Annotated in this window: 209 protein-coding genes, 3 tRNA genes, 1 other RNA gene and 4 pseudogenes (2 of these 217 only partly in view); 74 read left to right on the top strand and 143 right to left on the bottom strand. The window is 52.1% G+C overall.

Features of this window, described 5'->3' with window-relative positions; all coding sequences use genetic code 11:
* Both otsA and EH207_RS07815 read left to right on the top strand, forming a co-directional pair.
* On the top strand, positions 1-1,195 hold the 3' portion of the coding sequence (gene otsA / locus EH207_RS07820; RefSeq protein ID WP_137713473.1) for an alpha,alpha-trehalose-phosphate synthase. It extends 230 nt beyond the left edge of the window; only the last 1,195 of its 1,425 coding nucleotides appear in the window; its start codon lies beyond the left edge, outside the window; its stop codon occupies positions 1,193-1,195.
* Positions 1,196-1,389: 194 nt separating this feature from the next.
* The gene (locus EH207_RS07815; protein ID WP_137713472.1) at positions 1,390-3,045 is read left to right on the top strand and encodes an alpha,alpha-trehalase; all 1,656 of its coding nucleotides are present in this window, start codon (positions 1,390-1,392) and stop codon (positions 3,043-3,045) included.
* 20 nt (positions 3,046-3,065) lie between these two features.
* On the opposite strand, the gene EH207_RS07810 is transcribed toward EH207_RS07815, so the two are convergent.
* Both EH207_RS07810 and EH207_RS07805 read right to left on the bottom strand, forming a co-directional pair.
* Complete coding sequence (locus EH207_RS07810) at positions 3,066-4,436, bottom strand: aspartate aminotransferase family protein (RefSeq protein WP_137713471.1); 1,371 nt, start codon at positions 4,434-4,436, stop codon at positions 3,066-3,068.
* On the bottom strand, positions 4,429-4,914 hold the full coding sequence (locus tag EH207_RS07805; protein WP_137713470.1) for an aminoglycoside phosphotransferase/kinase family protein: 486 nt from the start codon (positions 4,912-4,914) through the stop codon (positions 4,429-4,431). The genes EH207_RS07810 and EH207_RS07805 overlap by 8 nt, the downstream gene beginning before the upstream one ends.
* Before the next feature lie 18 nt (positions 4,915-4,932).
* On the opposite strand from EH207_RS07805, the gene EH207_RS07800 reads away from it, so the two are divergent.
* A complete protein-coding gene (locus EH207_RS07800; protein WP_137712904.1) occupies positions 4,933-6,126 on the top strand; it encodes an IS4 family transposase in 1,194 nt (397 codons plus the stop codon).
* Here the strand turns inward: EH207_RS07800 and EH207_RS07795 are convergent.
* Positions 6,123-6,839, bottom strand: a complete 717-nt coding sequence (locus tag EH207_RS07795) for a phosphotransferase (RefSeq protein ID WP_137713469.1) — start codon at positions 6,837-6,839, stop codon at positions 6,123-6,125. The two genes, EH207_RS07800 and EH207_RS07795, sit on opposite strands and share 4 nt — an antisense overlap.
* A 158-nt stretch (positions 6,840-6,997) precedes the next feature.
* On the opposite strand from EH207_RS07795, the gene EH207_RS07790 reads away from it, so the two are divergent.
* The gene (locus tag EH207_RS07790; protein WP_217496121.1) at positions 6,998-7,690 is read left to right on the top strand and encodes a GntR family transcriptional regulator; all 693 of its coding nucleotides are present in this window, start codon (positions 6,998-7,000) and stop codon (positions 7,688-7,690) included.
* Between the two features lie 15 nt (positions 7,691-7,705).
* Here the strand turns inward: EH207_RS07790 and EH207_RS07785 are convergent, their stop codons facing one another.
* From EH207_RS07785 to EH207_RS07765, 5 genes are read right to left on the bottom strand one after another with little or no spacing between them, the layout of a single operon-like run.
* A complete protein-coding gene (locus EH207_RS07785) occupies positions 7,706-9,118 on the bottom strand; it encodes an amidase family protein (RefSeq protein WP_137713467.1) in 1,413 nt (470 codons plus the stop codon).
* A 48-nt stretch (positions 9,119-9,166) separates the two neighbouring features.
* Positions 9,167-10,828, bottom strand: coding sequence for a dipeptide ABC transporter ATP-binding protein (locus EH207_RS07780; protein WP_246048952.1), 1,662 nt, complete (start codon positions 10,826-10,828; stop codon positions 9,167-9,169).
* 39 nt (positions 10,829-10,867) lie between these two features.
* A complete protein-coding gene (locus tag EH207_RS07775; RefSeq protein WP_137713466.1) occupies positions 10,868-11,746 on the bottom strand; it encodes an ABC transporter permease in 879 nt (292 codons plus the stop codon).
* Positions 11,747-11,765: 19 nt separating this feature from the next.
* The gene (locus EH207_RS07770; protein WP_137713465.1) at positions 11,766-12,707 is read right to left on the bottom strand and encodes an ABC transporter permease; all 942 of its coding nucleotides are present in this window, start codon (positions 12,705-12,707) and stop codon (positions 11,766-11,768) included.
* Positions 12,708-12,765: 58 nt separating this feature from the next.
* Positions 12,766-14,358, bottom strand: coding sequence for an ABC transporter substrate-binding protein (locus tag EH207_RS07765; protein WP_137713464.1), 1,593 nt, complete (start codon positions 14,356-14,358; stop codon positions 12,766-12,768).
* Positions 14,359-14,597: 239 nt separating this feature from the next.
* On the opposite strand from EH207_RS07765, the gene EH207_RS07760 reads away from it, so the two are divergent.
* A complete protein-coding gene (locus tag EH207_RS07760) occupies positions 14,598-16,097 on the top strand; it encodes a M81 family metallopeptidase (protein WP_137713463.1) in 1,500 nt (499 codons plus the stop codon).
* Positions 16,098-16,120: 23 nt separating this feature from the next.
* Here the strand turns inward: EH207_RS07760 and EH207_RS07755 are convergent, their stop codons facing one another.
* The 3 genes from EH207_RS07755 to EH207_RS07745 form a co-directional block, all read right to left on the bottom strand.
* Positions 16,121-16,933 carry a PfkB family carbohydrate kinase gene (locus tag EH207_RS07755; RefSeq protein WP_137713462.1) on the bottom strand — a complete coding sequence of 271 codons (813 nt, stop codon included), beginning with the start codon at positions 16,931-16,933 and terminating at the stop codon, positions 16,121-16,123.
* A gap of 51 nt (positions 16,934-16,984) precedes the next feature.
* Positions 16,985-17,959 (bottom strand): SIS domain-containing protein, encoded by a 975-nt coding sequence (locus EH207_RS07750; RefSeq protein WP_137713461.1) that lies wholly within the window; start codon positions 17,957-17,959, stop codon positions 16,985-16,987.
* A gap of 107 nt (positions 17,960-18,066) precedes the next feature.
* The gene (locus tag EH207_RS07745; RefSeq protein ID WP_137713460.1) at positions 18,067-18,861 is read right to left on the bottom strand and encodes an ABC transporter substrate-binding protein; all 795 of its coding nucleotides are present in this window, start codon (positions 18,859-18,861) and stop codon (positions 18,067-18,069) included.
* A gap of 248 nt (positions 18,862-19,109) precedes the next feature.
* Between EH207_RS07745 and EH207_RS07740 the strand changes: the two genes are divergently transcribed.
* Together EH207_RS07740 and EH207_RS07735 are read left to right on the top strand one after the other, a co-directional pair.
* Positions 19,110-19,865 carry a GntR family transcriptional regulator gene (locus EH207_RS07740; RefSeq protein ID WP_137713459.1) on the top strand — a complete coding sequence of 252 codons (756 nt, stop codon included), beginning with the start codon at positions 19,110-19,112 and terminating at the stop codon, positions 19,863-19,865.
* 171 nt (positions 19,866-20,036) lie between these two features.
* Complete coding sequence (locus tag EH207_RS07735; protein WP_137713458.1) at positions 20,037-20,960, top strand: LysR family transcriptional regulator; 924 nt, start codon at positions 20,037-20,039, stop codon at positions 20,958-20,960.
* An 8-nt stretch (positions 20,961-20,968) separates the two neighbouring features.
* On the opposite strand, the gene EH207_RS07730 is transcribed toward EH207_RS07735, so the two are convergent.
* The 31 genes and pseudogenes from EH207_RS07730 to EH207_RS07580 form a co-directional block, all read right to left on the bottom strand.
* Positions 20,969-21,778 carry an ATP-binding cassette domain-containing protein gene (locus tag EH207_RS07730; protein ID WP_137713457.1) on the bottom strand — a complete coding sequence of 270 codons (810 nt, stop codon included), beginning with the start codon at positions 21,776-21,778 and terminating at the stop codon, positions 20,969-20,971.
* Positions 21,778-22,758, bottom strand: coding sequence for an ABC transporter ATP-binding protein (locus EH207_RS07725; RefSeq protein ID WP_137713456.1), 981 nt, complete (start codon positions 22,756-22,758; stop codon positions 21,778-21,780). Before EH207_RS07725 ends, EH207_RS07730 begins: the two co-directional genes overlap by 1 nt.
* A complete protein-coding gene (locus EH207_RS07720; RefSeq protein ID WP_246048951.1) occupies positions 22,755-23,648 on the bottom strand; it encodes an ABC transporter permease in 894 nt (297 codons plus the stop codon). Before EH207_RS07720 ends, EH207_RS07725 begins: the two co-directional genes overlap by 4 nt.
* A complete protein-coding gene (locus EH207_RS07715) occupies positions 23,648-24,565 on the bottom strand; it encodes an ABC transporter permease (RefSeq protein WP_137713455.1) in 918 nt (305 codons plus the stop codon). The genes EH207_RS07720 and EH207_RS07715 overlap by 1 nt, the downstream gene beginning before the upstream one ends.
* 60 nt (positions 24,566-24,625) lie before the next feature.
* Complete coding sequence (locus EH207_RS07710) at positions 24,626-26,149, bottom strand: ABC transporter substrate-binding protein (protein WP_137713454.1); 1,524 nt, start codon at positions 26,147-26,149, stop codon at positions 24,626-24,628.
* Positions 26,150-26,177: 28 nt separating this feature from the next.
* Entirely contained in the window at positions 26,178-26,810 is a 633-nt protein-coding gene (locus tag EH207_RS07705) for an RraA family protein (protein ID WP_137713453.1), read from the bottom strand.
* A gap of 26 nt (positions 26,811-26,836) precedes the next feature.
* Positions 26,837-28,324 (bottom strand): aldehyde dehydrogenase, encoded by a 1,488-nt coding sequence (locus tag EH207_RS07700; RefSeq protein WP_137713452.1) that lies wholly within the window; start codon positions 28,322-28,324, stop codon positions 26,837-26,839.
* Positions 28,321-30,030, bottom strand: a complete 1,710-nt coding sequence (locus tag EH207_RS07695; protein ID WP_137713451.1) for a thiamine pyrophosphate-binding protein — start codon at positions 30,028-30,030, stop codon at positions 28,321-28,323. Before EH207_RS07695 ends, EH207_RS07700 begins: the two co-directional genes overlap by 4 nt.
* Positions 30,030-30,764, bottom strand: a complete 735-nt coding sequence (locus EH207_RS07690; RefSeq protein WP_137713450.1) for an aldolase/citrate lyase family protein — start codon at positions 30,762-30,764, stop codon at positions 30,030-30,032. Before EH207_RS07690 ends, EH207_RS07695 begins: the two co-directional genes overlap by 1 nt.
* 3 nt (positions 30,765-30,767) lie before the next feature.
* The gene (locus EH207_RS07685) at positions 30,768-32,051 is read right to left on the bottom strand and encodes a TRAP transporter large permease (RefSeq protein ID WP_137713449.1); all 1,284 of its coding nucleotides are present in this window, start codon (positions 32,049-32,051) and stop codon (positions 30,768-30,770) included.
* Positions 32,044-32,505 carry a TRAP transporter small permease gene (locus EH207_RS07680; protein WP_137713448.1) on the bottom strand — a complete coding sequence of 154 codons (462 nt, stop codon included), beginning with the start codon at positions 32,503-32,505 and terminating at the stop codon, positions 32,044-32,046. The genes EH207_RS07685 and EH207_RS07680 overlap by 8 nt, the downstream gene beginning before the upstream one ends.
* A gap of 13 nt (positions 32,506-32,518) precedes the next feature.
* Positions 32,519-33,493, bottom strand: coding sequence for a TRAP transporter substrate-binding protein (locus EH207_RS07675; RefSeq protein WP_137713447.1), 975 nt, complete (start codon positions 33,491-33,493; stop codon positions 32,519-32,521).
* Between the two features lie 348 nt (positions 33,494-33,841).
* The gene (locus EH207_RS07670) at positions 33,842-35,062 is read right to left on the bottom strand and encodes a Zn-dependent hydrolase (RefSeq protein WP_137713446.1); all 1,221 of its coding nucleotides are present in this window, start codon (positions 35,060-35,062) and stop codon (positions 33,842-33,844) included.
* Positions 35,063-35,407: 345 nt separating this feature from the next.
* Positions 35,408-36,814: a putrescine aminotransferase gene (gene ygjG, locus EH207_RS07665; RefSeq protein ID WP_137713445.1), complete on the bottom strand. Its 1,407-nt coding sequence runs from the start codon at positions 36,812-36,814 to the stop codon at positions 35,408-35,410.
* Positions 36,815-37,258: 444 nt separating this feature from the next.
* Positions 37,259-38,575 carry an APC family permease gene (locus tag EH207_RS07660; RefSeq protein ID WP_137713444.1) on the bottom strand — a complete coding sequence of 439 codons (1,317 nt, stop codon included), beginning with the start codon at positions 38,573-38,575 and terminating at the stop codon, positions 37,259-37,261.
* A 263-nt stretch (positions 38,576-38,838) separates the two neighbouring features.
* Positions 38,839-40,263 (bottom strand): gamma-aminobutyraldehyde dehydrogenase, encoded by a 1,425-nt coding sequence (locus EH207_RS07655; RefSeq protein ID WP_137713443.1) that lies wholly within the window; start codon positions 40,261-40,263, stop codon positions 38,839-38,841.
* 79 nt (positions 40,264-40,342) lie between these two features.
* Positions 40,343-40,498 (bottom strand): annotated as a pseudogene (locus EH207_RS07650) (ABC transporter permease); the annotation flags it as partial.
* Between the two features lie 5 nt (positions 40,499-40,503).
* Positions 40,504-40,970 (bottom strand): annotated as a pseudogene (locus tag EH207_RS07645) (ABC transporter ATP-binding protein); the annotation flags it as partial.
* Positions 40,971-41,220: 250 nt separating this feature from the next.
* Positions 41,221-41,475: pseudogene (locus EH207_RS07640) on the bottom strand (spermidine/putrescine ABC transporter substrate-binding protein); the annotation flags it as partial.
* Positions 41,435-41,656, bottom strand: a complete 222-nt coding sequence (locus EH207_RS18600) for a hypothetical protein (protein WP_137713442.1) — start codon at positions 41,654-41,656, stop codon at positions 41,435-41,437. The gene EH207_RS18600 and the pseudogene EH207_RS07640, both read right to left, overlap by 41 nt.
* Before the next feature lie 54 nt (positions 41,657-41,710).
* On the bottom strand, positions 41,711-43,174 hold the full coding sequence (locus tag EH207_RS07630) for a gamma-aminobutyraldehyde dehydrogenase (RefSeq protein WP_137713441.1): 1,464 nt from the start codon (positions 43,172-43,174) through the stop codon (positions 41,711-41,713).
* A gap of 154 nt (positions 43,175-43,328) precedes the next feature.
* Positions 43,329-44,237, bottom strand: a complete 909-nt coding sequence (locus EH207_RS07625; protein WP_137713440.1) for a LysR substrate-binding domain-containing protein — start codon at positions 44,235-44,237, stop codon at positions 43,329-43,331.
* 13 nt (positions 44,238-44,250) lie between these two features.
* The gene (gene ctlX, locus EH207_RS07620) at positions 44,251-45,192 is read right to left on the bottom strand and encodes a citrulline utilization hydrolase CtlX (protein ID WP_137713439.1); all 942 of its coding nucleotides are present in this window, start codon (positions 45,190-45,192) and stop codon (positions 44,251-44,253) included.
* Between the two features lie 30 nt (positions 45,193-45,222).
* Positions 45,223-45,996 carry a histidine ABC transporter ATP-binding protein HisP gene (gene hisP, locus EH207_RS07615; protein WP_137713438.1) on the bottom strand — a complete coding sequence of 258 codons (774 nt, stop codon included), beginning with the start codon at positions 45,994-45,996 and terminating at the stop codon, positions 45,223-45,225.
* A 30-nt stretch (positions 45,997-46,026) separates the two neighbouring features.
* Entirely contained in the window at positions 46,027-46,731 is a 705-nt protein-coding gene (locus EH207_RS07610; RefSeq protein WP_137713437.1) for an ABC transporter permease, read from the bottom strand.
* Complete coding sequence (gene hisQ, locus EH207_RS07605; protein WP_137713436.1) at positions 46,728-47,414, bottom strand: histidine ABC transporter permease HisQ; 687 nt, start codon at positions 47,412-47,414, stop codon at positions 46,728-46,730. The genes EH207_RS07610 and hisQ overlap by 4 nt, the downstream gene beginning before the upstream one ends.
* 164 nt (positions 47,415-47,578) lie before the next feature.
* The gene (gene astE, locus EH207_RS07600; RefSeq protein WP_137713435.1) at positions 47,579-48,613 is read right to left on the bottom strand and encodes a succinylglutamate desuccinylase; all 1,035 of its coding nucleotides are present in this window, start codon (positions 48,611-48,613) and stop codon (positions 47,579-47,581) included.
* A 12-nt stretch (positions 48,614-48,625) separates the two neighbouring features.
* Positions 48,626-49,966, bottom strand: a complete 1,341-nt coding sequence (gene astB, locus EH207_RS07595; RefSeq protein WP_137713434.1) for an N-succinylarginine dihydrolase — start codon at positions 49,964-49,966, stop codon at positions 48,626-48,628.
* Between the two features lie 84 nt (positions 49,967-50,050).
* On the bottom strand, positions 50,051-51,535 hold the full coding sequence (gene astD / locus EH207_RS07590; RefSeq protein ID WP_137713433.1) for a succinylglutamate-semialdehyde dehydrogenase: 1,485 nt from the start codon (positions 51,533-51,535) through the stop codon (positions 50,051-50,053).
* Complete coding sequence (astA, locus tag EH207_RS07585; protein ID WP_137713432.1) at positions 51,535-52,569, bottom strand: arginine N-succinyltransferase; 1,035 nt, start codon at positions 52,567-52,569, stop codon at positions 51,535-51,537. The genes astD and astA overlap by 1 nt, the downstream gene beginning before the upstream one ends.
* 38 nt (positions 52,570-52,607) lie before the next feature.
* Positions 52,608-53,822, bottom strand: coding sequence for an aspartate aminotransferase family protein (locus EH207_RS07580; RefSeq protein WP_137713431.1), 1,215 nt, complete (start codon positions 53,820-53,822; stop codon positions 52,608-52,610).
* A 1,158-nt stretch (positions 53,823-54,980) separates the two neighbouring features.
* On the opposite strand from EH207_RS07580, the gene EH207_RS07575 reads away from it, so the two are divergent.
* Positions 54,981-56,672, top strand: coding sequence for a methyl-accepting chemotaxis protein (locus EH207_RS07575; protein ID WP_137713430.1), 1,692 nt, complete (start codon positions 54,981-54,983; stop codon positions 56,670-56,672).
* Between the two features lie 188 nt (positions 56,673-56,860).
* Here the strand turns inward: EH207_RS07575 and EH207_RS07570 are convergent, their stop codons facing one another.
* The gene (locus tag EH207_RS07570) at positions 56,861-58,393 is read right to left on the bottom strand and encodes an EAL domain-containing protein (protein ID WP_137713429.1); all 1,533 of its coding nucleotides are present in this window, start codon (positions 58,391-58,393) and stop codon (positions 56,861-56,863) included.
* Between the two features lie 463 nt (positions 58,394-58,856).
* On the opposite strand from EH207_RS07570, the gene EH207_RS07565 reads away from it, so the two are divergent.
* On the top strand, positions 58,857-59,297 hold the full coding sequence (locus EH207_RS07565) for a MarR family winged helix-turn-helix transcriptional regulator (protein WP_246048950.1): 441 nt from the start codon (positions 58,857-58,859) through the stop codon (positions 59,295-59,297).
* Positions 59,298-59,564: 267 nt separating this feature from the next.
* Positions 59,565-59,641, top strand: a tRNA-Val gene (locus EH207_RS07560).
* A 160-nt stretch (positions 59,642-59,801) separates the two neighbouring features.
* Here EH207_RS07560 and EH207_RS07555 read toward each other — a convergent pair.
* The 7 genes from EH207_RS07555 to EH207_RS07525 all read right to left on the bottom strand — a co-directional run bounded on the left by EH207_RS07555 (position 59,802) and on the right by EH207_RS07525 (position 68,388).
* Positions 59,802-61,259: an N-acyl-D-amino-acid deacylase family protein gene (locus EH207_RS07555; protein WP_137713428.1), complete on the bottom strand. Its 1,458-nt coding sequence runs from the start codon at positions 61,257-61,259 to the stop codon at positions 59,802-59,804.
* A gap of 2 nt (positions 61,260-61,261) precedes the next feature.
* Positions 61,262-62,905, bottom strand: a complete 1,644-nt coding sequence (locus EH207_RS07550; protein WP_137713427.1) for an ABC transporter ATP-binding protein — start codon at positions 62,903-62,905, stop codon at positions 61,262-61,264.
* Positions 62,902-63,777 (bottom strand): ABC transporter permease, encoded by an 876-nt coding sequence (locus tag EH207_RS07545; RefSeq protein ID WP_137713426.1) that lies wholly within the window; start codon positions 63,775-63,777, stop codon positions 62,902-62,904. Before EH207_RS07545 ends, EH207_RS07550 begins: the two co-directional genes overlap by 4 nt.
* Positions 63,778-63,787: 10 nt before the next feature.
* Positions 63,788-64,729, bottom strand: a complete 942-nt coding sequence (locus EH207_RS07540; protein WP_137713425.1) for an ABC transporter permease — start codon at positions 64,727-64,729, stop codon at positions 63,788-63,790.
* 32 nt (positions 64,730-64,761) lie between these two features.
* The gene (locus tag EH207_RS07535) at positions 64,762-66,360 is read right to left on the bottom strand and encodes an ABC transporter substrate-binding protein (protein WP_137713424.1); all 1,599 of its coding nucleotides are present in this window, start codon (positions 66,358-66,360) and stop codon (positions 64,762-64,764) included.
* Between the two features lie 65 nt (positions 66,361-66,425).
* Positions 66,426-67,349, bottom strand: coding sequence for an N-carbamoyl-D-amino-acid hydrolase (locus tag EH207_RS07530; RefSeq protein ID WP_137713423.1), 924 nt, complete (start codon positions 67,347-67,349; stop codon positions 66,426-66,428).
* 118 nt (positions 67,350-67,467) lie between these two features.
* On the bottom strand, positions 67,468-68,388 hold the full coding sequence (locus EH207_RS07525; RefSeq protein WP_137713422.1) for a LysR family transcriptional regulator: 921 nt from the start codon (positions 68,386-68,388) through the stop codon (positions 67,468-67,470).
* Positions 68,389-68,576: 188 nt separating this feature from the next.
* On the opposite strand from EH207_RS07525, the gene EH207_RS07520 reads away from it, so the two are divergent.
* Entirely contained in the window at positions 68,577-69,476 is a 900-nt protein-coding gene (locus EH207_RS07520) for an AEC family transporter (protein WP_137713421.1), read from the top strand.
* A 124-nt stretch (positions 69,477-69,600) separates the two neighbouring features.
* On the opposite strand, the gene EH207_RS07515 is transcribed toward EH207_RS07520, so the two are convergent.
* Positions 69,601-70,710, bottom strand: a complete 1,110-nt coding sequence (locus tag EH207_RS07515; RefSeq protein WP_137713420.1) for a flavin-containing monooxygenase — start codon at positions 70,708-70,710, stop codon at positions 69,601-69,603.
* 461 nt (positions 70,711-71,171) lie between these two features.
* Between EH207_RS07515 and EH207_RS07510 the strand changes: the two genes are divergently transcribed.
* On the top strand, positions 71,172-72,032 hold the full coding sequence (locus EH207_RS07510) for an AraC family transcriptional regulator (RefSeq protein ID WP_137713419.1): 861 nt from the start codon (positions 71,172-71,174) through the stop codon (positions 72,030-72,032).
* 31 nt (positions 72,033-72,063) lie between these two features.
* Here EH207_RS07510 and EH207_RS07505 read toward each other — a convergent pair whose 3' ends face one another.
* From EH207_RS07505 to EH207_RS07465, 9 genes are all read right to left on the bottom strand, one after another.
* A complete protein-coding gene (locus tag EH207_RS07505; RefSeq protein WP_137713418.1) occupies positions 72,064-73,584 on the bottom strand; it encodes a DHA2 family efflux MFS transporter permease subunit in 1,521 nt (506 codons plus the stop codon).
* Between the two features lie 7 nt (positions 73,585-73,591).
* Positions 73,592-74,764: an HlyD/EmrA/EmrK family protein gene (locus tag EH207_RS07500; protein ID WP_137713417.1), complete on the bottom strand. Its 1,173-nt coding sequence runs from the start codon at positions 74,762-74,764 to the stop codon at positions 73,592-73,594.
* A gap of 156 nt (positions 74,765-74,920) precedes the next feature.
* Positions 74,921-75,697: a 3-oxoacyl-ACP reductase FabG gene (fabG, locus tag EH207_RS07495; RefSeq protein WP_137713416.1), complete on the bottom strand. Its 777-nt coding sequence runs from the start codon at positions 75,695-75,697 to the stop codon at positions 74,921-74,923.
* Positions 75,694-76,461, bottom strand: a complete 768-nt coding sequence (locus EH207_RS07490) for a polyketide synthase family protein (RefSeq protein ID WP_175413656.1) — start codon at positions 76,459-76,461, stop codon at positions 75,694-75,696. The genes fabG (EH207_RS07495) and EH207_RS07490 overlap by 4 nt, the downstream gene beginning before the upstream one ends.
* 26 nt (positions 76,462-76,487) lie before the next feature.
* Positions 76,488-77,756, bottom strand: coding sequence for a beta-ketoacyl-[acyl-carrier-protein] synthase family protein (locus EH207_RS07485; protein ID WP_137713414.1), 1,269 nt, complete (start codon positions 77,754-77,756; stop codon positions 76,488-76,490).
* A 78-nt stretch (positions 77,757-77,834) separates the two neighbouring features.
* The gene (locus EH207_RS07480) at positions 77,835-78,071 is read right to left on the bottom strand and encodes an acyl carrier protein (RefSeq protein ID WP_137713413.1); all 237 of its coding nucleotides are present in this window, start codon (positions 78,069-78,071) and stop codon (positions 77,835-77,837) included.
* A 51-nt stretch (positions 78,072-78,122) separates the two neighbouring features.
* Entirely contained in the window at positions 78,123-79,304 is a 1,182-nt protein-coding gene (locus EH207_RS07475; protein WP_137713412.1) for a cysteine desulfurase family protein, read from the bottom strand.
* Positions 79,301-79,657 carry an iron-sulfur cluster assembly scaffold protein gene (locus tag EH207_RS07470; protein WP_137713411.1) on the bottom strand — a complete coding sequence of 119 codons (357 nt, stop codon included), beginning with the start codon at positions 79,655-79,657 and terminating at the stop codon, positions 79,301-79,303. Before EH207_RS07470 ends, EH207_RS07475 begins: the two co-directional genes overlap by 4 nt.
* Positions 79,658-79,672: 15 nt before the next feature.
* A complete protein-coding gene (locus EH207_RS07465) occupies positions 79,673-80,842 on the bottom strand; it encodes a LuxE/PaaK family acyltransferase (protein ID WP_137713410.1) in 1,170 nt (389 codons plus the stop codon).
* A gap of 842 nt (positions 80,843-81,684) precedes the next feature.
* On the opposite strand from EH207_RS07465, the gene pykF reads away from it, so the two are divergent.
* Positions 81,685-83,097, top strand: coding sequence for a pyruvate kinase PykF (gene pykF, locus EH207_RS07460; protein ID WP_137713409.1), 1,413 nt, complete (start codon positions 81,685-81,687; stop codon positions 83,095-83,097).
* Positions 83,098-83,417: 320 nt separating this feature from the next.
* Positions 83,418-83,654: a major outer membrane lipoprotein gene (locus EH207_RS07455; RefSeq protein ID WP_005970385.1), complete on the top strand. Its 237-nt coding sequence runs from the start codon at positions 83,418-83,420 to the stop codon at positions 83,652-83,654.
* Positions 83,655-83,845: 191 nt separating this feature from the next.
* Here the strand turns inward: EH207_RS07455 and EH207_RS07450 are convergent, their stop codons facing one another.
* The 7 genes from EH207_RS07450 to sufA form a co-directional block, all read right to left on the bottom strand.
* The gene (locus EH207_RS07450; protein ID WP_137713408.1) at positions 83,846-84,889 is read right to left on the bottom strand and encodes a L,D-transpeptidase family protein; all 1,044 of its coding nucleotides are present in this window, start codon (positions 84,887-84,889) and stop codon (positions 83,846-83,848) included.
* Between the two features lie 353 nt (positions 84,890-85,242).
* Positions 85,243-85,662, bottom strand: coding sequence for a cysteine desulfuration protein SufE (gene sufE, locus EH207_RS07445; RefSeq protein WP_137713407.1), 420 nt, complete (start codon positions 85,660-85,662; stop codon positions 85,243-85,245).
* Between the two features lie 31 nt (positions 85,663-85,693).
* Positions 85,694-86,917, bottom strand: a complete 1,224-nt coding sequence (gene sufS, locus EH207_RS07440; protein WP_137713406.1) for a cysteine desulfurase SufS — start codon at positions 86,915-86,917, stop codon at positions 85,694-85,696.
* Positions 86,914-88,251 carry a Fe-S cluster assembly protein SufD gene (gene sufD / locus EH207_RS07435; protein ID WP_137713405.1) on the bottom strand — a complete coding sequence of 446 codons (1,338 nt, stop codon included), beginning with the start codon at positions 88,249-88,251 and terminating at the stop codon, positions 86,914-86,916. Before sufD ends, sufS begins: the two co-directional genes overlap by 4 nt.
* On the bottom strand, positions 88,226-88,972 hold the full coding sequence (sufC, locus tag EH207_RS07430) for a Fe-S cluster assembly ATPase SufC (RefSeq protein ID WP_137713404.1): 747 nt from the start codon (positions 88,970-88,972) through the stop codon (positions 88,226-88,228). The genes sufD and sufC overlap by 26 nt, the downstream gene beginning before the upstream one ends.
* 87 nt (positions 88,973-89,059) lie before the next feature.
* Entirely contained in the window at positions 89,060-90,556 is a 1,497-nt protein-coding gene (gene sufB / locus EH207_RS07425) for a Fe-S cluster assembly protein SufB (protein ID WP_137713403.1), read from the bottom strand.
* A gap of 13 nt (positions 90,557-90,569) precedes the next feature.
* The gene (gene sufA / locus EH207_RS07420) at positions 90,570-90,941 is read right to left on the bottom strand and encodes a Fe-S cluster assembly scaffold SufA (RefSeq protein WP_137713402.1); all 372 of its coding nucleotides are present in this window, start codon (positions 90,939-90,941) and stop codon (positions 90,570-90,572) included.
* Between the two features lie 423 nt (positions 90,942-91,364).
* On the opposite strand from sufA, the gene EH207_RS07415 reads away from it, so the two are divergent.
* The gene (locus tag EH207_RS07415; protein ID WP_137713401.1) at positions 91,365-91,766 is read left to right on the top strand and encodes a hypothetical protein; all 402 of its coding nucleotides are present in this window, start codon (positions 91,365-91,367) and stop codon (positions 91,764-91,766) included.
* A 90-nt stretch (positions 91,767-91,856) separates the two neighbouring features.
* On the opposite strand, the gene EH207_RS07410 is transcribed toward EH207_RS07415, so the two are convergent.
* Both EH207_RS07410 and ydiJ read right to left on the bottom strand, forming a co-directional pair.
* Positions 91,857-92,273, bottom strand: a complete 417-nt coding sequence (locus EH207_RS07410; RefSeq protein ID WP_137713400.1) for a hotdog fold thioesterase — start codon at positions 92,271-92,273, stop codon at positions 91,857-91,859.
* Positions 92,273-95,326, bottom strand: coding sequence for a D-2-hydroxyglutarate dehydrogenase YdiJ (gene ydiJ / locus EH207_RS07405; protein ID WP_137713399.1), 3,054 nt, complete (start codon positions 95,324-95,326; stop codon positions 92,273-92,275). The genes EH207_RS07410 and ydiJ overlap by 1 nt, the downstream gene beginning before the upstream one ends.
* Positions 95,327-95,606: 280 nt before the next feature.
* Between ydiJ and ydiK the strand changes: the two genes are divergently transcribed.
* The 3 genes from ydiK to apbE all read left to right on the top strand — a co-directional run bounded on the left by ydiK (position 95,607) and on the right by apbE (position 98,368).
* On the top strand, positions 95,607-96,716 hold the full coding sequence (gene ydiK, locus EH207_RS07400) for an AI-2E family transporter YdiK (RefSeq protein WP_137715295.1): 1,110 nt from the start codon (positions 95,607-95,609) through the stop codon (positions 96,714-96,716).
* 250 nt (positions 96,717-96,966) lie between these two features.
* An RNA gene (gene rprA / locus EH207_RS07395) (antisense sRNA RprA) lies at positions 96,967-97,077 on the top strand.
* 244 nt (positions 97,078-97,321) lie between these two features.
* Positions 97,322-98,368, top strand: coding sequence for an FAD:protein FMN transferase ApbE (apbE, locus tag EH207_RS07390; RefSeq protein WP_137713398.1), 1,047 nt, complete (start codon positions 97,322-97,324; stop codon positions 98,366-98,368).
* A 105-nt stretch (positions 98,369-98,473) separates the two neighbouring features.
* Here the strand turns inward: apbE and ppsA are convergent, their stop codons facing one another.
* Positions 98,474-100,852, bottom strand: a complete 2,379-nt coding sequence (gene ppsA / locus EH207_RS07385) for a phosphoenolpyruvate synthase (RefSeq protein ID WP_137713397.1) — start codon at positions 100,850-100,852, stop codon at positions 98,474-98,476.
* Between the two features lie 297 nt (positions 100,853-101,149).
* Between ppsA and ppsR the strand changes: the two genes are divergently transcribed.
* Entirely contained in the window at positions 101,150-101,971 is an 822-nt protein-coding gene (gene ppsR, locus EH207_RS07380) for a posphoenolpyruvate synthetase regulatory kinase/phosphorylase PpsR (protein ID WP_137713396.1), read from the top strand.
* Between the two features lie 61 nt (positions 101,972-102,032).
* Here ppsR and EH207_RS07375 read toward each other — a convergent pair whose 3' ends face one another.
* Positions 102,033-102,746: a GntR family transcriptional regulator gene (locus EH207_RS07375; protein WP_137713395.1), complete on the bottom strand. Its 714-nt coding sequence runs from the start codon at positions 102,744-102,746 to the stop codon at positions 102,033-102,035.
* 302 nt (positions 102,747-103,048) lie between these two features.
* Here EH207_RS07375 and EH207_RS07370 point away from each other — a divergent pair, with 302 nt between their 5' ends.
* From EH207_RS07370 to EH207_RS07345, 6 genes are all read left to right on the top strand, one after another.
* Positions 103,049-104,632: an alpha-glucoside-specific PTS transporter subunit IIBC gene (locus EH207_RS07370; RefSeq protein WP_137713394.1), complete on the top strand. Its 1,584-nt coding sequence runs from the start codon at positions 103,049-103,051 to the stop codon at positions 104,630-104,632.
* Positions 104,629-105,957 (top strand): 6-phospho-alpha-glucosidase, encoded by a 1,329-nt coding sequence (locus tag EH207_RS07365; RefSeq protein WP_137713393.1) that lies wholly within the window; start codon positions 104,629-104,631, stop codon positions 105,955-105,957. The genes EH207_RS07370 and EH207_RS07365 overlap by 4 nt, the downstream gene beginning before the upstream one ends.
* A gap of 282 nt (positions 105,958-106,239) precedes the next feature.
* Entirely contained in the window at positions 106,240-107,292 is a 1,053-nt protein-coding gene (locus tag EH207_RS07360; RefSeq protein ID WP_137713392.1) for a hemin-degrading factor, read from the top strand.
* On the top strand, positions 107,289-108,107 hold the full coding sequence (locus EH207_RS07355; protein WP_137713391.1) for a heme/hemin ABC transporter substrate-binding protein: 819 nt from the start codon (positions 107,289-107,291) through the stop codon (positions 108,105-108,107). The genes EH207_RS07360 and EH207_RS07355 overlap by 4 nt, the downstream gene beginning before the upstream one ends.
* The gene (locus EH207_RS07350) at positions 108,104-109,108 is read left to right on the top strand and encodes a FecCD family ABC transporter permease (protein ID WP_137713390.1); all 1,005 of its coding nucleotides are present in this window, start codon (positions 108,104-108,106) and stop codon (positions 109,106-109,108) included. Before EH207_RS07355 ends, EH207_RS07350 begins: the two co-directional genes overlap by 4 nt.
* On the top strand, positions 109,101-109,901 hold the full coding sequence (locus tag EH207_RS07345; RefSeq protein ID WP_137713389.1) for a heme ABC transporter ATP-binding protein: 801 nt from the start codon (positions 109,101-109,103) through the stop codon (positions 109,899-109,901). Before EH207_RS07350 ends, EH207_RS07345 begins: the two co-directional genes overlap by 8 nt.
* Before the next feature lie 7 nt (positions 109,902-109,908).
* Here EH207_RS07345 and EH207_RS07340 read toward each other — a convergent pair whose 3' ends face one another.
* The 7 genes and pseudogenes from EH207_RS07340 to btuC form a co-directional block, all read right to left on the bottom strand.
* Positions 109,909-111,360: a protein adenylyltransferase SelO gene (locus EH207_RS07340; RefSeq protein ID WP_137713388.1), complete on the bottom strand. Its 1,452-nt coding sequence runs from the start codon at positions 111,358-111,360 to the stop codon at positions 109,909-109,911.
* A 73-nt stretch (positions 111,361-111,433) separates the two neighbouring features.
* Positions 111,434-112,159 (bottom strand): EAL domain-containing protein, encoded by a 726-nt coding sequence (locus EH207_RS07335; protein ID WP_137713387.1) that lies wholly within the window; start codon positions 112,157-112,159, stop codon positions 111,434-111,436.
* Between the two features lie 315 nt (positions 112,160-112,474).
* A pseudogene (locus tag EH207_RS07330) lies at positions 112,475-113,121 on the bottom strand (lipoyl protein ligase domain-containing protein); the annotation flags it as partial.
* Positions 113,122-113,201: 80 nt separating this feature from the next.
* Positions 113,202-113,672, bottom strand: coding sequence for an NlpC/P60 family protein (locus EH207_RS07325; protein ID WP_137713386.1), 471 nt, complete (start codon positions 113,670-113,672; stop codon positions 113,202-113,204).
* Positions 113,673-113,811: 139 nt separating this feature from the next.
* Entirely contained in the window at positions 113,812-114,540 is a 729-nt protein-coding gene (gene btuD, locus EH207_RS07320; protein ID WP_246048949.1) for a vitamin B12 ABC transporter ATP-binding protein BtuD, read from the bottom strand.
* Positions 114,541-114,588: 48 nt separating this feature from the next.
* A complete protein-coding gene (locus EH207_RS07315) occupies positions 114,589-115,140 on the bottom strand; it encodes a glutathione peroxidase (protein ID WP_137713384.1) in 552 nt (183 codons plus the stop codon).
* Between the two features lie 64 nt (positions 115,141-115,204).
* A complete protein-coding gene (btuC, locus tag EH207_RS07310; protein WP_137713383.1) occupies positions 115,205-116,206 on the bottom strand; it encodes a vitamin B12 ABC transporter permease BtuC in 1,002 nt (333 codons plus the stop codon).
* Between the two features lie 278 nt (positions 116,207-116,484).
* Between btuC and EH207_RS07305 the strand changes: the two genes are divergently transcribed.
* Positions 116,485-116,682: a hypothetical protein gene (locus EH207_RS07305; protein ID WP_137713382.1), complete on the top strand. Its 198-nt coding sequence runs from the start codon at positions 116,485-116,487 to the stop codon at positions 116,680-116,682.
* Here EH207_RS07305 and cobB read toward each other — a convergent pair.
* The 5 genes from cobB to lolC are packed head-to-tail and all read right to left on the bottom strand — an operon-like array spanning position 116,679 to position 121,644.
* Positions 116,679-117,509: a Sir2 family NAD+-dependent deacetylase gene (gene cobB / locus EH207_RS07300; protein ID WP_137713381.1), complete on the bottom strand. Its 831-nt coding sequence runs from the start codon at positions 117,507-117,509 to the stop codon at positions 116,679-116,681. The genes EH207_RS07305 and cobB overlap by 4 nt on opposite strands.
* Before the next feature lie 14 nt (positions 117,510-117,523).
* Positions 117,524-118,438 carry an N-acetylglucosamine kinase gene (nagK, locus tag EH207_RS07295; RefSeq protein ID WP_137713380.1) on the bottom strand — a complete coding sequence of 305 codons (915 nt, stop codon included), beginning with the start codon at positions 118,436-118,438 and terminating at the stop codon, positions 117,524-117,526.
* A gap of 59 nt (positions 118,439-118,497) precedes the next feature.
* Positions 118,498-119,745, bottom strand: coding sequence for a lipoprotein-releasing ABC transporter permease subunit LolE (gene lolE, locus EH207_RS07290; protein WP_137713379.1), 1,248 nt, complete (start codon positions 119,743-119,745; stop codon positions 118,498-118,500).
* Positions 119,742-120,449, bottom strand: a complete 708-nt coding sequence (lolD, locus tag EH207_RS07285; RefSeq protein WP_137713378.1) for a lipoprotein-releasing ABC transporter ATP-binding protein LolD — start codon at positions 120,447-120,449, stop codon at positions 119,742-119,744. The genes lolE and lolD overlap by 4 nt, the downstream gene beginning before the upstream one ends.
* Positions 120,442-121,644: a lipoprotein-releasing ABC transporter permease subunit LolC gene (lolC, locus tag EH207_RS07280; RefSeq protein ID WP_137713377.1), complete on the bottom strand. Its 1,203-nt coding sequence runs from the start codon at positions 121,642-121,644 to the stop codon at positions 120,442-120,444. The genes lolD and lolC overlap by 8 nt, the downstream gene beginning before the upstream one ends.
* A 137-nt stretch (positions 121,645-121,781) precedes the next feature.
* Between lolC and mfd the strand changes: the two genes are divergently transcribed.
* Complete coding sequence (mfd, locus tag EH207_RS07275; RefSeq protein WP_137713376.1) at positions 121,782-125,246, top strand: transcription-repair coupling factor; 3,465 nt, start codon at positions 121,782-121,784, stop codon at positions 125,244-125,246.
* A 435-nt stretch (positions 125,247-125,681) separates the two neighbouring features.
* Here the strand turns inward: mfd and EH207_RS07270 are convergent, their stop codons facing one another.
* The 22 genes from EH207_RS07270 to yceD form a co-directional block, all read right to left on the bottom strand.
* Positions 125,682-126,221: a glycine zipper 2TM domain-containing protein gene (locus EH207_RS07270; RefSeq protein ID WP_137713375.1), complete on the bottom strand. Its 540-nt coding sequence runs from the start codon at positions 126,219-126,221 to the stop codon at positions 125,682-125,684.
* 359 nt (positions 126,222-126,580) lie between these two features.
* On the bottom strand, positions 126,581-127,885 hold the full coding sequence (locus tag EH207_RS07265; protein WP_137713374.1) for an NAD(P)/FAD-dependent oxidoreductase: 1,305 nt from the start codon (positions 127,883-127,885) through the stop codon (positions 126,581-126,583).
* A 386-nt stretch (positions 127,886-128,271) separates the two neighbouring features.
* Positions 128,272-128,814 carry an alpha/beta hydrolase YcfP gene (gene ycfP / locus EH207_RS07260; RefSeq protein ID WP_137713373.1) on the bottom strand — a complete coding sequence of 181 codons (543 nt, stop codon included), beginning with the start codon at positions 128,812-128,814 and terminating at the stop codon, positions 128,272-128,274.
* A 38-nt stretch (positions 128,815-128,852) separates the two neighbouring features.
* Positions 128,853-129,875, bottom strand: coding sequence for a beta-N-acetylhexosaminidase (gene nagZ / locus EH207_RS07255; RefSeq protein WP_137713372.1), 1,023 nt, complete (start codon positions 129,873-129,875; stop codon positions 128,853-128,855).
* A 199-nt stretch (positions 129,876-130,074) separates the two neighbouring features.
* Positions 130,075-130,935, bottom strand: coding sequence for a thiamine kinase (thiK, locus tag EH207_RS07250; protein ID WP_137713371.1), 861 nt, complete (start codon positions 130,933-130,935; stop codon positions 130,075-130,077).
* Positions 130,916-131,491: a penicillin-binding protein activator LpoB gene (gene lpoB / locus EH207_RS07245; protein ID WP_137713370.1), complete on the bottom strand. Its 576-nt coding sequence runs from the start codon at positions 131,489-131,491 to the stop codon at positions 130,916-130,918. Before lpoB ends, thiK begins: the two co-directional genes overlap by 20 nt.
* A gap of 21 nt (positions 131,492-131,512) precedes the next feature.
* Positions 131,513-131,896, bottom strand: coding sequence for a YcfL family putative periplasmic lipoprotein (locus EH207_RS07240; protein WP_137713369.1), 384 nt, complete (start codon positions 131,894-131,896; stop codon positions 131,513-131,515).
* An 11-nt stretch (positions 131,897-131,907) separates the two neighbouring features.
* The gene (hinT, locus tag EH207_RS07235; RefSeq protein ID WP_137713368.1) at positions 131,908-132,258 is read right to left on the bottom strand and encodes a purine nucleoside phosphoramidase; all 351 of its coding nucleotides are present in this window, start codon (positions 132,256-132,258) and stop codon (positions 131,908-131,910) included.
* 269 nt (positions 132,259-132,527) lie between these two features.
* Positions 132,528-133,961: a PTS glucose transporter subunit IIBC gene (ptsG, locus tag EH207_RS07230; RefSeq protein ID WP_137713367.1), complete on the bottom strand. Its 1,434-nt coding sequence runs from the start codon at positions 133,959-133,961 to the stop codon at positions 132,528-132,530.
* Positions 133,962-134,272: 311 nt separating this feature from the next.
* A complete protein-coding gene (locus EH207_RS07225) occupies positions 134,273-135,070 on the bottom strand; it encodes a metal-dependent hydrolase (protein ID WP_137713366.1) in 798 nt (265 codons plus the stop codon).
* A gap of 19 nt (positions 135,071-135,089) precedes the next feature.
* Positions 135,090-136,103, bottom strand: a complete 1,014-nt coding sequence (holB, locus tag EH207_RS07220) for a DNA polymerase III subunit delta' (protein ID WP_137713365.1) — start codon at positions 136,101-136,103, stop codon at positions 135,090-135,092.
* Between the two features lies 1 nt (position 136,104).
* Complete coding sequence (gene tmk / locus EH207_RS07215; protein WP_137713364.1) at positions 136,105-136,785, bottom strand: dTMP kinase; 681 nt, start codon at positions 136,783-136,785, stop codon at positions 136,105-136,107.
* Positions 136,775-137,794 (bottom strand): endolytic transglycosylase MltG, encoded by a 1,020-nt coding sequence (gene mltG, locus EH207_RS07210; RefSeq protein WP_137713363.1) that lies wholly within the window; start codon positions 137,792-137,794, stop codon positions 136,775-136,777. The genes tmk and mltG overlap by 11 nt, the downstream gene beginning before the upstream one ends.
* A gap of 14 nt (positions 137,795-137,808) precedes the next feature.
* The gene (gene pabC, locus EH207_RS07205; RefSeq protein ID WP_137713362.1) at positions 137,809-138,606 is read right to left on the bottom strand and encodes an aminodeoxychorismate lyase; all 798 of its coding nucleotides are present in this window, start codon (positions 138,604-138,606) and stop codon (positions 137,809-137,811) included.
* Between the two features lie 132 nt (positions 138,607-138,738).
* A complete protein-coding gene (gene fabF / locus EH207_RS07200; protein WP_137713361.1) occupies positions 138,739-139,980 on the bottom strand; it encodes a beta-ketoacyl-ACP synthase II in 1,242 nt (413 codons plus the stop codon).
* A gap of 81 nt (positions 139,981-140,061) precedes the next feature.
* Positions 140,062-140,298 (bottom strand): acyl carrier protein, encoded by a 237-nt coding sequence (acpP, locus tag EH207_RS07195; protein ID WP_005970506.1) that lies wholly within the window; start codon positions 140,296-140,298, stop codon positions 140,062-140,064.
* 153 nt (positions 140,299-140,451) lie between these two features.
* The gene (gene fabG / locus EH207_RS07190) at positions 140,452-141,186 is read right to left on the bottom strand and encodes a 3-oxoacyl-ACP reductase FabG (protein ID WP_137713360.1); all 735 of its coding nucleotides are present in this window, start codon (positions 141,184-141,186) and stop codon (positions 140,452-140,454) included.
* A 14-nt stretch (positions 141,187-141,200) separates the two neighbouring features.
* Positions 141,201-142,130, bottom strand: a complete 930-nt coding sequence (gene fabD, locus EH207_RS07185) for an ACP S-malonyltransferase (protein WP_137713359.1) — start codon at positions 142,128-142,130, stop codon at positions 141,201-141,203.
* Positions 142,131-142,146: 16 nt separating this feature from the next.
* Positions 142,147-143,100, bottom strand: coding sequence for a beta-ketoacyl-ACP synthase III (locus EH207_RS07180; protein ID WP_137713358.1), 954 nt, complete (start codon positions 143,098-143,100; stop codon positions 142,147-142,149).
* A 6-nt stretch (positions 143,101-143,106) separates the two neighbouring features.
* Positions 143,107-144,153: a phosphate acyltransferase PlsX gene (gene plsX / locus EH207_RS07175; protein ID WP_137713357.1), complete on the bottom strand. Its 1,047-nt coding sequence runs from the start codon at positions 144,151-144,153 to the stop codon at positions 143,107-143,109.
* Between the two features lie 30 nt (positions 144,154-144,183).
* Complete coding sequence (rpmF, locus tag EH207_RS07170) at positions 144,184-144,354, bottom strand: 50S ribosomal protein L32 (RefSeq protein ID WP_009112338.1); 171 nt, start codon at positions 144,352-144,354, stop codon at positions 144,184-144,186.
* A 16-nt stretch (positions 144,355-144,370) separates the two neighbouring features.
* Positions 144,371-144,892, bottom strand: coding sequence for a 23S rRNA accumulation protein YceD (gene yceD / locus EH207_RS07165; protein ID WP_137713356.1), 522 nt, complete (start codon positions 144,890-144,892; stop codon positions 144,371-144,373).
* A 140-nt stretch (positions 144,893-145,032) separates the two neighbouring features.
* On the opposite strand from yceD, the gene EH207_RS07160 reads away from it, so the two are divergent.
* Entirely contained in the window at positions 145,033-145,620 is a 588-nt protein-coding gene (locus EH207_RS07160; protein WP_137713355.1) for a Maf family protein, read from the top strand.
* A gap of 48 nt (positions 145,621-145,668) precedes the next feature.
* On the opposite strand, the gene rluC is transcribed toward EH207_RS07160, so the two are convergent.
* Entirely contained in the window at positions 145,669-146,628 is a 960-nt protein-coding gene (rluC, locus tag EH207_RS07155; protein ID WP_137713354.1) for a 23S rRNA pseudouridine(955/2504/2580) synthase RluC, read from the bottom strand.
* A 582-nt stretch (positions 146,629-147,210) separates the two neighbouring features.
* Between rluC and rne the strand changes: the two genes are divergently transcribed.
* Entirely contained in the window at positions 147,211-150,456 is a 3,246-nt protein-coding gene (gene rne / locus EH207_RS07150) for a ribonuclease E (protein ID WP_137713353.1), read from the top strand.
* Positions 150,457-150,531: 75 nt separating this feature from the next.
* Here the strand turns inward: rne and EH207_RS07145 are convergent, their stop codons facing one another.
* A complete protein-coding gene (locus EH207_RS07145; protein WP_137713352.1) occupies positions 150,532-150,819 on the bottom strand; it encodes a putative quinol monooxygenase in 288 nt (95 codons plus the stop codon).
* A 184-nt stretch (positions 150,820-151,003) separates the two neighbouring features.
* Between EH207_RS07145 and pyrC the strand changes: the two genes are divergently transcribed.
* From pyrC to EH207_RS07115, 6 genes are all read left to right on the top strand, one after another.
* Positions 151,004-152,047, top strand: coding sequence for a dihydroorotase (pyrC, locus tag EH207_RS07140; RefSeq protein WP_137713351.1), 1,044 nt, complete (start codon positions 151,004-151,006; stop codon positions 152,045-152,047).
* Positions 152,048-152,152: 105 nt separating this feature from the next.
* Positions 152,153-152,392, top strand: coding sequence for a DNA damage-inducible protein I (gene dinI / locus EH207_RS07135; RefSeq protein WP_137713350.1), 240 nt, complete (start codon positions 152,153-152,155; stop codon positions 152,390-152,392).
* A 182-nt stretch (positions 152,393-152,574) separates the two neighbouring features.
* Positions 152,575-152,832: a hypothetical protein gene (locus tag EH207_RS07130; RefSeq protein ID WP_137713349.1), complete on the top strand. Its 258-nt coding sequence runs from the start codon at positions 152,575-152,577 to the stop codon at positions 152,830-152,832.
* Between the two features lie 221 nt (positions 152,833-153,053).
* On the top strand, positions 153,054-153,308 hold the full coding sequence (bssS, locus tag EH207_RS07125; protein ID WP_137713348.1) for a biofilm formation regulator BssS: 255 nt from the start codon (positions 153,054-153,056) through the stop codon (positions 153,306-153,308).
* A 415-nt stretch (positions 153,309-153,723) separates the two neighbouring features.
* Complete coding sequence (locus tag EH207_RS07120; RefSeq protein WP_137713347.1) at positions 153,724-154,278, top strand: cytochrome b; 555 nt, start codon at positions 153,724-153,726, stop codon at positions 154,276-154,278.
* Between the two features lie 29 nt (positions 154,279-154,307).
* A complete protein-coding gene (locus EH207_RS07115; protein ID WP_137715294.1) occupies positions 154,308-154,883 on the top strand; it encodes a YceI family protein in 576 nt (191 codons plus the stop codon).
* A gap of 69 nt (positions 154,884-154,952) precedes the next feature.
* On the opposite strand, the gene trhO is transcribed toward EH207_RS07115, so the two are convergent.
* Entirely contained in the window at positions 154,953-156,020 is a 1,068-nt protein-coding gene (gene trhO / locus EH207_RS07110; RefSeq protein ID WP_137713346.1) for an oxygen-dependent tRNA uridine(34) hydroxylase TrhO, read from the bottom strand.
* Positions 156,021-156,250: 230 nt separating this feature from the next.
* Here trhO and EH207_RS07105 point away from each other — a divergent pair, with 230 nt between their 5' ends.
* The 3 genes from EH207_RS07105 to mdtG all read left to right on the top strand — a co-directional run bounded on the left by EH207_RS07105 (position 156,251) and on the right by mdtG (position 159,948).
* A complete protein-coding gene (locus EH207_RS07105; protein ID WP_137713345.1) occupies positions 156,251-157,345 on the top strand; it encodes an NADH:flavin oxidoreductase/NADH oxidase in 1,095 nt (364 codons plus the stop codon).
* 249 nt (positions 157,346-157,594) lie between these two features.
* A complete protein-coding gene (locus tag EH207_RS07100; RefSeq protein WP_137713344.1) occupies positions 157,595-158,515 on the top strand; it encodes a Kdo(2)-lipid IV(A) acyltransferase in 921 nt (306 codons plus the stop codon).
* Between the two features lie 218 nt (positions 158,516-158,733).
* A complete protein-coding gene (gene mdtG / locus EH207_RS07095; RefSeq protein WP_137713343.1) occupies positions 158,734-159,948 on the top strand; it encodes a multidrug efflux MFS transporter MdtG in 1,215 nt (404 codons plus the stop codon).
* 131 nt (positions 159,949-160,079) lie between these two features.
* Here mdtG and mdoH read toward each other — a convergent pair whose 3' ends face one another.
* The 4 genes from mdoH to EH207_RS07075 form a co-directional block, all read right to left on the bottom strand.
* The gene (mdoH, locus tag EH207_RS07090; protein WP_137713342.1) at positions 160,080-162,629 is read right to left on the bottom strand and encodes a glucans biosynthesis glucosyltransferase MdoH; all 2,550 of its coding nucleotides are present in this window, start codon (positions 162,627-162,629) and stop codon (positions 160,080-160,082) included.
* On the bottom strand, positions 162,622-164,130 hold the full coding sequence (locus EH207_RS07085; RefSeq protein ID WP_137715293.1) for a glucan biosynthesis protein G: 1,509 nt from the start codon (positions 164,128-164,130) through the stop codon (positions 162,622-162,624). Before EH207_RS07085 ends, mdoH begins: the two co-directional genes overlap by 8 nt.
* Positions 164,131-164,706: 576 nt before the next feature.
* Positions 164,707-166,380 (bottom strand): methyl-accepting chemotaxis protein, encoded by a 1,674-nt coding sequence (locus EH207_RS07080; protein ID WP_137713341.1) that lies wholly within the window; start codon positions 166,378-166,380, stop codon positions 164,707-164,709.
* A gap of 1,179 nt (positions 166,381-167,559) precedes the next feature.
* Positions 167,560-167,838: a hypothetical protein gene (locus tag EH207_RS07075; RefSeq protein ID WP_137713340.1), complete on the bottom strand. Its 279-nt coding sequence runs from the start codon at positions 167,836-167,838 to the stop codon at positions 167,560-167,562.
* Positions 167,839-168,445: 607 nt separating this feature from the next.
* On the opposite strand from EH207_RS07075, the gene EH207_RS07070 reads away from it, so the two are divergent.
* On the top strand, positions 168,446-168,631 hold the full coding sequence (locus EH207_RS07070) for a GhoT/OrtT family toxin (protein ID WP_137713339.1): 186 nt from the start codon (positions 168,446-168,448) through the stop codon (positions 168,629-168,631).
* Between the two features lie 129 nt (positions 168,632-168,760).
* On the opposite strand, the gene EH207_RS18595 is transcribed toward EH207_RS07070, so the two are convergent.
* Positions 168,761-168,997 (bottom strand): adenine nucleotide alpha hydrolase family protein, encoded by a 237-nt coding sequence (locus EH207_RS18595; RefSeq protein WP_377804931.1) that lies wholly within the window; start codon positions 168,995-168,997, stop codon positions 168,761-168,763.
* A 624-nt stretch (positions 168,998-169,621) separates the two neighbouring features.
* Between EH207_RS18595 and EH207_RS07060 the strand changes: the two genes are divergently transcribed.
* Both EH207_RS07060 and EH207_RS07055 read left to right on the top strand, forming a co-directional pair.
* Positions 169,622-169,876: a biofilm development regulator YmgB/AriR family protein gene (locus EH207_RS07060; RefSeq protein ID WP_137713338.1), complete on the top strand. Its 255-nt coding sequence runs from the start codon at positions 169,622-169,624 to the stop codon at positions 169,874-169,876.
* Between the two features lie 346 nt (positions 169,877-170,222).
* Positions 170,223-170,681 carry a cupin domain-containing protein gene (locus EH207_RS07055; protein ID WP_137713337.1) on the top strand — a complete coding sequence of 153 codons (459 nt, stop codon included), beginning with the start codon at positions 170,223-170,225 and terminating at the stop codon, positions 170,679-170,681.
* A 382-nt stretch (positions 170,682-171,063) separates the two neighbouring features.
* Here EH207_RS07055 and EH207_RS07050 read toward each other — a convergent pair.
* Positions 171,064-171,151 (bottom strand) — tRNA-Ser (locus EH207_RS07050).
* 225 nt (positions 171,152-171,376) lie between these two features.
* Between EH207_RS07050 and yccA the strand changes: the two genes are divergently transcribed.
* Both yccA and tusE read left to right on the top strand, forming a co-directional pair.
* Positions 171,377-172,036, top strand: coding sequence for an FtsH protease modulator YccA (gene yccA / locus EH207_RS07045; protein WP_137713336.1), 660 nt, complete (start codon positions 171,377-171,379; stop codon positions 172,034-172,036).
* Between the two features lie 125 nt (positions 172,037-172,161).
* Positions 172,162-172,491 carry a sulfurtransferase TusE gene (tusE, locus tag EH207_RS07040; RefSeq protein ID WP_137713335.1) on the top strand — a complete coding sequence of 110 codons (330 nt, stop codon included), beginning with the start codon at positions 172,162-172,164 and terminating at the stop codon, positions 172,489-172,491.
* 3 nt (positions 172,492-172,494) lie between these two features.
* Here tusE and yccX read toward each other — a convergent pair whose 3' ends face one another.
* Complete coding sequence (gene yccX / locus EH207_RS07035; protein ID WP_137713334.1) at positions 172,495-172,773, bottom strand: acylphosphatase; 279 nt, start codon at positions 172,771-172,773, stop codon at positions 172,495-172,497.
* Positions 172,774-172,985: 212 nt separating this feature from the next.
* Here yccX and hspQ point away from each other — a divergent pair, with 212 nt between their 5' ends.
* Positions 172,986-173,294 (top strand): heat shock protein HspQ, encoded by a 309-nt coding sequence (gene hspQ, locus EH207_RS07030; protein WP_137713333.1) that lies wholly within the window; start codon positions 172,986-172,988, stop codon positions 173,292-173,294.
* Between the two features lie 86 nt (positions 173,295-173,380).
* Here hspQ and EH207_RS07025 read toward each other — a convergent pair whose 3' ends face one another.
* Positions 173,381-173,794 (bottom strand): CoA-binding protein, encoded by a 414-nt coding sequence (locus EH207_RS07025; RefSeq protein WP_137713332.1) that lies wholly within the window; start codon positions 173,792-173,794, stop codon positions 173,381-173,383.
* Positions 173,795-174,010: 216 nt separating this feature from the next.
* Here EH207_RS07025 and EH207_RS07020 point away from each other — a divergent pair, with 216 nt between their 5' ends.
* Positions 174,011-174,469: a methylglyoxal synthase gene (locus EH207_RS07020; protein WP_137713331.1), complete on the top strand. Its 459-nt coding sequence runs from the start codon at positions 174,011-174,013 to the stop codon at positions 174,467-174,469.
* A gap of 54 nt (positions 174,470-174,523) precedes the next feature.
* Here EH207_RS07020 and helD read toward each other — a convergent pair whose 3' ends face one another.
* Complete coding sequence (helD, locus tag EH207_RS07015; RefSeq protein ID WP_137713330.1) at positions 174,524-176,581, bottom strand: DNA helicase IV; 2,058 nt, start codon at positions 176,579-176,581, stop codon at positions 174,524-174,526.
* A 176-nt stretch (positions 176,582-176,757) separates the two neighbouring features.
* On the opposite strand from helD, the gene EH207_RS07010 reads away from it, so the two are divergent.
* Both EH207_RS07010 and yccS read left to right on the top strand, forming a co-directional pair.
* The gene (locus tag EH207_RS07010; protein WP_137713329.1) at positions 176,758-177,204 is read left to right on the top strand and encodes a YccF domain-containing protein; all 447 of its coding nucleotides are present in this window, start codon (positions 176,758-176,760) and stop codon (positions 177,202-177,204) included.
* 20 nt (positions 177,205-177,224) lie between these two features.
* Positions 177,225-179,360 carry a YccS family putative transporter gene (gene yccS, locus EH207_RS07005; protein WP_137713328.1) on the top strand — a complete coding sequence of 712 codons (2,136 nt, stop codon included), beginning with the start codon at positions 177,225-177,227 and terminating at the stop codon, positions 179,358-179,360.
* Positions 179,361-179,389: 29 nt separating this feature from the next.
* On the opposite strand, the gene EH207_RS07000 is transcribed toward yccS, so the two are convergent.
* Entirely contained in the window at positions 179,390-180,016 is a 627-nt protein-coding gene (locus tag EH207_RS07000) for a TfoX/Sxy family DNA transformation protein (RefSeq protein WP_137713327.1), read from the bottom strand.
* 224 nt (positions 180,017-180,240) lie between these two features.
* On the opposite strand from EH207_RS07000, the gene sulA reads away from it, so the two are divergent.
* On the top strand, positions 180,241-180,747 hold the full coding sequence (gene sulA, locus EH207_RS06995; protein ID WP_137713326.1) for an SOS-induced cell division inhibitor SulA: 507 nt from the start codon (positions 180,241-180,243) through the stop codon (positions 180,745-180,747).
* A gap of 370 nt (positions 180,748-181,117) precedes the next feature.
* On the top strand, positions 181,118-182,191 hold the full coding sequence (gene ompA, locus EH207_RS06990; RefSeq protein ID WP_137713325.1) for a porin OmpA: 1,074 nt from the start codon (positions 181,118-181,120) through the stop codon (positions 182,189-182,191).
* A 61-nt stretch (positions 182,192-182,252) separates the two neighbouring features.
* On the opposite strand, the gene matP is transcribed toward ompA, so the two are convergent.
* Complete coding sequence (gene matP / locus EH207_RS06985; protein WP_137713324.1) at positions 182,253-182,711, bottom strand: macrodomain Ter protein MatP; 459 nt, start codon at positions 182,709-182,711, stop codon at positions 182,253-182,255.
* A 208-nt stretch (positions 182,712-182,919) separates the two neighbouring features.
* On the opposite strand from matP, the gene EH207_RS06980 reads away from it, so the two are divergent.
* Both EH207_RS06980 and fabA read left to right on the top strand, forming a co-directional pair.
* Positions 182,920-184,647: an AAA family ATPase gene (locus EH207_RS06980; RefSeq protein ID WP_137713323.1), complete on the top strand. Its 1,728-nt coding sequence runs from the start codon at positions 182,920-182,922 to the stop codon at positions 184,645-184,647.
* Positions 184,648-184,735: 88 nt separating this feature from the next.
* Entirely contained in the window at positions 184,736-185,254 is a 519-nt protein-coding gene (gene fabA / locus EH207_RS06975) for a bifunctional 3-hydroxydecanoyl-ACP dehydratase/trans-2-decenoyl-ACP isomerase (RefSeq protein ID WP_137713322.1), read from the top strand.
* Positions 185,255-185,323: 69 nt separating this feature from the next.
* On the opposite strand, the gene EH207_RS06970 is transcribed toward fabA, so the two are convergent.
* From EH207_RS06970 to betI, 4 genes are all read right to left on the bottom strand, one after another.
* Complete coding sequence (locus EH207_RS06970) at positions 185,324-185,980, bottom strand: tellurite resistance TerB family protein (RefSeq protein WP_137713321.1); 657 nt, start codon at positions 185,978-185,980, stop codon at positions 185,324-185,326.
* A 134-nt stretch (positions 185,981-186,114) separates the two neighbouring features.
* Positions 186,115-187,782 carry a choline dehydrogenase gene (betA, locus tag EH207_RS06965; RefSeq protein ID WP_137713320.1) on the bottom strand — a complete coding sequence of 556 codons (1,668 nt, stop codon included), beginning with the start codon at positions 187,780-187,782 and terminating at the stop codon, positions 186,115-186,117.
* Positions 187,783-187,801: 19 nt separating this feature from the next.
* Positions 187,802-189,274: a betaine-aldehyde dehydrogenase gene (betB, locus tag EH207_RS06960; protein ID WP_137713319.1), complete on the bottom strand. Its 1,473-nt coding sequence runs from the start codon at positions 189,272-189,274 to the stop codon at positions 187,802-187,804.
* A 33-nt stretch (positions 189,275-189,307) separates the two neighbouring features.
* Positions 189,308-189,895 carry a transcriptional regulator BetI gene (betI, locus tag EH207_RS06955; protein ID WP_137713318.1) on the bottom strand — a complete coding sequence of 196 codons (588 nt, stop codon included), beginning with the start codon at positions 189,893-189,895 and terminating at the stop codon, positions 189,308-189,310.
* Between the two features lie 359 nt (positions 189,896-190,254).
* Here betI and EH207_RS06950 point away from each other — a divergent pair, with 359 nt between their 5' ends.
* The 3 genes from EH207_RS06950 to EH207_RS06940 all read left to right on the top strand — a co-directional run bounded on the left by EH207_RS06950 (position 190,255) and on the right by EH207_RS06940 (position 193,484).
* On the top strand, positions 190,255-192,294 hold the full coding sequence (locus EH207_RS06950) for a choline transporter (protein ID WP_137713317.1): 2,040 nt from the start codon (positions 190,255-190,257) through the stop codon (positions 192,292-192,294).
* Between the two features lie 238 nt (positions 192,295-192,532).
* The gene (locus EH207_RS06945) at positions 192,533-193,171 is read left to right on the top strand and encodes an RpiB/LacA/LacB family sugar-phosphate isomerase (protein ID WP_137713316.1); all 639 of its coding nucleotides are present in this window, start codon (positions 192,533-192,535) and stop codon (positions 193,169-193,171) included.
* 223 nt (positions 193,172-193,394) lie between these two features.
* A tRNA-Ser gene (locus EH207_RS06940) sits at positions 193,395-193,484 on the top strand.
* Positions 193,485-193,619: 135 nt separating this feature from the next.
* Here EH207_RS06940 and phoH read toward each other — a convergent pair.
* The 3 genes from phoH to EH207_RS06925 form a co-directional block, all read right to left on the bottom strand.
* Positions 193,620-194,408, bottom strand: coding sequence for a phosphate starvation-inducible protein PhoH (gene phoH / locus EH207_RS06935; protein WP_137713315.1), 789 nt, complete (start codon positions 194,406-194,408; stop codon positions 193,620-193,622).
* A gap of 570 nt (positions 194,409-194,978) precedes the next feature.
* The gene (fliZ, locus tag EH207_RS06930; RefSeq protein ID WP_137713314.1) at positions 194,979-195,488 is read right to left on the bottom strand and encodes a flagella biosynthesis regulatory protein FliZ; all 510 of its coding nucleotides are present in this window, start codon (positions 195,486-195,488) and stop codon (positions 194,979-194,981) included.
* Positions 195,489-195,540: 52 nt separating this feature from the next.
* Complete coding sequence (locus EH207_RS06925) at positions 195,541-196,263, bottom strand: RNA polymerase sigma factor FliA (protein ID WP_137713313.1); 723 nt, start codon at positions 196,261-196,263, stop codon at positions 195,541-195,543.
* 524 nt (positions 196,264-196,787) lie between these two features.
* Between EH207_RS06925 and EH207_RS06920 the strand changes: the two genes are divergently transcribed.
* Complete coding sequence (locus tag EH207_RS06920; RefSeq protein ID WP_137715292.1) at positions 196,788-197,843, top strand: glycosyltransferase; 1,056 nt, start codon at positions 196,788-196,790, stop codon at positions 197,841-197,843.
* 155 nt (positions 197,844-197,998) lie between these two features.
* Here the strand turns inward: EH207_RS06920 and EH207_RS06915 are convergent, their stop codons facing one another.
* The 3 genes from EH207_RS06915 to EH207_RS06905 all read right to left on the bottom strand — a co-directional run bounded on the left by EH207_RS06915 (position 197,999) and on the right by EH207_RS06905 (position 203,559).
* Positions 197,999-198,820, bottom strand: a complete 822-nt coding sequence (locus EH207_RS06915; RefSeq protein WP_137713312.1) for a glycosyltransferase family 2 protein — start codon at positions 198,818-198,820, stop codon at positions 197,999-198,001.
* 21 nt (positions 198,821-198,841) lie between these two features.
* Positions 198,842-202,525, bottom strand: a complete 3,684-nt coding sequence (locus EH207_RS06910) for a glycosyltransferase (protein WP_137713311.1) — start codon at positions 202,523-202,525, stop codon at positions 198,842-198,844.
* 158 nt (positions 202,526-202,683) lie between these two features.
* Entirely contained in the window at positions 202,684-203,559 is an 876-nt protein-coding gene (locus EH207_RS06905) for a flagellin N-terminal helical domain-containing protein (RefSeq protein WP_137713310.1), read from the bottom strand.
* Positions 203,560-203,828: 269 nt separating this feature from the next.
* Between EH207_RS06905 and fliD the strand changes: the two genes are divergently transcribed.
* The 3 genes from fliD to fliT are packed head-to-tail and all read left to right on the top strand — an operon-like array spanning position 203,829 to position 206,027.
* Positions 203,829-205,229 carry a flagellar filament capping protein FliD gene (gene fliD / locus EH207_RS06900; RefSeq protein ID WP_137713309.1) on the top strand — a complete coding sequence of 467 codons (1,401 nt, stop codon included), beginning with the start codon at positions 203,829-203,831 and terminating at the stop codon, positions 205,227-205,229.
* 16 nt (positions 205,230-205,245) lie between these two features.
* Positions 205,246-205,650 carry a flagellar export chaperone FliS gene (fliS, locus tag EH207_RS06895; protein ID WP_137713308.1) on the top strand — a complete coding sequence of 135 codons (405 nt, stop codon included), beginning with the start codon at positions 205,246-205,248 and terminating at the stop codon, positions 205,648-205,650.
* Entirely contained in the window at positions 205,650-206,027 is a 378-nt protein-coding gene (fliT, locus tag EH207_RS06890; RefSeq protein WP_137713307.1) for a flagella biosynthesis regulatory protein FliT, read from the top strand. Before fliS ends, fliT begins: the two co-directional genes overlap by 1 nt.
* A gap of 142 nt (positions 206,028-206,169) precedes the next feature.
* Here fliT and fliE read toward each other — a convergent pair whose 3' ends face one another.
* On the bottom strand, positions 206,170-206,487 hold the full coding sequence (gene fliE / locus EH207_RS06885; RefSeq protein ID WP_137713306.1) for a flagellar hook-basal body complex protein FliE: 318 nt from the start codon (positions 206,485-206,487) through the stop codon (positions 206,170-206,172).
* A 346-nt stretch (positions 206,488-206,833) separates the two neighbouring features.
* Between fliE and fliF the strand changes: the two genes are divergently transcribed.
* The 13 genes from fliF to fliR all read left to right on the top strand — a co-directional run bounded on the left by fliF (position 206,834) and on the right by fliR (position 217,739).
* Positions 206,834-208,558, top strand: coding sequence for a flagellar basal-body MS-ring/collar protein FliF (gene fliF / locus EH207_RS06880; RefSeq protein WP_137713305.1), 1,725 nt, complete (start codon positions 206,834-206,836; stop codon positions 208,556-208,558).
* Positions 208,555-209,547, top strand: coding sequence for a flagellar motor switch protein FliG (gene fliG / locus EH207_RS06875; protein ID WP_137713304.1), 993 nt, complete (start codon positions 208,555-208,557; stop codon positions 209,545-209,547). The genes fliF and fliG overlap by 4 nt, the downstream gene beginning before the upstream one ends.
* Positions 209,540-210,250 (top strand): flagellar assembly protein FliH, encoded by a 711-nt coding sequence (gene fliH / locus EH207_RS06870; RefSeq protein WP_137713303.1) that lies wholly within the window; start codon positions 209,540-209,542, stop codon positions 210,248-210,250. The genes fliG and fliH overlap by 8 nt, the downstream gene beginning before the upstream one ends.
* Entirely contained in the window at positions 210,250-211,620 is a 1,371-nt protein-coding gene (gene fliI, locus EH207_RS06865; RefSeq protein WP_137715291.1) for a flagellar protein export ATPase FliI, read from the top strand. The genes fliH and fliI overlap by 1 nt, the downstream gene beginning before the upstream one ends.
* Positions 211,621-211,631: 11 nt before the next feature.
* Positions 211,632-212,078, top strand: a complete 447-nt coding sequence (fliJ, locus tag EH207_RS06860) for a flagellar export protein FliJ (protein WP_137713302.1) — start codon at positions 211,632-211,634, stop codon at positions 212,076-212,078.
* Positions 212,075-213,346, top strand: coding sequence for a flagellar hook-length control protein FliK (locus EH207_RS06855; protein WP_137713301.1), 1,272 nt, complete (start codon positions 212,075-212,077; stop codon positions 213,344-213,346). The genes fliJ and EH207_RS06855 overlap by 4 nt, the downstream gene beginning before the upstream one ends.
* Positions 213,347-213,501: 155 nt before the next feature.
* On the top strand, positions 213,502-213,981 hold the full coding sequence (gene fliL, locus EH207_RS06850; protein ID WP_137713300.1) for a flagellar basal body-associated protein FliL: 480 nt from the start codon (positions 213,502-213,504) through the stop codon (positions 213,979-213,981).
* 5 nt (positions 213,982-213,986) lie between these two features.
* Positions 213,987-215,000: a flagellar motor switch protein FliM gene (fliM, locus tag EH207_RS06845; protein ID WP_137713299.1), complete on the top strand. Its 1,014-nt coding sequence runs from the start codon at positions 213,987-213,989 to the stop codon at positions 214,998-215,000.
* Entirely contained in the window at positions 214,993-215,406 is a 414-nt protein-coding gene (gene fliN, locus EH207_RS06840; RefSeq protein ID WP_137713298.1) for a flagellar motor switch protein FliN, read from the top strand. Before fliM ends, fliN begins: the two co-directional genes overlap by 8 nt.
* Positions 215,406-215,828, top strand: coding sequence for a flagellar biosynthetic protein FliO (gene fliO / locus EH207_RS06835; RefSeq protein WP_246048947.1), 423 nt, complete (start codon positions 215,406-215,408; stop codon positions 215,826-215,828). Before fliN ends, fliO begins: the two co-directional genes overlap by 1 nt.
* Positions 215,825-216,601, top strand: a complete 777-nt coding sequence (gene fliP / locus EH207_RS06830) for a flagellar type III secretion system pore protein FliP (protein WP_246048946.1) — start codon at positions 215,825-215,827, stop codon at positions 216,599-216,601. Before fliO ends, fliP begins: the two co-directional genes overlap by 4 nt.
* Before the next feature lie 80 nt (positions 216,602-216,681).
* The gene (gene fliQ / locus EH207_RS06825) at positions 216,682-216,951 is read left to right on the top strand and encodes a flagellar biosynthesis protein FliQ (protein ID WP_137713297.1); all 270 of its coding nucleotides are present in this window, start codon (positions 216,682-216,684) and stop codon (positions 216,949-216,951) included.
* Positions 216,952-216,953: 2 nt separating this feature from the next.
* Complete coding sequence (gene fliR / locus EH207_RS06820) at positions 216,954-217,739, top strand: flagellar biosynthetic protein FliR (RefSeq protein ID WP_137713296.1); 786 nt, start codon at positions 216,954-216,956, stop codon at positions 217,737-217,739.
* A 260-nt stretch (positions 217,740-217,999) separates the two neighbouring features.
* Here fliR and flgL read toward each other — a convergent pair whose 3' ends face one another.
* The 11 genes from flgL to flgB form a co-directional block, all read right to left on the bottom strand.
* Complete coding sequence (gene flgL, locus EH207_RS06815; RefSeq protein WP_137713295.1) at positions 218,000-218,956, bottom strand: flagellar hook-associated protein FlgL; 957 nt, start codon at positions 218,954-218,956, stop codon at positions 218,000-218,002.
* 30 nt (positions 218,957-218,986) lie between these two features.
* Entirely contained in the window at positions 218,987-220,681 is a 1,695-nt protein-coding gene (gene flgK, locus EH207_RS06810; protein WP_137713294.1) for a flagellar hook-associated protein FlgK, read from the bottom strand.
* Positions 220,682-220,811: 130 nt separating this feature from the next.
* Positions 220,812-221,759 carry a flagellar assembly peptidoglycan hydrolase FlgJ gene (gene flgJ, locus EH207_RS06805; RefSeq protein WP_137713293.1) on the bottom strand — a complete coding sequence of 316 codons (948 nt, stop codon included), beginning with the start codon at positions 221,757-221,759 and terminating at the stop codon, positions 220,812-220,814.
* Positions 221,759-222,868 carry a flagellar basal body P-ring protein FlgI gene (locus tag EH207_RS06800; protein WP_137713292.1) on the bottom strand — a complete coding sequence of 370 codons (1,110 nt, stop codon included), beginning with the start codon at positions 222,866-222,868 and terminating at the stop codon, positions 221,759-221,761. Before EH207_RS06800 ends, flgJ begins: the two co-directional genes overlap by 1 nt.
* A 16-nt stretch (positions 222,869-222,884) precedes the next feature.
* Positions 222,885-223,601 (bottom strand): flagellar basal body L-ring protein FlgH, encoded by a 717-nt coding sequence (flgH, locus tag EH207_RS06795; protein WP_175413724.1) that lies wholly within the window; start codon positions 223,599-223,601, stop codon positions 222,885-222,887.
* A gap of 115 nt (positions 223,602-223,716) precedes the next feature.
* A complete protein-coding gene (gene flgG / locus EH207_RS06790; protein WP_137713290.1) occupies positions 223,717-224,499 on the bottom strand; it encodes a flagellar basal-body rod protein FlgG in 783 nt (260 codons plus the stop codon).
* 28 nt (positions 224,500-224,527) lie between these two features.
* Positions 224,528-225,283: a flagellar basal body rod protein FlgF gene (locus tag EH207_RS06785; RefSeq protein ID WP_137713289.1), complete on the bottom strand. Its 756-nt coding sequence runs from the start codon at positions 225,281-225,283 to the stop codon at positions 224,528-224,530.
* Positions 225,284-225,304: 21 nt separating this feature from the next.
* On the bottom strand, positions 225,305-226,498 hold the full coding sequence (gene flgE, locus EH207_RS06780) for a flagellar hook protein FlgE (RefSeq protein WP_137713288.1): 1,194 nt from the start codon (positions 226,496-226,498) through the stop codon (positions 225,305-225,307).
* A 78-nt stretch (positions 226,499-226,576) separates the two neighbouring features.
* The gene (gene flgD / locus EH207_RS06775; RefSeq protein ID WP_137713287.1) at positions 226,577-227,257 is read right to left on the bottom strand and encodes a flagellar hook assembly protein FlgD; all 681 of its coding nucleotides are present in this window, start codon (positions 227,255-227,257) and stop codon (positions 226,577-226,579) included.
* A gap of 12 nt (positions 227,258-227,269) precedes the next feature.
* Complete coding sequence (flgC, locus tag EH207_RS06770) at positions 227,270-227,674, bottom strand: flagellar basal body rod protein FlgC (RefSeq protein ID WP_137713286.1); 405 nt, start codon at positions 227,672-227,674, stop codon at positions 227,270-227,272.
* A gap of 27 nt (positions 227,675-227,701) precedes the next feature.
* On the bottom strand, positions 227,702-228,118 hold the full coding sequence (gene flgB, locus EH207_RS06765) for a flagellar basal body rod protein FlgB (protein WP_137713285.1): 417 nt from the start codon (positions 228,116-228,118) through the stop codon (positions 227,702-227,704).
* Between the two features lie 159 nt (positions 228,119-228,277).
* Between flgB and flgA the strand changes: the two genes are divergently transcribed.
* The 3 genes from flgA to flgN all read left to right on the top strand — a co-directional run bounded on the left by flgA (position 228,278) and on the right by flgN (position 229,831).
* Entirely contained in the window at positions 228,278-228,946 is a 669-nt protein-coding gene (gene flgA, locus EH207_RS06760; protein ID WP_137713284.1) for a flagellar basal body P-ring formation chaperone FlgA, read from the top strand.
* A 145-nt stretch (positions 228,947-229,091) separates the two neighbouring features.
* Complete coding sequence (gene flgM, locus EH207_RS06755) at positions 229,092-229,388, top strand: flagellar biosynthesis anti-sigma factor FlgM (RefSeq protein ID WP_137713283.1); 297 nt, start codon at positions 229,092-229,094, stop codon at positions 229,386-229,388.
* Between the two features lie 5 nt (positions 229,389-229,393).
* Entirely contained in the window at positions 229,394-229,831 is a 438-nt protein-coding gene (gene flgN / locus EH207_RS06750) for a flagellar export chaperone FlgN (protein WP_137713282.1), read from the top strand.
* Positions 229,832-229,903: 72 nt separating this feature from the next.
* Here flgN and EH207_RS06745 read toward each other — a convergent pair whose 3' ends face one another.
* Together EH207_RS06745 and flhA are read right to left on the bottom strand one after the other, a co-directional pair.
* Positions 229,904-230,314 carry a flagellar protein FlhE gene (locus tag EH207_RS06745; RefSeq protein WP_246048945.1) on the bottom strand — a complete coding sequence of 137 codons (411 nt, stop codon included), beginning with the start codon at positions 230,312-230,314 and terminating at the stop codon, positions 229,904-229,906.
* A protein-coding gene (gene flhA, locus EH207_RS06740; protein ID WP_137713281.1) for a flagellar biosynthesis protein FlhA crosses the window boundary here: on the bottom strand, positions 230,311-230,686 show its end. Its footprint extends 1,706 nt past the window's final position; 376 of the gene's 2,082 nt are visible here — the last part of the coding sequence; the start codon falls outside the window, past its right edge; its stop codon occupies positions 230,311-230,313. The genes EH207_RS06745 and flhA overlap by 4 nt, the downstream gene beginning before the upstream one ends.

Genomic DNA, 230,686 nt, shown 5'->3' with positions numbered 1-230,686 from the left:
CGATCTGTATTACTGTCAGTTTTCCAATAACGTCCTCTGGCCGGCATTCCACTATCGTATCGATCTGGTGCAGTTTCAGCGTGAAGCCTGGGAAGGTTACTGCCAGGTAAATGACTTTCTGGCGAAACGGTTACAGCCGTTGATTAAGCCCGACGATATCCTGTGGATCCATGACTACCATTTGCTGCCGTTCGCCGCCGCGCTACGTAAAATCGGGGTGAATAACCGTATCGGTTTCTTTTTGCATATTCCCTTTCCTACGCCGGAAATTTTCAATGCGCTGCCTACACACAAAGAACTGCTGGAAATGATGAGCGAATTCGATTTGATCGGATTCCAGACGGAAAACGACCGGATGGCGTTTCTCGACAATATTGGGCAACTGACCACGTTGCTCCAGACCGGGGCAAAAACCCACCGCGCTTTCGGCCATACTTTCATGACAGAGACTTATCCGATAGGCATCGCGCCGGACAGCATTAAAGAGATGGCGGAAGGGCCGCTGCCGCCAAAAATGGCGGCGATGAAACGCGAACTGGGTGATGCACAGAATATTATTTCCTGCGAACGACTAGATTATTCCAAAGGGCTGCCGGAACGCTTCCTTGCGTTTGAGGCCTTGCTGGAAAACTACCCGCAGCATCGCGGCAGGGTTCGCTATTCGCAAATCGCCCCGACTTCTCGCGGGGATGTTCAGGCCTATCAGGATATCCGCCACCAGTTGGAGATGGAAGTTGGGCGGATCAACGGCAAATACGGCACCCTGAACGGGACGCCGCTCTACTACCTTAACCAGCATTTCGATCGCCGGTTGCTGATGAAAATATTTCGTCTGACGGATATCGGGCTGGTCACGCCGCTGCGCGATGGCATGAACCTGGTGGCGAAAGAGTATGTGGCGGCACAGGACCCTGACGATCCAGGCGTACTGGTGTTGTCGCGATTTGCTGGCGCGGCCAACGAATTGACCGCCGCACTCATCGTCAACCCTTACGATCGGGATGAAGTGGCGGCGGCGCTGGACAAAGCGCTAAGCATGTCGCGCGCCGAGCGTCTCTCCCGCTACAACGACATGATGGCGGTGTTGCGCAAAAATGATATTGCGCACTGGCGTGAACGTTATCTGGCGGATCTGCGGGCTATCCCGCCGCGCAGTGCCGGGCATGGCACCGTCGCCAAAGAGACAACCCTCTAGGTTTCTGGCAGTGCCATGCGTCATCCCTTTACCAAACAGCCCCGTTGACAGGGGGCTGTTCATAATTTGTTGCAATCGAAATATTCCTCAATGTCTAATTAGCACACTTTTACTGTAGCTAATGATATGAATGTCTAAAATTAGCAAAAAGTCGCCCCGTCTGTTTTATAACGTCATGCTGAGGTTTGTAGCACATGTTCAACTCGAAATCACACGTCGCTAAACCCGTGGAGCCCGATATCGATAACGACCGCCTATACGAACTTGAACCCTGCGAATTAACACTGAATACCCTGCTCGAAGCGGAGCCGGAACCGGAAATGATCGAAGGGCTGCCGCCCTCCGACGCGCTAACACCCGCCGACCGCTATCTGGAATTGTTTGAACACGTGCAGTCTTCGCGTATTTTTGACGACAGCAAAGTATTCCCCGATTGCGCGCCCAAAAGAGATCCGCTGGAAATTCTCATTCGCTACCGTCGGGTGAAAAACAAAGCCGGTTTTGACCTGAGACAGTTTGTCGATGAGCATTTCTGGCTACCGGAAAACCCTGGCGGCGATTATGTCTCCGATCCAGCGCACTCCCTTAAAGAACATATCAATCATCTCTGGAGCGTGCTGACGCGCGAACCTCAGGACCATATTCCGTGGTCGTCGCTGCTGCCGCTGCCCCAGGCCTATATTGTGCCGGGCGGCCGTTTCAGGGAAACCTACTACTGGGACTCCTACTTCACCATGCTAGGGCTGGCGGAGAGCGGGCGCGACGATCTGCTGCGCTGCATGGCGGATAACTTCGCCTGGATGATTGAAACCTATGGGCACATTCCCAACGGCAATCGCACCTATTACCTCAGCCGCTCGCAACCGCCGGTATTTGCACTGATGGTGGAGCTGTTTGAAGAAGACGGCGTGCGCGGCGCCCGCCGCTATCTGGATCATCTATTGAAAGAGTATGCCTTCTGGATGGACGGCGCCGAATCGCTGGAACTGAATCAGGCCTACCGCCACGCGGTGCGGTTGCCGGACGGCGCCCTGCTCAACCGCTACTGGGATGACAGGGACACCCCGCGCGACGAATCCTGGCTGGAAGATGTGGAAACCGCGAAACACTCCGCTCGACCGGCGAACCAGGTTTACCGGGATCTACGGGCGGGAGCCGCTTCGGGGTGGGACTATTCGTCTCGCTGGTTGCGTGATGCTCATCGCCTCGCCAGTATTCGCACCACGCAGTTTATCCCGATTGATCTCAACGCGTTTATTTACAAATTGGAGAGCGCCATCAGCAATATCTCTGTTCTGAAGGGGGATAAAGAGACGGCGGCGCTATTTCGCCAAAAGGCGGAAGACCGCCGCGCCGCCGTTACCCGCTATTTGTGGGATGAAGAGGAAGGATGTTTTCGTGACTATGACTGGCATCGCCAGCGAATGGCGCTGTTCAGCGCCGCCAGCATCGTGCCGCTCTATGTGGGACTTGCCACCCACGAACAGTCCGACAGGCTGGCAGAGGCGGTGCGCGCGCGTCTGCTCACCCAGGGGGGACTCATGACGACCGAGCACAATACGGGCGAACAATGGGATAGCCCTAACGGCTGGGCGCCGCTGCAATGGATGGCCATTCAGGGCTTTAAGCTGTACGGCCATGATGCGCTCGGCGATGAAATTGCCCGCAACTGGCTAAAAACAGTCAATCTTTTTTACCGGCGCAACCATAAACTGATTGAAAAATACCATATCGCCGATGGAACCCCGCGCGAAGGCATCGGGGGCGAATATCCGCTTCAAGATGGCTTCGGTTGGACCAACGGCGTTGTTTGTCGGCTGATTGGCCTTTACGGAGAACATGATGAATGATGTTCAATCCCGCCCTGATATTACCGCGCGCTCCCCCGCGATACCCACTGTGCCAGCACAGCCTCCAGTTCGGTGAGCAACTGGCCGGCGTCGTTTTCTGAAAACACCAGCGGCGGACGAATCTTCAGTATGTTGGCCGAGAACCCGGTAGCCGAGATCAGCACCTGGCGCTCACGCAGCCCATTGACAATCGCGGTCGCCAGCGCCGCATCCGGTACTTTCTCTTGCGGATCGCTGACCATCTCAACACCGATATACAGCCCCGCTCCCCGGATATCGCCAATCTGCGGATAACGGCGGGCGATGTCGTGCAGACCTGCGCGGATAAACGCGCCGATGCGATGGGCGTTTTCCTGTAACCGTTCTTCGCGGATCACATCAAACGTGGCCTGCGCCGCGGCGATCGCCACCGAGTTGCCGCCGAAGGTATTGAAATAGCGCTGGTCGCGGCCGAAACGCGCCACCGCCTCATGGGTGACGGCTACCGCCGCCACCGGATAACCATTGCCCATCGGTTTGCCCAGGGTAATGATATCCGGATCGACGCCGTGACGCTGAAAGCCCCACAGCGCGTCGCCGGTGCGGGCAAAACCGGATTGCACTTCGTCGGCGATGAACAGCCCCCCAGCCGCTCGCACCACTTCCGCCACCGGCGCCAGCAGATCCGTGGGGTCGGCATAAATGCCGTCGGACGAAAACACCGAATCGGCGATAAACGCCGCCAGCCCTTGACCGCGGCGCTGAAGTTCGTCGATCTGTTCGGCTACCTGCCTCGCCATCCGCTGACCCATCTCCGCGCTGGCGAACCGATAGGAATCCGGCGCCGGAACGCGGCATACCCACTCGCCAAGCGGCGAGTGCCCCCCCAGCGAGGGCGAAATACCGGCGGTGAGGAACGAGTTGCCGTGATAGGCTTCAGACGTAATGATCACCCCCTGCCGGCCCGTATAGTGCCGGGCGATGCGCAGCGCCAGGTCATTGGCCTCCGAGCCGGTGCAGGTGAACATCATATGGCCCTGCTCCGCGATGCGGCCGCCGAAAGTCGGCAGCAACTGTTCGGCGTAATCCAGAATGCCGTCCTGAAGATAGCGGGTATGGGTACACAGCCGCCGCATCTGGCTGTTAACGGCGTCGGCGATCTTCGGATGCGCATGCCCCACCGAAACCACGTTATTGTAGGCGTCCAGATAGACATTGCCGTTGCGGTCATAGAGCCGTACTCCCTGAGCGCGGTTCACCTCCACCGGCTGCTGATAGAACAGGCGATAAGCCGGGCCGAGCAGACGGATACGGCGTTCAACGGCGGCGCGGGCGGCGGCATCCAAATGCGCAAGGTTATCGGGATCAAAGGCGTTAACCATTTTACCGCGGCGAAGGTGGGAATCAGTCATGCTTTACTCCTGAAGACGGGATCATCGACATAAAGGTTTGCGACAAGGTGTCAGCGGGGCGCGCCAGCAGCCAGGCCAGTTGCCCCCAGCCCGGTTCCGTATTGCGCAGAATATAGCGGGCGTTGTCGGGAAAACGCCGGGCACGCCACAGCGTGATCAGCGCCCGGGCAATCACCCGCCCCATGACCAAATGGGGCAACAGGGCCAGTTCCTCACGGCTGAGCACCGCCTGACGCAGATAACCGCGCAGCAGATCGCGACCGGCGGCAAACAGATCGTCCGGCGGATTGGCCGCGACATCCCGCGGCAGTTGGTTCAGCAGCGCGGTGGAAACATCCACGGCCACCGCGGTATAAACCGCATCGCCGAAATCAATGATGCCGGTAACAAACCCGCTGTGGCGCTGAGGAATCCCCAGTAATGGGCGGGTAAAAAAAGACAGGCATAGAGTTTTGTGATCTACTGATTGTGCAACCAATTCAATGAGATCACTTCTATGCCTGCTCGCCAAGTATGCCAGAACTTTTTCCGGGACGCTTTAGCCCCGTTTCACAAATATCGACAGAATGCCCTTCTCGACGCTACCGCTGCTTTAACGCGTGGCGCATCCCTCACCCTGACCAGTATTGGACGATATCTTCCCGGGACAGCACAGGTAAAACACAAGATTAAACGGACTGACCGTCTGCTGGGTAATATCGAGCTTCATAGCGATATCCCTCTGATATTCAGGAATATTACCTCACTACTGACGCAGCGACTTTCATGGTGTGTAATCGCTGTTGACTGGAGCGGCTACCCTTCACAGGCATTCCATGTTCTGCGCGCAAGCCTGATTTGTGATGGGCGTTCCATACCCCTGATGAGTCAGGTTGTCCCTTCGGATAAACAGCAGAACCCTCATGTTCAAAAAGCATTTCTGGATGCGCTCAGCAACGCCGTGTCATCTGATAAAAAAGTCATTATTGTCACTGATGCCGGGTTTCAGAATGCCTGGTTTCGCCATATCAAATCACTGGGTTGGGATTTTATTGGGCGGGTGCGGGGAAATACGCTGCTGCGTCTGGACAGAAAAGGGGAGAACTGGTTCAGAAGACAGGAACTGAAGGCCAGTAATAAACCGGAATACCTCGGGACGGGTACATTCGCCCGTGCAAAGTATTCCCGCTGTGACGGTCATTTTTACCTGCATAAAAAAGAGGCGAAGGGCAGAAAGCATCGCCATGCCCGCTGCCGTATTGAGCGTAAATCTCAGGAGCGCGACGGACGTTCAGCGGCCAAAGAGCCCTGGCTTATTTTCAGCAGCACAAACGAATTTAAGCCACGTGAAGTGATGAAACTTTACAGCCGCAGAATGCAGATTGAGCAGAATTTTCGTGACGAGAAAAGTGAGCGATTTGGTTTTGGTCTGCGTGCCAGCCATAGTGGTACGGCAGGACGCCTATTGGTGCTGAGTCTGCTGGCGACGCTGGCAACAGCAGTCCTATGGCTTTTGGGCTATGATGCTGAAAATAAGGGATTACATCTTAGATATCAGGCCAACAGTCTGAAATCGCGGCGGGTCATTTCGTACCTGACGTTAGCGGAGAATGTCCTGCGACACTCTCCGCTAATGTTAAGACGAACGGTGCTGAGCACCGTTCTTGAGCACCTCGCCAAAGCCTACCGGAGTATAGTGTTGGTTTATTAGCGCTGATTTTGTGGGGATCCCTCAGCGCTGTGGCGGGGATCGACGATAATATTCGACTGGCTGAAGTCATTGTGCAGCACCTGGCAAGGCAGCGCCCGGATACGCGGTGAAAAACCGAGAAAGCGCGCCATGCCGCGTTCGAGGAGTTGCCGGCGCTCGGCATCCTCCACCGTCGCCAGCAGCGGCTGCAAACTCGCCAGATGCTGCACATCCCACAGTAGCGTACGGTGAGCCGCCGGATGTTCAAATCCCGCCATCGCCAGCCGCAGTCGGGCAAGCACTTCCCCCACCTTCTCACGCTGCCGGGCCGACGCGACCACGCTGTCCAGCGGCGTCCCATCCAGATAGGTTAACAGCCGTACGCATCGCCGCTGGCCTGCCGCATCCGTCATTTCCACCATCGCGCGCCCCTGCATATCCGGGATCGCCGCAGGCACCGGTAAGGCAACGTCCGTCTGATGCAAAAAGCTCAGCAGTTCCACCTGTAGCGCGATCTCCGCTATCGGTTCGGCGGGATTGGCGACTTTCAGAATATATTGCCGCCCGGCCGCATCTGTCAGCCGAAACGTATCATCTTTTTCGGTGGCCAGACGCCTGACCTGTCCCGCAATACCGAAGTGGCAACGCGCCAACGCGACCGCTTCGGCCTCCCCCATATTGACAAATCCGGTGGCCAGATCATGACCCGCCAGCGTGATATCGCTGTTACCCACGTGTGTCACCCTATCCTTTGTTTACGTTAGTCCTGTGTTGATCGCCAAATTGCCGATTGTCGACAACATAATAATCCAAAGTCAGTGTAGAGTCGACAATCGCCAATTGCCACCTATATAATCCAGCGATGACTGACTCCCGATATCCCGATGCGCCGATGATGAAAAACTTAAAGCCACTGACCAAAAGTTCGATAGAAAGCCAGACCACCGACAGTTTGCGAAGTTACATTCTTTCCGGGGCGGTCAGGCCGGGATTGCGCCTCACCGAAACCGCGCTGGCCGACCAGCTTGGCGTGGGCCGGGCGACCGTCAGAAGCGCGTTCCAGCGCCTGGCCGGAGAAGGCATTCTGGTGCAGATCCCCTATACCGGCTGGGAAGTCGCCTCGCTGTCCATCAAGGACGTGTGGGAGCTGTGGACGCTGCGCGGCAGTCTGGAGGGACTGGCGGCACGGCTGGCGGCGGAACAGAACGACCCGGCGCGGCGCACAGCGATCGAGCAAGCCTACCGGCGGCTACAGGACGACTGCGCGGCGGGCGATATGAACGACATCAGCGAAAGCGACATGAACCTGCACCGCGCCATCGTCGATGCCGCCGGTCATGACCGGTTGGCCCACCAGTACAAGCTGGTGGAACAGCAGGTGCGTTTGTACATTGCGACCAGCAACGCCTACGCTTCCGACGGCCCTTCCGACATCCTTTCCCAGCACGTGCCGATGGTCGAGGCGCTGCTGGCAGGCGAAGGTTTGCGCGCCTCGCAGGAAGCCTGGCTGCACAACGAAACCGAAGGAAAACGGCTGTCCGACTGGCTGCGTCAGCAAAATCAGCACGACGCCGTCACTGACTGACGTCCCCTGCCGCGCTCAGTCAGGCGCATCGGCCACCGGTAAACGCGGGCTGCGCGCTTCAATATCGGCGCCGGCCGCCAGACACAGATCCTCGCGGAAACGCCCTGCCACAATCTGTATTCCCAGCGGCGTGCCATCGGGCAAGTAGCCGGTACACAGACTCAGCGCGGGCAGACCGATGACCGGCAGGCCGATCATCGGCAACTGCGAACGCCAAACGTGTCGATAGGCTTCCTCCCCCTGCAAATCCAGATCGTTGGCAAAAGGCAGCGACGCGCTGACCGGCAGCAGCACAACCGGGTATTCTTGCAGGAACGCGGCCCATTCACGGGCAATCCCCAGCCGGCGGGATAGCGCGCGGGAGAAATCCGTGATGCCGATCTGTTCGGCAATCGCCTTCTGTCCGGCCAGCGCGGTAATGGCGCCGGGATCGCCTTCCCGCTCCGCCGCCTCGACCATAGCGGCATAGCCGTCGCCCATCCACAGCGTGATTTGAATCGCCACCGCCTCTTCCAGCGAGATCAGCGCATCCAGTTCGTCGACGATCCAGCCCGCGTCGCGCAGCTTGTCGGCGGATTCCAGCAGCGCCTGACAGATTTCCGGCGCGGTGTCGATGCCGTCGGGACGCAGACACACCGCGGCGCGGCGCGGCATGGTCGGGCCGTTGAGCGGCGCCGGCACCCACCAGGGATCATCGGGACTGCCCACCGACATGGCTCCCAGCGCCAGCGACAGATCCGCCACGCAGCGCGCTATCGGCCCGGACACCGCCATAATCTGCCCGCCAATGGTGCGCTCGGCGCCAGACGCATTCCAGGCGGCGATGCGGCCGAACGACGGACGCAAACCATGCACCCCACAGGCATAGGCCGGATAACGAATCGAACCGGCGATATCCGTACCGTGACCGATGGCGGCCATCCCCGCCGCCACCGACGCCGCCGCCCCGCCGGACGAACCGCCCGGCGTCAGCGCGGCGTTGCGTGGATTCCGGGTGGCGCCGTGCAACTGGTTATCGGTAAACCAGCGGTAGCTGAATGCCGGGGTATTGGTGCGCCCCACGGTCAGCGCCCCTGCCGCCAGCAGGCTGGCAACCACCGGATTATGACGAACGGCGATCAGATTTTTTTGCGCTTTCAGCCCGTTGGTGTTGGCATAGCCGGTTTGATCCACGTTGACCTTGATGGTCACCGGCACCCCGGCCAGCGGCCCGGCATCCTCCCCGGCGGCCAGTTTTCTGTCCACCTCGCGCGCCTGCGCCAGCGTGTCTTCCGGACGGTAATCCACCACCGCGTTAATGGCCGGGTTGACGTTTTCCAGGCGTTGCAGACAGGCTAGCGCCACGTCGCGGGCGCTGATATCGCGCAGTTGAATCAGACTGGCGATTTCATTGGCCGAAAACTGCCAAAGCTCGGGTAGGTCTTTCATGCGGGTTTCCTTGTTTCATTGGTAAAAGCATCGGCGAAAACAGCGATATCAGCAGACTGCCCGCGCCCGCGCCGGACAGAAATTCTGGAAATCCCAGTCACGCCCCGGCGCGGCGTCAATCAGCGCGCGCGTATAGCTGTGACTGGGCCGGCTCAGTACCGTCACGGCGTCGCCGGCTTCGACAATCTCCCCCTTTTTCATCACCACGATGGCGTGGCAGATTTGCGCCGCCACCCGCAGGTCGTGAGTGATGAACAGGATGGCGACGCCGGTACGCTGGCGAATCGCTTCCAGCAGATCCAGCACCTGCGCCTGCACCGAGACGTCCAGCGCCGAAACCGACTCGTCCGCCACCAGCACGTCGGGCTCCATCACCACCGCGCGGGCGATGCACAGCCGCTGGCGCTGGCCGCCGGAAAACTGATGGGGATAGCGGGACATGACATCCGCCGACAACCCCACCAGTTCTAATGCGTTGGCGGCGGTATCCCACGCCTGCTGGCGGGACGCACCGAAATTGATCAGCCCTTCGATCAGCGAGTCGCCCACCGTGCGGCGCGGGTTAAGCGAGCGATAGGGGTCCTGAAAGATAAACTGGATCTTGCGCCGCAGCGGGCGCATCGCCCGCGAACCGGTTTTCACCAGATCGACGTTCCCCAGCATGACGCTGCCGCCGGTCGGCTCCTGTAGTCGTACCAGACAGCGCGCCACCGAGGATTTGCCCGAACCGGATTCGCCCACCACGCCCAGCACTTCCCCACGGCGGATGCGAAAGCTGACGTTGCTGGCCGCCACCACGCGCCGGTTGGCGCCGAAAAATCTTTTCTCTTCGTAGACCTTGTCCAGCCCCACCACTTCAATGGCGTCCGGCGTAGCCGGGCGGGCGGTGTGGCGGGGCAACAGGCTGGGCACCGAGGACACCAGCATGCGGGTGTAGTCCTGGGCGGGCCGTGCCAGAATGTCGTCGCGGCTGCCGCTTTCCACTAACGCGCCGCCATTCATCACCACGATGCGGTCGGCTATTTCCGACACCACCCCAAAATCATGCGTGATGAATACCACCGCCGTCTGCTGACTGTGCTGTAACTCTTTTATCAGCGTCAGGATTTGCTTCTGCGTGGTGACGTCCAGCGCGGTCGTCGGTTCATCGCAGATCAGCAAGCGGGGTTTGAGGATCAGCGCCATCGCGATAACGATACGCTGGCGCTGACCGCCCGACAACTGGTGCGGATAACGGTGATAAATACGCTCAACGTCAGGCAGGTGAACGGCCGTCAGCATCGCCATGATCCGGCGCTTACGCGCTTGCCCCGATAATGAGGTGTGAATACGCAGCACTTCATCGATCTGGCTGCCCACGCTCTGCACCGGATTCAGCGCCGTCATCGGCTCCTGAAACACCATGCCGATCGTCGACGCCCGCAACTGACGCAGACGCGAGGGGCTGGCTTGCACCACATCCTCGCCGTCAACCAGAATGCTGCCGCCGGTAACGGTCAGCGCCCCAGCCGGCAGCAGCCCCATGATCGCCAGCGACGTCACCGATTTACCCGAGCCAGACTCACCGACAATGCAAACGGTTTCACCAGCGTAGACCTGATAGGACATCTTCTCCACCACCGCCCGGCCTTCGCCCGCCTTGCCGGTTTTCACGGTGATCGAGCGCACATCCAGCACCGGGGAGGTGTCAGGGGATTGCATTTGCTTCATGGTTTCTCCCGTTGTAGTAACGCGTTATCGGCACAGGGGTTACCGCCGTTTCGCCATACGGGGATCGAGGGCGTCACGCACCGCGTCCCCCAGCACATTCACACTTAGCACCGTCAGCGACACCAGAATCCCCGGATAGAGGATCATCCCCGGCAGCATCATGAAATAGACCCGGCCATCGGCCATGATGTTGCCCCACGAGGGGATTTCCGGCGGAATACCGGCGCCGAGGAAACTCAGAACCGCTTCCGTCAGGATCGCCGAGGCAAAGATATAGGTGCCCTGTACGATCAGCGGCGCCACCGTCGAGGGCATCATGTGCCGCCACATAATGACTGACACCGGGGTGCCGAGAACCACCGCCGCCTCCACGTAGGATTCATTGCGCACACCTAAAATGACGCTGCGCACCATACGCACCACGCGCGGGATCTCGGGAATGGAAATCGCCACCAACACGGTAAACAGACTGGCGCCCGACAACGACACCAGCGCAATCGCCAGCAGAATGCCGGGAATGGCCATCAGACCGTCCATCACGCGCATTGCGATGGCGTCCACCAGCCGGAAATAACCGGCGGCAACGCCAATCACCAGTCCGATGACCACGCTGATGCACACCGCGCCCAGCCCCACGACCAGCGACTGACGGGCGCCATACGTCACACGGGCGAAAATATCGCGCCCCAACGCGTCGGTTCCCAGCCAGTGCAACGCGGTGGGCGGCTTGAGGCGCTGGGACGTATCGATATCGGTCGGGCTGTAGCCGCTTATCCAGGGCGCCAGCAGCGCCAGCGCGATAACCGCCAGCAGTACGGCGCATCCCAGCATCACCGGCCAGGTCAGCAAACCGGCGCGCAACTGGGCGGAGAGTCCCCCCGGCGAGGCGGGCGGGACGATCGCGGTTTCTGAACTCATCGTCAATCTCCTGTACGGCTCAATAACGGATACGGGGATCAATCAGGGCATAGAGCAGGTCGATAACCAGATTGATCGCGATATACAGAGCGGAGAAAATCAAAATCAGCGCCTGAATGATGGGATAGTCGCGCGCCTGTACCGACTCCAGCACCAGCCGCCCCAGCCCCGGAATATTGAACACGGATTCAGTGACCACCACGCCGCCGATCAGCATGGCGATACTGACGCCGATGATGGTGACAATCGGCACTGCGGCGTTGCGCAGCGCGTGGCGGATCAGCACGCCGCTCTCCTTCAGGCCCTTGGCGCGCGCGGTGCGGATAAAATCCTCCCCCATGACTTCAATCACGCTGGTGCGCACGATGCGGGCAATCAGCGCGATGTAAGCGGTGCTCAGCGCCAGCGTGGGTAAAATCAACCGTTCGAGGAACGGCCACAGCCCTTCAGCCAACGGGCGGTAGCCCTGCACCGGCAACCAGCCGAGCCAGCGGGAGAAGATCAGAATCAGGGTGTAGCCAAAGATAAACACCGGCACTGAAAAACCGATAACCGAACCGGCCATGATCAGACGATCCAGCGGTCTGCCCTGGCGCCAGGCGGCCAGAATCCCCAGCGGGATGGCCACGACGATAGCCAGTATAATGGTGGAAAGACACAGCGCCAGCGATGGGCCAAAGCGATCGGCAATCATTAACGACACCGGGGTGCCGGAGATCAGTGACACGCCCAAATCGCCGCGCAGCAGGCCGCCCGCCCAGATAAGAAACTGTTGCAGCATCGGCTTGTCCAGCCCCATGGCCGCCCGGATATTCTCCAGTTGCTCTGGCGTGGCGCTGTCTCCGGCCAGAATCAGCGCCGGATCGCCGGAGGTCAGACGCAACAGCATGAAGACGATCACCGCGACGATGCACAATACCGGCAGCGTCGCGGCCAGGCGTTGCAGAATGAATCTTGGCATAGTGAATTACCTGTCTTATCGGGTACGAAATGCCCGGCCTGCGCCGGGCATGCAGGACTCAGTTGCCGGTTTTGGTCATATTCCAGAACACGGGCACCGTGGTGTTCACCTGATCCTTGACATTGCTACGGCGGGCCGTCACCACGGATCGCTCTCCCAGCGGAATGGCGGCCGCTTCGTCCAGCAGGATTTTCTGCATTTCACGGGCATACTGCTTTTTCTCATCATCGCGGGTACTCAGGGCGATCTTCTGCCGCAGCGCCTCCACCGCCGGAATAGTCGGCCAGCCGAACCAGGCTTGCGGCCCGTTGGCCGCGGCGGTGATAGACCCGACCGGATCGGAAATGTCGGCAAGGGTGTTATACGTGCTGAAGATGTGCCAGCCGCCGCTGGCGGGCTTCTCTTTCGAGGCGCGGCGCACCGTGACGGTCTGCCAGTCCATCGCCTGCAACTGTACCTTGAAACCGGCCTGGCGCAGCGACTGGGCGAACACCGGCGGCATGGCCGCCAGCGACTGCACATCGGTGGCGTGCAGAATAACGATCGGCGTGCCGTCATAGTTGCCCGCTTTCAGCAGCGCCGCCGCTTTGGTTGGATTGCCTTTGACCAGATCGGCCGCCCCTTCGTCAGTGGCGTAGGGCGTATTGCAGCCAAAGAACGCCGCACAGGTGTGATAATATTTGGGATTGCCGCTTTGCGCCTGCAACACCGACTCCTGATCCATCGCCACCAGCGCCGCCTGCCGGATCAGCTTGTTGTCGAACGGCGGCTGGAGGAAGTTGAGGCGGGCAACGTTTTGGGTGCCCTGCTGTTTGTACTCGGCCAGCGTGACCTCATCGTTATTCTCCAGCATCGGCAGTAAATCCATCGGCAAATCCTCGATGAAGTCCACTTCGCCGGAGAGCAACGCATTGACCGAGGTCATGGCGTCCGGCATAGCGATCCATTTCACCCGATCCACCTTGACCACTTTGCCCCCCGCCAGACCGCTGGCGGGCTCTTTGCGCGGCACATAGCCGGTGAATTTCTCAAACACCGCCTGTACGCCGGGGCGGTATTCGCCGGCGACAAACTTGAACGGGCCGGAGCCAATCGCCTCTTTAATGGGTTCTCCAGGAGGCTGATCGGCAAGTCGTTTGGGCAGGATAAACGGCGCAACGCCGCTGGATTTGGACAGCGCCTGCAACGCGATGGCGGTGGGTTGTTTAAAGGTCATGGCGAAGCTTTTGTCATCAATGACCTGCATCGTGTCCAGCAGGCCGTTCATCACCTGCCCCAGCTTATCCAACTGCGCCCAACGCTGAATGGAAGCCACGCAATCTTCGGCGGTCACCGGCTGGCCGTCATGCCATTTCAGGCCGTCGCGCAACACAAAGGTGTAGGTTTTGCCATCCGGGGACACCGTCCATTTCTCCGCCATCTGCGGCTGGACGTTATTGTCGGCGTCAAGCGCCAGCAGCGTATCGTAAACCATATAGGCGTAGTCGCGCACGATATAGGCCGTGGTGATATTGGGGTCCAGCGAGCGCAAGCTGGCATGCATCACGGCATTGACGGTTTCAGCCTGGACTGCCGTCGAACTGAACCCTAGCGATACGGCCACCAACGCATAACGGGCATAACGCCGCAACGGTAACTTCAAACTGGTCATGTAAAGCTCCTGGATTAATGGATGGAAATGGCGCTATCCTCTGACAGTGACGTTGTCGACAATCGACGACATCACTGATCCAAGCAATTTTTGTTCCAGCTTTCAGGACCGATTTAAACCGGTGCTTTGTGCGTTGCTGGTGCATTTTTAGCGGTTCGGGTCACCCGGTGCGCACCTGAGCAGTGCATCGGGTTAGACGTCCCCGGCAGGCATTCATCCACTACAGTGAGGAGAAAACATTGCGTATCGTCTATGGCGGTTTTGAGCATGAAACCAATACATTTGCCCCCAGCCCTGCCGACTGGTCGATGTTTGAACACGGCGGCGGCTGGCCGGGGATTACGCAGGGCGACGCAGTTTGGCCTGCCATCAGCGGCAAGAATATCCCTGCCGCGGGATTTGTCGCCCAGGCGCTGGCGCAGGGCGATGAGGCGATCCCCACGGTGTGGGCCGCGGCCAGTCCTTCCGGCCCGGTCACCCGCGATGCTTTCGAGCGCATCAGCGGCCTGATCCTTGACGGCATTCGCGCGGCGCTGCCGGTTGATGCCGTCTATCTGGATCTGCACGGCGCGATGGTGGCCGAACACGCCGACGACGGCGAAGGTGAATTGCTGCGCCGGGTCAGAGCGCGGGTGGGGGCGGCCGTGCCCATTGTGGTTAGCCTGGATCTGCATGCCAACGTCACGCAGGCAATGCTGGATAACGCCGATTATCTGGTGGCCTTCCGCACCTATCCCCATGTGGATATGGCCGCTACCGGCGCGCGGGCCTATGGATTGCTGATGCGCCGTATCGCGTCGGGCCGCCCGCCGGCCAAAGCGGTACGGCGGATTCCGTTTCTTATTCCCATCAGTTGGCAATGCACCGATATCGCCCCGGCCCGCGATCTTTATCAGGCGTTACCCTCGCTGGAAAGCGATCAGACGCATGTGTCGTTTGCCATGGGCTTCCCGGCGGCGGATTTCGCCGAATGCTCGCCGGTCGTCTGGGCCTACGCGCCGGATCAGGCGCAGGCGGATCGGCTGGCCGACACGCTGTTTCACTGGGTGTGCGAGGCGGAACCCCGCTTCTCCGATAAAACCTATACGCCGGACGAAGCGGTGCAATACGCTATGACTCAGGCCGCACAGGGCCGCCGCCCCATCGTGATTGCCGATGCGCAGGACAATCCCGGCGCGGGCAGCAACTCCGACACGACCGGCATGTTACGCGCGCTGGTGCGCCATCAGGCGCGCCGCGCCGCCATCGGGCTGATGGTGGACCCCGCCGCCATGAAAACCATCGCGGCGGTCGGCGCGGGCAATCACCTTACCCTGTCGCTGGGCGGTCATGCCGGCCTGAGCGATGATGCGCCCTTCACCGCCGAGTGCTTTATCGAACGGATAATGTCCGGCCGCTTCAAAGCCACCGGCCCCTATTTCGGCGGTTTTGACATGGATCTCGGCCCTTGTGCCTGCCTGAAGATCGGCGATGTGCGCGTGGTGGTATCGACCCACAAAGCGCAACTGGCCGATCAAGCCATGTTTCGCTTCGCCGGTATCGAAACCACCCGGCAGGATATTCTGGTGGTTAAAAGCGCGGTACACTTCCGGGCGGACTTTTCCACCATTGCGGCGGAAATTATCGTTGCCGCCGCGCCAGGCTTTATGCCGGTAAATCTGACCACCTTGCCCTGGCGACGCCTGCCCGACGGCCTGCGGCTGATGCCGATGGGAGAACCATTCACCCCCCCGCGCTGAACAGGATCATCTGTTTCGCGGCGTCAGTAAGTTTCGCCACAGCCAAACGCGCCTGCTTTCAGACAAATTTCGGCCGCAAAGTCCGCGGCCGCGGAAAGGCTGGCAGCGAGAGGCTGCTCGCGAATAAAGGCGAGCAAAAACGCGGTGATAAACGCATCACCGGCGCCAAGCGTATCGAGCGGCGTAATCGGGCGAGACGTCTGGAAGAACCAGTTCTCGCCATCATGCAGCAAGGCGCCTTCCGCCCCCCTGGTCGCAACGGCATAGCGACACCCCGCACCGACCGCCGCCGACAGCAATTGGCGACACGCGTCCATCGGCATAGCAGAGCAGGAAAAGAAGCCAAAATCGAGCCACTTGCAGAGCGACAAGGCGGCGGCGTTGTCGAAATCATCGGAAAAATCATAAGAGATGCGCCCCGGCAAACGGTGCAGCGCCGGTAATAAATGATCCAGATAGCTGTAGCGGCTGGTGTGAAGCAGCGAAAAAGTTTTTAAGTAGTCGATATCATCCAGAATAAAATCCATTGGGGTGTTTTTTCTCACCCCGCCCTGATTAGAACCGATGAAAATACGCTCGCCGTCAACCACCGTCAGTCGCGCATAGCCGTTTTCCCCCTGAACCTGACGGCAGCGTGAAACATCAATGTGGTGCGCCGCCAGCGAACGCTGTACGTGCCGACCGGCATCATCATCGCCGAATACCCCGAGATAGGCGGCCTGCGCATGCAGCAGGCCGGCGTAAACACTGAAGTTAAGCGCATTGCCTCCCGGATAGCGAACCCCCTGGTGACTATACTGATCGACGACATTGTCGCCTATACCGATGACTTTCATAGTATTACTCGCAGAACGTTCAGGTCGCCACGCTGCCGTGGCGACAGGCAATCAGTAGGCCACTTTATTCATGTAGCGGCGGGTTTCCAGCGGGTGGTTGCGGATGAGCGCCAACGCGCCGCGGTATTCGCACATGATGCGGTAAAACAGTACCGGGTTAAAGAACTCCACCACCGTTTCCGGCAATACGCCGATGCCTAGCGCTCTGGCGTCGACAACCTCGATTTTCTCCGCGTAACGGCTGAGGAAATCGCTCACCCGTTCATCCAACGGCCGGGTGCGGCCCTCATTCATCAGTAGAATGAAAGGCGTTTGCCGATCCGTGACCTCGAACGGGCCGTGGAAATATTCTCCGCTGTGGATAGCCGCGGCATGCAGCCACTGCATTTCCATTAACGAACAGATGGCGACCCCATAAGCCTGTCCAAAAGACGCGCCGCTGGAAAGCACGTAAAACAGCGATTCGGACTGATAGCGTTCGGCAAAATCCTCACAGCACGGCGCCACCAGGGTCCGGGCGGCGGCTATCACCGCATCAATCTGCGCCATCGCCCGCAGAAAGTCCTCATAATGCGGGTAGCCTTCCGACTGATGCAGCACTTCGACGCACAGACTGAGAATCAGCGTAATCGGATTTTCGGTTACGCTGGTTTCCGTGCCCCATACGTAGGAAATGTGGTGATCGCCATACTGGATGAGCCGGGCTTGCGGATTGTGAGACAACGTAATGGTCTGCGCCCCCCGCTGCTGAGCTAATGCGGCGGCGGCGACCGACTCCGCGGTATTGCCGCCATGCGAGCAGACAATAACCAGTGAATTCTTCCCCAGCGCCCTGGGCGGAACATGAACAAATTCGTTTGCCGTCACCATGCCGCTGCGTAACATTGACGATTCACTGTCCAGAAAGTATTTGGCCGGGTACATATCCACCAGCGATCCCCCGCAGGCCACCAAATAGACCTGCTGTATTCCCCCCTGTTGCCCACGCTGGCGTATAACGGCTTCAATCATTTCTCTGGCGTTCATAACATTCCTCGGTTTTTATTGCGAAAATTTACCTGCTTGCTCGATTTCAGAATGCAGCAAGCCCACGCGTCTGCATTCTGAAGGAGGCGGAAAGACAGGGTGGCGGTTCAGTCGCCGTACACGTCAAAAGTAAAATAGCGTTTGGCGATGCGCTCATAGGTACCGTTGCTGCGAATGGCGGCAATGGCCTGATTGAGCGCCTGCCGCAGCGTTTCATCCTCTTTATTGAGGCCGATGCCGGTGCCGGGACCAAAAATCTCCGGGTCGTATACCCGTTGGTTAACCTGAACGAAGCGTTTACCCTCGGGCTTATCAAGCAGAGCGAGGGTCTGCACCGATGCGTCATCCAGCACCGCATCAAGCCTGCCGACGATCAGATCGGCATAGCCCTCGCTGGAGTCCGGGTAGGCGACAATTTTTACGCCCTTGCCTTGCCAATATTTTTTGGCGTAGGTTTCAAAAACGGAACCGGATTGTACGCCAACCAGCTTGCCTTGCAGGGATTTGGCGTCCGGCGTTAAGCCGCTCTCTTTGCCGGTAACGATATAGGCTGGGGTGTTATATAATTTGTCGCTGAAAGCGATCGACTGTTTGCGCTTTTCGGTAATCGACATCGCGGAGAGCACCGCATCGAACTTTCTGGCCTTCAGCGCCGGGATCAAACCGTCGAAACTGTTTTCAACCCAGACGCACTCCGCTTTCAGCTCCGCACAGATCGCATTGCCGAGATCGATATCAAAACCGGCAAGCTTTCCCTGCGGGGTTTTATATTCAAAAGGCGGATAGGTCGCATCCACGCCAAAGCGGATTTTTTGCCAGGTCTGCGCCGCCAATGCCTCATGGCTGCCGACACAGGCCAATATCAGCATAAACGGTGAAAAAAACTTCTTTAACTTGCCCATCTTTCCCTCCGGTTAATTAATACCAAAAAACATACCATGAGAAAAATATTAGTGTTTTTCGCGGCCAAAAAGCAATTTAATATACATCAATTAGACCATATGGTTTTGTTATATTGAAAAAAAACCGCTATTGGTATAATATTTACTTTGCTTATGTTACGGCGACAACCATTCCTGGTGGACTAATCCCCTGTTTTCGCTTATCTTTGAGCAAAACTCACTTTAAACCTTATTTTTGAAATTAGACCATGAACGAAATAAAATGCAGACGACCGCGTAAAACGTATTTGCAAGCGAAAGAACGGCTGAAACAGATGCTCCAGTCGGCGGAATACAGCGTGGGCGACCAAATCCCGCCGGAACGTGAACTGGCGCAGCGCCTGTCGGTCAGCCGTATGACGTTGCGTAAAATCATCGCGGAAGGCGTCAGTGAAGGTCTGCTGGAAAAGCATGGCAATCAAGGCACCTATCTGGCGCACCGCGCCATTGAACGCCCGCTCTCCCAGTCGATAAAACAGGGGATCAGCAAGATCGTCGAGTTAAACGGCGCCACGCCCAGCAGCCGCCTGATCCTGTTCCACGAATCCGGCGCCAGCCAACGTATTGCACAGCGTTTGCAAATTGCGCAAGGTGAACCTACCGTGATGATCAAGCGCCTGCGCCTGGCAGACGATAAGCCTTTTTGCCTGGAAACCAGCTTTCTGCCGCGCAGTAAGGTTCCCACGCTGCAAGCGGAAGATCTCAGCCAGGGGGAATCCCTCTATCATTTACTCAATGAGCGTTATCAGTTGTTTGGCGAGTCGGATGAAGGCTATATCAGCGTCGCCAGCATGACGGAGGATGAACAGCAGTTGCTTGAAGCGCCGCCGGAGAGTCCGGCGCTGGTTTACCGCGGCGTTATTTTCGACAGTCGGCAGCAGCCGCTGGAGTACCTGGTTTCCGTCAATCATCCACACCGCGTTTCTTTTAAAATCAATTACTCAATGAACCACAGTACCCGCTAGCGTAAGGATGAATATCGGGTCTGACGGGAAAACCCGCCACCTTATTCATCAGAAAAAGCGATGAAATCATTTATCCTTATCGAATCAGGATCGACGATAATCACTCCCGGAAATCGCTTTATGCGTTAATGCGTTGCCATTAATCCGGCAGCGCTTCAGAGGAAGCATCGCATGTCCCATATTCACGACCGGCTTGACTGGAACCTGCTGCGCACATTTCTGGCTATTGTGCAGGAAGGGAGCATCAGCCGTGCGGCAACCCGGCTGCATCTGACACAGCCAGCCGTTAGTCTGGCGTTGAAACGACTGGAAGAGCGGCTCGGACAAAACCTGATCGCGCGTAACGGTAACACCTTCGATCTGACCTCGGCCGGCGAACTGGTGTATCACGAAGCGCTGGCGATTTACGGCAGCATCGCCCGGCTATCGGTGGCGGTACAAAACACGCCGCATGATCTCAGCGGCGTGGTGCGTCTGGCGCTGGTTTCCGGGGTCAACAGCGACGTTCTGGATAACGTGATGTGCGAGTTCCATCAAAGCCACCCGCGCGTCAATTTCGAAATGACCACCGGTTCAAGCGCCGATGTACAGCACGCCCTGCTGCACTACCAGGCCGGACTCGGTATCTGCCTGAAACACAAAAGCGTGCAGGGACTTTCAGATACGCCGTTGCTCCATCAACGCTACTTTCTCTACTGCGGAAAACAGCATCCGTTTTTCGGTCGGCGGCATCTGAATGTTCACGATCTGCACGATGAAGATTTTGTCTCTTTCGCCAGCGAGCAACTGGACGGCGTGCTGGCGCCGCTGGCCCTGTTCCGGGCGCAACAGGCGCTGGAAGGACGGATTATCGGCACCAGCGCCAGCCTTGACGAAGTCAGACGGATGGTGCGTTCCGGGCTGGGTATTGGCGCACTGCCCGAACACGTGGTGAATTCGGAAGTGGAGGCGGGACATCTGTGGAAGTTGCCTCCCGACGACGGCATCGCACGCATCACCCTGCACCTGATGTGGAATCAGGAGCCGAAACATAATCAGGCCGAAGAAGCGTTCTACCACCGTTTACGGGAAGCGCTGCATCTGGCGGGCTATTAACCAATGCGCTAGATCATCAAGCGGGTATCGCTTTTCGGCAGCAGCGTCGCCGCCAGCAGCTTGCGGGTATAGTCATGGCGCGGGTTGGCGAACGTCGCCGCACATTCGCCCTGCTCCACCACCTTCCCCTGATACATGACGCATACCCGATCCGACAAATGCTCCACCACCGCCAGATTATGGCTGATAAACACCATCGCCAGATTAAACTCCCGCTTTAAAGACAGCAGCAGATTGATGATTTGCGCCTGCACCGAGACATCCAGCGCGCTGGTCGGTTCGTCACAGATCAGCGCCGCCGGGTTAAGTATCAACGCCCTGGCAATCGCCACCCGCTGCCGCTGCCCGCCGGACAGCTCGCCGGGATAGGCATGGGCCAGCCGCCGGGGAAAGCCGACGCGATCCAGCATCTCCAGCACCTCGCGCTGCCACTCGCCGCCGCGCCAGTGAATACGCAGCGGCTGCAACACGGTTTCATAAATGGTATAGGACGGGTTCAGCGACGAGTAAGGGTCCTGAAATACCGGTTGCAACAGGCTGGCGCGCGCCAGACGCTCCATGTTGCGCACCGGGATGCCGCCCAACAGCACCTCGCCGCTTTCCGGCTGATCCAGCCCCAGCATAATATTGGCCAGCGTGCTTTTGCCGCAGCCGGATTCGCCGACCAGACCGAGCGTCTCCCCTGCCTGTAACGTCAGCGATACGTTATCCAGCGCCTGCACCCGTCTGGCTTGCTTCATTAATCCGCCGCCGATGCTGAACGACTGGCTGACGCCGTTCACCTGTAACAGCGGTCCGTTTTCCGTTTCACGAATCATCACGTCTCCTCCGCGGTTCGTACGCACTCATAGCGATGTTCCTCGCCGGCTTGCTGAACCGGCAACGCCTGCCGGCACACCGGCTGCTGCCAGGCGCAGCGCCAGCGAAACGCGCACCCGTTCATCTCTCCCAGCAGTTCCGGCACCCGGCCTTCGATCACCGGTAAATCGGAGCCGGGCGGCGTTTTACCCGGAATCGGAATGCTGGCAATCAATCCGCGGGTATAGGGATGCATCGGCTGTTGCAGTAAATCCCCGGCGGAGGCGGATTCGACAATGCGTCCGGCATACATCACGCTCACTTTGTCCGCCATCGCCGCCACCACGCCAAAATCATGGGTGATCAGCAACAGCGCGAAATTGTGTTGCTGCGCCAGCTCGCGGATCAGCGCCAGGATCTGCGCCTGGATCGTCACGTCCAGCGCGGTGGTGGGTTCGTCGGCGATCAGCAGCGACGGTCTTCCCATCAGCGCCATCGCAATAATAATGCGCTGGCGCTGCCCGCCGGAAAACTGGTGCGGGTACTGGCGAATGCGCTCGGCAGGCTGGGGAATGCCCACCTGCTCCAGCAGTTGCACGGCGCGCTGACACGCCTCCCCGCGCCCCAGTTTTTCGTGGCGCATCACCCCTTCGATCATCTGCCTTTCAATGGACAGCGTCGGGTTGAGCGTGGTCATCGGGTCCTGAAAAATGATCGCAATATCGCGCCCGCGCAGCGCGTCCAGCTCCCGCTGCGACAGCTTATCCAGCGCTTTTCCCTGGAATGTCATCTGCCGCGCGGCGATCTTCGCCTCGCGGGTTTGCAGCCCAAGCAGCGACAGCGCGGTAATCGATTTGCCGCAGCCGGACTCCCCCACCAGACACAGCGTCTCCCCGGCCCGCAGGTCGAAATCCACCCCGCGCACGACGTGAAACGTCCCTTGTTCGGTGGGAATGGCGATCCGCAAATCGCGCACCGTCAGTATCGGTTCATTACTCATCGTTTTCCCCCCGCGCCGATCACATCGCGCAGACCATCGCCGAACAGGTTGACCGCCAGCACCAGCAGGCAGAGCGCCCCGCCCGGCAGCGCAATCAGCCACGACTCGAACAGAATGTTATCGCGCCCTTCGGCGATCATTAATCCCCATGAAGGCGTCGGCGGCCTGACGCCCAGGCCGAGAAAAGAGAGCGCAGATTCCAGCAGGATCACGTTGGCCACTTCCAGCGTGGCGATCACAATAACGGTATTGCGCAAGTTCGGCAGAATTTCCCGCAGCATGATAAACACATGGGAAGCGCCGACCGCCCGCGCCGACCGCACAAACGCTTCGTTACGCAGCGACTGGGTTCCGGCGCGGGTAACGATGGCGAACTGATCCCATACCAGCAGGCCCAGAATGGTCACCAGCGTCATGATGGAGGCCCCTTTCAGCGCTACCGCCGCTAACGCCACCAGCACGATCGGCAGAGACAGACGCGTGGTGATCAGAAAGCTGATTAACATGTCGATACGCCCGCCGAAATACCCGGCCAGCACGCCCAGCGAAGTGCCGATAACCCCGGCGACCATCACCACGCCAATGCCGATGCCCAGCGAGATGCGGGCGCCGTAAATCAGGCGCGACAAATAATCGCGCCCGAGCTGGTCGGTACCCAGCCAGTGACTGCCGCTCTCCGCCGCCTGCCAGAACGGGAGCGCCAAGCGGTTGTCGAGATCCTGGGCGATCGGATCATAAGGCGCCAGCCACGGGGCCAACAGCGCAATGGCAATCATCAGCAGCAGGATAGCGCCGCCGACAATAATACCGGTCTTGCGAAAACGCTTCAGACTGCGGCGCGCGGGCCGGCTTTCCGGCAATACCGGCGAAGAATCTAACGGTAACATCATCAGGACTCCCTAATCCGCGGGTCAAGCCAGGCATTGATCAGATCGGCCAGCGTGGTCAGTACGACATAGATTAACGACAGGATCAGGATGATCCCCTGCACCACCGGCAAATCGCTGCGCAGCAGCGATTCCCAGGCCAGACGCCCCAACCCGTTAAGGGCAAATACGCTTTCAATGACAATCGAGCCGGACAGCAGGATACCGAGCTGTACCGCCGCGACGGAAACCAGCGCCAGAATCGCATTACGCATGGCGTGACGCATCACCACAGCGGACATGCCGATCCCCTTGGAGCGCGCCGTGCGGATGTAATCGGCCCGCATCACGTCCATCATGCTGGCGCGCATCAGCCGCATCAGCGCGGGCGTCGCGTAGTAGCTCAGCACAACCACCGGCAGCAGATAGCCCTGCCAGCTCTCGGCGCCGGAAATAGGCACCACGCCGAGCCAGACGCCGAAGATGACGATCAGGATCAGGCCAAGCCAGAAGCTGGGGATCGCCTGCCCGGTCACCGCAATCAGCAGCGCCAGCCGGTCGATAATTCCGCCGGGCTTCAGCGCCCCCAGCACCCCCAGCGGAATGGCGATGACCAGCGCCAGCAGGAACGCGCTGACGCCAAGCAACAGCGTAACGGGAATACGTTCACTGATAATCTGGCCGACCGGCATATTGAAGTAGTAACTGTTGCCCAAATTGCCTTGCAGTACGCCGCCAATCCAGCGCAAATACTGTTCCGGCAGCGGGCGATCAAAACCATAAAGCTGGCGAACCAGCTCGGCATCCCTGGCGCTGGCTCCCGACCCGGCAATGGCGATGGCCGGGTCGCCGGCAAGATAGGCCAGCGCAAAACTGATTGCCGATACCGCCAACGCAACCAGCGCGGCCACCGTCAATCTCTTCAGTGCGAATCTCAGCATGTCGCTACGCTCATTGCAGTGTGAACATGAACCAATGCCCGCCAGCGCGGGCAATGAAGATTACTTCCAGCTTGACAGCCACCAGCGGGCAAACTCATCCGGTTGAGGGGTGAAATTCAACGTCTTAGCCAGGCCGTAGTTGATATTGTAGTTATACAGCGGTATCCAATAGGCTTGATCGGCAATCTTTTTTAGCGCCAGACTGTAGTTCTGCTTGCGCACCTCGCTGTCCGGCGAGGTGTCCGCCACTTTCAGCCATGCCGCCAACGCGCTATCCTTGACCATGTCGTCGTCGCCGCCGCCGAAATAGTTGGACAGAATGAAGGCCACATCGCCGATACCGTAGCTGCCCCAGTTAGACATCAGCGCAGGTAACGTCCCGGCCCGCCACTTCTGCACCGCCGCCGCGAACTGATTTTCATTTAATCGGACGCGGATGCCCACTTTGGCGAGATCGGAGGCGACGGCTTCGGCTACCGGCCGCGGCATCGCGGCAAACACCATTTCCAGTTCAAAACCCTGCGGATAGCCCGCCTCTTTCAGTAAATCCTTCGCTTTTTGCGGATCGTAGCCATAGACGGTTACATCTTGCTCACAGCCAAACTGCAACGGATTACAGGCGGAGTTCAGCACCTGCGAGGACGCCCCGCCAAATACCTTGGCGATCTGTTGGCGGTTGATCGCATGCAGCATGGCTTTGCGCACCAGCGGATGGGTCACGGGCGTGTCGGCGCCGCTGCCGGTGGCCAGGCTGATATAGGCGATACGCATGATCGGCGCGTTAATGATGTCTACCCGTCCCGCCAGTCTTTTGGCCTGATCGGGCGGTACGCGCCAGATCCAGTCCAGCTTGCCGGACATCAGTTCCGCGTATTGCGTGTTCATCTCCGGGATGGTGCGGATCACAATGCGTTTAATCGCCGGTTTGCCTTTCGGACTCCCGGCGTAGTGGCCGTCGAAACGCGCCAGCACATAGCGCACGCCCGGCGTCTGCTCAACCAGTTTATACGGCCCGGTGCCGACCGGCTGCGCCGCCATGCCCGCCGAACCTTTCTCGGCAAAATAGGCATGCGGGTAGATCGGCAACGCATCGGCCAGCATCTCCACCGCACCGGCGAACGGCTTGGCCATGTGGATACGCACCCGGTAGTCGTCCACTTTTTCCACGCTGGCGATCCAGTCCACGGAGATTTGAAAACGGGTGCCGTACTCCGGTTTGATCACGGTGTTCAGCGTGGTGATCACGTCATCCGCGGTGAAATCCGCGCCGTTATGAAATTTCACCCCTTTGCGCAGCACAAATTCGAGGGTTTTGTCATCGGTGAATTTCCAGGATTCCGCCAGCGCCGGTTTGATTTCGCCGCTGCCCAGATCCTTGTACAACAGCCCGTCATAGATGTGACGGGCAATGATCAACCCTTGCCGTCCGGCGATTTTGTATGAATCCAATGGTTCCGGTTCGTCGGAAAAGGCCACGTTCAGCGTATCATCCGCTTTCCCGGCCAGCGCAGGGGCGCTGTGCAGGGCGGAGAGGGCCAGCGAGCTGCCAAGCAGCGAAGCCAGCAGCGTTTTTTTCAGCGTCATATTCACGATCCCCATAAAGTTAAAAATATCAGTGTTGATAGCGGTAAATCTCGGCCAGGCTGACGCCCTGGCGCAATGTCTCCACGATCGTCGGTTCCTGCTGCTGAATGCGGATCGCCTCCTCTACATAACGCGCCATCTGCGCCGCAGGCAGTGCGATAACGCCATTTTCATCCGCCAGTACGATGTCGCCGGGGCAGACGCGGACGCCGCCGCAAGTCACCGGCTGGTTCACCGTACCGCCGGTTTTGCCCCGTTTGGTGGTCAGCGGCGAACGCCCCTTGCACCAGATGGGAAAGTTTTCGGCGCAAATGGCGGACAGATCAGTGATGTAGCCATCCAGGATCACCGCGACAATGCCCGCCTGCCGCGCGGCAGCCGTCATGACCGCGCCCCAGCAGGCATGGCGATCGTCGTTGACGCGCTCAATCACCAATACGTCCCCGGCACAGGCGGCCGCCAGCGCCAGCGGCAGGCTGTAGCCATCATCTTCCGGCAGCGACACGGTCAGCGCCGGGCCGCAACAGCGCACACCGACAGGCAATACGCACTGTAGCTGGGGATGCATGAACCCCTGATCCAGCAGGTGGCCGAGCGTGGCCGTTTCCACCTGTAACAGCCGCTTGGTCAGTGACATTGTCACATCGGCATTTAAAGACATGACCGCTCTCCTCTGTCAGCATCGGTTCACCGGGCAAGCTGGACCCAGGTTGATTTGGGGTCGGTGTATTTATCCAGCGCATGCACGGACTTATCGCGCCCGAACCCGGACTGTTTGCGTCCGCCGAACGGCATGGTGATAGCGCCATCGGCGTAACAGTTGACCCATACCATGCCGCTGTTAAGACGGCGGGCAACGCGGTGCGCTTGACTGAGATCGTCGGTCCACAGACCGGCGCCCAGACCGTAATCCGTATCGTTGGCCAACGCCAACGCCTCTTCTTCCCCGCTGAACCGGCATACGCCCAGCACCGGCCCAAAGATTTCGCGGCGCATGGCGACATTGCTGTTGTCACAAGCCAGAATAGTGGGATTGAGGAACAGCCCGCCAGCCTGCGCCGGCTGCGGCGTCAGGCAGTTTGCTCCCGCGGCCAGGGCCTCGGCGATCCCGTCTACCACGCGCTGATGCTGCGCATGATCCACCATCGCCCCGACCCGCGTCTGCGGATCCAGCGGGTCGCCGGGCAGATAATTGCGCGCTTCCTGCAAGAGCAGTTCCATAAACTGGTCGTAAATCGCGTCTTCCACATACAGCCGTGAACCGGCGATACACACCTCGCCCTGATTGATGAAGATGGCCGCCGCCGCGACCGCCGCCGCCTGCGCCAGTTGCCGGCAGTTGGCGAACACCAGATGCGGCGATTTGCCGCCGCACTCCAGCCAGACACGCTTCAGATTGGAATCCGCCGCGTAACGCATGAAGTGTTTGCCGGTGGCGGTGGAGCCGGTAAAGGCCAGACAGTCCACCTCGTTATGCATGCCGAGTGCCCGTCCCGCCACCGCGCCGCGTCCGGTCACCACCTGAAAGACCCCGTCGGGGATACCGGCCTGCTGCGCCAGCTCAGCCAGTTTCAACACGCTGAGGCTGGACTGTTCCGCCGGTTTTACGATGACGCTGTTGCCTACCGCCAACGCAGGCGCCAGCTTCCAGCAGGCGATCATCAGCGGAAAATTCCAGGGCACCACCGCCGCCACGACCCCTAACGGCTCCCGCACCACCGTGGCCAACACATCTTCCGGCGTAGGCAGCACTTCATCGGTCGCGGTTTCAATGGCGCCGGCATAAAAACGCAGGCAGCGAATGGATTCGGGGATATCGAACGCCATGCTGTCGCCAATCGGCTTACCCATATCCAGCGTCTCCAGCAGGGCCAGCGTCTCGCTGTTCTCTTCCATCAATTGCGCCAGCCGTTCCAGCGTCTTGCGGCGCAGTGCGGGCGCCGCGCGCGACCAGGCGCCGCTGTTGAATGCCTGACGCGCATGGTGCACCGCGCGATCCACATCGGCCTGCCCGCAATCGGCGATGTCCGCCAGCTTACCGCCCGTCGCCGGGTTGATACTGGGCAACACCGCCCCGTTTTCCGCGTCGGTATAGCCCGCGCCGATCCAGGCGCGCCCTTCATAGGTCAGTTCCGATGCGGCCTGCCGCCAATACATCAGCGAATAGTCACTCATGCCTGTTCCCCCTGTTTCACCGTTGCCTGTTGTTGTATCTCACTGAGCAGCACGCCGGGCGCAATGCCGTTACCGTCATAACGCAGTTCGATGATCACCGGCCGCCGTTTCTCTTCGGCAAAGCGCAGCGCCTGACGGAACGCCGCCTCAAACGCGTGGGTGTCATCCACCACCATCCCCAGTCCGTCATAAGCTTCAGCCAGACGGGCAAACGTCGGATTACTGAAGCGCAGCGCCACTTCACGTCCGGGAAAGTGATTTTCCTGATGGGCGCGGATAGTGCCCCACATGCCGTTATTGAACACCAGCACCACCACGCCGAGCTGATATTGCAGCGCCACGCCCAATTCCTGCATATTCATCTGGAAACAGCCGTCGCCGGCAAAACAGACCGCCGGGCTGTCCGGGTGCTCCAGTTTGTAAGAGATGGCGGCCGGTAGCCCGTAGCCCATCGATCCGACCGTCGGGGCCAGCGAACTGCCCAGCCCGGCAAAGGGAACGTAACGGTGCGGGTACAGCGCATAGTTACCCGCGCCGACGGTGATGCAGCCTTGCCCGTCCAACACCCAGCCGACGATATTCGCCACCCGGTCAAGGCTTAGCGCTCCCGGCGACGGCAGCGGATTGAGCGTTGCCAGATAAGCGTCCCGTGACTGGGCCCGCCACGCCCGCCAGACCGGTTTATCGTCGCATGTCAGTGCGTCCAGCGCGGCGGCAAAGGCGTTGACGCTGGCATTGATCGCCAGCGCGGGCCGGTAAACGTGTCCCAGTTCTTCCGGGTCGGGATAGATATGAATCAGCGTCTGCCGCGGCGTCGGCGAGGCGATCCAACTATAGCCTTCGCTGGTGGCCTCGCCGATACGCGTGCCGACGGCGATGATCAGATCGCTGTCGCGCAACTGCCGGCGCAGGGCGTCATGCATTGAGAAACCCACATGGCCGACAAACTGCTCGTCGCGCTGGTCGTAGCACTCCAGACGACGCCAGGCCACCCCGACCGGTAAATCAAAGCGGCGGGCGAATTGTTGCAACTGCTGCTGGGCTTGCGCCGTCCAGCCGCTTCCGCCCACCAGCAGGAAAGGACGCCGCGCCTGTTGCAATCGGACTGCCAGCTCCGCCATCTGATCCGCGCCGGGATAACTCGCCAGCCGCGGACGGGCCGCCACAATCGCGGTATCCGATTCCCCCCACAGCACATCTTCCGGCAGCGCCAAAACCACCGGCCCCGGACGACCGCTGGTCGCCACCGACCAGGCGCGCGCCACATATTCAGGAATGCGCTCGGTACGATCGATCTGCGCCACCCATTTCGTCATCTGGCCGAACATGCGGCGGTAGTCGATCTCCTGAAACGCTTCGCGTTCGATAAAATCGTTGCCCACCTGCCCCACGAACAGAATCATCGGCGTTGAATCCTGATAAGCGGTATGTACGCCGATAGCGGCATTGGTGGCGCCCGGCCCGCGCGTCACCATGCAAATCCCCGGTTCGCCGGTCATTTTTCCATAGGCTTCGGCCATGTAGGACGCGCCGCTTTCCTGGCGGCAAACCACCGGCTGAATGCGGTCGGTATGTTCGTTAAACGCATCAATGCAGGGAAGGAAACTCTCGCCCGGCACCAGAAATATCCGTCTGGCGCCCTGTTCACGCAGTTGTTCCAACAGGATCTGGCCGCCATTGCGGGTAGCTTGAGAGGGGGTCTGCATTATTTGCTCCAAAGTGTTAAATGATCGTTGCGATGTTCGTTACAGACGTTCAGCGACTGCCAATACCGCACCTGTTCAGGCGTGATGGCGCAACGTGAGCGATAGCCGGCACGCAGGGAGTGTTCACAATCGCCGGGAAATTGGTCTTCCCCGATATTTTTCGGCCAGGGGCCGTCGATGGCCTCCACGCCGTGACGCCGACAGCCATCGATAAACTGGCGGCGCAACGGTAAAAGTTGCGCCATCCGCCGCGGATCGGCGGCGATGCCCATATCCAGGGATAAGTCGCCGCTTCCCAACAGCGCGGCGTTAACCCGGTTCGTTGCCGTCAAAATCGACTCAAGCTGCGCCAATCCCAGACGGCTTTCGATGGTCGGCACGATAGCGGTAGCGGCTAAGCCGTGGCGCGTCATCAATACATCCAGTTCAATCAACTGTCGCGCCTCCTCAATCTGCGGCAGGAAAACCGCATCCGGTCCGGCGGCGGCAATCTCCGCCAACTGCGCTTCTCCGCCCTGCGCCAGACGATCCAGGCGGATCGCGCAGCCGATGGAACGGCGGCGGCACAGCGCCGCGACCTCCGCAAATATCCGGCAGGCGGCCTCTTTCTCTTGCCGCGGAGTAAATTCTTCCAAATCCACCACCAGCACCGCCGGCTGCGCATCTATGGCCTGGGCCAGCCGCTGCCGATGGTGTCCGGCAACAAATAACCAGCTTTTCGCTTGTTTGTTCATCGGTTATTCCATCCGCGAAGGGAGATACAGCACCAGGTCGGGAATGAACACCAGCAGCAGCAATACCACCAGCATGGCAAACAACATCACCAACAAGGGTTTAAACGTTTCGGTCACCGTGATACCCGATACGCGGCACGCCGCCATCAGATCGATACCCAGCGGCGGGGTATTCGCGCCAATCGCCATATTGACGGTAAGCAGGATGCCGAAGTGAATCGGATCGATGCCGTATTGCTGTAGCAACGGCATTACGATAGGCGTGATGATAATGATGATGGCGATGGTTTCCATAAAGGTTCCCAAAACCAGCAGCAGGGTCATCAGCATCAGCAACACGGTATATTTACTCTCGGTGAAATTGCTGATGAGCGTGGCTATCGCCTGGGGAACCTGTTCATAGCTCAATCCCCAGCCAAACAGCCCCGCCGCCGCGATGATGGTTAAAATCGCGGCGCTGATTTCCGCGGTTTCCCGTAGTGAATGCCAGATTTCCCGCCACGAAATACAGCGGTAAATAAAAACGCCCAGAATCAAGGCATAAGCAATGGCGGATATCGCCGCCTCCGTCGCGGTGAACACCCCCATACGGATACCGCCGATGATCAGCACTGGCACCATCAAGGCCGGCAGCGCATCAAACCAGGCGCGGATTTTTTCCTTGCCGGTGTAGCGGCGGCCGCCAGCCCAGTTATTTTTTCGCGACAGGTAGAGCGCCGCGACGATTAGGGCGGCGGCCAGCATCAGGCCGGGGATCACCCCGCCCATAAACAGTTTGCCGATGGAGGTATTGGAGGTGGTGCCGTAGACAATCATCACAATACTGGGCGGCAAAACCGTGGCAATGGAGCTTGACGTGCCGATTAACGCGCTGCTGAACCCCGGCGCATAGCCTTCTTTACGCATCGCGGGCAGCAACATACCGCCAACGGCCACCACATCGGCAACACCCGACCCGGACAGCGAACCGAACAGCACGCACGCCAGCACCGCAACCACCGCCAGGCCGCCGCGAATATCGCCGACACTCGCCATGCACAATTTAACGATCCGCGTCGTCAACCCGGCATGGTTCATCAACTGTGCGGCCAGAACGAACATCGGGATGGCCAACAGCGTAAAACTTTGCATGCCCGCCACATACTGTTGGGCCGCCACCATCAGCGGCGCGCCGTCGAAGATGAGCAGGTAGCTCATCGCCGCCACCAGCAACCCGAAGGCGACCGGCATATCCAGCAACAACATCAGGGTAAACATGCCAATCAATACCCAGGCGCCATCACTCATGACGCCCCCTTGTCTTGATAAGTTGGCCCAGATTGATCAGCACGATGGCAAGGCAACTCACCGGTACGCTGCCGTACACCACCCCGACCGGCCATTGCAGCGCCGTGGTTTTTTGCTCCATCGTCAGCACGGTTAAATCCCACCCGGCTTTCGCCAGCAGCAGCATGAATGCCATCAGCACCCCCTGCATAAGCTGCTGGATCGCGCGCTGCCGCTTGCGGTTACGCAGCCACAGCCCCAACAGCCCCGCATTGAGATGACTGCGGCGCTGGCTGCAATACGCGGCGCCCAGCATGGTGGCCCACACCAGCACGATTTCAGGCAGTTCTTCCGCCCACTGCGGCGTATTGCCCCAGAACCAACGCATGCAGATCGCCCAGCCCATCAATATTGCCTGCAAGGCAACGCCAATGGATGCGACAACGATGAACATGCTTGAGATTCGATTGATCATCACCCCTCCGGCTTCACTGCGCGCTGTAACGTTTGACTTCATCAATCAATTCCGGCCCGAAGACGCGTTCATAAGATTCCCAGACGCCCTGCACGCGCTCGGCGAACGGTTTGGGATCAACCTCATTAATCTGCATACCTTTCTCTTTCAGTTTGCCGATTAACTCGCTGTCATCCTGCCGGGTCATACGCCGCTGCTCATCGCGCCATTTATCGGCCAGCGTCTGCACCGTGGCCTGATCCTGCGGGGAAATGCGTTTCCAACCGGACTCGGACATCACCAGACAGGCGGGCGCCCAGACATGGCCGGTGAGGGAAAGGTATTTTTGAACTTCATACAGTGATGAGGAATCGATAATGGAGAGGGGATTTTCCTGTGCATCAAACACCCTTTGTTGCAGCGCCGAATAAAGTTCGCCAAACGCCAGCGGAGCGGGACTGGCGCCCAGCGCGGTAAAACTATCCAGACGCATCTTATCCGGCGTAACGCGAATCTTCAGGCCCGCCAAATCTTCAGGACGATTGACCGGCGTACGGTTATTGGTGACATGGCGATAACCGTTTTCCCACCAGGACACGATTTTTAAACGGTATTTTTCAGCCAGCGCTTCCAGTTTATTACCCAACTCGCCGTCATAGGCCGCATACGCCGCCTGGCGATTCGGCCATGAATAAGGCAGTTCAACAATGCCGAATTTGGCATCAATCGGCTGAAGCGAACCACAGCCGATTATTCCGGCTTGCAGACTGCCTATTTGTAATCCTTCGACTAAATTTTTCTCATTTCCTAATTGTCCGTTAGGAAAAAGCTTTATACTCACCCGCCCGTCAGTGTGCTTTTGCACATCATCAGCAAAACCGGATGCGGCAATATTCCAATTATGGCCGGCAGGTAATACATGCCCCAGTTTTAATTCAATGGCACTGGCATGCCACGAAAATAATAATGCAGATGCTATTAACGCGGCTGCTTTACGATTAGTTTTCATATCACCACCATCCGTATCAATTTATTTTTTAATTCTTTTACAGAGTCTTCCCGCAAAGAAAATTAGTCAATTTTAACAATTTAATAGCGCGTATAATTTCCATTTATATAAAAACAGGCTTATTTTCCCTGGCGCAATGCATTAATTCAACAATTGCCCCAATAATGCACATCCATTGCACCAATAAATATCTTGATGATCGATAAATTAAATATTTAAATGCACCATGAAAGAACAAGCTTATTCTGATATTAGCCAAGCTAATTAGGGTAGAGAAAAAAATGTTTACTCCGGGGAGTAAACACGGTCACGAATTTCTTTTTTTACTTAATACCAATCACCCGTAAATTACGCCGCACGCAGCAACACCGCATTAAGCAGAACGTCGCACCCTTTAGTCGCATCATCCGGTAATACGGCTTCACTCTCGTTATGGCTGATGCCCCCGGCGCAGGGAATGAAAATCATGGTGGCCGGGCAATGTTTCGCGATATTGATCGCATCGTGTCCGGCGCCGCTGATCATCTCACGCCAGGCGTAGCCCAATGCCTGCACCGCGCTACGCACAGTCGCGATACAGTCGCGATCAAAATGCGTGGCAGGACTTAACCAGTGTCGCTCAATATTGAGCGTTAATCCCCGTGCCGAGGCGATGCGGGTTAATTGCCGGCGAACGCGGGTTTCCATTGCCGCCAGAACCCGATCGTCAGGGTTGCGCAAGTCCATGGTAAATGTCACCCGGCTGGGGATCGTGTTTCGCGAGGAACCGGGAATATCCACCTGACCGATGGTAAACAACCCGTCAGGAAAGGCTTCGCGCAGCGACGACTCCAGCGACATCAACATGTCCGCCACGGCAAACAGCGGATCAAACCGCGATTTCATCGGCGTTGTACCGGCATGCGCGGAAACGCCGACAACATCAATATTCAGCCAGCAGATCCCCTGTCCTCCGGTCACCACGCCGATGGGAATACCCTCTTCTTCGAGTATCGGCCCTTGTTCTATGTGCGCTTCATAATAGGCGTCAAATCTGCGGGCCAGCGGCGCAACCCCGGCATGGCCGATTTCATCAAGCGCCTGCCCCATGCTCATCCCCTCGCGGTCGGTTATCGCTAATGCCGTTTCCAGCGCCAATTCCCCGGTAAACACCGCCGACCCCAGCATCGCAGGCGTGAATCGCGCCCCCTCTTCATTGGTCCAGACGGCAATCTCCAGCGGTTGTTCGGTGATAATGTGGTTGTCGTTCAAGGTGCGAATCACTTCCAGCGCCGCCAGGACGCCGTAAATGCCGTCAAAACGACCGCCCTTCGGCTGCGTATCAAGATGGCTGCCCATCACGATGGGCTCCGCCTGCGGATTGTTGCCTTCACGCCGGGAGAAAAGATTGCCGATAGCGTCAAAATAAATACTCATGCCGGCGTCCCGGCACCATTGAATAAATAATTCCCGCCCTTGTTTATCTTCCTCGGTCAATGCCAGTCGCGTATTCCCCCCCGCAGCCGTTGCGCCAATTTTCGCCATTTCCATCAGACTGTTCCACAAACGTTCGCCCTTCACTTTCAACATATCCGGCTCCTCAACCGCAACCCCGTTATTTTTCGTCAATATTATTTTTCAATAATAAAAATATTCACTTTTTATCTCTTTCCGGCACCGCCGGTGTCAATCCATTATTTTTAATAGCCGATATTAATATTATTAATAACCCGATTTCATCAATATTCCCGACAGCCGTTTATATTCAAATAACCCGGTTTTTTAATCAGCGCTTACCGTATTGCGTCTTTATTTGAATAGCACTATCGCGTCGTCGTCGTAATTTTTTCCGGGAAAGCGTCCGCACAAAAAAAAGCCGAACGGCAATGCCGATCGGCTTTCAGCGACCGCTGAGGCCGCGTTGCAAGCGAAAGATTACCCCGCTTCGTACTCCTCAACGTCCTGTTCGGAATAGACTTCGCTTCTGAGCTTTTTTAATGCTTTTTCCGCCTGCTGCAAAACTCGCGCGCACTGCTCATGCGTAATGGTCAACGGCGGTTCAATCCGCACCGACTTGGCGTTGTTCAATGTTCCCGCCACCAAAACATGGTTGTTGAACATTTCGCTGGAGAAGGCATAACCGATCTCGTTCTCTCTGAACTCAATCGCCTGCAACAGCCCCATACCGCGAACATCGACAATCAGATCCGAATACTCCGCCGCCAGACGGCGGAAACCGTCGAGTAAAAATAGCCCTTGACGCTCAGCGTTCTCAGGCAGTTTTTCGTTCAGCAACACGTTGATGGTCGCCAATGCCGCGGCACATGCCAGCGGGTTACCGCCAAAGGTCGTGGTGTGCAGGAAAGGATTGTCGAACAGGACGGAGAAGACCTCTTCCGTGGCCACCGTCGCCCCGACCGGCATTACTCCTCCGCCCAGCGCTTTAGCCAGACACAGAATGTCAGGCTGTATCCCATAATGCTCACAGGCGAACATTTTGCCCGTGCGTCCCATACCGGTTTGCACCTCATCCAGAATCAGCAATGCCCCCACTTCATCGCACAAGGCTCTGACCGCAGGCAAATAATTTTCCGGCGGGATAATCACCCCCCCCTCTCCTTGAATCGGTTCAAGGATAATCGCGGCGACATCGTCCCCCGTCTTCCGGCATTGATGAACCTGCTTTCTCATGGCGTCGATATCGCCGAAAGCAACATGGTGAAAACCGGGAAGCAGTGGCATAAAGGGTTTACGAAACGCGGATTTGGCCGTCGCGGACAACGCCCCCAGCGATTTACCGTGGAACGCCCCCGTAGTGGCGATAAAGGTATATTTACCACGCGGTGACTGGTACGCCTTCGCCAGTTTCAACGCGGCTTCAACGGACTCGGTGCCGCTGTTGCTGAAGAAGCTGTATTTCAGATCCCCCGGCGTCAGCGCCGCCAGTGTTTTGGCCAGCATCGCCCGCATGGGGTCAAGCAGTTCCTGACTGTGCAAAGGCTGTTTACGAAGCTGTTTCTCCACCGCAGAAACCACCGTGGGGTTACGATGACCGACGCTGAAAATACCGAAACCGCCCAGACAATCAAGATATTCATTTCCCTGAGTATCGACCAACGTGTTGGGACCACTGGCGCGCCATTCAACCGCACCGAAATCGCCCCCTGAAGTGACGGACTTTCTGTATTCCAGAAAACCCGGATTGACGTATTCCCGGAAATTGTTCAGCACTTCCCGGTTTAGTGAAACCATTTCATCGTGCGTTAATGTGTCTTTGTTAATCCATTCCAATGCCTGCCGAGAACACTCTAGCGGGTTAAGTTTTGCATGTAATCGAGACAAAATATGCTCCTATGAAAATGATATCACACGATATCAATCTCATTAATGCACATAACGCGCCAACTTGAGCGCAAGTTTTCACTTTGGTATATAAATTTATAACTTCCAATAAAAAATCATAAAATAATTTTTAATTCGTTTTATTAGTATATTAGATAGGTAGAAATAAAGAATTTCGCGCCACAAAAATAAACGAGAAATAACGCCTGACCTAACACGCACCATAAAGGGGAATACGCCGCGTAATGGGGCATTCCGCCCCACCCAAGAACGGCGCAGCTTAGAAGAAAACCCAGGGAGAGAGAAGCAATTTAGCAGGAAGGATCGGGGGTGAAGCTAATGACGCCAGCGCCTATCTGTTGGCGCTGGCGCGAGAAATGGGCATTATTTTTTCAGAGAGCGTTAACGTGATTAAACCGCGTTCAACCATCAGTGACTTTGTGATCAGTACTCAGAAAAAACCAGCTCACGCTTATTAATTCGTTTCCAAACTACCCAGCCAATGCCAAGCGTCGCCCAGATAAGTCCCAATATCATGGAATCGTGATCCAGATTGAACCACATAAAACCAACGGTGAAGACGCCGAGAAGCGGTAATAATACATAATGAAGTTGATCTTTCAGGGTACGTCTCTGCTGAAGACGAATTGCATAATATCCAATAACCGCAATATTCACCGCCGTAAATGCCACCAGCGCACCGAAACTGATGAGTGAGACGGCAGTATCGAGATTGAAGAAAATCGCGCTCATTGACAAAATGCCAATAAATAATACGCAATAAAGCGGGCTTCCAAATTTCGGATGAATATAACTGAACCAGCCGCCAGGGAATACGCCGTCGCGCGCCATAATATGTAATAACCGGGCGGCGCTGGCATGCGAGGCCAAAGCAGACGCCAGCGTATTAATCAGTATTGCCACCAGGAAGAGAGACTGGAAAAATGCGCCGCCGACATATAACACAATTTCAGGCATTGCTTCCGTCGGGTTTTTAAACTGTGCGTTGGTAGGGTAATAAAGCTGAATGAACCAGGAGGCAATAAAAAATATCGCGCCGCCGATTAAAGCGGTTAAAAAAACCGCCCGCCGGATATTTTTTATCGGCTCCCGAGTTTCATTTGACAAAGTCGTAACCGCATCAAATCCCAGATAGGAAAAACACAGTACGGCCGCGCCGCTCACCAACGGCATAATACTGGTTTGTCCATTCAATAAGGGTTTAATCGTCCAAAGCGCATCCGATCCTGATTGATGGCTAATCCCCTGGATCACCAGCCAGATGAAAACGCCCAGCAGCAGCACCGGCAAACCGACAAAAAAGAAATTCAGATTCGCCATGAGGTTGACATTACGGCAATTAATCCAGGTCACCAACAGGGTGAATACGGAAATCATTATCCACGCAGGGAATTGCGGAAGTAAGGATTCAAGGTAAATCCCCGCCAACAGGGAATTGATCATGGGAAGGAGCATATAATCAAGTAAAGAGGCCCAGCCGACTAAAAAGCCCGCTGTTTTGCCACAACTTTTGCTGGTGTAAGTATACGCCGACCCCGACCCCGGATAGGCCGAAACCATTTTCCCGTAACTTAAGGCGGTAAGCAGAACAGCGCCTAACGCTAATAAATAGGTCAGGGGAACATGCCCTCCGGTAATGTCTGAAACAATACCGAAAGTATCAAATACGGTTAATGGCGTCATATAAGCAATGCCGATAATGACTATTTGCCATAAACCCAGTTTTTTTTTGTATTTCATCCCGCCCCCTCAGGGTTTCTTCATTGTAATAAAGCCGATAACCGCCGTTGGCCGGTCAAATTCGTTCCCGTCGAATTTGACCTTGCCGCCTTCCAGCAACTCAAATTACTCAAGGTAAATATGCATAACTTCCCCATGTTCTCTGCCTGCGACAGAATTAAAGAAATGTCATGCTCTATATCAGCAAAATTTTTTATGGCAACGGATGCTATGTCAATTTAATGCGGCTTGAGGTTCCCTGGAAAATAGCCGCATCCGATCATTTAATGTTTAATCATGACATGTCGCACCACGGTATAATCTTCCAGACCGAACAGGGACATATCTTTGCCATAGCCGGAGAGTTTTTGTCCGCCGTGCGGCATTTCACTGACCAGCATGAAGTGCGTGTTCACCCAGGTACAGCCATACTGCAACCGGGCGCTAAGCCGATGCGCGCGGCCCACATCCCGTGTCCAGACGGAAGAAGCTAAGCCATAGCCGGATTGATTCGCCCATGACAGCACCTGATCTTCATGTTCAAACTCCGTTACGCTGACCACCGGGCCGAACACTTCACGCTGAACGATTTCATCGTCCTGACGGGCGCCCGCCAACAGCGTGGGCTGATAGTAATAGCCCGGGCCGGGAACCTTTTCTCCCCCGGTGATCACCTGAATATGGGGCAACGCCCTGGCCCGTTCGACGAACCCACCGACGCGTTCAAGATGCGCCGAGGTCATCAACGGCCCCAACTCGGTGTCCGGGGCATCGGGGGCGCCTAACTTGAGCGTTGAAATGGCCTCGCCCAATGCCTCGACCAACGTGGGATAAATCTCTTTCTGAGCATAAATGCGGCAGGCTGCCGTACAGTCCTGACCGGCATTGTAAAAACCGAACGCGCGTATCCCCTCGACGACCTGATCTAAATCAGCATCGTTAAACACGATGACCGGCGCTTTGCCGCCCAGCTCCATATGCGTACGTTTAATGCTGTCCGAGGTATGACGAATAATGTGCGCCCCGGTAGTGATGGAGCCGGTCAGCGATATCATCCGCACCGTTGGATGCCCCGTCAGCGCATCCCCCACCGAAGCGCCGTCGCCGTGCAGCACGTTGACCACCCCGGCCGGGAAAATCGCCGCCGCCCATTGCGCAAGGTGCAGCGTGCTTAACGGCGTCTGCTCCGAAGGTTTCAGCACCACGCAGTTCCCCGCCGCCAGCGCCGGTGCGATTTTCCACGCCGCCATCATCAACGGATAGTTCCAGGGGGCGATGGAGGCCACTACCCCCAGCGGATCGCGGCGGATCATGGAGGTATGCCCTTCCAGATACTCACCGCTGGCCAGCCCGCCCAGACACCGGCTGGCGCCGGCAAAGAACCGCAGAACGTCGGCAACCGCCGGAATTTCATCCGCCAGCACGCTATGCCGCGGTTTCCCACAATTGAGCGACTCAAGCTGCGCCAGTTCTTCCGCATGCTGCTCAATCACCTCCGCCAGTTTCAGTAACGCGTCTGCGCGCACCCGCGGCGGCGTCTGGCTCCATGTCGCAAAGGCGGCATCCGCCGCTGCCACGGCCTGATCCACTTGCTGTATCGTCGCCTGCGCGATATGGGCGATCACCTCTCCGGTCGCAGGATCAAAGACGGGAAGCGCTGAACCTTCACCGGCCACTAAACGTCCGTTTATCAAGATATTGGTTTGCATCGAGGTATCCTTCATTCGCTCCAGTTTGTTGGGATAATGCATTGTGACAAAAAGAGGTCTGTTAAAAGCAAAGCGGTCGTTATTTCCCGTCACCGGCGCTATCTTCGCCATTTCTGGTCAAGTACCAGGCCCCCAGAATGGGGATCATCGTCATCACCATGACGCACAGCGCCACCACGTTGGTCACGGGCACATCACGCGGTCTGCCGAGTTGATTCAACAACCAGATGGGCAGCACTCCCGTTGCAGCGTCTTCAGTTCGCTTTGCATCTGCTCACGCAGCTTGAGATCCAGCGCGTCCAGCGGTTCATCAAGCAGCAAAATGCTCGGTTGACCGACCAGCGCGCGCCAGCGCTTCCATAGCGCGGTCGCGCCGCGCTTTTTTTCGCCAGGCCTTTTACCATCAGGCCGTAGGCGACATTTTCCAGTACGCGCATATGCGGGACTAACGCGTAATCCTGAAAAACGGTGTTCACATCGCGCTGATAAGGGGCGAGGCCATGCGCGTCCTTTCCGTGAATAAGCAGCGATCCGGATGTCAGTTGTTCAAACCCGGCGATAAGACGCAGACAGGTGGTTTTCCCTGAATCGGATTGACCCGGCATAGAGAAAAATTCGCCGTTCTTTATTTTAATCGACACATTATCGACCGCTTTTACATCGCCGAATAATCGCGAAACATTGGCAAACTCGACCGCATTAACCATGAGTACGCCCCCGATGAATTATTATTTCCAATTGAAAAAACCGATCACCAAATAGAGTTACCGCCATCCCAATTCAATACCGTTTTATTAACGGCGACCGGCGCAGTCTGACTATCACGATGATAAATAACGGCGGCGATTGATATTCACATGCACAGGCTCGCCGTTATAAAGAGTAAAATCCGCCTATTATCTGCCGCCCATAATGGCAATATAATCCTGAGTCCAGCGGCCGTAAGGAACATATGGTCGGCGGCGTGGGAAATACGCGGGCGCTGTAAAGCAGCAGGTTCGGCCCCCACTGATATGGCGCGCCATACACCTTGCCGTTAACGGTATAGCAGGCGCCGTTCAACAGGCGGGGATCGCTATTTTTCCCGTTCGGCAGCACCGTTGGGTCGATAGGCTGAACCCGTTTGCCGTGAATCAGACGCAGAGACGCATCGCCGGATGCCGTCACCAAGTCATATCCCCCTTTGACCATCAGGCTGACCAGTCCAGGCGATAATATTTAACGCCCCTTCTCCCTTATCGGTTGAATTCGGGGCGGCCACCACATTATTGAGGCCGCTCAGAATATTAATAACAACAGCAGAAAGCGCGGATAACAAACGTATTCTTTCCATTTGACTCCCCTGTTTTTCATTAACATCAATCAATACAATTGAATATTTGGAAAAGCGCATTTCACGTATGAATACCGGCAATATAACGCTGTCGTATTATTTAAAAATAATTGCTCAAAACGTCTTTTTGAATTTGGTCATAATATGGCGCACCACGCTATAGTCCTGCAATGAATAACCGGACAAATCATTACCGTAGCCTGAACGCTTTAACCCGCCGTGCGGCATCTCGCTCACCAGCGAGAAATGCGTATTAATCCAGGTCGTGCCATATTGCAGGCTGGCGGCAACCTGCATAGCCAGATCGATATTTTTCGTCCATACCGACGACGCCAGTCCGTATTCGGACTCATTCGCCCAATCGACCACCTGTTCGAGGGTATCAAAACGCGTTACGCTCACCACCGGACCAAAGACTTCGCGCTGCACGATTTCATCATGTTGCAGGCAACCGGCCAGCAGCGTCGGCTGATAATAGAAGCCGGGACCGGGATGAATCGCGGCGCCGGTCACCCGCTCGATATGCGGCTGGCTGAGCGCGCGCTCGACGAAACTGGAGACGCGATCCCGTTGCCGGGCGCTAATCAGCGCGCCAACGTCATTCTCATCATCCTGCGGCCCGGCGAATCGCAATCTGCTCACCGCGTGTCCCAGCTTATCCATCAGGCGCTCGTAGATGCCGGACTGGGCATAAACCCGACACGCCGACGTGCAATCCTGCCCGGCGTTGTAGTACCCCCAGCTCGCCACGGCATTGACGGCGTCGTCCAGATCGGCATCGTTGCAGACGATAACCGGCGCTTTTCCGCCCAGTTCCAGTTGCGTTCGCTTCAGTCCTTTGGCCGCGGCCTGCAAAATACGTTGGCCGGTAACAATATCGCCGGTCACTGACACCATACGCACTTTCGGGTGACTCACCAGCGCGCTTCCCGGCCCATCGCCGCTCCCGGTGATAATGTTCAACACGCCGGGGGGCAAGATGTCATTCAAAACCGGCGCCAGCGCCAATATGGTCAGCGGAGTATGCTCGGACGGCTTGAACACCACGGTATTTCCCGCCGCCAGCGCGGGCGCGACTTTCCAGGCGGCCATCATCAACGGATAATTCCAGGGAGCAATGGAGGCCACAACGCCCAGCGGGTCGCAGCGAACCATAGAAGTGTGACCGTCGAGATACTCCCCACCCAGTTGTCCTTGCTGACAACGCACCGCCCCGGCAAAAAAACGGAATACATCCGCCGCCGCAGGCAAGTCATCTCTCAATGCCTGATAGTGCGGTTTACCGCAATTAATCGACTCCAGCACCGAGAGCGACGCCGCCTGCTGGTCAATGGCGTCCGCTATCTGCAACAGCAGCGAGGAACGCTGGGCCGGCGTGGTTCCGGCCCAGGATTTGAATGCGCGCTGAGCCGCTTCCACCGCGCCGGTCACCTGGGTTTCCGAGGTTTCCGGGATCTCAATGACGGTTTCGCCGCTGGCCGGATTAAGAATAGTTTGCTGCGCACCTTCACCTTTAACGAGCTCTCCGTTAATCAGGTGCCGCCGGGAAAAGCTGGCGACAAATTCTATATCCGACATGACAAACCTCATAGTGAGTAATTACCAGCAACGCCTCCGTACCCGCAACAGCCCGGCAGATGGCGTCATTTACAATAAGTAACTTCAGGAGGAACAACAAATGTTAATTACTGAAGACAGCATTCGATTAAATCGAATGCTTCAGGCGGCGGGACTAAAATACCTTGTGCATGCCCTCGCATTCTCTGGCGATACTCAGAAAGGGGGACACCAGCGGCGGCCGGGTATGGCCTCGCCGCCAGGCCAGCCCGATATCCAGTGATTCGATGGGATCGACCAGCTTGACCGCTTCGATCATGTTTCCTTCCAGCGACCAAGCGCGGTAGGCCATATCCGGCAGAATAGCGATGCCCAGCCCCGCCGCCACCAGACTGCGGACGGCCTCCGTGGAAGCGCTTTTTAACACAATGGACGGCTTCAATCCCGCGCTTTGCCATATCCGCCGGGCGTGAATATCCATATCATCGACATTCAACTGGATAAGCGGTTCCGCCGCCACATCCGCCAGAGAGATACTCTCCTTCTCCAACAGCGGATGAAGCGGGGGCAGCCACAAGCGATAGGGTGAATGACTGAGAACTTCGGTTTGCAGCGCATCATGATCTTCCAGATTCGACAGGATCAGAACGCCAATGTCGATCTCCCCGCCGACTAATAAATGCTCGATATAATGTCGCTCGTCTTCTACGACCTTCACCTCGACATTAGGGTAATAGGTTTTAAAACGCTTGAGCAGTTCAACAAGAAAGTATCCCGCCACCAGGCTGGTTACGCCAATCGTCAAGCTTCCCGACACGCTTCCCCCATCCATTTTCAAACTGCGCAACGCGTTTTCCACCGTCGCCAGAATAAGGTAAGCCTGACGTAAAAATTGATGCCCCTGATGAGTTAAGGCCATCCCTTTCGCATGCCGTTCGAACAGGCATACTTCGGTTTCGGCCTCAAGCTGTTGAATAGCCATGGTCAACGAGGATTGTGAAACAAAGGAGGTTTGCGCCGCCGCTGAAATCGAGCCGGTTTCGGCAACAGCGATAAAGTGACGAATCTGGCGTAATGTCAGCATATCTGTATCCCGGTCAGCAAAACGATTTAGCGGAATTAACGTGCTTTTTATCCAGAAAAATTTCGGCAATCATACATCTGGCGCCGCCGCCGCCCAATGTTTCGATGATCTCTATCGGGGCGCGAACGATTTTGGCGTAATCGGCGAGCATCGCTTTTTGCTCCGCCGAAAATGCATCCCATGCCTGGGCTGACATCGCAAAAACCGGTAACCCCTCGACGGATTTCAATTCGAGCATATTCGCGCAGAACGATTTCATTTGCTCATGGGTGATCGCGATAACCGTTTTACCCGACGCCGCTAAAGACGCTTTGACCTTTTGCGCTTCACGGTGATCCGTTATGGCATCCAGGCAGACCACCGCATATTTTTTACCGACGCTCATCATCACATTGGTATGGTAAATCGGATGGTTGTGCTGATCGTAAGCATTAAACCAAACCGCTTGATATCCGGTGATTTTTTGCAGTTCCGCCATGACGTCGACGGAACTGCGGGAGGCATGACACACGTAAGCAATCCGGTTTTCATGATCGCAAACTAAAGACCCGGTGCCTTCCAGAAATTTATTCTGCATTTCAAAATGCGAAATATCATAAAACTGCTTCACTTCAAAACGTTCGGCAAGGTCATCAATAATATCCTTACGGCGTTCTCTGCGGCGGTTTTCCGCCTCCATCGGGTAAATAATCACCCGGCCCTGATTATCCAGGGTTATCCAGTTATTCGGGAAAATGGAGTCGGGGGTGCCATTGGCCTCATCATCGTCAAAAACAATGACGTTCACGCCCGCCGCCGTCAATTCATCCACATAGCCATCAAAGGCGGCAAGCGCCTGCTGCTGGATATTGTCTGCAACATAATCGGTTTTTTGAAAATAATTGGTCAGGGCAGTTTCTTCATTCACTTTGAATGAAGAAGGACGCACCATAAAAACGGTATCTGTGGTTTGCATTTTTCACCTGAATAAAAAAAACCTATAAAGTCATTTCAGCGAGCCTGAAAGAAACTGTTGCAGACGCGGGCTTTTCGGGTTGCCAAACACCTCTGCCGGCGAGCCCTCTTCTTCGATTCGCCCCTGATGCAGAAAAACCACATGGCTGGATACGTGCCGGGCGAATTCCATTTCATGCGTGACCACCACCATGGTTTTTCCCTCTTCCGCCAGTTGCTGCATGATCCTCAACACTTCCCCCACCAGCTCAGGGTCGAGCGCCGACGTCGGCTCGTCGAACAACAGCACTTCCGGCTCCATCGCCAGCGCGCGGGCGATGGAGACGCGCTGCTGCTGACCGCCGGACAGATTGACCGGGTATTTAACCTGCTGACGCTCGTCTATGCCCACTTTGGACAGATAGCGCACCGCACGCTCCCGTGCCTCCGCCTTGCTAATCCCCAGCACCTGAACCGGCGCTTCCATCACATTTTCCAGCACCGTCATATGGCTCCACAGATTGAAGTGCTGGAACACCATGGTCAGACGCGTGCGCAACAGTTGTAGCTGTTTTTTATCAAACACTTTTAGCTGGCCGTCCTTATCACGAACCAGCCGGATTTCCTCATCATTGACCCAAATGGTGCCTTCGCTCGGCTTCTCCAGGAAGTTGATGCAGCGCAGAAAGGTACTTTTCCCCGAACCGGAAGAACCGATAATGGAGATGACGTCGCCCGCCTTTGCCGACAGCGAAACCCCCTTCAGGACTTCATGTTCGCCATAATGTTTATGCAGTTCGGTAACCACTAATTTTTTATCTGACATAGTTTATTCTCATGTTGATTATGCAGGTGATCACGGCTTCAGATGGGCCAGCCAACGTCTTTCCGCTTTGCGAAACAGACTGATAAGCGCATAAGAGATGACCAGATAGATGACGGCCGCAATACCAAACGCGTAAAAAGGCTGATAGGTGGCGGCGTTGATATCACGTGCAATCTTCAGCAAGTCGGGCACGGTGGCGGTAAAGGCCAGCGCCGTGGAGTGCAGCATCATGATGACTTCATTGCCGTAGGCCGGCAGCGAGATACGCAGCGCGGAAGGCAAAATAATACAGCGGTACATTTTGAAGCGTGAAAAACCGTAGGCGCTTGCCGCTTCGATTTCTCCGTGCGGCACCGAGCGGATGCCCCCGGCAAAAATTTCCGCGGTATAAGCGCAGGTATTCAGTATCAACGCTAAAATAGCGCAGTTCATGCCGCTGCGGAAAAACGCGTTGAGGAATTCCGTACCGCGTACAATCTCCAGGGTATAGACGCCGGTATAGATCACCAGCAACTGGACATACAGCGGCGTGCCGCGAAAAATGTAGATATACAGCCAGGCGGGGAAGCTCAGCCAGCGGGACGATGAAACCCGCGCCACCGCCAGCGGCACCGCCAGCAAACCGCCAATAACCACGGAGATAATCAATAACCACAGCGTAATCGCGACACCGGTAAAACGGTAACCATCACTCCACAGCAGCGACTGCCAGTACTGTTGTAAAATCTCGATCATAACTCAGCCCTCTTGACGCCGATGGAGTAACGCTTTTCAAGCCACAGCAGCACGCCGTTGGAAAGGGTGGTGAAAAACAGGTATATCCCACCGGCGACCAGCGCGTAGAAGAAAGGTTGCCAGGTGCCCTTGCCCGCCAACTGCGTGGCCTTGACCACATCGTTAAGTCCCAGAATGGAAACCAGCGCCGTCGCCTTGAGGATAATTAACCAGTTGTTGCCGATACTCGGCAGCGCGAAACGCATCATGGACGGAAACAGAATACGGCGAAAAATCTGGCCGCCGCTGAAACCAAAAGCCGTGGCCGCCTCGATCTGTCCGCGCGGGACCGCCATAAAAGCGCCGCGGAACGTTTCGGTAAAATAGGCGCCGTAAATAAAGGCCAGCGTGATGATCCCCGCCGCCAACGGGTCGATATTGATTTGAGCGACGCCGAGAAATTCGGTGACGTTATTCAGCACAATCTGCAATCCGTAGAAGATAAGCAACATCAGCACCAGATCGGGTACGCCGCGGATCAGGGTCGTGTAGATATTGAATAAGGCGACAATCGGACGAAAGCGGGAGAGTTTGCCGCCCGCGCCGATAAGACCGATGATGACCGCCAGCAGCACTGAACTTAGCGCCAGTTCCAGCGTCACCAACGCGCCTTCAAAAATAAGTTTATTATAGCCCTGTAACATGAGTCGCTCCTCTGTATCGCATCATGGTTGGATGGGTGTTCCATTCGGGAGCACGCGCTTTCAGAAAGCATCCGATTGCAGTGATGCAAGAAGTATTTTTATTAAAATTCAGTAAATTATATTGAAACACGATTTAAGTCTCCGCCGTCAAAACAGGCTTTATCTCACCCTGAACAGGCTTGTTTTTCCGACGCGGTTCTTAGAACGGCAAGACCGTCCGGCGCTATCTCCGTCAACACCAGTCCGGCCCGCAACCCCGGCGCGACATTCGGGTTGGGAAACAAAATCCATTCGCGATGGTGCGTTACCCGGTAAACCTCCCCCGGCTGTTCACACAATAATGTCCCCTGCTCGAAACAGGTAAAATTGGCGGTATCGTCAGTGAGATGCAGCCGAAATGACTCGCCATGTTTGATCAGCGAGCGGTCCACGCGAAACCACGCCAGCGGCGGCCCGCTTCGCGCCGGTAACGCCGTGGCGCTCACCTCGGCCCGCAGCGCGCGATCAATGGCGGCAAACTGGCGCAGATCGTTGCAGCCAAACGCGCTTGCTTTACCCAGCTCCAGTGTACAACTGTCCGCCTGCAACCGTTCGCTGCTGAAATGGCTGAACGTTCCCCCCGGTTCGCTATGCACCACCAGCGCATCCAACCCGGCCGCCGCCAGACAGTCCAGCAACGCGGCGCCGTAAGGACGTTGCTGATAGGGCAACAGCCCAAAGCGCGGCAGCTTTGAATCACGGATCGCGGTGTGCAGATCATAATGGCGGCGCGCCCCCGCACCCGCCGGCGTATCAGCGGCGAAAAACGCGGTCATCACCTGCTCCAGTTGGTGCGCGCGCGCCGTCTCGCCGCTCGACGCGAATTGCGCATGCCGTCCGCCGAACATCCGGTTCATATCGCTGTGCAGGTAGCGCCGCCCCTCGCGCATCGCCGCCGGATTGCCCAGCACCACCAACAGCCTTACCGCCAGCCCTTGCCGACCGGCCAGAAGATCGTTAACCAACCGTTCGAGCAGCTCAATCGGCGCGGTTTCATTACCGTGAATCCCGGCCGACAGCACCACCGCCCGGTGATATTCCGTTTTTGGGGCCAGTTCCAGCACCCCTTCTTCCCACCAGCGCCAGTGCAGCCCGGCGGTTTCACCGCGCGTCGGTCGAGGCAATGCCCCACGCAGCGTCAGCGCTAAAAAGTCGTTCATACTCAAGGTTTCCTACTGTTGGAATGCATAGACCGATCCCAGACCAAGAATCGACGTCAGGCTATCCAACGCTTCCCGTCCTTCGCGCAGCAGCATCGGGTCGGCCAAATCGTCCTGAGTCAACCGATCGCGATAGTGACGGTCAACCCACTGATTGAGCGTGGCAAACAGATCATCATTCATCATGACCCGCGGATTCACCGCCCGCAGTTCCTGTTCATTCAGGGCGACCCGCAGGCGCAGACAGGCCGGTCCACCACCATTACGCATGCTTTCGCGCAGATCAAAGACCTTGATATCGTCAATCGGCCCCCCGGATGCGACCATTTCCGACAAATAACCCCAGACAGCGTCATGCTGTCGCGACTCCTCCGGTACCACCATCGTCATCCCGCCATCGGGCCGGGTGAGGATCTGACTGTTAAACAGATACGTGGCCACCGCGTCGTCTACCGAAACCCGGCTGTCCGGCACTTCAATCGCCACCAACGTCTGTTCCAACTGCGCCATTTTGCCGCGTATCTCGTCCAGCGCACGGTGTTGATGCAAAAAAGCCTGCTGATGGTGGAACAGTACCTGCTGGTTGCTCACCGCGATCACATCGTTGTGGAACACGCCGCGATCGATAACCGCCGGATTCTGCTGTACAAACACCGTGTAGCGCGCATCCAACTGATGCAGCCGGGCGATCGACTCGCTGGCCTCGCGCGTCTGACGCGCCGGATAGCGCTGCGGCACAGGCGCGTTGCCGGACTGGTGCTGGCCGTAAACAAACACCTGCACGCCTCGGCGACCGTAATCGCTCCCCAGACGATTATGATTTGCCGCGCCTTCATCGCCAAACAGCGCAACCTGCGGCAGCGCATCATGATGGACAAAATGCGTTTCGTCACGAAAAATCGCCCTCAGCACAGCCGACGTGGTTTGCGCTTCGATCGCCCGATGAAACTTATTATTCAGGTTGGCGGCGGTAAAATGCACGCGACCGTCGGCACTGTCCGCCGAGGGCGACACCGTGGCCGCATTCGCCGTCCACATCGCGGAGGCTGAACTGAGTGAGGAGAGCAGACGAGGCGATTGACGCATCGCCTGTGCCAATACGTTTTCGTCGCTGCCGCTGAACCCCAGCCGGCGCAGCATCGGCAGAAAAGGCCGCTCCTGCGGCGGCAATACCGCCTGCGGATGGCCGAGGTCCGCCAGCGTTTTCATCTTCAACAGCCCTTGCCTGGCGGCCCGTTTCGGATTGGCGATGCGATTCTGATACCGCGTTGAGGCTTCGTTGCCGAACGACAAACCGGCGTAATGGTGCGTTAACCCCACCAGTCCATCGAAATTGACTTCATATCCGTACATGATGACTCCAGGAAACGGAAAATTACTCAGGCGCACGCGCGCGTTCACGGTCAGCAACCAATGACTTTACATGCCATCCCGCGGCTATTTCGCTGGCGCAGCAAACGATATCCCCGGCGTCAGCGTGGCGGGCAGCGTCAGCGTTTCGCTCTCCAACGACGCCATCGGCCAGGCGCAGTAGTCCGCGGCGTAGAACGCGCTGGCGCGATGATTGCCCGACGCGCCCACGCCCCCGAATGGCGCAGCGCTGGAAGCGCCGGTAAGCGGCTTGTTCCAGTTGACAATGCCGGCGCGCGCCTCCAGCAATAACCGCTCGAACCGATCGCGACGGGGCGACACCAACCCGACCGCCAGTCCGTAGCGTGTCCGATTGGCAATACGCAGCGCCTCGTCAAAATCCTCATAGCGGATCACGCACACTAACGGCCCGAAATACTCTTCGTCCGGCACACCGTCCACGCCGGTAATATCAAGTATACCCGGCGTCAGCAACGCGTTGTTTGCTTCCGGCCGAGTCAGGGTCAGCAGAGCGGTGGCGCCCAGCGCCAGCAATTGTTGCTGCGCGGCCAGCATCTTCTCCGCCGCCGCGGAAGAGATCACCCCGCCCATAAACGGCTGCGGCTCGGCGTCCCAGCGGCCAATGTGCAGCGCACTCGCCACCTCGACAAACCGTTGCAGGAAAGCGTCGCCTTCCGCGCCGCGTTTTACCAGCAGACGCCGCGCGCAGGTGCAACGCTGTCCGGCGGAAATAAACGCTGACTGAATCGCCAGATTGACCGCAGCGTCACGTTCGGCGACCTCGTCAACGATCAGCGCATTGTTGCCGCCCATTTCCAGCGCGATGATTTTTTCCGGCTGCCCCGCCAGTTGGCGATGTAGTTGATAGCCGGTGCCGGCGCTGCCGGTAAACAGCAGACCGTCCGTCTGCGGATTGACCGCCAGCGCTTCGCCGGTGGCCCGCCCGCCTTGCAACAGATTCAATACCCCATCCGGCAGGCCCGCCTGTTGCCATAGCCGAACCGTCTCCTGCGCGGTAAGCGGCGTCAGCTCACTGGACTTGAACACCACACAGTTTCCCGCCAGCAGCGCCGGTACGATATGCCCGTTGGGCAAATGGCCGGGGAAGTTATAGGGGCCGAACACCGCCAGCACGCCGTGGGGCCGATGACGCAATGACGCGGCGCCGTCCGCCATCGGGGTATAGCTCTCGCCGGTGCGCTGCTGATAAGCGTGCAGAGAAATGCCGACCTTGCCGATCATTGCCTGTACTTCCGTCAGAGTTTCCCAGCGCGGCTTGCTGGTTTCACGGCTGATGACCGCAGCCAGTTGTGCCTTATGCTGCTCCAGCAGCCCGGCGAAACGTTGCACCACCGCAGTACGCTGCGCCAGCGGCAGGGACGCCCAGGCCGGGAAAGCGCGTCTTGCGGCGGTGCAGGCATCGTCAACATCAATGGCATCCGCCGCCGCGCCCTGCCAGAGCAGTTGATTATCCAGCGGATCGGTTTTGCTGAATTCGGCGCCGCGCCCTTGTCGCCAGGCACCGTTGATAAAGAGCGAAGAAGATGACATTAACATTTCTCCTGTGGATTAAGGGTGACCAGACGAGCCAGATCGCCGGGGGCCAGGCCCAGTGCAGCCGCCGTCTGTGCGCCGACGCGCAGACAATCGCCGTCGGGATCGGCCTGCACCAACAGGGCGCGATACTGTTGATAATCGTCGTTGGCCGCCAGACAGACCGGTAAACCGGCGCGCGCGGGCGTCTCATCGATCGCTACCGGCAACCGTCGTCCCTCCTTCACCGCGCGCAGTTGATCAATATCCGCTTCAAGCGTGGCGCCGCCATCGAAAATATCGATGTAGCCCCGGTAACAGAGTCCTTCAGACTCCAGCACCCGGCGCGCCGGCGCGGTATGAGGATGCACCTTGCCAATCACCTCGCGTACCGCCGCCGGCAGAAAGTCGACGTACAGCGGGTGTTTGGGCATCAGTTCGGCAATGAATGCCTTTTGTCCGGTGCCGCTGAGGTAGTCCGCCTGGGCGAAATCGATGGAGAAGAAGTGGCTGCCCAGCCCTTCCCAGAACGGTGAATTGCCCTGCTCGTCGGAATAACCGCGCATTTCAGCGACCACCTTGTTGGCAAAATGCTCGCGGAAGGCCGCGATAAACAGAAAGCGCACTTTGGATAACAGCTTGCCGTTAAGACTGTGACGGTAATCGGGATCGAGAAACAGGGTGCAAAGCTCGCTGTAACCCGTATGGTCGTTGCTGAGGAACAGCGTCGGCACGGCTTTATAGACGTTGAGCGTTTTGGAGGCATGAACCAGTGTGCCAACACGAAAGTTGTACCACGGTTCCGTCAACCCCACCGCGACCTCAAGCGCGCTGACGCCAACCACGCGCCCGATGCGGGTATCCTCCAGCACGAACAGATAGCCCTGATCTTCCAGAGGAAGCGCCCCTTGCCAGGTCTTGATCGCGCGTTCGATACGGGCCGATAGCGTCTCTTCGTTGTCCGGCAGCGTGGTCAGACCGATGCCGGATTTACGCGCCAGCACCCGCAGGTCAGCCAGGTCGCGGCGCTCTACGGCGCGAATAATCATCATAATATCAACCTCTTTATCGCTGTATTAACCAAGCTGGATTAACCACGCAGCCGCGCAATAGCACGCTCAAACCGCAACAGTCCTTCCTCAATGTCATTTTCAGGAATAATCAGCGAAGGAGCGAAGCGCACCACCTCCGGCCCGGCGATCAATGCGATTAGCCCTTCCTCGCTCGCCAGTTGGGTGATCTGTTTGGCCTTACCCGCATAGTCGGCGCTCAGTTCACAACCGATCAGCAACCCTTTACCGCGAATATCGGCAAAAACAGGATATTTGGCATTAATGTTATTCAAGCCATCGATAAACAGCAGGTGACGCCGCTGTACGCCTTCCAGCACCTCCGGGGTGTTGATCAGACTCACTACCGTGGCGGCCACCGCCGACGCCAACGGGTTACCGCCATAGGTGGTGCCGTGCGCACCGACCGAAAAGGCGCCGGCAACGGTGTCGGTAGTCAGCATGGCGGCAATCGGGAAACCGCCCCCCAGCGCTTTGGCGGTGGTCAGCACGTCGGGAACCACGCCATATTGCATGTAGGCATAAAGCGCACCGGTACGACCGACGCCGGTTTGCACTTCATCAAAAATCAACAGCGCGCCGTGGCGATCGCATAACGCGCGCAGCCCTTGCAAGAAAACCGGGTCAGCCGGCAGCACGCCGCCTTCGCCCTGGATCGGCTCGACGATTACCGCGCAGGTGTGCTCGGTGATCGCGGCCGCGGCCGCGTTCAAATCGTTAAACGGAACATGGTCGATCCCGCCCGGCAGCGGAGCGAAGTCCTGCGAATATTTGGGCTGTCCGCCCGCGCTGACGGTAAACAGCGTGCGGCCGTGGAAGGCGTTGTTGAAGGCGACGATGCGGTTTTTGTCCGACGCGCCGCTGTCGCGGGCATATTTACGCGCCAGTTTAAGCGCCGCTTCATTCGCTTCCGCCCCGGAGTTGCAGAAAAAAACCTTATCGGCGAACGTGGCGTCGATCAGTTGCTTTGCCAGCCGCAGCACCGGCTCATTGGTGTAACCGTTACCGATGTGCCACAGCCTGCCCGCTTGCCCGGTAAGCGAGGCCAGCACCGCCGGGTGGCAATGCCCCAACGCATTAACCGCGATGCCGCCGGCGAAATCAATGTACTCTTTCTCTTGCTGATCCCAGACACGAGAACCCTCCCCGCGCGCCAGAATGAAATCAGCCGGCGCATAGACCGGCACCATGCGTTCGTTAAAATCCTGACGGGTTACAACAACTGGTTGTTCCATATTGGCCTCATTTCGCTCGGCTAAGTACCGAAATTTGTTTCTGTCAACCGTTTGGACATCGAATCGGGTTGAAATGAAAAAGCAAAAAAACGTTCGATTTCCCATCATCTTTTTTGTCGTGAAAAAAGGAACGGAAAAATCACAAAATGCTGATTAATTAATGCGTTATTCCTCTTTCTGTCCGCTTCTGACCCGCTCTGGCGGTTGGCGCAGCAATAAATCCGCTTTTTCAGATAATGATCGTAGAGCAGCTATCGTGCCAAAAAGTGAATAAACTGAGTGAGGGTTAAATTTATTTCGTAAAAACAATAGGTTAAAGTGAATACTTATGCAATATTTATGCATTCGTAGTTATGCAAAAACAGAAATCGTTATAAAATCATCATGTGATAGGAAAAATTTATTCAAAGTCGGAAAAAATACCTTTTTTATTTTTCAGAGCAAATAATGCGCAGCGGCGGGCTGTCGACAAAATCCGGCGGTTACCCTTTTTTTTACCACTGCACAAAAAAGGTGAGGTGAATGCACCAAAATATTGCATTGTGCGACGCATGCCGTTAACGCCAGCGCATGACTTAACGAAAGCGTGTTTGGGGAGGGAGGCGACTGTCCCGGCGATTCCTGACGGGTGAAACCGCTGAGGTCATTGAAACGGGCGTTGCTGGAAGACATTTTTCCTTTAGATCGGTAAAAGACCGGGCATTTGAGTCCCGTAAAAACATAGACATTCTGGGATACCGGCAAATTTTTTCGCTTGCTTGGCGTGCTGTCATCTTTCGTCATTAAGATTGTCTTTATCGAATTTGTTAACCGATTCTTTAACAACGTGGACATTTTTGGTTAGCGGTTATTCTCACGTGTCGACATATTTCGCTCCATGAAATAGCATGCTTAGCCTGTCCACCCAGGCGCAAGGCAATATTTCAAGGCAAACTGCCGTTGCTGTTCGCCTGATAACAGGATTCACATATACGCAACATATTACCAACACCACTTTTATCTATTTTGACTTCATTACCCGCTACTGTTCGTGGTGCAAAGCGTTTAATGCAGAACTTATCCATTAATATTTACACATACGTAGCATAAAGTTATGGGAAAAACCGACGATAACTACACGGCAATACTTCATATGATTATTTTTTAAGGGAAAAAAAGATGTTTAATCGTATAAGAGTAGTTACGGGATTAATCGTAGTGCTGTCGTTATTCTTTACACTGCAATTAGTTTCAGGAGGGTTATTCTTCAATGCCTTAACCAACAGCAAAGACTCATTTGACGATTCGCAGACGGTCAACCGACAAAAATCGGAATTGGACGCCACCTGGTCATTACTGCTTCAAACCCGCATTACCCTGAACCGGGCAGGCACGCGCGCCGTACTGGAGGCCAACGGTTTGGCCGCCAAGGTTGACTTCGGCGGTCTGATCACCTCGGCCAAGGCCACGCTCAATAACGCCAACGAGCGTTTTCTCAGTTATGAAAAAATAACCGGCAATATCAGCCAGGACCCCGCGCTGACCAGTGAGGTAAAAAAACAATACCTCGCCTACCACAGCGCCCTCACTGAGCTGATTCAATTCCTCTCTACCAATCAAATCCAAAAATTTGTCGATCAGCCGACTCAGAGCTTCCAGGATAACTTTGAAAAATCCTACCAAGCCTACCAGAACGATATTGCACGTATTTATCAGCAGATAGACCAACAAAACGACCGTAACCATCTGATGTCGCTGTGGACGTTGGGAGGCGCAATCATACTCATCACGCTGCTGTCGCTGCTGGCATGGTTCGGCAGCAAGAACTTGCTGATCCGCCCGCTGACCAACATCATCGACCATATTCGCCAAATTGCCACCGGCAATCTGACGAATACGCTGGGCGTATACGGTAAGAATGAAATGGGCGATCTGGCGGATAACCTGCGCCACATGCAAAATGAACTGGTCAAGTTGGTGAGCGAGGTACGCAACAGCGCCGAATCCATCCTGACCGGCGCCACGGAAATCAGCGAGGGCAACAACGACCTCTCTTCCCGTACCGAGCAACAAGCATCGTCGCTGGAAGAAACGGCGGCCAGTATGGAACAACTGACCGCCACGGTGACCCAGAACGCGGAAAACGCCCGTCAAGCCAGCCAATTGGCGCTGAGCGCGTCGGAAAGCGCGCAGAAAGGCGGCAAGGTGGTCAATAACGTCGTGTTGACCATGCACAACATCGCTGAAAGCTCGCAGAAAATTGCTGACATTATTAATGTTATCGACGGCATTGCGTTCCAGACCAACATTCTGGCGCTGAACGCGGCGGTAGAGGCTGCGCGGGCGGGAGAACAGGGCCGTGGGTTCGCCGTGGTCGCGGGCGAAGTGCGCAACCTGGCGCAGCGCAGCGCGCAGGCGGCCAAAGAGATCAAAGTCCTGATCGATGACTCCGTCAGCCGCGTCAACGAAGGCTCCTCGCTGGTGGAAAATGCCGGGGAAACGATGGAGGAGATCGTCTCTGGCGTGACGCGCGTTACCGATATTATGGGCGAAATCGCTTCCGCTTCCGATGAGCAGAGCAAGGGGATCGGTCAGGTAGGCGTGGCAGTGAGCGAGATGGATCGCGTAACCCAGCAGAACGCCGCGCTGGTGGAAGAGTCGGCGACAGCCGCCATCGCCCTGGAAGAACAGGTGCGCGCGCTCAACCGGGCCGTGGCGGTCTTTCGTCTGTCCGCCGCACAGAATAAGGTCTCTCAATCAACCGCGGGCAGTCGCAAAACAGCAAATACCGTGCTGCTGACCAATAAAACGGATACCGGTGTAACGCCAACCAAATCCGCCGGTGGCGAAAACAACTGGGAAACGTTCTAAACCGCCGTTTAATCGTAATTATCGCCCCGCCGACTGGCGGGGCTGGGTATGTTGGGGAATTCGCCAGGCGCCCGCTTTCCCGTCACTCGGATTATTTAGGACATGCCGTCATTAAAATACCGGCGGCGGGTTTTGTACGATTTTGATTCCTGTCACCATGCTGAAATTCAACCGATTGCGATACCCGGTTACTGAAGGTATTTCTCCCTGAGTTCAGTCCCACTCACCGGTTTGCCGAAATACCAGCCCTGTGCAAACGCATCCGCACAATGCTCGCTAACATAGGCGACCTGTTCATGGGTTTCGATACCTTCAACCACCACGATGGCATCAAACATGGTCATCATGCCAAAAAGATGTTCCACCATCTGCGCATTAACGGAATCGGTGCCGATTGCCTCAGTAAACATCCTGTCTATTTTAATCACATCAAAAGGCATCAAGGCGAGATAGGACAAATTGGAATAACCTGTGCCAAAATCATCCAGCGCAATTTTGTAGCCTGCATCATGCAAGGCGGTGAGCCTTTCGCACAACAGGGTATGATTTGCCGTCGAACGCTCCGTTATTTCCAGCATAATCTTTCCTCTGGCAATGCCGAACCGCTGAACGATCGCGGCAAGGTAAGACTCAAAATTCAGATCCAATACATCGGTAACATCAAGGTTAATGCTGAGGTAAAAGGTGTTGTCGCCGCTAAGGATATTCTGTAGGTCCTTCAGCGCCATGCAGGTTACCTGGCGGGTAATCTGCCCGATAAAGCCCAGCTTTTCAGCTACCGGAATAAAGATATCCGGCGGGATCGCCTCACCTTTCGAATTGGTCCATCGAACCAGCACTTCGGCGCCCACCATCTTGTTATCACTCAGGCGGACAATGGGTTGATATCTCACGTATAGCTGTTTATTACGCACCGCTCTATGCAGTTGTTTGCTGAGCGATTTGCTGCGTTCAATAAGCAAAACCGCCGCCAGAGACAAAGTGCCGCTCAATAACCCGCCCCACAGTGAAATCAGCACGATGACATAAAACGGCAGAGAAAAGATCCCTGACGCATTTTGGCGGACATAGATACAGATGTTATAAAGTTTACTGCACTGATATACCTGCCGAAAGGATCTGTACCAGGCGCTGCGCTGCCGCGAATAGACCTCTTTTGCGCCAAATGACTGGTAAATATGACGCTCGTCTGCCGTGGTTATCCGCGCGCTATAGCCGGGAACAGGAAGTGAAACGCTGTTAAAAGCATCTGGGGAGGTGAATACAACAGCATCGTTCCGGCTGGCTACATCTAATTGTATTCTCGGGTCGAACAATCCTTTTACCGCCCGCCAGAGCCGGACCCCGGTTTTCTCCACCAGATCAGGCGGCGGCAGAACAACGGGAGATGTCAGGCGCCCGCGTCCGGCGGTGCATATCAGTTTGTCATTGTGGAGACGGCCAATATCCAGCAGATAACTGTACTGGTAGAGCAGAAAGCGCAGTTGGAACAGATCTTCATCGCTACAGGGTTGGGATAAAAAGTGATTAACCTTATCCAACACCCATTCGGACTGCATCGCCACGCCATTCGCACGAAGAATCAGTGAATTGGAATAGTCACGCAGTTTACTTTGATCACTTTTTGCTATCACAAACTGGCCGAGAAGTAGCATACACAGCGCGCCGACCGCGATATTCAACGCCATGATGACTTTTGCTGTATTGCTAAATGTTTTCATCGCAGCGATTCCCTGGCACTGTTAAAAACTGCCTTTGAACCCATTCTACGGCTAAAGAGAATATTTCACGACCAAGATGGGGTAAGTATAGGTAATTGTTTTATCTTGTGTCCCAACCCGAGCCGGATTATTGATCCGGCGGAATGTCGGCCTATTTTCAGCGCCTCCACCTTATGCTCTTCGACCAACTGACGACTGCGTCCCCCTCCAGGCGCACCGGATCTGCGCTGATAGCCCTATTTTCCAGCCAGGGAGGAGCGTTGGCGAAACGCCGGAACAGGAGACATGGCAGTAGACGCATTCGGTGACACCCTGGCGGTATCTCAGGATTAGCCAGGCAGTGAGATCAGGCAAGATCTTATGCAACTCTCATTATCAACGGAAACGATGGGTGAACACTCACCGGAATCGTCAGTGATCGGGGGGAAATAAAGTGCTAACATCGCCCCCATGACTTTTTATCATGCTTGTGCCGCACATTATGTCGGAAAAACCCATCAACGAATATCTTGCTCATCTGCTGGTACAGGCTAACCGCCAAGTTAACCGTCAGTTATCTTTGGCGGGGATCACTCTGGAGCACTGGCGCGCGTTGAAATCCATTTCGCAAAACAATGGCCAGACCATGCGCGAGCTCGCCGAAAATCTGACGCAGAACTTCCCCACCCTGACAAAAATCATCGATAAAATGGTCAGTGAGGCGCTGGTGTATCGCCTGCCTGATAAACAGGATCGGCGCAAGGTGCGCTTATTTATCTCCGATAACGGCAAGGCGGTATTGGCTAAACAAAATAGCCGGGTTGACCACCATCAGGGTAAGCTCGAAGACGCTTATGGCAGCGCCGAAGCGCAGAGGCTGAAAGAAATGCTGGAGCAGTTTTTAAAATCAGTGCCGCACGATTGACCCCGGCTCGCTCAGCCCACCTATTGGTCATCCTGTCCCGCGTCCCTTTGCAGGTACTGGTGAAACCTGTGTACCAATAAGGCGGGTTTAGTCTCCGCCAATGCCCTCACACGGTGAAACAGGCTAAACATTCAACACATGAAAAGAGAAGAGAAACAAAGGTCTTGCCATCCATGCCGGACGAGTCCATAATAGCGTCCATTCCACAGGCTGGAATGAAGAAATAGCATTTTAATCAAAAGGTTAGTTCTAAAATAGATTTTCCGTACGACCGTAGCTCAGTTGGTTAGAGCACCACCTTGACATGGTGGGGGTCGGTGGTTCGAGTCCACTCGGTCGTACCAATTCCTCTTCCGCCGACGTCTGCACGTCATTGAAAAAGTCTAATTCTCTTCTTGCATTTCATCGAAATCTACCCGAATCCGGTTCTGTTGAGTCCGATTTTATCGCCGTCAGTTTCCCGGTCGATCCCGCCGGATTGTTGAACCACGGTCTGGAAGCCGCTCAAGCTGCGCCGGCCGCACCTGCTTTTTTCTGGCGCTTCAACAAACGTCCCTGGCGTCTTAGTACGCGCCCCTCTTCGTAACTCACCGCGCCGTTGACCACCACCAGATCGATCCCCGGCGCGGGTCGGCAAGGATCGCTATAGGTCGCCACGTCCTGAATTTTCATCATGTCGATCAGCGTCACATCGGCGAATGCGCCTTCGCGCACCACGCCACGATCCTGCAAGCGGAAGCGTGCGGCCGACAACCCGGTCATCTTGCGCACGGCTTCGGCCAAATCGAACAGATGCAGATCACGGCAGTAGTGCGCCAGCACTCGGGGAAAAGTGCCCCAAAGCCGCGGGTGAGGATTCGGATCGTTGGGTAAACCGTCGGAACCCACCATCGAGAGTGGATGCGCCAGAATCTTGCGCACATCATCTTCGCTCATCATATGGTAGATCGCCCCGGCCGGACGCAGGCGCTCGGTGGCCTGCCATAAGTCGACGCCCCACTGTTCGGCAATTTCTTTCAGCGTTTGTCTCGCCATCTCAGGATGCGGCTCAGACCAGGTAATAAAGATTTCCATCTCTGCATCGACGCGCCAGGCGTCAAGCGTCGTGGAACTGGCCGCATAGGGATAGCAATCGCAGTTGCACGGCTGCTCGCGGGCAGCTTTTTCCAGCGCGGCCAGCGCCAGCGGCGCACGTCCCCAGTTGCCCGCGCCCGCGCACTTGAGATGCGAGATCACCAGGTCCGCGCCGGCCCGACGAGCCGTGCTGAACGACTCTTGCAGCGAATCCAGCAGGCCGTCGTGTTCGTTGCGCATGTGCGTGGTATACAGCGCGCCATGCGCGCCGACAATGTCCACCAGACGCTGCATTTCGGCCGTCGGCGCTTGTCTGGCGTTGGTGTAAGCCAACCCGGAGCTGAGGCCGATGGCCCCCGCATTGAGAGCGTCTTCCAGCGCCTCGCACATTTGTTCCAGTTCAGGCGCCGCCGCCGGGCGATCGAATTGCGCCATCACGTTGGCCCGCAGTGCGGTATGGCCGATCAGCGCCGCGACGTTTACGCTCGGACATGCGCGCTCAACGGCGTCGGCATACTCCCCGAAGGTCGGATAAAGAAACGCATCCTGCGCGCCCAACAGGTTCATCGGGTCCGGCGGCGCGCCCGTCAGGGTCACCGGCGAAGCGCTAATCCCGCAGTTGCCGACAATCACAGTGGTCACGCCCTGAGAAATCTTAGCCAGCATCTCTGGCGTACGAATGACGTTGGTGTCGTCATGAGTATGGACGTCAATAAAGCCCGGCATCAGACAACGCCCGGCACCCGCCACAACCCGCTGCGCAGTATATCCGGCAAGATTGCCGATGGCGGCAATCCGTTCGCCGCGGATCGCGACGTCGGCGCAATAGGGTGCGGCGCCGGTGCCATCGACCACGGTGACCTCGCGAAACAGTAAATCAAACATCATATTCAAATCCTCCTCCCCACGGCGAAGTCCCAGCCTTTGCCGGGCACCGCATCCATCAATTGTTGGGTGTAAGGCTGTTGCGGACTGGCCAGCACGCTGGCCGCGGGCCCGTATTCGATGATTTGGCCGTGCTGCATCACCAGCACATCGTCGCAGATTTGCGCCGCTACCCGCAGATCGTGGGTGATGAACAAAATGGCGACCTGCATGCGCTGTTGAATATCGTCAAGCAGTTGCAGTACCTGCGCCTGCACGGAAACATCGAGCGCCGACACCGCTTCGTCGGCGACGATCACATCCGGCTCCATCGCCAACGCACGGGCGATAGCGATGCGCTGCCGCTGTCCCCCGGAAAACTGATGCGGATAACGGTTGATGGCGTCAACCGGCAGTCCGACCAATTCCAGCAGTTCCTGGCCGCGAGCCCAAGCCTGGGCCAACGGCACGCCGAAGTTCATGGGGCCTTCCACCAGACTCCTGCCGATAGTCATTCGCGGATTGAGCGACCGGTTAGGATCTTGAAAGATCATTTGGATGCGTTTGCGGTGGGGCTTTAACCCGGTCGTCGTCAGCTCGGAAATATCCTTGCCGGTGATCCGCACCGCACCGTCCGTCGGTGTCAGTAAGCGCATCACGCAGCGGGCCAACGTGGATTTACCGGAACCGCTTTCTCCGACGATACCCAGCGTTCGCCCGCGTTTGAGCATGAAGGACACGTCATGCACCGCACGCGTGCCCTCGCGTTGTTTGCGAAATCCGCGCCATGCGCCGCCGGAGGCCGGATAGGTTTTGCCCAGCTCAACGACGTCGAGCACGACTTGCGCACGGGCCGCTTCACGACGCGCGGTTCTGGGAGTAAGACTCGGCACCGCGGCCAGCAGAGCTTGGGTGTACGCCTCACGAGGCTGAGACAGCACCTGCTGTACAGTGCCGGATTCAACAATGTGTCCCTGCCGCATCACGCAGACGCGGTCGGCGATGTCCACCACCACGCCCATGTCGTGAGTGATGAAGAGCACGGCAGTGCCATGCTTTTGTTGCAGTTCGCGGATCAGCTTGAGGATCTGTTGCTGAGTCGTCACGTCAAGCGCCGTAGTCGGCTCATCGGCGATCAGCAGACGAGGTTCAAGCACCAGCGCCATCGCGATCATGATGCGCTGGCGCTGGCCGCCGCTGAGCTGATGCGGGTAAGCGTCATGGACACGCTCAATGTCCGGCAGATGCACCTGCGCCAATGCATTCATCACCCGCTCATGGCGCGCCGGGGCGCTCAGATCGGTATGGGTTTGCAGTACTTCGTCAATCTGGCGGCCGACCGTAAGCACTGGGTTAAGGGCCGTCATCGGCTCCTGAAAAATCATCGCCATCCGACTGCCGCGCAACGCCTTGAGCCGTCCGTTACTGACCCGCAGAACATCTTCTCCGGCCAGCAGGATGCGCCCGCTCACCGCGGTAAGCGCGTCTTTCGGCAGCAGACCCAGGGTGGCCAGCGACGTGACCGACTTGCCCGAACCGCTCTCGCCCACCAAACATACCGTCTCCCCGGCACGGATCTCGAATGAGATATCCTGTAGGATCGGCACGCCCTGAGCGGTATTCACGCATAAGCGATCCACGCACAAGATGTCGTTTCGGCTTTCGCTCATGCAGCCCCCTTGTTCTTCAGACGCGGATCGAGAGCATCGCTCACCGTGTCGCCTAACAGATTGATCGACAAAATACACAGCGACAAGGCCAGACCCGCCCACAACACCAGCGAAGGCTTAAGCTGGAAGTACACGCGCCCCTCGGCGATGATATTGCCCCAGGTCGGAATTTCCGTACCGATACCGGCGCCGAGAAAAGACAAAATCGCTTCGGTCAAAATTGCCGATGCGCAGATATAGGTGCTCTGCACAATCAGCGGCGCCAATGTATTGGGCATCAGGTGGCGGGTGAGAACCCTGACGCTGGACGTCCCCATCAGCACCGCGGCCTCTACATAGGGTTCTTCGCGGGCCGACAGCACCCGGGACCGCACCAGACGCACCACCTGCGGGATCTCCGGCACCATGATGGCGACCATGACGGTTCCGATACCGGCGCTGCTCAGCGAAACGATGGCGATCGCCAGAAGGATGCCGGGGATCGCCATCAGGCCGTCCATCACCCGCATCAGCAATGCATCGATCCCCCGGAAGTAGCCCGCCAGCAACCCCAGCGGCAGGCCGATAAGCACGCTCATTACCGTCACCCCCAGGCCCACTATCAGCGAGATACGCGCGCCATAGACAATTCGCGAAAACAGATCGCGACCATAAGCGTCCGTACCGAGCCAGAACTCGGCGCTGGGCGGTTTCAGCCGCATCGCCGGGGATAACGCCACCGGATCGTGACTGGCGATCCACGGCGCGAAGATCGCCATCGCCACGATCAACGCCAAAACGACCAGCGCGATAGCCGACGTTAGCGGCATACGCGGCAGTTTAAGGAGTCGATGCCGGGACGCAGGCAAGGTCAGAGAATTAGGTTTACTCATGCCTATGCCCTCAATAACGAATACGCGGATCGCTGATCGCGTACGACAAATCGATCAGCAAATTAATGATGACATACACCCCGCTGGTCAGCAGGATCATGCCCTGAATCACCGGGTAGTCGCGGGCCAGCACCGCGTCGACGATCAGGCGCCCCAACCCCGGAATGTTGAACACGCTTTCGGTCACCACCACGCCGGAAATCATCAGCGCGAAGCCGGTGCCGATCACCGTCAGGATTGGGATCATCGCGTTGCGCAGCGCATGCCGGAACAACACATGGATCTCTGACAGCCCTTTGGCACGGGCGGTACGGATGAAGTCTTCGCCCAAGACTTCCAGCACGCTGGCCCGGGTCATACGGGCCACCAGTGCGATATACACCGACGATAACGTCAATGCGGGCAATACGATTCGCTGTGCGAACGGCCAGACTCCGGCGCTAATGCTGCTAAACCCCTGAACCGGCAGCCATTTGAGCTCAATGGCGAACACGGAGATCAGCACGTAGCCGATCACGAACACCGGCACCGAAAAACCCAGCACCGACGAAGACATCACCAGGTTGTCGATCCAACTGCCATGCTTCCAGGCCGCCAGCACGCCCAGCGGCACCGAAATCAGAATAGTGAAGGCAATCGCCACCAGCGCCAGACTCAGGGTCGGCTCCAGACGCTGGCCGATCATGGTCAGTACCGGCGTATGGGCCATGAGGGACGTACTGAAGTCCCCGCGCAACAGTTGCGAAATCCACTCGAAAAACTGCTGGTACAACGGCTGGTTCAGACCCAGGCTTTCGCGAATGGCCTCCAGTTGCTGCGGGGTCGCCATGTCGCCGGCGATAATCGCCGCCGGGTCGCCGGGTGACAGCCGCAGTAACAGAAAAACAAACAACGCCACCACCAGCATTACCGGGATCGCCGCCAGCACGCGGCGAAAAAAGTAACCAAGCATAGGGACCTCCGAAGTCATGACTTACATCGCAATCAGTCGCTTTTTTCAACGTTCCAGAACACCGTGGACGGCCCGGTCATCAAATGACTGATACGGCTGCTCCAGACCGCCACGTCATAGAACTGGCCCAACGGGATATAGCTGACCTGCTCCATCGCGCGCGTCTGAATCTCCACCGCGATCGCTTTCTGTCTGTCCGGATCGGTGGCGGTAGCGAAATCCACCCGCAGTTCGTTCATCTTCGGATCGGTCGGCCAGCCAAACCAGGCGCCCTCCCGCCCGCCGCCATCAAGCATCGGATTGACCACCGGATTCCAGATGGTTTCAGCGTTCCAATAGGTGAAGAACAGGTTCCAGCCGCCCTGCGCGGGTGGATTTTGGTTGGCCCGGCGCGACACCAGGGTCTGCCAGTCCATAGGTTGCAGATCGACCTTAAAGCCCGCCTTGCGCAAAGCCTGAGCCACCACCACCGGTTGCGGCGCCTGACTCGGTACGTCGGTCGGTTGCATGATCACCACCGGCGTGCCGTCATAGCCGGCCTTCTTCAACAGGGCTTTGGCCGCTTCCAGATTGCCGCCGTTAAGCAGCGACTCGCCGCCTGCCTGCGTCTCCAGCGTCGTGCCGCAGCCGAATACGGAGGCGCACAGCTTGAAGTACTCCGGGTTGCCTACCAGCGCGTCGAGCACGTCTTTCTGGTTCATCGCCAGCAGAGCGGCGCGACGGATGTCCGGGTTATTGAACGGCGGGTACAGGAAGTTCATCCGTCCGCCGGTCATCGCCCCCAACTTGCTCAGAACCCCGGACTTGAGTTCGGGATTGGCCTGCACCATCGGCAGCAAATCGATCGGCAACTGTTCGATAAAATCAATGTCGCCGGAGGACAGCGCGTTGATCGCCGTCATTCGGTCCGGCATATTGATCCATGTTACGCGTTCGACGTTAACCACTTTGCCGCCCGCGGTGCCGCTCGCCGGTTCCTGACGCGGCACATATTGCTGAAATTTCTCGTAGACAACGCGATTGCCGGGATCGAACTCGCTGGCGACAAACTTATACGGGCCGGAACCGATGTAGTCGGTAATCATTTTGCCGTCCGGTGTGTTGGCAACCCGCTCCGGCATCATGAACGCCGCGACCGACGAAGGCTTGGCCAACAGTTGCAGGACATAGCCGAAAGGTTTGGCCAGCGTCAAGGTGATGGTTTTGTCGTTGGTGGCGGTAATGCCGGCGGTATACTTCATCATCAATTGACCGCCGACGTCGTACCGCGCCCAACGCTTGAGTGAGGCGACGCAATCCGCAGCGGTGACGGGCTTGCCGTCATGCCAAAGCAGACCGTCACGCAGCGTAAAAGTGTAGGTCAGGCCGTCTGGCGAAACGGTCCAGTCGGCCATTTGCGGCCGGGGAACGAAATTCTCGTCCATGGCGATCAGGGTATCGTAAATCATGTAACCGTGGTTGCGGGTGATCTGCGCCGTCGTCGCGATCGGATCAAGCACGCGCAGGGAGGACGACATCACCGCATTCAGGGTTTTCTCCGCGGCCAGGGCGGATGAGGCGGACATGGCCGCGCTCAGGCCGAACGGCAACAACAGACAGGCGATCAAAGAACGGGATAGGAATTTTTTCATTCTTAACACTCCTTAAAAATGTGCAACGTTTGGCGTCGGGATACACATCGCTCACGACTTTCAGATTAGGGACGTTTAACACCGGTCTGGCGGGTGATGATGCCGTAGTGCTCGATACGCCGGTGACGCGCGAAGTCAAAAATGGTGCTTTTGCCGAAATGGCACAGATCCATGTCGCAGCGGTGAACGATCAGTTCATCGCCCTGTCCCTTCGCCCTGGCCACCACGAAGCCATTGGGATCGACGATCACGCTGCCGCCCATCAGTGGATAACCGTCTTCGATCCCGGCCTTAGCCACGCCGACCACCCAGGTGGCGTTCTGGTACGCGCCGGCCTGCATGCACAGTTCGGAATGGAACAGCCGCTGCGCTTCGCCTTCGCCGCTATTCTGCGCGTTTACCGACGGCGTGTTGTATCCCAGTGTGATCAGTTCAACGCCCTGTAGCCCCATGACGCGATAAGTCTCCGGCCAGCGGCGGTCATTGCAAATGCACATGCCCACCACGGCATCCTGGGTTTCCCAGGTCGGAAAACCCAGGTCGCCCGGTTCAAAATAGCGCTTTTCGAGGTGCTGAAAGTCCCGATCAATATCGAACTCCACATGCCCCGGCAGATGCACCTTGCGGTATTTTCCTATGATGTTGCCCTGGCGATTGGTGAGGATCGAGGTGTTGTAATGGCGACCATCAGGGGTGAGTTCGGCGTAACCGAAAGTGATGGCGATTTCATACCGGCGGGAAAAATCGAACAGCGGACGCGTCACATCATTGGGCATCTCGCGCTCGAACCAGGTATCCACTTCCCGCTGATCTTCCATATACCAGCGTGGAAAGAAGGTGGTCAGGGCCAGTTCGGGAAATACGACAAGCTCGCACGCTTGCCGCCGGGCCTGATCCAGTAACGCCAGCATGCGCCGGACGACACTTTCTCTTGAGTCGCTTTTTTGGATTGCCCCCAACTGGGCGCCGCCGATAACGATTTCGCGCATACCATATCCTCCACAAGACCGACTCGGTGTCGGCAAACCGTTGCAGTGCGTAAGGTCATTGTGGGGGGATCGATCTTATCTGTCGTATGCCAATATGTCGGTCTTGATTAACCTCATGTTAATCAAGATTGAACAGGTGAAAGCCACCGTCCTCCAGCGTGCTGCGCAGATGTTCGACGAATACCTGCGCAAATTGCGCCAGAGGTTCACGCCGCAGGTGCACAAGACTGATGGTCAGGCGTTCTTCGTTGAGGAGCGGCAACACTGCCATCTGCTCCGCACCCGACGCCCGGAAAGAAATTTCATCGACGACGGAAAAACCAGTGCCGTTTTTAACCAGCGCGCAGGCGTGGTGGGGAGAATCGACATCAATGCTGGGGCGATATGGCAGGCCCACGCGTTCGAAAGCCTGGTTCATGAAACTGTGAAACGGGGTATCCACTGCGTAACCGATGAACGCTGTATCCGCCAACGCCTCAGGCAACTCGTTTGCCGGAACGCGGGTCAGCGAATGGTCTACCGGGCATACCACCAGCACCCGGATATAGCTCAGAGGAATGGCACGCAAATTGGGGTGATCGATAGGGAACAGCGAGATACCGAAGTCGGCCTGCTGATCAAGCAGACGGTCGCGCAACAAAACATGGCGCAGACATTCCAGGCTGACGAGGATGGCTTCGTTGCACCGTCGGAAAGCAGCGATGGCATCCGGCACCAGTTGGTGCCCCAGACTAGGGCTACTGGCGATACGCAGCACGCCATGACGCTGCTGAACCAGATTGTGCAATGTGGTGTTGACCCGTTGAATATCGCGATAGACCATTTCAACATCGGTGAAAAGACATCTCGCCTCTGGAGATGGATACAGCCTCCCCTTAACCCGCTCAAACAGTTGAAAGCCAATTCGCGCCTCAGTATGGGAGAGCATCCGGCTGACCGCCGGCTGAGACACATACAGAAGTTGCGCGGCGCCGTTGATCGAACCTGTGATCATGACCGCCCGAAAGACTTCGATTTGACGCAGATTCAGCGATTGCATTTGGCATACCTCTGTGGAATTAATGGCGTCCGCCTATCGCCGAACGCTTAACAACAGGTTATATGACCATAGCAATTAATATGCCAACGGCATAAACAGACTGAATGTCGCGCTGACAACAGGCAAACGACCCGCTAATAATGTAATTCGCACCCTATTTGAGATTTGAGGTTGAGGAGCCTACCGCCGTGGCCATTACACAAACGATCCTGCCTGTTTTTCTGCTGATTATGCTGGGCTATGTTCTGGCCCGCCGTGGCGCGCTTGATCCCCACACCAATAAGGCGCTGGGGGCTCTGGCCTTCAAACTGTTCATGCCGATGGTGCTGTTCACCGGGATGATCAACGCACCGCTGCATGACGGCCTGAACACCAAGATCCTGGCCGCCTATTTCGTTCCGGCATTGTTCATTTTCGCCGTGGTCAACCTGTCGGTTCATCGCAGTCTGGGACATCCCACCCCATTCGGCCTGACCGCATCCTTCGCCAACAATGCCCTGATCGGCCTGGCGATGGTGGCGGGGCTGTTTGGCAACGACGGTCTGGTACTGCTGTTCACCCTGCTCGCCGTGCACAGTCTGCTGCTGTTCAGCGCTCAGAGCGTCTACGATAGCTTCGCCGGCAACGAACCGTTCAAACCCGGCGTTCTGATCACCAGCCTCGCCAATCCGATGATCGTCGGCTTGTTGTTGGGAACGGCGGTCAACCTGATGAACCTCACGCTACCGGGCTGGAGTATGAAACTGGCGACTTGGCTGGCTCAGGCGGCGTTGCCCTGCGCGCTTATCGCGCTCGGCGCCAACCTCTCCGGCTATCGGTTACGCCCCAGCGCGCTTGCCGTCGTCATCACCGTCGCCAAGCTGGTCGCCATGCCCTTGCTGGTACTGCTGACTTGCATGCTGATGAACATCAGCGGCATGCCGCGCGATGTACTGGTGCTGATGGCCGCCAATCCCTCCGGCGTCAATGTGCTTGGCTTTGCGCGCTCGCTGGAAGATAGCCAGATCGTCAGTTCGGCTATTTCTCTTTCCACACTGCTGTCGATGGCCACTCTCCCGCTGTGGATGTGGATCACCAGCCTGCTTTAAGCCACGCCGTAATTCACCCCACCTTGAGGGTGAACGTTGTGGTTTATTGAATAGAAGTGATTACATTCCATTGAAATTCGTCCGAATTCGGTACTCGGGTCCATTTCCGAAACAGTGGGTTATTTCATCTTTCATTGTCGCGAAGTGTAGTTTGGTTTTTTGAAAAATCATCCAGATAACATTCAATCCAGTCAGCCACCCTCATCGCATCTTTAGCGGCGCCTTGCACCAGTTCCGATCCACGGCAACTAAGCCATTTTTTACCGACAATGAATAAACCCGGGTAAGGCGTCTTACCACCATGTTGATAGCCGTTTTCGCAGATAAAACCGTGCTCATCCACCGCATCCGGTAACGTCAGCCAGCGTGTATCTTCACGGTAGCCCAGACACCATATAACAACATCGGCTTTATAACGCCGCCTTTCGGAATCGATTAAATACCGGCCGTCACAACGCTCTAGTCTCCCCGCCAAACGGATGCCTGCGTCAACCAGTTTGTCGTCGTTCAACGACTTACTGGGAATAGGATTTCTGCGTCGCAGAATTTTACCTATCAAACTGTGGGTATCCGCATAAAGAATCCGCGTTGCGGTCAGCCACCAGAAAATATCTTTCCCAAAAATGTGATGAGAAATAAAAACGCGTCTGGCACCGCAAAATAGAGTGACCTGATGTTCAGCGGACAGTTCCCGGGCAATCATCCTACCGCTGGAGCCATCCCCCACAATGATGATCTTTCTCCCTTTTCCCACTTGTTCCGGTCTTTGGTATTGATCGGCACTTAACTGGATAACCTCTTCCGACAGTTGCTCCGCTTCAGGAGGGACAATGGCTAATTGATTAGCGCCTGTCGCGTTTACCAGACACGGTGCCTGGAAAGTCCGATCGTCATTTGCATAAACCTGATACATACCGTCCTGGCAATGAACCGCTTTCACTTCCATTTCGGTGCACAGATCCAAATCATAATACCGCGCATAACGCTCCAGATAATCTGCAACCTCATGTTTATCAGGATAACCGTTCCTTTCTCCCCTCATCGATAGACCAGGCAGTTCAGTCATGGCTCGCGATGTAAATAGCCGCATACTATCTTGCCTTCTACGCCAGACATCACCTATCCGCCGATCTTTTTCCAGCAATACGCAATCAATCCTTTTTTTCCTCAGCGCCTTAGCCACACTCAAACCAGCCTGTCCGGCACCGACAATAATGCATTCCGTTTTTTTCACACCGTTACTCCGCAACGTCGTTCCAAATGATGTTTCACCAGTGGCTTTGCTACACAACCCCTGTTGATGCTGCGACAAGGTAGACTACTATTTATAGATGAAGCTTGAAAAAACTGGCTGATTTCCGCAAAGATACTTTTCGCTTTCACGTCCTTGCTTTTTTCTGGTTTTTTGCCACTCACTTTGCGCGACCGAAGGACACGCAACCACGGCACGGTTATGTGTTCAGCATTGGCGTATCCTGACGACACTTTGGGTAATCACACTCAGTCCATTGTTGACATGCCTTATAGCGAGTGGTAAAAGCGTGTGGGTCGAAAGGGGTATCTATGATCGCGAATAGGATTCGTTAATTTTTTCTCTATGCGTTTTAATTTTCTCATAGAGAAAATAGATATATTCGACTAACGTCAAAAACATCACTTTGCGTTATTATTTTGTCTTACAAGGAGTCGGTAAAAATGATGAAAAATTTAAATCCTCTTTATTTCATCAGGCAACACCCATTCTCCACACTGAATATAATACTGTCTCATAATATGATCGCTGAATGGCATAGTCATCCTTGCCTGCAAATTTGTCTTTCCCCTCATAATGAACTGATTACGATAGAAGCAGAAAGTGGAGCCCAAAAATCTTATGGCTTTATTATTCCCCCCAACCTTCCGCATCGATTAGATACATCTTCTCAGTGCTGTATTAATTTACTCGTCGACCCTGCCGATCCTAATTATCACCGGCTGGTGCATCGAACTACCTCTAATAGCCTGACCTTACTTGATTATTATTCGGCGTTAATGTTGGTCTCGTTGGTTCAGCAAGCACTCACAACACATGTTTCTCTGGATCTTATTCAGGTGGAACGATTGCTGACGCCATACCCGCCTTGCAGATGCCAGACGGATAAACGCATTGACAGAGCGGTATCGCTAATGAACAGTTTACCCGTGAAATGTGTTTCTTCAAAAACGATTTCAGCGCGTATATTTCTGTCTGAAAGCCGTTTCTTACACTTGTTTCGCGATAAAATGGGAATTAATTTTCGTGGCTATCTACTCTGGCAACGCTTTCGAGATGCAGTTGGAAACATTGATTGCGATACCACATTAACGTCGCTGGCAAGTGATTGTGGATTTTCCGATTGCGCCCATTTCAGCCGAACCTGCATGACGACTTTCGGTTTGCGCCCATCATCTTTAAGGCAGGCACTGCATAACAATACATTATGGAAATTTAAAAAAACCAGTAATAATTGCCCTGTATGCCGAGATAATATGCACAATACAACAGCGTATTCACAGCAACTTGTGAGCACCCCGTAAATGACAATAACCCCCATACATATAATATTTTTCAGGCCGATATTATCTTAGGTATCGGCTTCGATATCCATACCAATGCCAACAACAGCAAGAAAATAAAACCAAATAACCAGAAAATCTCATTGGCCGCGATGATCAACCCCTGTTGGGTAATGATCTGGTTCAATTGATTAAAACTCTGCTGCTGCGTCAACCCCTGTTCGGACAGTTGCCGATATGTCTCTTCCTGGAGAGGGTTATAAAGGGTTACTGACTCGGTTAAACGTTCATGATGCCAGGCCTCGCGACGCGACCACAATGTGGTCGTCAGCGATGTGCCGATGGATGTTGCCAGGGTGCGCAAAAAATTAAATAAACTCCCGGCAGAGGCGACCTTAGAAGGCTCAATATCAGACAGAATAATCGCATTCAACGGCATAAGAAATGTTGCAATAGCCAATCCTTGAATAAACTGGGGCCAAACTGCGGCTGCAAATCCCATTGAAGGCTCATATGTCAAAGCGCGCCAGAAAAAGCAACAGGCAAAAACAATGAAACTGAAAGTCACCAAATAACGCATATCGAATTTTTCACTGAAGCGGCCAATCAACGGCGCCAGAAACAGCGGTAAGATACCAATAGGCGCCATTGCCAGTCCCGCCCACGTAGCGGTGTAGCCAAACACGGTTTGCAACAGTTGAGGTTGCAATACCAGCGTACCGATGTGTAATAAAAACGCCAGGCTGATACAAAGCGTGCCGACAGTAAAGTTACGCGACTTGAACAACTTCAGGTCAATAATCGGACTGCTATCGGTAAGCTCCCAGATAATCAGAAAAGTCACGGAAACCACCGCTATGATTGCCAATACGATGATTTCCGTCGAGTTGAACCAATCCAACTCTTTTCCCCGGTCCAATAACAACTGAAAGCATCCTACGCCAACGATTAATAGCAACAGCCCTATTTTATCCACCAACTGACGCTCCGTGACTGTTTCCTTCCCTTTCAGCAACAGACCCACGGTAAGAACAATTACGATGCCGAATGGAATATTGATCAGAAATATTCCGCCCCAATGGTAATTATCGCTAATCCAGCCGCCAAGTAGCGGGCCACAGATAGGTGCGACAATTAACGTCATGGACCAGAACGCCAATGCCATGTTGCGTTTTTGTGGCGGATAATGGCTTAGCAACAGGCTTTGCGACAATGGAAGTATCGGCCCCGCAACAGCACCTTGAAGAATACGCGCGACAATCAACATCGCGATATTATTCGCAATACCGCATAACCAGGAGGCTACAACAAACAACAACGTAGCGATCAGAAACAGGCGCACTTCACCAAAACGCCTGGCCAGCCACCCCGTTAATGGAATGGAAATCGCATTTGCGACGGCAAACGACGTGATAACCCAGGTGCCCTGTGACGTTGAAGCACCGATATCGCCTGAAATCGTGGAAATGGAAACATTGGCAATGGTGAGATCCAGGATTTGCATAAAAGCAGCAAACGCCAGCATAAAGGTTAACCATCCCAGACGCGCACCAGATAACGGCTCTTTTACCATTGCACTCTCATCCCCCCGCCTGCACGTTTCTGGCAATAATTTGTGAAATTAACTCATTAATCGGGGCTTGCTCGTAAGACAAGGTTTCCGTTTGATAACGGATCTGCTCGTCGCTTCTGACAGCCAGTGCAGGGCCGGCGTTATCCGTGATATCAACGGTCGCCGTCATGGACAAACCGATGCGTAGCGGATACCGCTTCAATTGGTTCGGTTCCAGATCAATGCGCACCGGGACACGTTGCACCACCTTGATCCAGTTTCCGGTTGCATTCTGTACAGGGAGTAACGAGAAAGCACTGCCGGTGCCCATATCCAATCCGACAATTTTCCCCTGATAAATCACTTTATCGCCATAAACATCGCTGACCAGCCTGACTGCTTGTCCAATACGCATATCGCGGATTTGGGTTTCCTTAAAATTGGCGTCTACCCATAGCTGTTCCTCAGGGATGATCGCCATCAGAGACGACCCCTTGTTAACCCTGGCGCCAATTTGAACGTTGCGGCGCGATACATATCCGGCGGCAGGCGCAACAATTTTAGTACGTTGCAAACTCAGCCAGGCCTCACGCAATCGGCTCGCAGACTGCTGAATGGCCGGTTGCTGGGGTAACGGCGTATCCAGAAGCAGCGCATCGCCCGCACGCAGTTGCTCGCGGACAACGTCGAGCTCGGCCTGCGCCATTTGCATCTGCATTTTGGCGTGCTGCAACGTTTCTTTATCAATCGCCCCGCGATCTGCCAAATTTGCCCGACGCTTAAAATCACTCTCGGCTTTTCGCAAAGCGAGTTGTTTCAAACGCACCTTAGCCCGCAGACGATTCTGATCAACTATCTTTTGTTGAGTTTGTCTGACGGCACTCGCCAGCATATTTTGAGCATAGATAAAAGACACCTGCTCATCGGTAGGCTCCAATTCAAGCAATATATCGCCTTTGTTAACTCGCTGAGTATTTTCGGCATAAATTTTACTTACGCTTCCAGCGACCTGGGCCATAACGTTTACCTGATTACCGACAACATAGGCATCATTAGTGGTTTGATAATGGCACAACACCAGATACCAATAGAGGCAATAGCCTATTGCCATCAGGATAAATAATACCGAGGCGACAACTATCGACTTTTTGCGTTTGTTAGGCTGTTCTGTATGAGGTTTAAGCAGCGCGCGTGCAGTCATATACCTTCCAGCAGCAATGAGATTCGTTTGCCTTACTCTTAACATCTTAAAGCCAGCTCAACAGAACCCATTGGATCAATTATAAAGGTTGAATTCTGTTAGCGAGCTTAACGGATAACATCGCTAATAAATTGAAAAAACCAGCTATTTTGATACTTATACGCTCATACCGCCATCAATGACCAAAGTGTGACCCGTAATATATCGCCCCCCTTCTCCTAATAAAAATAACACGGCTAGCGCAACATCTTCCGGGGTTCCCATTCGGGGCAGCGGAATTTTTTTCAAAATACTTTTTTTCTCCGATAAAGACATATCTGCAACCATATCGGTGTCGATCAATCCCGGGGCAATAGCATTGACTCGGATATTAAAACGCCCTAACTCAACCGCCAAAGCGCGTGTCACACCGATCATTGCTGCCTTTGACGCAGCATAATTGCTTTGCCCCGTATTTCCTTTGAACGCAGAAATGGAGCTGATATTAACAATACAACCATTACCCTCAACAATCATTTCAGGTAGAAAAGCTTTATTAACAAAGTAAATAGCGTTGAGATTTCCATTAATAACATCAAGCCAGTTATCGTGCGACATATTAACCAGCAAACTATCCCGAACTATACCTGCATTATTTATAACAGCATAGGGAGACTTTAATCGGGAAAGCAATAAATTAGCCAAAGAATTAACTTGTTCCCTATCTGAGACATCACAACAATATGCCTCACTGGACAATCCCGCCTGTTGAAGCTCATTGACAATTTCCTGCGCCGCCTGCCCATTTTTACGATAGGTAAAAACCACGTGCAATCCCGAACCTGCCAGCATTTTCACAATACACTTTCCTATTCCCCTTGAACCGCCGGAAACAAAGACCCAACGAATGCCGCTTATTTCTTGTTTTTCAATAAAGGCTGTCAATCCCTTCATACCGTTATTCCTACAAGACTGATTTCAATAACAATAACCAACTCCCCATCAAGCCAAACAGGAAGAGTCAGCATATTGCACAATTTATTGTCGACAATAAAAGATGGATCAACGCTTATAGTATAATTGATCACCCCTATTTCACCGGACAAAGATAATGTCTGTATCGTCGGGGACAACATCACTTTATGCGTCGTGTGCAAGATAAATATATCCTCGGTATTTTTTCCCTGTTCTTTCAGATAGGGATAAAACGCTTCTCTGATCAACGTTTTTGCATGTTGACCAAGAAGCTGTGAGAAAATAAGGGCATCAATAAAAATCCAAAGCGCGGTGATATTCGGATAGTATTGTTGAAATGTTTTTTGTTTTTCAACTACACATTTGGGAGGCAAGCTGTAACGCGCAAGTTTCGCCAGCGATTCACAATGCAGGTTATGAAATGAAAAAGGCGCGTGATATCCAATCAGGTTTTTAGTGGTACTGCCGTCACCATGACATAAACTGAATAACGTTTTTCCAGACAACGTAGGGTGTTGTATATTGAACAAGCACTGTGTATTGGCAAGGATGGGCTGGCGTAATGACGCCTTCCATTGCCATCCCGCATGCGCCTTCTCCCTTTGATAGTCATCACAGTTCACCTTTAGAGGCAACATCATCAACATTCCGTGTACGGCAATATTTGGAATGCCGATACTTCGGGCCGCAGAGAGATTGAAATGAATAGGGTTGAAATCGTTAGAAAACTCAGCCCATCGCATTAGGTCGGTCGATGTATAACAGATATTCATAACTTAGCTTTGCTAAATAATAAGGCGCTATTAGAACCGCCAAACCCATAGTTAACATTTAGCGCCGTTTCTAAACGAGGAAGTACACGATGTTTATTAGGGATGAAATCCAAATCACACTCGGGATCAGGATTCAGTAAATTCAATGTGGCAGGCGCGATACTTTCCTCAATCGCCTTGACGCAAAAAATAGACTCCATGGCTCCCGAGGCGGCAATCAGATGTCCGGTATAGGATTTTGTACTGGAGATGGGAATATTGTACACCGACTTCCCAAAACTCTTTTTCAAAGCCAATGTTTCATTAAGATCGTTTAACGGCGTGGAAGTACCGTGCGCATTAATATAGTCAATATCTTGTACAGCGACCTTCGACTGACTCAATGCTGTCTGAATAACCATCATCCGGCCGTTAAGATTTGGGTCCGGCGCCGTCACATCCCAGGCGTCGGAGAAATTACTGTACCCAATAATCTCAGCCAAAATCGGCGCGCCACGCGTAACCGCATTTTCATACTCTTCCAGACATAAAACCGCCGCTCCCTCAGATAAAACAAAGCCGCTGCGATCCAGACTAAAGGGGCAACAGGCCTTCCGCTCATTCTCCTGCTCTTTACTGAGCGCACCGAGAATATCAATATTCCAGACAGAGAAGGGGTGACGTATGCTCTCTCCTCCCCCCGCCAGCATCATCTTGGCTCGGCCGCTTCGGATTATTTCAAATGCATCGCCAATCGCGATGCTTCCTGACGCGCAGGCAGCGACAGGTGTATTCTGATATCCGCAAAGATTCCAATTCATCGAGATGGCTGCCGATCCAACGCTCGGCATTGCCATAATATTACTTAAAGGAGAAGCAAGAGATTGTCTTGTGTAAGCTTCCCCATTTTCAGCAATATCATCTTCCCCACCCCACCCCGTGCCAAAAATAACGCCGCGTTCATGGGGAGAATAGATTTCATCAAGAGAACGGCGACTATCTTTCCCAAACGCCATGCTCAATGCTTCATCAGCTGCAATAAGCCCTAATCGACTAAATCGGGGAAGATATTTCAGTAATTTCTTTGAAAAACGTGAAACATCAACATGAAAAGGAATATGACCAAAAAACTTGGCCACAACATCCTCGTTGGGGTGGGAAACTAACGTATAGCCGAGGCGATAAGCAAGAATAGCGTTCCAAATATCCTGGCTATTTCCCCCAAGCGGACAGATCCCACCGTATCCTGTAACCACGACACGGTTAAGTCTTCGAGAAACAGACATATCATCACTTCCTATATGAAAAAATAAGCACTGTTTTGAACCGTACTGAATTAATGAGCATAACATTCCTCATTAATATTAACAGCACTGAGCCTCTATATACCCCACCAGATCGCCAAGCGTTTTAATACTTGAAAGCTCGGCCTTTTTTAATTCCAGGTTAACGCCTGACATTCTTTTTAATGCAACTTGTATTGATATATAGTCCAAACTCACCAGGCCAATTGTGTCTAGCTCCATATCAACGCTAAGAATATCTTCATCAGTGTCTGTCAACTCAATAATTTGTTCTTTAAGAAAATTAAAAACGTCCATTGTTTACTCTCAATTTTTATATTTAAAAAAACCATCATGTCTAATTAAGATTTAATTAATATTAAATCCAGCCATTCGATACAGATGAGAAGACTCTTCAGCTAACGCATCGGCTAAAAGTAAAATATCCTGGGCGGATGTCGTATGGCCCAGGCTAATACGTAGTGCGCCGTCAATGTTTTCATCCGATAATCCCATCGAACTCAGTACGTAAGAACGGCGCTTAGTCGTATTGTTGCTGCATGCAGAACTCAATGACAAAGAAATGCCGTAACACAGATCCAATCTACTGGCCAACGATTCAGCCCGAATACCAGGAAAACTGATATTCATCGTCCAGGGAGTTTGATTATCGGGGTGAGGACTTCCATTAACAATATAACGTATCCCAAGCTTATTTAACCGTTCCAAAAACCGGTCCCTCATCTGTTGACAGATTTCATAGCGTGACACCATGTCGCAATACGCCTCTTTCGCCGCCACAGACAACCCGGCCAAGCCCAGTGTATTCTCGGTGCCACTGCGCAAACCATACTCCTGGCCGCCCCCTAGGATATTCGGTCGGAGATTTATATTCGGCGCATAATATAAACCGCCAATTCCTTTTGGAGCATTAAACTTATGGCCGGAAAACGATAGTGTGGAAATACCGGTTAAGTGGCGACAATTAATCGGTATTTTCCCCACGGCCTGAACAGCATCTACATGTAGGTAAACGTTTTCCCGTGCTGCTATTCTTGATACCTCAACAAAAGGTTGAATCACACCTGTTTCATTATTAACGGCCATAAGCACGATCAAACGTGTATTTGGACGTAAAGCTTTTTGAATATCTAAGGCGGAAACTCTCCCCGTCTTATCTGGATCAACGATTGTCAATGCACCGCCTTGCTGCTGGTAGCAGCGTAAGATATTCAAAACCGAGGGATGTTCAATAGAGGAACAGATTATATGGCATTTGGCACAACTTCCCTCCGGCGCTGTGTTGAGTATGCTACCGAGCGCTAAATTATTACTTTCCGTTCCCCCAGAGGTAAACACAATATTCTCAATCGGGGTCCCCAGCAACTGCGCGACCGACGTTCTGGCTTCAGTTATCATTGCCTTCGCTGAAAAACTGAATTGGTGACTTCCCGATGGGTTTGCAAAAATATCCATAGCTTCTTGTATCGCACGCTTAACGCCAGGACTGAGAGGCGTTGTCGCGTTATGATCGAAATATAATCCGCTCATTTACAGTCCCTTAGCTGCCTGAATAAATCATGAAGCATGTCAATGCAGTGATGCTGAGAAGGCGCCAACGCACCTAAAAGCTTATCTATTTCATTTGAAGGCATAGCAGAAATTTCATGCATAACCTTTCCTTCCACAACGCGACAAAATAAGTTAGCCATCGCTAATAATGCCGTACACCCCCATGCGCGGAACTTCGCTTCTTTGATAATATTCTGATCATCAATCACTAAATCAATATCTACTTTATCTCCACATACAGAATTGCCCAGAGAGAGTCTAATGCCTGGATTAACCACTTCGCCTTGATGTTCAGGATTGCAGAAATTATCTATAATAATATCATTAAACATAATATTTTATTCATCCTAAAGGTTTTCTCTCTCATCGTTGTTCGCCAGCTTTCTTTCAAGATTGACGGCACAGCATCCAAACTCTTTAGCCGCTGATGTTCTTGACACAAACTCCACGCGCTGAGAATTGCGCCAACTTTTACATTTGTCTGTACGCAAATAGACCAAATCCTCAGTTAATAACAATGCGGGCACCGAAATTGCTAAAGGGTCCAACACCGCCAACTGACCAATTTCGCCGTCCGGTACTTCTTGCGTGATATCTTCGGGATTACGCACTGAAAAGTGAATATAAGGGGGAACATGTTTGTGGTGGTACTCATCCTCAATTGCCAACACATTGGCTTCCGCCATGCCATACATATCACGGATATGTTCAGGGGGGATACCCAACCAATTAGTGATATCCTGATTTAATTCCGAACGGGAAATCATTTCACCGGAAAAACGTTTCCATCCACCCATCATAATTATCAAGCTGTCTTTATCCAATTCGAGCTTGATATTTCTCTTTTTTAGGTGAGAAATAAAGCGATGTACCATAAATGGCGGTCCCATGATATGTCGCGTAAAATTATTTTGCCAACCTGCTAATTGTTCCAACACGTTATCACAATCAAATTCATTGCGTTGAACCGCATAATACCTTGTATCAAGCAGTCCGGTAAGAAAATTAAATATCTTCACTAATGCCATTTCAGGAGCATCTTCTGGGGAAGGACACAAACATAGACCTGCCCCGGAAGATATTTTAAACATTGAACGATAATTTGTATATACGGTTAAAACCGTATTATTCATCGTTTCGTGACACCGCCGATTGATGCTAGGGATACCGCTCGTCCCCGTTGAAAACATTTCATGTTCCACTTCATTCAACGGTATGCTGAGCAATTTAAAATTATCTGTTGACTTATAAACAGAAATAGGAATCAAGGGGATACGAACCAGATCATCAAATTCATTGATATCTGAGAGAGAAACACCCTGCTCATCGCATAGTTTCCGATAATAGTGATTATTATTATAATGAAAGCTAAAAGCCTCTTTAATTAAAAGTGTCTTTAATATTTTTTGCTCTTCAATAGAGAGACGATATAAAGCATCGACATCGGAAATCAACCATTTTAAAGGAGAACCACCTAATAATTTTATTCCATTATAGATATTAACCAAATTGTCCATAGTATAGTTTCACTCTAATTAAAAATTCCCTATCAGTATGCTATATACTATCGTATTATTCTTGAATAAACTTGCTAACATATATTAGCGAATATGTTTCGCATAAATTAAGAAACCATTAAAAACAACATAGAATCTAATTCACCGTCAGAAAAATTGAAGCCTTGAAACAAATTTGTCACATCAGTGCAGAAGATGCCTTAGGCGTTATTATCAATAGCGATAATCCGCCATTAATAGCGCTGTCACCGGCATAATCTGGTTTTGCCCGTTTGCGCCGTCACCGTCCACAATGACGGACAAACCATCACTTGTTATTATTCTCTCAAATTCGATGACGGCAAACCCCCATACAGATTGATAGAGAACGCTTTATTTACATAGTGTTTTTCTAAATAAATTGCGGCAGAATCCTGTCAACGGCACTGCATACCGGCGGTGATCTTTCCTCTTTTTATGGAGTTTTCTATGCAGTTGAGCAACATAGGCAGGTAAAAATTGCAAACAGCTCGGTTTTTTGCGTAAAAATGACAAAATATTGACTTTGATAGGTTTTACCAGCTTGTTTCTCATCGCCCAATAACTATAATACGAAACGTTGTTTCACTGAATGGTTTCAGCTTACACACGTGCCACAATCAATAACGCTATTGTCAACGGCATCGCCTACTCTTATCACGCTAACAATATGCGACAAGCGGTTACGCTTTCATCATCTGTTCGCTGCAACCATCTATACTTGTCTGTTTAAGATCGTTTCCAAATGCATTTTTCCGGAAGCGGTTTTCCTGCTGCTGCCGGTGCTACGTTTTTTATCCACCACAACTTGTAGAAACCAACGTATGAAAAAGACAAAAATTGTTTGTACCATCGGGCCGAAAACTGAGTCAGAAGAAATGTTGAACAACATGCTGACCGCAGGCATGAATGTCATGCGCCTGAATTTCTCACACGGGGATTACGCTGAACACGGCCAACGCATTAAGAACCTGCGGGCAGTGGTGGCGAAAACCGGTAAACAAGCCGCTATCCTGCTCGACACCAAAGGCCCTGAAATCCGCACCATGAAATTAGAAAACGGTGCGGATGCGTCCCTGACCGCCGGTCAAACGTTCACGTTCACCACCGATCAAAGCGTTGTTGGTAATAAAGATCGCGTTGCCGTGACCTATGCCGGTTTCACCGAAGACCTGAGCGTCGGCAACACCGTGCTGGTCGATGATGGGCTGATCGGTATGCAAGTCACCGCGATAAGCGGCAATGAGGTGGTGTGCAAAGTCCTGAACAACGGCGATCTGGGCGAAAATAAAGGGGTTAACCTGCCGGGTGTTTCCATTCAATTGCCCGCGCTGGCTGAAAAAGACAAACGCGATCTGATTTTCGGTTGCGAACAAGGCGTCGATTTCGTCGCTGCGTCCTTCATCCGTAAGGGTTCTGACGTTGAAGAGATTCGCGCTCATCTGAAAGCGCACGGCGGCGAGCACATCCAGATCATTTCTAAAATCGAAAACCAGGAAGGTTTGAACAATTTCGACGAAATCCTGGAAGCCTCCGACGGCATTATGGTGGCTCGTGGCGACCTGGGGGTTGAGATTCCGGTCGAAGAAGTGATTTTCGCGCAGAAAATGATGATCGAGAAATGTAATCAGGCTCGCAAAGTGGTCATCACCGCGACGCAAATGCTAGACTCCATGATCAAAAACCCACGCCCTACCCGCGCTGAAGCGGGCGATGTCGCCAACGCCATCATCGACGGCACTGATGCTGTCATGCTGTCGGGTGAAAGTGCGAAAGGGAAATATCCGTTGGAAGCCGTGACAATTATGGCAACCATCTGCCAACGCACTGACACCGTGATGAAGTCTCGCCTCGATACGCTCAAGACGCCTGGCAAACTGCGGATTACCGAAGCCGTTTGCCGCGGTGCGGTGGAAACCGCAGAGAAACTGGATGCGCCATTGATCGTCGTGGCAACCAGCGGCGGCAAATCAGCGAAATCGATTCGTAAATATTTCCCAAACGCACGCATTCTTGCGCTGACCACCAACGAAGTAACCGCTCGTCAACTGCTGCTGAGTAAAGGCGTTGATACCCTGTTGGTAAAAGAAATTGCCTCCACCGATGACTTCTACCGTCTTGGGAAAGAAGCGGCGTTAAACAGCGGCTATGCACAGGAGGGGGATGTTGTCGTAATGGTTTCAGGCGCGCTGGTTTCCAGCGGCACGACCAACACTGCATCGGTACACCGTCTCTAAATCAGAAACGGCTGCTCAAATATTATTTAAGGCGCCTTGAATGGCGCTTTTTTATTTTCTGCTATGATTAAATACGCGCGGGTAACTAAATAATATTTATGCTTACGCATAATTCTAACTAGTCAAACACATCAGACTTATCTGATAAAAATAACGCTGTTTTCCCTACTTTTTTTATGATTTTTCAAAACTCGCTGCTTCTTTGAGCGAATGATCGAAATTAAGCATGTTCTCATCAAAAATTTATTCTCATTAGAAAAAAGTTTGTGTAATACTTGTAATGCTACATGGAGATTAACTCAATCTAGAGGGTATTAATAATGAATCGTACTAAACTGGTACTGGGCGCGGTAATTCTGGGTTCTACTCTGCTGGCTGGTTGCTCAAGCAACGCTAAAATCGATCAACTTTCTTCTGACGTTCAGACACTGAACGCTAAAGTTGATCAACTGAGCAATGACGTGAATGCAATCCGCTCTGACGTACAGGCTGCTAAAGATGACGCAGCTCGTGCTAACCAGCGTCTGGACAACCAAGTTCGTACTTACAAAAAGTAATAGAACTGGTTAAGTCGTGAAAATGGCGCACAATGTGCGCCATTTTTTTTTGCTTTCTTTTCAGATGAGTACGGTGCGTTGCCTTACTTTTGTACCGGCAGGAGGTTGCTGCCGCATCCCGCCGATAACCTTCCTTCATAGAGATCACTCGCGAATGAACGCGAGTGTCTCCCAGCAGCCGTTGGCTCGCATTACTGAGCGGCTGATGAGCTGATAGCGGTAATGGGCGCCTCCTGATTCGCTGTGGCGCCATCTGCTGCGGATTCATCTTCGGCAGATTGTAGGGGGGGGTCATAGCTATTGATATCATGTCCTACATTCACCAGAATCGGCATTCCTGAACGACGTGCGATAGCATCAGCGACCGCTCTCGCATCGGTATCGTCCGCATCAATGAATTTTTTGGTTTTATCCGAAATCGTGATCGGCATGGTTTGCGGATCGTCTTTATCCGATTTGGATAATGGCTGGTGAACCTCTACATAACGTTTACCGTCCGGCTCAACCGATGTCTTGATGGCGTCATTGACGATCTGTACGCGTGTTCCGGTAGGCGCATTGTCAAACAGCGCCTTGATATCGTCTGGTCTCAAGCGGATACAACCTGAGCTGACGCGCATACCGATGCCAAAATTGGCGTTAGTGCCATGCAGCAGATAAACACCGCCGTGCGCAGCAAGGCGCAACGCATGCGCGCCCATCGGATTATCCGGCCCGGCGGGCACGACCGCGGGCAGCGTGATCCCCTGCTCTTCAAGATAGTGTTTACGAATATTGGCTGTCGGCGTCCAGGTCGGGTTAGCCCGTTTCTCACTGATCGAGGTCGTCATCAATGGCGTATCACGACCAAGTTGACCAATACCGATAGGGTAAACAATCACGGTGTTCTTGCCTTTGGGGTAATAGTAAAGGCGCAACTCGGACAGGTTGACGACAATCCCCTTGCGGGGCGTATCAGGCAGCAGCATTTGGGTAGGGATCGTCAGTGTGGAACCTGGCTTCGGCAGGTAGGGATCGGCACCTGGATTCGCTTCCAGCATGCCCAGCAGACCAATCTTGAATTCCGCAGCAATATCTTCCAGCGAGCGGCCATCATTCGGAACAGTATAAGCGATATTCTCACCGATGAGACGGCTATTGGGTGGCGGTAATGGATACTCCGTCGCACTGGCAGCGTTACTGCTTGCCAGATATGTCGCAAAGAACATACCAAATAAAGTTAACGCATGTTTCATACACAGTCCCTACGTCAAGGCTCAAGTGTCGGTTAATAAACGATATCTGGTCCTATTCCAAGCAACCAGCGTCCGGCCATATTAGCATTGCCAAAATAAAATCATATTTTATTTAAAAATCAACGCATTGATATTCAATTCTTTACAAAAGCGAATGTAGAGTAAAATCCATCTCGCGATAAATCTATCGACTCATTCCGAAATATGAGCGTGCAATGCCCAATAAAAAGCGAAAAGCGCCAGAGATAATATTCTGGCGCTTTGTTATGAATGAACCGGTTCTGCGTGATTATTTATCCCCGCCATCCATCAAGTTATTAATGCGTTTGTGGTAGCGTCCTGTATCTTGAAATTTATTGGACATGCGACAAGGCGCGAGCGCGGATCGCCCGCAGCATCGCTTCCAGCCCCTGAGAACGGGACGGCGTTAAATGTTGATTTAATGCCAGTTCTTCAAAGAAAGGACGAACATCCAGTTCAACGATCTCTCGTGCACTCAACCCTTGATAAAGACTGAACACCAAGGCAATCAATCCCTTCACAATAGCGGCATCACTGTCACCATGCAGGATTATGCGTCCCCGCTCGTCACATTGCATCACAATCCAGACCTGGCTTTGGCAACCGGAAATCAAATTTTCAGCCTGACGCCAGATTTCCGGCAACGGTTCAAGCCGGGCGCCCAGTTCAATGATATAAAGGTATTTCTCTTCCCAGTTATGACAGCGCGAAAAATTACGTACTAATTTCTGCGGTTCCGGCAGACTTGCCATTTTTTCCTCCCCAGGCGACGTGGCGCAAGGCTCAGTTGCCCAGCAATCGATGTATACGTTGCAGCCCGGCGACCAACCGGTCGATTTCTTCACGCGTAGTATAAGCGGCAAGCGAGGCACGGCACATACTGGGAACGGCATAATGTTCCATCAGTGGCATCGCACAGTGGTGGCCTGTGCGGATCGCAATCCCATACTGGTCGAGAAAACTCCCTACATCATAGGCATGGTGCCGCCCCAGGTTGAACGCAATGACCCCATGACGTTCCGCAGGACCGTACACCGTTAAATCCGGCACTTGAGCCAGCGTTTCCAACGCATAGCGCATCAGAGAGGATTCATAGCGCTGAATAGCGTCACATCCCAGCGCGGTCACATAACTCAGCGCCGCGCCCAATCCCATGATCCCGGCCGTGTTGGGTGAGCCGGCCTCAAAGCGCCACGGCACATCCGCATAAGTTGTTCCTGTGCGCAGGCTGACCTGATGGATCATCGCGCCGCCGCCTTCCCAGGGCGGCATTGACTCCAGCAATGCACGTTTGCCATACAGCACGCCGATACCGGAAGGGCCATAAATTTTATGTCCCGAAAAAACAAAGAAATCACAATCTAAATCCTGCACATCGATCGACTGATGCAAAATCGACTGAGCGCCATCCACCAGAACCACCGCACCTGCGGCTTTCGCCTGAGCGATAATGTCCTTTACCGGATTCAACGTCCCAAGCACGTTGGAAATGTGCGTTACCGCCACCAAACGGGTACGCTCATCCAGCAATGCGGGCAAGCAGGACAAATCCAGCGTTCCCTCCGACGTTAACGGGATAACGCGCACTTCCACACCCCGTGCTTCCGCGAGCATTTGCCAGGGAACGATATTAGCGTGATGTTCCATCTCGGTAATGATGAGATTGTCCCCGGCTTGCAGGAATGCACGGCCGAAACTGTTGGCCACCAGATTGATGGCTTCCGTCGTGCCGCGCATAAAGACAATCTCCTGCGCGCAAGCGGCATTAATGAATGCCGCCACCTGTTCACGCACCGCTTCCATCGCACTGGTCGCCTGCGCACTCAGCGTATGGATACCGCGATGCACAGCGGCATATTCCCGCTGATAAAAAGCCACTTCGCGGTCGATCACCGCTTGCGGCTTTTGCGCACTGGCGGCGCTGTCGAGATAAGCCAGCGGTTGCCCGTTCACCTCTCTGGCCAGTAACGGGAAATCCGCGCGAACCTGTTCGATGGGATAACTCATAGCTCTGCCTTTCCTATGTCTGCTTGAGTGTTCGGCAAGCGTTTCGCGATACGTTTTAACACCACCTCTCTCAATAATTCATCTTCAATGGCTTCCGTCACTTCGGCGGCAAACGCGAAAATAATCATCTGGTGCGCATCCTGCCGGGTGATGCCGCGTGAACGCAGATAGAAAAGCTGCTCTTCATCTATGCGACCAATCGTGGCGCCGTGACTGCATTTCACATCATCGGCATAGATTTCCAACTGCGGCTTGGTATCTACCTCAGCCAGTCGTCCCAGCAACAGGTTATTGTTGGTCATTTGACCATCGGTTTTCAGCGCATTCGGCGCTACTTTAATCATGCCGTTGAACACCGCTTTGGCGCGATCGCTGACGATGGTTTTGTGCAACTGGCGGCTTTCGCCATGCCCCTGGTTATGTTCCAGATAAGTACGGGTGTCGCACACCTCGCTGCCGATGGGCAGAATAAGGCTGTTGATGCCCAGATTCGTCCCTTCGCCATTCAATTGCGCGCTGGTGTGATGACGGGTCAAGCCTGCGCCCAACAGAAAACTGTGGCTACGAACCTGCGCGTCGCGGGACAGCACCAGATCGTTATGCGAGAAGTGATAACCGGCAGCGGCTTCAAAGGCCAGCTTATAGTGGTTGACGCGGCTGTTTTCGCCCGCGCTCACCGTTAAACGCGCGCCGGTGAAGTGCGCGTGTTCGTCCAGACTGACATAGTGTTCAATAATCTGCGCGCTGGCGCCGCGTGCGACATCCAGATGGTGGCGGTGATGAACCGTATTCAACGCCGTCCCTTGACTACTGCTGATATGCAGCAGGTACAAGGGTTTTTCAGCCTGTTGATTAGCCGCCAGACGAATCAATGTACTCTGCGCCGCCAGACTTTCCGTCAGATGCAGAAACACTTCCGACTGGACGGCCGCAGGGAATTCACCGTGCGTACGGGCGGTTTGAATATCAACCTGATAAGGCCCCCACTGCGCGTCGCTGAGCGACGCGGAGAAGACACCGTCGATAAACACCAGACGCCATGCATCAACAGGCAGCGCCAGCGCATTCAGCTCGTCCCGCGTGACCGACGGCACTTGCGGAGCCACAAACTCGTGCGCCAGCAACCCGTCCAACAGCGTGTATTTCCAGTGTTCATGCTTGCGGTGCGGCAACCCAAGACGCAGCACTTCCTGCCAGTGCTGACGCGCATCCGCCGAGCGCTGCGCGGTTTTGGTTTCAAACAGGTCATGCCATTGCCGCAAGGCTTTTTCCTGCTTCTGTTCGATGCCCGTTTTCTTGACGTTCGGGTTACTGTTGGTCGGTAAGCCAGCCATAGCCTTGCTCCTCCAACTGTTTCACCAGTGAGAAATCACCGGATTTAATGATGCGGCCCTGATACAGAACATGCACATAATCTGGCTTGATATAATCAAGAATACGCTGGTAGTGCGTGACGATAATAAAAGAGCGCTGTTCGTTGCGCAGGGCGTTCACCCCATTGGCGACAATTTTCAGCGCATCGATGTCCAGACCAGAGTCGGTTTCATCAAGGATGCATAAATCCGGCTCAAGAGACGCCATTTGCAAAATATCATTACGCTTCTTCTCTCCACCGGAGAAACCCACGTTGACAGAGCGAGTCAGCAAATCTTCCGGCATTTTCAGCAGTTTGATTTTGTCTTCGATAAAATCAGCAAAATCAAAGCGATCCAGCGGTTCCTGCTCACGGTATTTACGCACCGCATTCACGGCCGTTTGCAAAAAAAACTGATTGCTGACGCCGGGAATTTCGACCGGATACTGAAACGCCATGAAGATCCCTTCGCCCGCGCGGTCTTCAGGGTCCAGTTCCAGCAGATCCTTACCCTTGAAGCTTACCGCGCCGCCAGTCACTTCATACTCTTCACGCCCGGCCAGCGTAGCGGAGAGCGTGCTTTTCCCTGAGCCGTTCGGCCCCATGATCGCGTGGACTTCCCCTGGCTTAACGCTGAGATTCAGACCGTTAATGATCTCTTTGCCTTCTACGCTGACTCTTAAATTTTCAATGCTTAACATGCTCTATCCTTCCGGCGCCGAATAGTTTGCGACGCTCATCATTTTTGTGACCGGTATTTTTATCAATAAAAATCCGGTAACAGCGAATCAACCTACGCTGTGTTCCAGGCTAATCGCCAGTAACTTCTGTGCCTCTACCGCAAATTCCAGCGGCAGTTCAGAGAAGACATCTTTACAGAACCCGTTGACGATCATGGAGATCGCGTCATCTTCACTGATACCGCGTTGCAGGCAGTAAAATAGTTGGTCGTCGCCAATCTTCGAGGTAGTGGCCTCGTGTTCCAGTTGCGCCGTGTTATTGCGCACTTCCACATACGGAAACGTATGCGCGCCACAGTCGCTGCCAATCAGCATCGAGTCACACTGGGTAAAATTACGCGCGTTGGCGGCACTCGGCATAATCTTTACCAGACCGCGATACGTGTTCTCACTGTTACCGGCGGAAATCCCTTTGGCGATAATGGTTGAACGGGTGTTTTTACCGATATGAATCATTTTGGTGCCGGTATCGGCCTGCTGATGCCCGTTAGTCAACGCCACAGAGAAGAACTCGCCGACCGAGTGGTCGCCGCGCAGCACCACACTCGGGTATTTCCAGGTAATGGCCGAACCGGTTTCCGATTGCGTCCAGGACATTTTGGCGTACTCGCCAGCACACAGCGCGCGTTTGGTAACAAAGTTCAAAATGCCGCCTTCGGCGTCTTTACCGGAGAACCAGTTCTGCACCGTGGAATACTTCACTTCCGCGTTTTTATTGATGATGACTTCGACCACGGCGGCGTGAAGCTGATAGGTATCACGTACCGGCGCGGAGCAACCCTCAATGTAACTGACATAGCTGTCATCGTCCGCAATCAGGATCGTGCGCTCAAACTGTCCGGTTTTCGCCGCGTTAATGCGGAAATAGGTGGATAACTCCATCGGGCAGCGTACACCTTTCGGCACATAGACAAACGTACCGTCAGATGCCACCGCCGCGTTAAGGGCGGCGAAGAAATTATCATTAGCGGGCACGACCGTGCCGAGATACTGGCGTACTAAATCGGGGTGCTCCTGAATGGCTTCGCTGAATGAACAAAAAATAATGCCCTGCTCAGCCAGTTCATGCCGATAAGTCGTGGCGACGGAAACCGAGTCAAAAATAGCGTCAACCGCCACCGATTGACCTTCGCGCACGGGCACGCCAAGCTGATTAAAGGCGTTTTCGACTTCATTGGTCAGGTAATTATTGACGTCCGCAATGCCGGATTGCTGTGTCGCGCCCGGTTGAGAACCGCAGGTGTCGTCGCAACTGCCGCAGGACGGCGCGGAATAATAGCTATAGTCCTGATAGTCGAGCTTGTCGTAATGCGCTTTCAGCCAGTGAGGTTCTTCCATTTCCAGCCACGCGCGATAAGCATTAAGCCGGAATTCCAGCATCCACTCCGGTTCATTGCGTTTTGCTGAAATAGCCCGGACGACATCCTCGTTGATGCCGTGCGCCAATTCGTCGGTTGCCAGCTCGGTGAAAAAGCCTTCTTTATAGCGCCCATCACCCATCCAGATCTGGACATCATCAGGTACTTCTACTGTGCTACGTGCCATAATTTGTCATCACTTAAATGCCGAAGCTCTCGCCGCATCCACAGGCATGCTGAGCGTTGGGATTATTAAACTTAAATATCTGATTCAGTCCCTCACGGACAAAATCAAGTTCGGTGCCATCAATAAAAGGCATCGCTTTTAGCGGCACATAAAGCTTTGCGCCGTCGCGCTCGAACAGTAAGTCATCCGTAACGGACTCACGAACCAGATCCAACACATAACCAAATCCAGCACAGCCGGATTGTTTAACGCCCAGCCGTAACCCTTGTACCGCCGCATCCTGTTGCATTAAATTCTTGATTTGTTTCACTGCGCTATCTGTCAGCGTCAGTCCTTTCCAGACGTTCTCATCCAGTGAAAAAGTCCCTACGCTTTCCGCTTGCATAACGAATACCTCATGGTGTGTCGTACCAGTTTCAGGCTGGTTTACTCTAATGTTAGTGATAATGGATATTGCTTCAACCTCTTGTTTTGCAGGGCTATTGGCGGCATTTGTTTTTGGGCGGTGATTATTACGCTTAATTATCATTATCAGGCTGTGAAAAAGCGTTTCTCGCATAAGTCTAACAATATGATAAATCTGTATTAAACCATTTCAACCGCCATTTCCCGGCATCAGTAAACTATCAATTCATTATCATCAGTATAACATTCATAGTGGATGCCTATTTATAAAACAGGGAAAGTAAATGAATATTTGCGACCACTGCGCGCCCACTTTGGGTGGTAAACCACATTTTCCCCATTGATCCCGATTAATTTTATAAATATGATAATGATTATCATTTAAAACCCAGGATCGATAACCATGCTTTCAATGAATGCCTGGCTACAGCATCAGATAGACGAATATAAATTTCAAATTCGGGACGCCACCGTCGATTTCTATATGGCTGAAGCGCGTTTGAACCGCCCTGAAAGCAATATTGATCATCTGCGGCGCTACCACAATGCCTGTATGGATATGGTTGACTTATGCCTGCGCAACGGGGATGACGCCAGCTATTTACATGCGCTGGCAAAATTACATAACAGGCTGATTAAAGAAATAAATAACGAAGCACGTTGTCATCTCTTCCGGGTACAGAGTTACTATTTTGCCCGGAACACGCTTAAGTTGATTTGCCATCAATTAAGCATGCAGGGCTCCTGGGACAAGGCCACCGCCTTCCAGACCGATTTCGTTAAGCGGGTGCCTTTCTTGCCCTGACGCTTCGTGGCCGTTGTCGCATCATACAGACTTTGCCGGCAGTGGCGAGAGTATCGACACCGCCGGCATAATGTTTAACGTCAGTTTGCGCTACGGCGCGATCACCGCCGTGGTCAGGCGAGAGGTACAGCACAACCGGTTCCGGCTATCAAAAATATCAATTTGCCATACCTGGTTGCGTCGTCCGACATGCAGCGCTCGGCACACGCCGCGCACTTCACCCTCGGATACCGCACGCAGGTGGTTGGCGTTGATTTCCATCCCGACCACCGTCTGATCTCCTTCGGTACAAAGATAACCGGCAACCGATCCCAGCGACTCGGCCAGAACGACGGACGCGCCTCCGTGCAATAAACCCAGCGGCTGCCGGGTGCGGGAATCTACCGGCATCACCGCTTCAAGATGATCGTCAGTAAGCCGGGTATAACGAATGCCCAGGTGTTCCACCATGCATCCCTGGCTTTGCGCATTCAGCTGCTCAAGCGTGAACTGTCTTTTCCACTGCATTAGATAATCTCCAGCAAAGCCTGTAATGGGTGACGCAACCCGCTGCCCTCCATCCGCTTGACCTGACTACGACAGGAGTATCCGGTGGTCAGACAGCGTTTCTGCGGCAATTTCTGCAACGCCAACTGCCAGGATAGGGAGTAAATGCCCTGAGAGTTCGCCAGATTCCTGGTTTCATGACCGTAGGTGCCCGCCATCCCGCAGCAACCCACGCTGACATTTTCCAGTTTGGCGCCAAAATGCGAGAAGATATCCGACCACTGTTGGGTGCTGGCGGGTAGCGCCGTCGTTTCCGTGCAGTGCCCGAATAGATACCAGGATTCGCCCGTCGCGGCCTGAGGCGCGCTTGCCCCCAGCACGCTCATCAGCCATTCATGCACCAGTTTCACCTGGAAGTCACCCCGCTCGTCACCCAGAATCTCGCGGTATTCATCACGATAGCAGAGTACCAGCGCGGGATCGACACCCACCATGGGCATGCCGAGTTCCGCTACCCGATTCAGAAAATCTGACGTCTTCGCTGCGGTTTTCGCAAAACGTTGCAGGAAACCTTTAATGTGCTGCGGCTTACCATTTGGCGAGAATGGCAGCAGTACCGGCTTCAGTTTCAGTTTTTCCACCAGATGGACAAGATCGGCCACCACCTGCGCCTCATAGTAACTGGTGAACGGGTCCTGCACGATCAGCACATGTTGCTGCCGTTCAGCATCAGATAGCTTCTCTAGGTGCTCCAGCGTGGTTCGTGTCGCGCTATGACCGGCAAGCTGTTGGCGAAGTGACGGAGAAGATAGCAGCGGTAAATCCACCATGCCGATTTGCTGACGGCTAAGCGTATTAACCCACCGCATTTTGAGAAAGAAGTTGAAGGTTTTCGGGCTGCGCGCCATCAGCGGCGCATAACTTTCGACACCGGCCACCAGATAATCCCTCACCGGACGTAAATAGCGGGTGTGGTAGAGTTGCAGGAAACGGGAACGGAAGCTGGGAACGTCGATTTTGATGGGACACTGCGTCGAACAGGCTTTACAGGCCAGACAGCCAGACATCGCCTCTTTCACCTCATGGGAAAAATCATAGTCTCCCTGCCGGGCCTGCCAGGTGTTACGGGTTTTCTGAACCAGGGCGCTCAGGCTCATTTTCTGCTGGGACAGCGTTTTCTCCAGCGCCAGCGGATCAACCCCCTGTTCCGCCAACAATCGCAGCCATTCACGCACCAGCGTCGCCCGGCCTTTCGGCGAGTGAATCCGGTTGCCGGTAATCTTCATGGAGGGACACATCGGACTGCGGGCGTCAAAATTGAAGCAAAGCCCGTTGCCGTTACAGTCCATGGCGCCGCGGAATGACGTCCGCACCGCCAGCGGGATAGCCCTGTCGTAAGTTCCGCGCTTAACCGCGTCGACTTTCATCATCGGCGCGTCAATATCCAACGGGGCGCAGATTTTGCCCGGATTAAGGCGATTATCCGGATCAAACGCCGATTTGATACGACGCAGCTCCGCATACAGCTCGGCGCCAAAAAATTCGGGACTGTACTCGGCGCGAAATCCTTTGCCGTGCTCTCCCCACAGCAAGCCGCCGTATTTTGCCGTTAACGCAACAATTTGATCGGAAAGTCGCCTCATCAGGATTTCCTGCTGAGGATCGCACATATCCAGCGCCGGACGCACGTGAAGCACGCCGGCATCCACATGGCCGAACATACCGTAAGTCAGGTTATGGCTGTCCAGCAGCGCACGGAACTCTTCGATATAATCGGCCAGATGCTGCGGTGGGACGCAGGTATCTTCGGCAAACGGAATCGGTTTCGCCAACCCTTTACTGTTGCCCAGCAAGCCAACGGCTTTCTTACGCATGCCGTAAATACGTTCAATGCCCGCCAGATCGCTGCACGTTTGATAACCAATCACTCCGGCTTCGCCCGCGGCCAGCAATTCATCCAGACGCGCGCACAGCGTTTTCACCTGTCCGTCGATCAGCGCTTCATCATCACCGGCAAACTCAACGATATTCAGCCCCAACATCTCCTGGTTAGGGACATCGGTAATCAATTCGCTGACGGAGTGCCAGACAATATCTTCACGGGCCAGGTTCAGCACTTTTGAATCGACGGTTTCAACTGACAACGCCTGCGCTTCCACCATGAACGGCGCATTGCGCAACGCCGAGTTGAAAGAGTCATATTTAATATTGACCAGCCGCCGCACCTTCGGCAACGGCGTAATATCGAGTTTCGCTTCCGTGATGAACGCCAGCGTCCCTTCAGCCCCGGTCAAAATGCGAGTCAGGTCGAACGTTTTCAGATCGTCACTAAAAACGTGACGCAAATCGTACCCGGTCAGGAAACGGTTCAACTTGGGAAACTTATCGAGGATCAGCCGACGCTGTTCACGGCAGCGATGCAAAACCGTATGATAAATACGTCCGACAGGCGAGGCTTCCTGCGCCAACTGTTCAGCCAGTTCCACCGGCATCGCCTGTGTGTCCAGAATGTCGCCGCCCAGCAGCAACGCGCGCAGCCCCAGCACGTGATCCGAGGTTTTACCGTAAACCAGCGATCCCTGCCCCGACGCATCGGTATTAATCATGCCGCCCAGCGTGGCGCGGTTACTCGTGGAAAGTTCCGGCGCAAAGAAATAGCCGAATGGTTTGAGATATTGATTAAGCTGGTCTTTAATCACGCCCGCTTCTACCCTAACCCAGCCCTGCTCAGGGTTAATTTCCAAAATACGGTTCATGTAGCGTGACATATCCACCACGATGCCGCGGTTAAGCGCCTGGCCGTTAGTCCCCGTGCCGCCGCCGCGAGGGGTGAAGATCAGACCGAGAAAACGTTCTTCGCCGGCCAAGCGGGTCAGAATGGCCACATCTGCGGTAGAACGGGGGAAAACAACGGCATCAGGTAAGAGTTGGTAGATACTGTTATCTGTCGCCATCGTCAGGCGATCGGCGTAGTCTGTCGCCATATCGCCTGTAAATCCATGCTGTTTTAACGCTTCCAAAAAATTAAGCACCGGCTGAACGAGTCCGGGTGACTGAGCGATCTGTGGGATCATTATCTTTTGACCCTATCCGTACAAAAAGAGGTATTTGCTAATGATGGCATTACTACCAGCAACGTGGAGGATGAAGGATATATCATATTTCGGCAAAAATTGCGTAGCTTGATCAGTAAAAACACACCCATCTTGGGTTTCCACCGCTTCACCAACAAAATGTCCAACGGGCTATCAAAAAGCCCGGAAATATCTCATGATAAATCTACGCCGTCTTCATCGCCTTGCAAAAGTGACGTCGCTCTAGGACATTGAGTCTGCTTAATGAGGTACGAAATTGATACATAACTTTCAACGACAACAGCGTTTTGATTTAGCCAGAATATTATTCAGCCTGCTGTTTATCGCTATCATGATCATTGCCTGTTTTTGGGTAGTTCAGCCGTTTATATTGGGATTTGCCTGGGCGTGTATGGTCGTGATTGCAACCTGGCCGCTGTTGATAAAAATACAGGCTCTGCTGTGGGGCCACCGCTCACTGGCCGTACTCACTATGACTTTATTGCTGCTCCTGCTGTTTGTCATGCCGATAGCCCTTCTGGTCAGCAGCGTGGTGGAAAACAGTTCAGCCTTAATGGACTGGAGCGCCAGACAGGAGAAAATTGCCCCGCCGTCGCTTGACTGGTTAACGTCGATTCCGCTGGTTGGCGATAAGCTCTTTGATAGCTGGCAATTGCTGCTGCAAAGCGGCGGCAGCGGTATTTTTACCCAGGTTCAGCCCTACTTCGGCAAAACCGCGTCCTGGCTGATGGCGCAGGCCGCGCACGTAGGCCGTTTCCTGATGCACTGTGCCTTGATGCTGATATTCAGCGCCCTGCTGTATTACAAAGGAGAAGCCGTCGCCAAAACCGTACGGCATTTTGCCATCCGCCTGGGACAAGAGCGAGGCGATACCGCAGTGATCCTGGCGGCTCAGTCAATCCGCGCCGTGGCATTGGGCGTGGTCGTCACCGCCATTGTACAATCCGTGATGGGCGGTATCGGGCTGGGACTGTCCGGTATACCTTATACCACGTTGCTGACCGTGTTGATGTTTCTGTTCTGTCTGGCTCAGTTGGGCCCTCTCCCGGTATTGATTCCAGCTATCATTTGGCTTTACTGGAGCGGCGACAGCACCTGGGGGACGGTTCTTCTGGTTTGGAGCTGTGTGGTCGGCACCATTGATAATTTCATCCGTCCGGTGCTGATTCGTATGGGCGCCGATCTTCCCATTTTGCTGATCCTTTGCGGCGTCATTGGCGGCGTGCTGGCATTTGGTATGATCGGTCTGTTCATTGGCCCGGTGGTGCTGGCCGTATCTTATCGGCTGATGTTCGCCTGGGTGAAAGAGATCCCCGAACCTGAAAATATCGTTACGACCTCTCCCGTCATCGCCCCCAAGAAAAAATGACGATAATGAATGAAATCGGCATCGCAATGGGTGGTCTAACCACCCATTTATAATGAACCATTCAAGTAAAAAAACTAATATATTCACCCTCAATATCAGGGATTATTCCTAAAGAATTGCTGATTTTTCCATTATCACGTTAATTTCACTCACTGTAGCCTGCCGAATGTGATTGCAACTCTTAAAAAATGATTAACCATTAGGATGATTCTTAATGACTAAACGAGGCATAATCCTTAGCATAAATAAAGGAGCTAGTTTTTAACCTGCTGTTTGTCAACAAGGTTTCCTCCTCGTCAGAGTTAGTAACGAATTGCTGTGTGTAGTCTTTGCCCATCCCCTGAGATGGGCTTTTTTTTATCCCACTTACCAGACGCTCCCTTCTTTCCTCCTGCTTCCCGGGATGCTTTCACCAACGCCGTTCTAAGGGATGTTTATCGCCATAAATTGCGGCCAATCTTATTTTTGTTAATTTGCGCTTTGTTTTTTATCCGCTTTGCTTTATTGGTAATACCCGGTCGCCTTTCAAGTTGCAGCGGCGCTAGTTGCCCGCACATTGAAATCTATTATTTATCGCGCGTTGCTTCATTTCTGGGAGTTTTTTCATGCTCAATCTCGCCATTAAGGGACTCATTCTCGGTTGCCTGTTCAGCCTGCTCACCGCCTGTGATAATGCGTCCCACCAGACTTCGACGCGTCCTCTGCTGACCCTAGAGGGTAAAACGATGGGCACCTTTTACAGCGTAAAAATCAGCGGAGAATTGACGGAGAGTAAAGCGCAATTACAGCAGGAAATCGATCGTTTGCTGGAACAGGCCAATGATGAAATTTCCACCTACCGTAAAAACTCGACCCTGTCGCGATTCAATCAATATCGGGGCACTGAACCCCAGCCTATCAGCAATGGCATGGCGGACATTATTCTGGCGGCGCAGCGTATTGGCAGAGCAACGAATGACGCCATGAATATTACTGTTGGCCCTCTGGTCAATTTGTGGGGGTTCGGACCGCAAAAACAGCCGGTGAAAATCCCGACCCAGCAGCAAATTGATCAGGCAAAGCAAAAAGTGGGATTGAACCACCTAACGTTACTCAGTGACTCTCGCGGGGCATGGCTGCAAAAGGATCTGCCGGATTTATATGTCGACCTCTCCACGCTGGGTGAAGGCTATGGCGCGGATGTTCTGGCCCAATTAATGGCGCGCAAAGGCATTACCAACTATCTGGTTTCGGTGGGCGGCGCGATTTCCAGCCGCGGCGTAAATTCGCAAGGCGCGCCGTGGCGTGTAGCCATCCAGAAACCGACGGATCAGGAAAACGCGATCCAGGCCGCAGTGAATTTACAGGGCTACGCCATCAGTACGTCTGGCAGCTACCGCAATTATTTCGAGCAGGACGGTAAACGTTACTCACACATTATCGACCCGACCACGGGCCAGCCGATTACGCATCAGTTGGTTTCCGCCACGGTTATCGCGCCGACGGCGCTGGAAGCCGACGGATGGGATACCTCTTTGATGGTGCTCGGTACGGAAAAAGCGTTAAAACTGGCGGAACGGCAAAGACTGGCGGTTTATTTAATCACCAGGACAGATGAAGGATTTCGCGCCGTCATGACGCCACAGTTCGGGTCTTTCCTGATTAAACAATGAAGGCGCTTGTTAACGGAATATCAAGAGAATTGAGGGGAATCGTAAACGCCCGATAGCGTTAGCCGCTATCGGGCGTATGTTCGGCTTATCGACGCGCATCCGCGATTACTGATGTTCCGCCAGATTCAGCCAGGTTTGCACGACGGTATCCGGGTTGAGGGACAGGCTATCAATCCCTTGCTCCATCAGCCACAGAGCGAAGTCCTCATGATCGGAAGGCCCCTGACCACAGATGCCGACGTATTTGCCCTGTTTTTTAGCGGCCTTGATCGCCATTGACAGCAAAGCTTTAACGGCATCATTGCGCTCATCAAACAGTTCGGAGACAACGCCGGAATCCCGGTCCAACCCCAGCGCCAACTGCGTCATGTCGTTTGAACCGATAGAGAAGCCGTCGAAGTGTTGCAGAAACGCATCCGCCAGCAACGCATTGGAGGGGATCTCACACATCATGATGATTTTCAGGCCGTCTTCGCCACGACGCAATCCCTGACGGGCCAGTTCGTCGATGACCGCTTCCGCCTGCGCGACGGTACGAACAAACGGGATCATGATCTCCACGTTTTTCAACCCCATCTCATTACGCACGCGTTTCACTGCGGCGCATTCCAGCGCGAAGCAGGCTTTGAAATCCGGGGAAACGTAGCGGCCGGCGCCGCGGAAACCCAGCATCGGGTTCTCTTCTTCCGGTTCATAACGCTCGCCCCCTACCAGATTGGCGTACTCATTCGATTTAAAATCGGATAAACGCACGATCACCCGTTTTGGCGAAAACGCCGCGGCCAGCGTTGCAATACCCTCCGTCAGACGACCGACATAGAACTCGACCGGATCGTCATACCCCTGCATCAGCGCCGTAATTTCACGCTGTAGTTCCGGGGTTTGCTGATCAAATTCCAGCAGCGCGCGCGGATGCACGCCAATCATGCGGTTGATAATGAACTCCAGGCGGGCCAATCCGACGCCGTCGTTGGGCAGGCAGGCGAAATCAAATGCGCGATCGGGGTTACCCACGTTCATCATGATTTTCAACGACAGATCGGGCATTTTATCAATCTGTGAGCTTTTTACGGTGAAATCCAGCAGGTCATGATAGACATAACCGGTGTCGCCTTCCGCGCAGGACACGGTCACTTTCTGTCCGTTGCGCAACTGCTCGGTAGCATCACCGCATCCGACGACCGCCGGAATGCCCAACTCACGGGCAATAATTGCCGCATGACAGGTACGTCCGCCGCGATTGGTGACAATGGCGGCGGCTTTTTTCATGATCGGCTCCCAATCCGGGTCGGTCATGTCGGTGACCAACACGTCGCCGGCATTAATAAGGTTCATTTCGCTGATGTCATGAATGACTTTCACCTCGCCCGCGCCGATGCGGTGACCGATAGCGCGGCCTTCAACCAGCACCTTGCCGCCTGACGGCAAATGATAACGCTCCATCACCTGGCCGTTGGAACGGACGGTTTCAGGACGCGCCTGAACAATATAGAGCTTGCCCGAGTGACCATCTTTCGCCCATTCAATGTCCATCGGGCGGCCGTAATGCTTCTCGATCAGCAGCGCCTGACGCGCCAGCGCCTGTACTTCGTCATCCGTCAGACTAAAGCGCGTGCGCTGCTGCTCAGGGACATCTTCGATACGTACCTGCTTGCCATGTTCCTGACTGGCGGCGTACACCATGCGGATTTTTTTCGATCCCATGTTACGGCGGACAATCGCAGGTTTGTCATTGAGCAACGTGGGTTTATGCACATAAAACTCATCCGGGTTGACCGCGCCCTGCACCACCATCTCGCCCAGACCATACGCGGAGGTAATGAACACCACCTGATCGAAGCCAGACTCCGTATCAATGGTGAACATCACGCCTGATGCAGCCAGATCGGAACGCACCATACGCTGAACGCCCGCGGACAGCGCCACGCCGCGATGGTCATATCCCTGATGCACGCGGTAAGAAATGGCGCGATCGTTAAACAGCGAGGCGAACACGTGTTTCACCGCGACCATCACCGCATCAATACCCTGAACATTCAGGAAAGTTTCCTGTTGTCCGGCAAACGACGCATCCGGCATATCCTCCGCCGTCGCGGAAGAGCGCACGGCGAATGAGGCCTCTTTTTCACCTTCAGCCAACTGCTGGTACGCATCACGAATGGCGTCCTCAAGTTCTGGCTGGAAGGGCGTATCAATAATCCACTGACGAATTTGCGTACCGACTTTCGCCAGTTGATTCACATCGTCAATATCCGTGCGATCCAGCAATTCGTAAATGCGCTGATTGATACCGCTTTGATTAAGAAAATCATTAAACGCCTGTGCCGTTGTCGCAAAGCCATTGGGGACTGCAACGCCGAGTTCCGACAGGTTAGTGATCATCTCACCCAGAGAGGCATTTTTGCCTCCCACCCGTTCAACGTCGTGCATGCCAAGCTGGTTATACCAGAGGACATTGCGCAAATCAGAGCCGTTATTGGACATCGAAAAAATCCTTTCTGCATACAATTAGGGTATGAAAGAGTTCGGTTGAGTTATGCCTCAACATACTGAGGGTAGCATAGCGTTTTATGAAAGATAGAAAGGTGAATCGATCAAGCTATGAAAAAAAACTCATTTAATTGTCAAAGATTGATCAACACGGTAAAAATCCAATATCGTAGAAGATCATTATCTTTATCAGAAGGATAATGAAATGGTGTTTTAATATAAACATTGTTAAAACGGCATTATTGTCGTCGCTAAGTTGTTTTTATTGAAAAAATACAATGCGGGGTTCAGGTGGAAAGAAGCGTGTTTTACATCTCCGACGGGACGGCGATCACGGCGGAAGTGCTCGGTCATGCGGTGCTGTCACAGTTTCCAGTGGAAACCGTGAGTTTCACTTTACCCTTCGTGGAAAGTGAAACGCGCGCTAAAGCGGTGTGCGAACAAATCAATACCTCCTATCGACAAAGCGGTTTGCGCCCGTTGGTCTTCTACTCGATTGTCACCCCCACCGTACGTGACATTATCATCAGCAGCGAGGGGTTTTGTCAGGACATCGTGCAAGCACTGGTTACGCCCTTACAAAAAGAGCTAAATATTCCGCCGACGCATATTGCTAACCGAACCCACGGCCTGACCGCCAACAATCTGGGGAAATATGAAGCGCGTATCGCCGCCATCGACTATACGCTGGCGCATGACGACGGTATTTCGCTGCGCAATCTCGATCAGGCTCAGGTCATCCTGCTTGGGGTATCACGCTGTGGGAAAACGCCAACCAGCCTTTATCTGGCGATGCAATTCGGTATCCGCGCGGCCAATTATCCCTTCATCGCCGATGATATGGATAATCTGCGCCTCCCTGATGCGCTTAAACCCTTCCAGCATAAGCTATTCGGCCTGACGATTGATGCCGAACGGCTGGCGGCGATCCGCGAAGAACGGCGCGGCAATAGTCGTTATGCGTCTCTGCGTCAATGCCGCATGGAACTCAGCGAAGTCGAGGCGTTGTTTCGCAAACACCAGATTAAATACATCAATACCACCAATTATTCGGTGGAAGAAATTTCCGCCAAAATCATTGATATTCTCGGCATGAGCCGCCGTATGTACTAGTTCATGATTATGCTTATCGCCCAATCCGCATAGCGCTAACGGGCACGGTTAATTGGCGGATTTACGAGTTGAGCTTATTGCGCTGCATATAAAAGCTCACCTGATAATCGTGAACGTTATAAATCATAATCGAAAAATCAATGTACGCGCCGTCGACCGATTGCGACAGTGAGGTCATTTGCAGCAGCGGCATCCCCTCGTTGACGTTCAATAAGCGCGCCACCGCCCCCTCCGCCAGGATCGGCGAAAAAATTTCATAGCAACCGGCGATTTCAATATGTTTTTCATCCTCAATGTAAGCGAATTTAGAACCTTGCAAATGTTTTACCGATAGCTCTGGAAACGGCGCAACCGGCAGATAGCTGTCTTCCAGCATGCAGGATTTTCCATCCACATAGCGGAGCCGGCGGGCAAAATAGATTTTCTCATCGGAACGCAGGCGTAACTGACGGGCGATGGAGGGCGGAGCCGGGATAATACGGAAATCCACCACCTCGTTGGTGGTGGCACGGCCAATCAGCCGCATATGTTCAGCAAAACTGTTCAGCGCATGGCTCTTAAGCTGGACGTCTTTTTGCAGGATGTACGTGCCGCTGCCATGACGACGTTCCAGCAATCCTTCCGCAACCAGTTGCTGTATCGCCTTGCGGATCGTCATACGCGAAACGGACAACTCCAGCGCCAGATTTTTTTCTGAAGGCAATGCTTCCCCGACGCGAAATTCCGCGGAATTTATCCGTGAGCGGATCTGGTCGGCGATGAGTTTATAGATCACTTTTAGACCTTATTTTCTTCATTACGCTGTTAAGCAGCGGTCAGTCATTCATATAAATAACCTTGATAATCATATAATTAAAACCATCCACTCCTCTCCCACGATCACCATCACATCGACAGATCTGCAACACGCGCCAAAGGCTTACCTCTCAGGCGAGCATCGATTCATGATTCAGTTCACAAATCTTGGGTTCGCCGACTCCCCGTTTATCTCAATCTTCATATTCTCACTGTACAGAACATTTTTTATTGCCCACGAAAATAAACTTCCCTACAAAACTTAAAATGAAGGACAACACTATGCTAAGTCAAATCCAGCGATTTGGTGGCGCGATGTTTACCCCGGTGCTGTTATTTCCTTTCGCCGGAATTACCGTCGGCCTCGCAATTATGTTGACTAACCCGATGTTTGTTGGTGAATTGGCTAACCCTGATAGTTTATTTTTTCAGATTATTCATCTTTTTGAAGAAGGCGGATGGACGATATTTCGCAACATGCCGCTGATATTCGCGATAAGCCTGCCGATTGGCCTTTCACAACAAGCACCTGCCAGAGCTTGCCTGGCTTCGCTTACCGCCTACCTCACCTTCAACTACCTGATTCAAGCAATGGCGACGCAATGGGGCGGCTATTTTAATGTTGATTTCACTGCCGATATTGGCGGTGTCAGTGGATTAACCCTGATTGCCGGAATAAAGACACTGGATACCAGTATTATTGGCGCCATTGCGATTTCAGGTTTGGTAACCGCTATTCACAATCGCTTTTACGATAAATCGCTACCGGCTTACATCGGTATATTTCAGGGGACAGCTTATGTGGTCATTATTAGCTTTTTTATTATGATCCCGGCTGCCTGGTTAACACTGCTTATTTGGCCGAAAATACAAATGGGCATAGCGTCATTGCAAGATTTAATGTTGTCATCAGGCACGTTAGGCGTGTGGATATATACCTTTTTAGAACGGATACTGATCCCAACGGGCTTACATCATTTTATTTATGGTCCTTTCATTTTTGGCCCGGTCGCGGTGGAAGACGGCATTCAGATTAATTGGATCGAAAATATTCAGGCTTTCAGCCAGTCGACGTTGCCATTGAAAGCGCTTTTTCCGCAGGGGGGATTCGCGCTATTCGGCAATGCCAAAATGTTCGGTTCAATCGGCATCGCCGCGGCGTTTTACGCCACGGCAAGCGCGGAAAACAAACCTAAAGTGGCCGGTCTGCTGATCCCGGCGGTCCTGACCTCGGTACTGGTGGGGATAAGCGAACCGCTGGAATTCACCTTTCTGTTTATCGCGCCCTTGCTGTTCGCCATTCACGCAGTGCTGGCCGCCACCATGGCTGCGATAATGTACACGCTGGGCGTCGTCGGCAACATGGGCGGCGGCCTGATTGAAATCGCCACGCAAAACTGGCTGCCGATGTTCCATAACCATGCGATGAACATGGTGACGCAGATTGGCGTCGGCATTGCTTTTTCATTCATCTATTTCTTCGTGTTCCGCGCCGTGATTTTGCGCTTCGATGTCAAGACGCCGGGGCGGGAAAACGGCGAGCTCAGGCTGTATACCAAAACAGATGTGCGCGGCAAAGACGCCGTACAACCCACCGCGCAGCTCGAACAGGCACAAGCTTACCTCAATGCGCTTGGCGGGGCCGCCAACATTGTCAGCCTCAACAATTGCGCCACCCGTTTACGTATCACTCTTGCGGACCCCGCGCGGATGCAGCCCGATGACATTTTCCGTCAGTTGGGCGCTCACGGCGTGATCCGTAACCGCAACGCCGTCCAGATCATTGTCGGCCTGTCGGTTCCTCAGGTTCGCGATCGTCTGGAAAATCTGATGCAGCACTCATCCCTGACGGAGGTTCAACCATGAAAAAATTCTCAATCATGATCGCTGGCGGCGGCAGCACATTCACGCCCGGTATCGTACTGATGTTGATACAAAACCGGGATCGGTTTCCTATCGGCACCTTGACATTTTACGACAATGACGGCGCAAGACAGGAAGTGGTGGCCGAAGCCTGTAAGATTCTGCTGCAAGAACAGGCGCCGGAGATCGCTTTTAGCTACACCACCGACCCGGAAGAAGCATTTACCGGCATTGATTTTGTCATGGCGCATATTCGCGTCGGCAAATATTATATGCGTGAACTCGATGAAAAAATTCCGCTGCGCCACGGCGTAGTCGGTCAGGAAACCTGCGGGCCGGGCGGGATCGCCTATGGTATGCGCTCCATCGGCGGCGTACTGGAACTGGTGGACTATATGGAAAAATATTCGCCGCAGGCCTGGATGCTCAACTACTCGAATCCGGCGGCAATTGTGGCCGAAGCGACCAGAAAGCTGCGCCCGCAGGCGAAAATCCTCAACATCTGCGATATGCCTATCGGTATTGAAGGCAAAATGGCGCAGATCATCGGTCTGAAATCCCGCAAAGAGATGACCGTGCGCTACTACGGGCTGAACCATTTCGGCTGGTGGACATCGATTCAGGATAAAGACGGCAACGAGTTGCTGCCAGCGATCCAAGAACATGTCGCAAAATTCGGCTATATTCCGCAAACCGGCGACCATCATAAAGATAATGAGCCGAGCTGGAACGATACATTTGCCAAAGCCAGAGATGTTTGCGCCCTCGATCCACAGACGTTGCCCAACACTTACCTGAAATATTACCTCTTCCCGGACGACGTGGTGGCGCATTCCAACCCAGAATACACCCGCGCCAACGAAGTCATGGACGGACGAGAAAAACAGGTATTCAGCGCCTGCCGCGCGATTACCGGCGCGAAATCCGGTTCAGCGGGCGATCTCGAAATCGATGAACATGCGTCATACATTGTTGATCTAGCGCGGGCCATCGCTTTTAACACGCGTGAAAGAATGCTGGTAATCGTGCAGAACAACGGTGCAATCAATAACTTTGATGACGATGCCATGGTGGAGATTCCTTGTCTGGTCGGCAGCCACGGCCCGGAACCGTTGCAGATGGGCAACATCCCCACGTTCCAGAAAGGAATGATGAGCCAACAGGTTGCAGTGGAAAAACTGGTGGTTGAAGCTTGGGAGGAGGGCTCCTATCAAAAACTGTGGCAAGCGCTCTCGTTGTCCAAAACGGTGCCGAGCGCCACCGTCGCCAAAGCCATTCTTGATGATTTGATTGAGGCTAATCAGGATTTTTGGCCGCCACTGAAATAGTGCGCACCCGACAAGGAGCGCTCAATCGCCGCGCTCCTTGAACTTTCCTTTTTTGGCGGAACCGGGCCGCTATACGGTCCCTGCGTCATGAGATGCCTGGCGACAAACCAAAACGGGGCGTATCTCGTCCCTGTCTGCGCTTATGTCACTCTTCCCCTTCTCTTCCCTCATTAGCGTATTAAGAAAACTTCACTTGATGTAACTTTTTTGTTACATGAAAATAATTCTCATTAGTCTCCAGTAGTACTATAACCAAAACAAAGAAAGAATAAGGAAGCGAGAATGCAGACTTCACTTTATCAACAATATCTCCAGGCTAAAATTGCTCACCCGCGCAAGTATGCCCGCGATCTGGCGGACCTGCTCGGCATCAGCGAAGCGGAACTGACTCACGCGCGTGTCGGACACGATGCCCAGCGTTTACAGGGAGATGCCAAGAGCTGGCTGAACGCGCTGGAACAGGTTGGTCACACCAAGTCGATTACGCGTAATCATTATGCGGTGCATGAACACGTCGGTTATTACCAGAACCAATCGCTGGACGGACACGCGGGCTTGATCCTGAATCCGCGCGGGCTGGATTTGCGTTTGTTCCTGCATCAATGGGCCTGCGCTTTCGCTTTACGCGAGACGACACCGCGCGGTGAACGGCAAAGCATGCAGTTCTTCGATCATCAGGGTGATGCCATCCTCAAGGTCTACCCCACCGAGACAACCGATATGTCTGCCTGGCGACAGTTTGTCGAAAAGTTTGCCGTCGCCGACAATCCGGCGCTGACGATCTCTCCGCAGGCTGGCGAACCGGCCGCGAACTCTCCCATGCCCCCCCATCCGCAGTTTGAAGCGGACTGGCGCGCCATGACCGATGTGCACCAGTTCTTCATGCTGTTAAAGCGCTATAACCTCACCCGCCAGCAGGCTTTCCGCGCCGTCAGCGATGACCTGGCTTACCGCGTTGATAACGCTGCGCTATCACAGATTCTGTTTACCGCCAAAGAAGTTCAGAACGAGATCATGGTATTTGTCGGCAACCGCGGCTGCGTACAGATTTTCACCGGTAAAATCGAACGAGTGGAACGTATGGAACAGCACGCCGAATGGATTAATATCTTTAATCAGGATTTCACCCTGCATCTGATTGAAAACGCTATCGCCGAAAGCTGGGTCACCCGTAAACCGACGGCGGACGGTATCGTCACCAGCCTGGAACTGTATGCCGCAGACGGCACGCAAATTGCCCAACTGTTTGGACAACGTACTGAAGGCGCACCGGAACAACAGCAATGGCGCACTCAGATCAACGCATTAAAACCGCTCGAGGAGTTTGCCGTATGAAAAACTGGCTATTCCCGTTACTCTTCGCGTTGCCGCTGAGCGCATCTGCCGCCGAGCGTCTTGTCTCTATCGGGGGTGACGTTACTGAGATTATCTATGCCCTGGGCGCGGAGAAAGATCTGGTAGCCCGCGACAGCACCAGTCTGCGCCCGAAGGCCGCCACCGCATTGCCGGATGTCGGCTACATGCGCCAGCTCAATACCGAAGGTATTCTGGCCATGAAACCGTCGCGAGTGATCGCCAGCGAACTGTCTCAGCCTTCACTGGTTTTACAACAGGTTGCTGAAAGCGGCACGCAGGTCATTCACGTGCCGGCCACACCCGCGCTGGAAACCGTACCGCAAAAAATCAGCGTCATTTCACAAGCCCTGAATAAAGAAGCGGAGGGCAAGAAGCTGACGGCCACCTACCAGCAGCAACTCGCCGCCGTCGCCAAGACGCCCTTGCCGGTTAATGTCCTGTTCATTCTTAGTCACGGCGGTATGACGGCGATGGCCGCCGGGAAGAACACGCCGGCGGATACGATTATCCGTAGCGTCGGATTGAAAAACGCGATGCAGAGCGTGGAACGTTATCAGCCGCTTTCTCAGGAAGGTGTGATCGCCAGCGCGCCAGATCTGATTCTCATCTCTAGTCAGGGACTGAAAAGTCTGGGCGGCGAGGCGCAGATCTGGAAATTGCCCGGACTGGCGCTGACCCCGGCGGGCAAGAACAACCGTCTGCTGGTGGTCGATGACATGGCGATACTTGGCTTTACGCTGGAAACGCCGGCATTGATGGCGACACTGCGTCAGACCGCAGAAAAAATCAAATGATACGGCGGTTTCACCCGCGTTACTGGCTCATTGCTTTAATGCTGCTGTTGTTGATTCTGATGGTCAGCGCATCAAATCTGGGTGCGCTGACCCTGTCGTTTAAAACGCTATGGCAGACGCCCTTTGACGATCCGCTCTGGCATATCTGGCTGAATATCCGCATTCCCCGCGTGTTGTTGGCCGTTCTGGTCGGTTGTGCGCTGGCCTGTTCCGGCGCCATCATGCAGGGATTGTTTCGTAACCCGCTGGCCGATCCCGGCCTGCTGGGGATCAGCAGCGGCGCGGCGCTGAGCGTGGCGCTGACCATCGTGCTGCCGCTGGGTTTGCCCCCACTGCTGGCGCTTTATAGCCCCATGCTCGCGGCGTTTGCCGGCAGTCTGGCGATCACCGCGATTATTTTCATTCTCAACCGTTCCGAACAGGGTGGGGTCACGCGGCTACTGCTGGCAGGGATCGCGCTCAACGCCTTATGCATCGCGATCATCGGCCTTCTGACTTACATCAGCACCGACCAGCAGTTACGTCAGTTCTCCCTGTGGGGAATGGGCAGTCTGGGGCAAGCACAGTGGCCGATGCTGCTCGTCGCCGGCACGCTGGTTATTCCGGCGATTATCATTACGCTGTATCAGGCGCGTCTCTTGAATCTGCTGCAATTGGGCGACGAGGAAGCGCATTATCTTGGCGTCAATGTGAAACGCACCAAGCATAGGTTGCTACTGTTAAGCTCGCTGCTGGTCGGTGTCGCCGTGGCCGTCAGCGGTATCATCAGCTTTATCGGATTGGTTATTCCCCATCTGATTCGGATGCATTTGGGCGCCGATCACCGCTGGCTGATACCGGGTTCCGCATTAGGCGGCGCCTGCCTGCTGCTGGTTGCCGATACGCTGGCCCGCACCATGCTTTCTCCGGCGGAACTGCCCGTCGGTTTATTGAGCAGTCTGATTGGCGGCCCTTACTTCTTGTGGCTGATTGTTCAGCATAAAGGACGCGGAAATGAGTGATTCCAGCGCTTTCGAAATGTCGCTGATTGCACGCAACCTCAGCTTTTACGCCGGTGAACGCTGCCTGACCAGGGATATTTCTCTTACGGTTGACTGCGGTGAAATTGTGGCGGTTATCGGTCCTAACGGCGCGGGAAAATCGACGCTGTTACGGCTTTTGACCGGCTATTTGACACCGCAGCAAGGCGAGTGCTTGCTGGCGGGCAAACCGTTTTCCCAGTGGCAGCCCAATGCGCTGGCGAGAACTCGCGCCGTGATGCGACAGCACAGCGGCATGGCGTTTGCCTTCAGCGTACAGGATGTTGTCGCCATGGGGCGTTCCCCTCATGGGCGCGCGCGCCACAACGAAGCCGTGATCCAGCAGGTAATGGAACAAACCGGTTGTTTGCCGTTGGCCGGCCGGGATTACCGCCATCTCTCCGGCGGCGAACAGCAACGCGTTCAACTGGCCCGCGCGCTGGCGCAGCTCTGGCACGCGCAACCGACGCCGGGTTGGTTATTTCTGGATGAACCCACCTCGGCATTGGATTTGTATCACCAGCAGCATCTGTTGCGTTTATTGAAGCAACTGACCCGCCAGCAGCCGCTGGCCGTGTGCTGCGTCCTGCACGATCTTAATCTGGCGGCCCTGTACGCCGATAGAATTCTGCTGCTGCATGAAGGCGAACTGGTGGCGCAAGGGACGCCGGAGCAGGTGCTGCAAGCCGAGGTACTCACCCGCTGGTATCAGGCCGATCTCAACGTCAGCCCGCACCCCGAATACCCGATTCCGCAGGTTTATCTGCGTCAATAGGTGTGCCTTAGCTGGAACAAGAGATTTCCAGATGCTTGCCCCACTCTGGCGGTAAGACCGCCAGATCGTCCATTTCAGGCTGGTCGTCATAGGGCTGGCAAAGCGCCTGATGCAAACGCGCCAGTGCGCTGATAGCATCTTTTTCCGCCGCTTCGATGACCTGTTGAGCTAAATAGTTACGCAGAATATATTTCGGATTGGCCGCCTTCATGCATCGTTGACGCTCGGCGTCACTCTGCTCTTCCCGCATGAGCCGTTTGCGATAGACGTTGAACCAGTGGTCGAACGCCGGACGATCAATAAACTCATCGCGCAAGGGAGATTGCGCCGCCTGCTTCTCACTCTCCGCCAGTAGCCGGAAGGTGCGGGTATAGTCGCGCCGCTCTTGTTGCATCAACCGCAGTAACCCCTCCAGAATGTCGTTATCCTGACTGTCGGCGGTAAACAACCCTAACTTGGCGCGCATCAGCGTGCCATATTGCTGCATCAGCGCGGGCTCATAGCGCGACAACGCCTTCTCCAGCACCTCGGTACTCATCAATCCTGACAGCGCCTGAGCCAGACGATGGAGATTCCACAACCCAACGGCAGGCTGATTATCGAAAGCATAACGACCCTGATGGTCGGAGTGATTGCAGATAAAACCGGGCTGGAAATCATCCATAAAGCCGTATGGACCATAGTCTATCGTCAAACCCAGGATCGACATGTTGTCCGTATTCATTACCCCATGTGCGAAACCGACCGTTTGCCAATGCGCAATCAGGCGGGCGGTGCGTTCGACGACGTCGCCGAACCATAATGCGTAGCGTTGCTCATCATCCTGCCACTGAGCCCAATGGCGCGCGATGACGTAATCCGCCAGTTGCCGAACTTTTTCGGGTTCTCGCCGGTAGTAGAAGTGCTCGAAATGACCGAAGCGCACATGGCTTTCCGCCACCCGCAGCAGCATCGCGCCCGGCTCTTCCCGCTCACGCTGCACGACCTGTTCGCTGGTGACAATGGTGAGCGCCCGCGTCGTGGGAATGCCCAGATGGTGCATCGCTTCCGACGCCAGAAACTCCCGAATGACGGAGCGTAAAACCGCCCTGCCGTCGCCCATGCGTGAATAGGGCGTCAGACCCGCGCCTTTGAGATGCCAGTCCATCGTGCGCCCCTCTGCCAATTGCTGTTCACCAAGCAGAATGCCGCGCCCATCGCCGAGCTGCCCGGCCCACGTACCAAACTGGTGTCCACTATAAACCTGCGCCAGCGGCGCCATGCCCGGCAACAGCGTCTCACCGCTCCAGATCTTCTGCTGCTCTGGCGTAAACCAGTCAGGAGAAAGCCCCAGTTCATTTGCCAACCCCTTGCTGTGATAAAGCAGGCGGGCGCCCTGAAGCGGAGTCGGTTTCAGGGCGGTATAAAACCCCGGCAGTTGCTGAAAGTAATGATTAACGAACTGTGGTATTTGCGACATAAAGGGATACTCGTTATTCTGCAAAATGGAATGTCCGGAGTGTCGCTGGAAAAGAAAAACCGTGCGATGAGATTTAGGGAAAGAAATCCGCCTGTATCGCCAGTTCATCAAAATGAACGGCCGGCCACAGCTCTCCCTGTATCGCATCAATATCCAGTTTTTTGACTTTATTCAAATGCTCCGGTGTGTCGATACCTTTAGCAACAACCCTCACTTCCTGATAATGGGTTTTTATGATCCGCAATAACTGCGCCATAATCAATGCGTTTTCAGCGCGGGATAATAGATGCTCAGTAAAGCTATGATCCATTTTGACACAGCTCAGTAATCCATCGTTTAACGGCTTCAGATTAATTTTTCCTGACCCAAAGTTATCCAGCCAAAGAGAAAACGAGTTGCTCAGGCTGACCAATGCGGCGTTTTCTTTTCCCTGTGACAGATTTGGGAAAAACTCATTAATTTCCAACTGAATGAAAGAAAGACTTTTCACTTCATTACGCAGCGTATCTGATTTAATAATTATATTTACTAACTCCTGATCAATTCTCATGACTAAAATAATATTATTATCAAAAAACCATACGGCTTTATTTGTTATGAAGTTAATTTTTTCTCTAATTAAATCATATTGTTGACCTGGACTTAACATGGTAGAGAGTATATCGGAAGGTATACTTAAATTACCAGAAACACTATTAAACCGACTAATCATTTCCACGGCCAACAGTGTCCCATCCAGATTATAAATAGGCCAGAAAATATAGTCGCTAACATAGTCTACATCTAACCGAATCAGCATATTATTGAATTAGGATTAATCAGTGATGGAGTCATTATAAATCAATAATTATCTGCCACAAGCCGCCTTTATTTTCCGCATCAATTGCATAACCGGATCGTCAGCAGATGAAAACAAATAAAATGCCTTGTTACTTCAGGAGCCGAGGAAGAATTTTATCTGAAAAATCAGGTTACTTATTCAATTTCTCAGCTATGAATTCCGGATGTTATATAGATTAAAAAAGTTATCCTGGGATTTTAATTGCCCAAAATAAAGGGTTCTGAGCTGCATTTTTCGGATTTTTTACCGCCCATGAACTGAAATATTCGCTCATTAACGGAGACTTTCTGCTAACCATGCTTCGTGTTGCTGCAATTCATTCTGTTGTTCTGAGAATATTCTTATTAATTGCTGGCAAATACGGGCCATTTTTTCTGGCCGCTATACAGTACCTGAAATTCTATCGTCAACGCTTACAGTAGCGCCGGATTGAGGTTATCAGTATATATTTGAGCACGGAATATAATGCCTCGCTCCACATCAAAATGTAATTCTACGCTCCTCCAGGCAAAACGGTTAGCTAATAAAGGAAAGAAATCTGGCGCTTGCCCCAAATTCCATTCCCAGCAACTTTGATGCGCAAACTGCTCGCTGAATCCGGGTAAATCGGGAAACACGGCGGGTGAGATGATTTCGGGTTCGCAACGTTCGCCATAATGGTCAAAAAATGCCTGTTTAATCGACTGACTCACACCGTCGCGATCGATAGTCGGCAAAAGTTCAACCAGATTCGCCACCCGTGAACGGACGAATGCAATTCCCTTAGCCTGTAGCTTTTTGATATCAGGACTCAAATAATCCGCCAGACGGCTTAAATCTGCATTTAGCAGTCATGTTTCATGCTGAAAACCGCGATCCTTCGTTTCACGGTAGGCAGACCCAGAGATTTTGCAACTCCCTTGCGGCGTTTCCAGCGCCAGGAATGAAGCAGGGGTCGAAGGGATCGGAAAGTGACAAACGCAGAGAAGACATACCCGTTCCATGCCATGTGGGACTAAGATCAGATACGGCGGGCCTGCCAGTACGCCCGTTTCCAGTAAACGTTTTCCAGCGATGAGCGAATAACGCCCCGACTGGTGGAAGCATGGATAAACTGATCGTCCGAATCATAAATGCCCACGTGCAATCCGCTGCCGCGACTACCGGTTTTGAAAAAGACCAGATCGCCCGGCAACAGACTATCGCGATCGACCCGCTCACCCAGCTCAGTCTGATCTTGCGTGCTGCGCGGCAATTGCAAGCCGAAACGATCGCGGAATGTCACGTAAACAAAGCCGGAACAATCAACGCCGTTACGATCCAGACCACCGTAGCGATAAGGCGTTCTGTACCATTCTCTAAGCTGATCGTTCAACTGCGCCACCACCATGATGGGATCACTCAGACGTGCATTTGGCGGCGGGCCGTTATGACTGCTGCACCCGACCACGATCAGGCTTACCCATACCAATAGATGTCTTAACCGTATCATGCTCGTCACCTGAAAACCCGCGAATGCCTGATGCACCCAGAGAATGTTATCTATCAGAATGATATTTCAGTTTAATTTAGACATAACGGCGATAGCTGGCAAGTAAAGACGATTTTTCCGATTTTGGGCTGCCGGCAAGTCAGGCGCCGTGCGGGATAATCCAATGACAGCCATCGACAACGTGACGCTGAAAACCCACGCCAAATACCGGCGACAGCAACGCCGGGTCCATCACGTCATCCGTCTTTCCCTGCGCGATAAGCTGCCCGGCAGCGATCAGCCAGACGCGATCGGCATGATGAAGACTATGATTCAGGTCGTGCGCACAAAGAATAACGGTAATGCCAGCCTGACAAAGTTGGCGCAGCAATTCATCCAACGCCACCTGTTGCGCCACGTCCAGGCTATTAGCTGGCTCATCCAGCAGCAGCAAGCGGGCATGCGGATTCAGCGTCGGCCAAATCTGCAAGCACACGGCGGCCAGCCGTACCCGCTGCCATTCACCGCCGGAGAGACGGGTTAACGGCCGGGTCAACTTATCCGCCAGCGCCAGACGGTCGGCAAGAAAACACACAACGGCCTCAAGATCGTCTTCACCGGCCATCGGCGGTTGATGCAAACGTAAATACTGGAATACCGGCATAAAGGCCATAGGCGGCTGCTGTTGCGTCAGATAGGCGCGCTGAAGCGCCAGATCCTGAGGGAATAATTGAGAAAGCGGCGCGTCTGCCAAATAAATCTCCCCTTCACCCGCAAGCAACCCGGCCAAGCGCGCCAACAGCGTGCTTTTCCCGGCGCCGTTCGGACCGATAATATGCAACAGCTCACCCGCGCCACATTCGGCATCAGCCGGAGAGAGACGAGGCATAACGCCGGCCTGCCTCAGCCTTAATAACGGCGCATCGTCCTGACTCAATTACTTTGCCAGCGCCTCTTCTATCGCTTCAATAATCATTGAATCATCGGGCGTCAGATCGGGTGCAAAACGCCGAATCACCTGTCCCTGACGATTAATCAGGAATTTTTCAAAATTCCATAAAATATCTTCGGGATGAGCTGGCTTGCGGCCTTTATTAACCAGACGAGCATAAAAACCGCTCAGCATGGAGCCGCTGGCTTTGGGTTGTTCGCGGATTAATACCTGATAGAGCGGATGACGGTTGGCGCCGTTGACTTCGATCTTGCTGAACATGGGGAACTGCACGCCAAAGGTACCCCGGCAAAACGCCTGAATCTCTTCGTCACTGCCCGGCTCTTGCCCGGCAAATTCATTCGAGGGGAACCCCAGCACGACGAACCCTTTATCGCGGTAGGTTTCGTAGATCTTTTCCAGTGCGTCATATTGCTTCGTCAGACCGCACTGCGAGGCAACATTGACGATTAAAGCGACGTTTCCCCGATAGGTTTCAAGCGTGGCGGCCGCCCCTTCGATGGTGTTGAGCGGAATGGCGTAGATTTCATTACTCATCGTCTTGATCCTTTTATTCTGTGACTCATCAATACCGTCAGTCATAGGGCTGCCTGGCTCTCGACTAAAGCCTGTTACGTAACAGCAACCAAATAAACCACGGCGATCCCAGCGTAGCGGTAACCACCCCAATCGGCAACTCCGCCGACACCAGTACAATACGCGCCACGGTATCCGCCAGCATCAGAATGGCGCCGCCTGCCAACGCACAGCCGGTTAACAGATACCGGTGATCGGTCAAACCGCACAGGCGCAACATATGCGGAATAATCAAGCCAATAAACCCAATCACGCCGGCCAGCGCAACGCTCAGCCCCACCAGCCCCCCAATCACCAACACCAGAATATTACGCCAGCGATAAACGGAAACCCCCAGTTGGCGCGCCGGCACTTCGCCCAACGCCAGCCAATTGAGCACCGTACCCTGCCGGCTCAGCCACACCAGGAACGGCAACAGCGCCGCGATCAGCCAGCCATAACGCCAGTCGATACCGCTGAAACCGCCCATCATCCAGTACATCAGTTGGCGCAAATCAAGACTGGTGCTGAAATAGACCGCCCAGGTCATGATCGCGCTACAGATAATGCCGAGCGCCACGCCGATTAACAGCAGCCGGGCATTCGACACATGCCGCTGGGCAAAGCGCAACAGCAGAAAGGTAATCAGTAGTGCGCCGGCGATGGCGCTCAGGCTCAGCACCCAAATCGGCAGCCGTCCTTGCCCCAGCAGCACCGTGAGCACCAGCGCCACGCCCGCGCCATTGGCCACGCCCAACAAGCCCGGCTCCGCCAACGGGTTATCGAATATCGCCTGCATCACCGCTCCCGCCATCGCCAAACTCGCGCCAACCAGCAGCACAGCCAGCGTTCTGGGCAAACGCAATTGCCAGACAAACATCTGTTGGGAATCCTCCAGCCAGGAGAACGGCCAAATCCAGCGATCACCGGCGCACAGGCTGACGATCAGGATCGTGATCGTCAGACACAACAGAATGGTCAGCCGCCAGCGATCCTGAATACGCTGCTGTCTTGTTAACTGGGTATACCCCGGATTGAATGGCTGCATTATCCACCAGCAATAAAAAAACAAACGGGCCGTATTGCCATACGGGACAACTGGCTACGGCGCGGTTCCTCAATGCGGCTATGTTAAACGATTTTATACCGTCATTACTGTTTTCAATACGCTGACGGCCAGAACCGGCTATTGGGGGGATGACAACAGAAGAAAAACAGCGGAAGAACAATGTCCTACCGCTTGTGATATTTGTCATTCGGTGAACGGTCAAAGATCGGCTACGCTTAAAAAACACGCATCGCTCTGATTGCCGCAAGGACACTATTATGCTGACTATTTTCCAACGATTCACGGCGCGGGCCACACATTCCCAAACCAAGCGCCCGGCACAGGCAGCAACGCATGCTTACTGCCGCGAAAGCGAATTCTGCTTCTTTAACCATTCGGCAACCTTGCCATTCGATCAGGTCAACGAATGTTACAACGACCGTTTACGGCAAGAACCTAAATCGGGTAGCCGCTAAAATCGGATGCTTTTACGCCGTGTCAGCCAGGCGCCGACAAACTCAGGCACGACAATACTGGCCGGGCCGTAGATCTTCTCGTCAAACTGGCTTTCCACCTGACTCGGTTCGAGGTTCAGTTCAACTGTATAGGCTCCATGCGCTCTTGCCTCATGCACAAAGCCCGCGGCGGGGTAAACATGCCCGGATGTGCCGATGGCCACAAAGTAATCCGCCTGCGCCAGCGCCTGATATATTTTATCCATGTCCAACGGCATTTCGCCAAACCACACGATATGCGGACGCAAAGGCGCAGGAAACTGACAGCAGTGGCAGCGTTCGTCAGCGGATAGATCGCCGGTCCAGTCAAATACCTGCCCGCTCTGACAACAGCGTACTTTCAGCAGTTCGCCATGCATATGGATCACACGCTGACTGCCCGCACGCTCATGCAGATTATCGATATTTTGGGTCACCAGCAGAAAGTTATCCCCCAGCGTGGCTTCCAGATTCGCCAGCGCCAGATGCGCCGCATTAGGCATAATCTCAGGCTGCTGAAGTTGACGGCGACGCGCATTGTAAAATGCCTGAACCTGTTGCGGATCGCGCACAAACCCTTCTGGGGTTGCTACGTCTTCAACGCGATGTTCTTCCCACAGACCATCGGCCGCACGAAAGGTGCGAATCCCTGACTCCGCGGAAATGCCTGCCCCGGTCAACACAACAATACGTGGTTTTTTCACTTCGCTCGCCGCCAGATAGTCTCGATGAAAAATACGTGCACGCAGGCGCTGCTGTCGCATACGTTTCCCTTTGTGAAAGCGTCCCAATCGTTGATGCGTATGCATAATCTATGCTCCTGCTAATTATCCATTAAGTGTAGCAAAGCCGCGCCGCGAACGCCGCCGGCGTCGCCGTAACACGCTTTTTCAATCCGTGGCAGTTTGGCAATTGGTAACAGCCGGGAAGGTAAACGCATTGGCAATATCTGATAAATTTCGTCAAAATTCGATAACCCGCCGCCAAGTACCAGCAGGTGCGGATCGAAGATGGTCAGCAAGTTACCCAAACAGGCCGCCAGCAAATCCATGAACCGATCGACAAACGCCAGCGCGTTACTTTCACCCGCGCGATAGTGCCTGATGATGGTGATGGCCGGAAGCGTCTCCTGGTAGAAATGCGAATAAAGCCATTCAAAGCCCCGGCCGGAGATATAGTTTTCAATACACCCCAGTTGACCACACCCGCACTTCACGCGCGGAATATCGACGCCAAGGATCTCCAGCGCGTCCACGGGAAGCCGGAAGTGCCCGAACTCGCCGGTAATGCCGTTGCATCCCTCTACCGGACGGCCATTGACCACCAGCCCTCCGCCGACGCCGGTACCGAGGATCATCCCCAGCACCACCGGGTAGGAACGAAACCTGGCATCCCAGGCTTCCGACAGCACAAAACAGTTGGCATCGTTGTTGATGCGAACATCGCGCTGCAATAAATCACTCAGGTCAGCGCCCAGCGGACGTCCCCTGGTCGCCGGCAAATTGGCGGTAAACAGCACGCCGTTATCACCCGTTTGCATACCCGGCACACCAATGCCGACATGACCGGCCGTACCCACCCGCGCGTCGGCCTCTTTGACCAACGCGACAAACGCATTCAATAGCTCGTCGTAATTATCGCGCGGCGTGGACACGCGCTTTTGCCATACCTTATTGAGTTCGGCATCAAATACACCCAATTCAATCTTTGTGCCGCCCATGTCAAAACCGTAATACATCACTGCCCCTTAAATGGATGGCGAATAACGACTCAGCCACTTGGTATGCTGATGCAAGGTTATTGCCCGCTCAATACTCTGGCCGGGTCGATCCGGCTGGCGCGCCGGGCCGGATACCAACTGGCAGCCAGACTGAGTAAAAGCGCCGTTGCCAATACGCTGACCACATCCGCCGCATGCAACTCCGAAGGCAGAAAATCAATAAAGTAGATATCGCCTGACAAGAAACGATGACCGATCAACGACTCAATACCGCTAATAAGGTTGGTGAGCTGTAATGCCGCCAGCACGCCGACCACCACGCCGCTCACGCTGCCCAGCGAACCGGTCAGCAAGCCGTACCAGACAAATATAGCGCGGATTAAACCATCCGGTGCGCCCAGCGTACGTAACACCGCGATATCACCGCTCTTATCTTTCACCGCCATCACCAGCGTCGAGACAATATTAAAACAGGCCACGCCAATCACCAGCACCATCGCCAGATACATAATGGTTCTGATCATTTGGATATCACGATACATATAGCCATAAGCGCCAATCCAACTGCGAATAGTGACATAGGCATTGGTGACTTCGCCCGCATCACGCACCAGTTTGTTGGCGGAAAAAGCGTCTTCGGCTTTGATGGCAATGCCCGTTACACTGTCACCCATAGCCAGATATTGCTGCGCATCGGCCAGCGGCACCAGCGCCAAGCTGTGATCGAGCTGACCGCTCAGTTGCAAAATGCCGCCGACATTCAGACGGATGCGCTTGGGCTGCATCAGCTTCATATCCGGCTCGCTGTTAGGCACCATCACGGTGACCCAATCGCCTTCCTTCACATTCAACGCTTTCGCCACGCCCTGACCAATAATGACCTGCTGCCGGCCGGCACGGAAACGCGACCAGGCGCCATTCATCACAAACGACGGCAACGCGCTGAGGCGGCTCTCCTGGCGGGGATCAACTCCTTTAATCTGAATGGCGCGCAGATTGGCGCCGTTTTCCAGCAGGCCGGTAAAGTTAATGTAAGGCGCCGCCGCCGCGACGCCCGGCACCTTCTCAATTTTGGGCAACAGCGCCTGCCAGCCGTCAAAGGGCTGATTAACTGGCGCTATCTCGCCGTGTGGGACAACCGCCAGAATGCGGTTATTCAACTCCCGTTCAAAACCGTTCATCGCGCTCAGGCCAACAATCAGCACCGCAACGCCCAGCGCGATACCGACGGTCGAAACCACTGAAATCAGCGAAACCATGCCGCCGCGCCGACGGCCGCGACTGAAACGCAGCGCAATCCGCAGGGAAAGCGGAGGAAATGTCATTGCCTGGCTCCCATCAGCGTCAGTTCCTGTTGCAAGTGACCATCCCGCATCTCTAACTGACGGCACAGACGGCCGGCCAGTTGAAGATCATGGGTCACCACCAGAAAAGCCGTCCCCTGCCGGACGTTCAATTCGCCCAGCAGTTCAAAGATGGTATCCGTGGTACGTTGGTCAAGATTACCGGTGGGTTCATCCGCCAGCACCAGTGACGGGCTATTGACCAGCGCTCTGGCGATGGCGACGCGCTGACGTTCCCCGCCGGACAATTCAGAGGAACGGTGGTGACTGCGCGCTTCCAGCCCTACCGCAGCCAGCATTTCGCGCGCTTTGTCCTGCGCCTGCGCCGTCGGGACGCGGCCAATCAGCAACGGCATGGCCACATTTTCCAACGCGGTAAAATCCGGCAACAGATGATGAAACTGATAAATGAAGCCCAGTTCGCGATTGCGCAGTTCGGACCTGGCTCCAGCGGTCAACCCGCTAAGCGATTGCCCCTTGAAAATCACCTCCCCCGACGTTGGCGAGTCCAGCCCGCCCAGCAGATGTAATAACGTGCTTTTACCGGAACCTGAACTCCCGACAATGGCCATCATCTCGCCGCTGCATATCTCGAACGTGACATTGCGCAGAACATCCGTTGACAATTTTCCTTCCTGGTAGCGTTTGCACAGGTTATTGCACTGCAATAACGGTAAATCATTCATAACGTAAGGCCTCAGCGGGGTGAACGGCGGCGGCGCGCCAGGACGGATAAAGCGTGGATAACAGGGCTATCAGCATGGCGCTCAGGGCAATGGTCGTCACCTGTAGCGAATCTATCGCAACAGGCAAGGCGGCCCCGTCAATCAATAATCCCAGCAGGGGCATCAGCGTATTAAGCTGATCGGCCAATAACGCGCCCAATATCGCCCCCAGCAATGCGCCGATAATTCCGGCACTCCCGCCTTGCACCATAAACACCGTCATAACCTGACGCCGGGTCAGTCCCTGCGTTTGCAGGATCGCGACCTCTCCCTGTTTTTCCATCACCAACAAACCCAATGAGGTAATAATATTGAACGCCGCCACAGCGATAATCAGGCTCAGCAACAGGCCCATCATATTCTTTTCCATCCGCACCGCCTGAAAAAGTTCGCCTTTGCGTTCGCGCCAGTCTTTCCAGACGGCGCCGGCGGGCAGCGGCTGCGTGCTCAGCACATCCACCGTTAACGGCTTATCCAGCCACAAACGCCAACCGGTAATATTCCCCGCCGGATAACGCATCAGACGTGAAGCATCTTGCTGATTGACCAGCAACTGATATCCATCAACTTCGCTATTGGAGGCAAACGTACCCGCCACGGTGAAAATTCGCTGGCTGGGGATGCGCCCCATCGGAGTCAACTGGCTGGCGCTCGGCACCATCAGGCGCAGTTGATCGCCACGTTTGACCCCCAATTGCAGCGCCAACTGCTCACCCAAAATGACCTGATATCGCCCCGGCTGCAAAGTTTGCTGCTGCACGTCGACAAAATAGCGGGACAACGGATCAGGCTCCCTCGGTTCCACACCCAGCATAACGCCGACGGATACGCTACGGGCGCTTTGCAACACCACTTCGCCCGTGGTTAGCGGGGCGATGCGGCGCACGCCCGATAGCGAACTCAACGCTGAATAAGGGATTGTCTCGGAATTGAGCGATCCCTGGGGAGTGGTAATCAACGCCTGCGGCATCAGCCCCAGAATGTTGTTCTCCAACTCGCGCTCAAACCCGTTCATAACGGAAAGAACGGTCACCAGCGCCATGACGCCAAGCGTGATGCCAATTGCCGATAACCAGGAGACAAACCGCCCGAAGCGGTCTGATGCTCGCCCACGCATATAGCGTAAGCCAATAAATAATGCGACAGGTTGATACATGAAATCCGTCTGGATAAGGTTGCCAAAGCAAAGTGTTCAAGGATAATAAAGGGTAGTACTGCTTTATGGAACCCTAACACCCTCACTCTCCGGCTTTTTCTTAGCGGATACCGGGGTCGAGACCTGATAATCAGATTATGCCTGAAAAATATCGCTATTCTTTGCCGCTCAGAGCAGGTGAGCAACGCCTGCTGGGTCAGTTGACCGGTGCGGCCTGCGCCGTAGAATGCGCAGAGATCATTGACCGCCATAATGGATTGGTCGTTCTTATCACCCCAGATATGCAAAATGCGCTGCGTTTGCGTGATGAAATACAGCAGTTTACCGAGCACAGCGTTACCACCTTACCCGATTGGGAAACCTTACCTTACGACAGTTTTTCTCCCCACCAGGAAATCATTTCAACCCGGCTTTCGACGCTGTACCAGCTTCCCCAGATGGGGCGCGGCGTCTTAATCCTGCCGGTCAATACGCTGATGCAGCGCGTGTGCCCTCACGCGTTTCTGCACGGCCATGCATTGATGCTGAATAAAGGTCAGCATTTATCGCGCGACAAATTACGAACCCAGTTGGAACAGGCGGGCTACCGCAGCGTCGACCAGGTCATGGAGCACGGCGAATACGCCACCCGCGGCGCGCTGCTGGATCTCTTCCCTATGGGAAGCGAAGAACCCTACCGTATTGATTTCTTTGACGATGAGATTGACAGCCTGCGGCTGTTCGATGTGGATACGCAGCGTACGTTGAATGAAGTTCTGCAAATCAATTTACTGCCCGCCCACGAGTTCCCTACCGATAAAACCGCGATTGAATGCTTCCGCAGCCAGTGGCGCGAACGATTTGAAGTCCGTCGTGATGCCGAGCATATTTATCAGCAGGTCAGCAAAAGCGTCTGGCCCGCCGGTATTGAGTATTGGCAGCCGCTGTTTTTCAGTCAGCCCTTACCGGCGTTGTTCAGCTATTTCCCGGAAAATACGCTGCTCGTCAACACCGGCGATATCCAACAGGGCGCCGAGCGTTTTTGGCAGGATATCGGACAGCGTTTCGAGAGCCGCCGGGTTGACCCGATGCGTCCGCTGCTGCCGCCTGAGTCGCTGTGGTTGCGGGTTGATATGCTGTTTTCGGAACTGAAAAACTGGCCGCGAGTTCACCTGCGTACCGATACCCTGCCGGGAAAAGCGGCCCATGCGAATCTGGGTTATCTGCCGCTGCCGGATCTGGCGATTCAGCCTCAACACAAAGCCCCGCTGGATACGCTGCGCCGTTTTATAGAACAATTTTTCGTTGAACAGCATGACGGACAAGTGATTTTTTCCGTTGAAAGTGAAGGCCGGCGAGAAACCCTTCAGGAACTGCTGGCGCGCATCAAGCTGAATCCTACGCCGATTGCCCGTCTGGGACAGGCGCAGCATCGAACCACCAGTTTAATCATCGGCGCCAGTGAACATGGTTTTATCGACACTCAGCGTCAACGCGCGTTGATCTGCGAAAGCGATCTCCTGGGCGAACGCGTCAGCCGCCGCCGTCAGGACAATCGGCGAACCATCAATACTGACACATTGATCCGCAATCTGGCGGAGCTCAGCTCAGGTCAACCCGTGGTGCATCTGGAACACGGTGTGGGACGCTACGCCGGATTGACGACGCTGGAAGCCGGCGGCATTAAAGCCGAATACCTGATTTTGACCTACGCCGGGGAAGACAAGCTGTATGTCCCGGTGTCTTCACTGCACCTCATCAGCCGCTATGCGGGCGGCGCTGACGAAAGCGCGCCATTGCATAAACTCGGCGGCGATGCCTGGTCGCGCGCGCGGCAGAAAGCGGCGGAAAAAGTGCGGGATGTTGCCGCGGAACTGCTGGATATCTATGCGCAACGGACCGTCAAAAGCGGTTTCGCATTCAAGCATGACAAAACGCAGTATCAGCTTTTCTGTGAGAGTTTCCCTTTTGAAACCACGCCGGATCAGGCTCAGGCCATCAATGCCGTCCTGAGCGACATGTGCCAGCCGCTGGCTATGGATCGGCTGGTGTGCGGCGACGTAGGCTTCGGTAAAACCGAAGTGGCCATGCGCGCCGCTTTCCTGGCGGTAGAAAACCATAAGCAGGTGGCCGTGCTGGTGCCCACCACGCTGCTGGCTCAGCAGCATTACGATAACTTCCGCGATCGCTTTGCCAACTGGCCGGTGAAAATCGAAATGATTTCCCGTTTCCGCAGCGCGCGTGAGCAAACCCAAATTTTGGAAGAAACGCGGCAAGGTAAAGTCGATATTCTGATCGGTACGCATAAACTGTTGCAGAGCGACGTCTGCTGGCACGATCTCGGCCTGCTGATCGTGGACGAAGAACACCGTTTTGGCGTTCGCCACAAAGAACGAATAAAAGCGATGCGCGCCAACGTGGACATTCTGACGCTAACCGCCACGCCGATTCCCCGTACGCTGAATATGGCCATGAGCGGCATGCGCGACCTATCGATTATCGCCACCCCGCCGGCACGCCGTTTAGCGGTGAAAACCTTTGTTCGCGAATACGATAATCTGGTAATTCGCGAAGCGATTCTGCGCGAGGTGCTGCGTGGCGGCCAAGTCTATTATCTCTACAACGATGTGGAGAATATCGAAAAAGCCGCGCAGCGGCTGGCTGAACTGGTGCCGGAGGCCCGTATTACCATCGGTCACGGGCAGATGCGCGAGCGCGATCTGGAACGCGTGATGAATGACTTCCATCACCAGCGTTTCAACGTGCTGGTATGTACCACCATTATTGAAACCGGGATTGATATTCCCAGCGCCAATACCATCATTATCGAACGGGCCGATCACTTCGGACTGGCACAATTGCATCAGCTACGCGGCCGCGTAGGACGCTCGCACCATCAGGCCTACGCTTACCTGTTGACGCCAAACCCCAAAGCCATGAGCACCGACGCACACAAACGCCTGGAAGCCATCGCCTCACTGGAGGATTTAGGCGCGGGCTTTGCCCTAGCCACGCACGATCTGGAAATTCGTGGCGCGGGTGAACTGCTGGGTGAAGATCAGAGCGGGCAGATGACCAGCGTCGGATTCTCGTTGTATATGGAACTACTCGAAAACGCCGTTGACGCTTTGAAAGCCGGACGGGAGCCTTCGCTGGAAGATTTAATCAGCAGCCAGACGGACGTAGAACTCCGGTTGCCAGCCCTGCTGCCGGAAGATTTCATTCCCGATGTCAATACGCGTTTATCCTTTTACAAGCGCATTGCCAGTGCGAAAAATACGGGTGAACTGGACGAACTCAAAGTTGAGCTAATCGATCGCTTCGGCAAACTGCCCGATGCCACGCGCCATCTGTTGCAGGTCGCGGCGCTGCGTCAGCAGGCGCAGGCGCTGGGAATCAAACGTATTGAAGGCAACGAGAAAGGCGGTTTCATCGAATTCGGTGAAAAGAATCGCGTGGACCCATCCCACTTGATTGGTTTGTTGCAACGCGAACCGGGCACCTACCGACTGGACGGCCCGGCGCGTCTGAAGTTTATTAAAGACCTGAGCGCCCGTCCGCTACGTATTGAGTTTATCGAATCGTTATTAACCAGTATGGCTCAACATACGCTGGCGGCGTAAAACAACCAAACCACGGCTCGCCAATTCGTTGTTCGGGAGATGTTGGATTCCTGAGGATAAGTAAGAATCCAACATCTCTTCCCGTCAACGTTCATGAACGCCTGTTTTACCCTGTTAAAAATACTTCTAATTAATAGATAAAATTAACAAATATAGTGGCTATCAAAGCGCCATCATAAAGATGCGCTTATTAGTATTGTATTGTAGTGTTTCCCTGCGTTGGCATGAACAACCTATCACAATACGATCGTCACCATCGATCAATAAGCGACGATTTGATCATTTAAATCTATTAATAAGTATGCATTACAGTGTGATAGGCCTAAAGACGCCTGCATCGTCAGAAACCGTAAAAAAGCCGCGAAAACCTTGTTCAGGTTTCCCGCGGCTTTATTTATTACAGGATGTCAGCGCAAAGAAGAAATATCAGAAAGATTAACTCTGCTGATTCAAAATCAACTGGCCTTTTTTATCTACCGGAATCTGTGTTCCGGGATCGCGATCCATTCGAATTTTTCCTTGCTGGTCGCCAATTTTATAGGTCACATCATAACCCAAGACTTTTTGCGATTTATCGTAGACCGTCTGGCAACGCTGCTGTGTCGTCGTATAGGTATCATTTTCCTGCATACTGCCTTGTACCTTGTTACCGGCATAACCGCCCGCTAAGGCACCGGCGACCGTCGCGACATCTTTACCGCGCCCCCCGCCGAACTGATGACCCAGCACACCGCCCGCCACCGCACCCAGGACTGACCCGGCGATTTTATTTTCATCCTGAACCGGACGACGATTTGTAACATTAACGTTACGACATTCCTGTCTCGGGGTTTTAACCGTTTCTTTTATTGGTGTCGCCGTAAGCACCTGTGCGAACTGCGGTTTAGATGAAAAAACATCCATACTCGCCATTGTCGCTACACCCAAGGCCGCTGCGACACCGATACCTACACCCGCTAACATTGACTTGTTCACAGGATACCTCCCGAATATATTTCCGCGCATTCCCCATCAGCGATCCCGTGCTAAAGATGCCTTATCTTTACGACGACTCGCGTGTAACGCGATGAATCCGATGGTTCCCTCCTGAATGCCTTTCATTCAGGATTTGCGACGTGCGCGCTACGCCGCCTGTAAACAGAGTGCAGTCTGCACAATGTTTATTGCCCCCGCAATAAGACAAATTAACTAAATTTGTCATTTTAGTAACATAAAACCATCATTTGAGAATTATCTTAAAGTGAACAGGTAATAGAACGATATTTTATACTGCATAAAGTGGGATATGAGACGCACGTTACCACCGCCAGCGATCCGCGGGCGGTGAGTCGACATTAGTGCAGTTTAAGACGCGGACGGATAACCCGGTTGATGCCGCCAACCAACATCATCAAACCGGTTTTTACGTAGCCATGCAGTGCAATCTGATGCATGCGGTACAAAGAGATGTAAACAAAACGGGCAATACGCCCTTCCACCATCACCGAACCACGCATCAGGTTACCCATCAAACTACCTACCGTGCTGAACTTGGACAGCGACACCAGCGAGCCGTGATCTTTATACACATAAGGTTTCAGCGACTGCCCGGCCAACAACGCCACGATGTTGCTATGGCAGCGGGAAGCCATCTGGTGCGCCGCCTGCGCGCGCGGGGGCACAAAGCCGCCGCCTTCCTGCGGACAGGAAGCACAGTCGCCAATGGCAAAAATGGCAGGGTCGCGGGTCGTTTGCAACGTCGGTTCAACCACAAGCTGGTTGATGCGGTTGGTTTCCAGACCGGCAATCTCCTTCATGGCATCCGGTGCTTTAATTCCGGCGGCCCAGACCATCAGATCGGCTTCAATAAACTCGCCGTCTTTGGTATTCAGACCGCCAGACTCGGCGCTGGTGACCATCGTTTTGGTCAGCACGCGAACGCCGATATTGGTCAGTTCCTGATGTGCGGCCGCTGAAATACGCGGCGGCAACGCAGGCAGGATGCGTTCTCCTGCTTCAACCAGCGTCACATTCAGCGTTTCTTTATCCAGACCGTCAAAACCATAGCTGTGGAGTTGTTTCACCGCGTTATGCAGTTCGGCGGACAGTTCAACGCCTGTCGCGCCACCGCCCACGATCGCAATGTTTATCCGCTCTTTTCCATCGGTATTAGCCGTAAACTTCAGGAACAGGTTGAGCATTTCATTATGGAAACGGCGGGCCTGTTTGGGGTTATCCAGAAAGATACAGTGATCTTTTACGCCCGGCGTACCGAAGTCGTTCGACGTGCTGCCCAGCGCGATCACCAGGATGTCATAAGGAATTTTTCGGGCGGCCACCAACTGTTCGCCCTGATCGTCACGAATCTCAGCCAACTGAATATGTTTCTGTTCGCGATCAATATCCGTCAGCATGCCAAGTTGAAACTGGAAGGCATGATTACGGGCATGCGCCAGATAGCTCAGCGCATCCATATCGTCATCCATAGAACCGGTTGCCACTTCGTGCAACAGCGGTTTCCACAAGTGGCTGTGGTTACGATCCACCAGCGTCACTTCCGCCTTTTTCTTGCGGCCTAACTTATGACCCAGGCTGGTCGCCAGCTCAAGTCCGCCGGCTCCCCCGCCGACAATAACGATTTTCTTGGTTGGTGATGTCAAAATGACCCCCTAAATGTGAACCAATGGTTAAAAAAGGGTAAAATAATAATATCCTTATATTACATAGAGTTCGCGTAAGTTAAACTCGATAATCTGTTGCAAGAATATCACGACAGGTTATTTGGTCATACCAAAATTGATATATATCAATTTATTTTCAGGCAAAGGCGGCTCTCCATCGAAATTTCATTTTCATTTCAGCCGATTAAGAGGTATTTCGCGGAGTAAACGGAGAAGCCATCACGCTTCGATGATAAAAAGCTAACCCTAAGAGAAGTAAATAAATTGGCGATCGCCCTAAGCCAATCGCTTAAGCATGGATTTACTCGCCGTGACGGTTCGGCAACCGCGGCGTTTCGTGGGGCTATCTTCGCCGATGGCGGGATTCAACCCAGTATTTTAAAGGCTTTCATTTGTTGCAGATGGTGGGAAATGCTCTTGAATTTGTGTGTCTGAACCTCATCCCAGATGATTTTATAGTAGTTGCCCAGCACCTGAGCACTACGTTGACTGTTGAGCATTTCGTCCTGGCGAGACAGCACCACCAGACAACGGTCGCGGTTTTTCTCGCGAAAATTCGCCACGCACTTGGTGGCGATATCCAGATACTCTTCTGGACGATCGATTTTGCCGATCATGTTTTCCTGCGGAAACAGATTAGGATTGAAGATAACCTGCCGGATACCGCAAAGGAACCCGACCCTCTCTGCCCAAAAACCGCCAAGCCCCACCCCACAAATCAGTGGCCGCTCATCGTCGCAATGCTGAATCATTTTATCGACCTGCTTCAATAGGTGCTGCATATCGTGACGTGGATGCAAGGTACTGTAACTTATCAGCCGAACATCTTCGTCAATAAACTGTAACTGCAACACTTTTTCATGATTCCCAGGGCTGGTCGAGTCAAAACCATGTAAATAGATAATCATCTCTATCCTCACCACTGTTTTAGGGATTCACCGTGGAGTCAGGCGGATTGATGCGCCCGCCAGCGCTCAGTAAGCGCCGTAAGCGACTGATTCGCCTGATTCCAACGGGGCGAATCCAGTAGTTGCCTGTAAGAAAACGTCCCCTGATGATATAAGTTGGACAGGTGTTGTGCTTTGACCGGGGACAGATTATCCAACACGCTCACCGCACCGCGCCGGTTATTACAAACCAGAATCATGTCGCATCCCGCATCCAGTGAGGCGTGAGCGCGCTCCGGGTAGCTTCCCATCACGGCAGCGCCTTCCATAGACAGATCGTCAGAAAAGATAATGCCGCTGAAATTCAGTTCCTGACGTAAAACCTGTTTTAACCAGAACGGTGAACCACTGGCGGGACGCGGATCGGCTTCGGTATAAATCACGTGGGCGGGCATGATCGCATCCAGTTGCTGTTGCTGGATCAACTGGCTGAAAATCGACATGTCATGTGCGCGAATCGTCGCCAGCGGACGAGGATCGCGTGGCGTTTCATGATGGGAATCCGCACTGACAGCGCCGTGTCCGGGGAAATGTTTGCCCGTCACTTTCATTCCCGCACTGTGCATACCGCGAATAACGCTTTGCGCTATCATCAGCGCCTTCTGCGGATCGGCATGAAAGGCACGCTCGCCAATCGCCGCGCTTTGATGGCCGATATCCAGTACCGGGGCGAAACTGATATCGATATCCATGGCAATCATTTCCGCCGCCATTAGCCAACCGGCTTCCTCGGCAAGCCGCCGCGCCTCCCCCTCCGCGTTCAAGGCGGCAAACGCCTGCGCAGCTGGCAACTGGGTAAACCCTTCGCGAAAACGCTGAACGCGCCCGCCTTCCTGATCAACCGACACCACCAGACGGGTGCGTGATGCAGCGCGGATCTGACGCACCAGTTCACGCAGTTGCGCCACATCATGAAAATTACGGGTAAATAAAATCACGCCGCCGACCAGCGGATGCGCCAACACGTCACGATCTTCAGCGTCCAGCTCATAGCTGGCAACATCTAACATTACCGGACCCACATCAACCTCATTCTTTAACTGTTTATACCGGTCATACGTCACGTTGCATGTGCATTGGCTTTCTCGCTCACCCCAGTCGCTTACTGGTGTAAGCGACTGGGGGTTCGCTGTGCCGCCGCCTTCCTGCAACTCGAATATTTAGGCTATATGGCTTGTTTCGCCAGTCTGAAAACGTCCCCATGTAATCCGACAGGGACGCCTAATTTAACCCCAGTTGCCTGCGCAACGATGGGAGCGCCTGCAAAAATTTGTCCTGCCGCGTCTGCTGCCAGCGGACTTCAAACCACATCATCACCAGATAGTCAACCCAGGGTAACCACGGCCCGACGTGCCGATAAATCTGTCTGGCAGATAACCCGGGACGATGCTGCTGATAGGTTTCTAAAAATCTCATCTGCGCTGGCGAATCCATCTGATTTGCGCGAAAGATGAAAGCCATCTCAAAAGCGATGTCGCCATCTGACGCGTACTCCCAATCGATAAGCATTATACCATTCCGGGTTATCAACAGATTTTCCGCATGTACATCCAGATGTAACGGCGCATAAGCCAACGGCTTAGGTAATGGTAACCGTTGAAAATGTTGATGCAGCCGCAGCAGCGCCGGAGAACGACGATGCGGAGCCATCAACTGCCAGTGTCGGGCAAACAGCTTGCGCAGATCCAGCGGATAACCGCTGCATGGCTGCTGATGAATTCGGGATAAATAACCCGCCAGGGCGCCACGGCTCAAAAAGGCGGCAAACTCATCCGCTGTGGCAATACGTCCCGGCGCCCATTCAATGATCAACCAATCACGCCGCCATAACAGCGGGCGCGGAGCCAATCCGACAGCGGCCATCTGTCGTAACAGATGATACTCGCGCTGGCGATCGGTTCCTGTCTGGCGTCCGAACGCCGATTGAGGGCGAGCCAGCCACTCAATATCAGGCCCGCGGATGCGCCAACTTTCACTGCTGAGTCCGCTGACAGGTTTGAAATGAAAACCGGCGGTATCAACCGCCGGAAAATATTGATGAACAAGCTCGGTGAGCTGCCCTTTAATGTTGAACGCTTCCATTACCCGACCAGACAATTTCGCCGGTTTGCACCAGCATCAGTTGCATATCGATCTGCGGTGATTTCACATCACCGCTCACGTCGCTGTACAACACATATTGCGCACCGACATAACGCGCCAGCCCGATTGCTTTGCTGCGTGACCCCAAGCTGTCATCCACGGATAATCCCAACGTCTGTTTCGCCACAGCCAACTGCTCGCGAGGCACCAGCGTGAAGGCGTTACCAGATGACAATGCGCTATACAACGCGTTGTTGGCTTTCTCCGTTTGCAGCGATCCGTTGGTGTTGTTCTTAACGCTATCCGGCAGCAAGATACTGCCCTGCGTCACACCGTTTGCTTTTAACATTTGCGCCACCAGCGGGTTGATACTGGCTTCCCAGTTTAGGGGTTGGATTTTAGGCGGCGACGGAACCTGCTCTCCAGGCGGTGGCGTTGCCGGCACCGGCGGTTCTGCCGGTTCAATGGTCACAGGGGGTTCAACAGGTTCAGGCGGGCGACTCGGACAGCCCGTCAATACCAGCACGGCCAGCGCTATGCCTAGATACTTTTTCATGTTTACTCTCTCAACACACCATTACAAAAATAGATGAAGGCGGATCTGACGCACATCAGGATTACTACGCGTTGAAAAAATGTTTATCTCCGCCCCACGCGGAACCACCACTGTTTGCGCATCATCGTACGGCAAGATTTCCAGCCCATTGTCATCATACCAATAGAAACGGTAATGCACGGTGACAGCCTGTTCCGTATGGTTACTAACGACGGAAGACGCGCGTCGTTTACCATTTTCTGAATCAAGAGAAGGATTGCCGGCGGTAATCCCGGCCGAGAGCAAAGGCGCATCCAGTATCAATGTTTGTCTTTCATTGATCGTCAGCGCCGTTGGGGGGCTGCACGCGGCCAGTACACAGGCCATCAGCAAGAATGACAAACATCGCATCATGGAATTACGCATCGCCAACTCCGCTAGTCAACCAGTAATGCCCCCAGTACTTGGCCTCCCAGCAGGTGCATGTGCATGTGATAGACTTCCTGCCCACCATGACGATTACAATTGATAATCAGACGGTAGCCGTCTTCTGCAATACCTTCCTGCCGCGCAATTTTCCCTGCGACGGTGATCATGCGTCCTAACGCGGCTTCATGTTCCGCAGCGGTTTCATTAACGGTTGGGATCAATACATTAGGAACGATGAGGATGTGTGTGGGCGCCCGCGGTGCAATATCACGAAATGCGGTTACCAGATCATCCTGATAAACGATATCGGCCGGAATTTCCCGACGGATAATTTTACTAAAAATGGTCTCTTCAGCCATGTTAGATTTCCTTTTTTAACAAACGCGAATCCAAAGTCGTGTAGGCAGTATGAGTGACATATTCTATTTCTTTCAACCTTCTTTAGCCTGTTTCAGACATGGATGGTTAAAATACGACAGGATTTCCGCGCGTGATTTCCCGTATTCCCTCCAACGTTATCGTCTCTACCCCAAATTACCCAAAGCGATTCAATCGCTTTACCGCCGCGGTCGGATGACGCTTGCCGAAAAAAAGGGGCTTTCGCCCCTTGATTCTTCCCAACAACCGATTAGTGATTACGGATATAGTCGTCCATATCCGTTTTCAGGTTATCGGATTTAGTACCGAAAATCGCCTGAACGCCAGAACCTGCGACAACCACACCAGCAGCACCCAACTGTTTCAAAGCAGCCTGATCCACTTTTGATATATCACCTACGCTAACGCGCAGACGAGTGATACATGCATCCAGGTTAGTGATGTTCTCTTTACCACCGAAGGCGTTGACCAGCGCCTCCGCTTTTTCCGTGCTGTCCTGAGCAACCTCGTCAGAAGAAGAGTCCTCACGACCCGGGGTTTTCAGATTCAGCTTAACGATCAGCACGCGGAAAAGGGAGTAATAAACCAACGCATAGCACAAGCCCACGATCGGGAACAACCACAGCTTGCTGCCGTTTCCGCTCAGTACGACGAAGTCAATCAGGCCGTGAGAGAAGCTCGTACCGTCACGCATACCCAGCAGGATACAAATCGGGAATGCCAAACCAGCCAGAATCGCATGGATCACGTACAGTATCGGCGCGACGAACATAAAAGAGAACTCAATTGGCTCGGTAATCCCGGTCAGGAAAGAGGTCAGCGCCGCAGAGATCATGATACCGCCCACTTTGGCGCGGTTTTCCGGTTTGGCTGAGTGCCAAATCGCAATAGCCGCCGCTGGCAGGCCATACATTTTAAACAAGAAGCCACCAGACAGTTTACCCGCAGTCGGGTCACCCGCCATATAGCGAGGAATGTCCCCGTGGAACACCTGACCTGCGGCATTGGTGAACTCACCAATCTGCATCTGGAAGGGAACGTTCCAGATATGATGCAGACCGAAAGGCACCAGTGAACGTTCAATAACGCCGTACAAACCGAAGGCCAGAACCGGATTCTGATACGCGCCCCATTGAGAGAAAGCCTGAATCGCCTTCCCGACCGGAGGCCAGATAAATGACAGGACAACCCCGAGAATGATCGCCGCCAGACCGGAAATAATCGGCACAAAGCGTTTTCCAGCAAAAAAGCCAAGATATTCAGGAAGCTGAATGCGGTAAAAACGATTAAACATATAAGCCGCAATGGCACCAGCAATGATACCGCCTAATACACCGGTATCCGCTAAGTACTGAGCTTTAACCTCCTCCGCAGACAAATGCAGAACCAACGGCGCGACCACCGCCATGGTTTTCACCATGATGCCATAGGCCACAACTGCCGCCAGAGCCGATACACCATCGTTATTGGTGAAGCCCAGTGCCACGCCGATGGCGAAAATCAACGGCATATTGGCAAAAACAGACCCACCGGCTTCCGCCATAACATGGGAAACGACCGCAGGTAACCAGCTAAAATTTGCCGCCCCGACGCCCAGCAGGATACCTGCGATAGGCAGTACGGATACCGGCAGCATTAGCGACTTACCTACTTTTTGCAGGTTTGCGAATGCGTTCTTAAACATAATTGAATGTGCTCCTGAGTAATAGTGCTTTTACTGCTGATATTTCATATAGGAAAAGGTGGGAGACTATCCTTAACAATTCAGGGTGTCCTGACCCTTTTAATTTTTACGCAGACTAAAATAAATAGACGGCCTAATGTTTGATAACCATCACGTTTCCATGAGCCGGTAAGTTGAAACAGAACATAAATTAAGCTCATTTGTGATTTATTGCTTAAAAATGACCATTCCTGACGAGGGGATACTCAGCAAGGATGGCCATCAGCCGCTATTAATTACACAGATAAAAAAAACTCGGCCATTTTCAACCACTATTGCGTGATGGTCAACCGCGCGGGATCGATATGAAACAGGCGGGAAAAATTATCCGTCGTCATCGCCGCCAGATTTTCCAGCGTCGTCCCTTTCAGCACCGATAAATACTCGGCCACCTCGCGAACATAGGCAGGCTGGTTTTCCTCCCCGCGGAAAGGCACCGGCGCCAGCCAGGGAGAATCGGTTTCAATCAGCATACGCTCCAACGGGACATAACGGGCGACGTCACGCAGCGCTTCCGCATTGCGGAACGTGACAATACCGGAAAATGAAATATAAAACCCCATATCCAGCAACGTCTTGGCCGTGGCCAAATCTTCTGTAAAGCAGTGCAGCACCCCGCCGCACTTTTCTACCTGCTCTTCTTTCAGAATGGCGATGGTATCCTCCCTTGCCGCACGCGTATGCACGATGACCGGCTTATTCAAGTCATTGCCAATGCGAATGTGCTCGCGGAAAGACGCCTGCTGCTGCGCTTTGGTGTCTTGCTGGTAGTAATAATCCAGTCCCGTCTCCCCCATCGCCACCACTTGACTGGCGGCAGCCAATTGACGCAGCTCGGCATAATCATAGGGCTCATTCTGATTTAATGGATGAACACCACAGGAAAACGCCACATCATCCCGCTCACCAATCTGTTCCTTCATGGCCCGAAAACCCGGCAGCGTCGTCGCTACCGCCAAAACAAAACCCACATCGCGGTCTTTTGCCTTATCCAGAACACTGGAGACATCTTTGTGTAACGACTCATAATTCAAACCATCGAGATGGCAGTGAGAATCAACTAACAACATGATATTTACTCAAAATTGATTATACAGAGAATGAGTGAAAGTGCCGCTGAACCGTGGCGGACAGGCTCTGTTCAGCATCAAGCAACCGTTCCATCAACAGCAGTTCGCGGTTAACGCCAGTCACCGTCAATAATTTTTGCCGGCAAACCAGCCATTGGCGCAATTCATACTGTAGTTGAGTGTTTGCAGATTCATGCGCCAACCGCTCAACCAGCGCGGTCTGATCCAGATTAACCCGATACGCGCCTGCCCCTTGCTGCCATTTCATCGCATCCAGCAGCAAGGATGCCAGCCAGTGAATACGTTCATCGGTATCCTCATGATTCAGCAATGGCATTAACGAAAGCAAATCGTGTGAAGCGAGCCCGGCGAAAAGTCCCTGACACAATGCGTTACGCTGTTTCCAACGTTCCGGTTGCAAAAGGATCTCAGCCGCCAGCGGCGCGCCTGCCTGTAGTCTCAGCGCGGTCCGTATCGCCTGCGTATCATCACGATGACGCGCACTCAACCACAGCACGCTCTGGGTTTCGTCAGGGACATCCAGATAGTGATACAGACAGCGGCTTCGCATCGTCGCTAACAGGCGGGAGGGATCACGGCAGCCGAACAAAAAATAGGTACTTTGCGGCGGCTCTTCCAAAGTCTTTAATAACGCATTGGCCGCCGCTTCCGTTAATATCTCGGCATACGGCAGCCAAATCACTTTGCCCCCCCCTTGCCGAGAATGCTGGTAAAGCTTATCCAGCACGTCACGCACCGCGTCAACGCCCAGACTCTGCTTCCCTTTTTCAGGACTGAGCATGTACCAGTCGGGGTGCGTACCCGCTACCATCAAATGACAGGCGTGACACTTGCCGCAGCTTTTCATCCCTTCAGGATGCTGGCACATCAGCCAGCGGCTTAACGCATAGACCAGCGACTCATTGCCCATACCCGGTAATGTATGCAGCAAAATGGCGTGATGTCCTCTGCCCGCCTGATATTGGCCGATCAACCGACGGTAAGGCGCGTTAAGCCACGGATACCACTCCATCTCAGCCACGCCCCTGATGAAGTGTCGCCGGCGGCGCATCTTGCCGATGTAATCCCTGCTGTGGCAGCCATTCCCGCAACGTTGCCTGAATATCACGACTGACGCTTTCCAGCGGCTGGGAGGCATCGAGGGTGACGATGGTACGATCTTCCGCAGCCAGCGCCTGATAGCGCGCGCGAGTGCGTTCAAAGAAAGCCAAAGACTCCTGTTCGATGCGATCCAGATCGCCGCGCGCCCGCGCGCGTTGCAACCCAAGAGCAGGAGGCAGATCAAGATAGAAGGTCAGGTCAGGGCGAAAATCGCCGAGCACGGTATCACGCAGCGACAACAACAGCTGTTGATCGATTCCCCGTCCTCCGCCCTGATAAGCCTGGGAGGAAAGATCGTGCCGATCGCCAATCACCCACTGGCCATTGGCCAACGCAGGCTTGATCACGTTATCGACCAGTTGCACTCTGGCGGCATACAACATCAGCACTTCTGCTTTGTCGGTCACCTTTTCATCCGCCATGCCCTGCTTAATCAACTCACGCAGCTTCTCGGCCAGCGGCGTACCGCCAGGTTCTCGCGTAAAAATAACGTCCTGCACGCCGTAAGCCCGCAGCGTCTCAACGACAGTGTGACGAGCCGTTGTTTTCCCCGCGCCTTCCAGACCCTCAATAACGATAAATTTATTGTTCATCCCGTTCCTTTAACGCTGAGCGGTACACCCTCACAGCACGATTATGATCTGCAAGATTAGTGGTAAAGCTGTGTCCGCCTTTGCCGTCAGCCACAAAATAGAGATATGACGTTTTAGCCGGATGGGCAGCAGCGTCCAACGAGGCTTTGCCCGGCACGGCAATTGGCGTGGGCGGCAAACCCGAGATGATATAAGTATTGTAAGGCGTTGGCGTATCCAATGCTTTACGGGTAATCGCCCCGGTATAATCTTCGCCCATGCCATAAATAACCGTTGGATCGGTTTGTAAACGCATACCGGCACGCAGGCGGTTAACAAAAACAGAAGCCACCTGGGGACGCTCTTCGTTGACCGCCGTTTCTTTTTCAATGATAGACGCCATGACAAGCAACTCATCCGGCGTGTTGTATGGCAATCCGTTTTCTTTCTCCCGCCATACTTCATCTACAGTCTTCTTCATACGCTGATAAGCTCGTTGCAACAAGGCCAAATCGGTTGTATTCGCCGTGTACAGGTAAGTATCCGGGTAGAACCACCCTTCCGGGTTGGGTTTATCTTTTATACCCAGTTCAGACGCCAATTCCTGCACACTCTTATCCGCCAGCGTATGTTTAATATAGGGCGACTGCCGCAACGTTTCGAGCCAGTCTCTCAGGCGCGATCCCTCGACAAAACGAATGGAGAATTGCGCTTCTTTCCCACTGGATAATAAAGCCAGCAGCTCTCGGACGGTCATTCCGGTGGTTAATCGGTATGTTCCCGCTTTAAACTTTGCCAGTTCTGGTTCAATTCGCAACAGCCAGGGAAAGAAAGTCCCTTTGGTAATAATCTTTTGATCCAGTAACAACGTTTCCAATCCATCGCGCCCAGTGCCGGCAGGGAGCGTGAAAATCGTCTCTTGTTCAATCGCAAGTGGCGAACTGGCAAAATGCTGTAATTTTTGCCACAGAAACAGACTCGCCGACAACACTAAAGCGACAACCAGAACACCAACCTTCTTTCCGTTCATAAATCAACCATCGACTAACAGTTAGGGCTCAGAAACCGATACAGTTCTCTGGAGCGATAACACCAGACGTGCGCCTGGTTTACGGGGATCACCGGCATCAATGCGTTACAGACCAATACCTCTTCAGCTTGCGCGAGTACCGCCAGCGGTTCAGTGACGATATGTATATCAAAATCTGTATCGGCCAATAGCGAGAGAATATGCTGCCGGGCGACGCCATCAACACCGGCATAAGATAGATCCGGCGTAAAAACCTGATTCCCTTTACGCCAGAATAAATTAGCCGCACAGCATTCCACCAGTGCCCCGGAGGTGTCAAGCACCAACGCTTCATCACCGGGCGCCTGATCAAGATGCATGCGGATCAACACCTGCTCCAGACGATTGAGGTGCTTAATTCCCGCCAGCAGCGGATTTTTAGCCAACGCCACCGGACTCAGATTTAAACTGATGCCTTGCTCACGCCAGCGAGTGTAGTGGGCAGGATAGTCAGTCTGCATGACAATACGCGTCACCTGCTCACAGCCTTGACTGCTGTAGCCCCTGCCCCCTTCTCCCCGCGTCAGCATAACTTTTACCACACCCCGCTGACGCCCCTGGGCCGCCTGTTTCATCTCTTCCGTCAGCAGCGTCCAATCGAATGGCGGTAACATCAGACGTTCGGCCGCCTGTTGCAGACGGGTGAGATGACGCTCAAGCCAGATAATCTGACCGTCAGCAACTCTGGCCGTCGTAAAACAGCCATCGCCAAACTGGGTAGCACGATCTGAAACCGATAACATTTCCTGCTGTTGTCCATTTATCCAGTGCATGTTTTCCTTCCATTCAACCAAGAGCCCTCAGCCTGCCAGTAAACCAAACCGCTAAACAAGCAGCCATATCTGATTTTATACAGGCAAAAAAAAACCCGGAAACCGGGCTTTTTTTTCATAGGATAACGATGATCAAACCTTACGGAATAACAGAGAGCCGTTTGTTCCGCCGAAACCAAAGGAGTTACACAGCGTATATTCCATATTGCTGACCTGACGTGCCTCATGAGGTACGAAATCCAGATCGCAGCCTTCATCCGGGTTATCCAGATTGATGGTTGGCGGGACAGCCTGATCGCGCAGCGCGAGGATGCTGAAAATAGATTCAATCGCCCCTGCCGCCCCTAATAAGTGCCCGGTCATCGATTTTGTCGAGCTGACCAATACGCGATTGGCACTCTCACCAAAGACAGTCTTGACGGCCTGAGCTTCGGCTTTATCACCCGCGGGCGTAGAAGTCCCATGCGCGTTGATATAACCGATCTGAGAAGGTGATACCCCTGCGTCACGCAGTGCGTTTTCTATCGCCTGCGCAGCACCCGAGCCATTCTCCGGCGGAGACGTCATATGGTAGGCATCGCTGCTCATCCCAAATCCGACCAGTTCCGCGTAAATTTTGGCGCCGCGTTTTTTAGCGTGCTCATATTCTTCCAGCACCATCATACCGGCGCCATCACCCAGCACAAAACCATCGCGGTCTTTATCCCACGGCCGGCATGCCGCCTGTGGGTTATCGTTGCGGGTGGATAAAGCGCGAGCGGCGCCAAACCCCCCCACGCCTAATGGCGTACTGGCTTTTTCCGCCCCGCCTGCCACCATGATATCCGCGTCATTATAAGCGATCATACGCGCGGCATGGCCGACGTTATGCACACCTGACGTACAGGCCGTGGCGATAGAGATACTTGGACCACGCAAGCCATACATGATGGTGAGATGACCAGCAACCATATTCACAATGGTTGAAGGAACGAAAAACGGGCTGATTTTACGCGGGCCACCATTTACCAGAGAGCTGTGGTTCTCTTCAATCAGACCCAGTCCGCCAATACCGGAACCAATCGCCGCACCGAAGCGCTGAGCATTCTCTTCCGTTACTTCAAGACCGGAATCTTTTATGGCTTGGATACCCGCCGCAATTCCGTATTGGATAAAGGCATCCATTTTGCGTGCTTCTTTACGCGAAATGAACTCTTCATAATTAAAATTCTTTACTAAGCCAGCAAAACGCGTTGCGTAGGCACTAGTATCGAAATGGTCGATCAGGCTGATGCCACTCTGACCGGCAAGAAGAGCACTCCAGGAGGACTCAACTGTATTGCCGACAGGAGATAACATGCCCAGTCCGGTCACAACTACTCGACGCTTAGACACGCTTGTCCTCCAGGGAGGGAAAAATATGACACTGCGGGACAAAAAACTTAGGCGGTCGAATGACCGCCTAGATATGTTCGCTTACTGCTGGTTTGCCTGAATGAAATCGATGGCTGCCTGAACAGTCGTGATTTTTTCGGCTTCTTCATCTGGAATTTCAGTATCAAATTCTTCTTCCAGGGCCATTACCAGCTCAACAGTGTCAAGAGAATCAGCGCCGAGGTCGTCAACGAAAGAAGCATTGTTTACGACTTCTTCCTGCTTAACACCAAGCTGTTCAACGATGATTTTCTTAACGCGTTCTTCGATAGTGCTCATACTCTTAAATTTCCTATCAAAACTCGCTTTCGCGATGGTTTTCGTAGTGTATAAAATGTTGAAAAAGATGCAACAAAATCCCGGCTGGTCGAACCACGATTTTGTGCTATTTTGCGGTCATCGCAGCAAATAACGCAAATAATTTCGTGCTTTTTAGATCATATACATGCCGCCATTGACATGCAATGTCTCGCCGGTAATGTAACCTGCCTCATCAGAGGCTAAAAATGCAACAGCACTGGCGATTTCTTTAGCATCACCAAGCCGGTTAACAGGAACCTGGCTCAAAATGCCTGCTCGCTGTTCTTCTGTCAACGCCTGAGTCATATCCGTTTCAATAAAACCCGGTGCGACAACATTAACCGTAATACCCCGAGAAGCCACTTCAAGAGCGAGAGATTTGCTGAAACCAATCAGCCCAGCCTTCGCCGCCGCGTAGTTTGCCTGTCCGGCATTGCCTACCGAGCCAACAATTGATCCGATAGTAATGATACGGCCAAAACGTTTTTTCATCATAGCGCGCATTACAGCTTTGGATAACCGGAATACGGACGTCAAATTCGTATCCAGAATATCCTGCCATTCATCTTCTTTCATTCGCATTAACAGATTATCGCGAGTAATTCCGGCGTTATTAATCAAAATGTCAATTTCACCAAATTCAGCACGAATATCCGCCAATACTTTATCGATTGACGCCGCATCTGCGACGTTCAGCATATAGCCTTTACCGTTCTCACCCAACCAGGCGCTGATTGCTTCAGCACCTTTTTCGCTGGTTGCGGTCCCAATGACTTTTGCGCCCCGGGCAACCAATGTCTCGGCAATCGCACGTCCAATGCCTCGACTGGTGCCAGTAACCAGCGCAATTTTTCCCTCAAAACTCATTGTTTCCCCCATTCTCATTTCTCAAGTGCCGCTGAAAGCGACGCAGGATCGTTCACCGCAGCGGCAGTCAGAGTATCGACGATTCGCTTAGTTAACCCCGTCAGAACTTTTCCTGGACCAATCTCCAGCAGTGACCCGACACCTTGAGATGCCATGAACTCGACAGACTCAGTCCAGCGAACCGGACTGTAAAGTTGGCGCACCAGCGCACTGCGGATCGCTTCTGGCGTCGTTTCAATACGCGCGTCAACATTATTGACCACAGGAATTGATGGCGTCTGGAATTCAATAGATTCAAGCGCAGCAGCCAGTTTTTGTGCCGCAGGCTCCATCAACGCACAGTGCGACGGTACACTGACCGGCAACGGCAATGCACGCTTGGCGCCAGCCGCTTTACACGCCGCGCCAGCACGTTCCACCGCCTCTTTGTTGCCCGCAATAACCACCTGTCCAGGAGAGTTGAAGTTTACGGGTGAAACTACCTGCCCCTGCGCAGACGCTTCACACGCTTTGGCAATCGACTCATTATCGAGGCCAATGATCGCATACATTGCCCCCGTCCCTTCCGGCACCGCTTCCTGCATAAGTTTGCCACGCAATTCAACCAGGCGGACGGCCTGCTGGAAATCCAGCACACCTGCACAAACCAGCGCGGAATATTCACCCAGACTGTGGCCGGACATCAGCGCGGGCAGTTTACCACCTTGCTGACGCCAAATACGCCAGATCGCCACAGACGCCGTCAGTAACGCAGGCTGGGTTTGCCAGGTCTTATTTAGCGCTTCGGCAGGCCCCTGCTGGGTAAGCTGCCACAAGTCATAACTTAAGGCCTCGGAAGCCTGAGCAAAAGTTTGAGCCACAATCGGATATTCTGCGGCCAGTTCAGACAGCATACCGACAGTTTGAGATCCCTGACCGGGAAAAACCATTGCAAATTGCGTCATATAAAATCCTGTTTAATCAAAAACGAACCAGTGCGGAACCCCAGGTAAAGCCGCCGCCAAAGGCTTCCAGCAAGACCAGATGCCCAGGCTTGATACGTCCGTCACGCACCGCTTCGTCCAAAGCAGACGGAACAGAAGCAGCAGAAGTGTTGCCATGACGTTCCACCGTCACCACCACTTTATCCATTCCCATACCTAACTTTTTCGCCGTCGCGCTGATAATACGTAAATTGGCCTGATGTGGGACCAACCAATCTAATTGGCTTTTATCCAACTGTGAGGCCTGTAACGTTTCTTCAACGGTGTGCGCCAGTTCAGTCACCGCGACCTTGAAGACTTCATTGCCTGACATTGTGAGATAAGCGGGTGTCTCCTGATTGGCACGATCCTGATGAGGCAACGTCAGTAATTGACCGTAGCGGCCATCCGCATGCAGATGTGTGGACAGAATCCCCGGTTGTTCCGATGCCGCCAATACGACAGCACCGGCACCATCGCCAAACAGAATAAGCGTACCGCGATCGTCAGGATCAAGCGTACGTGACAAAGTATCGGAACCGACAACCAACGCATAATCAACCGCGCCATGTTTGACATATTGATCGGCAACGCTTAATGCATAAGTAAAACCCGCGCAAGCGGCAGCCAGATCGAATGCAATGGTATCTTTTATATCGAGCAACTGTTGAATCTGGCAGGCAGAACTTGGAAACGCATGACTCGATGACGTCGTCGCAACAATCAGCAAACCGACCTTCGATTTATCAATGCCAGCCATTTCGAGCGCTTTTTTCGCGGCATGGCCTCCCATGGTAGCGACATTTTCATCTGGGGCTGCAATGCGGCGTTCACGAATTCCGGTACGCGTAACGATCCACTCGTCAGAGGTCTCCACCATCTTTTCTAAATCAGCATTCGTCCTGATTTGTTCTGGCAAATAACTGCCCGTTCCGATTATTTTTGTATACATGTACGCTCAGTCACTTTTGGGTAATACGTCTTCTAGACGGGCAGCAATTCGCTCCGGGAGCTGCCGTCGTACCGTCTGCATTGCCTGTTCAATGGCAACAGCAAACGCTCTCTGGTTCGCTGCGCCATGGCTTTTGATTACGGTTCCCCGCAATCCTAACAGACATGCGCCATTATATTGGTCTGGATTCAAATGTCCGAAACGCTTTGATAAGCGCTTTTGTAACAAACGTCCCAGCCATTTCAACCACCAGGACTGTTTTTGCTTGTGGTCGGTATTAGGGGGAGAGGATTTCAACAACGACAGAAACATCCTTACCACGCCTTCCATGGTTTTCAGCGTGACATTACCGACAAAACCATCACAGACCATGACATCCGTCTTCCCTGTCAACAATTCATTGCCTTCGAGGTAGCCAATATAGTTGATTGACGGCGTGATCTTTAATTGGCTTGCTGCATCGCGGATATTATTAAGGCCTTTACTCTCTTCTTCGCCAATATTCAGCAACGCGACCCGGGGATTTTTCAGTTCAAGCACCTCTTCCGCCATCACTGACCCCATAACCGCAAACTGAACCAGCATCGTGCTGTCACAGTCAACGTTGGCGCCTAAGTCGAGCACGACAGTTTTGCCATGCCGCTGATGAGGCAAAATGGAAACCAGCGCCGGACGCTCAATTCCTTCAATTGGCTTGATCAAGAGCTTAGCCAATCCCATTAACGCGCCGGTATTTCCCGCACTGACACAAGCCTCTGCTCTCCCGTCTTTAATCAGTTCTAGTGCGATACGCATCGAGGTGCCGCGACTGGCGCGGATAGCCTGCGACGGTTTAGCATCACTGGCAATAACCGATTCGGCCGGAACGATTTCTAACCGGGATAACAGTTCAGAATCGACTTTGGCTAGTAATGGCGCGATCACAGCAGGATCGCCGACTAATAACAGACTGAGTCCTGGATTAGAAGCCAGTGTCTGCAATGCAGCAGGCACTGTAACGCGGGGACCGAAGTCCCCGCCCATCGCATCTAACGCCAGAGTTAGGCGTGTCAAGGTATTGCCTTGCTAAATAATTTGCAAGAATTACTTGGCAATGACCTTGCGACCGCGGTAGTAACCGTCCGCGGTGATGTGGTGACGCAAATGAGTTTCGCCAGAAACTTTATCTACGGATACAGAGGAAGTGGTCAGCGCATCGTGAGCACGACGCATACCACGTTTGGAACGGCTAGGTTTATTCTGTTGTACGGCCATGGACCTTACTCCTTAATTACTTACGCTTTAAACTGGCTAATACGGCAAACGGATTTGGTTTTTCTGCCTCTTCAGGCAACTTGCCAAACACCATGTCCGCTTCGGACACTTCACAGTGTTCAGAATCATGTACCGGAGCGATAGGCAACGTTAGAATAATTTCATCTTCAATCATCGCCAGCAGATCGACTTCGCCAAACTCGTCAACTTCGATCGGCTCATACATTTCCGGTAACGCTTCGGCCTGTTCATCATTGATGACCGGGCTAAAACAAAACGTCGTGTGGACCTGATGCTCAAATGACTTTCCGCAGCGTTGGCACATTAATGTCACCCTTACATCTGCGCTACCGTCAATCACCGCCAGGCGTTGATTATCAATATTGAAAGACAAAGAAGCCTGAACATCACTGTCCACACTCACCACTGACGCAGCGACACGCATCACCTGTTCGGGCGTATAGATACCGACATAATCCAAACGCTTTTGGGCAGTGCGAACCGCATCAAGGGTTAGGGGTAATTTTACCTTTTGCATAGGGCGCGCATATTAACGTTGTAACGACATAGAGTCAAAGAAAAAGGCTGTGAAGCACAACCTCATCACCAATATTCGCTTCCAGAGCGGTGCACAGTTTAAAATGCCTTTTATCATTACGCTATGGTTTATAAAAAATTATGCATCAGATCGTTCTTGCTTCCACATCGCCTTATCGAAAAATACTGCTGGAAAAGCTTGGCATCCCTTTTATCTGCGCGAATCCTGAGGTTGATGAAACCTCTTTTCCTGGTGAAGAAGCCGTCGCACTGGTTGCCCGCCTTGCTGAAAGCAAAGCCAGAGTCCTTGCCCAACGCTATCCTCATCATCTGATCATTGGTTCCGATCAGGTGTGCATATTGAGAAATCTTATTACAGGAAAACCACATAATAAACCTAACGCGGTACGACAGTTACGTGAAGCCAGCGGGAAATGTGTCTCTTTTTATACCGGGTTGGCACTGTTTAATAGTGCCCGGCAGCGTATGCAACACATTGTCGAACCTTTCGAGGTTCACTTTAGAACGCTGACCGATGATGAAATTGAGGGTTATCTGGAACAGGAGCAGCCCTGGAACTGTGCTGGCAGCTTCAAAAGCGAAGGCTTAGGTATCGCCCTGTTTGAGCGGCTATCAGGCCGCGACCCTAATACGCTGATGGGATTACCACTGATTGCACTGACAGAGATGCTGAAAAAAGAGGGGATAAATCCGCTGACTAGAGGCTAATCGCTCAGGATACCTTTAACACCTGGGTATCCTGAAAGGATGGCGAGATTAGGCTTTTGCATTGCGCAATACTTGCAGACAACGGCGCAGTTGTTCATCCAGCGGCGCTTCAATTCTGAGTGTTTCCCCCGTATTGGGATGCTCAAAGCGTAACGCCGACGCATGCAGAAAGAGACGTTTTAGCCCTGTCGCTGCCAGTTGTCGATCGAATTCCCGCTCTCCATAGCGATCGTCAAAGGCGATCGGATGTCCCGCGTATTGAGTATGAACGCGGATCTGATGGGTCCGACCGGTTACCGGACTGGCGCGAACCAATGTCGCCAGTTCATCAAAACGCTCTTCAACCTTAAACCGCGTTTCCGACGGCTTACCTTCGCTATCCACACGAACAATGCGCTCGCCGCTCTGAAGCATATTTTTCTGCAATGGCGCCTGAACCACTTTACAGTGCGACTGCCATTGCCCGCGAACCAGCGCCAGATAATCCTTTTGCATCCCTTTGAGACGCAACTGCTCATGCAGCGAACGCAGCGCCGAACGCTTCTTGGCCACCAGCAGTACACCGGATGTGTCACGATCGAGACGATGAACCAGTTCAAGAAAACGGGCTTCAGGGCGCAGCGCCCGCAAGCCTTCTATCACGCCGAAACTTAATCCGCTGCCGCCATGTACCGCCGTACCTGACGGTTTATTAAGCACCATCAGATGGTCATCCTCATAGATGATGCAATCAACCAGCGCGGCCACTTTTCCAAGACTGGCCGAAACCGGCGTTTCATCACGCTCGGCCTGTCTGACGGGGGGAATCCGGATTTCATCCCCGGCCAGCAATTTGTATTCTGGCTTTATCCGCTTTTTATTTACTCTCACCTCACCTTTTCTCAAAATGCGGTAAACCATACTTTTAGGCACACCTTTTAAATGGGTATGCAAAAAGTTGTCAATACGCTGCCCGGCCTCATCGGCGGAGATCGTCACAAATTGTACTGAAGGATTGTCTGTTTTCATGATGCGCGATTCTAAATAGAGCGGCCGGATAGCGCCACTCCTTTTTCTGTGCTTAACTGTGTGTCTGAGCTATGAAGATATTGTTACATCGGCAGGTTTGGCTGATTTTAGTTTCAACCACTACCAGTTTGAGTGATGGCAGCACAACTATCTTGATACCGACAGGCAAAGTCACCTTGCTATAACAGTGTCAGCAATGGAATAATGCTTTTGCGTTTTCCATGCTGATTTTCACCAAAACAAGGGAAATTGCGGAATTATTAAGTTTGCCTGATGACACACACACGCAGCAATGGCGTAAGACGTAATGTGTAATCAAGCAGTTAGCGGGCTGCGGATTGCAGCTTGGCCGGCTAATGGAATCAGATCTGGCAACATTATTCAGAAGCTGTTCCCTCAGTAAATGCGCTGTTTTCCACCAGGAAATACAGGCTACCGAAACATGCGTCTCTATGCAGGCGACAACCGGGAGGTTGACGTCCCTGCGATAAGCCACGAGGCCATCGGTTCATTCCGGTCATGCGGTTCTTTTTGTCCGCAGCTCTATCAATAATGCAAGTAAAAATAACGAGTAAGTTAAAGATGAAGAGAATGTTGATTAACGCAACTCAGCAAGAAGAGTTGCGTGTTGCTTTGGTTGATGGTCAACGGCTGTATGATTTGGATATCGAAAGTCCCGGTCATGAGCAGAAGAAAGCAAATATCTACAAAGGTAAAATCACCCGTATTGAACCCAGTCTCGAAGCCGCTTTCGTCGATTACGGCGCAGAAAGACACGGTTTTCTCCCCCTTAAAGAAATCGCTCGCGAATATTTCCCCAACAACTATTCCTCTCATGGCCGCCCTAACATCAAAGATGTATTGCGTGAAGGTCAGGAAGTCATTGTTCAGGTCGATAAGGAAGAGCGAGGTAATAAAGGCGCAGCACTGACAACGTTTATCAGTCTGGCCGGCAGCTATCTGGTCTTGATGCCAAACAACCCTCGCGCCGGCGGTATTTCCCGCCGAATCGAAGGTGATGACCGCACAGAGTTGAAAGAAGCGCTGGGTTCGTTGCAGTTACCGGACGGTATGGGATTAATTGTTCGCACCGCGGGCGTGGGCAAATCCGCCGAAGCGCTGCAATGGGATTTGGCGTTCCGGCTGAAGCATTGGGAAGCCATCAAGAAAGCGGCGGAAGGTCGCTCAGCGCCTTTCCTGATCCACCAGGAAAGCAACGTCATTGTACGCGCATTCCGCGACTATTTACGTCCTGACATCGGCGAGATCCTGATCGATAACCCTAAAGTCCTCGATCTGGCCAAGGAGCATATTTCCGCGCTTGGCCGTCCAGATTTCAGCAGCAAAATCAAACTGTACAGTGGTGAAATTCCTCTGTTCAGCCATTATCAAATCGAATCCCAGATCGAATCGGCTTTCCAGCGCGAAGTGCGTCTGCCGTCCGGAGGGTCTATCGTCATTGATACCACCGAAGCGTTGACGGCAATCGATATCAACTCGGCCCGCGCCACACGCGGCGGTGATATTGAAGAAACAGCCTTCAACACCAATCTGGAGGCTGCCGATGAAATCGCCCGACAGTTGCGTTTACGCGACTTGGGCGGTTTGATCGTTATCGACTTTATCGACATGACGCCGGTTCGACACCAGCGTGAAGTGGAAAATCGCCTGCGTGACTCGGTGCGGCAGGATCGCGCTCGCATTCAGATTGGCCGTATTTCACGTTTCGGCCTGTTGGAAATGTCACGTCAGCGCCTGAGCCCCTCATTGGGCGAATCAAGCCATCACGTTTGCCCTCGTTGCAGCGGCACCGGCACCGTGCGTGATAATGAATCACTCTCCCTTTCTATTCTGCGTCTGATTGAAGAAGAGGCGCTGAAAGAGAACACCAAAGAAGTTCACGCGATCGTTCCCGTTCCTATCGCTTCCTATCTGTTGAATGAAAAGCGCGATGCCGTAAATGCCATTGAGATGCGTCAAGGTGGCGTACGCGCCATTATCGTTCCGCACGATGGCATGCAGACACCGCACTACTCTGTGGTGCGGGTGCGGAAAGGTGAAGAAAAGACGACGCTCAGCTACCTGTTGCCCCAGCGACTAGAAACCGAGACGCAGCAATTGCAGGAAGAACAGACTGTTGAACGTAAGCAGCCTGAACAGCCCGCACTGGCGACATTCACTATGACAGATATGCCTGTGGCCGAAGAAGAAACAGAATCTGTCGTAACGAAAACCGCGCCGGCAGTAAAACCAGCCACAGCGGCACAGTCTGGTATTATCAGCCGCATTCTGAGTTCGTTGAAAGGCATTTTTGCACCCGATGCGCCTGCCGAAACAGCCAACGCCGCTGCCGATGACAGCGCACCTGCCACCGCGGATGAAAGTCAACGACAGGAGCGTCGCCATCCGCGTCGTCAGGGTAATAATCGCCGCGATCGTGGTTCCCGCGATCATCGTGAACAGCGCGAAGATCAGCGCCGTAACAAGCGTCAACCGCCTGAAACCGTCATTGAAACACGTGTTGCGGATGATACGGAGAAAACCGCATCCGACGAGCAACCACGCCGGGAGCCCCGTGCAGAACGTCAGCGTCGTCGTCAGGATGAAAAACGTCAGCCACAGCAGGAAGCCAAAGCGCAAAACGCGATAGTCGAGGAAACCGAAGACAGCATCGGCGAGCAGGAGAAGCCCGCACCGATTATGCAGCGCCGCCAGCGCCGTCAATTGACGCAAAAAGTTCGGATTCAATCTAAAAGCGATCTGGATACCGCCGCTGACGCTACGCCAGCCGTAATGGTTGAAGCCATACCTGCACCAATTAAACCTGCGGTGGAATCCGTTAATTCGGTAGAGAGTAACGAAACCGGCAGTGAGCAATCAACGGACACCAACCGTGCGAACGCCGAGAGTGGCGGTATGCCGCGCCGTTCACGCCGTTCCCCTCGACATCTGCGCGTCAGTGGCCAACGTCGCCGTCGTTACCGTGATGAACGTTACCCGTTACAATCGCCGATGCCGTTGGAATACGCGGCCGCATCGCCAGAAATGGCGTCAGGCAAAGTGTGGGTAAGCTACCCTGTATCACAAGCTTATCCGTTGGATCAGGCTGAGAGTACCTTGCAAGAAGATGACGTGGCGATTTCAGCCTCACCGCTTCTGCCCGCCATTGTTGAAGATATCGCGCCGGTTATTGAAACCGTCGAGCAGGACTCGCCACTCGCTCAGGCGGTTAGTGAAACACCCGCAACCGCCTCAGCCTCTTCAGAAACTGACGAGCTAGAATATGGGAATGCGCTTTCTGCTGAACAAACGCCTGAACCTCAGGCACAGGAAGACACCCCCTCTCAATCGTCGGATGGACAACCGATCATTGCTGCGGAGTCAACTGAAGCGCCTACCATTGCAGAAACGATTGAGGAAGCCAGCGTCACTGAAGCGGCAGAGGATGACGTGAAAGCTGCTGAGACTACTGTGAGCGATACTGTAGAGGGTGAAACCGTCAGTCCCGCGGCAAACGTTTCTAACGACGCGGCGGACATCCTCAAAACCGCAGCAGCAGTTCCGGCAGAAGAGCCCATCAGCCAGCCAGAACCGGTCGTGACAGCCGCCCGACCTTTGGCTAACGCCGTTGATTCTCCTCGTTACAAACATCTTGCGACAGCACCGATGACTAAAGCGCCGGCACCGGATTATCAGCCGGAGCAAGTACGTCATAGCGATTGGGTCCGCCCTGAGTATCAATTCACAGGGAAAGGCGCAGCAGGCGGCCACGCTGCGGTTAATCAGGCAACGGCCCCCGCAACCAAACCGACCGCCGCCAGCGAATAAGATACATCCGCCTGTCATCATGCAAAACACCCGCCGAATTTGGCGGGTGTTTTTTACTAATCCCAAAACGTCTCATCATCCCAGGTAATTAAGCCGTCTTATCACCAGGCTTTGCGTTTTACCCTCCAGTTCAACAATCAGGCGCTTAAAGTGCGCGGTTTGCTCATGTTCCGCCAGTGCTTCCTGACTTTTCCAACGTTCAATAAACACAAAAGATCCCGGTATATCGACCTCTTTATGGAGATCATACTGGAGGTTACCCGGCTCCTGACGGCTTGGCTCTACAACGTTTTTCACCGCGGCGGTCACATTTTCAACAAACTTCGCTTTCGCTTGTACACTGGCAACGATCCGAATTTCCATGATAGTCCTTTATTCAATTGATTAAAAAGTGCCATTATGAAAGTCCAATTGCGCCTTAATTTCAAGCATTCAGCAACAAACGGATGCATTCTAAAGACTTTGCGCTTATTCTTATTCCCCGCCGTATTAGTCCCCAATCCACTGACAGATGATGTATTCTTACTGACCGCCGGAGCGCTATTCCATGACCGCACAGCCCACTTTTTTTAAAATTCGCCGTCCTGACGATTGGCACATTCATTTGCGTGACGATCTGATGCTGAAAACGGTTCTTCCCTATACCAGTCGTTTTTTCGGCCGTGCTATTGTCATGCCAAACCTGACGCCACCGGTTACCAGCGTAGCCAGCGCCATTGCCTATCGCGATCGTATCCTTGCCGCTATTCCAGAAGGCGATAATTTTCATCCTCTGATGACCTGTTATCTGACGGACACCCTGGATGTCACCGAAGTGGTGAGTGGTTTTGAGCAAGGCATATTCACCGCCGCCAAACTATACCCGGCCAATGCCACAACCAACTCCAGCCATGGTGTTACAAACATAGCCAATGTTGCACCTACACTGGAAAAGATGCAGGAGATCGGCATGCCTCTGCTGATCCATGGCGAAGTTACCGATCCGTCCGTTGATATTTTTGATCGCGAAGCGAGATTTATCGAATCAACCCTGAAACCTTTGCGCAAACAGTTTCCCGAACTGAAGGTCGTCTTTGAGCACATTACCACCAAAGAAGCCGTGCAGTATGTTGTCTCAGGTAACGAATATCTTGCGGCGACCATTACGCCTCAGCATCTGATGTTCAACCGTAACCATATGCTGGTTGGCGGCGTCCGCCCGCATCTTTATTGCCTGCCTGTTCTTAAAAGGAATATCCATCAGCAAGCCTTACGCGAAGCCGTTGCTGGCGGTTGTGAACGATTGTTCCTCGGCACCGACTCGGCACCACATACCAGACACAAAAAAGAATCAAACTGTGGTTGCGCTGGCGTTTTTAACGCTCCCGCCGCTTTAAGCGCTTATGCTACCGTTTTCGAGGAAATGGGCGCATTGAAAAAACTTGAAGCCTTCTGCTCACTGAATGGTCCGCGTTTCTACGGTTTACCGGTCAATGAAGACTGGATCGAGCTTTACCGAGAGCCAACCGCCTTCCCGGAAGAAATATCGATGGAGAGTGAGTCATTGATTCCTTTCATGGCTGGACAAAGCTTGAATTGGTCTGTTCGATAGAACATCCCTCTATCAATCTCATGGTAATGGGTTGAATTTTCCTGCATAGCTTGTTCTTTCCCATGATGAGCTGTATAAATAAACAGTTAAAATTTGGAGGCAGTTATGCGTGTCGAAATCACCCTTTCAAAGTCATCTCCTTTACCTACCGGTGCCTTAGAAGCGCTGCGACGTGAACTGGCGCAGCGCATTCATAGGCATTATCCCGATACGCCTGTTCAGGTACGCTATGCCGGCGTCAATAACCTGTCTGTCTTGGGGGCGAATAAAAATGATAAAGACCATATTTCTGAGATTCTGCAAGAAACCTGGGAAAGTGCCGATGACTGGTTTACACCCGAATGAGTAAGAAAAAACTGACTGTGCGTGTTAATACATAGGATTTCTACAGCACCACCTATGCTTTACCCACAAGCATGGTGTTCCGTCTGTCGAGAGCCTTGGCTGGATGATAAGTTATACCCGATAAATGTACAGTGAGTTAATATGGGCATTTCGCCAATGTGTTAGGACGGAGGATACCTATTATGACAGTTGAAAAGCCAGAAGAAGCGATGACATTCGGTGAACTGCTCGAGTTAATCGCTGAACAGCAGCGAAAAATCGATGTTCTGGAGCTCGCATTTTCGTCCCTGGTGTTCTGTCTTGATGAAAAAGAGATCCAACTTATGATCCATAAGCTGGAATTGGAATCACAAAACGAAACCCGTGACCCTTTGATGAAAAAAAGTCTTGCCCGTTTTGTTGATACATTAGAGAAAAATGCAGGTCTAAATACCGAGTAGTGTTTTCATGTTTTTTCTCTTCTATCGCATTATCGTTTGGGGCAAGCGGGTATTCGTCCCAAACGCTTTAATTGTCCTCCGCCAATTTTTTTGCAAAAAACTTGAAAATATTTTCCATAAATTAAATAAGCAACGATATACTAAAGCGGCCCTTCTAAATAAGGGGACGTCTTAAACCTCGTTAGTCACTCATGTTAGTAACTAGTCATTAAGGGGTAATTATGGATAGAAAAAGTGAAGTTATTCAGACACATCCTCTTGTAGGTTGGGACATCAGCACCGTTGACAGTTATGATGCCATGATGATCCGTTTACACTACTTATCCACTGCGGATCAAACACCAGACGAAGCACAAGTTGACCGGACGTTATGGTTAACAACCGATGTGGCCAGGCAACTGATATACATACTTGAAGCCGGCATTGCTAAAATCGAATCAACTGATTACCAGTCCAGTGATTATCGTAAGCATTAGTTGTTGATATCGCTTGTTAATATTTTTAATACCAGATTTATCTCATTCCATGATTAATAACAACACCGTCCTCATGACGGTGTTGTTATTTTATGCGCTGTTAATATCTCTCGTCACAGCATAAAAAATAATCACAGGGTGCATCATTAATCAGCTAATAAATAAATTATTAATGGGACAATTTATTCACATAAAGGCGGTTACCCGCCTTACGCTATTAAAATGATTCTCGATGGCGGACTTATTTTTCCGTCATCTATGTTGATTGTATTGAATAAAACATGAATTTAAATTCAAAAAAATTGTCCGACATCGCAATAGCGTAACGAATTGAAATTTTATATTGCATTTGCTTTTTTTCATGTTTAGTTTTTGGCTAGTTGATAACGTTATCTTTATGAGAGGAGCTCTCATCATGCTTTGGCGCAATACCTCTTCCCGTTACGGACATATCAGCATTCTTCTTCACTGGATATCCGCACTGACTATTTACGGCATGTTTGCGTTGGGACTCTGGATGGTGACATTAGGCTACTATGACGTGTGGTATCACCGGGCGCCTGAAATTCATAAAGGCATCGGTATCCTGTTGTTCGCTGCGATCATTTTCCGGGTTTTCTGGCGCTTTATTTCCCCGCCGCCAACGCCATTAAGCAGCTATTCTACCTTTACCCGCGTCAGTGCCACGCTGGTACATATCGCCTTATATGTCATGCTGTTTGGCATTTTAATCAGCGGCTATCTGATTTCTACTGCGGAAGGCCAACCTATTTCAGTTTTTGGCTGGTTCTCTGTTCCGGCCATAGTAAGCGGTTTGGCGGAACAAGCCGATATCGCAGGCACCGTGCATTTTTATCTTGCCTGGGTGGTAGTAGCTCTCTCAGCACTACACGGTTTAGCCGCATTAAAGCACCACTTTATTGATGGTGATACGACGTTGAAACGGATGTTGGGTCGCAACATCTCTTAACCTTATAAATTTATGGAGAAAAACCAATGCTGAAGAAAACCCTGCTCAGCCTGACTGCTCTTTCTTTATTGGCTTCCGCCAGTTCTGCACTTGCGGCAGATTACAAGTTTGATAAAGAAGGCCAGCACGCATTTATCGAATTTCGCATCAAACACCTCGGTTACAGTTGGCTTTATGGTGGTTTTAATGATTTTGACGGTTCTTTTACTTTCGACGAAAAGAACCCTGCGGCAGATAAAGTGAGTGTCTCCATCAATACTAATAGCGTCGATACCAATCACGCTGAGCGTGACAAACACATCCGCAGCGCGGACTTCTTAAACGTGGCGAAATATCCGCAGGCAACATTTACATCGACGGAAGTGAAAAAAGACGGTGATGAATTCGATATCACCGGCAATCTGACCCTCAACGGGGTCACTAAACCAGTGAAGCTGGATGCAAAACTAATGGGTCAGGGTGATGATCCATGGGGTAATTACCGTGCCGGTTTTGAAGCTGAAGGCACAATCAAGCTGAAAGACTTCAACATTACGACCGACCTGGGCCCTGCATCTCAGGAAGTGGAATTGATTATTTCTGTTGAAGGCATTCGTCAGAAATAAGGTGACGCTGACGCGCCACCGGGATTACCGTACCCGCCCTTTCTGTTATGAAAGGGCTTTTTACTGAACCTATTCCATACTTTCATCAGAAGAAGGAGAAGGGATATGCAAGTTAGATTTCAATAACCCTTTAGATTTATTAAAAATTTTCATTCCATTTTCGCGGCCGCTGCGCCTTACCCTCTGTTCCGGCAACGGAAGCTTCATCTCTTCCTGGCAGTTAGCGCTACAACACCCTTCATATTTTTCAGCACAGGACGGACACTGAATAAATAACAGATGGCAGCCTTCGTTACGGCAGTTAATGTGGCTGTCACAAGAGGTACCGCACTGATGGCAATGGGCGATGACATCATCAGAAATACGTTCCCCCATCCGCTCATCAAAAACAAAGTTTTTACCCATAAATTTCAGCGGTAATCCTTTCGCTTTCGCCTGACGAGCATATTCAATGATACCGCCTTCAACATGGTAAACATTTTCAAAACCATGATGCAGCATAAAAGCGCTCGCTTTCTCGCACCGAATCCCCCCGGTGCAGTACATGACGATATTTTTATCACGCTTATTATTAAGCATTTCCACCGCCATCGGGAGCTGCTCGCGAAACGTATCGGAGGGCACCTCTATTGCATTTTCAAAATGCCCGACCTCATATTCGTAGTGATTACGCATATCAACGAATAGCGTGTTAGGGTCCTCGGCCATCGCGTTAACCTGCTCGGCTTTCAGATATTGGCCGACATTCGCCGGATTAAACGTGGGATCGTCAATCCCATCCGCAACAATTTGCTCACGGACTTTCATTCTCAGAACCCAAAACGATTTTCCATCATCGTCCAGAGCAATATTCAGGCGAATCCGATCAAGCGCGGAATGTGCGTTGAACAATACCGTTTTAAACGCGTCAAAATGATTATTCGGCACGCTGATTTGAGCATTAATACCTTCCGCCGCGATATAGACGCGACCAAACACATTTAATTGCTGGAATTGAATATACAGACGATCGCGGAACGCTTTCGGCTCATCAACCGTAAAATATTTGTAGAAAGAAACTGTTGTGCGCGGCTCGGTTTCTGCAAGCATACGCGCTTTCAGTTCCTTATTGGAAACCCGGTTATGTAACACTGGCATGGTGTACTCTTCCTGTCTTCATTAAGGCTAATCATTGCTTTCCGCCGTCCCAACCTGATCTGACGGACAAAACCGTCGGCATCATACCTGATAGCGTCGCCGCTGTCAGGACGTGAAATAGGCGGCATAATATGAAATAGTGATCTCATTGTACGCAGAGCATCATGTTTTTTAACCTGGATCGTTCTCCTCCAGATCTTATGAGAAAACCACAATCTAAGGTCGTCACTATGAGTCAGCTATTCTCTCCCGTCTCTCTTGGTAAACTTACGTTGCCTAACCGCATTATCATTGCGCCTATGTGTCAATATTCCGCGGATGAGGGTAAAGCAACGGCGTGGCACACCATGCATTTAGGTAACCTTTCGCACTCAGGTGCGGGGTTGTTAATCATCGAAGCGACGGCAGTGGTACCGGAAGGCCGCATCTCTCCCAAAGACTTGGGATTATGGGATGACATAACGGAGCAGGCTCTTGCGCCTGTTATTCAGGCGGTGAAACGCTATTCAGATATGCCGCTGGGCATCCAGCTTGCGCATGCCGGGCGCAAGGCGTCAACGGATGTTCCTTGGGGAGGACGCGATTTTCTGCGTCTAGAACAAGGAGGATGGCAGACCGTGGCGCCCTCAGAGATCCCTTACCATGATACTGATGACGCTCCGCAGGCGCTGTCGGAGCAACAGATTCGTGAATTGACGGCTGCTTTTGTCGACTCGGCAAAACGTGCAGATCGTCTCGGCTTTGACCTGATAGAACTGCACGCCGCCCACGGCTACCTACTGCATCAGTTTCTTTCTCCGCTGGCCAATCAACGTACGGATAAATATGGCGGTTCATTGCAGAACCGTCTGCGTCTGCTCCTAGAGATTTATCAGGCGGTACGTGACGTCTTCCCCGCCCATAAAGCCGTAGGTGTGCGAATCTCGGCAACAGACGGCGTTGACGGCGGCTGGGATTTGGCGCAATCCATCGAGCTCTGTAAAGCCTTACATAAACTAGGCTGCGATTTTGTTCATGTTTCCAGCGGCGGGATGTCTGCGAACCAGCAAATTCGTCCGGGGCCAAACTATCAGGTTCCTTATGCTCAGCGCATTAAACAGGAAGCCGGCATGAAGACGATAGCGGTCGGGCTAATCACCGAACCTGAACAGGCAGAAGCCATTGTTGCGACGGGCGAAGCCGATGCGGTCGGGCTGGCTCGTGCGATCCTCTTTAACCCACGTTGGCCGTGGCATGCGGCTGCCAGGCTGGGCGCTCAAGTAAGCGCGCCTCCACAGTTCTGGCGCGGTAAACCTCACTACGTTGAGGATATATTCAGACAGTAATTCATGACTGGCGATCCTCACTGATCGCCATTTCACCACCGCGTTGATGTCACCATGGGTCAAAAAACATCATCAGAAGATGATATTATTATGCCAATTCCATTTTTTGTATAAAAATCAGGCTGAAAGACGTTGCCAGTTTGTTTTCTCAAGAAACTACCGCAATAATCTATCCTGCTGAGTAAAATTTTATTCATTCCTTTTAACGGTACGTGTGCTGATCAGCACCGGAATATTGATACTAAGGCCATGACACAGATCCCCTCGTTTAATCGTTCACTGTTACACCCACGTTACTGGGTAACCTGGCTGGGTATCGGAATGCTTTATCTCATTGTCCTGTTACCCTATCCCTTTCTTTATTGGATAGGCACCCGACTCGGACATCTGTCCATGCGTCTGTTGCCGCGCCGTGTCGAGATTACCACCCGCAATATTGAACTCTGCTTCCCCGATATGCCGCTGACGGAGCGAAACGAACTGGTCAGAAAAAATTTCGAGGCCGTCGGGATGGGGATTCTGGAAACCGGTATGGCGTGGTTCTGGCCGGATTGGCGTATTGAGCGCTGGTTCACTGTCAAAGGCGTCGAGCATATCACCCGCCTGCGTGAACAAAACTGCGGTATTCTGCTTATCGGACTGCATTTTCTGACGCTGGAACTCGGTGCGCGCATCTTCGGTATAAGAAACGCGGGGATCGGTGTTTATCGCCCCAACGATAATAAATTAATTGATTGGCTCCAAACCTGGGGCAGACTGCGGTCGAATAAAAGCATGCTGGACCGTAGAGATCTGAAGGGCATGATCCGGGCGCTAAAACAAGGCGAAATTATCTGGTACGCGCCCGACCACGACTACGGTCCGCGCAGTAGTGTGTTCGTTCCCCTGTTTGCGGTAGATAAAGCGGCAACCACGGTAGGAAGCTATATGCTGGCTAAATCGGCCCGCCCGGCTATCGTGCCTTTCGTTCCCCGCCGTCTACCGAACGGGAAAGGATACGAACTGCTGATCCAATCAGCAAAATTGGATATTCCTGTGGAAAACGAAGCGGCGACAGCGGCATGGATGAACAAAATCGTTGAGCAGAATATTCTGTTAGCCCCCGATCAATACATGTGGCTACATCGTCGTTTTAAGACCCGCCCGGAAGGCGAGCCCTCATTGTATTAATCGTCCCGGTCTTCCCCTCCATGCCATTGTCGTGGAGGAGACCGCCCCTCCATACCATCTGTCTGAAAAATTGAACGATTCTTGCTAATCAAGCATCTACGCCTTGCCGAGCTAGGGTAAGCGGCTCATACTAATTACATTGTCTGCTATGTAATATTTTCTTTTCGCCTCACCAATTGCCGTCCATCCAAAAATAGCAATAACAAGCTCGGAAAATTATGACACCAGAAACGGAACCGATTGATTGGAAGCGTAACCTCTATGTTACCTGGCTGGGTTGCTTTTTCACCGGTGCCGCATTCAGCCTTGTCATGCCGTTTCTTCCCCTCTATGTTGAACAGCTCGGCATCACGGGCCACAGTGCGCTGAACATGTGGTCGGGGATTGTTTTCAGCATCACGTTTCTTTTTTCTGCCATCGCTTCCCCTTTCTGGGGACGACTCGCCGATCGTAAAGGGCGCAAACTGATGCTGCTGCGTTCTGCGCTTGGGATGTGTATTGTTATGGTTTTGATGGGATTAGCGCAAAACATTTGGCAATTCCTGTGCCTTCGGGCAGTACTTGGCGTCCTGGGGGGCTTTGTTCCCAATGCAAACGCTTTGATCGCTACGCAGGTTCCTCGCAATAAGAGTGGCTGGGCCTTGGGAACACTATCCACAGGTGCGGTGAGTGGGGCACTAATCGGCCCGCTGATTGGGGGATATTTGGCGGATGTTTATGGATTACGTCCCGTCTTTTTTATCACAGCCGGCGTGCTGTTTATCTGTTTTCTGATCACACTGCTATTTGTGCAGGAACGTTTTACCGCGGTACGTAAAAAGGACATGCTGAGCGGTCGTCAGGTGATTACATCTCTGAAGAACCCCAGGCTGATTTTGAGTCTGTTCATAACGACGTTAATCATTCAGGTTGCATCGGGTTCGGTTATCCCCATTCTTACCCTATTTGTTCGCGACTTAGCTGGGACGACACAGAATCTCGCCTTTATTAGCGGCATGATCGCCGCCATTCCAGGTGTCTCAGCACTGCTCTGCGCGCCCAGGCTAGGTAAGCTGGGCGATAAAATCGGCCCGGAACGTATTCTGATTGCCATGCTGATTATGTCCGTTCTGCTGCTCATTCCCATGGCTTTTGTTCAGACGCCCTGGCAACTGGGTATACTGCGTTTCCTGTTAGGCGCTGCGGACGGCGCATTGCTCCCGGCCGTGCAAACGCTGTTGATTTATCATTCCTCCCATCAGGTAGCGGGACGAATTTTTAGCTATAACCAGTCATTCCGTGATGTCGGTAACGTCACAGGCCCCATCATCGGCGCTTCCATTTCAGCTAATTATGGCTTCCGCGCGGTATTTATCGTGACGGCTCTGGTCGTCTTGATCAATGTCATCTATTCCTGGAGGAGTTTACAACGGCGTACTTCAAAACCTGAATGATGAGGAAAAAAGGAAACGTCAGGCTGACGCACGCAACACTCTCCCCGGCAGATAGCTGAATGGCAATAGAGACAACAACAAAAAAAGCAACAGTCAGGACTGTTGCTTTTCGCATACCGATTGAAGAAAGATCAGCCTTTGATTATAGGCGCCGAGACTCTCCGATAGTAGTCGGACCACGCGGCATGCTCGCCAGGCTTCTGCCACACAAGATAATGCAGGCGGGAAATCGTCACCGGATCGCTGAGTAACGCCAAACGCTGATTATCACCTACCTCTTCTGGTTTGCGACTCAGCGCGTCAAGGACGTTCTGCTCGCGCGCCTCTTCAATAGCCCGACTGAAACGATGGCGTGCTGTTGCCATCGCACTGGCAAGCGCATTGATGGAAGGGTCAAACACAGCCTGAATGAACCCGTTCTCCAATTTGCGTTGGCGGTTCAACTGGCAATATTCATCCGTTGCGACAAGCTCACGCGGCGGTTCGTATTCTTCCGGGATCAGCAACAGTTTGGCGCGCTTACACGCCAGCCCCAACGAGGCCCGGCTGGAATAAACAGAGACAAACGGCGACAGGATCAATGAAAACACAATTGGCGCCAGCCACCACAGAAAACGCAGATCCAGCCACGCCATGCCGATCGCCCAGACCAACCCCAGCGCCAACTGGGAACCGTGACGGACAAATGCTTCACCCCACGATGTCGCGTCATCATCACGCTGAGGCGATTTCCATTGAACAGACCACCCAAGGAACGCGCTGACCACAAACACGGTATGAAACAACATCCTGACCGGCGCCAGAAGCACCGAGAACAGCACTTCCACCAGAAGCGAAATGAATAAGCGGAACATACCCCCGTAGGCTTTCGCGCCCTTTGCACAAATCAAAATCACGCTTAACAATTTTGGCAGGAACAGCAATACCAGCGTGGTCGAGAATAGTGCGATTGCCAGCTCGGGCCGCCATTGCGGCCAGACAGGGAATAACTGTCTGGGTTGCAGGAAATACTGTGGTTCCATCAGGGTATGCACTACCTGCAAAGCCGTCGATAGCATCAGGAACATGAACCATAACGGCGCGGAAAGATACGACATGACCCCGGTAAGGAATACGGCACGATGCACCGGATGCATCCCTTTGACCAGGAACAGACGGAAGTTCATGAGATTACCATGACACCAGCGACGGTCGCGTTTCAGTTCATCCAGCAGGTTCGGCGGTAACTCCTCATAGCTACCCGGCAGATCATAGGCGATCCAGACTCCCCATCCGGCGCGACGCATCAGCGCAGCCTCAACAAAATCGTGGGAAAGAATAGCGCCGGCGAATGAGCCTTCGCCTGGCAGCGGCGCCAGCGCACAGTGTTCAATAAACGGTTTCACCCGGATAATGGCGTTATGTCCCCAGTAATGGGATTCACCTAACTGCCAGAAATGGAGCCCGGCGGTAAAGAGCGGTCCATATACACGTGTGGCAAACTGTTGACAGCGCGCATAAAGGGTGTCCATGCCAGAGGCTTTCGGAGAGGACTGGATAATCCCTGCATTCGGGTTCGCTTCCATCAGCCTGACGAGTGATGTCAGACATTCGCCACTCATGACGCTGTCGGCATCCAGAATCACCATGTAACTGTACTGATTGCCCCAGCGACGGCAGAAGTCGTCAATGTTGCCACTTTTACGTTTTACACGGCGGCGGCGGCGGCGGTAAAAAATACGCCCCGCACCGCCCACATCCCGGCAAAGCTCCATCCAAGCTCTTTGCTCTGCAACGCAGGTATCAGGATCGTTACTGTCGCTCAGCACATAGATATCGAAGTGATCGAGCATGCCGGTTGCTTCAACGGACTCATAGGTAGCACGCAGCCCGGCAAACACGCGTTCGACATCTTCGTTGCAGATGGGCATGATTAGGGCGGTACGATGGTCCGGGTTAAGCGGCTCATTATCGACCGTAGTAGACGAAATGCTGTATTTATCGCGTCCAATCAGCAGTTGCAGGAATCCCATCAAGGCTGTCCAGAACCCGGCGGAAACCCAACAGAACAGCACGGCAAACAGAACCAAAATGCCACTTTGCAGAACATAAGGCAGTATCTGCATCAGCGAACGCGTCAAAGGCTGATGGGCCATTTCAAACGGATCAATCAACGACCAGCCTTGATAAGGCAGGATTGTCTTCATGTACCATGTTGCAATAGCCGTTTGGAAAAGCGTCAGTATCAACAGAATATAACGTCGGATCGTTCCGACCATGCGCCATCGGCTTTCAGCGATCCGTTCTTCAGGACTGGTTTGGAAACGAGGTGGCGCAGAACGACCCAGCAGACTTTCCCACCAGCGAACCAGCGGGTTAGTACGCCAAATATCAGGAAACATGGACGCACGAGTGATTGTCGGCATGGCCTTTAAAGCCGTTCGCCCTTCCCTGTCTTTACCCAGTTGTTTGCCATCGTTCAGCGCATCAGGCCAAGCCATTTCCAGCCGGGCTTTAACCGAGTTCAGCGAAACATCTTCTTCCACCTGAACATTGACCTGCTCACCTTCTGACAATACCTGATGCAAAACGGTCTGTTCGACCTTAGCGGAATGCGGTAGCTTTTCACGCAGTGCCCCTGCCTCCTCAGCAGACAAGGGCAATTTCTCAATATAATCGAGAAGAGAAGTTGACTTATTCATTAGCAGGTAGCTGATAACTCCAGGTTTCAGTCAATGTTGTCTCACCATTAACCAAGGCCGCTCTCATTTCCGTTGGCTGTTTATTGTCTTTCACACGCAAACGCAGTGTCAGACGCCAACCTTGAGTCACAGGATTGTAACGAACGCTATTCTCAACAATTTCACCGTTTTCGCCAATACTGACCTGCGATGCCACTGGCGTCGCTTTATCCATCTCTTTCAGCGTCGGACCAACAAAATCGACGAGAAAAGCGATAGAGCCATCAGGTTGACGGATCAGATTGGACTGCTTCACATCGCCGGTAGAACGACGGGTTTGCTGAACATAGGCGATATCGGGTGAATGTAACAGATCCTCATCGCGGGTGAAGTGCAAACGATACCGGATATCCAGCGGCTTACCGGTTTCCGGTAACACATCCGGCGTCCAGAACGCAACGATGTTATCGTTTGTTTCATCAGCCGTCGGGATTTCAACCAGCTCGACTTTACCTTTGCCCCACTCGCCTCTCGGCTCGATCCAGCCACTTGGACGTAAGTCATAGCGGTCATCAAGATCTTCATAAGCGGAAAAATCGCGGCCACGTTGCAACAGACCAAACCCTTTTGGGTTCTCCACGGCATAAGTACTGACAGAGAGATGTTTGGGATTATTCAGCGGCCGCCAAATCCACTCGCCATTGCCGGCATGAATCGACAAGCCGTTAGAGTCATGCAGCGCCGGGCGATAGTTCAGCGTCGGAGAAGGCTGATTTGGCCCAAAGAGAAACATACTGGTCAGCGGCGCGATGCCCAGCTTGCCCACCTTGTCTCGCAGATAAACTTTCGCTTGAACATCAATTACGTTATCGCGTCCCGGATAAACGATAAAGCGATATGCGCCTGTCGCACGAGGCGAATCCAGCAATGCGAAAATTACCAGATGCTTATCGTTTGGCTTGGGCCGTTCAATCCAGAACTCACGGAAGCGAGGAAACTCTTCACCAGAAGGTAGCGCCGTATCAATGGCCAGACCACGCGATGATAATCCATAAATCTGCCCTTTACCGACCACTCGGAAATAGCTGGCACCCAGCATGCTGACGATTTCATCGTCCTTATCCGGGCTATTTATTGGGTAAAGCACTTTGAAACCGGCAAAGCCGAGGTTCTTCACGGTTTCGGGATCATGGTTGACGGAGCCAAAATTAAAGTAATCGGCTGAATATTTAATCTCGTTTACCGTGGTTGCCGTCACTTCATTAATTTTCACCGGTGTATCGAAATACATCCCTTGATGATAAAACTGGAGCTTGAAAGGCGTTTTTAACGCGTTCCAGTATGATTTTTCGTGATTGAAATGAATCTGCTGATAGTCAGCAAACTTCATATCACGAAATTGTGCCGGAAGATTGCTTTTCGGCGTCTCAAAACTCTTAGCCGCCAGCTTTTCTGCCTTTTGCGCCACATCGTCAATAGTAAATGCCCAAGTCGGTGCTGCACTTAAAGACAACAGAACCATCGCTGAAATCCAGCCAAGACTGGCAACTCGCTGTTTAATTCCAAATTTATTAACCAGCACAACTCCCCCTGTATGTGTGCTTCAATCAATTAAAATCCATACTAATGGATAAGTTAGCTTTCCGACAACTTGATAAAGAGATGGTTCATCATAATAGGTCAGTGTTTGAGCAACAAGAACATCAAAAGAGGATAAATCGGGTCAGAAAAATTAATAACGAATATCGTCTATAGCGGCCAACCTGTAAGAATATCGGCAAATAAGCAGCAATCCCAAACAGCTACCGTTGCAGGCCATTCAAGAGCTGGCCATTACCTCATCCGTGCCAGTTGGCAAAAGACTCATTGCCTGAAAAAATCGGAATATTTACGACACCGAAAATGCAGAATAGGAAAAATCTTAATTCGATGATGCCAACAAGATTGAAATAAAATTAATCAAACCTAACCCCAAGTGTAGCGAGTGAATCAATCAAGTGTAGCGAGTAAATCAATATTGAAGGGATATAATTAAGAAATACCGCCAATGAGTGATTCAATGGCGGTCTCGCTAACTGAGTAATACAGGTAAATCAGATTAAAATGATGTCCACTCTGCTGAATCCCCTGCCTTTTTCTCCCGCGTACCCGCCGCACCGTTAGCCGCCAGCAACACTGGAGCGACTGGTGTTTCCGGTTTTTTCACGACAGTCGAGGCCGTATAACCAGTACCCAGTTTGAAAAGGCTGACCGTCTGCGTCAGGCTGTGCGCCTGATCCTGCAAGGAAAGTGCGGCAGCGGCGGATTCTTCGACCAACGCCGCGTTCTGCTGGGTGGTGGTGTCAATCTGACCGACCGCCAGATTGATCTGGTTAACGCCATCACTCTGCTCGCGGCTTGCTTGTGAAATTTCACTGATGATGCCGTTGACACCTTGAACATTCATCACTAACGAATTCATCGTGACGCCAGTCTCTTCCACCAGCCCCATACCCGCCTGAACCTTATGAAAAGAATCATCGATCAGCTCTTTGATCTCTTTTGCGGCCGTTGCGCTTCGCTGAGCCAACGCGCGGACTTCACTGGCCACGACGGCAAATCCTCTGCCCTGCTCACCAGCACGTGCCGCTTCCACCGCTGCATTCAGGGCAAGAATGTTGGTCTGGAAAGCAATGCCATCAATCACTCCAATGATTTCCGACATACGCTGCGAGGAATCTCTGATACCACGCATTTCCTGTGTCACCCTGGCCATCATATCGCCGCTTTTCTTCACCGTCTCAGATGTGCTCGCCGCCAACTCGGTTGCCTGAAGGGTATTATCTGCCGTATTTTTGATGGTTGATGTCAATTGCTCCATTGATGATGCCGTTTCTTCCAGTGAACTTGCCTGCTCCTCCGTCCTGGCCGAAAGATCCTGGTTACCCGCCGCAATCTGGGACGCCGCGCTTGAAATGGTTTCGGCACCGTCCCTGACCTGACTGACAATCTGCCGCAAACTGGTATTCATATGATGCAACGCCGCAAGCAGCATGCCCGTTTCATCTTTACGGTTGATCCGAATTTCGGATGTCAGATCACCCCGAGCGACGTTTTCGGCCACCACCAGCGCTTCTTTTATCGGATGCGTCACACTTCGGGTAATCAGCGAAGCGATAATCAGGCAGGCAATCACACTGACAGCCATAATGATAGTCAGCAGAATCAGCGCTTCGCGGTAGCTGGTCGATACCATTTTTGCGGAGGCGGCCATTTTGTCATTCTGCACATCAATAAAATCACTGACCTTTTTGGTGTATTTTTGCTGAGTAACGCGGGTAACATTGAAGTATTCATTTGAAGCAGCGCTAATATTCCTCTCAACAATTGATGCAATGAGCTTATTTGCCGAAGCAAGATAATCACGCCGTATCTCCGCGATACTCTGTAAAATCGCTTGTGACTCATCATCACTGACAGATTTTTGCAGATCATCCATTAATCTGGATATTTTCGGTGTGCTTTCTTTGGTCACTTCTAATTGCTTTTTGATCTCGGCTTCCGACTCAAGCAATAAAAGCAATTGCTGGTTATTAAGATATCGACTCAACTCCTCAATGAGCTGATTCCCCTTCACCGTCAATGGATAAACTTCAGAGACAATACTTTCCATTTTACGGTTAAAATCAGTCAACTTGGAAATGGTAATACTGCCGACAATCAACAACATTAATATCAAAAAAGAAAAACCAGCCCCTAGCCGATATCCTATACGCCAATTAGCTAAACTCATTTCATTCTCCTTTACTCGTCCTTTCTATCTGCATCAGGACCAATTCGTCCCACTTCATTCCTACAACAAAATGGAATGCCGTTATTGGTCAGTGCTTATAGTCCAATGAACCACTTTTATTAAAACCCATGAATCCAAGGCTTGGCATGTATGAATCCTGGTGATAAATAGAAACAATCGCCGAGCGGCAACATCACTGAACAACATAGCCAACAGTGAAAAACGAATAGCGACACACAAACTTCCCAACCAACTGATAAATAATATAATTTATACTCCAAGGCTAAACATAGTGGTTAATGAATTCGACGCCATAACACAAACCCAAAACAATTAGCAAACAAATTATTTATATTTAACCAACCAACTTTGCCTGTTGGCATAGAAAATCCAACCATTATGTCTAGAATGAAGATTAATTATTCACTCTGGACGAGAATTGGGGAATCGACTTAATCCGTTTAGCACTGAAAGGAGTATCGGCGCGTAATCGATAATCTTTATTTTTTATTTATTCTAAAAAAAAATCATCAACATATCTATTTAATCGATCATTTTTTATTAATTAACCCATTTATTTAATAAATGATGTTATTATCAATCGATGGGATAATAACTTTAACAGGAAATGATTGGAATAATTTATAACATTTTATTTCTAATTAATTCTCGTAATTAAAAAACCTTTCATTATTAATAATGTTAATTTATTAAAACAGAAAGAGATAAAATATCTGTGGTGGCTAAATATCCTCTCTTTACAAAACATTCAGATTAAGATAATTTTCTTTCCAGTGAGACTCACATTCCATCCGGGCATTGGGAATATAATGTGATTTAAGACAGTAATGAGGATTGTCAATTATCCAGATTACTAACGAGGAACCATCATAAATAATGTTTCTTTGTGTATAGATAACTATAAAATAGCCATCTTTACTCTCACTCTTGTAAATCTCATATCGATGAGATTCTGATGTATTGTCTTGCAAAAATATTAATGTTTCCTTCAATGTTCCCCTCACCATAATGCCCTCCATATATCACATGAATAGCGTTTATCGGCAAAAAAAAGGGGAAAATAATGCTCTGAATTACAATAGGTGATTTTTATTACATAAAATTAGTACGCCATGACACTGTGTGGGCATCGCGTCATGGCGTACTTGATAGGCAGGGTTATTTTTTCTTTGAAATGCGCTTAGGCTTAACTTTAAGTAACTCTCTGATTTTTTTTATTTCTTTCTGCGACAGTGGCGTCTCTGCCACTTCTTCGGTGCCCTGATTATCAACAGATTCTACTGAAGGCACAGATAAAATGTCATTTTCATCAAAGCTTCTGAGTAATCGAGCACAAACTTCAGCACTGATTGATACTTTATTCTCAAGGGCAGAAGCTTTGATTTTCTCTTTCAAATCCGATGGGATTTTCAACGATAGACTAGATATCTCACTCATTTTATTACCTTTCTCGTGGGATAAAACACCAAACTATGACACTCTTTATACAAAGTCCATACTGAAACAAAAATTTAATATTTTTGTCATATAAAATATAGCTGATTATCTCACTCTAATTGGTTTTACTTTTTTGCCGGAAAACAACTTATATAATATGCTTGCTTATTATCACAATATCAATTAATGGCCTTTGCTTTTCCTCCCTCTAGTGATCATTTATTTTGTCACTTCATTTTATAGCCAATAGAACGCTATCCCTCTGCCCGCGCCAACCGCTATGTTTATTAAACATGCAGAACTAGAGAAACAAGGATAATCTCCCCGGATCAACAAAATTAACACCTGGATTAGGTTTTCTATGACTGACTCATCAGAAAAATAAAATGATTAAGCCATAATATTAAACGAAGCTGGTAGCAGCCACTAATATAGACGTCTAGACGTCGTGTTCATGCTCCAGAACAGGATCAGTAGCCCGTTCGTGATGCTTCCGCGGAGTGACGAAGCAGATTTAGTCAGCGTATAAGATGACTGAGTTAAAAAATTGATCATAAAATATTAACGGCATAGAATGCAGCCGCTTTGAGAACATAAGGAAAAAAACGTGCCACCTCACTCCGAGTGGGAGCTGATTAAGCTCATTTACTTCATCGGTTTTGCGATATCAGTACTGGTCACTTTGCTGCTAAGCAAAGACAAATCATTGCACATCCGATTACTTGCTTCGCTACTGGTCGGGCTGACTTGGCCTTTAAGCTTCCCCGTTGTATTGCTCTTCTCCATTTTCTAATGATGAGCGCGTTTGATTGGGCAGCAGCAGAGAATGCATGCCTGAACACATATCAGCGTGCTCAGAAAACCTGAAAACACCGACGGCAGCCTAGCGAACGCCTCAACACCGATGTTTTGGCATGCCGCACTATGGCAGCCGCTTTCGAGTCGAGAAGATATCTATTAACACCAGGTCAGCATTTATTTTTTCCGCCATCTGCAAGACTTCCTCCTGCGGCATACCAAAACTCATGCTGAATGATAACCTTGATACCGGAAGATCAAAGGTTTTCAACAGTGCTTTCAGCTTATCATTAGCTTTGACAAAAGCCTCGTTCTCAAACGCATTAATCCCAAAACAATAGGCGGTTAAAAGAGCGGACACATCCGAGCGCGCATGAAAAGAGGCAACGTGGCACCTGATATTATTGCCATTCTTACTATGTGCATAAGCGCATTCTTGGTTAACAACTCCTCGCCAAGATCAACGGGCACTAAAATGGTTGTGTACATGACAGCCCCCCTTTCTAATGACCTTTTTGTAATAAAAGCGTAGCGTGCCTTGCGTTAAAGAAAGATGATCTTGTTTACTTTTATAAACATAATGTCATGGAAAAAACTTGCGGTGACGATCTCCTCTGGACGACAGCCCAGTCCGGTGAAACTCAATTCGTTCATAACGCCGACGCGAGTATCAATGACCGCACTACTTTATCGAGACTTCCTGCGTTATATATATCGACAGCATTGCCGGGAATAAGAAATTTTCCACATAAAAAACACTTATTTATCAATCTGATATTTTATTGTTAATCTTTTCCAAACGATCTCGCTTACTGGCTTTACCAATATTTTATCTTCAAATTTTGGGTGTTATAGCCGATATGCGCTAAAATTAATAAGTCATCCCATAACGGGCTGGCCGCGATCTGTTTTTTTCTCAATATCCTAATAGCTTGGTATCAGTTGCCAACCAAGACAATACGGACCTCACTCTGGAGGATCATCGATGCGCGAAGACACACCCCAGACAAATAAAGATAAAGCAGCCTATGCATATGCTGAAAATCAGATGGATGACATTACGATACTGGGTCATATCGTTGATGAAATAATCCAGGGTGGCGATGCGGTGACCAATAAAGCCATTATTTCAAAACTGTTACATAAGATTGATATAGAAACAGATACATTAATTTTAAACAAATACCGGGCCTTGCTGGAGTTGGTCGTCCATAAAACACAGGATGACGTTGTCATTTAATTTCCCTCTGACGCGAGTTAAAAATAACAGTTTCATCAAAGAGATACATTCTTATTCTTATGATATAAGCTCGTCATTTTTCAAATTGCGAATGAAACGACGTAAAAGATTTCACAGCTTTTCGTTTATTATTTAAAATAAGTTCACTCCAGCAGGCCTCTCCACAGATATTAACATAATTCAATCGCTCGTTATCCTGCCAGACGTCATCGCCTTGTACATGGCAAATCGGAGAAAAACGGTGTAACATCCTGCACACTATAAAACACGACCAACGCGCTTCAGAAGTACAGTAATTCACAAAAAGATTCAACAAGTAAAAACATATTACACAGGGTTTCAGTTAATGAAAAAAACAACGTTACTTCTATTATCAGTCATCGCCAGTTCATCCATGCCAATGGCTGGGCATGGAGAATCATCAAAAGCAGCGAGCCATGATACTGCGCGGATACCTGCAATTAAGTTAATCAATACGACAGGCAACCATTCTGCTTTTTTAAAAGGAAGCATCCCAGCATTAGAAAAGCTCCCTTCACAACAATTCTGGATCAATAACGCCACTGAAGATTGGGAAAAAAGTTTTCATCCGGCCCCAAGAAAACAGTATGTCCTCACACTGAAAGGTAAATTGAAATTTAAAGTCAGCGACGGTTCTACATTTATTCTTTCCCCCGGAACCGTACTTCTTGCGGAAGATACCCATGGCGAAGGACACAGTTGGGAAATGGTCGAGGGCAATGAATGGGTGAGAGCATACCTGCCTATCATCAATAACAAAGACTACTTTATAGCTGATAAATAATGAGGTTTTATTGAAAACCTCAGCCAAAGATTTAATGCCACTCTCTTAATCTGGTTAATCAAGAGGAAACACAGAGATGAAGTCAACACACGGATGTTTCATATATCCTCATGAGCTAATTAACATCAAAAACTACAAATTAACTCATTAAAAAGGAATCAATATTGCCAGTCTTTGATAGAGAAGGACAATGTCATTTTTATTTAAACAGCAGATAATAATGACCAACACCCGATAAGGAAAGAATATTTCAAAATCAACAACATCCATTTTCGCAGTCGGGAATAAATAGCACAATGATAAATACCATGCTCTTTCGGAATATTCTTTTTATATCTTTTAGCAAAAAAGAGGCTAGCCTAAGCTAACCCATTGAATTGATTGGCGGAGGAGTAGAGATTCGAACTCTAGAACGCTTTCGCGTCGCCGGTTTTCAAGACCGGTGCCTTCAACCACTCGGCCACTCCTCCGCAATGACGCGCACTATAAACAGAGTGCTGAGTCTTGTAAAGCGTCGTTGCGTTCAATTGCCTGAAAAATAATCGCCTCAGATTTAAATGCCCGCAAAATCATCATAGTGTTCATAAATATAGCGATTTACAGCGTAAAGAAGGGTAAACCCCCTTTAATAACGTTTGGTAACTATTTATTCTTTGAAGTTGGATAATGGCACCCTGATAGAGAGAGTCGCTAATATGGATCGAATTATTGTTTCTTCTACACGTGAAAGCTCGTTACTCAGTACGCATAAGGTGTTGCGTAATACCTATTTTTTGCTGTCGTTGACCCTGGGATTCTCTGCGGTTACAGCAACCGCGAGTACCGTACTTAATTTGCCGGCCCCTGGCCTGCTGTTAATGCTGGTTGGTTTTTATGGGCTGATGTTTTTGACCCATAAGTTGGCAAATAGTCCGGCAGGCATCCTGGCCACGTTCGCACTCACCGGTTTTATGGGATATACGCTTGGCCCCATCCTGAACTCACTGATTACGTCTGGCGCAGGTGACATCGTGATGCTGGCACTGGGCGGCACCGCATTAGTCTTCTTTTGCTGTTCGGCCTATGTTTTAACCACCCGTAAAGACATGTCTTTCCTGTCCGGTATGATGATGGCAGGCTTTGTCGTGCTGGTTGTCGCGGTCATTGCCAATCTGTTCCTGCAAATCCCAGCCCTGCACCTGGCGATTAGCGCATTGTTCATCCTGTTCTCAGCGGGTGCGATTCTCTGGGAAACCAGCAATATTATTCACGGCGGCGAAACCAACTACATTCGCGCGACCGTTAGTCTGTATGTCGCGCTCTACAACATTTTCGTCAGCCTGTTAAGCATTCTGGGCATTATGCGTAACGATTAATCTTACCTACATGTGCGAATTCGAAAAGCTCCACATTAGTGGAGCTTTTCTTGCTTGGAGCAAAGGTTCTTAGCATCAGCAAACTTTGCTAAAATTCGGCACATTCGTCATTCATCCGGGAAAACATTTTGCAGTTTGAAGGTCGTATCATCGAAACTGATGCACAGGGATACCTGATGCGTAGCGCTGACTGGAGCGAAACGCTGGCATTACTGCTGGCTGAGCAGGAGAACATTCAACTTACTGACGCACATTGGGAAGTGGTTCGCTTTGTTCGGTCGTTCTATCTTAAGTTCAATACCTCGCCAGCGATTCGTATGCTGGTAAAAGCGATGGCACAAAAATACGGTGAAGAAAAAGGTAATAGCCGTTATCTGTACCACTTGTTCCCAAAAGGGCCAGCGAAACAAGCGACCAAAATTGCGGGTTTGCCAAAACCGGTTAAATGTATCTAACCGCTAATAGCGAATTTTGAACCCCTCATAATCGATCGTGCCGCGGGGTTCAATCAATACCTTTTCGACACTGGCGCTGCGTGGCCCCCCTTGTTTCAGCCACTTTACCAATTGCTCCACTTCCAACCGGCCGCCGCTAGCGACAACCTCCACACTCCCATCATCGTTATTGCGAACATAGCCGCTAAGACCGAGTTCGACAGCACGACGTTGCGTGCTATAACGAAAGCCCACGCCCTGTACGGCGCCGTAAACATAGGCGGCGATTGATATTTTATCCATCCTCGCTCTCCTCTTTTATCATCATGCTGCCAATCTACGGTGGTGCATTTTCTGCACCAGACTGTATCTTCTCCAGATTTACACCATACTTTAGGTAGGGTGTTCAGCAGAGCTGCGCTTTATAAAAAAACGACAGCAACACGATGCAACCGACTTGAAAAAAAGCTTAAAGCACCCATTTAAAGAGTGCCATTGTTTTCTCAGGAGGTTATATGATTATCTGTAAATTTGGTATCGGACAGCAGATTCGTCATAAACTTCTGGGGTATCCAGGCGTTGTTATTGATATCGACCCTGAATATTCATTGGAATCCCCAACGTGGGAGGAAATTGATGCTCATGACACACTGCGGACAGCCCCTTGGTATCACGTGGTGATGGAGGACGATGCAGGGCAGCCTATTCATACTTATCTGGCAGAAGCTCAGTTAATGCAGGAAGAAGCCAACCCCAACTCCCCCCCTTCCTTAATTGAGCTGGCAGAAGTTATTCAGCAAAGAGCGCCGCGACTTCGTCACTGAGTCGCGTTCTGCAATAGAATCTATTAGTAAATCACCATCCATAGCGTTTACCGGTTCAGGTAACCCAACCGGTAAACGGCACATGACTATTTCTCTAATCCCAAACGCGGGATTTCAATTTTAGGACACCGGTCCATCACCACGTCCAATCCGGCCTCTCTAGCCAGAATGGCCGCCGGTTCATTAACGACCCCGATCTGCAACCACAGCACTTTTGCACCAACAGCAATCGCTTCCTGCGCAATACCATAAGCCGCCTCTGGTTGGCGGAATACATCAACCATATCGATACGCTGCGGGATGTCGCCCAGTCGGGCGTATACCTGTTGTCCCTGCAACACCTGACCAGCCAACTTTGGACTTACCGGTATGACGCTGTAACCCTGCTCAAGCAAGTACGCCATAACGCCATAGCTTGGACGCGTCATTTTCTCGCTGGCGCCGACAAGCGCAATGGTTTTTACCGTCGTCAACACAGTTTCGATTTCGCGGTCTTTCATTTTGGTCGGCCTCTTTTTGTTTCAAGTTTTACAGTTATCGCACCATCATCAGATAAAAAACATATCTCATCAATTTGGCGCTTTTCTGTTCACTTATGCCAGATTTTTGGCAACGCTTTGTATTTTTCTTTCTTATCCCTTTGCACTGAAACGGCGATTCCGTAATCTGTTCGCACTACTTCGACAGCTTTGGCATACCGATTGAGGGATATCACCATGCAGTTCACCGCCCGCACTATTGCCGCACACAAACATATTGCGTTGGTCGCACACGATCATTGTAAGCAAGCCCTTCTTGACTGGGTTGCCACCAACAAGAAACAACTTTCCGACCATAAGCTTTACGCTACCGGGACCACCGGTAATCTAATTCAATTGCATACCGGCCTTCCTGTGAAAAGTATGCTAAGTGGCCCAATGGGGGGCGACCAGCAGGTCGGAGCCCTGATCTCTGAAAAGAAAATAGACATGATGATCTTCTTTTGGGACCCACTTAACGCCGTCCCTCACGACCCGGACGTTAAAGCGCTGCTGAGATTGGCCACCGTATGGAATATCCCGGTTGCCACTAACCGCTCAACGGCTGATTTTTTGATTAACTCAGAACTGTTTAAACTGCCAGTAGAAATAACCATCCCGGATTATCAGCGTTACTTGCAGGATCGCTTAAAATAACGCCGCGATTTTAGCAAAAAGCCGACAATTCCATCGGCCTTTTTGCTTGTGCGCTTAGCCTGGTTTACGCTGGATTGGTACCCCCAGCCGGTGAAGCTGCGAGATAAATACCGATGGATTCTTTGTATCCTGTAATAACCACACCCGATGTTTGGCTCTGGTTAGCGCGACGTAGAGTAAACGCCGCTCCTCAGCATCCGGGTAATCCTCCGGCTCAGGCAACAATACCGCTTCAAGAACCGATTCCCGCGCTGGCGCAGGAAAACCGTCTTTGCCATCATGCATCCCCACAATAATCACATACTCGGCCTGCTGACCTTTACTGGCATGCACAGTCATAAAATCGATAGGTAAATTCGGCCATTTCGTCGCGGCTTTCTGTAGTACCTCTGACCGTAGATGATGATACCGGGCCAAGATCAAAATACGCTCATCAGGTTTCACAAAACCGCTTAATTTATCCAGCAGCGCCTCCAATTGCTCAAAAGGCAGGATGGTCACCGCCTTTTTATCCCCTTTGGCGAGGCTATTCAGCGGCTTTTTGAGTTGGTTGGGGTTTTGCTGAATAAACTGATTCGCGACATCACCAATACGTTCATTAAAGCGATAGGTGGTATCCAACGCGCACTGCTCGCTAGCACCAAAATTTTGTTCAAACGCCGTTGTCAGTGATAGCTCGGCACCACTAAAACGATAAATGGCCTGCCAGTCATCGCCTACCGCAAACAAGCAGCTCCTGCTGTTCTGTCGACGCAAAGCTTCGAGCAAACGCGCACGCTGAGGGGAAATATCCTGAAATTCATCAACCAGAATATGCTTCCATGGGCTGATAAATCGGCCTTTGTCCAACAGATTGACGGCCTGATGAATCAGGCCGGAAAAATCGACGGCATTTTCATCTTTCAGCGATTTTTTCCAGGCTTTTAATAACGGCGCCATCAACCGGACACGCTGCTGAAATAGTGGCCGAATGTCCTCTGGCGCCTGCTCAATCATTTCAGCCTGACTCCCCCCATGCATACGCATCAGCCCCAGCCAGCGCTCCAGACGTCCGGCAAGCTGCTCCGTCAGCGCGCGATCGTGCCAGAAATCACCATCCGGCAGTTGCCACCCCAGTTCTTCCATGAGCCATTGCCGCCACCCTTTCGCCTGCGTTTTTTTCTCGGCACACTGTTGCTGCCAGTTTTTTATCAGTAATTCACGCCGTTTTTTACTGTCGCTTTCCAGTTGGCTGATCACCGGCACCTTACGACTGCTCTGCTGAATAATATGCAACGCCAGAGCGTGGAACGTTTTGGCCTGAATCTCTTTTGTATGCAAACGGGACTGAATACGCTCATTCATTTCTTCTGCGGCTTTACGGCCAAATGCCAACAGCAGAATTTGATTGGGTGTGGCTTTACCTCGATGCATCAACCAGGCGGCACGCGCCACCAGCACGGAGGTTTTGCCACTACCGGCACCAGCAAGCACCAATATCGCGTCCTCACCATTAATGACCGCCCTACACTGGGCATTATTCAACGGGGTGGTTTCCACAGACTGGAAGAACGCCTGCTGCTGCACCAGCGTACGCGCCATCCATTCCTGATTACATTTCGTCCGTTCTTTATTCCCGCGATCTAGCCATTGCTGACAAAGTCGATAGTTATCGCGGCATTCATCAAATTCATTTAAACGGACGACGGGAAGCGGCAATGAGGCAAATGTGCTGCAAATATCTTCCTGCAACTGTGCGAGTGACCTTCGGCTGAACCAGGCGTCCTGATGCTCCAGCGCACGAATGTCATCCACCTGCCTTTGTAGAACGCCAGCACTCACCTGGCTCATTTCCTCGCTCCACGCTTGCCAGGACTTCATTAAACAACGGTAGAATGCCTGTGTTTGCTGCCACTCCGTGCCATGCAATCGCACCACTTTGTCCGCAGGGAGTTCAAACTCCAGTTCTCCCCATACCAGCCCCCGCTTACAGTGAATCTTGAGAAGCTGGTTGAAGGGGATAATATATTCATGTTTATCACCACTCACCTCGACGCCAGCATTAAGCAGCCTCACCCGGTTATAAGGGTGCTGCGCCAAATGCTTACCTAATGATGTTGATTTAAGTTCCATTACGTTTGCGCCATAAAATTGTGAGATGTTGCTCGCCAGCACCGTAGTCTACCTGTTATCAGTATTTACGCCCTAGCTTAAAAAACAGATTAGGATATCCTGATGCTTGATGTGATAATTCTTTTACCATCATAGGGTTTGTAGGGTTTGGTTACCTTGGAAATTCAGGAGAGATTATGCGCACCGTATTGAACATTTTGAATTTCGTACTGGGAGGTTTTTTCACCACGTTGTCCTGGCTGCTGGCTACCGTGGTAAGTGTTCTGCTTATCTTTACGCTGCCGCTGACCCGCTCATGTTGGGAAATTACCAAATTATCGCTGCTGCCTTACGGCAATGAAGCCATTCACGTCGATGAACTACGGCCTGATGAAAAAAATCATGTTCTCAATGCCGGCGGTTCTTTGCTGAACATATTTTGGTTTATTTTCTTCGGCTGGTGGCTATGTCTGACACATATCGTTACGGGCATTGCGCAATGCATCTCTATCATCGGCATTCCCGTGGGTATCGCCAATTTCAAAATCGCCGCAATCGCGCTATGGCCGGTCGGACGCCGCGTGGTACCAGTCGAACTGGCACAAGCGGCGCGTGAGGAAAACGCACGTCGTCACTATCGTTAATCGCGCCAGAGGATAGACCGTTGCTCACATTTTCGCTTGGTATCCGCCGCTATGTGTATAACAGCAACTGGCTGTATAACATCCGCATTTTTATTGCCCTTACCGGCGCAGCCGCGGTTCCCTGGTGGTTCGATCAACCAACATCCACTATTCCGTTAACACTGGGCGTTGTGGCGGCGGCGTTAGCCGACCTTGACGACCGACTGAGCGGACGCCTGCGTAATCTTTGTATTACTCTGTTCTGTTTTTTTATTGCCTCCGTCTCCATCGAACTACTCTTTCCTTATCCCTGGTTATTCGGTCTGGGGCTAGCGCTGTCAACGTGCGGCTTTATTTTGCTCGGGGCGTTAGGGCAACGCTATGCCACCATCGCCTTTGGCGCGCTGTTAATTGCGATATACACCATGCTGGGGATTTCACTTTACACCACCTGGTATGAGCAGCCCCTCATGCTTCTATTGGGCGCATCCTGGTATAACCTGATTACCCTGCTCGGGCATCTGATTTTTCCTATCCGTCCTTTGCAGGTCAATCTGGCGCAGTGTTATCAGCAACTGTCACGCTATCTGGATGCAAAAGCCAATTTGTTCGATCCAGATATCGAGGGGGAAACGGATCAACCACTCATTGACGTCGCAATGGTTAACAGCCAGTTGGTGGCCTCGCTAAATCAGACCAAGTCATCATTATTAACGCGGCTGCGTGGGGACAGAGGTCAGAGAGGAACCCGGCGGACATTACATTATTATTTCGTTGCCCAGGACATCCATGAACGTGCCAGCTCGTCTCATGTACACTACCCGCAACTGCGTGAAAAATTTCGCTACAGCGATATTTTGTTCCGTTTCCAGCGTTTGCTTTCAATGCAGGCGCGTGCCTGCCAGCAGTTGGCGCAATCCATTCTATTGCAGCAAAAATATCAGCATGACGGCAGTATTGAACGCGCCTTCGTTCATCTTGAAGCCGCGATTACGCGAGTTTCAGAAAGCCAAAATACCGAAGCATCACAAATTAAAACGTTGCAGTACCTGCTAAACAATCTGCGGGCGATAGATGCACAGCTCTCAACGATTGAATCAGAACAGGCGAGCGAACGAGAAAATACCGCTGAGAACACATTGGCTGACGACAAAATTACCGGGTGGTGCGATATCCGTCTGAGAATCAGCCGTCATCTGACACCACAGTCAGCGTTGTTTCGTCATGCTGTACGCATGTCGGTATTACTCTGTAGCGGCTATGCCTTTATCCAGGTGACCGGGATGCAACATGGTTACTGGACCCTGCTGACCAGCCTGTTCGTCTGTCAACCTAATTATAATGCGACGCGCCGCAGACTGGCGTTGAGAATCATCGGTACATTGACCGGTGTTTTACTGGGATTGCCCATTTTATATTTTGTGCCGTCGGTTGAGGGACAACTTACGCTGATCGTCATCAGCGGCGTACTGTTTTTTGCCTTCAGAAACGTACAATACGCACACGCCACCATGTTTATTACCCTATTGGTGTTGCTGTGTTTCAACCTGCTGGGTGAAGGATTTGAAGTCGCTGCACCGCGTATTGTCGACACACTGCTGGGTTGCGCCATTGCCTGGGCTGCCGTCAGTTTTATCTGGCCGGACTGGCGTTTTCGTGGACTCCCTGCGGTTATCAATAAAACCCTGGATGCCAACTGCCGCTATCTCAATGCCATTATGACGCAATATCATCAGGGGAAGGATAATAGCCTGGCCTACCGTATCGCGCGCCGCGATGCGCATAACTGCGATGCGGAATTAGCCTCGGTAGTTTCCAATATGTCGTCAGAACCCCACGCGATTAGAAACAAAATGGACGGCGCCTTTCGCTTTATGTGCCTGAACCACACCTTGCTGAGTTATATCTCTACGCTGGGCGCTCACCGAGAAAAAATCTCATGCCCGAATATTCTGCGATTGCTGGATGATGCCGTTTGTTATGTTGATGACGCATTGCATCGTCAGGAGATTGAAAACCTGCGTATAAATCAGGGATTGGATGCCATAGTGAGCCGCATCCAATCCCTGTCCGCTGATCCCGGCAGCAAAGAATTATTGGTTCTTCAGCAGATCGGTTTACTTATTGAGCTATTGCCCGAACTGACTCAGTTAAAAAAAGACATGATCAAATTGTAAAAATAGCCAGTGTACAAACCGCTATCCATCTAGTGGTCGTGTCCTTTAAATGAAGAGTCTGCGTTGCGCTCATACCATTCCACGAGTTCATTACGTATCCCAATTGGGAGTGCGGCCTGATGCGTGCCACTTATCGCCCCTGCCAGCGCCAGTAGTGTGTTCACACTGAGATTGGCACTGACCGCACGTAACTTCAGGTAGCTTATTTTCGCACCGCACTGCTGTAACTCATCAATATTCTTGATGCCTACTTTCCATAGCAAACGCTCAATATCGTGGTTTAAATTAGGCAAATCCTTCAATCGCCCACTTTCGCTTTTGGCGGCTTTGTCATACTGCGCCCCTGCCAGCGCCATTCTGGCAAATTGCAACAGTTGCAAATGGTTTCCCCACAGAGACTCGTCAACCAGATAATAATTCAGCGGAATAGGTATACCCCGCTTGGTATAGACAAGATGCGGCATATTGCGGTTATGGAAATGTACTTCATCTTTTTTACTGGCTCTCAGATAAAGCTCACCTCCCGATACCACACCAAAGATTATTTTATTTGCTGCGATGCTGTAGCCACCAAACTGAGAACGGGAAGTGATGTCTCCCAAAGATGCAAAATAACGCTTAGATTGCAAAATCCTTTTTTCGCATAAATGTTTCATTACTGTAACCCTTAGTATTGAAATAATCTGTTCCTGTTAAAAGTAGGAAGATCAATAACAGGAACAAGTAATTAATCACAGGGCGCACACGGCTTCAAACACAAAATGAGCTTGCTGGATGTTGCATGTGGAATATGCGAGGCGCTTTGAAAAAATCAGGTTGATTTTCACACACGCAAAAGATACTGTATAGACATACAGTAATACTATGGGGAGGAGTCATTATGCGTACTCAACCACTCAGCGCCTACAACGCGCAGCAATCAACATTTTCAAATAACTCACTCCCTGCTGGTGCTTCCGCATGTTGTGGGGGAATTATCAGCGAAATCGTTTACAACGCCGATCAGCCTAATGTCACGCATTTGTTATTGCCTTTTCTGCACCAGTTAGGCACACAGTCACGCTGGTTGCTTTGGCTATCACCCCAGCAAAAACTGAGCCGTCCCTGGTTACAACAATCAGGGTTGCCGCTGGATAAAATAGTTCAGTTGCATCATATCAGTCCTAAGCTGACGGTAGATGCGATGGAAAAAGCATTATTAACCGGAAATTATAGCGTCGTACTATGCTGGTTGGCACAGGATCTGACAGAAGAAGAAAGGGTCAGATTGCGACAGGCGGCGCAAGCGGGGAATACATTCGGCTTTATCATGCGCCCGGAAAGCTCCCATAACGGCTCGCATAGACTCTTTCCGAGCCTAAAAATTCACTCAACATTGTATCATTAAGTAAATTAAGAATTTTCTCAGCCATTTTGGGAAAAAATTGGAACATTTCCCAGCAGGGCCGTATTTTAAGGGCCTTTAGATAAGTGTTAAGCCATAAAAATTCCATACTATCTGTCAAAATCATCTACTATTTGTTAGCAAGTGTGTAGGAATTGTTAGTTTTTTCATGCTACGAATCACATCATACTTGTAACTTTCTCATCACGTTGTAGACTTTATCTCGCTGGAGTTGCTCTTTTATAACGCCAGTTGACTGGCAGTGAGTCATAGTCATAAATAAGGGCAAAGTCTCCGACTAAAAGATTTTAACCAAAGGTCTGTTAGCTTACCGAGTTAATGGCTGATTTGGATGATAAATGAGGCGTACAAAATGAAAAAAACAGCTATAGCAATTGCAGTGGCACTGGCTGGCTTCGCTACCGTAGCTCAAGCCGCACCGAAAGATGACACCTGGTATGTGGGTGGTAAACTGGGTGTTTCTCAATTTCATGATACTGGTTTCTATGGAAACGGTTATGAAGGTATCAACAACAACCCTAACATAAGCAAATTAGGCGCAGGTGCTTTCCTGGGTTATCAAGCTAACCCTTATCTGGGTTTTGAATTGGGCTACGATTGGCTGGGCCGCTTGAAGTATGCGGGTTCTTCAACTTCAAACACTGACAGTGCAAGCTTTAAAGCTCAAGGTGTTCAGTTGGCTGCTAAATTAAGCTATCCCGTATACACCGATCTCGATATCTATACCCGTCTGGGTGGTATCGTATGGCGTGCTGACAGCCATGCGGCGCAAAGTGGCGTCGATCGTAACAACGATGACACCGGTGTCTCTCCGCTGGCCGCTCTGGGTATTGAATACGCCTTTGATAAAAACTGGGCAGTTCGCGTAGATTATCAATGGATTAGCAACATCGGTGACGCGGGCACAGTAGGTGCACGTCCTGATAACATGTTTATGAGCGCAGGTGTTTCTTACCGTTTCGGACAAGATGACTACGTAGCGCCTGCTGTTACTCCGGCTCCGGCTCCAGTTGTTGAAACCAAGCGTTTCACCCTGAAGTCTGACGTTCTGTTCAACTTCAACAAAGCAACGTTGAAACCAGAAGGCCAACAATCGCTGGATCAACTTTACTCTCAGTTGAGCTCGATGGATCCGAAAGACGGTTCCGTTATTGTTCTGGGCTACACTGACCGTTTAGGTTCAGAGAAATACAACCAGGGGCTGTCTGAAAAACGTGCTCAAACCGTTGTGGATTACCTGATAGCTAAAGGTATCCCGGCAAACAAAATCACTGCTAATGGTCAAGGCGAATCCAACCCTGTTACCGGTTCAACCTGTGACAACGTGAAAGGGCGTGCTGCGCTGATCGAGTGCCTGGCACCGGATCGTCGTGTAGAGATCGAAGTTAAAGGCATCAAAGATGTTGTAACTCAGCCACAAGCTTAAGTTATCAACGAAAAGACCTCGCTTCGGCGAGGTTTTTTCTTTCCAGACCAGGTAATAAAACCTAACGGTTGTCTTTATTCAAAATGGCTTCAAGATCCTGCTTCAACGACGACATCTGGTTGGCATATCTTTCCTTATGTTCGGCGTCTTCTATCAGTTGCACAATTGTTTCCGATAACGTATTCCCACGCCGCTGCGCCAGCCCCGCCAAGCGCTGCCAAACCAGATATTCCAGGTCTATCGACTTCTTGCGTGTATGCTGATGCTCGGCATTAAAATGGCGTTTCCGCCTCGCTCGAATCGTTTGCTTCATGCGGTTTTCTAATGCAGGACTCATACACTGCTCAATCCACTCCAGCACTTTGACTGGTTGGTTTTCCATTTTCAGCAGCAGAGTTATTGCTTCCTCAGCCGCGCTTTTCTCCAGAAAGCGGGTGATATCCTCACCTTCACGGTGTTTTTTCACCAGATATTTCCATTTCCACCCACACTCAAGGTTTTCTAATTGTTGATATTTCATATTGAATTCTTCAGTGACCGTGTAACGTTATACTTAGAATAACAGTTTTTTGGCCTTTTTAACCTTCTCCTACACATTTTTAAGGCTATTTTTTATACATTCTGAGCATATTCAGGAAACGCTTTTGTACCGAATGACTCTCTTTCTGTGCAGCCTGCATTATTCTTGTATAATCACGCTTTTCCTTTAGACGACTACATTTGATACTTTGACCAGTAACCGACTTGCATGGCAGCATCTACTGCCCAATCATACGCCTTATCAAACATTATTCACTCAGGCGGCACAGCTTGCCCCTGCTGAATTTTCTGCCATCCAATCCCGTCTGGCTGACAGTTTGACGCTTTTTTGCCACCCTCGTGCACCTTCGCGTTTCATGCTGCTGAAAGCGCAGGAGAATAGCGAATATATGGCACTGGTAGCCAAAGTGGTAAATACCATCAGGCCCGAAAGCCGCCCCTTATTGGGTAGCCGATATGAGGTGGAAGGCCGCCAGGTTCGTGTTGCGCCCGCGACACAACCTCATGACAACTTCGCCGCGCAGCACGCTTGCTGTTATCAGGAATGGGTTGAGCCAGAGCAATTATTTGGTTGCGTCAGGTTTTTTCAGGATGAAATCACGCTTAACCCTGGGCTGATTCATCAGGTCAACGGCGGTACGCTCATCCTTTCTGCCAGAGCATTGCTGGCTCAGCCATTAATGTGGCTACGTCTGAAACAGATGATTACCGAAGGGGTATACCGCTGGCAATCGCCGGATGAACGCAAGCCCTTGCTGGTTGACATTCCTCCTATGCCACTGAATATACGATTGATTATTCTTGGCGATCGCGAAAGTTTAGGTGATATTCACGACATAGAACCAGAGTTGGGCAGCCTGTCGGTTTACGGCGAGTTCGAGGCACAGTTACAGCTTATTGATATCGAGGATATGGCGCGTTGGTGCGCTTACATCAACTCACTGTGTCTGGACAATCAGTTACCCCTGCTGGCTGCCGATGCATGGCCTGAATTCGTCAACCTGTCCGTACGTAATAGTGGCGATCAAAGCAGCCTGCCGCTGTGTCCTGTTTGGCTGACACATCAGTTGAAATATGTCGCGCTCTACGCTCAAAATCAGGAAATCAGCGCTCAGACGCTGATTGACGCAATAGCAGCCCGTCGCTGGCGTGAAAGTTATCTTCATGAACGCATGCAGGATGAAATTGAACTGGGCCAAATTCTGATCGAAACCGAAGGCCATGTGATAGGACAGGTCAACGGTCTTTCCGTTTTAGAATATCCGGGTTATCCGATTATGTTCGGTGAACCAACGCGCATTAGTTGTGTGGTTCATCCTGGCGACGGCGAGTTCACCGACGTTGAGCGTAAAGTAGAACTTGGCGGCAATCTGCATGCTAAAGGCATGATGATTATGCAGGCATTTCTCATTTCTGAGCTTGAACTTGATCAACAGCTTCCTTTCTCTGCGTCCATCGTTTTTGAGCAATCCTATGGAGAAGTTGATGGTGATAGCGCCTCACTCGCCGAGCTCTGCGCTTTTGTCAGCGCACTCTCCCAACAACCGATCAACCAGCAGATTGCCGTGACTGGTTCGGTTGATCAGTTCGGTCACGTACAGCCCATCGGCGGTGTAAACGAGAAAATAGAAGGTTTCTTTGAAGTCTGTCAACGTCGTGGACTGACTGGGCAGCAAGGTGTGATACTGCCGGTTGCGAACCTGCGCCATTTATGTTTGCACAAAGATGTTGTTGACGCCGTTCGCGAAGGGCAATTCCATCTTTTCCCGGTGGAAACGGCGCCAGAAGCGATATCCTTACTGACAAATGTTGTTTACGATGACGAACATCAACCAAGTTTACTGTCAGCCATTCGGGAGCGAATCAGTCAATTAAATCCGCAGGAACGGCGACGTTTCCCCTGGTTTTTTCGTTGAAACTGGTTTAACCAGACGTTACAGACTTGCCCGGCGTACAGCTGTACGCTAACCTGCGTGCTTCATTAAAACAAGGCTTACAAAGAACATGGTAGATAAACGCGAATCCTATACGAAAGAAGACCTTCTTGCCTCCAGCCGTGGCGAACTGTTTGGCCCGCAAGGACCACAGTTGCCAGCCCCTGACATGCTGATGATGGATCGGGTCATAAAAATGACCGAAGATGGCGGCCATCATGGTAAAGGATATGTGGAAGCAGAACTGGATATCACCCCTGACCTGTGGTTCTTTGGCTGCCATTTCATCGGCGATCCCGTGATGCCCGGCTGCCTGGGCCTGGATGCCATGTGGCAGTTGGTTGGCTTCTATTTAGGCTGGCTGGGTGGCGAGGGTAAAGGACGCGCACTGGGTGTGGGTGAAGTGAAATTTACCGGACAAGTCTTGCCGACAGCGAAAAAAGTGACCTACCGTATCCATTTCAAGCGCGTCATCAATCGTCGTTTGGTGATGGGTATTGCTGATGGTGAAGTGTTTGTAGACGATCAGCTCATCTATACTGCGAATGAGCTCAAAGTTGGATTATTCAAAGATACAAGCGCCTTCTAAATCGCAATAGCGGGCGAAACCATGAATGTTTCACCCGCTGCCCCTTTGTACATTTTGTGGAATATCGGCTTATTTCTGGTTGTTTATCTCATTTGCAATTGACTCGCGCACATCCTGAGGGATCTTTAGTGACGTCGCCAGCGCATCCAGATAGCTTTTCTCCATAAAATGATCGATATCGATCACCGCACAGCTCAGGAAATACACCTCCAGCGCCTCTTCCTCATTCTTGACGTCTTTGGCTAACAGCTCGGGATCCAGGGGCTTGGCGATAGCGTCCTGTACCCACTGCTGAGCCTCGCTGCCCAATTGCAGTTGCTGAATATTTTCATCAATGCGTTGTTTCTCTGCCTCGTCAATATGCCCATCACTCTTGGCGGCAAAGACTAACGCCTGAACCAAACGGCGTGTACGCGCATTATCAGATGATGACTGAACGCCGAATTGTGGATCATCCTGATGGGTGTCACGAACGCGCTTCTTATACTGATTCCATAAAACAACGCCGACCGCGGCGCTGCCGCCAATAATCAGCGCGTTTTTACCCAACGATCCCATCAGTTTTCTGGCTGATTTATTCGACATCAATACGCCAGCCAGACCACCAAACGCCGCAGGTTTGAGCATATCGCCCAGATTATTACCCTTACTGCCGCCTTGACGTTGGCTGCCCTGCTTACTACCGGAGTTCAATAGACCTTGAATCTGTTGCATCCAGTTATTCATTTTTCTACCTCGAGGAAATAATGTCATCAACTTATGTGTTCCTTCATAGTAATAGCCTGAGGACATTTTTTTGTCAGGTTGTGTATATCAATGAAAAGTATAACCGCATTCGCAACATGGGTGACGCGGCGATATTAAATGCGCTTTGCCGGCGCCGATCCCGCAACATAGTAAGAAGCCTGACTGCTCGGTAAAGGCTGACGGCCACGGATACGGTCAGCAATTTTTTCCGCCATCATGATCGTTGTTGCATTCAGATTGCCGGTGATGATTTGCGGCATGATGGAGGCGTCGACCACCCTTAACGCTTCCATACCATGAACACGCCCCTGACCATCGACCACCGCCATCTCATCTTCACCCATTTTGCACGAACAGGATGGATGGAATGCCGTTTCGGCATGAGCACGGATGAACGCATCAAGTTCCTCATCCGTTTGAACATCGGCGCCGGGGCTGATTTCACGGCCCCGGTATTTGTCCAATGCGGGTTGTGACATGATTTCGCGCGTAATCCGAATTGCATCCCGGAACTCACGCCAGTCCTGCTCGGTCGACATGTAATTGAATAGAATGCTCGGATGCTCGCTTGCGTCCCTCGATTTCACCCTAACGCGTCCGCGGCTTGGCGAACGCATCGATCCGACATGCGCCTGAAAGCCGTGCTCTTTCACCGCGTTGCTGCCGTTGTAATTAATGGCGACCGGTAGAAAATGATACTGAATGTTCGGCCAGGCGAACTCTTCGCTGCTGCGGATAAAACCACCGGCTTCAAACTGATTACTGGCCCCAATCCCCGTTCCCTTGAACAACCACTCAGCACCGATTTGCGGTTGATTAAACCACCGAAGCGCGGGATAGAGCGATACCGGTTCTTTGCAGGCATATTGCAGATACATCTCCAGATGATCTTGCAAATTTTCGCCAACGCCGGGTAAATCATGCACCACAGGAATGTTAAGACGATTAAGCCAGTCCGCAGGCCCAACCCCCGAACGTTGCAGAATCTGCGGCGACGCAATGGCCCCGGCACACAGCAACACTTCGCGACGCGCGCTTGCAGTCTGAAGATCGCTACCATTAGCTTTAACGTAATTCACACCAACAGCACGTTTACCTTCAAAGATAATAGTATCGGTTAACGCCTGTGTGACGATGGTCAAATTCCTACGCCCACGCGCTTGATCGAGATAGCCCCTGGCGGTACTCGCGCGACGTCCTTTCGGCGTCACGGTACGATCCATGGGTCCAAACCCTTCCTGTTGATAACCATTGAGATCGTCAGTTTTGGGATAACCCGCCTGCACCCCCGCTTCAACCATCGCGTGAAACAGTTCGTTATTACCGGCCTTTGGCGTCGTGACACAAACCGGTCCGTCCCCGCCATGATAATCGTTAGGCCCCGTATCCCGGGTTTCCGCTTTACGAAAATAAGGCAGACAATCCAGATAGCGCCAGTCTTCCAAACCGGGCATCGTCGCCCAGTTGTCAAAATCCATCGCGTTTCCACGGATATAACACATGCCGTTAATCAGCGATGAACCGCCCAACCCTTTTCCGCGGCCGCACTCCATACGACGATTATTCATATAAGGCTCAGGATCGGTTTCATAGGCCCAGTTATAGCGGCGCCCCTGTAACGGATAAGCCAACGCAGCAGGCATCTGTGTGCGAAAATCCAGCCGATAATCCGGCCCGCCAGCTTCAAGCAATAGCACAGTGACATCGCGATCTTCCGTTAAACGGGTTGCCAGCACGTTACCCGCCGATCCCGCCCCGATAATGATGTAATCATATTTCATCGGCTTTCTCCTGCTGCGTTTAAAAAACCGAGCTGAATTCACCCAGCTCAACCTGTATTGATTTGATTTGCGTATAGTGTTCCAACGTCGTGACGCCGTTTTCACGCCCGACACCAGAGTGTTTGTAGCCGCCCACAGGCATTGCAGCCGGCGACTCGCCCCACGTGTTAATCCAACAGATGCCGGCTTGCAACTGATGGATGACCCGATGAGCGCGATTCAGGTCGCGCGTAACTATCCCCGCAGCCAAACCGTATTCGGATTCATTGGCCCGACGGATCACCGCCTCCTCGCTGTCATAACTTAAAATACTCATGACTGGCCCGAAAATTTCCTCCCGGACAATCCGCATGTCATCCTGACAATCGGTAAAGACCGTCGGAGCGACATAGGCTCCCTGAGCATAAGGCGAATCCGTCAGACGGCGTCCTCCCGCCAACAGTTTCGCACCTTCACGTTGGCCTGCTTCTATATTACGCAGAACCGATTCCAAGTGCGCGAAGCTGACCAGCGGCCCAAAATTCACGGTCGCATCCGTCGGATCGCCAACGCGAATACGCTGCACGCGCGCCAGGATTTTTTGTTCGAAACTGGCTTTTAAGGCACCGGGAATAAAAACCCGCGTCCCATTGGTGCACACCTGACCTGAACTGAAAAAATTCGCCATCATGGCGATATCGGCCGCTTTATCCAGGTCGGCGTCGTTGAAAATAATCAGCGGCGATTTACCACCCAATTCCATCGTCACCTCTTTTAATGTCGAACCTGCCGCATCAGCCATGACCTTTTTCCCGCTGGCGACGCCGCCGGTAAAAGAAACTTTGGCAATGCCCGGATGTGCCGTCAGCGCCTGACCGACGGATTTTCCCGTCCCCGTCAATACATTGAAAACACCATCCGGCAGCCCTGCCTGCGTATAGATTTCCGCCAGCTTTAACGCGGTCAGCGATGTGACTTCGCTCGGTTTGAATATCATGGCATTGCCTGCGGCCAGCGCCGGCGCCGATTTCCACAATGCAATTTGGATGGGATAGTTCCAGGCGCCAATGCCGGCAACTACGCCTAAAGGCTCGCGTCGGGTATAAATAAACGTGCTTTCACGCAGCGGAATTTGCTGGCCTTCCAACATGGGGATTAATCCGGCGTAGTACTCCAGCACGTCCGCTCCGGTCACAATATCAACGTGACGCGTTTCTGACAGTGGTTTGCCCGTATCATGAGTTTCAATCAGCGCCAGCTCATCATTCCGTTCACGTAAAATATCCACGGCACGTCTTAAAATGCGTGAGCGCGCCATTGCCGTCATTGCCGCCCAGACCTTTTGTCCCACCGCCGCCGCCGCTACAGCGTTATCCACATCAGCATTCGTTGCCGCCTGAATCTGGGCGATGACTTCACCATTCGCCGGGTTAATCGCGTCGAAAGTGTCGTTACCGGTGCTGTCGACATAAGCCCCATTGATATATAACCGCTGTAAACCATAACGTGACATAAAGACTCCTGCTTGCTGCCCTGCCGCTCAGTTTCAAACGCCGGCCAGTTGTTGCTCAATATATTGATAGGTAATGTGCAATGCTTCCTCACGGTTGAATGCCTCACCGCCAAGCGCACCGCGCAGCCACAGTCCATCAATCAATCCGGCCATTCCCTTACTTGCTATACGCGCCTTCTCCCGCGCCAAACAGCGCCCAAATTCGGCACATAAGTTAGAATAGAGCCGTCGACTGTTGACCTGTTGCAAACGGTAAAGCATGGGGGAATGCATGCTGCATGCCCAGAAAGCCAACCAGGTTTTCATTGCCGCGCTGTTGATTTGGCTGTCATCGAAATTGCCCTCGGCAATGGCCCGTAAACGTTCGCGAGGCGTGTTCTGCTCAAGCGTCTGTACTCTCATCCTGACCGCCAACCCCAGTTGACTAAGCAGATAACGCATGGTCGCTTCAAGTAACCCGTTCTTATCACGGAAGTAATGACTGATAATACCGTTCGAGACGCCAGCCCGTCGGGCTATCTGCGCAATTGATGCATCATGCATTCCCACCTCATTGATCGCAGCCAGCGTTGCTTCAATAAGTTGCTGTCGTCTGATTGGTTGCATCCCAATTTTTGGCACGACATGACTCCTCACTAAACCTTGGATTTTCGTGTCGCAAGATGATGTTGAAAATCGCTCCCGCCGATTTTTTATCATCCCACGCCATCCATTAAACTTATTTTTGATTGAACGTTCAATAAAAAATGAATATATTTCATTGTCAAAACGTTAAATGTTTGTATGATTTATAGCTTAAAATCATTGAATTTCCGGTGATAAATCTAACCAAGTGTCAATATTTGTATTTTTATTCTGCGATCATTTTCACTGCAAGCGTACTCAGCGGATGTCCTGCGTAAGTATTCTTGATATGCGCTAAGCGCGCTTCGCAGACGAAATTGGCCAGAGGATCGTAAAGCGCAACGCAGGGGATCGCCATGCCAGCACCAGATAACACGACAAAACCCGAACAGGATCGCCTTAATCCTGTCGTGTTCTATACCTCAGCAGCATTAATTTTGACCTTTTCACTGCTAACCATTTTGTTCGACGACATCGCCAATGTATGGATTACCCGAACGCTGAACTGGGTTTCCGCCACCTTCGGTTGGTACTATCTGCTGGCCGCGACGCTCTATATTATTTTTGTCATTTTTATTGCCTCATCCCGTTTTGGTTCGATCAAACTCGGGCCGGAACAATCCAAGCCGGAGTTCAGTCTGCTAAGTTGGGCTGCCATGCTGTTTGCCGCGGGGATCGGTATCGACCTGATGTTCTTTTCCGTTGCCGAGCCCATTACCCAATACATGATGCCGCCTGAAGGCGAGGGACAAACGCTGGAGGCGGCGCGCCAGGCGATGGTATGGACGTTGTTTCACTACGGGCTGACGGGTTGGTCTATGTATGCCCTGATGGGCATCGCGCTCGGCTACTTCAGCTATCGCTATAATTTGCCGCTGACGATACGGTCTGCGCTCTACCCCATTTTCGGCAAACGTATTAATGGTCCGATTGGTCACAGTGTGGATATCGCTGCCGTGCTCGGCACAATCTTCGGTATTGCCACCACGCTTGGTATTGGCGTCGTACAGCTCAATTATGGCTTGAAGGTACTGTTTCAGATCCCGGAAAATCTGACCGTACAGGCATCGCTGATCCTGCTGTCGGTTATCATGGCGACGATATCCGTTACCTCCGGGGTTAATCGCGGCATTCGATTTCTGTCTGAGTTGAATGTGCTGCTTGCACTAGGGTTGGTTCTCTTCTTACTGTTCTGGGGGGATACCGCATTCTTGCTGAATGCGCTGGTATTGAATGTTGGCGACTACATCAACCGCTTCACCGGCATGACGCTGAATAGTTTTGCGTTTGATCGCCCAACAGAATGGATGAATAGCTGGACGCTGTTCTTCTGGGCGTGGTGGGTAGCCTGGGCGCCCTTTGTCGGCCTGTTTCTGGCGAGAATTTCACGCGGCCGAACCATCAGACAGTTTGTTGTCGGCACCCTGATCATTCCCTTTGTGTTCACCTTACTGTGGTTATCCATTTTTGGTAACAGCGCACTGTATCAGGTCATCAACGGCAATCTGGATTTTGCCAACGAGGTGATGCAATATCCCGAACGCGGTTTTTACAGCCTGCTGGCGCAGTATCCCGCGTTTAGCCTGAGCGCCTCCGTCGCAACCATTACCGGCCTGCTGTTTTACGTCACGTCAGCGGATTCAGGTTCTCTGGTGCTGGGTAACTTTACTTCCCGCCTGAGCGATATCAATAACGATGCCCCAAACTGGCTCCGTATTTTCTGGTCGGTGACCATCGGCTTGCTGACATTGGGCATGCTGATGACCAATGGCGTATCCGCTTTACAGAACACCACCGTGATTATGGGGCTCCCCTTTAGCTTCGTTATGTTATTCATCATGGCGGGTCTGTATAAATCGCTGCGGGTGGAGGATTATCGCAAAGCCAGCGCTCTGCAATCCTCCGCGCCAATGCCTATCTCCAGCGATGACCGCCTGAACTGGAAACAGAGAATTTCACGCGTCATGAATTTTCCCGGTACAACCCATACCCAGAAAATGCTGGATAACGTCTGTGCGCCAGCCATGCAGGACGTTGCTCGTGAATTAACGTTACGGGGCGCCAACGTGCAAGTTAGCGAACTTCCTCCGGTGGAAGACGAACGGCTGAACCATCTTGAGCTTCTGGTCGTTTTGGGCGACGAGCAAAACTTCGTGTACCAAATCTGGCCGCAAAGCTACACCATTCCGGCGTTTACCTATCGGGCTCGCTCTGGAAAATCACATTACTACCGTCTTGAAACTTTCTTGCTGGAGGGGAGTCAGGGGAATGATCTGATGGACTACAGCAAAGAACAGATCATCAATGACATTCTGGATCAGTACGAACGTCATCTGAACTTCCTGCACTTAAATCGAGAGTCACCCGGCAACACGCTGACTTTCCCGGATGCCTAACGCTTTTAGACTGGCGCTGTATTACAGCGCCATAATCCTAGGGTATTCCCCATCAATTAGTCTTATAAACCCCCCTTATTCCCCTTAGTTTCCTCGCAGAAACCGCACCGTATTCCACGTGCCATATCACTTTTGACGCCACGATTTACGCTTCATTGTCGCAGCGGTATACTGCACGAATTAAATTGAAATGTAGTTTTAATAAAATACATTTGTCCCGCACTAATAAGGAATAAATTTGAAAATTGCATTGATTAACGAGAACAGTCAGGCTGATAAAAACGCAATTATTACTGCCGCGCTGAGCAAAGCTGTTGAGCCGATGGGCCACACCGTATACAACTACGGTCAATACGCGGCAGAAGATGCCGCACAACTGACCTACATTCAGAATGGTATTCTGGCTGCAATCCTGCTGAATGGTGGCGCAGCGGATTTCGTGGTAACCGGTTGCGGCACGGGTCAAGGCGCGATGCTGGCCTGTAACGCTTTCCCTGGCGTACTTTGCGGCCTGATTGTAGATCCGTCTGACGCTTACCTGTTCTCTCAAATCAACAATGGCAACGCGGTATCGCTACCCTTTGCCAAAGGCTTCGGCTGGGGCGCCGAACTAAACCTGGAAATCCTGTTCAGCCAGTTGTTCAAAGAAGAAGGCGGCAAAGGCTACCCAAGCGATCGCGTTGCCCTGCAACAGCGCAACAGAAAGATTTTGGATGCGGTGAAAGCGGTCAGCCATAACGACCTCATTACTGTTCTGAAAAGTTTGGATCAGGATCTGGTAAAAGGCGCTATCGCGGGTCCGAGATTCCAGGAGTATTTTTTCGCCAACGGCAAAGAAGCGGGACTGAGCAGCTATATCAAAAGCTTGCTGGTTTAGCGCGTCCGTTTCCTGTTCCAAAATCACAGGCCGCTATCTATATATGGGCTTTCCCACAATGGTCATGGTGATTAAAGCCCCCTGTTTTCTCTCATTTCACAGGGTAAAAACCCTACGACGTTCAATGCTTAACCAGATGTTCCGAAACGGATAAATACTGCTTGACCGAAGTAGAGTGACTCCCTATAGTAGCGCCCCGTTACCGTCTATACGGCGACAATCCGGTGAGGTGTCCGAGAGGCTGAAGGAGCACGCCTGGAAAGTGTGTATACGTGAAAACGTATCGAGGGTTCGAATCCCTCCCTCACCGCCATATAAAAGAAAACGCCCCTGACTTACGTCAGGGGCGTTTTCTTTTATATGGATGAAGAAAGCCCCACCAAGAATATTGGTAAGGGCCTGTTATTGTCTCGCCTGCCTAGTATGACTTCCGTATCCGACTTAATCCCTAATCGTAGGCATTGAGCGTCCGCTGGCATAATTCTGAGCGAACACAATCCTGTTTACCAAAAGAGACAATACTCACCAGATCATCCTCGATAAATCGCTCAAGCGCATCACGCAACCCGGATTTGACCCCCGAAGGCAAATCACATTGCGTGACATCACCATTCACGATCACCGTCACATTCTCGCCTAAACGCGTCAGGAACATTTTCATTTGGTTCACTGTCACATTTTGCGCTTCATCCAGAATAACCACCGCATTTTCAAAAGTCCGTCCGCGCATATAAGCAAACGGCGCAATTTCAACTTTAGCTATTTCTGGCCGTAAACAATACTGCATAAACGACGCCCCCAATCTCCGCAACAATACGTCATACACAGGTCGAAAATAAGGGGCGAACTTTTCGGCAATATCGCCAGGCAAAAAACCGAGATCCTCATCGGCCTGTAATACCGGCCGGGTAACAATAATACGCTCAACCTCTTTATGAATAAGTGCTTCCGCCGCCTTAGCCGCACTCAGAAACGTTTTGCCACAACCCGCCTCCCCTGTGGCGAAAATTAACTGTTTATTCTCTATTGCAGACAAGTAATACTCCTGGGCTTCTGTACGGGCTTCAATAACAGACGTGTCGCGATTCTCCCGCGCCATGCCTATTGATTCAATCCCACTCATATGAACCAGAGAAGTGACCGACTCTTCCTCACGTTGACGATGACTACGCGACTCACGACGTATTACGCGTTTCGCTTCACGACGTGCTTTGATCACTGCTTTTTGTCTTCCCATAGTGGCACCTTACAGTTTGTTTCACTTACCGCACTGCTGAACAGCGCGTGACGTTTCACTCACAAACGAGGTTGGCTTCCTTATTAAGCCGATGGAGAAATGAAGAACTGTGGTGGTTTAACAAAACCGGAAAAAAGTTAATAACACATCTTCCCGAGCCAATGGAAAACAAGCTCAGGAACATAATCGGTAAAACACGTTTAGACAGAAAAAAGGCGTTGGAAAGGAGGGGTAACGATAAGAGACACAGTGCGGAAAATAAGTGGGAAAGAAGCTCCTCGCATTGGCGAGTCAGAAGACCAGAATGTTGGTTTCGACCATTTAGTCCCAAAAAGGACATTACCATTTGCGTTCCTCACTGTGGCAACAACTATTCCGATGAATAATGATTGACCGTATTAAGAACCACTGTTAATCATCAAGTCAAAAATTAGAGCCAAATGATTTCAGTAGTATGACAGTGCAATAATTTGCCTCTACATTGCAAGCTTTTTTACACTGCCATAATATTTACATATAGTCGAAATGCGCCAATTCCACAACCCCTGCCATCAAAAGCGCACAATTTCGTCAATAATGTTTCTTCCAGACCAAATACTGATCGTACTTTCTCAATGCACTTCGATAAACACTTTGTTCAAGATTGGGAAAAGAGTCACAAATATGTTGCTGTACGTTGTCTCTGGCGAACATTTCAATTGGATAATTTTTCGCCACAAGCAATTCATCCAAACGGCGTAGCCGAATGACATATTCACGCATCGTGCTATGTCTTACGTCTGTCTGCTCAATCAGGTATTGGGTGAACGCTTGAATATCGAAGTAATTAGTATAAGTGTTGCATAATATTTCACTGCAGAAACGACAGAGGGGTATTAGCTCCTGTTGCAGATCTGACCATTTGTCGTCATCAATTAACCGATCAATATCGTCAATAGATTTTTTATTAACCAGTTGATGACGAAATACTAATGAAACGCGATCAAGTTCTTTATTGCAGTATGAGCAATGTGTTTGCTTATGCTTGAAATCTTTCAGATAACGGCTGAAAAGCTGCTTCTTCCGAATTGATTGAGGCATGAATCCATTCCATAACAATATATTGTGATAACACTCTTTCTGCGCAGCCAAATTAAACATCATTCATTAATTTTACCCGCAGACGCTTTATCGCCTGGCTATGCAACTGACTCACACGAGACTCCCCTACTTCAAGTACCGCACCGATTTCTTTCAAGTTCAGTTCTTCCTGATAGTAAAGCGTCAGCACCAACTTTTCACGTTCAGGCAGGCTTTTTATGGCTTCCATAACCCGATGACGCAAATTACCTTCCATCAGTTGGTGCAACGGATTGGCATCTTCGCTTCCTTCCAGCAGAGCTTCCGCGCTATCGCCATGTTCTTCACGCCATTCATCGTAAGAAAAGAGTTGGCTATTATTCGTGTCCAACAAAATCTGCCGATATTCTTCCAGCGTGATATTCAAAGCTTGCGCGACCTCCTGCTCGGTTGGCGTTCTGCCAAGCTGCTGTTCAGCCTGTTGCATTGCATGTGCCACTTCCCGCGCATTACGCCGCACGCTCCGGGGAGCCCAGTCGCGGCTGCGGAGTTCATCCAGCATTGAGCCACGAATTCGTTGTACCGCATACGTCGTGAATGCCGTACCCTGCAACGAATCATAACGCTCAACAGCGCTGAGCAAGCCGATACCGCCCGCCTGGAGTAAATCATCCAGTTCGACGCTCGCGGGGAGACGAACCTGTAAACGCAAGGCTTCATGGCGCACTAGCGGAACATAGCGCTTCCACAGGGAATTTTTATCCATTGTGCCTTCGGCGTTATACAAATCGCTCACAGTGACAAATACCTACGATGCTAATGTTATCGACACTATTATGCTTTTGCTTAGAGTCGCCAATTGCATGAATAGGCGCGTAAAAGGGGGGTTATTTGGGATACGAGAATCCTACAGGTGGGAATAGACGGCACAAACCCGATGATAGGCTTTAACTTTCTCATCCTGAAACACGGTCAAATCCAGCGATGGGAACGGCACCTTACAACGTTCCTGACATTCTCTGCAACGACGTCGATACACGCAAGCTCTCGACAACATCCGAATGAGTTGCACGTCGATAACGAATAAAATCCCCAATGGGAAGATGGCGATTCTGGTCAAGACGGACGCAAAACATTTCAAATCGTAACGAGTCCTCTTGTCAGGATTTACGATATGATGAATAGCCGAGCGCTGGGAAATGAGTTTGCTAATAACACGCAGTACGCTTATGCATAGGCTGCATCTCCAGCGTCAACTCCATTTTAGGTATAGCTACTATGCAAAATCTTCAAAACTCCGCCATCATTAACGACGCTATCATGATATCCGTTTGCATGATCGTTAAAGATGAGGCTCAGCACCTGGAAAATTCACTCCACGCCCTTGCTCAATATTTCGATGATATTGTCGTCGTTGATACCGGATCAACCGACTGCTCCAAAGAAATTGCCGCGCGTTTCACCAATAAAATTTATGATTTCCAATGGATAGCCGATTTCTCCGCGGCCAGAAATTTCTCCCTTTCTTTTGCGAAGTATGATTGGGTGCTAATTGTTGATGCTGATGAAGTATTGTCTTTTATCGATTTACCGGCTTTATCAACACTTATTGATGCTCATCCCACAGGCATAGGAAGAGTGGAAAGAGTCGATTATATCGATGACCCAAACGGCGGCGGTATCATCAGAGAGCGAATTGGCCGACTATTCAGGAAAACGCTTTATGAATACCGCGGCATTATCCACGAACAAGTTAACGCCAGAAACGCCGCTACGCCGGTCAACCGCTTTTACGTGCCGATTAGTCTGAACCATGTCGGCTATCAAACGGAAATTCTGCTCAACAAAGATAAAATCGTCAGAAATATTACGCTGCTACGAACCGCAATCGATGGCAACCCCACCGATCCTTATCTGCATTATCAGTTAGGCAAGAGTTATTATCTGGCAAAAGACTATTTATCGGCCTCAGAAAGTTTCAGTACGGCACTTGGCTACCAGACGGATTTCTCCTATGAATATAATGAGCAGTTAATAGAAGGTTACGGCTATGCGCTGATTAATCTTGGTGAATACAAACAAGCACTAACCGTTCTGGAGTATGAAAAATATTGCCATTCAACAGACTTTAGCTTCCTGAAGGCGCTGATATTGATGAATAATGGCGATCTTCAACAAGCGATAAATATCTTTTTATCATGTACACAGATGCCGCCGGGTCGCAGCGAAGGCGTAAATAATTATAAAGCAAATTATAATATTGGCGTCATACTGGAGTGTTCAGGGATGCTGAAGGACGCCATGGCGTTTTACCAGAAATGCGATAATTTCAAGCCTGCGCTCGACGGCATTACAAGGATCGGCAAACAAGGTTAGGCACCGCTGTTGTTTTGCGGTGTTCGGAGATGCGGCCCAGATTAGATTCAGGCCATGATGGGTCTACCCGTCGGTTTTTGACATGGGCGACCATTGAGCGGTCACCCGGTAACCCTTTTCTGTTTTGCCAATAACGAGAAATTAATGAATTTTTGCTAACGTTTATAAGTAAATAAACTTACTTTTGCGTATTTGCTTTTTATGGTCTTAAGCATCGCGATGACCTTAGCCTGATCCTGCTCCATGAAATCGATAGGTGAACAGCCGTGTTTTTTTATAAAATAGTTGATTGCTGTATTTCTTACATTTTCATAGTTATCTTTACTGCATATCGTTGACTGTTTCTCACTCCAGTCATCGTCACCTAAATATTTTTCAGAATCGGGAATGTCGGCAAAATAACCGAAAGGTGGATGCATTCCCGCTTTATAGGCTAAAACCGTATGGTCGACATGCTCCATGGCGTTGTAATAGTTTTCATCCATTAAGCCAATTTTCTTCAGACACTGAAGCGAATAATAGGAGAACGCCCCGACACAAAAACCGAATAGCGGCAATTGACACTCTTTGTACGTTGCCACCAGATTGGGTGTCGGCACGTAACTCTCATCATGATTGCTATGACCATGCTGACTAAAGTTAAGATGCTGAATGCCGGTCACTTTGGAAATAAAGATATATTGTTCAAATACACGCTTATCTTTTATATAGATATCATCTTCAATGATAAAAAAGTGATCCACTTTTTTATCAAGCAAGTATTGCAACGCTTTATTCTTACTCTTTCCCACGCCCAGATTGACATCATTCTTGATGATAGTGTGCGTTATTGCGTCGAACTGGGAAAAATCATTTCCATCATTAATGATGACAAATTCATCAATCACGTCGAACGGCAAAGATTGATACAACCGCAGCAGACTCTCCGGTCTGTTGTAGGTCACGATGCCAACGCCAATTTTCTTTCCATTAATCATAAGAATACCTTTACGCCAATATCATGCGGGTAACCAGGCTTTCACCCAATCCGTCAACCCGTCCCCTTCCAGCATCCAGTCGCGATAAACCGCTTCGCGCAATTGATCGCCCATTTTTGCACTCTCATCCATATCCGCCAGATGCATACGAATTGCTTCCATCCAGTCTTTAAATCGATTATTCACGCGTGTAACAGGCAAACCACAACGATAAGGTTCGATATCGGTACAAATCACTGGAATACCGCAGGCGCCCAGTTCCAGCAGACGCAAATTACTTTTGCACTCGTTAAACGGGTTATATTCCAGTGGCACCAGCGCCAGATCCAAATTAAGGCTGGCGGTTTTTTGCGGGTAATATTCAATGGGAACTCCGGCATGAAACTCGCATTTAATGCCTTCAGGTTTCATCCCCATAAACACCCATTCCACCTCATTTTCCAACGCTTTAATCACCGAGCGCAGCAACATTAAGTCCCCCCGATGGCTGCTGCCCCCTGCCCAGCCTATCCGCGGTTTACGCCCCTGCCGACGCTGGCTGGTCAATCCTTTCCACCATGAAACCGGCAATCGGTTGTGGGCAACGCGAATATCCGAATGATAAGCAGAATACGCGTCCGCCAATGCAGGCGTGGAAACCACCACCCAGTCAACAGACTCTAATGCGCGACGAAAATTCTTAATACGCTCCTGCAAAAAGTTTTTTCTATTACCGCTGTTAATCGGAATGTTCAGGATGTAATCATCAAATTCCGCCACAATCTGCGCATGGGTATACTGACGGTATTTTTTTACGACCTGCGGCATATGCGGACCATAAGCCAACTGAGCAATAATCACATCCGGCGAGAGGCGCGCCACATCCAGCACGTCCGCCATGCCATGCTTCAAACCGCCTTCTATCTGCATTTCCTGCTCCAACGCCTGGAACGGGAACATCACTCGATAATGACCGCAACCCTGCCAGTCCGCGTGATTCGCCAACACCACCGGCAAGGGGCGACCGGGCAAGGGAAGCTGGCACCGCGCCATATCCGGCGCCAGGCCAAACCCCGGCGCGTTCCGGCCAAAAGCCGGGTGATAATGAGGGTCGTCCACCAATTGCGGGAACCACTGCTGATACAAGGGCTCAATGTCCTGATTTTGGGGCAGAGCGGATACCCCAAAACGCGCCAACAGACGAGAGGCGCCGCCCATATGACGGAGATGCGCGTCGGGCGTCCATACCGTTAGATAGCCCTGTTGCTGCGCTTTCAAGGACAGATCGACATCCCCGAAGTAGTCAGGAAATTGCTCCGCATCAAAACCGCCTAATTCATCGAACACGTCGCGACGCATCATCATGCAGGCAGCGCTGACGGCGCCAGAATCATGTGTTACCTGCAAAAGCCGCATATAGCCGGACGCCTCTGCGTCCAATCCCTGAAAGGCGATCCCGGCGCTGCCGTTCAGCCCCATCACCATCCCCCCATGCTGGATGCGCCCATCCTCAAAGGTCATTTTGGCGCCGACAATGCCGACCTCCGGTCGCAAAGCATGTTGCAGCAACGCTTGCAACCACTCGCCATTCAGTATCACCGTGTCGTTATTCAAAAACAGCAACACGTCGCCATGCGCTTGCGCCGCCGCATAATTATTGATGGCGGAAAAATTGAATGTCTCATGCCATTGCAGTACCCGTATCTGGGCCAACTCCATCTCGGCCAGACGCTGCAAAAACTGGCAGGCGCCCGGCTCAGTAGAACCGTTATCCACCAGCAGCAGTTCATAGCGGCAATACTGTGTTTTCTCCATCAGGCTTTCTACGCAGTCGGTAAGCAGCACCAGATGGTCGCGAGTTGGAATGATGATTGAAACCAAGGGCTGCGAATCATGCTGATATTGAATGCGCCAGGTTCCCGCACTTTTGCCCGGCTCAATCGTTCCCTGGATCTGGCAGCGGGCCAGATGGCGAGCCAGTATTCGAGGGTAGACAAGGGATAGCTCGGCGCAGGACAACCAGTCATACAGGCTGTTACTGGTGTAGATCAACACGTCGGGGATATGGGCCACCGCTTGTGGTCCGGCCTGTTCGATGACTTGCCATACGCTATCGAACACACCAGACATACCCAGTTGCACATCAATTCCCTGAGCGCGGCGCAGACTGTCAACGCTTAGCGCCAGATTGCGTCCGATGTAAGGATAACTGCGCAACATATCGATATTACAGGCAGGTTTCAATACCGGGTTCATCACCTCGCCTTCCTGCCGGTGCGCCTCGTCCATATAGAACACCTGCGCCTGCTCATGGCGTAGCCGATATTCGGTCAGCAACAGCAATGTCTGGGGTAGAAGCCGATCGCCGGCATGCAAGATCAAAAGAAACGAAGCGGCGGTCTGCTCAATCAGCCTGTTCACCTGAGAAACACCGCTGTTATCCGTCGGCAGCCAGTTCACATCGCCCGACATCTCCGCCGGACATTGCGTCGCGATCAAATACACTTCACTGGCGGGTTGCCAGAGTTCGCGCACGCTTTGCCAGGTGTTGACGATCGCCGCGGACGGCTCGCCATCCCCCGCCACTATCGCGATCGCCGTCTGGCCAAGTTCCGGCTGATTATGAATATAAGCCTGTAAAAGTGCGCGGCGGGCCGGCGTGATCTGACGTTCATCCAACCATTTGCCGACGGAATAGGCTGGTTTGGTTTTATCGAGTAGCGTCTGGTTATGCAGAGTTAAACGCTGCCACTCCTGATCGGAAATCGTCTTGAGAGACGGAGCGGCAAGGCTTTCAAGCAGTGAAGTAAGTTGTTCCGGCAGGCGGCGATTGACAGCATATTCTCCCGCTGACCGCCGTGCCGACGCCAGCGCGTCCGTATACCCGTCGACAATTTCCCGTACCGCGTCATTGGCGGATAAGTCACGCTCTCGATGATGCGCACGAAACAGGTCAGGCTCCCATCGCCCTGTTCCCAAATAACCCAGAAACCCCTGGCCGCGATACAAATATACCGGAATGCCCGCACACAAGGCATATTGCGCTATTCGGCCATTGGCGATAACCGCATCGTATTCACCCCATAAGGCGGGCAGTTCGGGCATTGCCTGCTCACGCCCTTTTATGTCGCATTGCATTCCCTGTGCCTGTAACGCTTGCGCCAACATAACGAAATGGTTATCCAGACGATCCACCACAAGCAGCAGTTTCTTTAATACCGGCGTTTCATTAGGCCGCCACGAAACGAAATAGCGTTCAGGCACCGGATTGGCAAATAGATTTATCAGTGCGTCATTGATACCGCCGTCGCGCAGATGGTCTTTCATGCCTGACACGCTGACCAGCACCTTGTCAGCCAACCGATTTTCACATTGCACGTCTGCCGGCATCTCTTCCCGGGTTTGCACCGCCAGGTGATTGAACAGCATCCGGCTGGACATACCGCCATTCAACAGGCGCGTCAGCAGCGCCGGGCTAAGCGCGCCATACTGCAACCAAAGCAAATCGTACGCATCGGCGCACTGATGTTCCACATCATCGCTAATCCATAAAGGCGCATCGCCATACTGAAGTTCAAACTCGTCTTTCAGCGGAGACGCGTAGCGGTGGGCATAGACATCCACTTGCCAGCCCCGAGCCAGAAACGCGTCAATGACGTCTCGCGTCGCCAGCGCCTCATCGGAATAATCGGTTAACTGCAACGTGGAAAGATAAACATGCGGCATAGCGCCATACCTTCGGGTGGATTAACGGCAATATTGCAACCAGTATGAAAGAAAAGCGGGCGATGCGATGCGAAGAAAACCCGGTAAAAAGCGGTGCTAATAACAGAATTAAAAAACCCGGCGGCGCCGGGTTTGAAGAAGAATCAGACAGGTGTCGATTATTGCAGCAGAGACAGCACGGTCTGAGGAACCTGGTTGGCCTGAGACAGTACAGACGTACCAGCCTGTTGCAGGATCTGTGCTCGGCTCATGTTGGACACTTCCGTCGCGTAGTCTGCATCTTCGATACGGCTGCGAGCGGCAGACAGGTTGTTAACAGAGTTGTTCAGGTTGGTGATGGTGGATTCGAAACGGTTCTGAATCGCACCCAGGTTGCTACGTGCAGTGTCAACCTCTTGCAGAGCGGTATCAACCGCTGCAACGATAGCCTGGGCCAAACCACCACTGCCACCGACAGCGCCGCTTAAATCCGCTGCGAAAGCAGCAACGCCAGAGGCTACGCCGCTTGCCAGACCATTTCCGGTGGTCGCATTAACCAGCGCGCCGGAATCAATAGTGATGACTTCGTCAGCACCCGTGTTGGCGCCAACCTGAATGCTGATGCCGCCGGAAGCAGAACCGTTAAGCAGTTTGGTGCCGTTGAAAGATGCAGAGCTGGCTACACGGTTGATTTCGTTCAGACGCTGTTGCATTTCAGTCGCGATGGACCCACGGTCTGTGCTGCTGTTGGTGTCGTTAGCAGCCTGCACCGCCAGTTCACGAATACGTTGCAAGTTGTTGTTGATTTCGTTCAGGTTGCCTTCGGCAGTCTGGGTCAGAGAGATACCGTCGTTGGCGTTACGAGCGGCCTGGCTCAGACCTTTAACCTGAGCGGTCATACGGTTGGCAATCGCCTGACCAGCCGCATTGTCTTTCGCGCTGTTGATGCTCTTACCAGAAGACAAACGCTCAATGGCAGTAGCCAGAGAAGATTGCGATTTGCTCAAGTTGTTCTGGGTAACCAGAGACATGGTGTTAGTATTAATTACTGCCATAATCATGATTCCTTAATTAATTGTAGGTTTCGGGTTAGACCCACGGGTTATATCACCGTCCTAAACTGTATCGGCGCATGCAAAAGAACCTTTAATTTTTTTGATCACCTTTTTTACTTTATATCTGACTGTCTTTTCCGCTATTTATATACATCCAAATCACGCCCTCTTATATTTCTGTATCGGTTTTTTCTTTTACTAAACTTCCGTCATTATCTGCCGATATTGTTAACATGGATTTTTCGTGAAGCGAACTTAAGGATTCTATTATGGCAACTATTTCTTCTCTAGGCGTTGGCTCCGGTATGAACCTGGACGAACTGTTGACCCAGTTGGAAACGGCTGAGAAAGCACGCTTGACACCGATAACAGATCAGCAAACCAGCTATAACGCGAAATTATCCGCCTTCAGCACGGTAAAAAGCGCGCTGGATAAATTGGATACCGCCACTAAAGCGCTGGCAAAGCCTGAATCCGCTACCAGCAATTCCGGTTCAATTGATGCCATCAACAGCACATCGGTAAAAAGCACCAATAAAGCGTTCACCGCCACAACTGACAGCGCTGCCGTGGGGGGGGTGTATAATGTGAGTGTTAGCCAGCTCGCTCAATCACACTCCGTCACTTCATCCGTTGCCACAAGCGCCACCAACGCATTGAGCAGCAGTGATACCACTCTGACGATTGCACAGGCCAACGGCGAAAGTCTTGATATTCAAATTACCGGTGGTAAAACCTCGCTGACCGATGTCCGTGACGCGATCAATAAAGCGGATGGCGGCGTAAGCGCCAGTATCATTAAAGCCAATGACAATAGCTATTATTTAATGCTGACGTCGAAAAACACCGGCACCGAGGGGCAAATCACGGTAACCGACAATAGTGGCGTACTGGGCACCATTGAGCAGAAAGTGGCGGCGCAGAACGCGATTATTTCAGTAAATGGCATTGAGATTGAACGCCAAACCAACACCATTGACGATGCGCTGGAAGGCGTAACCTTGACTTTGCAAAGCACCACGACAGCGGATACCCCCGAAACGCTGGAAATCGCGCAAGACACCAGCGGCATGAAAGAGGCGATTACCGCCTGGGTGGATGCGTATAACGCTGTGCTGGATACCATTGCCACACAAACCAAATACACCGCCGTGGAAGCAGGCGAAGATCAGAGTACCAGCAACGGCGCACTGCTGGGCGACAGCACCGTCCGCAATATTCAGAGTCAGTTAAAAAGTCAGCTAACCAGCTTACAGAGCGACAGCGGGGATATCCGCATTATGGCCGATTTGGGGATCACCCAGAACTTTCAGACCGGTAAGCTTGAAATCAACGGCACCAAACTAGATAAAACCCTGAAAGAGGAGCCTGCGAACGTGAAAGCGTTTTTTGCCGGTGACGGCAAAGAAACAGGTTTTTCCACCCAGACGCGCAGCTACCTGAAAACGGTGCTGGACAGCACGGACGGCGTGATTAAAGCCTCCGAAGATGGCATCAACAGCACGCTGAAAAAACTGGAAAAACAATATACTCAGGTTAGCGACAGTATTGACGTGACCATTGCCCGCTACCAGAAGCAGTTTACCCAGTTGGATGTACTTGTGTCGCAATTGGATAGCACGGCAAGCTACCTTACTTCGCAGTTCAATGCGATCAGCAATAGTAAGTAGTTAACGAGGTAACACGATGTATACAAGAAATGCCCAAGCCTACGCGCGCGTGGGCCTTGAAAGCTCAGTAATGAGCGCCAGTCCGCATCAGTTGATCGTAATGTTATTTGATGGCGCGAAGAGCGCCATGATCAGGGCCCGCATTCTGATGCAGCAAGGTGATATTGCCGGTAAAGGCATGGCGTTATCAAAAGCCATCAACATCATTACCAATGGGCTGAAAGTGGGTCTGGATATGGAAAAAGGCGGCGAACTGGCGGAAAACCTGTCCGCGCTGTATGACTATATGGCCCAGCGCTTGATACAGGCTAATTTACATAATGATCAGCAGGCGATTGCAGAAGTAGAGTCATTGCTCGACAACATTGCCGATGCCTGGCGACAAATCAACCCGAATTATCAACCGCAGGAAGCCGGTTAATGGATAACCTTCAGCTTCTCAGAAGCTATCAGCACCTTCTGACCTTAAGTCAAACAATCCTTGATTTGGCAATAAACGGAGAATGGGATGCCTTGGTTGCCCAAGAGATTGTTTATGTCCAGTCTGTAGAAAACCTGAGCAAAACACCGATTCCTACCAATCTTGATGGCGTTATGCAATTACATTTTCGCCAGGTTTTACAGCAAGTCCTGGATAATGAAGCACAAATTAAGCAACTGCTGCAAAAGCGGATGGATGAGTTGAGCTCATTGATGGGACAGTCGTTAAAACAAAAATCACTCAATGCGAAATACAGCGGACTCGCCGGTCATCAGGTATTGCCTGGTGAGTTATTATCTGATGAATCGAAACAGTAAAATAAAATATAACCCGCCAGAAACCAGCAAACGGATAGGCGGGTTTTTTTAATACCAAATACCTGCACGACGCTTTTAGTAATAACCTACCTACCCCACAACATTGCGTTAGGGAATGGAGGAAGAAGAATTACTAAAATATTCACACCGTCATATTCATGACTTCCTGATAGGCGGATACCAACTTGTTTCGAACCTGAATGCCCATTTGCATAGAGATTGATGATTTTTGCAGATCAACCATTACATCATTCAATGCAACGCCTGGGACGCCCAGGGTGAAATTTTGAGCTTGCGCGCGCGCCTGGTGCTGAGTATCGCTGATTTTATCAATGGCTGATTTTAGCTCGCTTGCAAAACCCGGCTCTATAGCGGGTTTGGCGACAGGCGTATTATTAGCGGCTTGCAACGCGGTAACCTGCATCTGCTGTAATACGCCTTCAATACCTTGAACTGACATAACACCTCACTGAATCCGGCGAGTCGATCATTCACTGCCCATATCTTCCAAAAGATATAACACATTGAATCATCTATTTATTAATAATGCATAACATTGCTTACCGCCGAGCTGACGGCACAGGATACAACTACACGGCAATAACCCTACCACACCGTAGAACAACTAAATGGGGTAATTAGCGTCAAAAATGTCACCTTATCGACCCATCGATTTTTCTTTTACGGAAAATAATGACATGCCGCTAATTATCGGCGAATTGTTTTATTGATTGCGCAATCAGGAGTTCTGTTTTGTCACGTCACAACGTTAAGTCTATCGTTCAACAACCAAGCAGAGATCGAGTATGAACGCCTCATTAGCCGGCACCGCTTCCGGTAAAAACAGTTTTGGCGAAATACTCAACCGCTTACGCGCCAATCCCAAAATTCCTCTATTGGTTGCAGCGGCTGCAACGATTGCTATTGTTGTCGCGTTAGCCTTATGGGCTAAAGGACCAGATTACCGTGTACTTTATAGCAACATAAACGATCGCGATGGCGGTGCTATCGTCAGCGAGCTGACAAAACTTAATATCCCTTATCGTTTTGCCGATAACGGCGGGGCGATAATGATACCGGCGGATAATATTCACGAGACGCGTTTACGTCTTGCACAACTGGGGTTGCCGAAAGGGGGCGCCGTCGGTTTTGAATTGCTCGACCAGGAAAAATTCGGTATCAGCCAGTTCAGCGAGCAGGTTAATTACCAACGCGCGCTCGAAGGTGAACTGTCAAGAACCATCGAAACACTAGGCCCGGTGCAAAACGCGCGCGTGCATTTGGCCATTCCTAAACCCTCTCTCTTTGTTCGCGAGCAGAAATCCCCTTCTTCTTCGGTCACATTGACGTTACAGCCGGGCCGTGCATTAGACGAAGGACAAATCAACTCTATCGTTTACCTGGTTTCCAGTAGCGTCGCAGGGCTGCCGCCTGACAATGTCACGGTGGTTGATCAGACAGGCCGTCTGCTCACACAGGCAGGTGGAGCCGGCCGTGATCTGAACGCTGCCCAACTCAAATACAGTAATGAAGTCGAGGCCATGTATCAGCGCCGTATAGAAGCCATTATTGCGCCTATCGTCGGCATGGGGAACGTACACGCACAGGTGACCGCTCAAATTGATTTCTCCGCGCGTGAGCAAACTGACGAGCAGTATCAGCCAAATCCGTCACCGGATAAGGCGGCGATTCGTTCTCAACAAACCAGCCAGAGCGAGCAACGAGGGGGACCTAACGTCGGTGGCGTTCCCGGAGCCTTGTCTAATCAACCCGCGCCTGCGCCTACCGCGCCGATTACAACGCCGCCGAATAACAACGCAAACGCCAATGCCAATAATCAGGCCGGCCAACAAAATAACAATGCGGCTGGTGCGCAGGCCAATGCGAACGCCAATACCAATGCCGCCATCCAGACCTCCAATGTCCGTAATGACGCCACGACAAACTACGAAGTCGACAAGACCATACTGCACACCAAGCACAGTACCGGTGGAGTAAAACGTTTGTCCGCGGCGATCATCGTTAACTATTTGCCGCCAGGTGAAGACGGCAAGCCCGTTCCGCTGACAGAAGACCAAATCAAACAGATTGAAAACGTTGCTCGCGAGGCTATGGGTTTCTCCTCTGAACGCGGAGACTCATTGAACGTGGTGAATACGCCCTTTATGGAGTCGACAGAAGGCACGGGCGAACTCCCCTTCTGGCAAACGCAAGGATTCTTCGATTTGCTGATGGAGGCCGGTCGCTGGCTGCTGGTACTGATCGTTGCCTGGGTTCTGTATCGTAAACTCGTTCGTCCGCAGTTGCAGAGAAAAGCGCAGCAACAAGAAGCCGCAGTCGCTGCTGCCAGCCAGAATAAAAACAATGACGATGTTGTCGTTAACCTCAGTACGTCTGAAGTCGAGCAGCAAAGGAAATCTCAGCAACGTGTGACTGCTGAAATGCAAAGTAACCGAATACGTGAACTGGCGGAGAACGACCCTCGCGTGGTCGCGCTGGTCATTCGTCAATGGATGAGTGGTGAACTATGAACCTGACTGGAACGGAAAAAAGCGCCATCTTATTGATGACCATCGGTGAAGATCGGGCTGCCGAAGTTTTTACTCACCTTTCAACCAAAGAGGTGCAGCATCTCAGCTCTGCCATGGCCAACCTGCGCCAAGTGTCGCAGCAGCAACTGATAGAGATTCTCAAAGAGTTTGAGGCGGATTCCGAGCAATATGCCGCTCTTAGCGTGAATGCCGGCGATTACCTGCGCTCCGTATTGATCAAGGCGCTTGGCGAGGAGCGCGCATCCAGTTTGCTGGAAGATATTCTGGAAAGTCGCGAGACATCCAGCGGCATGGAAACCCTCAACTTTATGGAGCCTCAGATTGCGGCCGACCTGATTCGCGACGAGCACCCACAGATTATCGCGACCATTCTGGTGCATTTGAAGCGTTCTCAGGCGGCGGACATCCTTGCGTTGTTTGAGGATCGTTTACGCAATGACGTCATGCTGCGTATTGCGACCTTTGGCGGCGTTCAGCCCTCGGCATTGGCCGAATTGACCGATGTTCTCAACGGCCTGCTGGACGGACAAAACCTCAAGCGCAGCAAAATGGGCGGTGTGCGTACTGCGGCTGAGATTATCAACCTGATGAAAACGCAGCAGGAAGAAGCCGTCATTGAGGCTGTTCGCGAATTTGATGGCGAATTGGCGCAAAAAATCATCGACGAAATGTTCCTGTTCGAAAACCTTGTGGATGTGGACGACCGCAGTATTCAGCGCCTGTTGCAGGAAGTGGAGTCCGAGTCTCTGCTGTTGGCCTTGAAAGGCGCCGACGAACCGTTGCGCGAAAAATTCCTGCGCAATATGTCCCAACGCGCGGCAGAAATTCTACGCGACGACCTTTCCACACGTGGTCCGGTACGTATGTCTCAGGTCGAAAACGAACAGAAAGCCATTCTGCTCATCGTTCGTCGTCTGGCAGACAGCGGCGAAATGATTATTGGCGGCGGCGAGGATGCTTATGTCTGATGCTTCGAATGACCTTGCCTGGCAACCGTGGAAGCCGAACGACCTGTCGGCTCCGGCATCATTTAAACCAGTGATTGATGAACCGGAAACGCCGGAGCCGGAAACGGTGGCTGAGACCCATTCCTCCCTGCTACTTGAAGACGAGCTCATGTCTCTACAAGAGCGCGCCCGGCAGGAAGCGCGGGAAGCCGGGTTTGCGCAGGGTCATCAGCAAGGTTATGACGCAGGCTATCAAGAAGGCTTAAGCCAAGGTCAACAGCAAGGCTTGCAGGACGCGTTACAGCAGCAGCAGCCAATGATTGAACAGATGCAGCAGATGGTAACGGAGTTCCAGCAAACACTGGATGCGCTCGATAGCGTGATTCCCGCCCGTCTGATGCAACTGGCATTAACCGCCGCCAAACAAATTCTTGGTCAACCTCCGGTATGCGACGGCACCGCGCTGCTTGGCCAGATCCAGCAACTGATTCAGCAAGAACCCATGTTTTCAGGTAAAACACAGTTGCGAGTTCACCCTTCCGACTTAGAACGTGTTGAACAGCACCTGGGCCCGACGCTCAGTCTGCATGGCTGGCGGTTGCTGGCAGACAGTCAGCTTCATCCTGGCGGTTGCAAAGTCAGCGCAGAAGAAGGCGATCTTGATGCCAGCCTGGCGACTCGCTGGCATGAGCTTTGCCGCTTAGCGGCGCCGGGAGAGTTATGATGACCACACGCCTCGGATGCTGGCTTTCTTCTCTGGACGCATTTGAGAAACGTATTGGTGATACGCCATTGATACGGCGATATGGCCGTTTGACCCGGGCAACGGGTTTGGTTTTGGAAGCAACAGGGTTGCATATGCCATTAGGCGCAACCTGTCTTATCGAGCGCCAAAACGGAAATCAGGTCGAAGAAGTTGAAAGTGAAGTTGTTGGTTTTAATGGTCAAAAACTCTTTCTGATGCCGATGGAAGAGGTCGAGGGTATCATCCCCGGCGCCCGGGTATATGCCCGTCTCGGGCAGGACAGCACTACCCAAGCGAAACAATTACCTCTCGGCCCTGAACTGTTAGGTCGTGTATTGGACGGTGCCGGCAGACCATTGGATGGGTTGCCGACCCCGGATACAGGATACAAGGCCCCTTTGATTACCGCCCCCTTTAACCCGTTACAGCGTACGCCGATTGAAAACGTATTGGATGTGGGCATTCGCGCGATCAATGCGCTCTTAACCGTTGGCCGCGGACAGCGTATGGGTCTGTTTGCCGGTTCGGGCGTAGGTAAGAGCGTGCTCTTGGGGATGATGGCCCGCTATACGCAGGCGGATGTTATCGTTGTGGGTCTGATAGGCGAACGTGGCCGCGAAGTAAAAGATTTCATTGAAAATATTCTCGGTACGGAAGGCCGGGCGCGCGCCGTGGTGATTGCTGCGCCGGCAGATGTTTCACCGTTGCTGAGAATGCAGGGCGCAGCCTACGCAACGCGGATTGCCGAAGATTTTCGCGATCGCGGACACCATGTTCTGCTGATTATGGACTCCCTGACGCGTTACGCCATGGCCCAGCGTGAAATCGCCCTGGCAATCGGCGAACCGCCCGCAACCAAAGGTTACCCGCCTTCCGTTTTTGCCAAACTGCCTGCATTGGTTGAACGCGCAGGTAATGGCATTCATGGCGGCGGATCGATTACGGCCTTCTACACCGTACTGACGGAAGGCGACGATCAACAAGATCCTATCGCAGACTCTGCTCGCGCCATATTGGACGGTCATATCGTTCTGTCGCGCCAATTGGCTGAATCAGGACACTATCCCGCGATTGATATTGAAGCGTCAATTAGCCGCGCGATGACCGCATTGATTGATGAAAAGCATTACGCTGAGGTACGACAATTTAAACAGTTGTTATCCAGCTACCAACGTAACCGTGATCTGGTCAGCGTTGGCGCCTACGCAGCAGGCAGCGACCCTACGCTTGATAGGGCAATTCGTCTATACCCGCAGTTAGAGGCTTTTCTTCAACAGGGTATGTTTGAGCAGAGCAATTACAATGAAGCCTGCCAGACATTGAAGACTATTTTTCCTCAAAACGAGTAGTAGGAGAGCAGATGAAAACCCAGTCACCTCTAATCACCCTACGCGAACTGGCTCAGAAAGAAGTTGAAAAAGCCGTGGGTCAATTAGGTCAGGTACGTAAGGCGCATCGGGTAGCGGAACAACAGTTGAATATGCTGTTAAACTATCAGGACGACTATCGTCAAAAACTGAATACAACAATGTCCGATGGAATCGCCAATAACAGTTGGCAAAATTACCAACAGTTCATTCAAACGCTGGATAAAGCGATTGAACAACACGAGCAACAGCTTTCACAGTGGACTTCGCGACTGGATCTGGCAATGAAGGCGTGGCAAGAAAAGCAGCAGCGATTAAACGCTTTCGAGACATTACAAGTTCGCGCTAAGGTCAGGCAGATCGCCAAAGATAACCGTATAGAACAAAAACAGATAGATGAATTCGCCCAACGGGCCGTACTGAGGAATATAGAACAATGAAGCTGCCAGCATTACCTGTCACGACCAGCGCCAACGATAGCAGCAGCTCAGCCGTTTCTCAGTCGAGCCAGGGCGAGTCGCCAAAAGATTTTGTCGAACTTTTGGGAAATCATGTATCTCAAACCTCGGCGGCATCCCGTGATAAATCAGCTATTGGCGCCAGGACAGATAAAGAGACATTGCAAAACGCGCTGATGAAAGGGATTAACGCGTTGGATACGGACAATCTAAACACCCTCCTGGCATCATTCAGCGCATTATCTGACGCGCTGACACAGCCCGGTAAGCCGATATCCGAAAACACCGGGCAATCAGGCAAGACAAAAAAATTAGACAACGATGACGGCGTAACCGATGCGACTGCGGTCATGCAGGCATTTTTGGCCATGTTGCCGGCGGCATCAGAAACGACTGCCGCCATTGACGACAATAATGTCGGCAGTATGAAAAATGCCGGTCTTAACCCGTCAGAGCTTGCGGATACTCAACGCCGGGATGTGAGCACATTAACCCATGCCGACGTGGCAGAAGATGAGGCTAAAGACGCTTTATCTCAACTCTTGGATATCTCGAAATCCGCCTCAGGCACACAGCATGTGGTCAAGCAAACGGCAGAAACGGAGCAATCCCTTGTTGATGCGGCAAAATTAACCGCCGCAACCGCGCTGATCAGTAACGAGCGCGGCGGCCAAGAGTCCACGGGAACATCTGGAAATACCCTCCAGACATCAGCCATTCCTGTTGCCGCGAATGTGCCATCGACATTGCCCGGTGGCCCGTTCCCTCTGGCGCAGCCTGCCGGCACACAGTTAAATGCGCCGTTTAGCTCACCACAATGGCAGGATGCGTTAGGCCAACAAATTGTCATGTTCAGCCGCAACGGGCAACAAAGCGCAGAGTTACGCCTCAATCCCCAAGAGTTGGGGTCGATCCAAATCAGTCTGAAAATTGATGATAATCAGGCGCAAATTCACTTAGTATCGGCAAATAGCCAGGTTCGTTCTGCGCTGGAAGCCGCACTGCCCACTTTGCGCAGCGCTATGGCAGAAAGCGGCATCAACCTTGGTCAAAGTAGCGTAGGCGGTGATGCATCCAGTTGGCAACACACTCAACAACAGACGGCCAACAATAGCGGCGGCAACGCTAATAGTCCCTCTTACTCACAGCAATTAGGCAACACATCGGGAAACGCGGTTGAGGCGTTAGACGTTCCTGCCTCTCTGCAATCTATGGCTGCTTCAGTTAATGGCGTTGATATTTTCGCCTGATATTTTAGTAAACGAATAAGTTAACGCGGTTTTTCTTATCTATTCTTTGTATTGAACGTGGGAATAGACGGGATAATCATTAAAATTACGCATTGTTTATTGTTGGTATTAACCCGCAATAAATATTAATTAAGTGACAGGAATTATCTTTGGCTATGTCTGATATGCAAGTCCGTTCAGGACGAAAGCGCTCCGTTTGGCTAATACTACTGATTATTATCACCCTCACCGCCGTTGGCGGCGCGGGTGTCGCCTGGTGGATGCTGCATCAAAAAAACGCCGCCACTGCGGAACAGGAAGCACCTCCGCCGCCAGAACCTGTTTTCATGCCACTGGACACGTTTACTGTCAACTTGATTAACGCGGATAATGACCCCGATCGCGTGCTCTATGTTGGTTTCACACTGCGTTTACCGGATGATGAGACACGTACACGTCTTACCAACTATTTGCCTGAGGTGCGCAGCCGTTTGCTGCTGCTGCTTTCTCGTCAGGACGCCATTGCGCTGGCCAATGAGCAGGGAAAACAACAGTTGGTGGAGCAAATCAAACAAGTGCTAAACCCGCCATTGGTTCCAGGCCAACCTAATCAGGTCGTAAATGATGTTCTGTTCACTGCCTTCATACTGCGGTAACCATTATGGGCGATAGCATTCTTTCACAAGCGGAAATTGACGCACTCTTGAATGGCGACAGCGGTGATAACGCCGCCGACGCCAATGCGTCAACAAAAACCGACGGTGACGTCAAACCCTATGATCCGAATACGCAACGCCGTGTTATTCGTGAACGTTTGCATGCGCTTGAAATTATCAACGAGCGTTTTGGCCGTCAGTTTCGTATGGGGCTGTTCAACCTTCTCCGCCGTAGCCCCGACATTACGGTGGGCGCAATTAAAATCCTGCCTTATCATGAGTTTGCACGAAACCTTCCGGTACCGACCAACCTGAACCTGGTTCATTTGAAACCGCTGCGCGGAACCGCGTTGTTTGTTTTTTCTCCAAGTCTGGTGTTTATCGCCGTGGATAACCTTTTCGGCGGCGATGGCAGATTTCCGACCAAAGTCGAGGGGCGGGAGTTTACGCATACCGAGCAGCGTGTCGTCAAACGGATGCTGAAATTGGCATTAGAGGCATATAGCGACGCCTGGAATGCGATTTATAAGCTGGAGGTTGAATATGTTCGTTCAGAAATGCAGGTTAAATTCACCAATATCACGACATCTCCCAATGATATCGTGGTAAGCACGCCGTTTCATGTTGAAATCGGCTCGCTTACCGGTGAGTTTAATATTTGTATCCCCTTCTCCATGATTGAGCCATTACGCGAGTTGCTGGCTAATCCGCCCCTGGAGAACTCCCGGCACGAAGATCAAAATTGGCGTGAAACCCTGGCCAAACAAGTTCAGCATTCAGAACTTGAGCTGGTGGCAAACTTTGTCGATATTCCCTTACGGTTATCCAAGGTACTGAAATTACAGCCCGGTGATGTTTTACCCATTGATAAACCTGAAAGATTGATTGCTCATGTTGACGGCGTACCGGTCCTGACCAGCCAGTACGGGACACTTAATGGGCAATATGCTTTGCGTGTTGAACACTTGATTAACCCTATTTTGAATTCTCTGGATAATGAGGAACAGCCCAATGAGTGACACCAAGAAACCGTCCGACGACAAGGAATCAGTGGACGATCTGTGGGCTGATGCGTTTAACGAGCAACAGACTGCGGAAAAAAGCGCCGCCACAACCGAGGGCGTCTTTAAAAATCTGGATGGCGCGGACGCTACAGGTTCGTTACAAGATATTGATTTAATCCTTGATATTCCTGTGAAACTGACCGTTGAACTGGGCCGCACCAAGATGACAATCAAAGAATTGTTGCGTCTGTCACAAGGCTCCGTCGTTGCATTGGACGGGCTTGCCGGAGAGCCGCTGGACATTTTGATTAATGGTTATCTTATCGCTCAGGGTGAGGTGGTTGTGGTTGCCGATAAATATGGCGTGCGTATTACCGATATCATTACTCCATCCGAACGCATGCGTCGTCTGGGCCGCTGATGCCAACGACTACCGCCTCTTCCTCTACGCCGGCAACGGGTCAGGCGTCAACCGTGGTGACTGACCCGCCGCTTACCGGCAGCATGCTATTGACCCAGGTAAGCAGCGTGCTGGGCGGTATTTTGTTATTTATTCTGTTTATTGCCTGGCTGGTACGAAAACTCGGTTTCGCACCCCAGGCAAAACAAAATAAGCTGTTGAACGTTGTCTCCAGTTGTCCCGTGGGGCAACGTGAGCGTGTGGTTATTGTAGAAGTTGATAACACCTGGCTTGTTCTGGGCGTAACGGCACAGCAAGTTACCGCTCTCCATACGCTTCCTGCACAGCCGACTAGCGACAGTTCATCGACCGCTGAAATCAAATCAGCCAACTTTAATCAACTGTTAAAAAAAGTCTTAAAGCGTCCGGAAAAATCGGAATGAGTCTCTTGTCTAACCTATTGCTTAGCTCTACATGCTTTCGCTCCCTGCGTTATCTCTTTGCTGCCTGCTTATTGTTACTGGCCCCGTCTGTATCGGCGCAGTTACCCGGGATCGTGACCCAGCCGCTGGCAAACGGCGGACAAAGTTGGACATTACCGGTTCAGACACTGGTTTTTCTGACTGCCCTTACGTTTATCCCGGCCGCTTTACTGATGATGACCAGCTTTACCCGTATCATCATCGTGCTCAGTTTATTACGTAATGCGCTTGGCACACCCACCGCGCCGCCAAATCAGGTACTGCTGGGATTAACGCTTTTCCTGACCTTTTTTGTCATGTCACCGGTATTAAACCGCGTGTATGAAGAAGCCTATCTGCCATTCAGTCAAGACCAAATCAGTATGGAAGTGGCCATTGAGCGCGGGGCGGAACCATTACGTGAATTTATGCTGCGGCAGACGCGGGAAACTGACCTGGCGTTATTTACCCGGCTCGCCGAAATACCCGAAATACAAGGCCCGGAGGCTGTTCCAATGCGTGTCCTGTTACCCGCTTTTGTGACCAGTGAATTGAAAACCGCCTTTCAAATCGGCTTTACCGTTTTTATTCCATTTCTGATCATTGATCTGGTTGTTGCCAGCGTTTTGATGGCATTAGGGATGATGATGGTTCCTCCTGCCACCATATCGTTACCATTCAAACTCATGCTATTTGTCTTGGTTGATGGCTGGCAATTACTACTCGGTTCGCTGGCGCAAAGTTTTTACAGCTAGCCACGACCGGTTGAGTATTTGAACGCTATTTTAGTTTATTTTTCAGCCGTATTCATTGAGCTTCACAGAGGAACACCGATATGACGCCTGAATCCGTCATGGCGCTTGGCTACGAAGCAATGAAGATTGCATTGGCGCTGGCTGCGCCTCCGTTACTGGCCGCTCTGTTAAGTGGATTAATTATCAGCTTGTTACAGGCCGCGACCCAGGTAAACGAAATGACGCTGTCATTCATTCCTAAAATTTTGACGGTGTTTTTTACCCTGGTTATTGCCGGCCCCTGGATGTTAAACCTCATGCTGGATTATATGCGCACGCTGTTTGGTCAACTGCCGCATATCATTGGTTAACGATGCTGACGTTCAACAGTGCCGAAATCGTTAACTGGGTCAATCAGTTTTTCTGGCCTTTTGTCAGAATTCTTGCCCTGATCAGCACAGCACCGGTCTTTAGCGAACGTGCGATCGGTAACCGGGTAAAAATAGGATTGGCCCTGCTTGTCACCCTGCTTATCGCGCCCTATTTGCCGCTAAACGCGACGCCTATTTTTTCCGCTGCCGGTATCTGGATTTTGATTCAACAGATCTTGATTGGTGTTGCATTAGGCTTCTCGATGCAGTTGGCTTTTGCAGCCATCCGTATGGCGGGGGAGTTTATCGGGCTACAAATGGGGCTGGCGTTTGCCACTTTTTTTGATCCTACCGGCGGCCCCAACATGCAGGTATTGTCGCGGTTTCTCAACATTCTGGCAATATTGCTGTTTCTCAGTTTTGATGGGCATCTCTGGCTGATATCCCTGGTGGCCGATAGCTTTTATACTTTACCTGTCAGCAGCAATCCGATTAATAGTCATGCATTTCTGGCACTTGCTCGCGCCGGTGGATTAATTTTCCTCAACGGTCTCATGCTGGCTTTACCTATCATCACAATATTGTTGATCATTAACCTGTCATTAGGACTACTGAATCGCGTCGCCCCTCAGCTATCCATTTTTGTCGTTGGTTTCCCGGTGACCTTGAGCATCGGTATTATGACTGTCGGCTTTTTAATTCCTTTACTTGCCCCCTTTGCCGAGCGCTTATTCGGCGAGTTTTTTGATCTACTGGCGGATATCGTGACCCAATTGCCTGGGGCCTGAAAGCCATATTTACAAGACAAGCACAGCGGCGGCGTTATTTATTATTTTTAAACGTGTAGGGCTAAAAGCTCTGATAGAAAACAGTCGTGCTGCTATTAATGACAGGTATAGATAGAACGGGAAATAAATGAGCAGATAAAAAACGGCATGTCACCTTATTAACATAATGAAAACAGGTGACACGCCAAAAGAATACGCCCGGTTTAAGCGTATTCAAACCTATAGCCTGATTTGGAAAAACCAGGCATTGTCATTAGTTGCTATTTATTGAGTTGGAACAGGGACATGCTTTGCATATTCTGAAACGTGGTATACGCCGCGTCCAGTGAAGCCTGCTGCATAGAATACGTCGAAATAGCTTCATACCAATCCGTATCCTGTAATTGGCTCAGCGCTTGTGAATTCGCCACTTCGCGATCCGCGCCAATTGAATCCAGATTATCAATTTCATTGAGCTGTACGCCCAGTTCAGCCCGAACAGAAGAAACGTTGTTCAAGGAATTCGTCAAACCGCGGCTTGCTCTATCCATTGCCGCAGTAACATCAGCCTTAGTCGCCTCATCGGCGCCAGACAGCGGTGTCTCAAGCGCTTTTATCGCAATATCCAGCGACTCGAATAAATCTGACTGAATACTGCCATCCGGCTCTTTTTGGGCATCCCCTGTATTGCCATTAAATACTACTGTACCCGTGTGACTTACCGTCATTGTCCGAGAGGAATCGACCCGTTGTTTAATCGGCTGATTTCCGCCGACATATTCCACACCCTCCGTGCCCTCGACGAATGGCGCTTCACTTGTGTCATAGCCTGCAAAGATATAGTTGCCATTACCATCGGTACTATTGGCCATATTCAACAGTTGCGCTTTTATGCCGCGCAATTCTGTCGCTACCGACTGACGATCGTCGTCACTCTTGACGCCGCCGCCGCTGATAACCTGGGTACTGGCCGATATAACGGAGTCAGCTACTTTGGACAGTATCGACTCTTCCAGTGACATACTTTGCTTGGCAAAAGTACGCGCCAGTGTGTATTGGCTATTTTCAGACTGCGCCTGACCCAATATGACGACTTGCGTGGCGGCGATCGGATCATCCGACGGGTTAACAACGCGTTTTCCTGAAGAAAGTTGCTCTCCAGTTTTTTGCCAGTTTGATTGCCCGTTTAAAATACCTTGCATATTCTGCTGATAAATCATGCTAGTACTCAGACGCATGGCATAAATTCCTCTTTCTAAACGGTGGGATTAACCACGAATTGATAACAGGGCATCAAATATGACCGACGCAGTTTGAATGACGGAGGCATTTGCCTGGTAATACTGCTGGTAACGCATCAATTCGCCATATTCTTCATCCAGATTTACCCCGGATACCGACTGTTGTTCTTCTGTAAGCTGAGTAACCACGTTTCCTTGCGACGTACTGTTTATTTCCATCGTTTTGGTCTGATTACCTACGTTGCTTATTAGGCTGGCATAGGCATCAGTAATGGTGGATTTACCTTCAACGACCTTTTTACTCTGCAAATTAAGCAGCGCCTGAGCGTTGGTATTGTCACTCACGCCGCCGGACACAGGGTTCCCGTTACTGTCTAGCTGCGGATCGCCGTTTTCATCAAGCTTGGCGGAAGCTGCGGCGATCTTACTGGAATCAGTAATCGCAACGCCCATCCCCGTGATAACGTCCGCGACTGGCTTCAGCGTAAAGGTATCGTTCGCTGACGGCGTTCCCGAGACGGTCAGCTTCAGGCCATCAAAATTCAGGCTCGAATCGGATGAATCAACCGTCGCGGTGAATTTTGCGTTGTCAGATAAGCGAGTAACCTGCCAATCGGTCCCATCATATTTGAGTGTATAATTTGAAGCCTTAACTTCACTCGTCGCTGTGTAACTGGCCGTCAGCTCCGCACTGCCCTTGTTCTTAGACCCTTTCAGCACCGAAGGGGAACCAACCGTGAAGAAATCTTCTCCTTTCTCTCCGTTAAGATCGAACCCTTCTTTATGCTGAGTATTAAATGCATCGGCAAAGGCTAAAGCCATCTGGCCCAGTTGGTTGCTGACATCGTCCAGCGTATCGGTGCGGAAAGAGAGCAATGCGCTCAGAGAGCCGCCAGTAATTGAGCTTTCCTTGACTTCCGTGGCACCGGCGATCTTGTCCATGTACCCCACGGTAATACGGGAAGGATCGCTGCTGGAGCCAGATGCGGTCAGTTCGTTGGTACGGGTTCCCTGCACCAGATTGAGGCCGTTCTTCAGCGAGACGTTATAAACATTCCCATCCTGAACGGTGACATCAACGCCAACCAGCTTGTTCAATTCATTAACCAACTGATCGCGCTGATCGAGAAGATCGTTCGGTAACGCGCCCTGATTCGCCCCCGTCAGACGGGTAATCTGATCATTAAGCTCGGCGATCTGACTGGAATAGGTATTGATCTGCTGAACCGTGCTCTGGATTTGCGTATTCAATCCCTCTGCGGTGTCCTTCAGATATTTATCCGTTACCTGAAACTGATTAACCAGGCCTTCCGCTTTTCCCAGCACCGTCTGCCGTGTAGATGAATCATCTGCATTACTGGACAAGCTTTGTAAGTTAGTGAAGAAATCCTGCAAGGTTGAGGACAGACTTGTGGCGTTATCCGCCAGGAGATTATCAATCTTGCTCAGTTGTTCGTAACTTGTGGTTACTGAACTGCTCTTCGTTTGTGCAGCACGTAATTGCGTCGAAATGAATTCATTATATTCGCGATTAATGCCGACAACATTTACGCCATTACCAATATAACCCGCTGAAGTGCTGGTGCTCACCGCCTGTGAAAGCAGCGCATTCTGCCGGCTGTACCCCGCCACAGCCTGATTGCTGATGTTGTTACCAACTGTACTCAGTGCCACCTGCGCGCCATTAAGGCCGCTCATCGCAGTATTAATCAAATTGGACATGTGGAAGTTCCTTGTACACAGGCTTTAGACAAATGCCATGCGCTTATTAATCAGTTTGCCGCAAGAAAGAAAAGTACTTGCTTAGCCTGGATAAGTTATCGACCAGAAACCGTAAACCTTGAAAGAAAAATCAAAATAACTGGCTTAAATCACGGGTATAGGCTTTTACTGCATTCTCACTTGAGACTTTCATCTGCTGTATCATGCTGACCAATTTTTTAGCGTACTGGGGATCGGTGGCATAACCCGCGCTCTGCAAGGCGTGAGCGGCTTGCTCAGCGGTGCCGGCATTCGCCACATTGGAATAGCGGGGATTTTTCGTCAGCAGTTTCACATAATCGCTGATAGCCTCATCATAGGAGCCGTAAACCCGGAAGCTTGCCTTAACCTTTTTCGCCACGCCCTGTTCGTATTCTGTCGTGGTTATCTCGGTCACCGGACCATCCCAACTGCTGCCAGCTTTGATGCCGAAAAGGTTGTGACTTGGGCGACCGTCTTCGGTGGGAATTTCACGCTTTCCCCAACCCGACTCCAGCGCAGCCTGCGCAATGATGAGATGATGCGGAATACCGCTTTGCTGACTTGCCATCTGCGCGGGGATTGAAAGACGGGCAACGAAATTGTCACTGGATAACGGTAAAGCAGAACCTTCGGCGGGTAACTTCGGCACGGCGCGGCGGACAATTTGCTCCACTGCCGCCGCCGGCATGTTTTGCACCACGACACGGTCAAACATCAATGGAACTGGCGCTTTAGGTTCGGCTGACGCCACTCTCCCGCCAGACAATTGCCTAACCATGACATCCGCCAGCCCTAGCCCTTTTCCGGACACTTCCTGAGCGAGTTGCTGGTCATACATTGATGTGTACAGACGCGTTTGCTCATTGCTTAACATGCCATCCTGCGGTAAAGCAGCACGCATGCTTTTCATCATCATCTGGACAAATATGCCTTCCATCTGTTGAGCTACCGCCCGAATTCCCTCTTTACTCTGAGGCTTGCCTGACACTTCCCTTTTCAGTGCGTTCAACGAGTTAGCGTCATAAGCGGCACTGCTCTGCATCTGGACATCGTTCATCAGATAATTTCCAACTTGGCGCGCAGGCAGCCCGCGCTTTGCATTGCCTGTAGGATAGACATCAACTCCATGGGCGTGGCCCCTAAGGCGTTCAGCGTACGCACCACGTTGTTCAGATTCGCACTGCCGTTAACGCGCTGAAGCGCCCCGCCGCTTTGCTGAACCGCAATCTCGGTCTGTGGCGTAACGACGGTTTGTCCACCCCCAAAAGGCGTATCAGGCTGGTTAACGTTAGCCTGCTGGTTAATCGTCACTGACAGATTGCCCTGCGCCACCGCACAGCTATCCAGGGTGACATCACGATTCATGACGACCGACCCGGTACGGGAATTGATAATCACTTTGGCATCCTGCATGCCGACATTAATTTCAATATTTTGAATATCCGCCAGGAAGCGAACCTGCGAGCTGTTGCCATGCGGGACCAGCACCTGAACGGTGCGTGAATCTAATGGCGTGGCACTGCCGCTACGACCTGAACGGTTGATCGCATCGCTGATACGCTGCGCCATGGTAAAATCATCTTCGTTCAGTTGCAGCATGATTGTATTCGAACTGCCGAACGTGCTCGGCAGCTCACGTTCTATAATCGCACCGTTACTGATGCGCCCGCCGGCAAGCTGGTTAACCTGAACGCTGCTGCCGCCGGCGGCAGCCCCGGCACCGCCAACCAAAACGTTCCCCTGAGCCAGCGCGTACACCTGATTATCGACGCCTTTCAATGGCGTCATGAGCAGCGTACCGCCGCGCAAGCTCTTGGCATTCCCCATAGAAGAGACCACAACGTCAATATTTTGCCCGGCGCGGGCAAACGGAGGAAGTTTCGCCGTCACCATCACCGCGGCAACATTTTTGAGCTGCATATTGGTGCCGGTGGGAACGGTGATACCCAATTGGGAAAGCATGTTATTCAGGCTTTGAGTGGTAAAAGGGGTCTGCATCGTCTGATCGCCTGACCCATCAAGCCCGACAACCAGTCCATAACCAATCAATGCGTTATCGCGCACGCCCTGGACGCTCACCAGATCGCGAATCCGTTCGGCAAACGCCGTAGTACACGTTAATGCCAACAGAGCAAACAGTACGGTGAAAAATGAAGTAATCCGCATCGTACGCCTCTTTAACTTAGAACGGAGAAAGATTAAGGAAGAACCGTTGTAACCAGCCCATGTTTTGCGCCTCGTTGATATAGCCGTTACCGACATATTCAATGCGGGCATCAGCAACCTGGGTTGAAGGAACCGAGTTGCTTCCACTGATCGTTCTCGGATTCACGACGCCAGAGAAGCGGATAAACTCCGTCCCCTGATTAATGGCGATCTGTTTTTCTCCAACAACGTGCAAATTGCCGTTCGCCAGTACCTGACTAACCGTCACGGTGATCGTACCGCTGAAGGTATTATTCGCATTAGCGCCGCCCTGACCGGTAAATTCGTTGGTGCCCGTCGCATCAAGCGTTGCCCGGTCATTACCGAATAACCCATTCAGATAACGAGGTGTGCTACCGAAACCAAACGTTGATGAACCATCGCGGCTGGCATTCGCTGAAGAGCTTTTGCTGGCGCTCACATTTTCCTGTAGCACTATCGTCAAGGTATCCCCCACGTTACGCGGACGGCGATCCTCGAACATAGGTTGATAACCGTAGTTCATAGGCTGAGCAGTCTGAAAAATAGAGCCATTCGGACCAGCCAGCGACGGCGAAGCCGGTTGCGCCGTTGTCGAACCTGTCACAACTTTATCATGTGGAATATAGGCGCAGCCGTTGATTGTTAACATCGCGATCAATACCAACAGACGAGGTCGGCGGAGTGGGTGGGTAACAACCGACTTTGCATTCATCATCACTACGGATATCGCCTTAAATTGAAGATATTTCAGTATATTCAGGAGCAACGACAGCACCATACCTAAGTTACGTTTAATATGCCCTGCCGTTTTCCTTAATCATGATTGATTACAGCTGAGTCAATTTTTGCAGCATCTGGTCGGATGAAGAGATCGCTTTGCTGTTAATTTCATAGGCGCGTTGAGTCTGAATCATTGAAACCAGCTCTTCGGCGACATTAACGTTCGAGGTTTCCACATACTTCTGGTACAGCAAACCCGCGCCGTTCAGACCGGGGTTGCTTTCATTCGGCGCCCCGGAACTTGCCGTTTCCAGATATAAATTCTCACCGATGCTTTCCAGCCCGCTGTCATTGATGAAGGTCGTCAGCGTTAATTGACCCACCTGAGTCGTCGCTGTCTGCCCCTGCTGTGTGACACTGACAATACCGTCACGGCCGATGGTCATTTCAGTCGCGTTGGCGGGAATCGTTATCGCAGGCTGCACCAAAAAACCACTGGAGGTGACCAACTGTCCGTTGCCATCCAACTGAAAGGCTCCGTCACGGGTATAGGCGGTTGTGCCATCTGGTAATTGAACCTGGAAAAAACCCTGACCCTTGATCGCAACATCTTTGGAGTTTCCCGTTTCAGAGAAGGTCCCCTGAGTATGAATGCGTTCAGTTGATACCGGGCGAACCCCCGTCCCCAGTTGTAACCCTGAAGGCAACATGGTCTGTTCTGATGACTGAGCGCCGGGCTGACGAACAGTCTGGTACATCAAATCCTCAAACACCGCACGCTGACGCTTAAAACCATTGGTACTGACGTTCGCCAGGTTATTGGAAATAACATCCATATTGGTTTGCTGGGCATTCAAACCGGTTTTGGCAATCCACAAAGAACGGATCATCTCGTCACTCCTGTACGCGCATTCGCGCTTAACTCATTGCTAATATCTGATTAGCACGTTGGGCATTCTCATCGACGCTACTGATCACTTTCATCTGCATTTCAAAACGTCGGGCGTTGGCGATCATATCCACCATGGTGTCAACCGGATTCACATTGCTGCCTTCCAACACGCCCGGCATCACGCGCACGGTAGGATCGTTAGGCAATACATTGCCGCGCTGTTGTTGCGCCGCGGCAGTCAGGCGGAATAAGCCATCATCGGATCGCGTCACCTCCTGACCAGTTGCCTGCACCAGTTTCAAACGGCCTAACTGCGCGATGGTATTGGGTGGGTCCCCCGCGTTCAGCGCGGAAATCGTCCCGTCCGCCGCAATCGTGACCTGAGCTTGGGGCGGAATATCAATAGGCCCGCCATCCCCTTGCACCAAACGCCCCTGGATCATCAACTGACCGTCTGCGTTGATCTCAAGATTACCGTTACGGGTATAAGCCTCACTGCCATCTGCCGCCTGGACAGCCAGCCAGCCATCTTTCGATAAGGCAACATCCATCGCACGTCCGGTGTAATCCATAACACCCTGCGTCATATCCGCGCCAGGCGTCGAGGCCACGACCAACGTGCGGGTAGACAGCGACTGCCCATTTACCGGCACGGCTCGTAACGCGGTTAACTGAGCACGAAATCCCGGCGTCGAAGCATTCGCCAGGTTGCTGGCGGTAACGGCCTGCTGCTCCAGCGTCTGACTTGCCGCGCCCATCGCGGTATAAATAGCATGATCCATGCAATATCCCCGTTAAGATAATTAACGCAGGCTGACCAGCGTTTGCAGAATGGCGTCCTGCGTTTTGATGGTCTGCGAGTTAGCCTGATAGTTGCGCTGGGCCACAATCATATTGACCAGCTCTTTACTCATGTCGACGTTGGAACTTTCCGTCGCCTGACCAATCAGCTTACCCAGGTTGCCTGTACCGGCCAGATTCACTACCGCCTGTCCTGAGTTATCGGTCGCGGACCAGACATTATCGCCCTCAGGCGACATGCCTTCAGGGTTAGCGAAGCTGGCTAATACAATCTGCCCCAGCACCTGTTGCTTCTGGTTGGAGTAGGTGCCGACGACGGTGCCGTCATCATTGATGCTATAGCCGGTCAATTCACCGGGCGCATAGCCGTTCTGAGTCGGGGATTTGGTGCTGCTGTCGCTGTTTTGTTGCACGCTGCCGGTAAAATCCAGAGTAAAGGTACTGGCCGCAGAACCATTCAGCGAGTTCATTTCAAGCGTAAAGGGCCCAGGGGTTGTCAATGCGCCATTACTGGAAAACACAAGATCAATCTTTTGGAAATCAGAAGTGCTATCGCTGGTGTCCTTAGCGTACGCGCTCCACTGATTATTATTTGTCTTAACAAAATAAAGCGCGAAATCATGGGCGTTGCCCAGGCTGTCATAGGTGGTGATAGACCCTTTGTAGTTTGAGGTTTCCGCCGGGTCAGCTTCATCCCAGGTTTTTACCTCATCCGAAGAGTTCAGGTTGGCGGTAATGGAAGCCACCGTGGTCGCCTGTGCCGCCATAGCATCTTCTGGGATGCTCAGCGCGACAGGGTCAGCCCCCTGCTGGATGGTCGGCGGCGTGCCGGTAGCCGGATAGCCCGTCAGTTGCATACCCTGCATATTGACGATATTACGGGAACCATCAAGCGTGAACTGGCCGTTACGACTGTAATAGACAGAACCGTTGGTATCCTGAACGCGGAAAAAACCGCCGCCGCTGATGGCGATATCCAGATCGCGCGAACTGCTGGTAACCGTACCGTTACTGAAATCCTGCATTACGGCGGCCACCTGGGTGCCCATACCGACTTTGGAACCCGCGAACATATCAGCAAAGGATACGGTTCCAGACTTAAACCCAACCGTTGCTGAGTTGGCAATGTTATTACCGATAACATCCAGGTTATTAGATGCAGCGTTTAATCCACTGACCGCTTGAGAAAACCCCATGTTACTTTCTCCAGATAAATTGATTATGCAACACGCCAGTCACTCAACCGCGCCGGCATGGTGAAATTTGGATGACGATTATAAAATCTGCCGTACATCTTCCAGCGTGGCTTTACCGCGCAATCCAAGATCCAACACTGCCCCGGCATCACTGGTGGTCACGCTGTTCACCACCGCATAATTCAGTGACTGAACGACCTGCTGCGCGCTGTTGGAGCTGGCGGCGATGGACACGGTGTAGGAACCGTCCGGCGCAACCGTGCCATCCGACATTTTGGCGTCCCAGTTAAACGAGTGGACACCCGCGGACAACGCGCCCAGTTCCATGGTCTGAACGACTTTGCCGGTGCTGTCGCTGATCGTCGCCGTAACCGTGTCTGCGGCTTGTTCCAGTTCCAATCCGAAGGGAGTGGCGGTTTCACTTCCGACCAACACTTCATTTCCAGGCACCATCACGCCGCGATCAATCAGCGTCGTTGCCTGCATTGACTGAGTTTCATTGATCTGTCCGGAAATCGCCCCCAATGTAGTGTTCAGTTTCTCAATACCGCTGACGGTATTAATTTGCGCCAACTGGGTTAATAGCTGGTTATTATCCATCGGGTTGGTTGGGTCCTGATTCTGCAACTGAGCAACCAGCAAAGTCAGAAATTGATTTTGTAGATCGACGCTTCCCGTACCTTCTGTGGTCGTGGTCGTCGCGGTAGTACTGCTGCTCGCCTGAGCTGCCGAACTTGTATCATTAATGGTAATTGACATGCCAACCCCCGATTACTGTCCCATCGTCAGCGTTTTCAACATCATCGCTTTCGTCGTATTCAATACTTCCACATTTGCCTGATAGCTACGTGATGCAGAAATTGTGTTAACCATTTCCGACACCGGATCGACATTCGGCATACGCACGTACCCTTGAGCGTCAGCTAAAGGATTGCCTGGCTCATAAACCAAACGCGCTGGCGACGGATCATCGATGACACTGGAAACGCGCACCCCGCCGGTAGACTGGCCTGGCGCCGCATTGACCTCAAACACCACCTGTTTGGCGCGATAAGGTTCTCCATCCGGGCCGGTGACGCTGTCGGCATTCGCCAGGTTACTGGCGCTCACGTTCAAGCGCTGAGATTGCGCAGACAGAGCGGAACCCGAAATCTCGAATATATTTAATAACGACATAAAACTTTACCTTTCATCACGTTACTATCATGAACCAGACTGTAATACCGTCATCATGCCTTTGATCTGACCGCTCAGGACGGTCAAACTGGATTGATATTTCAGGCTGTTATCGGCAAAATTAGTGCGCTCACGATCCATATCGACCGTGTTCCCGTCCAGCGCCGGCTGGTCGGGAACACGGTATAACAGGTCAAGCGCCGGCGGCTGCATGCTTTGTGCAGGGATGTGTCGAGCAGCCGTTGTTTTCAGCGCAATACCCGTGCCATCTGCCCGGCCTTGCTCCATCACCTTATTGAGCTGACTGGCGAAATCGATATCCCGCGCCCGGTAACCAGGGGTATCCGCATTAGCAATATTCGCGGCCAAAATTTCCTGCCGCTGGGCACGCAAATTCAACGCTTCCTGCTGAAACCGCAACGAGGCGCTTAATTTATCGAGCATGCTCCCTCCGCAAGTTAGAATTTAGAGCAGATAGGATAATTCTCATTATGACGATGTCATCGAATGAATAGACACAAAATGCGGCGCTATTTGTTGCCTTAAGCTCAAGCTGAAGCCATTACACTAGCGCACGGATTTATGGTTATCTGGAGATCGCCTATGAAGATACAACGCCGCATTCTGTTGCTACTGGTCTGCTGGTCTGCATTACTGAACGGTTATGCACTGGCGGGCGATCTTCCGGCGCAGATAAATCAATTTTTTTCTGCTCGCTATCAAGGAAGTCCTCATACCGTTAAAGTCGTTGTCAAGTCACCGGAATCACAGTGGCCACAGTGCGAAAGGCCGCAGATATCTATACCGGGCAATACGCGCACCTGGGGTAATATCAGCGTTTCGGTGCGTTGCGATCGGGAACGCAGGTTCATCCAGACCGAGGTTCAGGTAACAGGAAACTATGTGGTCAGTAGCCGCATCGTCAACCGCGGTTCAAAACTGGAAGGCAAGGACCTCCGCCTGAATAAAGGCCGGCTCGACCAACTGCCTCCGCGTACCTTACTCACGCTGAAAGAGGCTGAAGGCGCGGTTGCTTTGCGCGATCTGACACCCGGGCAGCCGATAACCGCATCCATGCTGCGAAGATCATGGGTAGTAAAGGCCGGTCAAAACGTTCAGGTGCATGCCGAAGGAGCAGGCTTTACGGTCAACAGTGAAGGAAAAGCCATGAATAATGCGGCAGCCGGGCAGTCGGTTAGGGTCAGAACGGCATCAGGCCAGATCATAAGCGGCGTTGCCAGTGAGGATGGGATTATTCTTATCTTACCGTAATTTACTAAAGAATTTTTGACGTTTGCCGATGATATAGACAAGATTGTTATCGGCGATATTTCTGCCAACAAAACTGTAGCAAATATCCATGATGCATCAGTTTGATAATTAACCTATTTCGTCCTCAAAATTAGAGGGATTTATTATGAGTATTGATCGTACCCAGCCGCTTAAACCTGTTGGTCAGGTTCAGCAGCGCGAACCCGGTGAGATATCCAAACCACAACGCAAACGAACTGAGGCGCAGCCTGAAGTCAGCGCTACGCAGGTTAAGCTCAGCGATGCACAGGCCAAGCTGATGCAACCTGGTACAAACGATATCGATATGAACCGGGTTGAAACGCTGAAACAGGCTATTCGTGATGGTTCACTGCAAGTCGATGTCGAAAAAATCGCTGACGCATTAATCAAAGATACTCAGGACTTTTTAGCGAGTAATTAATCACAATGGAAAAATTACAGACGATATTGGATCAGTTGCTGCACAACCTGAATGAGCTCCAGAATGTCATGTCTGATGAGCAAACCCAGCTTTGTGCCGGCAAAATTAATAGCAGCGCCCTTCAGCAAGCCACGGAAAAGAAAAGCTCGCTATTGGCAACGATACACTATCTGGAACAGCGCCGACATGAAGAAGAGTTGATAAAGAATCTACAGGCGCCTTATGACCCAATAGACGAACTGGCGATGCGTTGGCAAAAGATACTGCTGCTGACAAAAAATCTACGCGATAAAAATCAACACAATGGTTTACTGTTAAGCCAGCACGTCTCCCATACTGATAAAATCCTCCAAATATTGAAGCCGCGTCACGGGCAATCATTATATGGTCCAGATGGACAAGCTAAAGGCGCAGGTATTTCTAGTCGAAAAATCAGCATATGAGGTTTCGGCTTCCAGCGGAGACGTTCTTTCCCCACGTTGTCTCGCGGCTTGTGACCCTTCTGAAAAGCCTGATTATTTATAGTTGACCGATATATTGTTGCTCAGCACATTGAGCGCCCGGTGAAGCTTGCCGCTTCCCTCAATGTAATATATGAATCGAAACTCACTATTGGCGGGAAGCCCACCGAAGCTTCGCGTCCGCCCGCTCCCCCCATCCAGATTTACGCACCGCTGGGGGGTGCAAAGCTTCACAACCAGTCCTACAGGCGGAGGCGACAACGCTTCATACCCCCAATAAATTACCGTAATGGTACTCTCGCTGCCCACTTGCAAAGTGGGAGAAGGTAAGAATGCGGGAGAGGCGGCGGCGACGCCTCGATGCTCCAGCACCACCCCTCGTTCACTCGCGTTCCAGGCACCCGGCGTGGCGATAGCCACGGCAGGCATAATGAAGAGTGCGCCAAGTATCTGAGTAAGCTTCACTGTGCTTCTCCTATAATTGACGTCATACGGATCTGCCGACTATCACTGATTTCCAGGTTAGAAAGCACCGCTATATTCGGTAAACTGCGATGAAGGAAACGAGCAAGCAAAGCACGCAAGGCGTGGTTGACGAGCAGAACCGGAGGCGCGCCCAGCATTTCCTGCCGTTGCAGCGCCTGTTTAGCCTGAGTCAGCAAACGATCGGCAAGTCCTGGCTCCAATCCCCCTCCACCTTGAAGGGCTTGTAATAGAAGACGTTCCAGCGATCCTTCTAATCCAATAACCTTTAACTCAGTTTCACCCGGAAACCACTGTTGGGTGATAGCACGGCCTAATGCAACCCGCACAACCGTAGTCAGTTCATAAGGATCA

The sequence above is a fragment of the Brenneria rubrifaciens genome, from assembly GCF_005484945.1.
GTDB classification, from domain to species: domain Bacteria; phylum Pseudomonadota; class Gammaproteobacteria; order Enterobacterales; family Enterobacteriaceae; genus Brenneria; species Brenneria rubrifaciens.
Note: the sequence above shows the minus strand (reverse complement) of the source record. Positions and strands in the feature narration are given on the sequence as shown.

Excerpts from the sequence above, each read along its gene's own strand:
- EH207_RS18600 (WP_137713442.1), bottom strand. The coding sequence starts at position 41,656 with ATGCGCTTTTCCAAATATTCAATTGTATTGATTGATGTTAATGAAAAA.
- EH207_RS07475 (WP_137713412.1), bottom strand. The coding sequence starts at position 79,304 with ATGAGCGGATTATATTTCGATCATAACGCGACAACGCCTCTCAGTCCT.
- rpmF (WP_009112338.1), bottom strand. The coding sequence starts at position 144,354 with ATGGCCGTACAACAGAATAAACCTAGCCGTTCCAAACGTGGTATGCGT.
- EH207_RS07490 (WP_175413656.1), bottom strand. The coding sequence starts at position 76,461 with ATGCGATGGGCTGAGTTTTCTAACGATTTCAACCCTATTCATTTCAAT.
- EH207_RS07780 (WP_246048952.1), bottom strand. The coding sequence starts at position 10,828 with ATGAAGCAAATGCAATCCCCTGACACCTCCCCGGTGCTGGATGTGCGC.
- EH207_RS07675 (WP_137713447.1), bottom strand. The coding sequence starts at position 33,493 with ATGAAAACTAATCGTAAAGCAGCCGCGTTAATAGCATCTGCATTATTA.
- yccA (WP_137713336.1), top strand. The coding sequence starts at position 171,377 with ATGGATCGAATTATTGTTTCTTCTACACGTGAAAGCTCGTTACTCAGT.
- astA (WP_137713432.1), bottom strand. The coding sequence starts at position 52,569 with ATGATGATTATTCGCGCCGTAGAGCGCCGCGACCTGGCTGACCTGCGG.
- apbE (WP_137713398.1), top strand. The coding sequence starts at position 97,322 with ATGCTCAATCTCGCCATTAAGGGACTCATTCTCGGTTGCCTGTTCAGC.
- EH207_RS07740 (WP_137713459.1), top strand. The coding sequence starts at position 19,110 with ATGAACGAAATAAAATGCAGACGACCGCGTAAAACGTATTTGCAAGCG.
- fliF (WP_137713305.1), top strand. The coding sequence starts at position 206,834 with ATGAACGCCTCATTAGCCGGCACCGCTTCCGGTAAAAACAGTTTTGGC.
- EH207_RS07815 (WP_137713472.1), top strand. The coding sequence starts at position 1,390 with ATGTTCAACTCGAAATCACACGTCGCTAAACCCGTGGAGCCCGATATC.
- EH207_RS07145 (WP_137713352.1), bottom strand. The coding sequence starts at position 150,819 with ATGGAAATTCGGATCGTTGCCAGTGTACAAGCGAAAGCGAAGTTTGTT.
- ydiJ (WP_137713399.1), bottom strand. The coding sequence starts at position 95,326 with ATGATCCCACAGATCGCTCAGTCACCCGGACTCGTTCAGCCGGTGCTT.
- trhO (WP_137713346.1), bottom strand. The coding sequence starts at position 156,020 with ATGCCAGTGTTACATAACCGGGTTTCCAATAAGGAACTGAAAGCGCGT.
- EH207_RS07770 (WP_137713465.1), bottom strand. The coding sequence starts at position 12,707 with ATGCCAAGATTCATTCTGCAACGCCTGGCCGCGACGCTGCCGGTATTG.
- fliS (WP_137713308.1), top strand. The coding sequence starts at position 205,246 with ATGTATACAAGAAATGCCCAAGCCTACGCGCGCGTGGGCCTTGAAAGC.
- EH207_RS07625 (WP_137713440.1), bottom strand. The coding sequence starts at position 44,237 with ATGCTGACATTACGCCAGATTCGTCACTTTATCGCTGTTGCCGAAACC.
- EH207_RS07360 (WP_137713392.1), top strand. The coding sequence starts at position 106,240 with ATGCAGACTTCACTTTATCAACAATATCTCCAGGCTAAAATTGCTCAC.
- rluC (WP_137713354.1), bottom strand. The coding sequence starts at position 146,628 with ATGAAAACAGACAATCCTTCAGTACAATTTGTGACGATCTCCGCCGAT.
- fliG (WP_137713304.1), top strand. The coding sequence starts at position 208,555 with ATGAACCTGACTGGAACGGAAAAAAGCGCCATCTTATTGATGACCATC.
- EH207_RS07085 (WP_137715293.1), bottom strand. The coding sequence starts at position 164,130 with ATGGTTCTGTTGTCTTTAAGTGCAGCACCGACTTGGGCATTTACTATT.
- EH207_RS07750 (WP_137713461.1), bottom strand. The coding sequence starts at position 17,959 with ATGAACGCCAGAGAAATGATTGAAGCCGTTATACGCCAGCGTGGGCAA.
- hinT (WP_137713368.1), bottom strand. The coding sequence starts at position 132,258 with ATGGCTGAAGAGACCATTTTTAGTAAAATTATCCGTCGGGAAATTCCG.
- hisP (WP_137713438.1), bottom strand. The coding sequence starts at position 45,996 with ATGTCAGATAAAAAATTAGTGGTTACCGAACTGCATAAACATTATGGC.
- ppsA (WP_137713397.1), bottom strand. The coding sequence starts at position 100,852 with ATGTCCAATAACGGCTCTGATTTGCGCAATGTCCTCTGGTATAACCAG.
- btuD (WP_246048949.1), bottom strand. The coding sequence starts at position 114,540 with ATGCCTCGTCTCTCTCCGGCTGATGCCGAATGTGGCGCGGGTGAGCTG.
- sufC (WP_137713404.1), bottom strand. The coding sequence starts at position 88,972 with ATGTTAAGCATTGAAAATTTAAGAGTCAGCGTAGAAGGCAAAGAGATC.
- EH207_RS07810 (WP_137713471.1), bottom strand. The coding sequence starts at position 4,436 with ATGACTGATTCCCACCTTCGCCGCGGTAAAATGGTTAACGCCTTTGAT.
- ptsG (WP_137713367.1), bottom strand. The coding sequence starts at position 133,961 with ATGTTTAAGAACGCATTCGCAAACCTGCAAAAAGTAGGTAAGTCGCTA.
- flgC (WP_137713286.1), bottom strand. The coding sequence starts at position 227,674 with ATGTCGTTATTAAATATATTCGAGATTTCGGGTTCCGCTCTGTCTGCG.
- EH207_RS07160 (WP_137713355.1), top strand. The coding sequence starts at position 145,033 with ATGCATCAGATCGTTCTTGCTTCCACATCGCCTTATCGAAAAATACTG.
- fabA (WP_137713322.1), top strand. The coding sequence starts at position 184,736 with ATGGTAGATAAACGCGAATCCTATACGAAAGAAGACCTTCTTGCCTCC.
- betA (WP_137713320.1), bottom strand. The coding sequence starts at position 187,782 with ATGAAATATGATTACATCATTATCGGGGCGGGATCGGCGGGTAACGTG.
- flgA (WP_137713284.1), top strand. The coding sequence starts at position 228,278 with ATGAAGATACAACGCCGCATTCTGTTGCTACTGGTCTGCTGGTCTGCA.
- EH207_RS07710 (WP_137713454.1), bottom strand. The coding sequence starts at position 26,149 with ATGACGCTGAAAAAAACGCTGCTGGCTTCGCTGCTTGGCAGCTCGCTG.
- helD (WP_137713330.1), bottom strand. The coding sequence starts at position 176,581 with ATGGAACTTAAATCAACATCATTAGGTAAGCATTTGGCGCAGCACCCT.
- EH207_RS07580 (WP_137713431.1), bottom strand. The coding sequence starts at position 53,822 with ATGGAACAACCAGTTGTTGTAACCCGTCAGGATTTTAACGAACGCATG.
- lolC (WP_137713377.1), bottom strand. The coding sequence starts at position 121,644 with ATGTATCAACCTGTCGCATTATTTATTGGCTTACGCTATATGCGTGGG.
- EH207_RS07060 (WP_137713338.1), top strand. The coding sequence starts at position 169,622 with ATGCGCGAAGACACACCCCAGACAAATAAAGATAAAGCAGCCTATGCA.
- EH207_RS07350 (WP_137713390.1), top strand. The coding sequence starts at position 108,104 with ATGATACGGCGGTTTCACCCGCGTTACTGGCTCATTGCTTTAATGCTG.
- flgJ (WP_137713293.1), bottom strand. The coding sequence starts at position 221,759 with ATGAACGATGTCCAGATGCAGAGCAGTGCCGCTTATGACGCTAACTCG.
- EH207_RS07455 (WP_005970385.1), top strand. The coding sequence starts at position 83,418 with ATGAATCGTACTAAACTGGTACTGGGCGCGGTAATTCTGGGTTCTACT.
- EH207_RS07720 (WP_246048951.1), bottom strand. The coding sequence starts at position 23,648 with ATGATGTTACCGTTAGATTCTTCGCCGGTATTGCCGGAAAGCCGGCCC.
- ycfP (WP_137713373.1), bottom strand. The coding sequence starts at position 128,814 with ATGATTATCTATTTACATGGTTTTGACTCGACCAGCCCTGGGAATCAT.
- fliJ (WP_137713302.1), top strand. The coding sequence starts at position 211,632 with ATGAAAACCCAGTCACCTCTAATCACCCTACGCGAACTGGCTCAGAAA.
- pyrC (WP_137713351.1), top strand. The coding sequence starts at position 151,004 with ATGACCGCACAGCCCACTTTTTTTAAAATTCGCCGTCCTGACGATTGG.
- EH207_RS07775 (WP_137713466.1), bottom strand. The coding sequence starts at position 11,746 with ATGAGTTCAGAAACCGCGATCGTCCCGCCCGCCTCGCCGGGGGGACTC.
- fliH (WP_137713303.1), top strand. The coding sequence starts at position 209,540 with ATGTCTGATGCTTCGAATGACCTTGCCTGGCAACCGTGGAAGCCGAAC.
- fliR (WP_137713296.1), top strand. The coding sequence starts at position 216,954 with ATGCTGACGTTCAACAGTGCCGAAATCGTTAACTGGGTCAATCAGTTT.
- EH207_RS07715 (WP_137713455.1), bottom strand. The coding sequence starts at position 24,565 with ATGCTGAGATTCGCACTGAAGAGATTGACGGTGGCCGCGCTGGTTGCG.
- flgE (WP_137713288.1), bottom strand. The coding sequence starts at position 226,498 with ATGGGGTTTTCTCAAGCGGTCAGTGGATTAAACGCTGCATCTAATAAC.
- EH207_RS07565 (WP_246048950.1), top strand. The coding sequence starts at position 58,857 with ATGCTTGTGCCGCACATTATGTCGGAAAAACCCATCAACGAATATCTT.
- flgH (WP_175413724.1), bottom strand. The coding sequence starts at position 223,601 with ATGAATGCAAAGTCGGTTGTTACCCACCCACTCCGCCGACCTCGTCTG.
- rne (WP_137713353.1), top strand. The coding sequence starts at position 147,211 with ATGAAGAGAATGTTGATTAACGCAACTCAGCAAGAAGAGTTGCGTGTT.
- EH207_RS07410 (WP_137713400.1), bottom strand. The coding sequence starts at position 92,273 with ATGCAGTGGAAAAGACAGTTCACGCTTGAGCAGCTGAATGCGCAAAGC.
- thiK (WP_137713371.1), bottom strand. The coding sequence starts at position 130,935 with ATGGAAGCGTTCAACATTAAAGGGCAGCTCACCGAGCTTGTTCATCAA.
- sufD (WP_137713405.1), bottom strand. The coding sequence starts at position 88,251 with ATGGCTGGCTTACCGACCAACAGTAACCCGAACGTCAAGAAAACGGGC.
- EH207_RS07550 (WP_137713427.1), bottom strand. The coding sequence starts at position 62,905 with ATGAGCGAAAGCCGAAACGACATCTTGTGCGTGGATCGCTTATGCGTG.
- fliQ (WP_137713297.1), top strand. The coding sequence starts at position 216,682 with ATGACGCCTGAATCCGTCATGGCGCTTGGCTACGAAGCAATGAAGATT.
- sulA (WP_137713326.1), top strand. The coding sequence starts at position 180,241 with ATGCGTACTCAACCACTCAGCGCCTACAACGCGCAGCAATCAACATTT.
- hisQ (WP_137713436.1), bottom strand. The coding sequence starts at position 47,414 with ATGTTACAGGGCTATAATAAACTTATTTTTGAAGGCGCGTTGGTGACG.
- fabG (WP_137713416.1), bottom strand. The coding sequence starts at position 75,697 with ATGAAGGGATTGACAGCCTTTATTGAAAAACAAGAAATAAGCGGCATT.
- EH207_RS07575 (WP_137713430.1), top strand. The coding sequence starts at position 54,981 with ATGTTTAATCGTATAAGAGTAGTTACGGGATTAATCGTAGTGCTGTCG.
- EH207_RS07790 (WP_217496121.1), top strand. The coding sequence starts at position 6,998 with ATGATGAAAAACTTAAAGCCACTGACCAAAAGTTCGATAGAAAGCCAG.
- EH207_RS07555 (WP_137713428.1), bottom strand. The coding sequence starts at position 61,259 with ATGATGTTTGATTTACTGTTTCGCGAGGTCACCGTGGTCGATGGCACC.
- matP (WP_137713324.1), bottom strand. The coding sequence starts at position 182,711 with ATGAAATATCAACAATTAGAAAACCTTGAGTGTGGGTGGAAATGGAAA.
- EH207_RS07540 (WP_137713425.1), bottom strand. The coding sequence starts at position 64,729 with ATGCTTGGTTACTTTTTTCGCCGCGTGCTGGCGGCGATCCCGGTAATG.
- yccX (WP_137713334.1), bottom strand. The coding sequence starts at position 172,773 with ATGGATAAAATATCAATCGCCGCCTATGTTTACGGCGCCGTACAGGGC.
- EH207_RS07530 (WP_137713423.1), bottom strand. The coding sequence starts at position 67,349 with ATGCGCGAAATCGTTATCGGCGGCGCCCAGTTGGGGGCAATCCAAAAA.
- mdoH (WP_137713342.1), bottom strand. The coding sequence starts at position 162,629 with ATGAATAAGTCAACTTCTCTTCTCGATTATATTGAGAAATTGCCCTTG.
- sufA (WP_137713402.1), bottom strand. The coding sequence starts at position 90,941 with ATGCAAGCGGAAAGCGTAGGGACTTTTTCACTGGATGAGAACGTCTGG.
- EH207_RS07025 (WP_137713332.1), bottom strand. The coding sequence starts at position 173,794 with ATGAAAGACCGCGAAATCGAAACTGTGTTGACGACGGTAAAAACCATT.
- hspQ (WP_137713333.1), top strand. The coding sequence starts at position 172,986 with ATGATTATCTGTAAATTTGGTATCGGACAGCAGATTCGTCATAAACTT.
- sufE (WP_137713407.1), bottom strand. The coding sequence starts at position 85,662 with ATGGCAAGTCTGCCGGAACCGCAGAAATTAGTACGTAATTTTTCGCGC.
- EH207_RS06970 (WP_137713321.1), bottom strand. The coding sequence starts at position 185,980 with ATGAATAACTGGATGCAACAGATTCAAGGTCTATTGAACTCCGGTAGT.
- EH207_RS07695 (WP_137713451.1), bottom strand. The coding sequence starts at position 30,030 with ATGCAGACCCCCTCTCAAGCTACCCGCAATGGCGGCCAGATCCTGTTG.
- astD (WP_137713433.1), bottom strand. The coding sequence starts at position 51,535 with ATGTCATCTTCTTCGCTCTTTATCAACGGTGCCTGGCGACAAGGGCGC.
- EH207_RS06905 (WP_137713310.1), bottom strand. The coding sequence starts at position 203,559 with ATGGCAGTAATTAATACTAACACCATGTCTCTGGTTACCCAGAACAAC.
- flgN (WP_137713282.1), top strand. The coding sequence starts at position 229,394 with ATGGAAAAATTACAGACGATATTGGATCAGTTGCTGCACAACCTGAAT.
- EH207_RS07365 (WP_137713393.1), top strand. The coding sequence starts at position 104,629 with ATGAAAAAATTCTCAATCATGATCGCTGGCGGCGGCAGCACATTCACG.
- yceD (WP_137713356.1), bottom strand. The coding sequence starts at position 144,892 with ATGCAAAAGGTAAAATTACCCCTAACCCTTGATGCGGTTCGCACTGCC.
- EH207_RS07105 (WP_137713345.1), top strand. The coding sequence starts at position 156,251 with ATGAGTCAGCTATTCTCTCCCGTCTCTCTTGGTAAACTTACGTTGCCT.
- EH207_RS07500 (WP_137713417.1), bottom strand. The coding sequence starts at position 74,764 with ATGACTGCACGCGCGCTGCTTAAACCTCATACAGAACAGCCTAACAAA.
- cobB (WP_137713381.1), bottom strand. The coding sequence starts at position 117,509 with ATGCATACGCATCAACGATTGGGACGCTTTCACAAAGGGAAACGTATG.
- EH207_RS07335 (WP_137713387.1), bottom strand. The coding sequence starts at position 112,159 with ATGCTGATTCGGTTAGATGTAGACTATGTTAGCGACTATATTTTCTGG.
- EH207_RS07345 (WP_137713389.1), top strand. The coding sequence starts at position 109,101 with ATGAGTGATTCCAGCGCTTTCGAAATGTCGCTGATTGCACGCAACCTC.
- EH207_RS07535 (WP_137713424.1), bottom strand. The coding sequence starts at position 66,360 with ATGAAAAAATTCCTATCCCGTTCTTTGATCGCCTGTCTGTTGTTGCCG.
- EH207_RS07660 (WP_137713444.1), bottom strand. The coding sequence starts at position 38,575 with ATGAAATACAAAAAAAAACTGGGTTTATGGCAAATAGTCATTATCGGC.
- acpP (WP_005970506.1), bottom strand. The coding sequence starts at position 140,298 with ATGAGCACTATCGAAGAACGCGTTAAGAAAATCATCGTTGAACAGCTT.
- EH207_RS07415 (WP_137713401.1), top strand. The coding sequence starts at position 91,365 with ATGCTTTCAATGAATGCCTGGCTACAGCATCAGATAGACGAATATAAA.
- EH207_RS06915 (WP_137713312.1), bottom strand. The coding sequence starts at position 198,820 with ATGATTAATGGAAAGAAAATTGGCGTTGGCATCGTGACCTACAACAGA.
- dinI (WP_137713350.1), top strand. The coding sequence starts at position 152,153 with ATGCGTGTCGAAATCACCCTTTCAAAGTCATCTCCTTTACCTACCGGT.
- sufB (WP_137713403.1), bottom strand. The coding sequence starts at position 90,556 with ATGGCACGTAGCACAGTAGAAGTACCTGATGATGTCCAGATCTGGATG.
- EH207_RS07745 (WP_137713460.1), bottom strand. The coding sequence starts at position 18,861 with ATGGGCAAGTTAAAGAAGTTTTTTTCACCGTTTATGCTGATATTGGCC.
- mfd (WP_137713376.1), top strand. The coding sequence starts at position 121,782 with ATGCCTGAAAAATATCGCTATTCTTTGCCGCTCAGAGCAGGTGAGCAA.
- flgL (WP_137713295.1), bottom strand. The coding sequence starts at position 218,956 with ATGCGTCTGAGTACTAGCATGATTTATCAGCAGAATATGCAAGGTATT.
- EH207_RS07700 (WP_137713452.1), bottom strand. The coding sequence starts at position 28,324 with ATGAGTGACTATTCGCTGATGTATTGGCGGCAGGCCGCATCGGAACTG.
- EH207_RS07020 (WP_137713331.1), top strand. The coding sequence starts at position 174,011 with ATGCAGTTCACCGCCCGCACTATTGCCGCACACAAACATATTGCGTTG.
- EH207_RS06910 (WP_137713311.1), bottom strand. The coding sequence starts at position 202,525 with ATGCCGCATGTTTATCTTTCCACGTTGCAGTTAACCGATTATTCCGAT.
- pabC (WP_137713362.1), bottom strand. The coding sequence starts at position 138,606 with ATGCACTGGATAAATGGACAACAGCAGGAAATGTTATCGGTTTCAGAT.
- betB (WP_137713319.1), bottom strand. The coding sequence starts at position 189,274 with ATGTCACGTTATGGTTTACAGCGGTTATATATCAATGGGGCTTATGTC.
- pykF (WP_137713409.1), top strand. The coding sequence starts at position 81,685 with ATGAAAAAGACAAAAATTGTTTGTACCATCGGGCCGAAAACTGAGTCA.
- EH207_RS07000 (WP_137713327.1), bottom strand. The coding sequence starts at position 180,016 with ATGAAACATTTATGCGAAAAAAGGATTTTGCAATCTAAGCGTTATTTT.
- EH207_RS07315 (WP_137713384.1), bottom strand. The coding sequence starts at position 115,140 with ATGAGTAATGAAATCTACGCCATTCCGCTCAACACCATCGAAGGGGCG.
- EH207_RS06855 (WP_137713301.1), top strand. The coding sequence starts at position 212,075 with ATGAAGCTGCCAGCATTACCTGTCACGACCAGCGCCAACGATAGCAGC.
- nagK (WP_137713380.1), bottom strand. The coding sequence starts at position 118,438 with ATGTATTACGGTTTTGACATGGGCGGCACAAAGATTGAATTGGGTGTA.
- fliL (WP_137713300.1), top strand. The coding sequence starts at position 213,502 with ATGTCTGATATGCAAGTCCGTTCAGGACGAAAGCGCTCCGTTTGGCTA.
- EH207_RS07120 (WP_137713347.1), top strand. The coding sequence starts at position 153,724 with ATGCTTTGGCGCAATACCTCTTCCCGTTACGGACATATCAGCATTCTT.
- astB (WP_137713434.1), bottom strand. The coding sequence starts at position 49,966 with ATGTACGGATATGAAGTCAATTTCGATGGACTGGTGGGGTTAACGCAC.
- EH207_RS07355 (WP_137713391.1), top strand. The coding sequence starts at position 107,289 with ATGAAAAACTGGCTATTCCCGTTACTCTTCGCGTTGCCGCTGAGCGCA.
- sufS (WP_137713406.1), bottom strand. The coding sequence starts at position 86,917 with ATGAGTTATCCCATCGAACAGGTTCGCGCGGATTTCCCGTTACTGGCC.
- EH207_RS07325 (WP_137713386.1), bottom strand. The coding sequence starts at position 113,672 with ATGATACGGTTAAGACATCTATTGGTATGGGTAAGCCTGATCGTGGTC.
- fabD (WP_137713359.1), bottom strand. The coding sequence starts at position 142,130 with ATGACGCAATTTGCAATGGTTTTTCCCGGTCAGGGATCTCAAACTGTC.
- EH207_RS07055 (WP_137713337.1), top strand. The coding sequence starts at position 170,223 with ATGAAAAAAACAACGTTACTTCTATTATCAGTCATCGCCAGTTCATCC.
- EH207_RS07370 (WP_137713394.1), top strand. The coding sequence starts at position 103,049 with ATGCTAAGTCAAATCCAGCGATTTGGTGGCGCGATGTTTACCCCGGTG.
- mdtG (WP_137713343.1), top strand. The coding sequence starts at position 158,734 with ATGACACCAGAAACGGAACCGATTGATTGGAAGCGTAACCTCTATGTT.
- EH207_RS07470 (WP_137713411.1), bottom strand. The coding sequence starts at position 79,657 with ATGTTTAATGATATTATTATAGATAATTTCTGCAATCCTGAACATCAA.
- EH207_RS07010 (WP_137713329.1), top strand. The coding sequence starts at position 176,758 with ATGCGCACCGTATTGAACATTTTGAATTTCGTACTGGGAGGTTTTTTC.
- EH207_RS07655 (WP_137713443.1), bottom strand. The coding sequence starts at position 40,263 with ATGCAAACCAATATCTTGATAAACGGACGTTTAGTGGCCGGTGAAGGT.
- mltG (WP_137713363.1), bottom strand. The coding sequence starts at position 137,794 with ATGAACGGAAAGAAGGTTGGTGTTCTGGTTGTCGCTTTAGTGTTGTCG.
- fliD (WP_137713309.1), top strand. The coding sequence starts at position 203,829 with ATGGCAACTATTTCTTCTCTAGGCGTTGGCTCCGGTATGAACCTGGAC.
- EH207_RS07735 (WP_137713458.1), top strand. The coding sequence starts at position 20,037 with ATGTCCCATATTCACGACCGGCTTGACTGGAACCTGCTGCGCACATTT.
- astE (WP_137713435.1), bottom strand. The coding sequence starts at position 48,613 with ATGAACGACTTTTTAGCGCTGACGCTGCGTGGGGCATTGCCTCGACCG.
- phoH (WP_137713315.1), bottom strand. The coding sequence starts at position 194,408 with ATGGGAAGACAAAAAGCAGTGATCAAAGCACGTCGTGAAGCGAAACGC.
- EH207_RS07180 (WP_137713358.1), bottom strand. The coding sequence starts at position 143,100 with ATGTATACAAAAATAATCGGAACGGGCAGTTATTTGCCAGAACAAATC.
- EH207_RS07680 (WP_137713448.1), bottom strand. The coding sequence starts at position 32,505 with ATGATCAATCGAATCTCAAGCATGTTCATCGTTGTCGCATCCATTGGC.
- flgG (WP_137713290.1), bottom strand. The coding sequence starts at position 224,499 with ATGATCCGTTCTTTGTGGATTGCCAAAACCGGTTTGAATGCCCAGCAA.
- EH207_RS07305 (WP_137713382.1), top strand. The coding sequence starts at position 116,485 with ATGCTGACTATTTTCCAACGATTCACGGCGCGGGCCACACATTCCCAA.
- ompA (WP_137713325.1), top strand. The coding sequence starts at position 181,118 with ATGAAAAAAACAGCTATAGCAATTGCAGTGGCACTGGCTGGCTTCGCT.
- bssS (WP_137713348.1), top strand. The coding sequence starts at position 153,054 with ATGGATAGAAAAAGTGAAGTTATTCAGACACATCCTCTTGTAGGTTGG.
- EH207_RS07080 (WP_137713341.1), bottom strand. The coding sequence starts at position 166,380 with ATGAGTTTAGCTAATTGGCGTATAGGATATCGGCTAGGGGCTGGTTTT.
- fliM (WP_137713299.1), top strand. The coding sequence starts at position 213,987 with ATGGGCGATAGCATTCTTTCACAAGCGGAAATTGACGCACTCTTGAAT.
- tmk (WP_137713364.1), bottom strand. The coding sequence starts at position 136,785 with ATGAACAATAAATTTATCGTTATTGAGGGTCTGGAAGGCGCGGGGAAA.
- EH207_RS07765 (WP_137713464.1), bottom strand. The coding sequence starts at position 14,358 with ATGACCAGTTTGAAGTTACCGTTGCGGCGTTATGCCCGTTATGCGTTG.
- EH207_RS07450 (WP_137713408.1), bottom strand. The coding sequence starts at position 84,889 with ATGAAACATGCGTTAACTTTATTTGGTATGTTCTTTGCGACATATCTG.
- fabG (WP_137713360.1), bottom strand. The coding sequence starts at position 141,186 with ATGAGTTTTGAGGGAAAAATTGCGCTGGTTACTGGCACCAGTCGAGGC.
- fliO (WP_246048947.1), top strand. The coding sequence starts at position 215,406 with ATGCCAACGACTACCGCCTCTTCCTCTACGCCGGCAACGGGTCAGGCG.
- flgB (WP_137713285.1), bottom strand. The coding sequence starts at position 228,118 with ATGCTCGATAAATTAAGCGCCTCGTTGCGGTTTCAGCAGGAAGCGTTG.
- EH207_RS07725 (WP_137713456.1), bottom strand. The coding sequence starts at position 22,758 with ATGAGTAATGAACCGATACTGACGGTGCGCGATTTGCGGATCGCCATT.
- EH207_RS07225 (WP_137713366.1), bottom strand. The coding sequence starts at position 135,070 with ATGTTGTTAGTTGATTCTCACTGCCATCTCGATGGTTTGAATTATGAG.
- EH207_RS07100 (WP_137713344.1), top strand. The coding sequence starts at position 157,595 with ATGACACAGATCCCCTCGTTTAATCGTTCACTGTTACACCCACGTTAC.
- EH207_RS07485 (WP_137713414.1), bottom strand. The coding sequence starts at position 77,756 with ATGTCTGTTTCTCGAAGACTTAACCGTGTCGTGGTTACAGGATACGGT.
- EH207_RS07075 (WP_137713340.1), bottom strand. The coding sequence starts at position 167,838 with ATGAGTGAGATATCTAGTCTATCGTTGAAAATCCCATCGGATTTGAAA.
- EH207_RS07545 (WP_137713426.1), bottom strand. The coding sequence starts at position 63,777 with ATGAGTAAACCTAATTCTCTGACCTTGCCTGCGTCCCGGCATCGACTC.
- EH207_RS07510 (WP_137713419.1), top strand. The coding sequence starts at position 71,172 with ATGATGAAAAATTTAAATCCTCTTTATTTCATCAGGCAACACCCATTC.
- EH207_RS06800 (WP_137713292.1), bottom strand. The coding sequence starts at position 222,868 with ATGCGGATTACTTCATTTTTCACCGTACTGTTTGCTCTGTTGGCATTA.
- EH207_RS07130 (WP_137713349.1), top strand. The coding sequence starts at position 152,575 with ATGACAGTTGAAAAGCCAGAAGAAGCGATGACATTCGGTGAACTGCTC.
- lolE (WP_137713379.1), bottom strand. The coding sequence starts at position 119,745 with ATGACATTTCCTCCGCTTTCCCTGCGGATTGCGCTGCGTTTCAGTCGC.
- fliN (WP_137713298.1), top strand. The coding sequence starts at position 214,993 with ATGAGTGACACCAAGAAACCGTCCGACGACAAGGAATCAGTGGACGAT.
- EH207_RS07690 (WP_137713450.1), bottom strand. The coding sequence starts at position 30,764 with ATGAACAAACAAGCGAAAAGCTGGTTATTTGTTGCCGGACACCATCGG.
- flgM (WP_137713283.1), top strand. The coding sequence starts at position 229,092 with ATGAGTATTGATCGTACCCAGCCGCTTAAACCTGTTGGTCAGGTTCAG.
- fliZ (WP_137713314.1), bottom strand. The coding sequence starts at position 195,488 with ATGCCTCAATCAATTCGGAAGAAGCAGCTTTTCAGCCGTTATCTGAAA.
- flgK (WP_137713294.1), bottom strand. The coding sequence starts at position 220,681 with ATGTCCAATTTGATTAATACTGCGATGAGCGGCCTTAATGGCGCGCAG.
- EH207_RS07630 (WP_137713441.1), bottom strand. The coding sequence starts at position 43,174 with ATGTCGGATATAGAATTTGTCGCCAGCTTTTCCCGGCGGCACCTGATT.
- EH207_RS07570 (WP_137713429.1), bottom strand. The coding sequence starts at position 58,393 with ATGAAAACATTTAGCAATACAGCAAAAGTCATCATGGCGTTGAATATC.
- EH207_RS07785 (WP_137713467.1), bottom strand. The coding sequence starts at position 9,118 with ATGAAAGACCTACCCGAGCTTTGGCAGTTTTCGGCCAATGAAATCGCC.
- fliT (WP_137713307.1), top strand. The coding sequence starts at position 205,650 with ATGGATAACCTTCAGCTTCTCAGAAGCTATCAGCACCTTCTGACCTTA.
- flgD (WP_137713287.1), bottom strand. The coding sequence starts at position 227,257 with ATGTCAATTACCATTAATGATACAAGTTCGGCAGCTCAGGCGAGCAGC.
- lpoB (WP_137713370.1), bottom strand. The coding sequence starts at position 131,491 with ATGAAAAAGTATCTAGGCATAGCGCTGGCCGTGCTGGTATTGACGGGC.
- EH207_RS06785 (WP_137713289.1), bottom strand. The coding sequence starts at position 225,283 with ATGGATCATGCTATTTATACCGCGATGGGCGCGGCAAGTCAGACGCTG.
- fliP (WP_246048946.1), top strand. The coding sequence starts at position 215,825 with ATGAGTCTCTTGTCTAACCTATTGCTTAGCTCTACATGCTTTCGCTCC.
- EH207_RS07340 (WP_137713388.1), bottom strand. The coding sequence starts at position 111,360 with ATGTCGCAAATACCACAGTTCGTTAATCATTACTTTCAGCAACTGCCG.
- EH207_RS07610 (WP_137713437.1), bottom strand. The coding sequence starts at position 46,731 with ATGATCGAGATTTTACAACAGTACTGGCAGTCGCTGCTGTGGAGTGAT.
- fliI (WP_137715291.1), top strand. The coding sequence starts at position 210,250 with ATGACCACACGCCTCGGATGCTGGCTTTCTTCTCTGGACGCATTTGAG.
- EH207_RS07755 (WP_137713462.1), bottom strand. The coding sequence starts at position 16,933 with ATGAAAGTCATCGGTATAGGCGACAATGTCGTCGATCAGTATAGTCAC.
- fliE (WP_137713306.1), bottom strand. The coding sequence starts at position 206,487 with ATGTCAGTTCAAGGTATTGAAGGCGTATTACAGCAGATGCAGGTTACC.
- EH207_RS06950 (WP_137713317.1), top strand. The coding sequence starts at position 190,255 with ATGCCAGCACCAGATAACACGACAAAACCCGAACAGGATCGCCTTAAT.
- EH207_RS07705 (WP_137713453.1), bottom strand. The coding sequence starts at position 26,810 with ATGTCTTTAAATGCCGATGTGACAATGTCACTGACCAAGCGGCTGTTA.
- holB (WP_137713365.1), bottom strand. The coding sequence starts at position 136,103 with ATGGAGTGGTATCCGTGGCTTAACGCGCCTTACCGTCGGTTGATCGGC.
- lolD (WP_137713378.1), bottom strand. The coding sequence starts at position 120,449 with ATGAATGATTTACCGTTATTGCAGTGCAATAACCTGTGCAAACGCTAC.
- EH207_RS07505 (WP_137713418.1), bottom strand. The coding sequence starts at position 73,584 with ATGGTAAAAGAGCCGTTATCTGGTGCGCGTCTGGGATGGTTAACCTTT.
- EH207_RS07800 (WP_137712904.1), top strand. The coding sequence starts at position 4,933 with ATGCCTGCTCGCCAAGTATGCCAGAACTTTTTCCGGGACGCTTTAGCC.
- EH207_RS07730 (WP_137713457.1), bottom strand. The coding sequence starts at position 21,778 with ATGATTCGTGAAACGGAAAACGGACCGCTGTTACAGGTGAACGGCGTC.
- EH207_RS07465 (WP_137713410.1), bottom strand. The coding sequence starts at position 80,842 with ATGGACAATTTGGTTAATATCTATAATGGAATAAAATTATTAGGTGGT.
- btuC (WP_137713383.1), bottom strand. The coding sequence starts at position 116,206 with ATGCAGCCATTCAATCCGGGGTATACCCAGTTAACAAGACAGCAGCGT.
- ctlX (WP_137713439.1), bottom strand. The coding sequence starts at position 45,192 with ATGCAAACCACAGATACCGTTTTTATGGTGCGTCCTTCTTCATTCAAA.
- EH207_RS07685 (WP_137713449.1), bottom strand. The coding sequence starts at position 32,051 with ATGAGTGATGGCGCCTGGGTATTGATTGGCATGTTTACCCTGATGTTG.
- EH207_RS07240 (WP_137713369.1), bottom strand. The coding sequence starts at position 131,896 with ATGCGTAATTCCATGATGCGATGTTTGTCATTCTTGCTGATGGCCTGT.
- EH207_RS07525 (WP_137713422.1), bottom strand. The coding sequence starts at position 68,388 with ATGCAATCGCTGAATCTGCGTCAAATCGAAGTCTTTCGGGCGGTCATG.
- EH207_RS06920 (WP_137715292.1), top strand. The coding sequence starts at position 196,788 with ATGATATCCGTTTGCATGATCGTTAAAGATGAGGCTCAGCACCTGGAA.
- EH207_RS07670 (WP_137713446.1), bottom strand. The coding sequence starts at position 35,062 with ATGTTGAAAGTGAAGGGCGAACGTTTGTGGAACAGTCTGATGGAAATG.
- EH207_RS07480 (WP_137713413.1), bottom strand. The coding sequence starts at position 78,071 with ATGGACGTTTTTAATTTTCTTAAAGAACAAATTATTGAGTTGACAGAC.